Annotated in this window: 202 protein-coding genes and 3 pseudogenes; 96 read left to right on the forward strand and 109 right to left on the reverse strand. The window is 72.7% G+C overall.

The features are described from left to right. Positions 1–355: 355 nt before the first annotated feature. Together Dsi01nite_RS04135 and Dsi01nite_RS04140 are read left to right on the forward strand one after the other, a co-directional pair. On the forward strand, positions 356–3,922 hold the full coding sequence (locus Dsi01nite_RS04135; protein WP_239135670.1) for a choice-of-anchor D domain-containing protein: 3,567 nt from the start codon (positions 356–358) through the stop codon (positions 3,920–3,922). 156 nt (positions 3,923–4,078) lie between these two features. Next, entirely contained in the window at positions 4,079–4,330 is a 252-nt protein-coding gene (locus Dsi01nite_RS04140) for a hypothetical protein (RefSeq protein ID WP_203844651.1), read from the forward strand. Between the two features lie 192 nt (positions 4,331–4,522). Here Dsi01nite_RS04140 and Dsi01nite_RS04145 read toward each other — a convergent pair whose 3' ends face one another. The 7 genes and pseudogenes from Dsi01nite_RS04145 to Dsi01nite_RS04170 all read right to left on the reverse strand — a co-directional run bounded on the left by Dsi01nite_RS04145 (position 4,523) and on the right by Dsi01nite_RS04170 (position 17,629). Further along, positions 4,523–6,541, reverse strand: coding sequence for an SWIM zinc finger family protein (locus Dsi01nite_RS04145; protein WP_203844652.1), 2,019 nt, complete (start codon positions 6,539–6,541; stop codon positions 4,523–4,525). Positions 6,542–6,572: 31 nt separating this feature from the next. Continuing rightward, positions 6,573–9,656, reverse strand: coding sequence for a DUF5682 family protein (locus tag Dsi01nite_RS04150; protein WP_203844838.1), 3,084 nt, complete (start codon positions 9,654–9,656; stop codon positions 6,573–6,575). Continuing rightward, positions 9,640–10,020 carry a pentapeptide repeat-containing protein gene (locus Dsi01nite_RS58830; RefSeq protein WP_203844839.1) on the reverse strand — a complete coding sequence of 127 codons (381 nt, stop codon included), beginning with the start codon at positions 10,018–10,020 and terminating at the stop codon, positions 9,640–9,642. The genes Dsi01nite_RS04150 and Dsi01nite_RS58830 overlap by 17 nt, the downstream gene beginning before the upstream one ends. A 146-nt stretch (positions 10,021–10,166) precedes the next feature. After that, a pseudogene (locus Dsi01nite_RS58835) lies at positions 10,167–10,784 on the reverse strand (DUF5682 family protein); the annotation flags it as partial. Then, on the reverse strand, positions 10,768–11,955 hold the full coding sequence (locus tag Dsi01nite_RS04160) for an ATP-binding protein (protein WP_203844653.1): 1,188 nt from the start codon (positions 11,953–11,955) through the stop codon (positions 10,768–10,770). The gene Dsi01nite_RS04160 and the pseudogene Dsi01nite_RS58835, both read right to left, overlap by 17 nt. Further along, on the reverse strand, positions 11,952–16,748 hold the full coding sequence (locus Dsi01nite_RS04165; protein ID WP_203844654.1) for a hypothetical protein: 4,797 nt from the start codon (positions 16,746–16,748) through the stop codon (positions 11,952–11,954). The genes Dsi01nite_RS04160 and Dsi01nite_RS04165 overlap by 4 nt, the downstream gene beginning before the upstream one ends. Then, a complete protein-coding gene (locus tag Dsi01nite_RS04170; RefSeq protein WP_203844655.1) occupies positions 16,745–17,629 on the reverse strand; it encodes a DUF4132 domain-containing protein in 885 nt (294 codons plus the stop codon). The genes Dsi01nite_RS04165 and Dsi01nite_RS04170 overlap by 4 nt, the downstream gene beginning before the upstream one ends. A 147-nt stretch (positions 17,630–17,776) precedes the next feature. On the opposite strand from Dsi01nite_RS04170, the gene Dsi01nite_RS04175 reads away from it, so the two are divergent. The 4 genes from Dsi01nite_RS04175 (at position 17,777) to Dsi01nite_RS04190 (ending at position 22,215) form a co-directional block, all read left to right on the forward strand. Next, positions 17,777–18,847 carry a hypothetical protein gene (locus Dsi01nite_RS04175; protein WP_203844656.1) on the forward strand — a complete coding sequence of 357 codons (1,071 nt, stop codon included), beginning with the start codon at positions 17,777–17,779 and terminating at the stop codon, positions 18,845–18,847. A 126-nt stretch (positions 18,848–18,973) separates the two neighbouring features. Beyond that, positions 18,974–20,182, forward strand: coding sequence for an ROK family transcriptional regulator (locus Dsi01nite_RS04180; protein ID WP_203844657.1), 1,209 nt, complete (start codon positions 18,974–18,976; stop codon positions 20,180–20,182). Positions 20,183–20,314: 132 nt separating this feature from the next. Continuing rightward, positions 20,315–21,514: a sugar efflux transporter gene (locus tag Dsi01nite_RS04185; protein WP_239135672.1), complete on the forward strand. Its 1,200-nt coding sequence runs from the start codon at positions 20,315–20,317 to the stop codon at positions 21,512–21,514. 65 nt (positions 21,515–21,579) lie between these two features. Next, the gene (locus tag Dsi01nite_RS04190; RefSeq protein ID WP_203844658.1) at positions 21,580–22,215 is read left to right on the forward strand and encodes a hypothetical protein; all 636 of its coding nucleotides are present in this window, start codon (positions 21,580–21,582) and stop codon (positions 22,213–22,215) included. On the opposite strand, the gene Dsi01nite_RS04195 is transcribed toward Dsi01nite_RS04190, so the two are convergent. After that, positions 22,157–23,014, reverse strand: coding sequence for an oxygenase MpaB family protein (locus Dsi01nite_RS04195; protein WP_203844659.1), 858 nt, complete (start codon positions 23,012–23,014; stop codon positions 22,157–22,159). The two genes, Dsi01nite_RS04190 and Dsi01nite_RS04195, sit on opposite strands and share 59 nt — an antisense overlap. 41 nt (positions 23,015–23,055) lie before the next feature. Here Dsi01nite_RS04195 and Dsi01nite_RS04200 point away from each other — a divergent pair, with 41 nt between their 5' ends. Further along, on the forward strand, positions 23,056–23,457 hold the full coding sequence (locus Dsi01nite_RS04200; protein WP_203844660.1) for a hypothetical protein: 402 nt from the start codon (positions 23,056–23,058) through the stop codon (positions 23,455–23,457). On the opposite strand, the gene Dsi01nite_RS04205 is transcribed toward Dsi01nite_RS04200, so the two are convergent. Further along, positions 23,432–25,009, reverse strand: a complete 1,578-nt coding sequence (locus Dsi01nite_RS04205) for an aminotransferase class I/II-fold pyridoxal phosphate-dependent enzyme (protein WP_239135673.1) — start codon at positions 25,007–25,009, stop codon at positions 23,432–23,434. The two genes, Dsi01nite_RS04200 and Dsi01nite_RS04205, sit on opposite strands and share 26 nt — an antisense overlap. 78 nt (positions 25,010–25,087) lie before the next feature. Here Dsi01nite_RS04205 and Dsi01nite_RS04215 point away from each other — a divergent pair, with 78 nt between their 5' ends. Then, entirely contained in the window at positions 25,088–25,852 is a 765-nt protein-coding gene (locus Dsi01nite_RS04215) for a CGNR zinc finger domain-containing protein (protein ID WP_203844661.1), read from the forward strand. Between the two features lie 54 nt (positions 25,853–25,906). On the opposite strand, the gene Dsi01nite_RS04220 is transcribed toward Dsi01nite_RS04215, so the two are convergent. From Dsi01nite_RS04220 to Dsi01nite_RS04240, 5 genes are all read right to left on the reverse strand, one after another. Further along, complete coding sequence (locus tag Dsi01nite_RS04220) at positions 25,907–27,022, reverse strand: hypothetical protein (RefSeq protein ID WP_203844662.1); 1,116 nt, start codon at positions 27,020–27,022, stop codon at positions 25,907–25,909. A 129-nt stretch (positions 27,023–27,151) separates the two neighbouring features. Further along, positions 27,152–27,724, reverse strand: coding sequence for a TerD family protein (locus tag Dsi01nite_RS04225; protein WP_203844663.1), 573 nt, complete (start codon positions 27,722–27,724; stop codon positions 27,152–27,154). Further along, entirely contained in the window at positions 27,721–28,203 is a 483-nt protein-coding gene (locus Dsi01nite_RS04230; protein WP_203844664.1) for a hypothetical protein, read from the reverse strand. The genes Dsi01nite_RS04225 and Dsi01nite_RS04230 overlap by 4 nt, the downstream gene beginning before the upstream one ends. Positions 28,204–28,210: 7 nt before the next feature. Beyond that, positions 28,211–29,407 (reverse strand): toxic anion resistance protein, encoded by a 1,197-nt coding sequence (locus tag Dsi01nite_RS04235; protein WP_203844665.1) that lies wholly within the window; start codon positions 29,405–29,407, stop codon positions 28,211–28,213. Between the two features lie 27 nt (positions 29,408–29,434). Further along, on the reverse strand, positions 29,435–30,013 hold the full coding sequence (locus Dsi01nite_RS04240) for a TerD family protein (protein WP_203844666.1): 579 nt from the start codon (positions 30,011–30,013) through the stop codon (positions 29,435–29,437). Positions 30,014–30,325: 312 nt separating this feature from the next. Between Dsi01nite_RS04240 and Dsi01nite_RS04245 the strand changes: the two genes are divergently transcribed. From Dsi01nite_RS04245 to Dsi01nite_RS04260, 4 genes are read left to right on the forward strand one after another with little or no spacing between them, the layout of a single operon-like run. Beyond that, a complete protein-coding gene (locus Dsi01nite_RS04245) occupies positions 30,326–30,910 on the forward strand; it encodes a TerD family protein (RefSeq protein ID WP_203844667.1) in 585 nt (194 codons plus the stop codon). Between the two features lie 50 nt (positions 30,911–30,960). Continuing rightward, positions 30,961–32,124 carry a DUF475 domain-containing protein gene (locus Dsi01nite_RS04250; protein WP_203844668.1) on the forward strand — a complete coding sequence of 388 codons (1,164 nt, stop codon included), beginning with the start codon at positions 30,961–30,963 and terminating at the stop codon, positions 32,122–32,124. A 44-nt stretch (positions 32,125–32,168) separates the two neighbouring features. Continuing rightward, positions 32,169–32,804 carry a TerD family protein gene (locus tag Dsi01nite_RS04255; protein ID WP_203844669.1) on the forward strand — a complete coding sequence of 212 codons (636 nt, stop codon included), beginning with the start codon at positions 32,169–32,171 and terminating at the stop codon, positions 32,802–32,804. 31 nt (positions 32,805–32,835) lie between these two features. Beyond that, complete coding sequence (locus tag Dsi01nite_RS04260; RefSeq protein WP_203844670.1) at positions 32,836–33,414, forward strand: TerD family protein; 579 nt, start codon at positions 32,836–32,838, stop codon at positions 33,412–33,414. A gap of 114 nt (positions 33,415–33,528) precedes the next feature. Here the strand turns inward: Dsi01nite_RS04260 and Dsi01nite_RS04265 are convergent, their stop codons facing one another. The 6 genes from Dsi01nite_RS04265 to Dsi01nite_RS04290 form a co-directional block, all read right to left on the reverse strand. Beyond that, positions 33,529–33,864 carry a cupin domain-containing protein gene (locus Dsi01nite_RS04265; RefSeq protein WP_203844671.1) on the reverse strand — a complete coding sequence of 112 codons (336 nt, stop codon included), beginning with the start codon at positions 33,862–33,864 and terminating at the stop codon, positions 33,529–33,531. Next, positions 33,852–34,865 carry a Gfo/Idh/MocA family protein gene (locus tag Dsi01nite_RS04270; protein WP_203844672.1) on the reverse strand — a complete coding sequence of 338 codons (1,014 nt, stop codon included), beginning with the start codon at positions 34,863–34,865 and terminating at the stop codon, positions 33,852–33,854. The genes Dsi01nite_RS04265 and Dsi01nite_RS04270 overlap by 13 nt, the downstream gene beginning before the upstream one ends. A gap of 139 nt (positions 34,866–35,004) precedes the next feature. After that, positions 35,005–36,312: a mannitol dehydrogenase family protein gene (locus tag Dsi01nite_RS04275; RefSeq protein WP_203844673.1), complete on the reverse strand. Its 1,308-nt coding sequence runs from the start codon at positions 36,310–36,312 to the stop codon at positions 35,005–35,007. Further along, positions 36,300–37,592: an enolase C-terminal domain-like protein gene (locus Dsi01nite_RS04280; protein WP_203844674.1), complete on the reverse strand. Its 1,293-nt coding sequence runs from the start codon at positions 37,590–37,592 to the stop codon at positions 36,300–36,302. Before Dsi01nite_RS04280 ends, Dsi01nite_RS04275 begins: the two co-directional genes overlap by 13 nt. Further along, positions 37,589–39,001, reverse strand: a complete 1,413-nt coding sequence (gene uxaC, locus Dsi01nite_RS04285; RefSeq protein ID WP_203844675.1) for a glucuronate isomerase — start codon at positions 38,999–39,001, stop codon at positions 37,589–37,591. The genes Dsi01nite_RS04280 and uxaC overlap by 4 nt, the downstream gene beginning before the upstream one ends. After that, positions 38,994–40,202: a Gfo/Idh/MocA family protein gene (locus Dsi01nite_RS04290; protein WP_203844676.1), complete on the reverse strand. Its 1,209-nt coding sequence runs from the start codon at positions 40,200–40,202 to the stop codon at positions 38,994–38,996. The genes uxaC and Dsi01nite_RS04290 overlap by 8 nt, the downstream gene beginning before the upstream one ends. A 181-nt stretch (positions 40,203–40,383) precedes the next feature. Here Dsi01nite_RS04290 and Dsi01nite_RS04295 point away from each other — a divergent pair, with 181 nt between their 5' ends. From Dsi01nite_RS04295 to Dsi01nite_RS04315, 5 genes are all read left to right on the forward strand, one after another. Continuing rightward, positions 40,384–41,364, forward strand: a complete 981-nt coding sequence (locus tag Dsi01nite_RS04295) for a LacI family DNA-binding transcriptional regulator (protein WP_203844677.1) — start codon at positions 40,384–40,386, stop codon at positions 41,362–41,364. Between the two features lie 72 nt (positions 41,365–41,436). Beyond that, a complete protein-coding gene (locus tag Dsi01nite_RS04300) occupies positions 41,437–42,684 on the forward strand; it encodes an ABC transporter substrate-binding protein (RefSeq protein ID WP_373318723.1) in 1,248 nt (415 codons plus the stop codon). 10 nt (positions 42,685–42,694) lie between these two features. Beyond that, positions 42,695–43,654 carry a carbohydrate ABC transporter permease gene (locus Dsi01nite_RS04305; protein WP_373318724.1) on the forward strand — a complete coding sequence of 320 codons (960 nt, stop codon included), beginning with the start codon at positions 42,695–42,697 and terminating at the stop codon, positions 43,652–43,654. Continuing rightward, a complete protein-coding gene (locus tag Dsi01nite_RS04310) occupies positions 43,651–44,481 on the forward strand; it encodes a carbohydrate ABC transporter permease (protein WP_203844679.1) in 831 nt (276 codons plus the stop codon). The genes Dsi01nite_RS04305 and Dsi01nite_RS04310 overlap by 4 nt, the downstream gene beginning before the upstream one ends. Before the next feature lie 6 nt (positions 44,482–44,487). Further along, entirely contained in the window at positions 44,488–45,072 is a 585-nt protein-coding gene (locus tag Dsi01nite_RS04315; protein ID WP_203844680.1) for a hypothetical protein, read from the forward strand. A gap of 25 nt (positions 45,073–45,097) precedes the next feature. Here the strand turns inward: Dsi01nite_RS04315 and Dsi01nite_RS04320 are convergent, their stop codons facing one another. The 3 genes from Dsi01nite_RS04320 to Dsi01nite_RS04330 form a co-directional block, all read right to left on the reverse strand. Next, positions 45,098–46,390 carry an FAD-dependent oxidoreductase gene (locus tag Dsi01nite_RS04320; protein WP_203844681.1) on the reverse strand — a complete coding sequence of 431 codons (1,293 nt, stop codon included), beginning with the start codon at positions 46,388–46,390 and terminating at the stop codon, positions 45,098–45,100. A gap of 129 nt (positions 46,391–46,519) precedes the next feature. Then, complete coding sequence (locus Dsi01nite_RS04325; RefSeq protein ID WP_203844682.1) at positions 46,520–47,185, reverse strand: hypothetical protein; 666 nt, start codon at positions 47,183–47,185, stop codon at positions 46,520–46,522. Between the two features lie 59 nt (positions 47,186–47,244). Further along, positions 47,245–48,579 carry an FAD-dependent oxidoreductase gene (locus tag Dsi01nite_RS04330; RefSeq protein ID WP_203844683.1) on the reverse strand — a complete coding sequence of 445 codons (1,335 nt, stop codon included), beginning with the start codon at positions 48,577–48,579 and terminating at the stop codon, positions 47,245–47,247. A gap of 203 nt (positions 48,580–48,782) precedes the next feature. Here Dsi01nite_RS04330 and Dsi01nite_RS04335 point away from each other — a divergent pair, with 203 nt between their 5' ends. Further along, positions 48,783–49,340 carry a ComEA family DNA-binding protein gene (locus tag Dsi01nite_RS04335; protein WP_203844684.1) on the forward strand — a complete coding sequence of 186 codons (558 nt, stop codon included), beginning with the start codon at positions 48,783–48,785 and terminating at the stop codon, positions 49,338–49,340. Positions 49,341–49,379: 39 nt separating this feature from the next. On the opposite strand, the gene Dsi01nite_RS04340 is transcribed toward Dsi01nite_RS04335, so the two are convergent. The 6 genes from Dsi01nite_RS04340 to Dsi01nite_RS04365 all read right to left on the reverse strand — a co-directional run bounded on the left by Dsi01nite_RS04340 (position 49,380) and on the right by Dsi01nite_RS04365 (position 58,299). Next, entirely contained in the window at positions 49,380–50,963 is a 1,584-nt protein-coding gene (locus Dsi01nite_RS04340) for a glycoside hydrolase family 13 protein (RefSeq protein WP_239135674.1), read from the reverse strand. Between the two features lie 30 nt (positions 50,964–50,993). After that, a complete protein-coding gene (locus tag Dsi01nite_RS04345; protein ID WP_203844685.1) occupies positions 50,994–53,900 on the reverse strand; it encodes a CBM35 domain-containing protein in 2,907 nt (968 codons plus the stop codon). A 37-nt stretch (positions 53,901–53,937) separates the two neighbouring features. Beyond that, positions 53,938–54,813, reverse strand: a complete 876-nt coding sequence (locus Dsi01nite_RS04350; RefSeq protein ID WP_203844686.1) for a carbohydrate ABC transporter permease — start codon at positions 54,811–54,813, stop codon at positions 53,938–53,940. After that, the gene (locus Dsi01nite_RS04355) at positions 54,810–55,739 is read right to left on the reverse strand and encodes a carbohydrate ABC transporter permease (protein ID WP_203844687.1); all 930 of its coding nucleotides are present in this window, start codon (positions 55,737–55,739) and stop codon (positions 54,810–54,812) included. Before Dsi01nite_RS04355 ends, Dsi01nite_RS04350 begins: the two co-directional genes overlap by 4 nt. Positions 55,740–55,741: 2 nt before the next feature. Next, positions 55,742–57,091, reverse strand: coding sequence for an ABC transporter substrate-binding protein (locus Dsi01nite_RS04360; RefSeq protein WP_203844688.1), 1,350 nt, complete (start codon positions 57,089–57,091; stop codon positions 55,742–55,744). A gap of 212 nt (positions 57,092–57,303) precedes the next feature. Continuing rightward, entirely contained in the window at positions 57,304–58,299 is a 996-nt protein-coding gene (locus tag Dsi01nite_RS04365) for a LacI family DNA-binding transcriptional regulator (RefSeq protein ID WP_203844689.1), read from the reverse strand. Between the two features lie 95 nt (positions 58,300–58,394). Between Dsi01nite_RS04365 and Dsi01nite_RS04370 the strand changes: the two genes are divergently transcribed. After that, complete coding sequence (locus tag Dsi01nite_RS04370) at positions 58,395–59,423, forward strand: nitronate monooxygenase (protein WP_239135675.1); 1,029 nt, start codon at positions 58,395–58,397, stop codon at positions 59,421–59,423. Between the two features lie 69 nt (positions 59,424–59,492). On the opposite strand, the gene Dsi01nite_RS04375 is transcribed toward Dsi01nite_RS04370, so the two are convergent. Together Dsi01nite_RS04375 and Dsi01nite_RS04380 are read right to left on the reverse strand one after the other, a co-directional pair. Further along, positions 59,493–62,132, reverse strand: a complete 2,640-nt coding sequence (locus tag Dsi01nite_RS04375) for an RNA repair domain-containing protein (protein WP_203844690.1) — start codon at positions 62,130–62,132, stop codon at positions 59,493–59,495. A 41-nt stretch (positions 62,133–62,173) separates the two neighbouring features. Next, positions 62,174–62,689: a GNAT family N-acetyltransferase gene (locus tag Dsi01nite_RS04380; RefSeq protein ID WP_203844691.1), complete on the reverse strand. Its 516-nt coding sequence runs from the start codon at positions 62,687–62,689 to the stop codon at positions 62,174–62,176. Between the two features lie 105 nt (positions 62,690–62,794). On the opposite strand from Dsi01nite_RS04380, the gene Dsi01nite_RS04385 reads away from it, so the two are divergent. From Dsi01nite_RS04385 to Dsi01nite_RS04405, 5 genes are all read left to right on the forward strand, one after another. Further along, positions 62,795–67,204 carry a helix-turn-helix transcriptional regulator gene (locus Dsi01nite_RS04385; protein ID WP_203844692.1) on the forward strand — a complete coding sequence of 1,470 codons (4,410 nt, stop codon included), beginning with the start codon at positions 62,795–62,797 and terminating at the stop codon, positions 67,202–67,204. 33 nt (positions 67,205–67,237) lie between these two features. Beyond that, positions 67,238–68,422 carry a sensor histidine kinase gene (locus Dsi01nite_RS04390; RefSeq protein ID WP_239135696.1) on the forward strand — a complete coding sequence of 395 codons (1,185 nt, stop codon included), beginning with the start codon at positions 67,238–67,240 and terminating at the stop codon, positions 68,420–68,422. Then, positions 68,419–69,084 carry a response regulator gene (locus tag Dsi01nite_RS04395; RefSeq protein ID WP_203844694.1) on the forward strand — a complete coding sequence of 222 codons (666 nt, stop codon included), beginning with the start codon at positions 68,419–68,421 and terminating at the stop codon, positions 69,082–69,084. The genes Dsi01nite_RS04390 and Dsi01nite_RS04395 overlap by 4 nt, the downstream gene beginning before the upstream one ends. 73 nt (positions 69,085–69,157) lie before the next feature. Continuing rightward, positions 69,158–69,964 carry an alpha/beta hydrolase gene (locus Dsi01nite_RS04400; protein ID WP_203844695.1) on the forward strand — a complete coding sequence of 269 codons (807 nt, stop codon included), beginning with the start codon at positions 69,158–69,160 and terminating at the stop codon, positions 69,962–69,964. Beyond that, positions 69,951–70,634: a class I SAM-dependent methyltransferase gene (locus Dsi01nite_RS04405; RefSeq protein WP_203844696.1), complete on the forward strand. Its 684-nt coding sequence runs from the start codon at positions 69,951–69,953 to the stop codon at positions 70,632–70,634. The genes Dsi01nite_RS04400 and Dsi01nite_RS04405 overlap by 14 nt, the downstream gene beginning before the upstream one ends. Here Dsi01nite_RS04405 and Dsi01nite_RS04410 read toward each other — a convergent pair. From Dsi01nite_RS04410 to Dsi01nite_RS04435, 6 genes are all read right to left on the reverse strand, one after another. Then, positions 70,625–72,052, reverse strand: a complete 1,428-nt coding sequence (locus Dsi01nite_RS04410) for an extracellular solute-binding protein (protein ID WP_203844697.1) — start codon at positions 72,050–72,052, stop codon at positions 70,625–70,627. The two genes, Dsi01nite_RS04405 and Dsi01nite_RS04410, sit on opposite strands and share 10 nt — an antisense overlap. Beyond that, complete coding sequence (locus Dsi01nite_RS04415) at positions 72,049–73,950, reverse strand: vWA domain-containing protein (RefSeq protein ID WP_203844698.1); 1,902 nt, start codon at positions 73,948–73,950, stop codon at positions 72,049–72,051. The genes Dsi01nite_RS04410 and Dsi01nite_RS04415 overlap by 4 nt, the downstream gene beginning before the upstream one ends. Positions 73,951–74,017: 67 nt before the next feature. Next, a complete protein-coding gene (locus tag Dsi01nite_RS04420) occupies positions 74,018–74,689 on the reverse strand; it encodes a response regulator (protein ID WP_203844699.1) in 672 nt (223 codons plus the stop codon). Then, complete coding sequence (locus Dsi01nite_RS04425) at positions 74,686–75,783, reverse strand: sensor histidine kinase (protein ID WP_203844700.1); 1,098 nt, start codon at positions 75,781–75,783, stop codon at positions 74,686–74,688. The genes Dsi01nite_RS04420 and Dsi01nite_RS04425 overlap by 4 nt, the downstream gene beginning before the upstream one ends. Beyond that, positions 75,780–76,292, reverse strand: coding sequence for a DUF1453 family protein (locus Dsi01nite_RS04430; protein ID WP_203844701.1), 513 nt, complete (start codon positions 76,290–76,292; stop codon positions 75,780–75,782). Before Dsi01nite_RS04430 ends, Dsi01nite_RS04425 begins: the two co-directional genes overlap by 4 nt. A 143-nt stretch (positions 76,293–76,435) precedes the next feature. Next, positions 76,436–78,508, reverse strand: coding sequence for a M4 family metallopeptidase (locus Dsi01nite_RS04435; RefSeq protein ID WP_373318725.1), 2,073 nt, complete (start codon positions 78,506–78,508; stop codon positions 76,436–76,438). Positions 78,509–79,125: 617 nt separating this feature from the next. Between Dsi01nite_RS04435 and Dsi01nite_RS04440 the strand changes: the two genes are divergently transcribed. Then, positions 79,126–80,841, forward strand: a complete 1,716-nt coding sequence (locus Dsi01nite_RS04440; RefSeq protein WP_203844703.1) for a bis-aminopropyl spermidine synthase family protein — start codon at positions 79,126–79,128, stop codon at positions 80,839–80,841. 326 nt (positions 80,842–81,167) lie between these two features. Here Dsi01nite_RS04440 and Dsi01nite_RS04445 read toward each other — a convergent pair whose 3' ends face one another. Then, complete coding sequence (locus Dsi01nite_RS04445; RefSeq protein WP_203844704.1) at positions 81,168–81,728, reverse strand: TetR/AcrR family transcriptional regulator; 561 nt, start codon at positions 81,726–81,728, stop codon at positions 81,168–81,170. Between the two features lie 135 nt (positions 81,729–81,863). Here Dsi01nite_RS04445 and Dsi01nite_RS04450 point away from each other — a divergent pair, with 135 nt between their 5' ends. Further along, positions 81,864–84,038, forward strand: a complete 2,175-nt coding sequence (locus tag Dsi01nite_RS04450; protein ID WP_203844705.1) for a glycoside hydrolase family 3 C-terminal domain-containing protein — start codon at positions 81,864–81,866, stop codon at positions 84,036–84,038. Here Dsi01nite_RS04450 and Dsi01nite_RS04455 read toward each other — a convergent pair. Together Dsi01nite_RS04455 and Dsi01nite_RS57100 are read right to left on the reverse strand one after the other, a co-directional pair. Beyond that, positions 84,031–84,459 carry a phosphatase domain-containing protein gene (locus Dsi01nite_RS04455; RefSeq protein WP_203844706.1) on the reverse strand — a complete coding sequence of 143 codons (429 nt, stop codon included), beginning with the start codon at positions 84,457–84,459 and terminating at the stop codon, positions 84,031–84,033. The genes Dsi01nite_RS04450 and Dsi01nite_RS04455 overlap by 8 nt on opposite strands. A 29-nt stretch (positions 84,460–84,488) precedes the next feature. Further along, positions 84,489–86,768: a serine/threonine-protein kinase gene (locus tag Dsi01nite_RS57100; protein ID WP_239135677.1), complete on the reverse strand. Its 2,280-nt coding sequence runs from the start codon at positions 86,766–86,768 to the stop codon at positions 84,489–84,491. 184 nt (positions 86,769–86,952) lie between these two features. On the opposite strand from Dsi01nite_RS57100, the gene Dsi01nite_RS04465 reads away from it, so the two are divergent. Continuing rightward, positions 86,953–88,569 carry a hypothetical protein gene (locus tag Dsi01nite_RS04465; RefSeq protein ID WP_203844707.1) on the forward strand — a complete coding sequence of 539 codons (1,617 nt, stop codon included), beginning with the start codon at positions 86,953–86,955 and terminating at the stop codon, positions 88,567–88,569. Positions 88,570–88,594: 25 nt separating this feature from the next. On the opposite strand, the gene Dsi01nite_RS04470 is transcribed toward Dsi01nite_RS04465, so the two are convergent. Continuing rightward, positions 88,595–89,203 carry a TetR/AcrR family transcriptional regulator gene (locus Dsi01nite_RS04470; RefSeq protein ID WP_203844708.1) on the reverse strand — a complete coding sequence of 203 codons (609 nt, stop codon included), beginning with the start codon at positions 89,201–89,203 and terminating at the stop codon, positions 88,595–88,597. Between the two features lie 102 nt (positions 89,204–89,305). On the opposite strand from Dsi01nite_RS04470, the gene Dsi01nite_RS04475 reads away from it, so the two are divergent. Together Dsi01nite_RS04475 and Dsi01nite_RS04480 are read left to right on the forward strand one after the other, a co-directional pair. Beyond that, a complete protein-coding gene (locus tag Dsi01nite_RS04475) occupies positions 89,306–89,890 on the forward strand; it encodes a dihydrofolate reductase family protein (protein WP_203844709.1) in 585 nt (194 codons plus the stop codon). Then, on the forward strand, positions 89,887–91,002 hold the full coding sequence (locus Dsi01nite_RS04480; protein ID WP_203844710.1) for a GNAT family N-acetyltransferase: 1,116 nt from the start codon (positions 89,887–89,889) through the stop codon (positions 91,000–91,002). The genes Dsi01nite_RS04475 and Dsi01nite_RS04480 overlap by 4 nt, the downstream gene beginning before the upstream one ends. Before the next feature lie 510 nt (positions 91,003–91,512). Here Dsi01nite_RS04480 and Dsi01nite_RS04485 read toward each other — a convergent pair. From Dsi01nite_RS04485 to Dsi01nite_RS04550, 14 genes are all read right to left on the reverse strand, one after another. Beyond that, entirely contained in the window at positions 91,513–91,716 is a 204-nt protein-coding gene (locus Dsi01nite_RS04485; RefSeq protein WP_203844711.1) for a hypothetical protein, read from the reverse strand. Between the two features lie 200 nt (positions 91,717–91,916). Then, on the reverse strand, positions 91,917–92,390 hold the full coding sequence (locus Dsi01nite_RS04490; protein ID WP_203844712.1) for a hypothetical protein: 474 nt from the start codon (positions 92,388–92,390) through the stop codon (positions 91,917–91,919). Further along, positions 92,387–92,548 (reverse strand): hypothetical protein, encoded by a 162-nt coding sequence (locus Dsi01nite_RS04495; RefSeq protein ID WP_203844713.1) that lies wholly within the window; start codon positions 92,546–92,548, stop codon positions 92,387–92,389. The genes Dsi01nite_RS04490 and Dsi01nite_RS04495 overlap by 4 nt, the downstream gene beginning before the upstream one ends. Before the next feature lie 46 nt (positions 92,549–92,594). After that, on the reverse strand, positions 92,595–93,338 hold the full coding sequence (locus Dsi01nite_RS04500) for a hypothetical protein (protein ID WP_203844714.1): 744 nt from the start codon (positions 93,336–93,338) through the stop codon (positions 92,595–92,597). Between the two features lie 91 nt (positions 93,339–93,429). Further along, a complete protein-coding gene (gene egtD, locus Dsi01nite_RS04505; RefSeq protein WP_203844845.1) occupies positions 93,430–94,401 on the reverse strand; it encodes an L-histidine N(alpha)-methyltransferase in 972 nt (323 codons plus the stop codon). 2 nt (positions 94,402–94,403) lie between these two features. Then, positions 94,404–95,141 (reverse strand): ergothioneine biosynthesis protein EgtC, encoded by a 738-nt coding sequence (gene egtC / locus Dsi01nite_RS04510; RefSeq protein ID WP_203844715.1) that lies wholly within the window; start codon positions 95,139–95,141, stop codon positions 94,404–94,406. After that, on the reverse strand, positions 95,141–96,451 hold the full coding sequence (gene egtB, locus Dsi01nite_RS04515) for an ergothioneine biosynthesis protein EgtB (RefSeq protein WP_203844716.1): 1,311 nt from the start codon (positions 96,449–96,451) through the stop codon (positions 95,141–95,143). Before egtB ends, egtC begins: the two co-directional genes overlap by 1 nt. Beyond that, positions 96,441–97,637 (reverse strand): ergothioneine biosynthesis glutamate--cysteine ligase EgtA, encoded by a 1,197-nt coding sequence (gene egtA, locus Dsi01nite_RS04520; protein WP_203844717.1) that lies wholly within the window; start codon positions 97,635–97,637, stop codon positions 96,441–96,443. Before egtA ends, egtB begins: the two co-directional genes overlap by 11 nt. A 156-nt stretch (positions 97,638–97,793) precedes the next feature. Continuing rightward, a complete protein-coding gene (locus Dsi01nite_RS04525; RefSeq protein ID WP_239135678.1) occupies positions 97,794–98,483 on the reverse strand; it encodes a TetR/AcrR family transcriptional regulator in 690 nt (229 codons plus the stop codon). Beyond that, the gene (locus Dsi01nite_RS04530) at positions 98,461–98,895 is read right to left on the reverse strand and encodes a thiol-disulfide oxidoreductase DCC family protein (protein WP_203844719.1); all 435 of its coding nucleotides are present in this window, start codon (positions 98,893–98,895) and stop codon (positions 98,461–98,463) included. Before Dsi01nite_RS04530 ends, Dsi01nite_RS04525 begins: the two co-directional genes overlap by 23 nt. Further along, a complete protein-coding gene (locus Dsi01nite_RS04535; RefSeq protein WP_203844720.1) occupies positions 98,892–99,422 on the reverse strand; it encodes a hypothetical protein in 531 nt (176 codons plus the stop codon). The genes Dsi01nite_RS04530 and Dsi01nite_RS04535 overlap by 4 nt, the downstream gene beginning before the upstream one ends. 94 nt (positions 99,423–99,516) lie before the next feature. Continuing rightward, positions 99,517–100,698, reverse strand: a complete 1,182-nt coding sequence (locus Dsi01nite_RS04540) for a hypothetical protein (protein ID WP_203844721.1) — start codon at positions 100,696–100,698, stop codon at positions 99,517–99,519. Next, complete coding sequence (locus Dsi01nite_RS04545; protein WP_203844722.1) at positions 100,691–101,182, reverse strand: RNA polymerase sigma factor; 492 nt, start codon at positions 101,180–101,182, stop codon at positions 100,691–100,693. The genes Dsi01nite_RS04540 and Dsi01nite_RS04545 overlap by 8 nt, the downstream gene beginning before the upstream one ends. A 41-nt stretch (positions 101,183–101,223) precedes the next feature. Continuing rightward, positions 101,224–101,679: a DUF3307 domain-containing protein gene (locus Dsi01nite_RS04550; RefSeq protein ID WP_239135679.1), complete on the reverse strand. Its 456-nt coding sequence runs from the start codon at positions 101,677–101,679 to the stop codon at positions 101,224–101,226. Positions 101,680–101,893: 214 nt separating this feature from the next. Here Dsi01nite_RS04550 and Dsi01nite_RS04555 point away from each other — a divergent pair, with 214 nt between their 5' ends. Continuing rightward, the gene (locus Dsi01nite_RS04555) at positions 101,894–102,691 is read left to right on the forward strand and encodes a transglutaminase-like domain-containing protein (RefSeq protein WP_203844723.1); all 798 of its coding nucleotides are present in this window, start codon (positions 101,894–101,896) and stop codon (positions 102,689–102,691) included. 3 nt (positions 102,692–102,694) lie between these two features. On the opposite strand, the gene Dsi01nite_RS04560 is transcribed toward Dsi01nite_RS04555, so the two are convergent. The 3 genes from Dsi01nite_RS04560 to Dsi01nite_RS04570 all read right to left on the reverse strand — a co-directional run bounded on the left by Dsi01nite_RS04560 (position 102,695) and on the right by Dsi01nite_RS04570 (position 106,263). After that, entirely contained in the window at positions 102,695–104,008 is a 1,314-nt protein-coding gene (locus tag Dsi01nite_RS04560; RefSeq protein WP_203844724.1) for a pectate lyase family protein, read from the reverse strand. A 118-nt stretch (positions 104,009–104,126) separates the two neighbouring features. Continuing rightward, on the reverse strand, positions 104,127–105,263 hold the full coding sequence (locus Dsi01nite_RS04565) for an LCP family protein (RefSeq protein ID WP_203844725.1): 1,137 nt from the start codon (positions 105,261–105,263) through the stop codon (positions 104,127–104,129). Positions 105,264–105,324: 61 nt separating this feature from the next. Beyond that, positions 105,325–106,263 carry a sulfotransferase gene (locus Dsi01nite_RS04570; RefSeq protein ID WP_203844726.1) on the reverse strand — a complete coding sequence of 313 codons (939 nt, stop codon included), beginning with the start codon at positions 106,261–106,263 and terminating at the stop codon, positions 105,325–105,327. A gap of 307 nt (positions 106,264–106,570) precedes the next feature. Here Dsi01nite_RS04570 and gnd point away from each other — a divergent pair, with 307 nt between their 5' ends. Then, the gene (gene gnd / locus Dsi01nite_RS04575) at positions 106,571–108,007 is read left to right on the forward strand and encodes an NADP-dependent phosphogluconate dehydrogenase (RefSeq protein ID WP_203844727.1); all 1,437 of its coding nucleotides are present in this window, start codon (positions 106,571–106,573) and stop codon (positions 108,005–108,007) included. A gap of 3 nt (positions 108,008–108,010) precedes the next feature. Here the strand turns inward: gnd and Dsi01nite_RS04580 are convergent, their stop codons facing one another. After that, positions 108,011–109,369: an MFS transporter gene (locus Dsi01nite_RS04580; protein WP_203844728.1), complete on the reverse strand. Its 1,359-nt coding sequence runs from the start codon at positions 109,367–109,369 to the stop codon at positions 108,011–108,013. 51 nt (positions 109,370–109,420) lie between these two features. Here Dsi01nite_RS04580 and Dsi01nite_RS04585 point away from each other — a divergent pair, with 51 nt between their 5' ends. The 7 genes from Dsi01nite_RS04585 (at position 109,421) to Dsi01nite_RS04615 (ending at position 116,616) form a co-directional block, all read left to right on the forward strand. After that, entirely contained in the window at positions 109,421–109,789 is a 369-nt protein-coding gene (locus Dsi01nite_RS04585) for a MerR family transcriptional regulator (RefSeq protein ID WP_203844729.1), read from the forward strand. Between the two features lie 48 nt (positions 109,790–109,837). Further along, a complete protein-coding gene (locus Dsi01nite_RS04590; RefSeq protein ID WP_203844730.1) occupies positions 109,838–110,338 on the forward strand; it encodes a SigE family RNA polymerase sigma factor in 501 nt (166 codons plus the stop codon). Further along, a complete protein-coding gene (locus Dsi01nite_RS04595) occupies positions 110,335–111,210 on the forward strand; it encodes a hypothetical protein (RefSeq protein WP_203844731.1) in 876 nt (291 codons plus the stop codon). Before Dsi01nite_RS04590 ends, Dsi01nite_RS04595 begins: the two co-directional genes overlap by 4 nt. Further along, a complete protein-coding gene (locus tag Dsi01nite_RS04600; RefSeq protein ID WP_239135680.1) occupies positions 111,207–111,761 on the forward strand; it encodes a GNAT family N-acetyltransferase in 555 nt (184 codons plus the stop codon). Before Dsi01nite_RS04595 ends, Dsi01nite_RS04600 begins: the two co-directional genes overlap by 4 nt. A gap of 348 nt (positions 111,762–112,109) precedes the next feature. Continuing rightward, a complete protein-coding gene (locus Dsi01nite_RS04605) occupies positions 112,110–114,182 on the forward strand; it encodes a discoidin domain-containing protein (RefSeq protein ID WP_203844732.1) in 2,073 nt (690 codons plus the stop codon). 83 nt (positions 114,183–114,265) lie between these two features. Continuing rightward, entirely contained in the window at positions 114,266–115,477 is a 1,212-nt protein-coding gene (locus tag Dsi01nite_RS58685; protein ID WP_308442010.1) for a DUF1996 domain-containing protein, read from the forward strand. Positions 115,478–115,575: 98 nt separating this feature from the next. Then, complete coding sequence (locus tag Dsi01nite_RS04615) at positions 115,576–116,616, forward strand: LacI family DNA-binding transcriptional regulator (protein WP_203844733.1); 1,041 nt, start codon at positions 115,576–115,578, stop codon at positions 116,614–116,616. A gap of 253 nt (positions 116,617–116,869) precedes the next feature. On the opposite strand, the gene Dsi01nite_RS04620 is transcribed toward Dsi01nite_RS04615, so the two are convergent. Together Dsi01nite_RS04620 and Dsi01nite_RS04625 are read right to left on the reverse strand one after the other, a co-directional pair. Then, entirely contained in the window at positions 116,870–117,511 is a 642-nt protein-coding gene (locus Dsi01nite_RS04620; protein ID WP_203844734.1) for a response regulator transcription factor, read from the reverse strand. Continuing rightward, entirely contained in the window at positions 117,508–119,733 is a 2,226-nt protein-coding gene (locus tag Dsi01nite_RS04625; RefSeq protein ID WP_203844735.1) for a sensor histidine kinase, read from the reverse strand. The genes Dsi01nite_RS04620 and Dsi01nite_RS04625 overlap by 4 nt, the downstream gene beginning before the upstream one ends. Before the next feature lie 35 nt (positions 119,734–119,768). On the opposite strand from Dsi01nite_RS04625, the gene Dsi01nite_RS04630 reads away from it, so the two are divergent. Continuing rightward, positions 119,769–120,116 carry a hypothetical protein gene (locus tag Dsi01nite_RS04630; RefSeq protein ID WP_203844736.1) on the forward strand — a complete coding sequence of 116 codons (348 nt, stop codon included), beginning with the start codon at positions 119,769–119,771 and terminating at the stop codon, positions 120,114–120,116. Between the two features lie 174 nt (positions 120,117–120,290). Here the strand turns inward: Dsi01nite_RS04630 and Dsi01nite_RS04635 are convergent, their stop codons facing one another. The 4 genes from Dsi01nite_RS04635 to Dsi01nite_RS04650 all read right to left on the reverse strand — a co-directional run bounded on the left by Dsi01nite_RS04635 (position 120,291) and on the right by Dsi01nite_RS04650 (position 123,693). Next, the gene (locus tag Dsi01nite_RS04635) at positions 120,291–120,437 is read right to left on the reverse strand and encodes a hypothetical protein (RefSeq protein ID WP_203844737.1); all 147 of its coding nucleotides are present in this window, start codon (positions 120,435–120,437) and stop codon (positions 120,291–120,293) included. 128 nt (positions 120,438–120,565) lie between these two features. Continuing rightward, positions 120,566–121,621, reverse strand: a complete 1,056-nt coding sequence (locus tag Dsi01nite_RS04640) for a hypothetical protein (protein WP_203844738.1) — start codon at positions 121,619–121,621, stop codon at positions 120,566–120,568. Positions 121,622–121,647: 26 nt separating this feature from the next. Continuing rightward, positions 121,648–122,538 carry a hypothetical protein gene (locus Dsi01nite_RS04645; RefSeq protein WP_203844739.1) on the reverse strand — a complete coding sequence of 297 codons (891 nt, stop codon included), beginning with the start codon at positions 122,536–122,538 and terminating at the stop codon, positions 121,648–121,650. A gap of 63 nt (positions 122,539–122,601) precedes the next feature. Beyond that, positions 122,602–123,693, reverse strand: coding sequence for an SPFH domain-containing protein (locus Dsi01nite_RS04650; RefSeq protein ID WP_203844740.1), 1,092 nt, complete (start codon positions 123,691–123,693; stop codon positions 122,602–122,604). A 78-nt stretch (positions 123,694–123,771) separates the two neighbouring features. On the opposite strand from Dsi01nite_RS04650, the gene Dsi01nite_RS04655 reads away from it, so the two are divergent. Beyond that, positions 123,772–124,434 (forward strand): NUDIX hydrolase, encoded by a 663-nt coding sequence (locus Dsi01nite_RS04655; protein WP_203844741.1) that lies wholly within the window; start codon positions 123,772–123,774, stop codon positions 124,432–124,434. Here Dsi01nite_RS04655 and Dsi01nite_RS04660 read toward each other — a convergent pair. From Dsi01nite_RS04660 to Dsi01nite_RS04690, 7 genes are all read right to left on the reverse strand, one after another. Then, positions 124,431–125,057, reverse strand: coding sequence for an FMN reductase (locus Dsi01nite_RS04660; protein WP_203844742.1), 627 nt, complete (start codon positions 125,055–125,057; stop codon positions 124,431–124,433). The genes Dsi01nite_RS04655 and Dsi01nite_RS04660 overlap by 4 nt on opposite strands. Beyond that, entirely contained in the window at positions 125,054–126,142 is a 1,089-nt protein-coding gene (locus Dsi01nite_RS04665; protein WP_203844743.1) for an LLM class flavin-dependent oxidoreductase, read from the reverse strand. The genes Dsi01nite_RS04660 and Dsi01nite_RS04665 overlap by 4 nt, the downstream gene beginning before the upstream one ends. A 117-nt stretch (positions 126,143–126,259) precedes the next feature. Further along, positions 126,260–127,045, reverse strand: coding sequence for an ABC transporter permease (locus Dsi01nite_RS04670; RefSeq protein WP_203844744.1), 786 nt, complete (start codon positions 127,043–127,045; stop codon positions 126,260–126,262). 1 nt (position 127,046) lies between these two features. After that, the gene (locus Dsi01nite_RS04675; RefSeq protein ID WP_203844745.1) at positions 127,047–127,832 is read right to left on the reverse strand and encodes an ABC transporter permease; all 786 of its coding nucleotides are present in this window, start codon (positions 127,830–127,832) and stop codon (positions 127,047–127,049) included. Further along, positions 127,829–128,833: an ABC transporter ATP-binding protein gene (locus tag Dsi01nite_RS04680; protein ID WP_203844746.1), complete on the reverse strand. Its 1,005-nt coding sequence runs from the start codon at positions 128,831–128,833 to the stop codon at positions 127,829–127,831. Before Dsi01nite_RS04680 ends, Dsi01nite_RS04675 begins: the two co-directional genes overlap by 4 nt. Before the next feature lie 69 nt (positions 128,834–128,902). After that, on the reverse strand, positions 128,903–129,463 hold the full coding sequence (locus Dsi01nite_RS04685) for a dihydrofolate reductase family protein (RefSeq protein WP_203844747.1): 561 nt from the start codon (positions 129,461–129,463) through the stop codon (positions 128,903–128,905). Continuing rightward, entirely contained in the window at positions 129,460–130,749 is a 1,290-nt protein-coding gene (locus Dsi01nite_RS04690) for an FAD-binding oxidoreductase (protein WP_203844748.1), read from the reverse strand. The genes Dsi01nite_RS04685 and Dsi01nite_RS04690 overlap by 4 nt, the downstream gene beginning before the upstream one ends. A gap of 73 nt (positions 130,750–130,822) precedes the next feature. Between Dsi01nite_RS04690 and pdxR the strand changes: the two genes are divergently transcribed. The 3 genes and pseudogenes from pdxR (at position 130,823) to Dsi01nite_RS04705 (ending at position 133,094) form a co-directional block, all read left to right on the forward strand. After that, positions 130,823–132,190 carry a MocR-like pyridoxine biosynthesis transcription factor PdxR gene (pdxR, locus tag Dsi01nite_RS04695; RefSeq protein WP_239135681.1) on the forward strand — a complete coding sequence of 456 codons (1,368 nt, stop codon included), beginning with the start codon at positions 130,823–130,825 and terminating at the stop codon, positions 132,188–132,190. Positions 132,191–132,253: 63 nt separating this feature from the next. Further along, positions 132,254–132,346, forward strand: a pseudogene (locus Dsi01nite_RS04700) (IS5/IS1182 family transposase); the annotation flags it as partial. 70 nt (positions 132,347–132,416) lie between these two features. Then, a complete protein-coding gene (locus Dsi01nite_RS04705; protein WP_203844750.1) occupies positions 132,417–133,094 on the forward strand; it encodes a hypothetical protein in 678 nt (225 codons plus the stop codon). Positions 133,095–133,188: 94 nt separating this feature from the next. Here the strand turns inward: Dsi01nite_RS04705 and Dsi01nite_RS04710 are convergent, their stop codons facing one another. From Dsi01nite_RS04710 to Dsi01nite_RS04720, 3 genes are all read right to left on the reverse strand, one after another. Then, positions 133,189–134,319 (reverse strand): glycoside hydrolase family 12 protein, encoded by a 1,131-nt coding sequence (locus Dsi01nite_RS04710; RefSeq protein ID WP_203844751.1) that lies wholly within the window; start codon positions 134,317–134,319, stop codon positions 133,189–133,191. Between the two features lie 64 nt (positions 134,320–134,383). Further along, positions 134,384–134,953, reverse strand: a complete 570-nt coding sequence (locus Dsi01nite_RS04715; protein ID WP_239135682.1) for a shikimate kinase — start codon at positions 134,951–134,953, stop codon at positions 134,384–134,386. Positions 134,954–134,958: 5 nt separating this feature from the next. Then, on the reverse strand, positions 134,959–135,327 hold the full coding sequence (locus tag Dsi01nite_RS04720; RefSeq protein ID WP_203844752.1) for an Mth938-like domain-containing protein: 369 nt from the start codon (positions 135,325–135,327) through the stop codon (positions 134,959–134,961). 136 nt (positions 135,328–135,463) lie between these two features. Between Dsi01nite_RS04720 and Dsi01nite_RS04725 the strand changes: the two genes are divergently transcribed. The 3 genes from Dsi01nite_RS04725 to Dsi01nite_RS04735 all read left to right on the forward strand — a co-directional run bounded on the left by Dsi01nite_RS04725 (position 135,464) and on the right by Dsi01nite_RS04735 (position 141,549). Further along, a complete protein-coding gene (locus tag Dsi01nite_RS04725) occupies positions 135,464–139,189 on the forward strand; it encodes an ATP-binding protein (protein WP_203844753.1) in 3,726 nt (1,241 codons plus the stop codon). A gap of 51 nt (positions 139,190–139,240) precedes the next feature. Further along, entirely contained in the window at positions 139,241–140,581 is a 1,341-nt protein-coding gene (locus Dsi01nite_RS04730) for an FAD-binding oxidoreductase (RefSeq protein ID WP_203844754.1), read from the forward strand. Between the two features lie 74 nt (positions 140,582–140,655). After that, complete coding sequence (locus Dsi01nite_RS04735; protein ID WP_203844850.1) at positions 140,656–141,549, forward strand: acyl-CoA desaturase; 894 nt, start codon at positions 140,656–140,658, stop codon at positions 141,547–141,549. A gap of 11 nt (positions 141,550–141,560) precedes the next feature. Here the strand turns inward: Dsi01nite_RS04735 and Dsi01nite_RS04740 are convergent, their stop codons facing one another. Next, a complete protein-coding gene (locus tag Dsi01nite_RS04740) occupies positions 141,561–142,016 on the reverse strand; it encodes a hypothetical protein (RefSeq protein ID WP_203844755.1) in 456 nt (151 codons plus the stop codon). 261 nt (positions 142,017–142,277) lie between these two features. On the opposite strand from Dsi01nite_RS04740, the gene zwf reads away from it, so the two are divergent. Next, positions 142,278–143,804 (forward strand): glucose-6-phosphate dehydrogenase, encoded by a 1,527-nt coding sequence (zwf, locus tag Dsi01nite_RS04745; protein WP_203844756.1) that lies wholly within the window; start codon positions 142,278–142,280, stop codon positions 143,802–143,804. A 9-nt stretch (positions 143,805–143,813) separates the two neighbouring features. Here the strand turns inward: zwf and Dsi01nite_RS04750 are convergent, their stop codons facing one another. The 4 genes from Dsi01nite_RS04750 to Dsi01nite_RS04765 all read right to left on the reverse strand — a co-directional run bounded on the left by Dsi01nite_RS04750 (position 143,814) and on the right by Dsi01nite_RS04765 (position 145,549). Further along, positions 143,814–144,116 carry a type II toxin-antitoxin system PemK/MazF family toxin gene (locus Dsi01nite_RS04750; protein WP_203844757.1) on the reverse strand — a complete coding sequence of 101 codons (303 nt, stop codon included), beginning with the start codon at positions 144,114–144,116 and terminating at the stop codon, positions 143,814–143,816. Further along, positions 144,116–144,349 (reverse strand): hypothetical protein, encoded by a 234-nt coding sequence (locus Dsi01nite_RS04755; RefSeq protein WP_203844758.1) that lies wholly within the window; start codon positions 144,347–144,349, stop codon positions 144,116–144,118. Before Dsi01nite_RS04755 ends, Dsi01nite_RS04750 begins: the two co-directional genes overlap by 1 nt. Positions 144,350–144,434: 85 nt before the next feature. Then, entirely contained in the window at positions 144,435–144,818 is a 384-nt protein-coding gene (locus tag Dsi01nite_RS04760; RefSeq protein WP_239135683.1) for a VOC family protein, read from the reverse strand. 20 nt (positions 144,819–144,838) lie between these two features. Next, on the reverse strand, positions 144,839–145,549 hold the full coding sequence (locus Dsi01nite_RS04765; RefSeq protein ID WP_239135684.1) for a peptidylprolyl isomerase: 711 nt from the start codon (positions 145,547–145,549) through the stop codon (positions 144,839–144,841). A gap of 234 nt (positions 145,550–145,783) precedes the next feature. Here Dsi01nite_RS04765 and Dsi01nite_RS04770 point away from each other — a divergent pair, with 234 nt between their 5' ends. Both Dsi01nite_RS04770 and Dsi01nite_RS04775 read left to right on the forward strand, forming a co-directional pair. Further along, positions 145,784–146,332 (forward strand): hypothetical protein, encoded by a 549-nt coding sequence (locus Dsi01nite_RS04770; protein WP_203844760.1) that lies wholly within the window; start codon positions 145,784–145,786, stop codon positions 146,330–146,332. A gap of 89 nt (positions 146,333–146,421) precedes the next feature. Next, positions 146,422–146,682: a DUF7336 domain-containing protein gene (locus tag Dsi01nite_RS04775; protein ID WP_203844761.1), complete on the forward strand. Its 261-nt coding sequence runs from the start codon at positions 146,422–146,424 to the stop codon at positions 146,680–146,682. On the opposite strand, the gene Dsi01nite_RS04780 is transcribed toward Dsi01nite_RS04775, so the two are convergent. The 3 genes from Dsi01nite_RS04780 to Dsi01nite_RS04790 are packed head-to-tail and all read right to left on the reverse strand — an operon-like array spanning position 146,666 to position 148,821. Then, positions 146,666–147,598, reverse strand: a complete 933-nt coding sequence (locus Dsi01nite_RS04780; RefSeq protein ID WP_203844762.1) for a fatty acid desaturase — start codon at positions 147,596–147,598, stop codon at positions 146,666–146,668. The two genes, Dsi01nite_RS04775 and Dsi01nite_RS04780, sit on opposite strands and share 17 nt — an antisense overlap. A 39-nt stretch (positions 147,599–147,637) precedes the next feature. After that, positions 147,638–148,627, reverse strand: coding sequence for a LacI family DNA-binding transcriptional regulator (locus Dsi01nite_RS04785; protein WP_203844763.1), 990 nt, complete (start codon positions 148,625–148,627; stop codon positions 147,638–147,640). Then, the gene (locus Dsi01nite_RS04790) at positions 148,627–148,821 is read right to left on the reverse strand and encodes an alpha/beta fold hydrolase family protein (protein ID WP_203844764.1); all 195 of its coding nucleotides are present in this window, start codon (positions 148,819–148,821) and stop codon (positions 148,627–148,629) included. Before Dsi01nite_RS04790 ends, Dsi01nite_RS04785 begins: the two co-directional genes overlap by 1 nt. Before the next feature lie 285 nt (positions 148,822–149,106). Between Dsi01nite_RS04790 and Dsi01nite_RS04795 the strand changes: the two genes are divergently transcribed. Continuing rightward, on the forward strand, positions 149,107–149,781 hold the full coding sequence (locus Dsi01nite_RS04795; RefSeq protein ID WP_203844765.1) for a copper homeostasis protein CutC: 675 nt from the start codon (positions 149,107–149,109) through the stop codon (positions 149,779–149,781). Positions 149,782–149,955: 174 nt separating this feature from the next. Continuing rightward, complete coding sequence (locus Dsi01nite_RS04800) at positions 149,956–150,759, forward strand: class I SAM-dependent methyltransferase (RefSeq protein ID WP_203844766.1); 804 nt, start codon at positions 149,956–149,958, stop codon at positions 150,757–150,759. Here Dsi01nite_RS04800 and Dsi01nite_RS04805 read toward each other — a convergent pair. After that, positions 150,735–151,310 carry a DUF4291 domain-containing protein gene (locus Dsi01nite_RS04805; RefSeq protein WP_203844767.1) on the reverse strand — a complete coding sequence of 192 codons (576 nt, stop codon included), beginning with the start codon at positions 151,308–151,310 and terminating at the stop codon, positions 150,735–150,737. The genes Dsi01nite_RS04800 and Dsi01nite_RS04805 overlap by 25 nt on opposite strands. A gap of 30 nt (positions 151,311–151,340) precedes the next feature. Between Dsi01nite_RS04805 and Dsi01nite_RS04810 the strand changes: the two genes are divergently transcribed. Genes Dsi01nite_RS04810 through Dsi01nite_RS04820 form a run of 3 tightly spaced genes read left to right on the forward strand, consistent with a single transcriptional unit; the run spans position 151,341 to position 153,264 of the window. Continuing rightward, positions 151,341–151,667, forward strand: coding sequence for a MazG nucleotide pyrophosphohydrolase domain-containing protein (locus tag Dsi01nite_RS04810; RefSeq protein WP_203844768.1), 327 nt, complete (start codon positions 151,341–151,343; stop codon positions 151,665–151,667). Positions 151,668–151,703: 36 nt separating this feature from the next. Beyond that, the gene (locus Dsi01nite_RS04815; RefSeq protein ID WP_203844769.1) at positions 151,704–152,498 is read left to right on the forward strand and encodes an ABC transporter ATP-binding protein; all 795 of its coding nucleotides are present in this window, start codon (positions 151,704–151,706) and stop codon (positions 152,496–152,498) included. Beyond that, entirely contained in the window at positions 152,470–153,264 is a 795-nt protein-coding gene (locus tag Dsi01nite_RS04820) for an ABC transporter permease (protein ID WP_203844770.1), read from the forward strand. Before Dsi01nite_RS04815 ends, Dsi01nite_RS04820 begins: the two co-directional genes overlap by 29 nt. On the opposite strand, the gene Dsi01nite_RS04825 is transcribed toward Dsi01nite_RS04820, so the two are convergent. Next, positions 153,254–154,276 carry a LacI family DNA-binding transcriptional regulator gene (locus Dsi01nite_RS04825; RefSeq protein ID WP_203844771.1) on the reverse strand — a complete coding sequence of 341 codons (1,023 nt, stop codon included), beginning with the start codon at positions 154,274–154,276 and terminating at the stop codon, positions 153,254–153,256. The genes Dsi01nite_RS04820 and Dsi01nite_RS04825 overlap by 11 nt on opposite strands. A gap of 167 nt (positions 154,277–154,443) precedes the next feature. Here Dsi01nite_RS04825 and Dsi01nite_RS04830 point away from each other — a divergent pair, with 167 nt between their 5' ends. The 7 genes from Dsi01nite_RS04830 to Dsi01nite_RS04860 are packed head-to-tail and all read left to right on the forward strand — an operon-like array spanning position 154,444 to position 161,019. After that, positions 154,444–155,775, forward strand: a complete 1,332-nt coding sequence (locus Dsi01nite_RS04830) for an ABC transporter substrate-binding protein (RefSeq protein WP_203844772.1) — start codon at positions 154,444–154,446, stop codon at positions 155,773–155,775. Positions 155,776–155,779: 4 nt separating this feature from the next. Next, positions 155,780–156,703, forward strand: coding sequence for a carbohydrate ABC transporter permease (locus tag Dsi01nite_RS04835; protein ID WP_203844773.1), 924 nt, complete (start codon positions 155,780–155,782; stop codon positions 156,701–156,703). Continuing rightward, a complete protein-coding gene (locus Dsi01nite_RS04840; RefSeq protein ID WP_203844774.1) occupies positions 156,693–157,550 on the forward strand; it encodes a carbohydrate ABC transporter permease in 858 nt (285 codons plus the stop codon). Before Dsi01nite_RS04835 ends, Dsi01nite_RS04840 begins: the two co-directional genes overlap by 11 nt. Continuing rightward, positions 157,547–158,665: a Gfo/Idh/MocA family protein gene (locus Dsi01nite_RS04845; RefSeq protein ID WP_203844775.1), complete on the forward strand. Its 1,119-nt coding sequence runs from the start codon at positions 157,547–157,549 to the stop codon at positions 158,663–158,665. The genes Dsi01nite_RS04840 and Dsi01nite_RS04845 overlap by 4 nt, the downstream gene beginning before the upstream one ends. After that, entirely contained in the window at positions 158,662–159,498 is an 837-nt protein-coding gene (locus Dsi01nite_RS04850) for a sugar phosphate isomerase/epimerase family protein (RefSeq protein WP_203844776.1), read from the forward strand. Before Dsi01nite_RS04845 ends, Dsi01nite_RS04850 begins: the two co-directional genes overlap by 4 nt. Before the next feature lie 31 nt (positions 159,499–159,529). Further along, positions 159,530–160,036, forward strand: a complete 507-nt coding sequence (locus Dsi01nite_RS04855; RefSeq protein WP_203844777.1) for an RNA polymerase sigma factor — start codon at positions 159,530–159,532, stop codon at positions 160,034–160,036. Continuing rightward, complete coding sequence (locus Dsi01nite_RS04860; protein ID WP_203844778.1) at positions 160,033–161,019, forward strand: hypothetical protein; 987 nt, start codon at positions 160,033–160,035, stop codon at positions 161,017–161,019. Before Dsi01nite_RS04855 ends, Dsi01nite_RS04860 begins: the two co-directional genes overlap by 4 nt. Here Dsi01nite_RS04860 and Dsi01nite_RS04865 read toward each other — a convergent pair. From Dsi01nite_RS04865 to Dsi01nite_RS04885, 5 genes are all read right to left on the reverse strand, one after another. Then, positions 160,994–162,355: an MFS transporter gene (locus tag Dsi01nite_RS04865; protein ID WP_239135685.1), complete on the reverse strand. Its 1,362-nt coding sequence runs from the start codon at positions 162,353–162,355 to the stop codon at positions 160,994–160,996. The two genes, Dsi01nite_RS04860 and Dsi01nite_RS04865, sit on opposite strands and share 26 nt — an antisense overlap. Next, positions 162,352–162,966: an ArsR/SmtB family transcription factor gene (locus Dsi01nite_RS04870; protein WP_308442012.1), complete on the reverse strand. Its 615-nt coding sequence runs from the start codon at positions 162,964–162,966 to the stop codon at positions 162,352–162,354. Before Dsi01nite_RS04870 ends, Dsi01nite_RS04865 begins: the two co-directional genes overlap by 4 nt. Before the next feature lie 1,235 nt (positions 162,967–164,201). Continuing rightward, positions 164,202–165,440 carry a L,D-transpeptidase gene (locus tag Dsi01nite_RS04875; protein ID WP_203844780.1) on the reverse strand — a complete coding sequence of 413 codons (1,239 nt, stop codon included), beginning with the start codon at positions 165,438–165,440 and terminating at the stop codon, positions 164,202–164,204. A 118-nt stretch (positions 165,441–165,558) separates the two neighbouring features. Beyond that, on the reverse strand, positions 165,559–165,915 hold the full coding sequence (locus Dsi01nite_RS04880; protein ID WP_203844781.1) for a DUF427 domain-containing protein: 357 nt from the start codon (positions 165,913–165,915) through the stop codon (positions 165,559–165,561). Further along, positions 165,912–166,466, reverse strand: coding sequence for a TetR/AcrR family transcriptional regulator (locus Dsi01nite_RS04885; RefSeq protein ID WP_203844782.1), 555 nt, complete (start codon positions 166,464–166,466; stop codon positions 165,912–165,914). Before Dsi01nite_RS04885 ends, Dsi01nite_RS04880 begins: the two co-directional genes overlap by 4 nt. Before the next feature lie 93 nt (positions 166,467–166,559). On the opposite strand from Dsi01nite_RS04885, the gene Dsi01nite_RS04890 reads away from it, so the two are divergent. The 7 genes from Dsi01nite_RS04890 (at position 166,560) to Dsi01nite_RS04920 (ending at position 172,918) form a co-directional block, all read left to right on the forward strand. Beyond that, positions 166,560–167,762: an MFS transporter gene (locus Dsi01nite_RS04890; protein WP_203844783.1), complete on the forward strand. Its 1,203-nt coding sequence runs from the start codon at positions 166,560–166,562 to the stop codon at positions 167,760–167,762. 55 nt (positions 167,763–167,817) lie between these two features. After that, a complete protein-coding gene (locus Dsi01nite_RS04895) occupies positions 167,818–168,009 on the forward strand; it encodes a hypothetical protein (protein WP_203844784.1) in 192 nt (63 codons plus the stop codon). A 16-nt stretch (positions 168,010–168,025) separates the two neighbouring features. Then, a complete protein-coding gene (locus tag Dsi01nite_RS04900; protein ID WP_203844785.1) occupies positions 168,026–168,694 on the forward strand; it encodes a 4a-hydroxytetrahydrobiopterin dehydratase family protein in 669 nt (222 codons plus the stop codon). Continuing rightward, positions 168,694–169,554: an alpha/beta hydrolase gene (locus tag Dsi01nite_RS04905; RefSeq protein ID WP_203844786.1), complete on the forward strand. Its 861-nt coding sequence runs from the start codon at positions 168,694–168,696 to the stop codon at positions 169,552–169,554. The genes Dsi01nite_RS04900 and Dsi01nite_RS04905 overlap by 1 nt, the downstream gene beginning before the upstream one ends. A 78-nt stretch (positions 169,555–169,632) precedes the next feature. Next, positions 169,633–170,730, forward strand: coding sequence for an SPFH domain-containing protein (locus Dsi01nite_RS04910; protein WP_203844787.1), 1,098 nt, complete (start codon positions 169,633–169,635; stop codon positions 170,728–170,730). Positions 170,731–170,737: 7 nt separating this feature from the next. Next, the gene (locus Dsi01nite_RS04915; RefSeq protein ID WP_203844788.1) at positions 170,738–171,805 is read left to right on the forward strand and encodes a TFIIB-type zinc ribbon-containing protein; all 1,068 of its coding nucleotides are present in this window, start codon (positions 170,738–170,740) and stop codon (positions 171,803–171,805) included. Between the two features lie 144 nt (positions 171,806–171,949). Next, positions 171,950–172,918 carry a BUD32 family EKC/KEOPS complex subunit gene (locus Dsi01nite_RS04920; RefSeq protein WP_203844789.1) on the forward strand — a complete coding sequence of 323 codons (969 nt, stop codon included), beginning with the start codon at positions 171,950–171,952 and terminating at the stop codon, positions 172,916–172,918. Here the strand turns inward: Dsi01nite_RS04920 and Dsi01nite_RS04925 are convergent. After that, complete coding sequence (locus Dsi01nite_RS04925) at positions 172,891–173,736, reverse strand: NAD-dependent epimerase/dehydratase family protein (protein ID WP_203844790.1); 846 nt, start codon at positions 173,734–173,736, stop codon at positions 172,891–172,893. The genes Dsi01nite_RS04920 and Dsi01nite_RS04925 overlap by 28 nt on opposite strands. Continuing rightward, the gene (locus tag Dsi01nite_RS04930) at positions 173,733–175,022 is read right to left on the reverse strand and encodes an enolase C-terminal domain-like protein (RefSeq protein ID WP_239135687.1); all 1,290 of its coding nucleotides are present in this window, start codon (positions 175,020–175,022) and stop codon (positions 173,733–173,735) included. The genes Dsi01nite_RS04925 and Dsi01nite_RS04930 overlap by 4 nt, the downstream gene beginning before the upstream one ends. A gap of 65 nt (positions 175,023–175,087) precedes the next feature. On the opposite strand from Dsi01nite_RS04930, the gene Dsi01nite_RS04935 reads away from it, so the two are divergent. Further along, positions 175,088–175,978, forward strand: a complete 891-nt coding sequence (locus tag Dsi01nite_RS04935; RefSeq protein WP_203844791.1) for an ROK family protein — start codon at positions 175,088–175,090, stop codon at positions 175,976–175,978. 67 nt (positions 175,979–176,045) lie between these two features. Next, on the forward strand, positions 176,046–176,252 hold the full coding sequence (locus tag Dsi01nite_RS04940; RefSeq protein ID WP_203844792.1) for a hypothetical protein: 207 nt from the start codon (positions 176,046–176,048) through the stop codon (positions 176,250–176,252). 237 nt (positions 176,253–176,489) lie between these two features. On the opposite strand, the gene Dsi01nite_RS04945 is transcribed toward Dsi01nite_RS04940, so the two are convergent. Genes Dsi01nite_RS04945 through Dsi01nite_RS04955 form a run of 3 tightly spaced genes read right to left on the reverse strand, consistent with a single transcriptional unit; the run spans position 176,490 to position 178,848 of the window. Continuing rightward, a complete protein-coding gene (locus Dsi01nite_RS04945; protein WP_203844793.1) occupies positions 176,490–177,221 on the reverse strand; it encodes an SDR family oxidoreductase in 732 nt (243 codons plus the stop codon). A gap of 2 nt (positions 177,222–177,223) precedes the next feature. Next, positions 177,224–178,144, reverse strand: a complete 921-nt coding sequence (locus Dsi01nite_RS04950) for a glutathione S-transferase family protein (protein ID WP_203844794.1) — start codon at positions 178,142–178,144, stop codon at positions 177,224–177,226. 5 nt (positions 178,145–178,149) lie between these two features. Further along, positions 178,150–178,848 (reverse strand): SDR family oxidoreductase, encoded by a 699-nt coding sequence (locus Dsi01nite_RS04955; RefSeq protein WP_203844795.1) that lies wholly within the window; start codon positions 178,846–178,848, stop codon positions 178,150–178,152. Between the two features lie 74 nt (positions 178,849–178,922). Between Dsi01nite_RS04955 and Dsi01nite_RS04960 the strand changes: the two genes are divergently transcribed. Continuing rightward, positions 178,923–179,498 (forward strand): TetR/AcrR family transcriptional regulator, encoded by a 576-nt coding sequence (locus Dsi01nite_RS04960; protein ID WP_203844796.1) that lies wholly within the window; start codon positions 178,923–178,925, stop codon positions 179,496–179,498. A 77-nt stretch (positions 179,499–179,575) separates the two neighbouring features. Here Dsi01nite_RS04960 and Dsi01nite_RS04965 read toward each other — a convergent pair whose 3' ends face one another. Next, a complete protein-coding gene (locus Dsi01nite_RS04965; RefSeq protein WP_203844797.1) occupies positions 179,576–180,382 on the reverse strand; it encodes a TIGR02452 family protein in 807 nt (268 codons plus the stop codon). 118 nt (positions 180,383–180,500) lie between these two features. Here Dsi01nite_RS04965 and Dsi01nite_RS04970 point away from each other — a divergent pair, with 118 nt between their 5' ends. The 5 genes from Dsi01nite_RS04970 to Dsi01nite_RS04990 all read left to right on the forward strand — a co-directional run bounded on the left by Dsi01nite_RS04970 (position 180,501) and on the right by Dsi01nite_RS04990 (position 182,732). Then, positions 180,501–180,752 carry a DUF6343 family protein gene (locus Dsi01nite_RS04970; protein WP_203844798.1) on the forward strand — a complete coding sequence of 84 codons (252 nt, stop codon included), beginning with the start codon at positions 180,501–180,503 and terminating at the stop codon, positions 180,750–180,752. A 38-nt stretch (positions 180,753–180,790) separates the two neighbouring features. Further along, positions 180,791–180,931: a hypothetical protein gene (locus tag Dsi01nite_RS04975; protein ID WP_203844799.1), complete on the forward strand. Its 141-nt coding sequence runs from the start codon at positions 180,791–180,793 to the stop codon at positions 180,929–180,931. Between the two features lie 120 nt (positions 180,932–181,051). Continuing rightward, entirely contained in the window at positions 181,052–181,666 is a 615-nt protein-coding gene (locus tag Dsi01nite_RS04980; RefSeq protein WP_203844800.1) for a hypothetical protein, read from the forward strand. Between the two features lie 56 nt (positions 181,667–181,722). After that, positions 181,723–182,478, forward strand: coding sequence for a class F sortase (locus Dsi01nite_RS04985; protein ID WP_239135688.1), 756 nt, complete (start codon positions 181,723–181,725; stop codon positions 182,476–182,478). A 23-nt stretch (positions 182,479–182,501) separates the two neighbouring features. Then, on the forward strand, positions 182,502–182,732 hold the full coding sequence (locus tag Dsi01nite_RS04990; RefSeq protein ID WP_203844801.1) for a hypothetical protein: 231 nt from the start codon (positions 182,502–182,504) through the stop codon (positions 182,730–182,732). On the opposite strand, the gene Dsi01nite_RS04995 is transcribed toward Dsi01nite_RS04990, so the two are convergent. Together Dsi01nite_RS04995 and Dsi01nite_RS05000 are read right to left on the reverse strand one after the other, a co-directional pair. Beyond that, complete coding sequence (locus Dsi01nite_RS04995; RefSeq protein ID WP_239135689.1) at positions 182,729–183,469, reverse strand: EcsC family protein; 741 nt, start codon at positions 183,467–183,469, stop codon at positions 182,729–182,731. The two genes, Dsi01nite_RS04990 and Dsi01nite_RS04995, sit on opposite strands and share 4 nt — an antisense overlap. 167 nt (positions 183,470–183,636) lie before the next feature. Next, positions 183,637–184,098, reverse strand: a complete 462-nt coding sequence (locus Dsi01nite_RS05000; protein ID WP_203844802.1) for a MarR family winged helix-turn-helix transcriptional regulator — start codon at positions 184,096–184,098, stop codon at positions 183,637–183,639. Positions 184,099–184,173: 75 nt separating this feature from the next. On the opposite strand from Dsi01nite_RS05000, the gene Dsi01nite_RS05005 reads away from it, so the two are divergent. The 3 genes from Dsi01nite_RS05005 to Dsi01nite_RS57110 all read left to right on the forward strand — a co-directional run bounded on the left by Dsi01nite_RS05005 (position 184,174) and on the right by Dsi01nite_RS57110 (position 187,773). Further along, positions 184,174–185,442 carry an FAD-dependent oxidoreductase gene (locus Dsi01nite_RS05005; protein WP_203844803.1) on the forward strand — a complete coding sequence of 423 codons (1,269 nt, stop codon included), beginning with the start codon at positions 184,174–184,176 and terminating at the stop codon, positions 185,440–185,442. A gap of 43 nt (positions 185,443–185,485) precedes the next feature. Next, positions 185,486–186,541, forward strand: a complete 1,056-nt coding sequence (locus Dsi01nite_RS05010) for a serine hydrolase domain-containing protein (RefSeq protein ID WP_203844804.1) — start codon at positions 185,486–185,488, stop codon at positions 186,539–186,541. A gap of 191 nt (positions 186,542–186,732) precedes the next feature. Beyond that, on the forward strand, positions 186,733–187,773 hold the full coding sequence (locus tag Dsi01nite_RS57110) for a lysylphosphatidylglycerol synthase transmembrane domain-containing protein (RefSeq protein WP_239135690.1): 1,041 nt from the start codon (positions 186,733–186,735) through the stop codon (positions 187,771–187,773). Positions 187,774–187,959: 186 nt separating this feature from the next. Here the strand turns inward: Dsi01nite_RS57110 and Dsi01nite_RS57115 are convergent. Together Dsi01nite_RS57115 and Dsi01nite_RS05020 are read right to left on the reverse strand one after the other, a co-directional pair. After that, positions 187,960–188,742, reverse strand: a pseudogene (locus Dsi01nite_RS57115) (phosphatase PAP2 family protein); the annotation flags it as partial. Further along, on the reverse strand, positions 188,661–189,779 hold the full coding sequence (locus tag Dsi01nite_RS05020) for a glycosyltransferase family 4 protein (RefSeq protein WP_203844806.1): 1,119 nt from the start codon (positions 189,777–189,779) through the stop codon (positions 188,661–188,663). The pseudogene Dsi01nite_RS57115 and the gene Dsi01nite_RS05020, both read right to left, overlap by 82 nt. A 59-nt stretch (positions 189,780–189,838) precedes the next feature. On the opposite strand from Dsi01nite_RS05020, the gene Dsi01nite_RS05025 reads away from it, so the two are divergent. The 3 genes from Dsi01nite_RS05025 (at position 189,839) to Dsi01nite_RS05035 (ending at position 193,698) form a co-directional block, all read left to right on the forward strand. Next, a complete protein-coding gene (locus Dsi01nite_RS05025) occupies positions 189,839–190,648 on the forward strand; it encodes a PIG-L deacetylase family protein (protein WP_203844807.1) in 810 nt (269 codons plus the stop codon). 183 nt (positions 190,649–190,831) lie between these two features. Further along, positions 190,832–191,902 (forward strand): GGDEF domain-containing protein, encoded by a 1,071-nt coding sequence (locus tag Dsi01nite_RS05030; protein ID WP_203844808.1) that lies wholly within the window; start codon positions 190,832–190,834, stop codon positions 191,900–191,902. Between the two features lie 206 nt (positions 191,903–192,108). Continuing rightward, positions 192,109–193,698 (forward strand): beta-1,3-glucanase family protein, encoded by a 1,590-nt coding sequence (locus Dsi01nite_RS05035; protein ID WP_203844809.1) that lies wholly within the window; start codon positions 192,109–192,111, stop codon positions 193,696–193,698. An 85-nt stretch (positions 193,699–193,783) separates the two neighbouring features. Here Dsi01nite_RS05035 and Dsi01nite_RS05040 read toward each other — a convergent pair whose 3' ends face one another. Together Dsi01nite_RS05040 and Dsi01nite_RS05045 are read right to left on the reverse strand one after the other, a co-directional pair. Further along, positions 193,784–195,184: a DUF1996 domain-containing protein gene (locus Dsi01nite_RS05040; RefSeq protein ID WP_239135691.1), complete on the reverse strand. Its 1,401-nt coding sequence runs from the start codon at positions 195,182–195,184 to the stop codon at positions 193,784–193,786. Between the two features lie 312 nt (positions 195,185–195,496). Then, positions 195,497–195,745 (reverse strand): hypothetical protein, encoded by a 249-nt coding sequence (locus Dsi01nite_RS05045; RefSeq protein WP_203844810.1) that lies wholly within the window; start codon positions 195,743–195,745, stop codon positions 195,497–195,499. A 270-nt stretch (positions 195,746–196,015) separates the two neighbouring features. On the opposite strand from Dsi01nite_RS05045, the gene Dsi01nite_RS05050 reads away from it, so the two are divergent. The 4 genes from Dsi01nite_RS05050 to Dsi01nite_RS05065 are packed head-to-tail and all read left to right on the forward strand — an operon-like array spanning position 196,016 to position 200,024. Beyond that, on the forward strand, positions 196,016–196,870 hold the full coding sequence (locus tag Dsi01nite_RS05050; RefSeq protein WP_239135692.1) for a glycosyltransferase family 2 protein: 855 nt from the start codon (positions 196,016–196,018) through the stop codon (positions 196,868–196,870). Between the two features lie 10 nt (positions 196,871–196,880). Then, positions 196,881–197,471 carry a DUF4956 domain-containing protein gene (locus tag Dsi01nite_RS05055; RefSeq protein WP_203844812.1) on the forward strand — a complete coding sequence of 197 codons (591 nt, stop codon included), beginning with the start codon at positions 196,881–196,883 and terminating at the stop codon, positions 197,469–197,471. Continuing rightward, positions 197,468–198,208 (forward strand): polyphosphate polymerase domain-containing protein, encoded by a 741-nt coding sequence (locus tag Dsi01nite_RS05060; protein ID WP_239135693.1) that lies wholly within the window; start codon positions 197,468–197,470, stop codon positions 198,206–198,208. The genes Dsi01nite_RS05055 and Dsi01nite_RS05060 overlap by 4 nt, the downstream gene beginning before the upstream one ends. Before the next feature lies 1 nt (position 198,209). Beyond that, positions 198,210–200,024 (forward strand): carbohydrate-binding domain-containing protein, encoded by a 1,815-nt coding sequence (locus Dsi01nite_RS05065; RefSeq protein WP_203844813.1) that lies wholly within the window; start codon positions 198,210–198,212, stop codon positions 200,022–200,024. A 30-nt stretch (positions 200,025–200,054) separates the two neighbouring features. On the opposite strand, the gene Dsi01nite_RS05070 is transcribed toward Dsi01nite_RS05065, so the two are convergent. Then, positions 200,055–200,516, reverse strand: a complete 462-nt coding sequence (locus Dsi01nite_RS05070) for a MarR family winged helix-turn-helix transcriptional regulator (RefSeq protein ID WP_203844814.1) — start codon at positions 200,514–200,516, stop codon at positions 200,055–200,057. 59 nt (positions 200,517–200,575) lie between these two features. On the opposite strand from Dsi01nite_RS05070, the gene Dsi01nite_RS05075 reads away from it, so the two are divergent. The 3 genes from Dsi01nite_RS05075 (at position 200,576) to Dsi01nite_RS05085 (ending at position 204,143) form a co-directional block, all read left to right on the forward strand. Beyond that, positions 200,576–200,767 carry a hypothetical protein gene (locus Dsi01nite_RS05075; protein WP_203844815.1) on the forward strand — a complete coding sequence of 64 codons (192 nt, stop codon included), beginning with the start codon at positions 200,576–200,578 and terminating at the stop codon, positions 200,765–200,767. Positions 200,768–201,214: 447 nt separating this feature from the next. After that, positions 201,215–201,838, forward strand: a complete 624-nt coding sequence (locus tag Dsi01nite_RS05080) for a hypothetical protein (protein WP_203844816.1) — start codon at positions 201,215–201,217, stop codon at positions 201,836–201,838. Between the two features lie 172 nt (positions 201,839–202,010). After that, positions 202,011–204,143: a carboxypeptidase-like regulatory domain-containing protein gene (locus tag Dsi01nite_RS05085; protein ID WP_203844817.1), complete on the forward strand. Its 2,133-nt coding sequence runs from the start codon at positions 202,011–202,013 to the stop codon at positions 204,141–204,143. Between the two features lie 51 nt (positions 204,144–204,194). Here Dsi01nite_RS05085 and Dsi01nite_RS05090 read toward each other — a convergent pair whose 3' ends face one another. Continuing rightward, positions 204,195–204,632, reverse strand: coding sequence for a hypothetical protein (locus Dsi01nite_RS05090; protein ID WP_203844818.1), 438 nt, complete (start codon positions 204,630–204,632; stop codon positions 204,195–204,197). 141 nt (positions 204,633–204,773) lie between these two features. On the opposite strand from Dsi01nite_RS05090, the gene Dsi01nite_RS05095 reads away from it, so the two are divergent. Beyond that, entirely contained in the window at positions 204,774–206,174 is a 1,401-nt protein-coding gene (locus Dsi01nite_RS05095) for a S28 family serine protease (RefSeq protein WP_203844819.1), read from the forward strand. Positions 206,175–206,239: 65 nt separating this feature from the next. Here Dsi01nite_RS05095 and Dsi01nite_RS05100 read toward each other — a convergent pair whose 3' ends face one another. From Dsi01nite_RS05100 to Dsi01nite_RS05110, 3 genes are all read right to left on the reverse strand, one after another. Beyond that, the gene (locus Dsi01nite_RS05100; RefSeq protein WP_203844820.1) at positions 206,240–206,788 is read right to left on the reverse strand and encodes a hypothetical protein; all 549 of its coding nucleotides are present in this window, start codon (positions 206,786–206,788) and stop codon (positions 206,240–206,242) included. A gap of 106 nt (positions 206,789–206,894) precedes the next feature. After that, positions 206,895–207,830, reverse strand: coding sequence for a S41 family peptidase (locus tag Dsi01nite_RS05105; RefSeq protein WP_203844821.1), 936 nt, complete (start codon positions 207,828–207,830; stop codon positions 206,895–206,897). Between the two features lie 154 nt (positions 207,831–207,984). After that, on the reverse strand, positions 207,985–208,977 hold the full coding sequence (locus Dsi01nite_RS05110) for a glycosyltransferase (protein ID WP_203844822.1): 993 nt from the start codon (positions 208,975–208,977) through the stop codon (positions 207,985–207,987). 79 nt (positions 208,978–209,056) lie between these two features. Between Dsi01nite_RS05110 and Dsi01nite_RS05115 the strand changes: the two genes are divergently transcribed. The 3 genes from Dsi01nite_RS05115 to Dsi01nite_RS05125 are packed head-to-tail and all read left to right on the forward strand — an operon-like array spanning position 209,057 to position 211,775. Further along, positions 209,057–209,821: an SDR family oxidoreductase gene (locus tag Dsi01nite_RS05115; RefSeq protein WP_203844823.1), complete on the forward strand. Its 765-nt coding sequence runs from the start codon at positions 209,057–209,059 to the stop codon at positions 209,819–209,821. An 11-nt stretch (positions 209,822–209,832) separates the two neighbouring features. Next, positions 209,833–210,609, forward strand: coding sequence for an SDR family NAD(P)-dependent oxidoreductase (locus Dsi01nite_RS05120; RefSeq protein WP_373318727.1), 777 nt, complete (start codon positions 209,833–209,835; stop codon positions 210,607–210,609). Next, positions 210,609–211,775 carry an acyl-CoA dehydrogenase family protein gene (locus Dsi01nite_RS05125; RefSeq protein ID WP_203844825.1) on the forward strand — a complete coding sequence of 389 codons (1,167 nt, stop codon included), beginning with the start codon at positions 210,609–210,611 and terminating at the stop codon, positions 211,773–211,775. Before Dsi01nite_RS05120 ends, Dsi01nite_RS05125 begins: the two co-directional genes overlap by 1 nt. Here the strand turns inward: Dsi01nite_RS05125 and Dsi01nite_RS05130 are convergent. Continuing rightward, a complete protein-coding gene (locus Dsi01nite_RS05130) occupies positions 211,765–212,529 on the reverse strand; it encodes an alpha/beta fold hydrolase (protein WP_203844826.1) in 765 nt (254 codons plus the stop codon). The two genes, Dsi01nite_RS05125 and Dsi01nite_RS05130, sit on opposite strands and share 11 nt — an antisense overlap. A gap of 47 nt (positions 212,530–212,576) precedes the next feature. Here Dsi01nite_RS05130 and Dsi01nite_RS05135 point away from each other — a divergent pair, with 47 nt between their 5' ends. The 3 genes from Dsi01nite_RS05135 to Dsi01nite_RS05145 are packed head-to-tail and all read left to right on the forward strand — an operon-like array spanning position 212,577 to position 218,432. Then, on the forward strand, positions 212,577–213,761 hold the full coding sequence (locus tag Dsi01nite_RS05135; RefSeq protein WP_203844827.1) for an acyl-CoA dehydrogenase family protein: 1,185 nt from the start codon (positions 212,577–212,579) through the stop codon (positions 213,759–213,761). After that, on the forward strand, positions 213,758–215,281 hold the full coding sequence (locus Dsi01nite_RS05140) for a long-chain-fatty-acid--CoA ligase (RefSeq protein ID WP_203844828.1): 1,524 nt from the start codon (positions 213,758–213,760) through the stop codon (positions 215,279–215,281). The genes Dsi01nite_RS05135 and Dsi01nite_RS05140 overlap by 4 nt, the downstream gene beginning before the upstream one ends. 10 nt (positions 215,282–215,291) lie before the next feature. Next, positions 215,292–218,432, forward strand: a complete 3,141-nt coding sequence (locus tag Dsi01nite_RS05145; protein WP_203844829.1) for a helix-turn-helix transcriptional regulator — start codon at positions 215,292–215,294, stop codon at positions 218,430–218,432. 285 nt (positions 218,433–218,717) lie between these two features. Here the strand turns inward: Dsi01nite_RS05145 and Dsi01nite_RS05150 are convergent, their stop codons facing one another. Beyond that, positions 218,718–219,281, reverse strand: coding sequence for a hypothetical protein (locus Dsi01nite_RS05150; RefSeq protein ID WP_203844830.1), 564 nt, complete (start codon positions 219,279–219,281; stop codon positions 218,718–218,720). Positions 219,282–220,331: the final 1,050 nt, after the last annotated feature.

A 220,331-nucleotide genomic window follows, 5' to 3' on the forward strand; every position in this document is an offset into this window, starting at 1 on the left:
TCGCATCGAGTTTTGGCGATGTACCCCGAAGCCGGGAGCCCAGTGGTGCGCCGGACCGGTCGAACGCCACCCACGCTGCGCCGAGCGGTTGCCGCTCGCCGGGGGGGAGGAGGACGCCCAAACAGTGCGTCCGTGCTTTGCAAGAACACGTTCGAATCCAGCAAAGATGAGTCTGGATATTGCGTAGTGGTGTCGGCGGGGTTACCGTCCCTCTTGCACCGCCGCCAACCGGTGCGCCGAAACCCACCCCGCCGTTCGACGTCACCACCAGCGCCGACCAGCCCGACACCGCCAACTCGCGGCCGGCCGGCTGATGCCTCGCGCGGTAACGGCCCCCGTCGAAAGCGAGCAACACATGTTCCGGTCCACCCGAGGTGCCAGACGGAAGGGGCGCCTCGTCGCCCTGACCGCGGGCACCACGCTTGCCGCCGCGGGCGTCGTCGTCGGTATGACGATGTCGCCGGCCTCGGCGGCCGCGACCGGCGGCGTCGGTGCGACGCTGCCCTATGTCGAGGTGCAGGCGGAGAACGCTTCCACCAACGGCTCCGTCATCGGCCCCAGCGCCGCCTACAACACCCTCGCGGGTGAGGCGTCCTACCGCAAAGCGGTCACGCTGCAGGGCAGTGGCAAGTTCGTCGAGTTCACCGCGCCGGTGCAGACGAACTCGATGGTCTTCCGGTACAGCATCCCGGACACGGGCAACGGCTCGGTCTACACGGCGCCGATCTCGCTGTACATCAACGGCGTGCGGTCCAACAACTTCACGCTGACGAACGCGTACAGCCACTACTACAGCAGCTACCCGTTCAGCAACCAGCCGGGCAGCAACCACCACCACTACTACGACGAGGTCAACCGGCTCTTCCCGCAGAGCTACCCGGCGGGCACGAAGTTCCGCCTGCAGGTCGACTCGGACAGCACGGCTTCGTCGTACACCATCGACCTCGCGGACTTCGAGAACGTCGCGGCACCGCTGTCGCAGCCGGCCGGCTCCGTGTCGATCACCAGCAAGGGCGCGGACCCGAACGGCGTCAACGACTCCACCTCCGCGATGAACCAGGCGATCGCCTCCGCGGGGGCGGGCGGCACGGTCTGGATCCCGCCGGGCACGTTCAAGATCCAGGGCCACATCGCGGTCAACAACATCACGATCAAGGGTGCCGGCATGTGGCACTCGAAGACGACCGGTGACCGGATCGGCTTCTACGGCAACTACGCGCCGACGCCGAGCACCAACGTGCACCTCTCGGACTTCTCGATCTTCGGCAACGTGCAGGAGCGCAACGACGCCGACCAGGTCAACGGCATCGGCGGCTCGCTGACGAACTCGACCGTCGACCGGGTCTGGATCGAGCACACCAAGGTCGGCGCCTGGATGGACGGGCCGTTCGACAACCTGGTGTTCAACCAGATGCGGCTGCGCAACTACAACGCCGACGCGATCAACTTCCACAACGGCGTGACCAACTCGAAGGTCACCAACAGCCACGTCCGCAACGCGGGCGACGACGGCCTGGCCATGTGGGCCGAGCAGAACGCCGACGTGAACAACTCGTTCGACCACAACACGGTCGAGCTGCCGATCCTCGCCAACGGCATCGCGATCTACGGCGGCCACGACAACTTCGTGACCGACAACAAGGTCATCGACGCCGGCCTGAGCCAGGGTGGCGGCATCCACGTCGGGCAGCGGTTCGCCTCGACCCCGATCGGCCGCACCGACGTGCTGCGCAACACGATCATCCGGTCCGGCAACCTCGACCCGAACTGGCAGTTCGGCGTCGGCGCGCTGTGGTTCGACGCCCGCGACGGCGTCATGAACGGCCTGACCAACGTCGACAACATCCTGATCCAGCAGAGCCCGTACGAGGCGATCCAGTTCGTCTCGGGTTCGCAGATCAACAACGTGAAGATCAACAACGCGACGATCCAGAACACCGGCACGTTCGTGGTGCAGCTCCAGGTCGCCGGCGCGGCGACGATCACGAACAGCACCGCCACCGGTACCCAGGCATCCGCGCCGATCTACAGCTGCGGCGTCGGCTTCAACCTGACCGACGGCGGCGGCAACTCGGGCATCTTCGGCGCGACCGGCTGCCAGATGCCGGTGCCGACGTTCCCGCCGTACCTGCCGGACAACGGCTCGAACATCAACGTCAGCCCGAGCGCCCTGGGCTTCGGCTCGGTCGCGACCGGTGGTACCAGCGCCGCACAGGCCGTCACGGTCACCAACAGCGGCACCGCTTCGGCCCCGGTCGGCACGATCGCCGTCTCCGGTGACTTCGCGCAGACCAACACCTGCGGCAGCAGCCTCGCCGCCGGCGCGTCCTGCTCGGTCAGCGTCACGTTCAGCCCGACCGCGGCCGGCACGCGCACCGGCAACCTGAGCGTGACCGCGTCCGGCCTGACCAACACCGTCCCGCTGTCCGGCACGGGTGTCGCGCCCGGACCGGTCATCAACGCCAACCCGACGACGCTGTCCTTCGCCGGCACGGTCGTGGGCGCCTCCGCCCCCACGCAGACGGTGACGCTCACCAACTCGGGCACCACGTCGGCCACGGTCTCCGGGGTCACCACCAGCGGCGACTACAGCCAGACCAACACCTGCGGCTCGCTGGCCGTCGGCGCGTCGTGCACGGTCACCGTGAAGTTCACCCCGACCACCTCGGGCGCCCGCACCGGCACCCTCACCGTCGCCAGCAACGCCAACAACAGCCCGGCCACGGTCGCGCTGTCCGGCAGCGGCATCGGCACCAACACCAACATCGCCCTCAACAAGACCGCCACCGCCAGCAGCCAGGTCAACGGCACGCAGGCGGCGACCACGGCCACCGACGGCAACGCCGCCACCTACTGGGAGAGCAACAACAACGCCTTCCCGCAGTGGATCCAGGTGGACCTGGGCGCGACGACCAGCATCGGCAAGGTCACCCTGAAGCTCCCGCCGGACGCCGCCTGGGCGACCCGCCAGCAGACGCTGTCGGTCCAGGGCAGCACCGACGGCTCGAACTTCAGCACGATCGTCGGCTCCGGCCAGCAGACCTTCAACCCGGCCACGGGCAACACGGTCAACCTGACCTTCTCGGCCACCAACACCCGGTACGTCCGCGTCAACATCACCGCGAACACCGGCTGGCCGGCCGGCCAGATCGCCGAGCTGGAGGTCTACCCGAGCGGCGGCACCACGCCGAACGTGGCCGTCCTCAGCGCCAACCCGACCAGCCTCACCTACGCCTCGCAGGCGCTGAACACCACCAGCGGCTCGCAGGCGGTCACGATCACCAACACCGGCACCGCGGCGGCCACCGTCTCCGGGGTCTCCGTCACCGGTGACTACCAGCAGACCAACAACTGCACCTCGATCGCCGTCAACGCGTCCTGCGTCGTCAACGTGAGCTTCCGGCCCACGGCGTCCGGGACCCGCACCGGCACCCTCACCGTCACCAGCAACGCGCAGAACAGCCCGACCACGGTCGCGCTGTCCGGCACCGGCGCCGGTGGCACCACGCCCACCAACCTGGCGGCGGGCAAGCCGACCAGCGAGTCCAGCCACGTCCAGGTGTACGGCTCGGGCAACGTGACCGACAGCGACCAGAACTCCTACTGGGAGAGCAACAACAGCGCCTTCCCGCAGTGGGTCCAGGTCGACCTCGGCTCCGCGCAGAGCATCAGCAAGGTGGTCCTGCAGCTCCCCACCTCCTGGGGGGCCCGCAACCAGACCATCCAGGTCGTCGGCAGCACCAACGGCTCCACCTGGTCGACGCTGAAGGACCAGGCGTCCTACGCGTTCACCGGCGGGGCGGGCAACACCGTCACGATCACGTTCACGGCGCAGACCCAGCGCTACGTCCGGCTGAACATCACGGCCAACACGGGCTGGCCGGCGGGGCAGATCTCGACCTTCCAGGTCTGGAACATCTGACCGCTTCGTAAGGGCACGGGGTGCCGCCGGTCTTGCGGACCGGCGGCACCCCTTCGTTCCTGGGTCCTCAGCCGGTCGTGGCGAGGAGGTTGCTGAGTCCGGCGTTCTGGTCGAAGCCAACCCCTCGGGAAGGTTGCGGTCGCCTACAGTGCGGATATGAGGCTCGTCCCGGTCGTGGAGATGGCGACGTCACAGCCCACGTACCTCAACCTGGACCACGCGACGCTGATCGCGCCGGTGCACCTGGACACGAAGGCCCGCGTGCTGCGCAGGGACCAGGAGACGTGGGCGGTCACCTTCGTGGTCACGGTCGGCGACACCGCGTCGGTGTATGCGACCCGCCGCTCGTTCGTCGGCGAACAGGACGCTCTCGCCTGGATCGCCGCCAACACCGAGGTGGTTCGCTAGCTTGGGTGCCTGCGCTGTCGTGTGCCCGGCGCCTCGGTCGTGGTGGCCGCATCGCCGCACCGGCCCTGGGACGGGCCGGTGCGGCGGCCGCTGACCAGGTCGCCTCGGCGGCGCGGGTCGCTTACCGGGTCGCCTCGGCGGCGCGGGTCGCTTACCGGGCCGCCTCGGCGGCGGTGCGGGTCGCGGCGGCGGTCAGGGTGCGGCGGCCGGTAACCAGGTCGCCTCCGCGACGGCGCGGGTCGCGGCGTCCGTGTAGACGGCCGTGGCCAGCCACGCCTGGGCGAACGCGCTGCCGTCGTCCCCGGCGAGCCGCCCGAACGTGTCCCGGGGCCGGGTGCACGCCGCCTCCGTCAGCCGGTCGAGCAGGACCGCGCCGGTGTCGAGCCGGCCCCGCCGCAGCCGGGTGGCATCCGACGGACCCCGCCCCGCCGCGAACGTGTGCACGGTCCGGCCGCCCGACACCGTCCGCTCGACCTGCGCCGCCAGCAGCCGGAGCACCGGATCGCCGGTCGTGCCGATCACCGGCGGCCCGGCCTCCCCGGGGGTGGCCCCCACGGGGTGATCGCCGGGGTCGTCGTCGTCCGGCACCGCGGTGCCCTCGGGCCGCGGCAGGTGGCTGCGATGGAGCCGGTCGAACGCCAGGTCCACGTGTCCGGCCTGGGCCGCCGGCAGGTTCCAGCCCGTGCCGTCCACCGGCGCGACCGACAGCGGAAACACGGTGCCCGGCCGCGCCGGATCGGGGCGCGCGACCACCAGCAGCTCCAGGCCGGTCGCGCGGCCGAGAAACCGGAGATTGTCCCGGTACGCCAGCGCCGGCGAATCGTCAGCGACCCGCAGTGTCAGCGGGGCACCGCTGGAGGCGGTCGCGGCGACGGCGTCGCCATTGGTCGTACCGTCGATCCGGACCGACAGGAACACCAGGTCGTCGCCGGCCCGCCGGTCCGTCACCGGCAGGGCGAGTGCCCCGAACGCCCGGTGCACCTGCTCGTCGAGCGGCACCCTCCATAGCCCGGCCAGGGGCTCCTCGTGCCAGCCGCAGCCGCCCGCCGTGACCGCGCGCACCGACCTGCCCGCCCCCAGCTGCCGCGTCGCGGAGGCCGTCGCACCCGACACGACGAGGCCCGCCCGGGTCAGCGCCCGGTGGCTGAGCGCGGTCTCGCCGAGCGCGACGGTCGCGTTGCCGGCCTTCGCGGCCCGTCGGGCGTCGCCGGGCATCAGGTCCGCGATCATCCACAGCCCGCCGTCCCGGTCCGCGACGTAGGTGACCACGCCCGCGTAGCCGGAGTCGGCGAGCACCGCCGTCGTGCACAGGCCGTGCAGGCGGAGGCTGCCCTGCAACTCGTACGCCCGGCGGGCCGCACCCAGCAACCCCTCCGCCGGACCGGCGCCGGCCGACCGCAACCGTTGCAGGACCCCGATGAGCTCCTGCAACGCGGCCGTCAGGTCCCCGAGCCGGAAGTCCGGGTCGCCGGAACGGGCCGCCTGCAGCATCGCGGCGACGACCCGGGCGGCGGTGGCCGGGCGGTACACCTTGCACGCCTGCCCCTCGTGCGCCGCCCGCAGCAGCGCGGTGCGCGCGACGGTCCCCGACCCGGTGACTCCCGCGGCGAGCACGTCGACGGCGGCCCGCCACAGCTGCTCGACCGCCGCCCGCTGCTGCACCGTCAACGGCTCGGCGACGGCCTCGGCCGGGACGGCCGTGCCGCCCGTGCTGTCCGAGGCCGTGCCGGCCGTGCTGTCCGAGGCCGTGCCGCCCGTGCTGTCCGAGGCCGTGCTGGCCGTGCTGTCCGACGCGGTCGCGGCACTGGGATCCGAAGCTGTTCCGGCGGTGGTTTGCGGGGAACCGGGGAACTGCTCCGCGGCGTCGGGCAGTTCATCGGCCGGTGCGGTGTCCTGCGACGGCCCGGTCGGGTCGCCTTCCGCGTACGCCGGGGCGAGTGCCAGCACCGCGGCCCGGTGCAGGCAGTTCGGCGCGAGCAGGCAGGTGCACGTCGCCGCGTCCGGCGAGCGGACCACCCCACCGTCGGCGACGAGTGTGACGGTGGTCGTGTCGTCGACGGCGACGGTGAACCGGCCGTCCGCCGCCGTCACCGGCAGTGCCGCGAACCGGGTCACCGCCTCGTCGACCTTCTTGCGCAGCCGGGCCGGCAACGCGTCGACGGCCGCCACCAGCACCGTGTCCGCCACCGGCGGCAGCGCGGCCCCGCTCATCGGGCCACCGCCCGGTCGCGCTTCGGACGGCTCATGCGCGCACCTTCTCTCCGACCCAGCGGGCCAGCTCCAGCGGGCTCAACGCGGCGACCGGCATGCCGCACGCGACGAGCTGCGAGGCCACCGACACCGAGTACCGCGGGCGGCCCCCGTCGTCGAGGCTCGCGCAGCCCAGGACGGTCGCACCCGACTCGACCAGGGAACGAGTCTCCGCGAGCAGCCCGCCCAGGGGGTACCCCTCCTCGAAGTCGCTCACGACCACGACCAGCGTCCGCGACGGCACGGTCACCAACGACCGCGCGTGCCGCAGCCCGGCCGCGATGTGGGTGCCGCCGCCGACCTTGACCTCCAGCAGCAGGCCCAACGGGTCGCTGACCCGGTCGGTGAGGTCGACGACCTCGGTCGAGAACGCCACGAAGTGTGTCGTCAGCGCCGGCACCCCGGCGAGGATCGCCCCGGTCAGCGCCGACCAGATGACCGACGCCTCCATCGACCCGGACACGTCCACGACGAGGACGAGCCGCCAGTCGACGCCCCGGCGGGCCTTGGTCCGGAACACCGGCCGGTCCGGGATGACCTGGACCCGGCCGTCCTCGCCGCGGCGGGTCGTCGCCAGGTTGGCCCGCAGGGTCCGCGGCAGGTCGAGGGGGCCACCTGGCCGGCGGGTCGGCCTGGGCGTCGTGATCCCGGCGAGCGCCGGCCGCAGCCGCGCCGCCAGCTGCCGGGTGAGCTCCTCGACGATCCTCGCGACCAGCGGCCGCAGCCGCGCGACGGTCGACTCGGGCATCGCACCCGCGAGGGACAGCACCGTCTGCAGCAGCTCCACCGACGGGGTGACCGCGTCGGGGTCCAGCAGCAGCGCCGCCTCCCGCCGGCCGGACTCCGCGGCCCGGGCGAGGACCTCTTCGCGGATGCCCGGCCCGAACAGCGCGGACAGTTCCTCGGCCCACTCGCGCACACCGGGGAACGGCGCTTCCCGACCGGCCCGCCCGGCGGCGTCGGCTCTGGCGCCCTCGCCGGTGCCGGCGCCGTAGAGCTCGTCGAGGGCGGTGGCGTACCGCGCCGCTCCGGGCCCGAGCGCGTCGGACCGCCGGCCCAGCAGTAGCCGCCACCGGTCCACTGTGGACAGTGTTCGGTCCGCACCGGGCGCTACGGGCCTGCTGGGCTCCTCCTCCGCCGTCTTCTCCTCCGCCGGCGGTATGGCGTCCGTGCCGGGTGGGGTCAGGCCGTACGCGGTGAGTGCCGCGGCGCCCGCCCGGTCGGCGAGCAGCCTGACGAGCAGCTCCTCCGGCGACACGTCGGTGATGTCGCGGGCCGACGCCGTGTCGCCGAGACGTTGCTCGACGACGGCGAGCAGCCGGTCCCGGCCGGCGGGGCTGACCGCCTGGAACCCGCCGCGCAGCGCCGGCAACCGGGACAGGAAGTCGTCGTCGGGCAGGGACTCCACCCGGTCGAGGAGCCCGTCGAGGATGTCGTCGCCGGCCTGCAGGAGCGGCTCCGCCGCGGTGAGCAGACCCCGGAGGTGGCCGAGCAGCCGGCGCCGGCCGTCGTCGGTGCGGGCGCCGTCGACCCAGGACGCCAGCCGGGTGCCGAGCGCCGCGGGCTCGCTGAGACCGAGGATCACCTGGACGGCCCCCGCCGCCGCCGACATGACGGGCGAGCCGTCCCGGGCGAGCCGGTCCACGGCACCGGCGAGCCGGAGCCCGACCCCGGCCGCGTCGGCGCGCTGGGCGAGGGCCACGAGGGCCCGGACGTCGTCGACGGACTCGGATCCCGTCAGGCCGTCGACCTGGCGGACGGCGGCGGACTCGAGCGACTCGAGCATCGGGGCCAGATCACCGAGCAGCCCGGCGGGCATGCCGGGGACGTGCCCGCGGTCCAGCCGGTCGACGAGGGCGAGCGCGGCCATCAGCTCGTCCAGGCTCGCGGCGGCCGGCACCCCCGCGGCGACCTCCGCGACCCGCTCGCGGGTCAGCGCGACGAGCCCGCAGCCGGCGGCGACGGCGAGACCGTCGATCAGCTGCGCCGACGTCGGGCCTTCGGCGTCCTCCTCGCCGCGCCGGCGGTGCCGCAACGTGCCCTCGGCCGCCTGGGCCAGGGTGACGCCACGGATGCCGGCGAGCTCCAGCATCGCCTCGGTGCCCGGCACCCACTGCACGGTCCACCGGGTGGTGAGCGCGTCGGCCCCGCCGGTGCCTTCGACGGCGACGCGTTCGCCGTACGGCACGCGACACACCTCGAGCTGCCGCAGCGCCACCTCCCGCCGCCGGTCCAGATCCGAGCGCAGCGAGTCGAGCCGCATGTCACGGGCCTTCTCTCCGGCGACCGGCAGGCGGAGCTCGGCGACGAGCGCCTCGACCGCGGGCCGCAGCCCGGACCGGGGCGTGCCCGGCGCGAGGACGCCGCGCTCCTCACCGACGAGCACCTGCTCCATCGCGGTCGCGACGACCCGCCCCCGGCCGAGGACCTCACCGTGGGCGACGACGCTCTGCAATGCCTCCACGATCTCGCCCCGGCCCGGCGACGGCAGGGCCCGCAGCCGGGCCAGGTCCGTCGCGAGCCGGAACGCCTCCCGCGCCTCCGCGGGCCCGGTCGGGTGGCCGGCGGCGCGAACCCGGGCGCACACGTCGACGATCGCGGTGAGCGCGGCCCGCTCGACGTCTGCGGGCCGTCCACCGGCGGCGACGACCGCCTGCTGCCAGCGGGGGTCACGGATCCCGGCCGGGTAGCCGGACCTGGCGTCCAGCAACGGGAACGCGTACGGCACCAGCGACGTGACGACCTCGGCCGCCTTGCCGGCCCGCTGTGGCGCCGGCTCGGTGACGGGCTTGTCGACGTCGAGCAACGCCCACGCGTGGAACGAGCCGACGACCGCGGCGACCCGCCGCCCTTCGAGCGCGGCGAGGTGCCGGCGCATCCACGCCTCGCGGCGCAGGTCGAGCGGGGTGACGTCGTCGCCGGTGTCGTGCCGCATCGCCCAGCCGACGAGCAGCGCCGCCCGGCGGACCGCGTCCGGCACGGCGCCGGGGGCCCGGGCCTCGACGACCCGGTCCCACATGTCTTCGTCGGGACGCCCGGTCGCGGCCCGCCGCAGGGCGTCACCCAGCAGCCGCATCCCTTCCGGCGCGACCACCACAGCCCCGCCGTCGTCGCTGGACACCGGCCCGTTCGAGGTCGGCCCGTTCGAAGTCGGCCCGTTCGAGGTGGGCCCGTTCGAGGTGGGCGTGGTCGAAGCCGGCCCGTGCGAGGAGGGACCGGCAGAGGCCGGCCCGTTCGAAACGAGTCCGGCTGTGGCCGGGCTGGCAGGAGTGAGCCCGTCCGGGGAGGCGCTGGCCGGAGTCTGTGCGGATGGGGAGGGTCCGGCAGGGGCCAGTCGGTCCGAAGCGGGGCCGGTGGGAGTGAGCCCGTCCGGGGAGGCGCCGGCCGGAGTCTGTGCGGATGGGGAGGAGCCGGTAGAAGTCTGTGCGGACGGGGAAGATCCGGCAGGGGCCGGCCCGTCCGAAGCAGGGCCGGCAGGAGCCTGCACGGACGGGAAGGCGCCGGCAGGGACCGGTCCGTCCGGGGAGGGGCTTCCAGGAGCGGGCGCGGCCGAAGCTGGGCCGTCCAGAGCCGGCACCTCAGGGGCGGGCGGATCGGCCGTTTCTTCGTGCCAGGCGCGGTCGGCGAGCGGCAGGTCGCACGGGATCACCTCGACGCCGTTGCGGGCCGCCCAGCGCACCGCGACCAGCTCCGGGGAGAAGTCCGCGAACGGGTAGAACGCCGCGGTGCCGCGTGGGCCGGCGACCCCGGCGAGGGCGACCGGCGCCGTGGTGGCCGGGTCGGCCAGCCACGGCAGCCAGTCCGCGAACTCCGCGGGGAGCTCCAGCAGGAGCACCTCCGGCCGGGCCGCGTCGAGGAGGTCGTCCATGACCGCGGACAGCGCCGGCGAGTGGTGCCGGACCCCGATGAGGTACGGCGTCGTCGACTCGGCCAGCGCCCGCAACGCCCCGTCAGGCCCCCCACCCCCGCCGGCGGGACCGACACCAGCCCCACCAGCGCGACCGACACCAGTCCCGCCCGGAGCCCCGCCAGCAGCCCCGCCAGCGGGACCGCCAGCGGGACCGCCAGCGGGACCGCCAGCAGTCTCGCGAACAGCTCCGGTGGGACCGTTGGCCGCCCCGTCGGCAGCTCTGCCGGCGGGGCCGCCGCCGGCGCCACTGGTGGGATCGGTGGTGGGTGGGGTGGGGTCAGGACTTGAGGACATCGCGGAGCTCCCACAGCTGGGTCCACAGCCGGGACCCCTCCTCGGCGCGGCGGCGGACGGCGCCGTCCCAGTAGCCGAGGAGCTTCGCGCCGTCGGCTGGGTCGTCCTTGCACACGACGCCCTGCAGGTGGGCGGGTAGCAGGGACAGGACGTCGCGGTCGCCGGGGAAGTAGGCGGCGGCGAGGCCGAGGGAGGTGGCGACGGCGACCGCCTCGGCGGTGCTCATCACCGTGGAGGGGCGCTCCACCTCCCAGCCCTCGACGGACCGTCCGGCGCGCAGGTCCCGGAAGGCGGTGACGAGGGCCTCCAGGACCGCCTCGTCGACGCCGAAGGGGGTGTGCACCCGGTCGAGGGCGGCCTTCGCCTGCCGGCCGACGAGCGCGGTCTCCGCGGCCAGGTCGGGGATCGGCCCGACGGTCTCGAAGTTGAACCGGCGCTTGAGGGCGGCGGACATCTCCGACACGCCACGGTCGCGGAGGTTGGCGGTGGCGATGAGGGTGAAGCCGGGAGCGGCGTGGATGGTGGCGCCGGGGGTGCCGGACAGCTCCGGCACCGCGATGCGGCGGTCGGACAGGATCGAGACCATCGCGTCCTGGACCTCGGGCAGGCAGCGGGTGATCTCCTCGACGCGGGCGACGGCGCCTGACCGCATCGCGGTCAGGACCGGCGAGGGCACGAGGGCCTCCGGGCTGGGGCCGCCGGCGAGCAGGAGGGCGTAGTTCCACCCGTAGCGCAGCTGGTCCTCGGTGGTGCCGGCGGTGCCCTGCACGACCAGCTCGCTGGTCCCGCAGACCGCCGCCGACAGCAGCTCCGACAGCATCGACTTGGCGGTGCCGGGCTCGCCGACGAGGAGCAGGCCGCGCTCGCCGGCGAGGGTGACGACGCAGCGCTCGACGAGGGCGCGGTCGCCGACGAACTTGCGGGTGATCGCCAGCTTCGCCGGCAGCGCGCCACTGCGGGCACCCTTGGGCAACGTCAGCTCGTCGCTGCCGACGATGAACGTCACCACGGCCCGCGGGGTGAGCCGCCAGCCGGGCGGCCGGGCGCCGTCGTCATAGGCGGCCAGGAATGCCAGCTCGCCCGCGTGTGCGTGCTCGGCCGGATCGACCTGCCGGGCCGGCTCGACGGCAGCGACCGCGGCCGGTCCGGTGGCAGACAACGTGGTGCTCATCGACGCCCTCTCGTGGTGAGTTCTTCGAAGCGGGGGTGGTCGCCGCCGGTGGTCCTGGCCCAGGCCACCGTGAACAGCGCCGGCGCGGGTGCGACGGGGATGACGGCGCCGAGGCCCGTCACGTTGTCGCCCTCGCGGATGAACAGTGGCAGCTTCCACAGCTCGAACGGCAGGTTGGGGCTGGACAGCGCGACCCAGCCGCCGGGCAGGAACAGGCTCCGCCCGGCCCGGGCCCGCTTGGCCTCCACGACCAGGTCGGTGGCCGCGAGCTCGGCGCGGGCCTTCTTCAGCCGGGCCGGCTTCCAGCCCGTCCAGGCCGCGACGTTGCGGTCGGTCGGGTCGGGCAGGGCGAGCAGCTGCAGGTAGAGCGTGGCCGCGTCGGCGCCGAGCCCGTGCTTCGCGGCGACCTCGGCGACCAGGTCCGGTGCGGAGCGGGACGGGTCGTGGTCCTCGTCGGCGCCCTCCGTGGAGGCCGCCGCCTCCACCCAGGCGTCGAGCTGGCCGTTGAGGATCGCGCGCATCGCGACGAGGAAGCGCGGCGAGCTGTCCAGCGCGGTGAGCAGGGCGGCCAGCCGCGGGTCGTCGGGCCCCGCCAGCAGGGCCGGGCGGACCATGACGCTGGGCCAGTGGCGGTCGTAGACGATCTTGTACACGCCGGCGTCCTGGGTCGTGCCGTCGACGGTGACCGGCAGGCCGATCTTGGCGATGAACTCGGTCAGGTTCTCCTCGTAGAGGGTGCCGATCTGGAGCTCGAGCTGCGGGTCGGCCAGCCGCTGCCGGACCAGGTCCAGCACCCGCGGCAGGCTGACGCGGGCCGGGTGTCCGGCGGGGAGGCGCCGCACCAGCCAGGGGATGCTGCGGGTGACGGCCCTGAGCAGGTCGGGGATGCCGATGCCCGGGACGGCGCCGTGCAGCCAGCGGCACGTCTCGGGGTTGGCCAGGCCGTGCAGGAACGCCGAGGCCTGCAGGCCCGACGTGATCCCGGCCTTGCGCACCTCGACGACCAGGTCGTCGGCCAGCGGGGTCCGCACCCCGTAACGCTGCACGTGCCAGGCCGCGGCCCGCTCGACGTCCGGCCCGCCGGCCCACAGGCCCGCCGGGTCGTTGGGCAGCAGCGCCGCGCCGAGAGCGCTGCGCTCCGAGCGTTGCAGCGAGTCACGGTCGCTGAGCGCGCCCTCGAGCGCCGCCTCGGTGAGGACCTCGCCGAGGTGCCAGCCGTCCGGCCGGCGCTCCTCCCAGTCCTTGAGCGTGACCGGGTCGGCGAGCAGCACCGTCGCGTCGGCGAGGGTGATGCCGGCCGCCGCGGACAGCGCCGGGACCAGCTCCGGGCGCCACGGCAGCGGGCCCCCCTGCAGCGCCGCCACGACGAACGCGGCGAGCCGGTCGCTGTCCCAGCCGCCCGGGTCCAGCACGGTGTGCCGGGTGATGGCGTGGCCGGCGACCGCGCCGAACGCGCCGTCGGGGGCGTATTCGATCGCCTTGACCTCACCGTCGGAGTGGTCGACGCGCAGCACGACGAGCCGCCGCTCCCCGGCGCTGATCACGTCGCCGGGTGCCGGCAGCGCGGTCAGGTCGTCGGCCTGCAGCCAGAGCCGCCGCAGCCGGCCGCCGGGCGCGAGCAGCCCCGAGCTGGCGATGATCTCGAGCAGGCCGAGCAGGTGCGCGTGGTGCTGGGCCGAGATCAGCGGCGACACGGTGCGGTAGATCACGGCGGGCAGCGCCCCGACCACGTCGAACCAGTCGGGGTCGGCGCGGCCGGCGAGCGGCGCGATCGGGCGCTCGGGCTCCCGGCCGAGCAGCGCCGCGCCGACGTGGATGAAGAGGTTGGCCCCGACGTGGCTGTAGTCGTAGCAGCCCGGGATGAGCCCGGACAGCGCCGCGTTGAGGATGCGGTCGGCGGGCAGGTGGGCGTCCGGGTCGACCTGCACGGGCTCGGCCGCCATGGCCGCGGTCGCGGTGGTCAGCTCGACCAGCCGGGCCGTGGAGCGGGCCGCCTGCTTGACGATCCCGGCGATCCCGGCGACGAGCGGCGCGGCGCTCACCTCGGGGAACGCCTCGGCGACGAGCTTGCGCGCGGTGTCGCCGTCGATCTTGGCGTCCGGGCCGACGAGGTCGACGACGGCGGCGAGCAGCCGCGCCGTCTGCTCGTCGGTGACGGCCCGCAGCGCCGCCGAACCGGCCTCGTCGCGGACCCGCAGGTAGTGCCAGTAGCTCGCCGGGGGCAGCATGCGGGTGCCCTCGCGGAACGGGTCCTTCTTCAGGTTGGTGCGGAGCACGGCGATCTGCGTGCCGTCCTCGGCGCACAGGACGATCTTGTTGTCCCGCCACGCGTCCTGGAACACCATGCCGTAGACGGCGTCGGCGCCGGGGAACCGGACCGCGCCGACCAGCTGCCCGTGTCCGCGGCCGCGCAGCTCGAACTTCTCCGGCATCGTGAACGTGCGGCCGTCCACGCCGGTGCCGGTCTCCGTGCCGCCCTCCGTCGTGCGGACCCGCCAGCCGACGAGGCCGTCGCGGTGCCCGAGCGGGCTGGTCGCGGCCTGCGGCGGGGCCGGCAGCAGCTGGGAGCTGCCCACCACGAGGGTCTGCCCGTCGACGGCGTCGGCCTCGAAGAACGCCGGCAGCGACGGCCGGCCGAGCACGCCGGTGGCCACGTCGTATTCGTGCCAGCGCCACGCCTCGTCGGCCCCGGTCTGCGCCAGGGTCCAGTAGTGCTGGCCGTCGCTGCTGACCCGGGCCCGCTCGTGGGAGGAGCGGTCGCCGGCGTGCAGCGGCCGGCCGCCGGTGGTGCGCCCGCCGCCCGGCAGGGCGACCGACGTGTGGGCGTTGACGCCGAACGCCTCGTCGGGGGTGGTGAACACGTCGTCCGCGGTGCCGCTCCAGTAACCGGCGCGCTCCTCGCCGACGTCCCAGCTGACCAGCAGCTGGCCGTCGACGTAGCGCAGCACCGTGCTCCAGTCGTAGTGCCGCTGGCCGGTGGGGATGCGCAGGGTGTGCTCCAGCTCCACCTCGTCGGCGCCGACGACCGCGACCAGGTCACCGGCGCGGACGACCAGCTGCGGCCACTGCCGCTGCAGGCGGACCTTCGCGTCGTAGGTGTCGTCGTCGGACTCGATGTCGGCGTCGCCGACGAGGGACTCGACCGCGGCCTCCAGGGCCGGCCAGCCGTATTCGTCGAAGACGCCGGCGCGCAGCGTGGCGGCGAGGGACGGGCCGAGGTCGTGCCCGGTGATGCGGCGCACCGCCTCCGGGTTGACCGCGAGGCCCTCCGGGCAGGCGATGAGCGCGAGCCGGCCGAGCTGGTCGTCGATGCCGGGCAGGCCCTGCTGGATCACGCTGTCGGCGAGCTGGTCGACCCACCAGTGCAGCGCCGTGCGCAGGCCCGGCACGGCGACGACCGCGGCCACGTCCTCCGGCGACACCTTGGTGCTGCGCCAGCCGGGACGCAGGTGGTCCTCGACGCTGTCCGCGATCCGCGGCAGCAGCCGCGGGTGCGCCACGACGTGGACGAGGTCGCGGCGGCCCGGCTTGTCGTCCTTGAGCCACTGCTCGACGCCGCAGCTGGCGTCGGTGGCGACCTCGCCCAGGGGGATCTCGAGCTCGAGGCACAGGTCGACGACGTCGAGGTCCAGGTAGCCCCGGGAGGGGCACAGGTCGACCGGCGCGCCGTCGTCCTTGAGCCGCTGCGCCATCCGGGTCACCAGCGCGGACTGCGCCGCCAGCCGCGTCCGGCGCCAGCCGGAGCGGTGCCGGTCGAGCCGGGTCAGCCAGCCGGCGGGCCCGTCGGGCGACTCGGCCTCGGCCGGCACGGCACCGGCCGGCCCGGTCAGCGCCGCGGTCGCGCCGGACTCGTCGAGGATCTCCAGCCAGGTCTCGTCGGGGCAGTTGCCCGGGAACATGGTCAGCAGCTGGCCGCGGACCGCGGGGTCCTGCCGGGCGACGGAGACCAGCACGGCGCGGTAGGCGGTCCAGAACCCGCCGGGCGCCCGGACGATCGACGTGGCGGTGAGCAGGACCCGCAGCAGCGCCTCCTCCTCGTCCTGGCCGAGCTTCGCCGCCTTCGCCAGCCGGCGCAGGTCGGTGTGCATCGACGCATACGGGGGCATCCCGCCGAGGGTCCGCTCCACGCACAGCCGGCGGAACCGCTCATACGCCGTCGCCGCGTCGGCGCGGGCGGCGAGGTCGCGAGCATACGCCGACAGCGCCTTGGCGGTCAGCGCGCCGGCGAGCGCGAACTCCAGGAAGACCGTGTGCTGCCGGTCCTCGTCGATCTTCAACGCGAACGCCCGCTCGGCGTCGCGGGCCTTGCCGAACATCGACGCCGCATAGGTCGGGCTGTCCGCGGCGAGGAACGCCCGGGCGGCCTCCTCGTAGAACGTCGGCAGGAAGTGCGGCACGGAACGCGCCAGGCGCTCACCGAGCTCGACGAACCCGTCGCGGGCCGGGCCGATCCGCGACTTGGCGATCCGCACGAGCCGCTCGATGTCCTTGACGAGCGCGAGGGCGTGGTGGCCGTTGGCCGGGTCGTGCACGAGCGCCCATGCCGGGAACCCCAGCGCCTGCTGCCGCACGACGCCGACCTCGGTGACGGCCTCGGGGGCCGCGAACCCGAGGAACTCCATGGTGAGGTCCTCGGCCGGGCCGAGGGTGCCGGGCACCAGCCGCACCACGGTGCGCTCGCCGAGGACGGGGTGCCGGTAGGCCCGGGTGGTCAGCGTGTCGATGGTGTCCTGGGCCACGCCCGCACCGCTCGGCAGCACCGCGCCGGCGTCCAGCAGAGCATCCGCGGTCATTCCTGCTCCTCCTTGCTCTCCTCGACGACCCGGCCCGCGTAGAGCGCGGCGGCCATGCGCATGCCTTCGGACCAGGCGACCGGCCCGACCTCGCCGAGCGGCACCGACGTGCCGTCCTCGCGGACGAACACCAGGTCGCCGGTCTCGGTCTCGTAGTAGGGGTCGTCGGAACCGACCCAGCTGCGGGCCTCCACGGTGCGGCCGCCCTCGAAGACGCGGCAGATCGCGGAGCCGCCCTTCACCGGATAGCCCAGCGACGAGGACCGCGCGGTCAGGTGCCGCAGCTCGGCGAACTTGCCGCCGGCATAGTCGGCGACGCGGGTCGCGGTCGGCTCGATGTCGGCGCCGCGGGTCCAGGTCTGGCGGAACAGCTGGTCGACGGACTGCTTCACGCCCAGGTCGGCGGCGAACTCCCGCAGGTCGTCGAGGTCGGCCAGCTGCACCGGGTGCGGGATCGCGACGCGCGTCGCGGGCAGGCGGACCGTCTCACCGTCGAGGTTGACGATGCCGATCGTGCCGCCGCCGTCACCGGAGGCGTCCCGCAGGAACCCGACCTCCTCGGGGTCCCACCGGCCGTCGTCGTCGAGGACGGCGACGACCAGGTCGGTCAGCGCGGCCCGCCACACCTCGTCGGCCCAGACCCGGGCGAGGACCTCGGCGGGCACAGGCAGTGACCGGACCATCCACCGGTCGACCTGCTCGCGCACCTGCGCCTCGTGCCGGCCCAGCCACTCCTGCAGCTGCTTGAGCCCGAACACCACCGCGTCGTCCTTCAACGCCGGCGGCACGGACTTGAGCAGCTTGCCCTTGGCATTGCGGCACGCTATGCGCCCCTCGGAAAGAGTGACCTCATAGCCACCGCCGGCGGTCAGCCACGTCATGCGATCCCTGCCTCATCGGGGGTCGGACTTCCTTGACCCCCGGCACGTTAGTCACCGGGTGCGACATTTTTTGCATGCGCCAGGTCCGCGATGACCGGGACGTCCGGATAGATGGGGGAAACATCCATCAGCCGTTACCGTGTCGGCATGGCCACCGTCGAGCTGCTCGCCACCGAGGAGGGCGACCGTCGCAGGACCCTGCTGCTGCAGTTCTGGGACTCGACGTCGGACCTCTTCGGGTTTCGCTTCGCCGAGGTGTACGACGAACGCGGCGGCGGCCGGCACACCTTCGAGGTCGACACCGGCCGCCGCGCCATCGCCCTGCTGGCGAAGTCCACCGTGGACAGCGAGCGGAAGGTCGTCGAGGTGTTCCGGCAGCGGATCGCGGCCGGCGAGCTGGGCCCGCACCTGCCGCCCGGCGGCAACCGCGACCTCGTCGAGCGCTGGATCCTCGACGCCGGCCTGCCCCGCAAGGTCGGCGGCCGCGAGCGCGTCCACGAGGTCCTGCGCGCCGGTGACCGGCACCTCACCCTGCGGTTCTGGGTCGGCCCGCGCCCGCAGACCTTCTGTTTCGAGGAGGAGCGCCGCACCGGTGGACACCGCGACCCGGCCAACGTGGACGCCGTGTCCGCACCGATGGGCGACCTGGAGCGATTGGTGGCACATCTGGAGGGCCGCTACGGGAAGGCCGGCCGGCCAAGGATGGACGATCGCCTCGCCGCCTGCTTCGCGGCCGCCGTCGAGGCCGGCGACCTGCCCCCCGAAGGAGCCCGCGACGTCGCGGCCGCCTGGTTCGCGGCCGCCGGCACGGCGGCCAGGCAGACCGGGCTGGCCCACACCGAACGCCTGCTGCGGGTGCACCGCGCCGACACCGACTGCGTCTTCACCCTGACGCTCACCACCGACCCGCAGGAGGGCACGATCACCTTCCGCGAGCAGTACGAGTACCTGCCCCGCCCCGGCGACCCCGGGAGGGAGTACGCGTATGGCGTGCGCACCCCGTACACCTCGATCCGCCGCCTCAACGAGGTGCTCGGCGCGGCCCCGGGCGGCGGTGAGGAGGCCCGCCTGGCACAGTGTTTCCGGGACCTGATCGCCGCCGGCAGGATCGGCGACGGGCGGCCGCTGCGGCAGGCCCGGGACCGGGTCCGGGAGCTGTTCGCCGAGGCGGGGGTGCCCGCCGAGGAGACGAACTGGAACTGGATGAACAGCGACTAGGATTGTCCCGGGACAGCTGAACGCGGTTCTGTCAACTCCTGACAGATGCCCTCGCCGCATACCGGTTTGGGGCGATAGTTTCGGTAAGTCCTTGACAGAACACGCCCGTCCCGTGAGGATCGCGCCGTGGCGGCCCAGCGCATCGATCCTCACACCCTCTGGCACCCCGAGACCGGTGGTGCGGGCCGGCGGGTGGCCGAGACGCTGCGCCTGTACGGCCCGCGCACCCGCGCCGAGCTCGTGCACCTCAGCGGTCTGTCCCGCCCGACCGTGTCCTCGGCCCTCGCCGACCTCGGCGGCGCCGACCTCGTGAGCGAGCAGGTGGGCGCCGCCGCCAAGCCGGTCGGCGGCCGCCCGGCGTCCGTGGTGCGGCTGACCCGGCGGGCCGGGATCGCGGTCGGCGTCGACGTCGGCCGCCGGCACGTGCGGGTCGCGCTCGCCGACCTCGGCCACGCCGTGCTGACCGAGCGGCAGTCCCGCACCGACTTCGACATCGACGACCGGCCACGTGAGGCCCTGGACCTCGGCACCACCCTCGTCGACGCCGCGCTGCACGGCATCGGCGCCACCCGCGCCGACGTCGTCGGCGTCGGGCTCGGGGTGCCGGCGCCGATCACCCGGGACTGGCGCATAGGGTCACCGGGGATGCTGCCCGGCTGGGCGGACGTGCTGCCGGCCGACGAGCTCACCGCCCGGCTGTCGCTGCCCGTCCGGGTCGACAACGACGCCAACCTGGCCGCCCTCGGCGAATACGTGTGGGGCGCCGGCCGGGGCTGCGCCGACCTGGTCTACGTCAAGCTCGCCACCGGCATCGGCGCCGGGATCGTCCTGGACGGCCGGCTCTACCGGGGTGCCGCCGGCACCGCGGGCGAGCTCGGCCACGTGACCCTCGACGCCCGCGGCCCGGTCTGCCGGTGCGGCAACCGCGGCTGCGTCGAGCTGTCCGTGGGCGGGCGGGCCCTGCTCAGCCACGCGCGGCTGTCCCATCCCGACCTCACCGACCTGGCCGGGCTGATCACGCTCGCGCAGGCCGGCGACCCCGGCTGCCGGCGGCTCCTTGCGGACGCCGGCACCCAGCTCGGCTACGCGCTCGGCAACCTCGTCAACCTGATCAACCCGCAGCGGGTCCTGCTCGGCGACGAGCTCGGCGCGGCGACGGACATCCTGCGCGAGCCGTTGCAGCGGGGCCTCGCCGAGACGGCGTTCACCGCCGCGGCGGCGTCGGTCGAGGTCGTGCAGAGCGCCCTGTCGCTGCGGGCCGCCGCCCTCGGCGGGGTTGCCCTCGCCCTGGGCGTCGACACCGTCCCGTTCGCGGCAGCATCACCAACACTGTGAACGAAGCCGGCCGGCACTGTCACGGTGAACGAAGCCAGCCGGCGCTGTCACGGTGAACGAGGCGAGCCGGCACTGTGACGAACGACAAATAATCCCGCCGCGGCATCGTCTTTAGCGGTAATGTGACGGCTCGTGGTAACGAGCGCCCCGGTCAGCACCCCTGTCAGCATCACCGCTCCAAAAGGCCGGCTCCTCGTGCCGCTCGGCGCGATGTTCCTGTTCGTCGGCCTGTCGACCGCCGTCGTCGGCCCGTTCGTGTCGCTGTTCCTCAGCACCGCCGTCAAGGCCGACCCGGTGCACGTCGCCGCGTTCCTGATCGCCGGGCCGGTGTCGATGGTCGTGTCGTCGACCTTCATCGGCCGGCTGTCGGACCGGCGCCCGGTCCGCCGGCAGATCCTCGCCGCCGCGGCCGCCGCCGGTGGTGTCGGCGCGACCGCCACCGCGTTCGTGCGCGACTACTGGGTGCTGCTCGCCCTGACGGTGACGGTCACCGCGATCAGCGGGTCGCTGTTCCCGCAGGCCTTCGCCTACGCCCGGGAGATCCTGGAACGGCGCGGCTCGACCCGCGCCGCGATGACGATCAGCACGCTGCGGATGCTGTTCTCGATCGCGTGGGTGGCCGGACCGCCGCTCGCGGCGATCCTCCTGCAGGCCGGCGGGTTCCGGGTGCTGTACCTGACCGCCGCCGCGATGTACGCCATCGCCGTGATCGTCGCCGTGTTCGTCCTCGAGGACGTCGAAAGGGCCCCGAAGCCGGCGCAGGTCGAGCGAGGGCACGCGCCGGCAACGGTGCTGCAGGTCGTCGCCGCGCTCACCCTGCTGCAGGCGGCCGGAACGCTCGGCGTGCAGGCGATGGCGCTGTTCCTCAGCCACGACCTGCGCGGCTCGGTGCGCGACGCCGGCCTGGTGCTCGGCCTGTGCGCCGCCCTGGAGATCCCGCTGATGCTCGGCTTCGGCGCGCTGTCCACCCGCTGGCCGCTGCACCGCCTGGTCGTCATCGGCGCGGGCCTCGGCGTGCTCTACTACGTGCTCGTCGCCGCCTCCGCGCACACCTGGCAGGTGGCCGCCGCGCAGCTGGTCAACGCCAGCTTCATCGCCGCCGTGCAGGGTCTCGGCATCTCCTACGTGCAGGAGATGCTGCCCGGTGAGCCCGGTCGCGCCGCCACCCTCGCCGGCAACGCCTATCCGGTCGCCGCGATCCTCGCCGGCCCGCTGTTCGGCCTCGCCCAGCACTTCGGCTACCGCTACGCCTACGCCGCCGCCGCGCTGCTGTGCGCCGCGGGCGTGACACTCCTGCTCACCTCGAGACGACGACGAACACCGCGACGATAGACGCGACGGACAAACGCGACGATGAACACGACGGACAACGCGACGATGTACACCTCGAAACGACGATGAACACGGCACGCTTCGACGGCTGGATCGCCGGGATCGGGACCGGCGGCGGGACCAGGATCGTCCTGGGACACTGGCCGCGGTCACCGTTCGGCCCGGTCAGCGACGTCATGCTCGAACGTCCGGACGGCCACCGCGTCCTGCTCGCCGGCAGCGCGGAGCTCGCCGATTTCGTCGCCTCGACCTATCGCTTCGACGAGGTCCAGGTTGCCGTCGTCGACGTTTTCCGCGTCGGTACGACCTGGGCCGCCGAAGCCGGTCCGCTCCGCCTGCGGTTCACCACGGGAGGGCGCGGCGCGCTGGGTGGGCTGCTGCGGTGCGTGCCGCCCTTCGTGGCCCGGCACCCCCGCTGGATCGCCGCGATCGGCGGCCCGGCCCGCCTGCTGCTGCCCGGCGTGCGCACCCACGGCAGCGCCGGCAACGACCGGCACGAGTGGTACGGCGTGCAGGACCTCCACCGGATCACCGCCGCGACCGCGACCTGGGACGGCGCCGACCTCGGACCTCTGGCCGACGTCGACCCGCCGGTGCGTTTCGGCTTCGGCTCGACGCCGCGCACACCGTCCCTGGCGCGGGTCACGACGACCGTTGCCGCAGTTTCGCCAGGTCGTAGCCGTCGGGGTAGGACTTCGTGACGATCCCGTCCGCGAACAGCGGCGTGGTGCGCGGCCGGGCCAGCCGCAGCAGCAGCGCCCGCGCCCGCAGCGCCACGTGGAGCCCGGTGCGGGCCCAGGCCGGCGGGTCCGGCACCGCGTAGGCGCGGCGCAGCGGCGGGTCGTACAGGGCGGCGATGAGCGCGTCGGCCACGCCGCGCAACGGTTTCGGGACGCGGCCGCGCAGCAGCTCGCGGGTGACCCGCTCGATCCGCTCCGCCTCCGGGCTGTGCCGCAGGTGCGCCGCCTCGTACGCGTCGAACCACGCCTCGAAGGCCCCGTATCCGGAGGGGATGTCGCGGATCCCCATCCGCAGGCCGACCTCGCGGTAGTAGCGGGCGGCCGCTTCACGTTCGTGCTCGTCGGGTGTGCGCCAGCCGTACCGCTGCAACCACCGCATCGGCACGACCACCAGGGCCGCCAGGACGTAGACGCTGTCCGCCGGATCCGCGGCGACGTTGTGGTGCGCCTCGTTCAGCAGGCGCAGCGCCAGCCGCCCACGGGGGTGTTCGAAGCCGTGCAGGAGGATCTCGTACATGATGATGCCGGTGTCGTCGGCGCGCCGGCGCGGCTCGGTCAGCACCCGGCCGGTCCTGACCAGGCCTTCGGCGACGCGGGGCAGCGCGAACGACCGGTTGAACGCTAGGTTGAACGCCATCCGCATGTCCCAGGGGAACTCCTCGCGCAGCGTCAGCTGGTGGATCAGCAGGTAGTCGGTGCCGGGGTCACTGCCCTGGATGCGTCGCAGATTGTCATATCGACCCCTTCTGATCCCCCGCATGGCTGTGCAGTCTACGGATCCGGTGGCTCATGGTGAAATCAGTGCGACGTCGCGGGGCTCTGCTGGTCGCCGGGGTCGTCCTCGCCGGTGCGGTCCTGTGGTCCGGCATCGATCGGGTGCTGATCCGGGTGTACAGCGGCGGCGGGTTCGCCGGAACCTACGACCTCGTCGTGATCTGGGCGTCCGGGCGGGCGCTGATCGGCGACCGGGAGGTGATCTGGTCCCGGCTGACCCCTGGGCAGCTCCGGCGGCTGCGGGCCGCCCTCGGCGCCGCCGACTTCCCCCACTCGCCGCACCACCGGGGCGGCGTCAATTTCGGCCATCGCATCGACTACGGGCGCTGGTCGGTGATTGTCAACTCCAGCGACGTCGAAGGCGCCCCCTGGCTGGCCGACGTGCTGGAGGTGCCGCTGGAGGTCAACGCGGCGCACCGCGTCCGCTGAGCCGGTCCAGCATCTCGGCGAGGACCGCGGGACCGGTGGCGAAGTTGAGCCGGACGAACCCGCTGGTGTCCACCGTGGTCCCGGCGGAGAACTCGGCGCCGGGGCTGAGCTTCACCCTCGCGGTCCGCTCCAGGTCCCCGGCCGGATCCGTGCCGCCCCAAGGGATCCAGCTCAGGTAGGTCGCCTCCGGTGGCCGGTGCGGCAGCCGTGCGGCGACCGCGTCCCGGTTGGCCCGCAGCAGCGCCCGGGTCTGCTCCAGCCAGCCGGTCGACTCCCGCCACGCGGCGGTGGTCGCGACCCGGCCCATGATGCTCGGGGTGCCGTGCAGGTCGATGGGCTGCGCGTCCAGGGACGCCCGCACCGCGGCGGGGCCGACGTGCGCGACGGCGAGACGCAGCGCGGCCAGGTTGAACGCCTTCGTCGCGGAGGTCGCGGTGACGGTCCGCGCCGCCGTCGCCGGGTCGAGGGAGGCGAACGGGGTGTGCGGGCGCGCGCCGTGCGTGAGGTCGGCGTGCACCTCGTCGGCGAGCACGACCAGGTCCAGGCGCTCGGCGACCTCGGCGAGGGCCGCCAGCTCGGCCCGGTCGAACATCCGGCCGGTCGGGTTCTGCGGGTTGACGACGACCAGCAGCCGGCACCCGGCGAGCCGCTCCGCGAGCCGGTCGGTGTCGAACGTCCAGCGGGTGCCGTCATCCAGCATCGGCAGCGGCACGATCCGCCGGCCGGCGCGGGCGATGCTGGCCAGGAACGGCGGATACGCCGGGACGTGGATCGCGACCCCGTCGCCGGGCGCGGTGGTGTGCTCGACCATCACCTGCAGGATCTGCAGCAGGTCGGTGAAGATCCTGGTGTGCCCCGCCGACGGGGTCCAGCCGTGCCGCACCCGCATCCAGTCCTCGAACGCGGTGACGACCGGGTCCTCGCCGCGCCAGAACGGGTAGCCGAAGTCCTCGCGGTGCACCACCTCGAGGAGGCGGTCGCGGATCGCGGGGGAGACGCCGAGGTCCATGTCGGCGACCCAGGCGCCGATCGTGCCCGGCACCGTCACGCCCCACTTGACCCCGTGCCCGGCGCGCAGCCGTGCGGTGTCGTCGCCGCGTCGCGGCGCGATGCAGTCGCGCAGGATCTCCATCTGCCCGTGGTGCTGGGCGAGCTCCTCGAAGACGTGTTGCAGCGCACCACCCTGGGTGTCGACCCGGTCGGGGCCCTGGAACCCGCGCGGGGGCGTGCCGCGCGGCGGGTCCTGCGGCGCGGCGCCGCGCACGTCGGCGGCGAACCGGGCGCGGACCTCGGCGACCCGCGCCACGAGGTCCGCGACCCGGCCCTCGGCGGTGAACTCGGCGTCCCGGTCGCGCTCGGTCGGCCGCCCCGCGACCAGGCTGCCGGCCCAGAACTCGACCACGCCGAGGCAGTGCGTCAGCAGCGCGAACGGTGAGTTCGCGCCGGGCAGCGGCCGCCGGCCGGCCCGCTCGTCGCCGAGCTCGGTGACGATGCGCACCATGCCGTCCAGCGCGCGGTCGGTGTAGTAGAGGTACTCCTCGGCGCTGATCATGCCCATCCCCTCGCGTCACCTGTCTGACCGGTGACGCCAACCTTGCGCCGGGGCGGCGTCACCTGTCAAGGTGGTGACGTGACGTTCGTGTTCGTCAGCGGTGACCTCGCCCTCGACTTCGCCGGCACGCTCAAGTGGCGCCGCAGCGCCCCGGAGGAGCTCCTCGGCACCCCGGCGGACGCGGGCCGCTGGGCCGTGGAGGCGGGCGTGCTGACGGCGCCCCCCGCGGTGTCGACGCCGGACCTGACGGCGCTGCTGGTGTTGCGCGAGCAGGTGTACGGCCTGACCACCGCCGCCCTGGCCGGCCGCGCCTTGCCGGCGCGGGACCTCCGGGCGCTGAACACGGCGGCCGCGGCGGTGCCACCGCGGGTGACGTTGACGGCCGGCGGGATCCGCCGGGTGGGCGATGCGACCGCGATCGGGGCCGCGGTGGCGGTTGCTGCGGCCGAGCTGCTGGGCGGGCCCGAGATCGCCGCGGTCCGGGAATGCGCCCTGGAGGAGTGCACGCGCCTGTTCGTGGACCGCTCGCGGGCCGGCAACCGCGCGTGGTGCGGCATGGAGGAGTGCGGCAACCGCGTCAAGGCGGCCGCCTACCGGGCCCGCCGCGGCGCGGTTCGGGCCGGTGCGGCTGGGAACGATGCGGCTGGGGACGATGCGGCGGGGGACGATGCGGCGGGGGACGGCGCGGGTGGGGGCGGTGCGGCTGCGAACGGCGCGGCTGCGAACGGCGCGGCTGCGAACGGCGCGGCTGCGAACGGCGCGGCTGCGAACGGCGCGGGTGGAGGCGGCGCGGCTCGGGGCGGCGAAGGTGGGGACAGTTCGGTTCGGGGCGATGTGGGTTAGGGCAGCGCGGGTCAGGGCAGCGCGGGTAAGAGCAGCGCGGGTTAGGGCAGTGGGTCAGGCCGGCGGGATCGCGGTGTCGGCGTCGCGCCAGGCGATGCGGTCGTAGCCGAAGGCCAGGCAGGCGTCGCGGATCCGGCCGGGCACCGTCTGGGCCTCGGCGCGCAGGACGATCTCGCCGTCGACGTTGTACAGCGACAACAGCACCGTCGGACCCGGCGGCGGAGGCTGCACCGGCACCTCGATGCGGGCCTGACCGTGGGTGCCGATGAGCAGCGTCCCGGCCCAGTGCGGCCCTGGGTCGACCGCGGGCACCCCGAACACGATGAGCCGCTGCAGGTGCCGGCCGTGCAGCAGGTCCAGGCGCAGCCGCTGGTGCCCGGCGTGCCGGTCCAGCACGAGGGGCCCGAACGTCTCACCCTGACGCAGGACCGACGACCAGCCGGAGTCCATCTGGTACGCGCACCCGAGCACGAACCCCTCGTCCGGCGACCAGGCGGCCTCGAAGGTCAGCGCGCCGATGCCGGACTGGAGCCGGGTCAGCTGCACCGACGGCTGGCGCGGCGACAGCACCGTCGGCGCGGAGCCCTGCGTCCGCGGCGGGGTGAACGCGGGCGGCGGCGCTGCCGGACCGGGCGGCCCGGGCGCGGCCGGTGCGGGGGACGGGGCGGGGCCTGGCGACAGGTCGAGGGAGGTGCCGGGCACGGTCGGCGAGGCGCCGGGCACGTCCGGGGAGGCGGACAGGTCCAGGGACGTGCCGCCGCGCGACGGTGGCGGCGGCGGGCCGCCGGGGGACAGGTCCAGGGACGTGCCGCCGTGCGCCGGGGCGCCGGTGGGCAGGTCGAGCGAGGTGCCGCTGCCGCCCAGATCCAGGGACGTCGCGCCGCCGGACAGGTCCAGCGAGGTGTTCGTGGCGGGCGGGGCGGTGGGCGTACCGCTGACGCCGCCGGAAATCGCGGGTGCCGGACCGGTGGGCAGGTCGAGGGAGGTGTCGTTGCCGCCGCCGAGGTCCAGGGAGGTGGCCGGCGGTGCCGGTGCGGTCCGGGTCGCCGGGGTGGTCGTGTCGGCGGGCCGGCGGCGGTGCCGGATCCAGGACAGGTCGTCAGCGGCGGCGGGGGCCGAGCGGACGAGAGCGCGGTGCCGCAGCCAGGACAGGTCGTCCGTGCTGCTCACGCCGGCACCTTCGGCGCGGCTGGTTCGCGGCCCGAGCCGCTGCGCTGGCCGCTCACACCGCCGCCTTCGGCGTCGGCGCGAGCCGACCCTGTGTTGCTGGTTCGCGGCCCGAGCCGCTGCGCTGGCCGCTCACAACCGGATCCCGTAGTCGGCCGCGAGGGCGGTGACGCCGTTGGCGTAACCGTCGCCGATGACCTTGAACTTCCATCCGCCGCTGTGCCGGTAGAGCTCGCCGAGCGCCAGGCCGGTCTCCAGGTTCAGGGCCGGCGCCAGGTTCTCCGAGCGGATCAGCTCCGCGTTGCCGTCGAGGTTGAGGACCCTGATGACGCAGGTCTTGAGCCGGCCGAGGGTGCGGCGGACCGCGGTGCCCTCGTTGACATACATGACGACGACGATCCGCGTGACCTCGGCCGGCGCGGCGGACAGGTCGACCTCGATCTGGTCGTGGTCCTCGCCGACGACCTCGCGCAGCTGCTGCACCGACAGGTCGGGCGAGGCGAGCTGGTTGAAGTACACGAAGTGGCGGTCGGAGAGGGCTTCGCCGTCACCGCGGCAGAGGATCGCGGCGACGACGATGTTGTCGGTGAGCACCCGCTCCAGGCCGGCGTCGAACTGCACGCCGAGCACGACCCCCCGCAGGTCGGGGATCTCCCGGGTGAGGGTGACGTTGGCCCCGCGCTTCATCTCCTTGGGAACACTCATGGCAGGTCCAGGTCGGAGCGGGTGAACTTGGTGCGCAGGAAGTTGCCCTGGGTGGCGAGGGCGTCACGGTCCTGGCCGCGCACGGCGACCAGGATGTTGGACGCGGCCTCCTGCAGCAGATCGAGCTGGGACAGCAGCTCGGGGACCGGGGCAGGCCGGTCGCGCATCGACGCCTCCAGAGTCAGGTAGCTGCGAAGGGTGGTCGGCAGGAAGTCGTCGACGGTGTTGCGGACCAGGAGCACGGCGTGGATGTCGAGCGGCCGGTTCGCCGACGTGTCCAGGATCTCCCGGAGCGTGTCGGTGAGCCAGCGGGCCTTGACCACGGCGGCTGCCGGCAACCGGGACGCGTGCTGGTTGACGAAGTGCTCCGCCTCGACGATCCGCTTGCGGATCTGCTCGGGATCGGTGAGCTGGTCGGCCTGCGGATCGGCGGGGGGCGGCGTCTCGTCGTCGTCCCCCCACCATCGTAGCCAGCGCACGGGTGGCTCAGCCGGTCTGCTCGCCGCGCCGCGTGCGCTCCAGATACGGCCTGGCGCGCTCGATCTGGCCCTCCAGGGCGTGCACCGTCTGGGCCATCGAGTCGACCGCCTGCGCCCGGAAGGTGTCGACCGCGTCCATGGTGGCGAAGACGTTGTCGAACGCCGCCTGGAGCTTGTTGATGTCGATGGTCGACGAGGCGGCCTGCTGGTTGATCGCCGCGCCCTGCGTCTTGAGCTGCTGCGACGTCGCCTCGATGAGGTTCGAGGTGACGGTGTTGAGCTGGGTGATCTGGTCGAGGACCAGCTTCTGCCGGGCGAGGGCCTGCGACACGATGACCGCGATCCGCAGCGCGGCGATGGTCGTCGTCTGCGCCCGGTCGACGCCGCGGATGAGCTCCAGGTTGTTGCGGCGGACCAGGTCGAGGGCCATGTAGCCCTGCACGTTGACCGCCATCTGGGTCATGATGTCCTGCCGGCGCTGCCGGACCGGGAACAGCGCGTCGGAGCGCAGCGTCGAGGCCGCCTCGGTCTGGCCGGAGTGCTCCAGCGCGGTGACCTTCGCCTCGATCGCGGCGTCGAGGGCCGCGGCGAGCTCGTTGTACTCGGCGAGGCGGCCCATCGTGGTCCACATGTTGACCTTTTCGGTCTCAATGGCCGCGTTGTCCTTGCGCAGGTCGTTCTGTCCGGACTCCAGCGCGCCGATGATCGCGTTGAGGTGCGACTGCGCCGACTTGTACTTGGCGAAGTACCGGTCGATCTTGTCACCGCCCGGCAGCCACTTCAGGACCTTCTGCACGCCGGTCAGGTCGGCCCGGTTGGGGTCCAGCTCGGTGATCGTCGAGCGCAGGTCGACGAGGGTGTTGGCGACCCTCACCTGCGGGTCGGCGGCGGCGTTGCGCCCCCGGCCCAGGGCGGCGGCGGGACGCTCCAACATGCGGTTGGACATCCCGGCCGCCGCGCGCATGTCCTGCTCGCCCATCGACGTGATCGACGCGACCTTCTGGGTGAAGGCCGGCGAGTTGGTGTCGATGGCGGCGAGCTCCTCGACGAAGGCCGCGGCCTTGCGCTGCAGCTCGAGCTGCTTCTCCGACTGCACGGGCACGGCGCCGGCAGCCTGTGCCGGCTCCACGACCACGACCGGTGCGGGAGGGGTCAGCACGAGTGCGCCCTGCTGCGGAGCGCCGCCGAGATCGAGTTCGGACATCCCAGGGCCTTTCAGAGTTGGTGCGGGTCAGCCGACGTTGACGCCGAAGTCCCGGGCGATCCCGGCCAGCCCGGAGGCATACCCCTGGCCGACGGCGCGGAACTTCCATTCTCCGCCGTGCCGGTAGAGCTCGCCGAAGATCATCGCCGTCTCCGACGAGGCGTCCTCGGTGAGGTCGTAGCGGGTCAGCTCGGCGCCACCGTCCTGGTTGACCACCCGGATGAAGGCGTTGCGGACCTGGCCGAAGTTCTGGCCGCGCTGGGGGGCCTCGTAGATCGAGACGGGGAACACGATCTTGTGGCACTGGGCCGGCACCTGCGCGAGCTGCACCAGGATCTTCTCGTCGTCACCGTCGCCGCCACCGGTGAGGTTGTCGCCGGTGTGCTCCACCGAACCCTCGGGGCTCTTCAGGTTGTTGAAGAAGACGAAGTGCTGGTCGGACAGGATCTTGCCGTTCTCGCCGAGCATGAGCGCGCTCGCGTCGAGGTCGAACTCGGCGCCGCTCGTGGACCGCTCGTCCCAGCCGAGGCCGATCATCACCGCGCGAAGGTTCGGCGCCTGCTTGGTGAGCGAGACATTGCCGCCCTTGGTGAGGGTGACGGACATGGGAACTCTCCTCGCGCTCTCGTTGTGGTCGTCAACCATGTCCGATCGGCCTGTCGGATATATTCATCCGGCTGATCGACGACACCGGAGCCGCCTTCAAAGCTAACGCGCTTCCGGTTAGTGTCGAACATTGATCGAACAAGCCGGAGCCTACCCCAACGCTTCAAGCGGAGCCGCCCGCACGAACGAGGGAACGTCGGCTGTCCCTGGCGGCCGGACGATACTCTCGGGCGGGCACCATCATGATCAGCCGTCGGCGCCGCCTGACGCCGGGGGAACAGTAGGCAAAACATCGAAAGACTGGAGATCGGTATGGGCATCAGCCTGACCAAAGGTGGCAACGTCTCACTGACCAAGCAGGCGGGTCCCGCCGGTCTGACGGCAGTGACCGTCGGCCTCGGCTGGGATGTCCGCACGACCACCGGCACCGAGTTCGACCTGGACGCCTCGGCCATCGCGACCAACGCCGAGGGCAAGGTCTTCTCCGACAAGCACTTCATCTTCTACGGCAACCTGGCGACGCCGGACAACTCGATCCAGCACACCGGCGACAGCCTCACCGGTGAGGGCAGCGGCGACGACGAGCAGATCAAGGTCAACCTGGCCGCCCTGCCGGCCGAGATCGACAAGATCGTCTTCCCGGTGTCCATCTACGACGCCGAGACCCGCTCGCAGTCCTTCGGCCAGGTTCGTAACGCCTTCATCCGCGTCTTCAACAGCGCCGACGGCGTCGAGCTCGCGCGGTACGATCTGAGCGAGGACGCTTCCACCGAAACCGCGATGGTGTTCGGCGAATTGTACCGAAATGGCGCCGAATGGAAGTTCCGCGCGGTCGGTCAGGGATACGCATCCGGGCTTCGCGGCATCGCTGGGGACTTCGGCGTCAACGTCGGATAGTAAGGTCGGCGCACCGCAACATCCCCGATGAGCCCGAAACGGTGTGACAGATGTTCCTGAAGACATTCGGCTGGTCGCTGGGGGTAACCGCAGTGACACTCGCCGCGGCCTTCTTCCTCGGTGGGCCACAAGCTTTCCTGATCGTCGCCATCCTGTGCATCCTGGAGATCTCGGTCTCGTTCGACAACGCCGTGGTCAACGCGACCGTGCTCGGGCGGATGAACCCCTGGTGGCAGCGGCTGTTCCTCACCGTGGGCGTCCTCATCGCCGTGTTCGGCATGCGCCTGATCTTCCCGCTGCTCCTGGTCGGCATCACCGCCTCGCTCAACCCGATCGATGTCGTCCGGCTCGCCCTCGAGGGCGGGTCGGTCGACACGCCGGGCACCTACGCGGCGCTGCTGCACGAGGCGCACCCGAGCATCGCCGCCTTCGGTGGCATGTTCCTGCTCGTGCTCTTCCTCGACTTCATCTTCGAGACCCGCGAGCACACCTGGCTGACCTGGCTGGAGAAGCCGCTCGCCAAGATCGGCAAGCTGGACCAGCTGTCGGTCGTGATCTCCCTGGCCATCCTCGTCGTCGCGGCCGAGACCCTGGCCAAGGACGTCGGCACGGTCATGGTCTCCGGCGTGCTCGGCATCGCCGTCTACATCCTGGTCAACAGCCTCGGTGAGCTCTTCGAGAACGCCGGTGGTCTCGGCGACGACGAGGAAGAGGACGAGGACGAGAAGCCGAAGGGCGCCGGCATCCACGGCGACGCCGGCGACATCGACAAGGGCAAGTCCGGCCCCAACGCCGTCGTCCAGGTGGCCGGCAAGGCCGCGTTCTTCCTGTTCCTCTACCTCGAGGTGCTCGACGCGTCGTTCTCCTTCGACGGTGTCATCGGCGCGTTCGCCATCAGCCAGGACATCTTCGTCATCGCCGCTGGCCTCGGCGTCGGTGCGATGTACATCCGGTCGCTGACGGTGTACCTGGTCCGCAAGGGCACCCTGAGCGAGTACGTGTTCCTCGAGCACGGCGCGCACTGGGCCATCGGCGCCCTGGCCGCGATCCTGCTCGTCGGGATCAAGTACGAGGTGCCCGAGGTCGTCACCGGCCTGATCGGTGTCGGCTTCATCCTCGCCGCGTTCCTGTCGTCGGTGGTGCTCAACCGCCGCAACGGTGGCGGCGAGCCGGCCGCCGAGGAGCCCGCCGAGAGCCTCGCCGGCCGTTCCTAGTTCCACAACCCCCGCGTCCCCGTCCCGGGAAGGTAGGCAACGCCATGACGAACCCGAACAACCCGGTCTCGCTGTCCAAGGTCACGCTGACCAAGGCGGCGCCGGCGGTCTCGCTCGCCAAACAGGGCGGGGCCGCGGGCATCCTCCGGGTCAACCTCAACTGGGCGCAGCCCGCCGCCAAGGGCGGGCTGTTCAGCCGCAAGCCCAAGGGCATCGACCTGGACCTCGGCTGTCTCTACGAGTACACCGACGGCTCCAAGGGGGTCGTGCAGGCGCTCGGCGACTCGCTGCGCGACGTGCACACCCTGGGCCGTGACCCGATCTGCCGCCTCGACGGCGACGACCGCAGCGGCACGAACACCGGCGGCGAGAACCTCTTCGTCGACCTTCGGTACGCCGCGAACATCCGCCGGATCCTGGTGTTCGCGTTCATCTACGAGGGCACCCCGAACTGGGCCGCGGCCCAGGCCGTGGTGACCCTCTTCCCGGTCGCCGGGCCCCAGCTGGAGATCCACCTCGACGAGCCGGACCCGTCGGCCATGATGTGCGCGATCGCGATGATCGAGGGCAACGGCACCGACGTGTCCGTGCGCCGCGAGGTCCGCTACGTGCGCGGCGGCCAGCGCCTGCTCGACGAGACCTACGGCTGGGGCATGCGCTGGGCGGCCGGCCGCAAATGACAGCGTTGTCGACTTTCCGGAAGGCGTACGTATGGGTGTGAGTCTGAGCAAGGGCCAGTCCGTCTCGCTCGTCAAGGGCGGCGGTGGCACGCTCACCAAGGTCCGCATGGGCCTCGGCTGGGACGCGATGAAGAAGAAGGGCCTGTTCGGCGGCCTGAAGACCCAGTCGATCGACCTGGACGCGTCCTGCCTGCTGTTCGACAGCGCCAACGCGCTCGTCGACCAGGTGTGGTTCCGCCAGCTGCGCAGCACCGACGGCGCGGTCCAGCACACCGGCGACAACACGACCGGCGCGGGCGAGGGCGACGACGAGAGCATCATCGTCGACCTGGTCGGCCTGTCGCTCAACGTCCGCACGCTGGTGTTCGTGGTCAACTCGTTCACCGGGCAGAGCTTCGCCCAGATCGAGAACGCCTACTGCCGCCTGGTCGACGAGACCAACGGCGCCGAGCTGGCCCGGTTCGACCTCAGCGGCTCGGGCCCGCACACGGCCCAGGTCATGGCCAAGCTGACCCGTGACCAGCAGGGTTGGACGATGACCGCGATCGGCACCCAGGCCTCGGGACGCACGTTCCGCGACCTGCTGCCGGCCGTCGCGACGCACCTCTGACGGTTCGTTACAACCGCGCCCGTCCCCGGTCCGGGGGCGGGCGCGGTTTTCGTGATCCGGTAGACCTTGTGTACCCCTGAGTGCACAGGGTCTACCGGATCACGGGGAGTGTGGTCAGAGGGATCCGAGGTGCATCCAGGTGAAGACGAGCGGGACGGCGCCGTCGCTGACCAGGTGGTGGTCCTCGCCGGGCGGGATGATGAGCAGGTCGCCGGCCTGGAACCGGGAGACCTGGGTGCCGTCGCTCTCCACGTATCCGCTGCCCTGCACGATCGTGAAGATCTCGGGCACGTCGTGGGTGTGCGGGTTCGACTCGTCGTGGGTGCGGTGGCCGGGGGCGTCGTAGCGGCTGATGCCGCCGCGGATGACGGGTCCCCAGCCGGTGCCGAGCGCGGCGAGGGTGGCGGGGGTGCCGCCGTCGGGCAGGTCGGCGACGGTCAGCTTGCGCATGGCAGGTCTCCCACTTCACTGAGCAGCGCGTGCCGGGCGGCCGCGGTGCGGACGAGGTCGGCGATGCCGGGGATGGCGACGCCGTCGTCGTGCGCGACGCCGGTCAACGGCACGGGGTCGGGGGCGGCCATGATCTGGGCGGCCAGGGCCGTGAACGGCGCGGTCCGGGACAGCGGCACGAGCAGCGGGTCGCCGGACAGCAGGTTCTCCAGCAGCCCGACGCGGCCCGGCAGTTCGACGCCGTCGAGGCGGTCGGTCGGGTACACCACGTGCGCCGCACCATCGGCGCCGGTGACCGTGATGTCGCCGGCGATGAACTCCGTCGACGCCAGGGTGACCGCGACCGTGATGACGGGGCCGTCCACCGGGGTGAGGCGCAGCGCGGCGGTGTCCTCGACCTCGATGTCCCTGGTGCGGAACCGCTCCAGCTCGAGTGTCCACGGTGGACGGACGTCGCCGATCGCGAGCGCCTGCATGAGGGCGTGCGCGAACGGGTTGACGAGGGCACCGTCGACGGCGCGGCGGCCCGACCACGGCGAGCGGGTCCAGTACGTCGCGGGCCGCCACCACGCGCCGGCGACCGCGATGTGCGTCAGCCGGCCCAGGCCGAGGGCGGCGAGCGCCGGCAGCGTCGGCGAGCCGAGCGCCTGGAAGCCGACCTGGCAGCGCCGCCCGGTCGCGGTGAGCGCCGCGGACAGCCGCTCGTGCGCGTCGAGGTCGAGCACCGGCGGCTTCTCCAGGAGCAGGTCCGCGCCGGCGTGCACGGCGTCGAGCGCGATCGGCAGGTGCGTGTGCGGCGGGGTGCAGATGACGACGTAGTCCGGCTTGTGCTCGGCGAGCAGCCGCCGGTGGTCGGTGTAGACCGGCAGTTCCTCGCCGGGCAGGCCCTGCACGTCGCCGAGGGCGACGAGGCGGACCCGGTCGCCGAGGTCCTCGATGTGCTGCCGGTGCCGGCGCCCGTGCCCGGACGCCCCGATGAGCGCGATCGTGGGGACGCTCATGCCGTGCCACCCTGTGCCGATGGTGAGCGGCCCGAGCCGCTTCGCTGGCCGCTCATGCCGTCGCCTCCGCTGCGCTCCGGCGCCGGCCTGAGCCCAACCTGTGCCGATGGTGAGCGGCCCGAGCCGCTTCGCTGGCCGCTCACAGCGCCGCCAGCACGCCCGCGGCGCCGTGCCGCTCCAGGTCCCGTAGCCACCGGTCGATCTCGGCGCGCAGCGGTGCGTCGTCGGCGAGCCCGGGCGACAGCAGCTCGAGGGCCCGCGACGGCGACGCGCCGCGCAACGAGCCCGCGAGGGGATCGTCGAGGGGGAGTGCCGTGCCGTCGTCGGCGCGGCCGCCCACGAACCGGATCCAGGCGGCGAGGACGAGCGCGGCGTAGCTGGGCACCGCGCCCGCGGCGCGCCGGTCGGCGACGGTGCCGAGCAGCCGCTGCGGGAGCTTCTGGCTGCCGTCCCCGGCGACCTGCAGCGTGCGGTAGCGCAGGGCACTGTTGGCGAACCGTCGCAGCACCTGCTCGCCGTACGGGATGACGGGCAGCTCGGTCAGGGTCGGCGCGATGTCGGACGCGATGAACCGCTCCATGGCGGCGTGGCAGCCGGGCAGGGCCAGGGCGGCGTCGACGGTGGGCGCGCCGGCGAGCGCGCCGAGGTAGGCCAGGGCCGAGTGCACGCCGTTGAGCACCCGCAGCTTGCGCAGCTCGTAGGGGGCGGTGTCGGCGGTGAGCACGGCACCGGCGAGGTCCCAGGCGGGCCGGCCGCCGGCGAAGTCGTCCTGCATGACCCACTGGCTGAACGGCTCGGCGGCGACGGCGGCCTCGTCACGGGCGCCGACCAGCGACTCGACCCGGTCGAGGGTGGCCGGGGTCGTGGCGGGCACGATCCGGTCGACCATGGTGCCGGGGAAGCTCAGCAGCGCCATGATGTCCGGGTCGTCCAGCGCGTCGCCGACGAGGCCCCGCAGCCGCGAACCGTTGCCGTGCAGGTTGTCGCAGCTGACCAGGGCGAGGGGGGTCTCGCGCAGGCGCAGGCCCCGCACGATCAGGTCGAGCACCGCCGAGCCCGGCGCGTAGGCCTTCTCGGTGACCGTGAGCGTGACGACCCGGATCGCGGGGTCGGCGAGCCGCCGCAGCACCGCGCCCGGCTCGGACCCGGCGTGCAGGACACTGTCGAACACGCCGACGACCCGGGCGTCGGCGTCCGGTCCGTCGACGGTGAGCACGCTGAACAGCATCTCCTGCGCCCGCAGCGCGTCCAGCACGGCGTGGGAGCTGGGTGCGACGCCGACGATCGCCCAGTCGCCGCCGCCCCTGACGATCGCGTCCTCGGTGAACACCGCCTGGTGCGCCCGGTGGAACGCGCTCAGCCCGAAGTGCAGGACCCCGGCGCCCGCGTCGCCCGGCCGGATCAGCGGCTCGACCTTCACGGGCGCCGAGCGGTTCAGCCGCGCCATGCCGGGCCGTCCGGGAAGGAGAACTCCGCGATCGAGGCGGGGTGCAGTTCGACGCTGTACCCAGGCAGCGCCGGCAGCTGGTAGCGGCCGTCCACGACGGTGACCGGGTCGGTGAAGTGCTCGTGCAGGTGGTCGACGTACTCCACCATCCGCCCCTCCATGCTGCCGGTGATCCGCAGGTAGTCGAAGAACGCGAGGTGCTGCACGTATTCGCAGAGGCCGACACCGCCGGCGTGCGGGCAGACCGGCACCCCGAACTTCGCGGCGAGCAGCAGCTCGGCGAGGACCTCGCCGACGCCCGCGACCCGGCACGCGTCGATCTGCATGACACGGATCGCGTCGGCCTGCAGCAGCTGCTTGAAGATGACCCGGTTGGCGGCGACCTCACCGGTCGCGACCCGGCACCGGCCCCCGGTGATCGTGTCGAGGGCGCGCTGGATGCGGGCGTGGCCGAGGACGTCGTCGGCGTGGGTCGGCTCCTCCATCCAGTACGGGTCGACCTCGGCGAGGCGGCCCAGGTTGGCGATCGCCTCGTCGACGTCCCACACCTGGTTGGCGTCGAGCATGAGCAGCGCGTCGGGGCCGATCTCCTCGCGGATGATCCGGGCCCGCCGCACGTCGTCGTCGATGGCGCCGCCGACCTTCATCTTCACCGCGGTCCAGCCGTCGGCGACGGCCTGCCGGGTCAACGCCCGGACCTTGTCGTCCGGGTAGCCGAGCCAGCCGACCGACGTCGTGTACGAGGGCAGGCCGGCGGTGCGTGCGTGGGCCAGGCGCTCCTCGTACACCGGCAGCCCTTTGTCCAGGATCGCGGCGGCCTCGTCGCGGGTGAGCGCGTCGGTGATGTGCTGGAAGTCGACGGCGGCGAGCAGGTCGGCGGTCGGCAGCTCGGCGAGCAGCTGCCACATCGGCTTCCCGGCCCGGCGGGCCCGCAGGTCCCATACGGCGTTGAGGATCGCGCCGGCGGCCAGGGCGATGACACCCTTCTCCGGGCCGAGCCAGCGCAGCTGCACGTCGGCCGTCAGGGTCCGGGACCCCTCCACCGTGCACAGCTCCTCGACGGTGTGCCCGACGACGTGATGGGCCAGGGCCTCGACGGCGGCGCAGGTGATCTCGTTGCCGCGGCCGTTGGTGAACGTGAGGCCGGTGCCGGTGACGCCGTCGTCGCCGGTCAGCTCGACGTAGGTGGCGGAGTAGTCGCCGCGGTTGATCGCGTCGGACCCGTCACCCGCCGCGGCGGTGGGGAACCTGACGTCGTGGACGGTCAACCCGGTGATCATCGTGCTCCTTGAGCGAGGACGGTGCGTGCGTAGACGCGTTTGGGCAGGTGGTACGCGAGGTCCGCGATCGTCTCGGCGGCCTCGTCGAGCGGTAGGCGGTGCTCGGCGACGAGCCGGGCCAGGAACCCGGCGTCGACGCGGCGGGCGACGTCGTGCCGGACCGGGATGGAGCAGAACGCGCGGGTGTCGTCGACGAAGCCGGCGGTGTTGGCGAAGCCGGCGGTCTCGGTGACCGTCTCCCGGAACCGGCGCAGCCCCTCGGGGCTGTCCAGGAACCACCAGGGCGCGCCGAGGAACACCGCCGGGTAGCCGCCGGCGAGCGGCGCCAGCTCCCGGGTGAACGCGGTCTCGTCCAGGGTGTACAGCACGATCCGGAACCTCGGGTCGGTGCCGAACGCGTCCAGCAGCGGCTTGAGCGAGCGCACGTATTCCGTCGGCGAGGGGATGTCGCCGCCGACGTCGCGGCCGTGCCGGGCGAACAGGGCGGTGTTGTGGTTGCGGACCGCGCCCGGGTGCAGCTGCATGACCAGGCCGTCGTCGACGGACATCCGGGCGAACTCGACGAGCATGTGCGCCCGGAACCGCTCCGCGTCGCGGCTGTCGGCCTTGCCGGTGAGGGCTCGGTTGAACAACGCGGTGGCGTGCGCGGGGGACAGGGCCAGGGCCGCGGCGGTCGGGTGGCCGTGGTCGCTGGACGTGGCGCCGGCGGCGATGAACGCCTGCCGCCGCTCCCGCAGGCGCTCCAGGAACTGCGGGAACGAGGTCACGCCGAGCTGCTCGATCCGGCCGGCCCAGCCGGGCCACTCGAAGTCGACGACGTCGTCGGGCCGGAACGTGGTGATGACCCGCCCGCCCGGCCCGCCCCAGCCGTCGGCCTCGAGCTTGGCGTGCGCGGTCAGGTCCGACAGCGGCGACTCGGTGGTGGCGAGGACCTCGAGGTTGAACCGCTCGAACAGCGCCCGCGGGCGGAACGCGGGGTCGGCGAGGCGCTCGGACAGCAGGTCGTAGACGAGGTCGGCGGTGTCGACGCGCAACGGCACGGTGACGTCGAAGACGTCGGCGAGGACCCGTTCGGTCCACAGCCGCGACGGGGTGCCCCGGAACAGGTGCCAGTTGGCGGCCAGGAGCCGCCAGATGGTGCGCCCGTCGGTCTGGGTCGGGCTGCCGTCGACGGTGGGCACCCCGAGCTCGTGCGGGGCGATGCCCTGGCTGGCGAGCATCCGGGTGACGTAGTGGTCGGGCACGACGATGAGCCTGGCCGGGTCGGGAAACGGCCGGTCGTCGGCGATGATCGCCGGGTCGACGTGGCCGTGCGGGCTGATCAGCGGGAGGTCCCTGGCGTGCCGGTACAGCTCCCGTGCGATGCTCCTGATCCCGGGTTCGGCGGGGAGCAACTGGTCTTCATGCATCGTGTCGGATCCTGACGGGCAGCCCTGAGGCGATGGATTCGTTGGCGGCCAGGCCGATGCGCAGCGCGCGGGCGCCGTCCGCGGCCTCCGCGGCGGCGACGCCGCTGGGCGGGCCGGCACCGAGCAGGTCGGCCAGCATGCGGGCGTCGCCGCCGCCGTGGCCCTCCCGCTCGTAGGGGATGGGGATCTCGCGCGGCTCGCTCCAATGTGGATGGACGCGCAGCGTGGCCCGGCCCGGCTCGTCGCCCTTGATGAGCCCGGTGGCGCCGGGTGCGACGTGGTCGGTCTCGACCACCTCCAGCTCGAGGCGGCCCTTGCTGCCGTTGACCATCACCCGGTAGCCCTCCCAGGGGGCGTAGGCGGTCAGGTGATAGGTCATCGTGGCGCCGCGGGCGTAGCGGACCAGGACGGCGAGGTCGTCCTCGATGGTGATCCCGGGCGCGAAGACGTCCTGGTCGCGCCGGTATCCGTCGCCGGTGCCGGTGTACAGCACGTCGCGGTGCGGGTCTTCGCCCAGCGCGAACCGTTCCTTCGGCGCGGTCGCGCCGGTGCCTTCCGAACCGTAGAAGAACAGCCGGCCCTGCGCGTACACCGAGACCGGGTCGTCGTCGAGCCACCAGTTGACCAGGTCGAAGTGGTGCCCGGACTTGTGCACCAGCAGGCCGCCGGAGTTGGCCTTGGCGCGGTGCCAGCGGCGGAAGTAGTCGGCCCCGTGGCGCACGTCGAGGAGCCACTCGAAGTGCACGGAGCCGACCTCGCCGATCTCACCCTCGGCGATCAGTCGCTTGAAAGTTTCATGGAAGGGGTTGTACCGGTAGTTGAAGGTGACCCGCACCCGGCGGCCGGTACGCCGCACCGCGTCGAGGATTCGGGCGCAGCGCTGCGCGTCGACGGTCATGGGCTTCTCGGTGAGCACGTCGCACCCTGCCTCGAGGGCTGCCACGATGTACTCGTCGTGGACCCGGTCCACGGTGGTGACGATCGCGACGTCGACCTTCTCCTCGTGCAGCATGCGGCGGAACTCGGTGGCTGGATAGGTGGGGACCGGCGCCGGCAGCCGCGCGTTGTGCACGGCGAGGCGGTGCGGCTCCGGATCGGCGAGCGCGACGAGCGCGCAGGTGTCGCGATGCGGCCCGGTGAGTGCGCGCGTGAACATCTCAGCGCGCGACCCGGTGCCGACGATCGCGTAGCGGGTGTGCATCGGTGGTCGCTCCCTGGAACTGCTGCCGTGACTGCCGCTGTGACTGGTGCTGTGACTGGTGCGGCGACTGCAAAGGGTTGCAGCGACACCATGCTCCATGACCGTCCGCCGGGTCAATACCCCTGGATTTTCTGCATCCATGGGCGTTGACATGACAGCAACCGTTTGCATTAATGACTCCGTGCCCGCCACTATTCGAGATGTAGCCCGCGCTTCCGGCGTCCATGTCTCCACCGTGTCGCGCACGTTCTCAGCACCGCATCTGGTCAACCCGGACACCCGGAGCCGGGTGCTGTCCACCGCGGAGAGCCTCGGCTACCGGCCCAACCGTGCGGCCCGCGCGCTCATCACCGGGCGGACCCACAACATCGGCCTGATCGTCGCCGACATCGCCAACCCGTTCTTCCCACCACTGATCAAGGCGGCCGAGTCGCAGGCCCGGCAGCGGGACTACCACCTCTTCGTCGCCGACACCAACGAAGACCCGATCATGGAGGAGCAGCTCGTCCAGGCACTCGCGAAGCAGGTCGACGGCGTGCTGCTGTGCAGCCCGCGCATGAGCAACGACCTGATCGAGAAGCTGCGCCGCGAGGTGCCGCTGGTCGTGGTCAACCGGGCCGTCGACGGGCTCCCCGCGGTGGTCATGGACGTCGCGAACGGCGCCAAGGCCGCGATCGAGCACCTCGTCGGTCTCGGCCACCACGACCTCGCCCTGCTCGGCGGGCCGCGCGGCTCGTGGACCAACCGGGAGATCCGGCGGTCGGCGATGGCCGCGGCGAAGCTCGCCGGTGCCAACCTGACCGTGCTCGGACCGCACCAACCGACCGAGGCCGCCGGAGCCGCCGCGTGCGACGCCGTGCGGGCCACCGGAGCGACCGCCGTGCTGGCCTACAACGACCTCATGGCGATCGGACTGCTCGAAGCACTGCACGACCGGGGCGTGGACGTCCCGGGCGAGCTCAGCGTCGTCGGGATCGACGACATCATGCTCAGCCGCTTGATCCGCCCCAAGCTGACCACGGTCTCCACCCCGACCGCGGCCGCCGGGCGGGCGGCCGTCGACATGCTCCTGCAGCACGACGACGAACGCCGCACGAACGCACTGGTGACGCTCCAGACGGAGCTCATCGTGCGTGACTCCACCGGACCCAACCCTCATTGATCCCCTGCCAGGGAGTGACACGCCATGTCCGGAACACCCCGCCGTAGACTTCTGGCAACCGCCCTCGCCGCAGTGCTGCTAGCTCCGCTTGCCGCCTGCGGCGACGACGGCGGCGAGGCACCAGCGGTCGACTCAACGAAGCCCGTCGAGCTGAGCATCTTCTGGTGGGGCGGCGACGCCCGTGCCAAGCTCACCGAAGAGGCGCTCGCCCTCTACACGAAGAAGCACCCCAACGTCACGTTCAAGAAGACGTGGCAGGCCAACCAGGGGTATTTCGACAAGCTCGCCACGCTGACGGCCGGCAACGACGCGCCGGACATCTTCCAGATCGACGACAACTTCCTGACGGAGTACGCGTCGCGCAACGTCACGCTCGACCTGACGTCGTACCAGAAGTCGAACAAGCTCGACACCTCGAAGTTCCCCGAGAGCCTGTGGAAGTACGGCGTCGTGGACGGCAAGCTGGCCGGCGTCGCCTTCGGGGAGAACACGCAGGGCCTGGTGTTCAACAAGACCAAGCTCGCCGCGGCCAACCAGCCGCTGCCGACCACCGGCATGACGTGGGAGGCGTTCATCGACTGGGCCGCGACCGCGACCACGGCCACGAAGGTCCCCGGCACGCAGGACCCGAGCGCGGACTACAAGGCGTTCTGGATCTGGCTGCGCCAGCAGAGCAAGGACCTGTACAAGGACAAGGAGCTCGGCTTCACGGCGCAGGACGTGACCGCCTGGTTCGACCTGTGGAAGGGCGCCCGGGACCGCAAGGCCACCCCGACCGCCGACGTGATCCGCGAAGGCAACGCCACCGACATCACCAAGCAGCTTGTCGTGACCGGGAAAGCGCTTACCTCGTGGGTCTGGGTGAACCAGCTGCCCGAGCTGCAGAAGAACACCAAGGACGAGCTCGGCGTCGTGGCGTACCCGGGCGACCCGAAGGCACAGTGGGCCCGCGCGGCGCTGTACTTCTCCGTCTACCGGGGCAGCGACAAGAAGGACGTGGCGGTCGACGTCATCAACTTCCTCGCCAACGACCCCGAGGTCGGCAAGGTCCTCGGCACCGACCGCGGCCTGCCGCCCAACATGGACATCCGCGCCTCCGTGCAGAGCAGCGTCACCGACGCCGCCATGAAGACCTCCATCGAGGTCGAGAACACGCTGGGCAAGACGTTCGGGCCGTCCCCGCAGGTCCCGCTGAAGGGGCACAGCACGCTGCGCTCCGAACTCATCAAGGCTGCCGAATCGGTGCAGGCCGGCAAGGCCACCCCCGCACAGGCCGCCGAGGCCTTCGTCACGGCCGCGAAGTCCGCAATCTCGAAGTGAGGCTCTTCCAGTGGCGCTGACCACCGCGCCGGCACCTTTGCACCGAGCGGCGAAGGGGCCCCGCGTCGAACCGCGGGGCCCCCGTCGCGAAGGGCTCGCCGGCTACCTCTTCCTGACACCGTGGCTCATCGGGCTGGCCACCATCACGGCCATCCCGATGCTCATGTCGCTGGTGCTGAGCTTCACCGACTACGACATCCTGTCGGACTGGTCCGAGCTGAACTGGGTCGGGTTCGACAACTACCAGCGGATGTTCACCGAGGACCCGACATTCTGGCACGCCGTGCAGGTCACGGTGCTGTTCGCGGTCATCGCGACGCCGCTGAAGCTCGCCGCCGCGCTCGGCGTGGCGCTGCTGCTCAACAAGGCGGTCCGTGGCGTCGGCCTGTACCGCAGCCTGTTCTACCTGCCGTCGCTGCTCGGCGGCAGCGTGGCCCTGGCCATCGTCTGGGTGTCGATGTTCAGCCGGGACGGCTCGTTCAACGCATTCCTGGCGCTGTTCGGCATCTCCGGCCCCGGCTGGGTCAACGACCCCGACTACGCCCTGAGCACCCTGATCCTGCTCGCGATCTGGCAGTTCGGCGCGCCGATGGTCATCTTCCTGGCCGGGCTCAAGCAGGTCCCGGTCGAACTGTACGAGGCCGCCTCCGTCGACGGCGCGGGCGCCTTCCGCAAGTTCCGGTCGATCACGCTGCCGATCCTGTCGCCGGTCATCTTCTTCAACCTGGTGCTGGAGACGATCCACGGCTTCCAGGGCTTCACGTCGGCGTTCGTCATCAGCGGCGGCACCGGCGGTCCCGTCGACTCGACCCTGATGTACACGCTCTACCTGTACATCAAGGGTTTCACCGACTACGAGATGGGCTATGCCTCCGCGCTCGCGTGGGTGTTCCTGCTCGCCGTCGGCCTGCTCACCGTCGTGCTGTTCAGCACGGGCCGGTTCTGGGTGCACTACGGGGATGAGCGATGAGGTCTCTTCTGCGCACGGTCGTGATCCTCGCGCTGCTCGGGGTCATCCTCTACCCGCTGTTCTGGGTGCTCGGCAGCTCGCTCAAGAGCCAGCCGGAGATGCTCAGCAACCACGGCGTCGTGCCGGAGGTCTTCACCCCCGGCAACTATCCCAAAGGCTGGTCGCACCTCGACACGACCTTCGGCCGGTTCTTCGTCAACAGCACGATCGTCTCGCTGCTCGTCGTCGTCGGCAACGCGCTGTCCTGCCTGCTCGCCGCCTACGCCTTCGCCCGGCTGCGGTTCCGCGGGCGGGCCGCCTGGTTCGCCATCATGGTCGGCACCCTGCTGCTGCCCGGGCACGTGCTCATCATCCCGCAGTTCATCGTGTTCCGGCAGCTCGACCTGGTCGGCGGCGAGTTCCCGTACCTGCCGCTGATCCTGCCGCACTTCCTGGCCACCGAGGCGTTCTTCGTGTTCCTCATGGTCCAGTTCATGCGCGGCATCCCCCGCGAGCTCGACGAGGCCGCGAAGATCGACGGCTGCACCACGTTCGGCGTCTTCCGCACCATCATCCTGCCGCTGAGCCGGCCGGCCCTCGTGACCACCGCGATCTTCTCGTTCATCTGGACCTGGAACGACTTCTTCCGCCAGCTCGTGTACGTGTCGGACCTGCCCAAGTACACGGTGCCGGTCGCGCTGCGGCTGTTCATCGACTCGCAGGGCCAGTCCGAGATCGGCCCGATGTTCGCGATGTCGGTCCTGTCGCTGCTGCCCGTGTTCCTGTTCTTCCTCGCCTTCCAGAAGATGCTGGTCGAGGGCATCAACACCTCCGGCCTGAAGGGGTAGGTTCCGATGCGTCGCGACTTCCGGGAAACGGTCACGGTGGCGGCCGACCTCGCCCTCGTCGGCATCGCCGTCACCGTGTGCAGCCTGCCGGTCCTCACCGCCGGCGCGGCCGTGCACGCCGGCTCGGTCGCCGTGCGCGACATCATCGACGGCTCCGCGGTGCGACCGTCGGCGCTGTGGCGGGTGTTCCGGCGCTCGCTGCTGCCCGGCGCGCTCGCCACGGCCGCCGTGCTCGCCCTCGGGTGGCTCCTGATGTTCAATCTCGGCGCCGTCGCCTCGGGCCGGGTCCCGGGCGGGTTGCCCGTGCTCCTCGGCACCGGTGCCGTCGCCGCCGCACTGCTCGCCGCCTGCGCGTTCGGCGTCGTGCACCTGGCCCGGCACCACTCGTGGCCAGGTGCACTGCGCTGGGCGGCGGGCACCGTGTGGCGGCAACCGCTCACGGCGGCGATGGTGGCCGGGGTGTCATCCATCGCCGCCGTGATCGGCGCGCTGATCCCGGTGACGCTGCCGCTGCTGGTCGGGTACCTACTGTTCGCCGTCCACGTCGTGGTGGCCCGCCGCCTTGCTCATGACCCCGTGTGGTCGTGGTAGCCGGAGCTGCCGAAACCACACGGGATCACCTGCGTTGGCGGCCGAACCACAGGGTGCGGGCGACGACGCCCGGGGTGAACAGCGCCGGCGGTGCCTGCGTCATGTTCGCCACCCGCAGAAACGCTCCGGCGACCGCGGCGTCGAAGCCCGACGCGGTCTGGATCTTCGCGACGTACGCGTTGAGGAGGCGCGTCTTGCCGGTCCGCACGCCCTCGACCTCGGGATGCGCGAGGTCGGCGCCGACGGCGATGTCCCACGGCACGTCGACGACCTTCGCCGCGCGGGTGTAGAAGCGTCGCGGCAGCCCGGCGCGGCCGCCGGACCGCAGTGCGTCGCGGAGCTGGAGCGCCTCCACCGCGGCGACCGTCATGCCCTGACCGTATGAGGGGTTGAAGGCGCAGATGGCGTCGCCGATCGCGACAAGCCCGTCCGGGAGCCGCCGGATCCGTTCGTACCGCCGGCGCACACTCGGAGGGAGCCGCACCCTCGCCGGCGGCCCGAGCGGTTCCGCGGTGCTGATCAGCTGGTGGAACCTCGGGTCGGGCAGCTTCGCGGCGAACTCGAGCATCGCGCCGGCCGTCGGCTCCTGCCCCGTGCCGATCCCGATCAGCGTCGTCATCCACCGGTCGCCGTCGACCCCGATCGCGACCGCGCCGAACGGCCGGCCGGCGTTGGCGGCGTTGAGGATGGCGGTGAAGTCCTGCGCGCCCGGGACCCGGCGGTAGTCGCGGGACACGTACACGGTGCGCGGGTCGACGCGTTCCTCGGCGGGCCGCTCGAACCCGAGCTCGGCGAGCCAGGTCGGCCCGCGGTTGCCGCGTCCGGTCGCGTCGACGACGAGGTCCGCGGCGACGTCGCGACCGGTGGCACCGCCGACCGGCAGCACCTTCGCGCCGGTGACCCGGGTCCCGTCGAACAGCAGCCCGGTCGCCTCGTGCCCGTCGAGCACGGTGACGCCCGGCAGCGCCATGACCCGGCGGCGGACCCCGGCCTCGATCAGCGGCCGGCTCACGCACAGCCCGGCGAGCCCCGACGCGACCCGGGGCATCGCCCGGTCGCCGGTGACCCAGACGCAGTCGCGCATGATGTCGATGGGGATCGCGCCCTCGGCGGTGAGCTCGGCGACGATGCCTGGGAAGAGCCCCTCCAGGACCTGCCGCCCGCGGGCGAGGAACCCGTGGGCGTATTCGTCCTGCGGCACCCCTTTGCGGTTGGCCGCACCGGCGGGCAGGGTGTCCCGGTCGAACACGGTGACGGTCGCGAACGATTCGCTCAGGACACGCGCGGCGAGCAGCCCGGCCACACTGGCGCCGAGCACGACGGCATGACCGGATCGGTCCTTGGGCGGCAAACGGATCCTCCGGGGCGTGGTTGGGCGTGTGCGAACCGTAACCGAGCCCGCCGCCGGCCGCCATCGGCAACGGGACGGACCTGCGCGGCCGCCTGGTCAGTCCCGCGTGACCTGACGCAGGTAGGACGCGAGGACCCCGTCGGCCGGCAGGCCACCGACGGGCGTCACCGGGCTGTGGAACCGATGCTGTTCCCACACCACGCAGCCGTGCCTGTGCACGTCGCCGACGCCGAGCACGTCCCCGCCCGCGGCGCGCAGCTGCAGCTTCAGGTCGGGGCCGCAGCGGCACACGTCACCGCCGAAGACGCCGGTGCTGGACTCGCGGCGCAGGGCGGCGAGTGCCGCCGGGTCGGTGACGACGCCGAGGAGGGTCACGACCGGCGGGGGCACAGGCCTCGGAGCATTGCCCGGCCGGAACCGGACGCCGCGCTCCTCCACGACGTGGACGGCGGCGGTTGCCGCCCACGCGGCATCCAGCCAGGCGGTGATCGCCGCGAGCCGCTCCGGGGTGAGGACGGTCCCGCACAGATATGCGCCGTCGGGCATCCCCGGCTCGGCTGCCCGGAACACGCGGGTCCGGGCACCGGCGGCGGTCGCCGCGACCCGCAGCACCTCACGTCCCGGCACAGGGCGGCTGCGCCGGGTCCGGTCCTGGTCCAGCCATGCCCTGGCGTCGGCGACGCCCACCGCGCCCAGATGCACCTCGGCACCGAGCGCGGCGAGCGCCTCGGCTGGGTCGCCGTCGAACCAGGTCTCCTCCACGCGGTGATCCTCGCAGATCGCCACGGGAGCCGTGAGGTGCGCGGATCCGGATCGCGGAGTTAGACCGGCACGCGGTCCGGAGTGCGCACCGCGGGTGCCGGGGAGGACGGGGTCCGGGAGTGCCACAGCACCCTGGCGACCACGGACGGGGCGAACAGGCTCGGCGGCGCCTTCATCAGGTTCGCCACCTCCAGGAAGCGACGCCCGACCGCCGCGCTGCGTGACGACGCGACCTGGATCTTCGCCACGTACGCGTTGAGGAAGCGGGTCTTGCCGGTCCGCTCGCCCTGGATCTCCGGGTTGGCCAGGTCCGCGCCGACCGCGATGTCCCACGGCACGTCGACGACCTTCGCCGCCTTCGCGTAGAACCGGCGGGGGAGCCCGGCGCGGCCGGCCCGCAGCGCGTCACGCAGCTCCATCGCCTCCGCCGCCGCGACCGTCATGCCCTGGCCGTAGGCGGGGTTGAAGCTGCAGATCGCGTCGCCGATCGAGACCAGACCGTCCGGCAGCCGGGTCATCCGCTCGTACCGGCGCCGCACGCTCGCCGGCAGCCGCATCCGCATCGGCGGGCCCAGCGGCTCGGCGGTGCTCAGCAGCTCGTGCAGCCGCGGGTCGGGCAGGTTCGCGGTGAAGCCGGCGTAGGCGTCCGGGTCGCTCGGCGGGGCCTGGCCCGACCCGACGCCGAGGAGGGTCACCATCCAGCGGTCGCCCTCGGCGGCGATGGCGACCGCACCGAACGGGCGGGCAGGGTTCGGCGAGGTGATGATCGCGGCGAAGTCCTCCCGGCCCGGCACCCGCCGGTAGTCGCGGGACACGTAGACGGTCAGCGGGTCGACGCGTTCCTCGGCGGGCCGTTCGAACCCGATCGCGGCGAGCCACGTCGGGCCCCGGTTGCCGCGCCCGGTCGCGTCGACGACGAGGTCCGCCGCGACGTCGTGCACCGTGCCGCCGGCCGGCAGCACCTGCGCGCCGGTGACCCGGACGCCGTCGAACAACAGGCCGGTCGCCTCGTGCCCGTCGAGCACGACGACGTTGGGCAGGGCGAGGACCCGCCGGCGGACCCCGGCCTCGATGGCCGGCCGGCTCACGCACAGGCCGGCCAGCCCGGACGCGACCCGCGGCATCGGTGCGTCGCCCTGGATCCAGACGCAGTCGCGCATGATGTCGACGGGGATCCCGCCCTGCGCGGTCAGCTCCGCGACCAGGCCGGGGAAGAGCTCCTCGAGCACCTGCCGCCCCCGGGCGAGCAGCCCGTGGGAGTGCTCGCCCTGCGGCACGCCCTTGCGGTTGGCGGCGCCGGCGGGCAGGGTGTCGCGGTCGAAGATGGTGACGTTCGCAAATGACTCGCTCAGGACACGCGCGGCGAGCAGCCCGGCCATACTGGCACCGAGCACGACGGCATGGCCGGATTTTTCCTCGGGTGACAAGGGAATCCTCCGTTTAGGGTGGCTTGCTGTGCGCAAACCGTAGCCACCGGGCGATTTCCGTGCCGTCTCCAACGAGACTGTCAGCTCGCCGACCGAGCTGTATCTGGATCGCCGGAAACCGTCCGAACAGGGGAGATCCGGACCCCGGGCGGGGTCATTACCGTGTTCCGATGTCCTCGACAGTCGCCGACCCGACCACAACCCGGTCCTGGCGCGTGCGGAACAGCGCCTGGCTGCTCATCCCGCTGCTGACGCTCGGCACCTTCAGCGGTGCCGGACTCATCGTCATCGGGATCCGCGCCCGCCGCTGGACCTGGTGGCTGCCCGGCACCGGCTACGTCGTCGCCCTCTGCGTGATCGGCGCCATCGGCAGCCAGTCCGGCGATGGCGCCGGCGCGGTGTTCCGCCTCTACTTCGCGGTGTGGGCGGTCGGGATCGCACACTGCGTGGCGATCAACTCCGACTGGCTGCGGTGGCGCGCCGAGCAGGAGCGGTATCAGAACAGTGCGCCGGCCGAGGCGGTCATCGGCCGGTCGATGGCGCTCTACGTCAACACCGCCGGCCCGCGGGACCTGGCGACACTGCCCGGGTTCGACGCGGCGCGGGTGCGGCGGGTGCTCGCCGAACGTGATGCCCGGCAGCGCTTCGGCAGCGTCAAGGAGTTCGCCGAGGCCGCCGGGCTGAGCCAGGACGAGCTCCGGCGGTTGCAGTACTGGCTGACCGTCTGACGGGTGCCGCGGCGAGACACGGCACCCGTCGGGCCGGGGTCAGACCCGCAGCCACACGGACGTGTCAGGGGGCAACCGGCCGTCGTCCAGGGGGCCGCTCGCGAGGAGCACCTCACCCACCGGCAGCGGCGCCGGGACCGGGGACAGGTTGACGACGCACGCGAAGCCGCCGTCGCGGGTGAAGGCGAGGACGTCCGCGGGCGCGTCGAGCCACGCCATCGGGCCGTCGCCGAGGCCGGGTTCGGCGTGGCGCAGGGCGAGGGCCCGGCGATACAGGTTGAGCATCGAGGACGGGTCGGCGGACTCCGCCTCGACCGTCCACTGTGCCCAGTCGGCCGGCTGGGGGAGCCAGCCGTCGCCGCCGAAGCCGTAGGGCGGTGCCGTCCCGGACCAGGGCAGCGGCACCCGGCAGCCGTCGCGGCCCGGGTCGGCGCCGCCGGTGCGGGCGAAGAACGGGTCCTGCCGCGCCGCCGGTGGCAGGTCCTCGACCTCGGGCAGGCCGAGCTCCTCGCCCTGATACACGTAGACCGAGCCGGGCAGCGCCATGGTGAGCAGCGCGGCGGCGCGGGCCCGGCGGGTGCCGAGGGCCAGGTCGGTCGGGGTGAGGTGCCGGGTCTGGCGCAGGTCGTGTTCGAAGCCGGTCTCGGCCCGGCCGTAGCGGGTGACGTGCCGGGTCACGTCGTGGTTGGACAGCACCCAGGTGGCGGGCGCGCCGACCGCGGCGTGCGCGTCGAGGGTCTCGTCGACGCAACGGCGCAGCGCCTTGGCGTCCCAGGGGCAGCCGAGGAAGTCGAAGTTGAACGCGGCGTGCAGCTCGTCGGGGCGCAGGTACAGGGCGAAGCGTTGCTGGTCGGCGAGCCAGACCTCGCCGATGAGGGCGCGTTCGCCGGGGTAGCTGTCGGCGACCCGGCGCCAGCCCCGGTAGACGTCGTGGATCTCGTCGCGGTCGTTCCACGGGTGCGGGTCCGGCGGCGACGCCGGGTCGAAGTCGGGCAGCGCCGGGTCCTTGACGACCATCGCGGCGGAGTCGATGCGGATGCCGTCGACGCCCCGGTCGAACCAGAACCGCAGGACGTCCTCGAACTCCTCCCGGACGACCGGGTTGTCCCAGTTGAAGTCGGGCTGGCCGGCGTCGAACATGTGCAGGTACCACTGCCCGTCGGCGACCCGCGTCCAGGCCGGGCCGCCGAAGATGGACCCCCAGTCGTTCGGGGGAAGGTCCCCCCTGCCGTCCCGGAACCAGAACCGGTCCCGGTACGAATGATCGACGAGGGCCCGCTGGAACCAGGCGTGCGCGACCGACGTGTGGTTCGGCACGATGTCGATGATGATCCGGATGTCGAGGGCGTGCGCCTCGGCGATCAGCGCCGTGGCCTCGTCGAGGGTGCCGAACGACGGGTCGATGTCGCGGTAGTCGGCGACGTCGTAGCCGGCGTCCGCCATCGGCGACGGGAACCACGGGCTGAACCAGATCGCGTCGACCCCCAGGTCCCGCAGATACCCGAGGCGGGCCCGGACCCCGGCCAGGTCACCCACGCCGTCGCCGTTGTGGTCGGCGAAGGACCGGGGGTAGATCTGGTAGATGGCCGCGTCGCGCCACCATCGGGTATCTGCTGTGGACACTGGAGGTCCCCGCTTTCTGCTAGGAGATTCTTAGAAGCCGCTGTTGCCCGGGCCACGCACGAGCGTGTATCCGGTGTTGTTGAGCAGGCCGCCGGACGCGGCGCCGGAGACGGTGACGGAGTTGAAGGTGGACGAGCCCGCCGCCGAGATCTCGATGCCGTAGGTGCCGGCACCCGCGATCCGCACGTGGTCGAACGTGACGCCGGAGATCGTGCGCTGCCACGTCATCAGCAAGCCCTGGTACGAGCTGTCGAGGACGTCGACGTCCCGCACGATGAAGGTGCCGGTGATGTCGCGGGCCTCGGCGTAGAACCACAGGCCGCCGATGGACGAGCCCCAGTTGCGTTCGTAGCCGCCGGTGCGGGTCAGCGTGTTGCGCTGCACGCTCGTGGTGCCGGCGAACGGCTGCGCGCCGTGCCAGGTGCTGATCGCGATGCCGGCGGACGCGTACACCGTGTCGGAGAACAGGTTGTCCTCGATCCGGTTACCGTTGCCGCCGTAGATGGCCGCCGTGTTGGCGAGCATCGGCAGCTGCGCGGTGTTGAACGTGAACGCGGTGTTCGTCACCGGCGCCGAGTTCGACCACATGGCGAGGGCGTCGTCGCCGGTGTTGCGCAGGACGCTCTGGTCGACGCGGGTGTTGCGCAGGTCGCCGTTGAGGTTGACGCCGTCGGCGAACGTGTCCCGGATGCGGACCCCGGCGACGTACAGGCCGTCGGTGCCGCTGGACGCCCACAGCCCGACCTTGGTGTGCTCGACCCACAGGTTGTGCAGCAGCGACCCGGTGCCGAAGTTGCCTTCGAGGGCCGCGTCGAAGTTGGCGTCGTCGCGGTACCGCACGTCGCCGGCGATCGTGAAGTCGGCCAGCTGCACGCGCGGGCCGGTGGCGAAGAAGCCGCCCTTGCCGTTCGCGCCGCGGACCGTCGTGTGCCACATGCCGGCGCCGCGGACGGTGACGTTGTCGACGTTGATCCGGGACGTGATGTCCCAGGTGCCGGCCGGCAGCCACAGCGTGCGCCCCTGCGACTTCGCCGCGGCGACCGCCGAGTTGAACGCGCCGGTGTCGTCGCCGGAGCCGGAGACCGCACCGTAGTCCACGATGGACAGCGAGTTCGCGGGTGCGGTCAGCGCCGCCGCGACGACCTCGGTGTCGACGAGGTCGACGGTGATCGGGGTGCCTCCGTCGTTCTGCAGCTTCAGCACCGTGCCGGCCGGGTAGCTGGGCAGCGTGGTGCGGAACTCGTCGAAGAACCGGTGCGGCTCCCCACCGGCGGGGTTGTTGTTGTACGGGTAGGCGCCGTACACCCAGCTGTAGGTGGAGCTGACCGGCAGGTCCTTCACCTTCGCGCCGCCGGCGTAGACGGCGAGGTTGGCGCTGGTGCCGGTGCCGGCCGCGTTGTCGGGCACGGACGCCCGCACGACCAGGGAGTTGGTGGGCTTCGACAGGGTGAACTGGACGTACTTGCCGGCGTTGTCGAGACGCACCGCGCGGCGGCCGGACGCCTCGGCGGCGACGCTCAGGTAGGCCCGGTCGGGGCCGATGGTGACGCCGTTGGTGCTGCCGCTCTCCGCCTCGTACTCGGTGTAGGGCACCGTCGCGCCGCGCGCGGCGAGCGCCGTGGCGCCGGCGACCGCGACGTTGTCGAGGGCGACGTTGCCACTGTCGCCGCTGTCGTACTGGTAGCCGATCAGGTTGAGCCCGGCCCGCAGCGGCAGCGTCTGCGCCACGGTGAGCCAGCCGCCGCCGGCGGGCAGTGCCAGCTGTCCGACCTTGACCCCGTTGGCGTAGGTCGACAGGGTCTTCGAGCTGCCGGTGCTGTTGGTGTACCGCAGTGTGGTGGCCGCGTTGCCGGCGGCGCCGACGTTGACGGTGCGGATCGCGCGGGCCCCGACGGCCGTGAAGCCGGTCGCGTAGCCGGTGCCGGTGTAGCCGCCGATCGAGGTGGCCGTGACGGTGCCGCCGGACAGGAACGCGGTCTCCAGCTCCGCCCCGCCTGAAGGCGGCGGGGTGGACGTCGACGGGGTCGGCGACGTCGCCACCGACGCCGCGACGAGGTTGTCGAGGTTGACGTTGCCGGAGTCGGCGGTGTCGAAGCGGTACGCGACGCTGTTCGTCCCGTTGTTCAGCGACACGGTGTCGACCCGGGTGCCCCACGAGTCCCAGTTCGCGGTCGCCGGCAGCGACACCTGGGTGACCCGGGAACCGTTGACGTACAAGGACAACGTCATCGCCGACCCCGTGCCGTTGGCGTAGCGCAGGGTCAGCGACGACGAGCCCGCACCGGAGCGGCTGACGCTGAACGTCGTCGCCGCGTTACCCCGATTGCCGTCGGTGTAGCCACCCACGAAACCGGACCCGGTGAATCCACTGTGGTCGGTCGCGACGACCGTGCCGCCGCTGAGTGCCGCGGACTCGGCCTCGTAGGTGCCGGCTGGCGGCGCCGGGACGTCCGCGACGACGAGACTGTCGAGGTTGACGTTGCCGGAGTCGGCGGTGTCGAAGCGGTACGCGACGCTGTTCGTCCCGTTGTTCAGCGACACCGTGTCGACCCGGGTGCCCCACGAGTCCCAGTTGGCGGTCGCGTTCAGGGTGACCTGGGTGACGCGGGAACCGTTGACGTACAACGACAGGGTCTTGGCGGAACCCGTGCCGTTGGCGTAGCGCAGCGTCAGCGTGCGGGACGCCGTGCCGGAGACACCGACGCTGAACGTGGTGGCGGCGTTGCCCTTGTTGCCGTCGACGTAGCCGCCGACGAAGCCGGAGCCGGTGTATCCACTGTGGTCGGTGGCCGTGGCGGCGCCACCGCTCAGTGCGGCCGACTCGGCCTGGTAGGTGGTGGTGGCGGCCTCGGCGCGCAGCGTCGCTGCCAAGGTGATGGAGGTTGCCGCGACCAGGGTGGCGGCCCCGATCGCGAGCAGGCGGGATCGTCGGAGCATCGAACCGATCTCCTTCTGGGGTGAAGATGGGTGTTGTTCAGCCTTTGAGCGCGCCCGCGGACAGGCCGCTCAAGATGCTGCGTTGGAAGACGGCGAACACGACCACCATCGGGATGCTGGCGATGGCGAGCCCGGCGAACATCTCGTTGGGGGTCACGTAGCCGTTGAACGCCAGCCGGCTCAGCGCGACGCTGACCGTCTGGGTGGAGGGGTCCTGCAGCACGAGCAGCGGCCACAGGAAGTCCTTCCAGGCGCCGATGATCGCGAAGATCGACACCACGGCGAGGACGGGACGGGACAGCGGCAGCACCACGTGCCACAGCATCCGCAGCCGGCCGGCGCCGTCGATGCCGGCCGAGTCGAGCAGCTCGTCCGGGATCTGGTCGAAGAACCGTTTCAGGACGTAGATGTTGAAGGCGTTCGCGGCGCCCGGCAGCCACAGCGCCCACGGGGTGTTGAGCAGGTTCAGGTGCAGCAGCGGCACGTCGGCCACGGTCAGGTAGCTCGGCACCAGCAGCGCCGCGGCGGGCAGCATGAGGCTGGCGAGCATCCCGCCGAGGACCAGGTTGCCGAACCGCGGCCGCAGCTTCGACAGGGCATACGCGGCGGCCACGTCGACGGTGAGCTGGAACAGCCAGCCGCCGATCGCGTAGAAGGTGGTGTTGAACAGGTACCGGCCGATCTCGAGCTTGCGCCACGCGTCGGCGTACGTCTCGGGGTGCCAGCTGTGCGGGACCAGCGTCGGCACCGGCTGCGCCAGCTCCAGCGGGGTCTTCACCGCGCCGGTGACCATCCAGTACAGCGGGAACACGAACAATGCGACGAACAGCAGGGCGAGGGACCACAGCACGACCCGGTACAGCACCGGGCGGCGCTGCAGCTCGCTGTCGGAGATGAGCGAGCGTTGGCTCATGAGGCCCTCCGGGTCAGTCGCAGGTACACGGCGGAGAACGCGCCCAGCACGACGAACAGCAGCACGCTCATCGCGGCGGCCATCCCGAAGTCGTTGTTGACGGTGAACGCGTAGCGGTAGATGAGCACCATCACCGTGATCGAGTCAGGGTTCGTGGTGCCGGTCAGCTGGTAGGGCTCGATGAACACCTGCATCGTCGCCACGATCTGCAGCAGGAGCAGCACGAGCAGGATGAACCGCATCTGCGGCAGCGTCACGTGCCGGATCCGGCGCCACACGCTCGCCCCGTCCAGCTCGGCGGCCTCGTACAGCTCACCGGGGATGCTGGCCAGCCCGGCCAGGTACATGATGGTCGCGCCGCCCATGTTGGCCCACGTGCTCACCAGCACCAGCGAGATCATCACCATCTTCGGCGACTGCGTCCACCCGGACTCCGGCAGGTGCAGCGCCGACAGGAGCGCGTTGAACAGCCCGTTGCCGGGGTCGTAGAAGTACTGCCAGAGGATGACGGTGACGATCGGCGGCAGCATCACCGGCAGGTACACGGCGAACCGGAAGAACCCCTTCAGGTGCCGCAGCTCGTGGATGACGATCGCGACGCCGAACGGCACCAGGTAGCCGAAGACCAGGGCCAGGCCGGTGAACTCGAGGGTGTTCTTCCAGGCGGTCCAGAACAGCGGGTCGTCGAGGACCGCCTGGAAGTTGGTGAACCCGACCCACTCCGGCTCCGTGACGAAGTTGTCCTGCTGGAACGCCAGCATGATGCCTTTGACGAGGGGCCACCAGCTGAACAGGCCGAAGCAGAGCAGCCCCGCGGCCAGGAACAGGTAGGCGTGCACGTTGTCGGCGATCCGGCGTTTGGTCCTGCCCCGCGCGGCGGCCGTGGTGACGGGCCGCGCGGGACGGATCGGAGTGAGGGTCGCCATCGTTACTTGACTGTCGCCAGGATCTGGTTGGCCTGGGTCTCGGCATCCTTGAGCAGCTGGTCGATGTTGGCGTTCGGGTCGGTGAGGACCTTCAGCATCGCGGTGTCGAGCACGGCGTACAGCTGCTGCGCGTTCGGCGGTTCGACCTTCAGCGGGACACCGGAGCTGGCCGCGTTGAACGGCTTGTAGTTCGCGGCGGGCACGTTGGCGTACTTGGTGTTGGCGGCGATGAGCTTCTGCTCCGACGCGCCGGTCCAGATGTTGGGCTCCGGGATGCCGACCGGCTGGTTCTTCTCCTTGTCGAGCGCCTTGTCGGCGTCGACCCGGTCGGGGTTGAGCTTGCGGAACGCGAGCCACTGCAGCCCGGCCTTGATCTTCGCGGGGGACAGCCCGGCCTTGAACATGTAGCCGTCGCCGCCGCCGAGGGTGGCCTTGCCGTCGGGGATGACCCCGAGGCCGTAGTCCTCGTACTTGCCCTTGTACTGGTTGACGATGTTGGGCAGCTCGCCGGTGCCGCCGACCATCATGCCGAGCTTGCCGGAGGCCATCTGGGTCAGCAGGTCGGCGTATTCGAGGGCCTGCTTCTCAGCCATTGACTTGTCGGTGAAGCGCATGTCCTTGAGCTGCTGGAGGACCTGCTTGCCCTGCGCGGTGTTGAAGCCGGCCTTCCAGGTCTCGCCGTCCTTGACCGCGACCTCGCCGCCGATCGAGTACAGCTCGGCGGTGAAGTGCCAGCCGCCGGTGTTGTTCTTGCTGAAGTCGCCGTAGCCGGTGACGCCGTTGCCGAGCGCGGTGATCTTCTTCGCGGCCTCGCGGACGTCGGCCCACGTCGTCGGCGGCTTGTCGGGGTCGAGGCCGGCCTGCTGGAACAGGGTGCGGTTGTAGATCAGGCCGAGGGAGTAGTTGGCCGACGGCAGGCCGTACACCTTGCCCTTGCTGTCGCTGAACACCTGCATCAGCACCGGGCGGACGTCCTTGATCGCCGGGACCTCGCCGAGGTACGGCGTGATGTCGGAGACCTGCTTCTTCGCGATGAGGTTCGACGGGTCGGTGAAGTACACGTAGAAGACGTCCTCGAGCTGGCCGCCGGCCAGTTTCGCGCTGAACGTCTTCGGGTCCATCTGACCCTCTTTGGCGTCGATCTTGATGTTGGGGTGCTTCGCCTCGAAGTCCTTGATGTCCTTCTCGAAGTTGGCCCGGTTGTACTCGTCGGTGGCGGCCGGCATGCCGTTGACGGTGATCGTGACCGGCCCGTCGGCCGCATCCGATTTTTCGGAATTATCTCCACATGCGGCCAGCAGCAGGCTGGCCGCCAGCGTGACGCCCAGGGCGCCGCGCAGGGTGCGCTTCATGGTGCCTCTCTCTCCACGAGCCAAAAGTTCGGGTGGCGTGCCCGAGGGGTGTGGCTTCTTGCTCACGACGTGTGAGGGCCGCACCGCTGTCAGCGGCGCGTGGAGACGAGAGTAGGACCATCGACATCAGAAAGTCCATAGCTTCTTGCAATCCAATGCAAGAAGTCGCTACTTCGCTTGCGTAGCCTTGCAAATGTAGTTGTTTCAGCAGCTCAGGGGCGGTGTTTCACCGGTCCCGTGGAGTCCCGGACGATGAGCTCCGGGTCGTAGAGCTGCTCATCGAGGGCGACCTTGCGCCCGTCGATCTGGGCGACGAGCGACGCGACCGCGGCCGCGCCGATGGTCTCGATCGGCTGCCGCAGCGTGGTCAGCGGCGGGTCGGTGTAGGCCATGTAGGTCGAGTCGTCGAAGCCGATCACCGACAGGTCGCCGGGCACGTCCAGGCCCTGCTTGCGGGCCGCCCGGATGGCGCCGAGGGCCAGGGCGTCGCTGGCGCACACGACCGCCGTCGCACCCTGCGCGAGCAGCCGGTTCGTCGCCGCCTGGCCGCCCTCCATCGAGAACAGCGTGCGCGCGACGAGCTTGCGCGCCGGGCCCTTCACGCGGGCCAGGAACTCGGCCACCTTGCGGTCGGACGGCACGTGCCCGGCGGGCCCGACGACCACGCCGATGTGCTGGTGGCCGAGGCTCTGCAGGTGGCTGAGCGCCAGGTCGACGGCCATCGCGTCGTCGACGCCGACCCGTGGCACGTCCCGGTTCTCGTCCGCCGGGTTGATCAGGATGACCGGCAGCTTGCGCCGCTGCAGCGCGGCGGCCTGCTCGGGGCCGGCGTCGGCGTAGCTGGCCGCGACGAACACGATCCCGGCGACCTGCCTGGCCAGGAGCATCTCGATGTAGTGCGCCTCGGAGACGCCGTCGGAGGTTCGGGTGCACAGCACCGGCACCAGACCCTGCCGAAACAGCGCGCCCGCCATCGCCTCCGCGTAGGCGGGGAAGATCGGGTTGTGCAAGTCGGGCAGCACCATCCCGACCAGCCGGGCCATCTCGCTGCGGTGCCGGAACGGCCGCTGGTAGCCCATCACGTCCAGCGCGGTGAGCACGGAATCCCTGGTCGCGGCGGCGATGCCGGGCCGGTCGTGCAGCACCCGGCTGACCGTCGCCTCGCTCACACCGGCGTACTTGGCGACCTTCGACAGTCTCGTGACCACGCCGGCAGTCTAACCAAGGTTCGTGCAAAAACGCCATCCGGTTGTGCAACGACTTGCACAACTCAGGGTAGTCGCGAAAGTTGTTACATTGGGTTGTGACCTTTCCCGGCCCGGTCCTCGCCGCACCCATGGCCGGCGGCGCCGGCACCCCCGCGCTCCTCGCCGCGTGCGGCGGCGGCTTCCTCGCCGGCGGCTACCTGGCGCCGGACGCCCTCGCCGCACGGATCGCCGAGGCCCGCGCGGGGGGCACGTGGTTCGGGGTCAACGTCTTCGCCCCGTCGCCCACCCCGGTCGCGGCCGGTGCGCTGCGGCGCTACCTGGAGGAGCTTCGCGCGGAGTTCGCCGTGTACGACCTGACCCCGGCGCTCCCGTCGGCGCCCGACGACGACCACTGGGCGGCGAAGCTCGACCTGCTGCTCGCCGACCCGGTCCCGGCGGTCAGCTTCACCTTCGGCCTCCCACCCGCCGCGACGGTCGCCGCGCTGCGCCGGGCCGGCACCCTCGTCCTGCAGACGGTCACCACCGCGGAGGAGGCCGTCGCCGCGGCCGCGGCCGGGGTCGACGCGCTCGTCGTGCAGGCGTCCGTCGCCGGCGGCCACTCCGCGACCCTGACCCCTGAGGACCTTCCGGCGCCGGTGCCGCTGCCGCTGCCCGGCCTGGTCGCGGCGGTCCGGGCCGCGGTGCCGCTGCCGGTCGTCGCCGCCGGCGGCCTCGCCACGTCCGCGGACGTGGCCGCCGCCCTGCACGCGGGGGCCGCCGCCACGATGGTGGGCACGGCATTGTTGCGCACCGACGAGGCCGGCACCTCCGCCACCCACCGCGCCGCCCTCACCGCCGCCGCGGTCTCTGCCGCCGCTGTCTCTGCCGCCGGGCATGACACGGTGGTGACGCGGGTGTTCACGGGGCGGCCGGCGCGGGCGTTGCGCAACGGGTTCATCGACCGGCACGACGCGACCGCGCCGCTCGGTTACCCGCAGGTCCATCACCTGACCGCGCCGTTGCGCCGGGCCGCCGCCACGGCGGGGGACGCCGACCGCGTCCACCTGTGGGCGGGCACCGGTCACCGCCACGCCGCGACCGGCCGGGCCGCCGCCGTCATGACGACCCTCACCGCGGCGCTCTGACGACTTCCCCGTGATCCGGTGGACCTTGTGCACCCAGGGGTACGCAAGGTCCACCGGATCACGGGGAAGCTATGCGGGGTGGACGAGGCGTGCGGGCAGCTCAGCGGCGGTGATCGCGGCGCGCAGGGCGGACGGGTCGCCGCCGTCGAGGCCGAGCGCCGAGGCCCGCGGGTACGGCCGGACCCGCGCACCCGCGTCCTCCAGCGCGAGGATCAGGCCCAGGACGCGGCCCTCCACGTCGCCGGTGAGCAGGACCCGGTGCTCGTGCGACTGGGAGCCGCCGGCACCGGCGAGGGCCTCCTGCAGCACCGCCACGGTTGACCGGGTCATCGAGCGGGTCGTGTTGACGCCCGGCGGGGTGGGGGAGTAGACGGGCCAGTAGGCGTGCCGTTCGCCGCGGCGGGGGCGGCGGGGATGCCCGGCGCAGTGCCGCAGGAACCCGGCCAGGTCGGTGACGTGGTGCGCGCGGGCCTCGGCGGCGAGCACCGCCCAGCTGAACCCGCCGACGAGGCCCCACGCGGCGCCGTCGAGCTGCCGGGCCCGGGACCACGCGCGGACCTCGCCGAGCAGTGCCCGGAACGCGGGGTCGGCGGCGGGCAGCGCGTCGGCGTCGCGGACGGCGAGCACCGCCCGCAGGTCGGCGTCGTCGAGGGCGCCGAGGTCCAGGGCCGGGTCCGCGGGGTCGGCGCGGACCCGCTGCACGTCGACGCCGACCCCGCCGACGGTGGCGCGCACGACCGGCACGACGGTCCCGGCGAGCCGGGCCCCGTCGAGGAACCCGGCGAGCCCTTCGAGGGCCTCGGGCGAGGTCGTCGCCCACACCAGGTCCAGGTCGGTGGCCGGCCCCGCGACGCCGAGCCGCACGGATCCGGCCACGTGCAGCCGGGAGGCCGGGTCGACGGCGGCGCAGGCGTCCGCGACGGCGTGCAGCGCGGCGTCGTGCGCCAGCGAGGGCAGCCGGCTCCAGGCGGGCAGCGGCGCCACCACCGGGTGCGGCGGGACGTCGCCGAGGTGCACGCTGTCCCGCACGGCGAAGGGCTCGCCGTCCCGGCGGCTGATGAGGTCCACGGTGGACACGGTGAACTCGATGGGCACCCAGTCGGCCTGCCATTGCCGGACCGCCGCGGCGGCGGCGTGACCGGGGAGCTTGGCGACCGTCAGGTGCGGGGTGAACCCGCCGCGGCTGTCCTGCTCCGCGCAGCCGGGGAACCGTGGGGCCAGGGCCGCCTGCAGTGCGCGCAGCGGCTCGCCGGGGGTGGGCTCCAGCCAGACGGTGGTGCTGCCGCGGTGCTCGAACGTGCGGAACGTCTCGAGCCGGATCCGCAGCGGCCCGAGCCCGGAGACGGCCTCACGGACCGCCGCCGCGGCGGCCGGGAAGTCGGCTTCGGGGACGAAGCCGTACACCAGGTTCACGTGCGGCATCCAGCGCCGGAACGACGGGTCGTGCGCCGCGCGGATCGCCTGCAGCGGCGCCCACACCGCCGGCGGCGGCCGCAGCACCAGGGCCGACGTGTGCACGGAAGCCGCGGCGACCACAGTGGACGGTGCGGAGTCCTGCAGCAGCGCGGTGACGCCGCAGTGGTCGGACACGAACCGGTCGCCGTCGAACGGTTCCACGGCGAAGCGTTCCACGGCGAGCGGAACGAGCCCGCCGGGGGTGCGGGACCGGATCAGGATCCGGTCCAGCCGGCGGGGGCGCCCGGTCACCGACGCGAGGGCGGCGAGGGGGTTGACCGCCGGGTCGAACGTGAACCCGGCGTCGTGCGGGTGCAGCAGCCGCCACGGGTCGGTGTAGCCGTCGACGTCGGGGCGGGTGTCGTCACCGAAGTTGAGGTCGGCCAGGACGACAGCGGCGTCGAGGTCGCCGCGGCCGAGCCGCTCGTCGATGACCCGCAGCTGGTGCTCGCGGCGTTGTTCGGCGCCGGCGGTGTGGTCGCTGGTGAGGTGCGCGGCGGCGAACCCGACCCGGCGCCCGTTGAGCTCGACGATCCCCAGGACGGTCCGCTTGTAGGTGCTGAGCCGGTGCACCTCCAGGGTCATCGGCCAGCGGGTGAGCAGGACGGTGCCGTAGCCCGCCGCCGGGTCCGGGCCCGCGGACACGTGATACCCGTCGCGGACCCAGGCGGCGTCCAGCAGCGCGTCCCACAGTGCGGGCGTCGCCTCGTGCAGCGCGACGACGTCGGCGCCGAGTCCGGCGAGGACCTCGACGCAGGCGGGGACCCGCAGGTCCGGATAGGTCTGGTCGCGGTCGTACGCGTCGGACAGCACGTTGAACGTCGCCACCTGCACCGCGTCGGCCCGCACGGCGGTGGGCGGGCCGGCGGGCACCCACGCGCCGGCCGCCCGGTCGAACCGCAGGCAGGCCGACGGGTCGAACGCGGCCGGCCGCTGCGCGGCGGGCCGCGGAGCAGGTGATGGCACCGGGACAAGGGGCGGTGGCACCGTGGACAGGTCGACGGCGGCGGTGTCGCCGGTGCCGAAGACCAGATCCACCCTCGCCTGCCGGTCCCAGACGGTGAGATCGCCGGCCTTCACGTAGCGGACCCGGTGCCACGGCACGTCCCCGCCGGCGACGAACAGCGGCAGCGGCGACTCGCGGATCCCGGCGCCCCGCTCCTCGTAGCCGACGACGAACCGGGCGGCGTCGAGCGTCGCGTCGAACCGGATCCGGGACACGACGTCCTGCACGGGCCGCAGTCCCTTGACCATGCCCCGGATGGTAGGCCGTCGAGGTCCGGGCGTTCCAGCCGTTATCCGATCCGGACCTCGACGGCGACCGTCTCGCCCTCCACGGTGGTCCGCGCGTCCGGGAACAGCCGGTGCAGCAGCCCCAGCATCGTCGTGTTGGAGGTGAGCACGGCCGCCTCGACGACGTCGTAGCCGAGGGCCTCCGCGACCGTCGTCAGGTGCCGCAGCAGGGTCTTGCCGACGCCGCGGCCCTGCGCCGCGTCGATCACCTCGACCGCGAGCTCGGCCCGCCCGGTCCCGGTCGCGACGAGGTGGCCGAGCCCCTCGGCGACCCAGCCGGTCGGGCCGATCCGTTCGGCGACGAGCGCGACCCGGCGCCGGCCGTCCACAGCGGACAGTGCGGCCCGGTTCGCCGGGGTCAGCCGGGGCATGGCGGTGTGATAGCGCTGGTAGCGAGACCACACCGACATGCCGTCGAACACGTCCTGCAGGATGTCGTCCTCGCCGCGGGCGAGGGGCCGCACCCGTAACCGTTTCCCCGTGACCTGCCCATACGTCGGTGCGCACACGTCGTTCATGCCGTCGAGCATCGCCGCCGCGGCCCGGCACCTGGATCCGTAGAACTACCGGCGGGCGCCGGTAACCAGGTGTCGGAAAGCCGCCTGGCCGAGTTACCATCCGCCGTGGACTCGGTGCTGGCGCGGGCCGTCGCAACCCTGCACGACGACGGTGACCTGCGCACCGCCCGGGCCCTGTTCGAGCGGGCCTGGCAGGAGTCGCCCGGCGACCCGCTGGCCGCGCTCGGCCTGGCCGGGCTGTGGGTGCACGAGCACCGCGACGCGGCCGCGGGCGCCCTGCTGGAGCGCCGGCTGACCCAGGCCCTCGCCGCGGCCCCGCCCGGGCCGCTGCGCACCCGGCTGCGGGCCCGGCTCGCGGCGGAGGCCGGATACCGGGACGGCAGCCCCGACGCCGTCCTCGCCGTCGTGGAGGAGGCCCGGGCCGGCGGTGACCCGGTCGCGCTCGCCGAGGCGCTCAGCCTCGCCCACCACTGCCTCCTCGGCCCCGCCCAGGCCGGCCTGCGGCACCGGCTGGGCCGGGAGCTGCTCGGCGTCGCCGCCGGCACCGGCCGCCGCGGTGACCTGCTGATGGGCATGCTGTGGCACACCGCGGACCTGTTCCTCGCCGGTGACCTGCTCGCCGAACGGCGCCTCGCCGCGCTCACCGACGCCCTCGCCGACCGTGACCACCTCGCCGTCGGTTACGTCGCCGCCGCGATGCGGGTCATGCTCAGCATCCGCGCCGGCCGGCTCGACCACGCGGAGTGGCTCGCCGCCGGGTGCGCCGACCGTGGCCGGCAGGCCGGCGACGAGGACACCGACGGCTGGCACGGCGGGCAGCTCATGGCGATCCGCTGGTTCCAGGGCCGGATCACCGAGCTGCTGCCGATGTTCGACGACCTCGCGCACGCCGCGACGCTCAGCGTCGTGGACCGTTCGCCCCTGGCCGGGCTCGCCGTCGCCGCGGCCGCCGCCGGTGACCGGGCCCGCGCCGCCGCCGTCCTGGCCCGCATCCGCGGCGCCGGCCTCGCCCACCTGCCCACCGGCAGCAGCTGGCTGGTCACCCTCTACGGCGTGGTGGAGGCCGCGCACCTGCTCGGCGACGCCGGCCTCGCCGCGGAGGCGGCCGCGCTGCTCGCCCCGCACGCGCGGCTGCCGATGACGGCGAGCCTCGGCATCGCCTGCTTCGGCGCCGTCGAACACGCCCTCGGCGTCGCCGCGCTCACCACCGGCGACCTCGACGCCGCCGTCGCGCATTTCCGCGCCGCGGTCCGCGACAACCAGACGCTCGGGCACCGGCCCGCCGCCCTGCACTCACGGCGCCGGCTCGCCGAGGCGCTGCGGCGCCGGGACCGGCCCGGCGACGCCGACGCGGCCCGCCGGGAGCTGGACACCGCGGCGGTGGAGGCCGCCGACCTCGACGTCGCCGCCGGGGTGGAGGAGCTCGTCGGCCGCGACGCCGAACGCGCCCGGCTGCTGCACCTCGCCGCGGACGCCCGCGAGGGGCACAGCCGCGGCGTCGTCGTCAGCGGCCCGCCCGGCATCGGCAAGACCACCCTCCTGGACGACCTTGCCACCGCCGCGCACGGGTTCCGGGTGGTCCGCGCCGCCGGCGTCGAGTTCGAGGCCGACCTGCCGTTCGCCGCCCTCGCCGCGCTCACCCGGCCGCTGCTGCCGCTGCTGGAGCAGCTGCCCGCCGCGCAGGCGGCCGCGCTGCGCGGCGCGTTCGGCCTCAGCGACGACCTCGCGGCGGCGCCCGTGGAACGGTTCGCGGTCGGCGCGGCCACGCTGTCGCTGCTCGCCGCGGCCGCCGACGACCGCCCGCTGCTGTGCCTCGTCGACGACGCGCACTGGCTGGACCGGGCGTCGGCGGAGGCGCTGCTGTTCGCCACCCGCCGGCTGCTCGCGGAGCCCGTCCTCGTCGTGTTCGCGACCCGCTCCGGCGCCGGGTTCGCCGCCCCCGGCACGGCCACCGTCGACGTCGGCGGCCTGGACGGCGCCGCCGGCGCCAAGCTGCTGCGCCGGTGCGGGATCGACTCCACCACCGTCGCCGAACGGCTCCTCGCCGCGACCGAGGGCAACCCCCTCGCGCTGCGGGAGCTCGCCGGCGCGCTCATCGACGAGCAGCGGGCCGGGCGCAGCCAGACAGGGGCTGTATCGCAGTGGTTGGCCGGGCTGCGGCGGACTCAGACGCCGCCTGGACCCACGCCGGTCACGCCTGGATACAACCCCGGTGTCCAGGCGCGCCCGGCGCGGCCCGACCACTCGCCCAGGCCGGCCCGGCGCGCTGCGCCGGACCGGCCCAGCCCAGGCGCTGAGCCTCGCCTCGCTCCGACCCCCACTTCGATACAGCCCCTGGCCGAGCCGCTGCCGACGACGGACCGCATCGAGCGCGCGTTCACCGACCGGGTCGCCGCCCTCGCCGGCGACGAGCAGGCGGCGCTGCTGGTGTGCGCGGCGGCCGGGACGGGCACCCCGGCGCTGCTCGCCCGGGCCCTCACCGCGCTGTGGCTGTCGCCGTCGGCGCTGGACCCGGCGATCCGCGCCGGCCTGCTGCTGGAGGACGGCGGGACGGTCCGGTTCCGGCATCCGCTGGTCCGCTCCGCCGTCTACCACCGGGCGCTGCCCGCCCAGCGCCGCGCCGCCCACGCCGCGCTCGCCGGCGCGTGCGTGACCGCCGACGACGCCGACCGGCGCGCCTGGCACCTGTCGCTGTCGCTGGTCGGCCCCGACGACGCGGTCGCCGACGCCCTCGACCAGACCGCCGGCCGGGCCCGCCGCCGCGGCGGGCTCGTCGCCGAGGCCACCGCCCTCGAACGGGCCGCCGCGTTCACCGTCGCGCCCGAGCCGCGCGGCGAGCGGCTGGCCCGGGCCGCGCACACCTGGACCAGCGCCGGCGCGGTCGAGCACGCCGACGCGCTGCTCGACGACGCGCTGCGCCTGGTCACCGGCGCCCGCGGCCGGCTGCGGGCCCTCGCGCAGCGCGGCTACATCGCCATGCTGCGCGACGACCCCGACGAGGCGCTCGCCGCGATCGTCGCCGAGGTCGACCGCTGCGGCGAGGAGGAGCCGCTCCAGGCGGCCCGCAGCCTCAGCCTCGCCGTGAACGGCCCGATGCGCCGGCTCGACGTCGAAGGGATGCTGCGCATCTGCACCCGCGCGGTCGAACTCGCCGGCGACGTCGTACCCCATCCGGACCTGCCGAAGATCGCGATCCGCCTCGCGCACGCCGCGGTCCTCGCGGCCCGGCCCGAGGGTGCGCTGCTGGCCCGGCGCAGCGTCGCCGTCTGCCTCGGCGACGTGGCCACCGGGCGCGACGCCGACGGGGCCGCCGCCGAACTCGGCGACGTCATGCACTGGATCGAGGAGCACGACACCGCGGGGCGGCTCTTCGACCACGACGTCGACGGGGCCCGCCGGCTCGACGACGTGTCGCTGCTCGCGTACACGCTGCCGCTGCGGGCCCGGCTGCGGCTGCGGACCGGGCGGGTCGCCGCCGCCTACGCCGACGCCCTCGAAGGCCTCGAACTGGCCGAGACGATGGGACTGGCGGTGAACACCGCCGAGGCGTACACCGCCCTCGCCCAGGTCGAGGCGGTCCTCGGCCGGCACGACAGCTGCGCCGAGCACGCCGCCGCCGCGCTCGGCCTCGCGCCCGGGCACCTCGGTGTGGAGGTCTACGCCCGGTCCGCGCTCGGCGTCGCCGCCCTCACCGCCGGCCGTCACGACGACGCGGTCGCCGAGCTCGGCCGCGCCGACGACCTGCTGCGCGCCGGCGGGGTCGTCGAACCCGCGTTCGTGCCGGTCGCCGCGGACCTCGCGGAGGCCCTGGTGAAGAGCGGGCAGACCCGGGCCGCGCACGCGGTCGCGGACCGGCTCGCCGCCGCCGTCGCCGCGACCGGCCTGGCCGGGCTCGCCGCCACCTCGGCCCGGGTGCGGGCGCTGCTCGCGGACACCGCCGCCGCGTACGAGTCGGCCGTGGCCGCGTTCACACCCGAGTCGGCCGTGGCCGCGTTCACACCCGAGTCGGCCGTGGCGGCGAGTACACGCGAGTCGGCCGTGGCGGCGAGTACACGCGAGTCGGCCGTGGCGGCGAGTACACGCGAGTCGGCCGTGGCCGCGAGTACCGCCGCCGTGCCCCTGCCGGTCGAGCTCGGCCGCACCCACCTCGCCTACGGCCAGTGGCTGCGCCGGAACCGCCGCCGCGGCCCGGCCCGCGAACACCTGACCGAGGCCCTCGACCTGTTCACCGCCGCCGGCGCCGACGCGTTCGCCGAACTGGCCCGGGCCGAGCTCACCCCGTCGAGCACCCGCACCGGGCCGGCCGGCTCGGCCGTTGAACACCTCACCCCGCACGAGTGGCGCATCGCGTACGCCGCCGCGGAGGGCCGCACCAGCCGGGAGATCGCCGACCGGATCGTGCTGTCGGTGCGCACCGTCGACTACCACCTCGGCAACGTGTACCGCAAGCTCGGCATCCGGTCCCGCCGCGAGCTGATCGCGCTGCTGCACGGCGTCACCCCGCCACCGGCGTAAGGCCCCCGCTGTTACGGTTTCGGGGTGGTGAGGATGTGGCTGCGGGACCTGCGGGCGTTCCTCGTCGGCCCCGACCCGCAGGTGCGTCCCCGGACCCGGATCGGCCGGGCGCTGCCGACGATCGGCGTCATCGCCGCGATCGCGGCCGGGCTCATCACCCTCGCGTACCTCATCGACAACGGGCCGAAGGTCTCCACCGGGTTCCTCGTCATCGACGCGGTCCTCATCGCCGCGCCCCTCGGGCTCGTCGCGACCCGGCCGCTGCTCGCCTGGCGGATCGCGTTCATCGTCGCCGGGTTCGCCGGCTCGACCGTCCCCATCCAACAGAACACGCCGTGGCCGTGGACCCCGACGCAGATGCTGATGTTTCCGGTGCTGCTCGCCGTCGTCGCGGTCCGGCACCGCCGCGGCGTCCTGGTCTGGACCGGGCTGTCCGCGGCACTGCTGATCGTCATGTTCGTCCTCCCCGGCAACGTCGCCGGCCTCCTGCTCGCCGTCGCCGCCATCCTCGTCATCGGCGACCAGGTCCGCCGCCGCCGCGAGGTCCAGGCCGCGCTCGCCGAGGAGGAGGAGCGCACCGAGCTCGCCCAGGCCCGCCGCGCCGTCGCCGAGGAACGCAACCGGATCGCCCGCGAGATGCACGACGTCGTCGCCCACCACATGTCGCTCATCGCCGTGCGCGCCGAGACCGCCGTCTACCGCATCGACGGTGTGCCGCCCGCCGTCGCCGAGGAGCTCGCCGCGATCGCCGGCACGTCCCGGGAGGCGCTCGTCGAGATGCGCCGCCTCCTCGGGGTGCTGCGCAGCACCGAGACCGCCCTCGTCGAGCCGCAACCGGTCCTCGACGACCTCGCCGGGCTCGTCCGCGACGCCCGCGCGGCCGGTGTCGACGTCACGTTCGACCCGCTGCCCGGCACGAGGGTGCCGCCGGCCGTCGGGCTGGCCGCGTTCCGCATCGTGCAGGAGGCGCTGAGCAACGCCCGGCGCCACGCCGCCGGGGCCCCCGTGCGCATCACCCTCAGCCTCGGACCATCCACATTGGAGCTGCACGTGCACAACACGCTGACCGCCGGCGTCACCGCCATCACGGGTGACCGGCACGGCCTGCTCGGCATGCGGGAACGGGCCACCGCGATCGGCGGCACCTTCACCGCCGGCCCCGACGACACCGGCGGCTACACGGTGCACGCCACCCTGCCCCTGGAGGTCGCCGCGTGATCCGGGTCCTCATCGTCGACGACCAGGCGATGGTCCGGCAGGGCTTCGCCGCCCTCCTCGCCGCCCAGCCCGACATCCTCGTCGTCGGCGACGCCCCCGACGGCGCCCAGGGCGTCACCATGGCCCGCGAGCACGCCCCCGACGTCGTCCTCATGGACGTGCGCATGCCGGTCCTCGACGGCATCCAGGCGACCCGGCGGATCCTCGACGTCGCCCCGGGCCTGCACCGGCCGAAGGTCGTCATCCTCACCACGTTCGACCTCGACGACTACGTGTTCGAGGCGCTGCGCGCCGGCGCCTCCGGGTTCCTGCTCAAGGACGCCCCGGCCGCCGAGCTCATCACCGCCGTCCGGGTCGTCGCCGCCGGCGACGGCCTGCTCGCCCCGTCGGTGACCCGGCGGCTCATCGAACAGTTCGCGGCCCGGCCGAAGGCCGCCGACCACCAGCCGGCCCGCCTCGCCGCGCTCACCCCCCGCGAGACCGAGGTGCTGCGGCTCATCGCCCGCGGCCGGTCCAACGCGGAGATCGCCGAGGACCTCGTCGTGGCGGAGCAGACGGTGAAGACCCACGTCAGCCGGGTCCTGACGAAGCTCGACCTGCGGGACCGGGCGCAGGCCGTCGTCTTCGCGTATGAGACCGGGGTCGTCAGCGCCGGGGCGTAGTACCGCAGGGGTACGGCACAGATAGCCCCGCGGAGTGACGATCCCGGCCCGGTCGCGCACCTACCTTCGGCCCATGCTTCGCAGGCTGTTCGTCCTCCCGCTGATCGCGGTGCTCTGGTCGGTGCTCGGCCCGGCCCAGGTCGCCGCCGTGCCCGCCGTCGCCGTCCACAGCGCCCGGTTCGCCGACGGCCGGGCGGTCGAGGTGGTCGGCGACCCGGCGACGGCCGCGACGGTCGTCGTCCTGGTCCCGGGCGTCGACACCACCGCCGCCAACTTCGACCGCGGCCTCGGCGGCGTGCAGCGCCGCGCCCCCGCCTGGCAGGCCCGCCAGCTCGCGGCCCGGGTCGCCGCGCTGTCGACGCCGTCCTCCGGGCCGGTGGCCGTCGTCGCGTGGCTCGGCTACCACCCGCCGCGCGGGATCAAGCTCGCCGCCGTCCGGGAGGACGCCGCCGCGTCCGGCGCCGCCGCGCTGCTGCAGTTCCTGCGTGCCGTCACCGCCCCCCGGGTCGTGCTCGTCGGGCACAGCTACGGCTCGACCGTCATCGGCCGCGCCGCCGCCCGCCTCGACACCGCGCTTGCCGGCAGGGTCACCGACGTGGTCGCGCTCGGCAGCCCCGGCATGGGCGTCGACCGGGCCGCCGACCTGCACACCGGCGCCCGGATCTGGGCCGGGTCCGCCGCCGGCGACTGGACCCGCCGCCTGCCCGGGGTCCGCATCCTCGGCGCCGGCCACGGCACCCACCCCACCGACCCCGCGTTCGGGGCGCTGCCCCTGCCCGTCGACGGGGTCACCGGCCACGACGGCTACTTCGTGCCCGGCACCGCCTCCCTCGACGCCCTCGCCGCCATCGCGATCGGAGACCTCGATGCTGCCGCTTGACACGATCATCGGCTGGTACCGCACGTACGCCGACGACCTGCGCGCCGCCCGCGACGAGCAACGCGAACTGCTCGCCCAGCGCCCGATGCGGCCCCGGCTCGACGACGTCGAGGCCGAGATCAGCTACCTGACGATCCGGGCGCTGCGCCCCGACACGGTCCTGGAGATCGGCTCCGCCCGCGGCTGGTCGACGACGTGGCTGCTGCGCGCCCTGCGCGACAACGACACCGCCGGGACGCTGCACACCTTCGACCTCGTAGGCGACGCCGAGCGGACCGTCCCGGCGGCCCTGTCCGCCGACCGGTGGCGGTTCACCCGCGGCGACGTGCGGCGCGGCACGCTCCCCGACGAACCCGGGTTCGTGCTCGTCGACGCGGCACACACGGCGCGGTTCGCCCGCTGGTACACCACCCAGCTCTTCGAACGGCTCCGCCCGGGTGCCGCCGTCGCCGTCCACGACGTCTTCCACGGCCGCCGCCCATGGCCGGTCAGCGAGGGCGCGGTCGTGCTCGGCTGGCTGCGCCGCCGCGGCATCGGCCACCTGACCGCGTCACCGGCCGCGGACCCCGACACCCACGACCGGCTCGTCGGCCTCAAACAGAAGCTGCGCCTCGCCGCCCCCGTCCACGCCACCGCGAACGGCAACCCGATGCTGTTCTTCTACTTGTAACCCTGCAGGGCGCGCTGCAGGCGGGGTTTCGCGTCGGCGCGCAACTGGCCGCCGTCGGCGAGCGCCTCGAGGACGACCTGCCGGAACGTCTCGGAGAACTGCGCGTAGTGCGCCGTCACCGGCCGGCTGTGCGCGGAGCGGATCGCGTCGAGCAGGGTCGGGGCGTACCGGTAGAGCTTCACGACGGTCGCGTCCCGGTAGACGATCTCGCGGGTCGCGGCGAACCCGCCGCGTTCGAACAGCAGCTGCTGGCTGCGCTCCCCGGTGAGGAACTCGATGAGCGCCCGCGCCGCCCGCGGATGCCGGCTCTGCCTGGCCACGGCCAGGTTCTGCCCGCCGAGGACGCTCGGGCCGGGCAGCTTCGCCACACCGAACCCGACCGCGGCGGCCCCGTCGGCGCCGCCGGCCGGGTCAGCGGGATCCAGGGCACGGTGCGCGACCGGCCAGTTGCGCATGAACAGGAGCTTCCCGCCGGCGAACGCCTGCGTCGTCGCGGTCTCGTCGAAGCGCACCGAGTCGGGCAGGATCACCTGCGGGGCGCCCGGCCGCAGGCCCGCGGCGAGCCGGGTGAGGCCGGTCTGCGCCTCGGGGGAGTCGATGACGACCTCGCCGTGGCCGTCGACGACCTCGCCGCCGGCACCCCAGATCGCCTCGAGGGCGTTGACGGTCAGCCCCTCGTAGTCACGCAGCTGCCCCGCCCACCCGGCGACCGGCTGCGGCCCGGGACCCGACCGGCTCAGGACGTCCTGGACCGTGTTGACCAGCTGCGCCCAGTTCGCGGGCGCGGCCGTCACGAGCGGCGTGCGGTAGTAGAGCAGGCCCGCGTCGGTGTTGAAGGGCAACCCCCAGAGCTTCCCCCGGTACCGGCAGGTCGCCAGCGGCGCGGGCAGGAACCCGGCGACGTCCTGGGTGTCCGGCAGCGGCCGGATGTAGTCGCTGGAGGCGAACTCGGCGGTCCAGGTGACGTCGAGGTTGAAGATGTCGACGCCGGCGCCGCCGCCCTGGGCCCGGGCGACCATCTCGCTGTGCTGCGCGTCGGCGTCGGCGGCGATCTCCTCGATCCGGGCCGGGTTGTCCGGGTGCAGGGCGTTCCACTGGTCGACGAGTGCCTGGCGCTGGTTGCCGTCGCCGTCGTCGCGGCCGCTGAGGATGACGAGGTCGCCGCGTTCGGGACCGTCGTCGCGGTCCAGCAGCGGCACCAGGTGCACGGCGGCGAGCGCGGCGACGGCGACCCCGGCGACGAACCCGGCGAGGAGCCCGGCCCGGCCGCGGGCCCGCCGGATCCGGTCCCGCAACCCGGGACCCGGCGGTGGGGCCGGTGGGTCGTCGTCCGGCGGCGGTGGGGTCGGCGGGTCGTCGCCCGGCGGCGGCGGGGTCGGCGGGTCGTCGCCCGGCGGTGGGGTCGGTGGGGTCGTCATCCGGTGTCTCCTCCCCAGAGCAGGCCGAACAACGCGACCAGCACGTCGTCGAGGGTGTCGAGGCCCGCGTCGTAGCAACCACCGCCGGTGTGCGCGGTGACGTCGCGCAGGGCCAGGGTGCCGCAGCTGGCCTCGCCGATCGCGACCACGAACACCCGCACCCCCCTGCCCCGCACCTGGGCGTCCACTTCGGACGGTGAGCGGCCGCTGGTGTCGTTGCCGTCGGTGAGCACGACCAGGCTCGCGATCCGGTCACCGGGGGAGGCGCCGACGTCGCGGGCACCGTCGAGGATCGCCTGCAGCAGCGGGGTGCCGCCGGCCGGTCGCACCGCCGCCATCGCGTCCGCGGCGGCCTGTTTCCGGCCCGCGGCCGGCCCGATCGGCAGCAGCTCCCGGGTGCCGGCGCCGCGGCCGTCGGCCGGGAAGATCCGCAGCCCGAACTCGTCGCGGTCGCTCATCAGGTCCAGGGCGCCGGTCACGCCGCGGGACGCCAGCTGGAACCTCGTGGTGCCGGCCCGGTCGACCCCCGCCTGCATCGAGCCGGACGCGTCGAGCGCGAGCAGCACCCGGCCCGGGCGGTGCGCCCGTTCGTACAGCCGCAACGCGTCCTCGACGGCCTTCGGCTGCGGTGCCCGCCGGTCGAAGACCGCGCCCGCGTGCGCGCCGAACTGCTCGGTCAGCGGGTCACCGACGGCGAACAGGCCCGTCGGACGCAACCCGGCCCGCACCAGCTCCCGGCGGCCGTCGTCGCTGCCGAGCCACGCACCGAAACCGGCGGCGGCGGCCGTCGTGGTGGCGGCGACCCCGTCCCAGGCGAGCCGGACGAACGGATGGTCCTCGCTGATGGTGTCGTTCGGGTACTGCACGAGCAGCGGCCGCTCCGGCGGCCCGCAGCCCAGGCCCTGGTTGTATCGGACCACGGCCTGCTCGGTGGTGATGACCGCGGCCGTGCCCCCGTGGCACAGCAGGTCCTGGCTGGTGCCGAGCGGATACCGGCCGCGGTCCAGGGCCGCCTCGAGACGCTGCTCGACGTCGCGGGCGGCCGCGACCGGCGCGCCGAGACTCGCATACAGCGCGGCCGTTGCCAGGACCCCGGCGGAGGAGACCGCGGGGTCGGGCCGCACCACGTCCCAGCCGAGCCGGCCGATCTCCGCCCACAGCTGCCGCCACTGCTGGTCGCCGGGCAGCGCGGTCGGCGCGGCCAGCACGATCGGGGAGTACGCGATGCTGCGCTGCTCGGCGATGGGGACGGCGACGCCGAACCGGGCCGACGCGGCGACGGCGGCGGACACGTCGAGGGTCGAGTCCGGCAACCACACGTCGGCCCGCGGCCCGATGCGCTGCAACGCGTCGTTGAGCCAGCCGCTGGCGACCGCGGCCCGCGACTCGGTGGGTCCGGCGCCGTAGACGTACAGGTCGGCGGTGGGGCAGCCGTGGTGCTGTTCGGCGGTGGCGACCTCGTAGGCACCGGCGACCCGCCGGGCCGCGGCGAGCTGCTCGACGGACGTCATCACCCGCACCGCCGCCGGTTGCGGGCACCCGTACAGGTAGCGGTGCAGCGTCTCGTAGGCCACGGGGATGACCAGGCCGGCGGCGACGGCGAGCGCGCACGCGGTGGCGGCGACGACGACGGTGCGCATCCTGGTGCGCCGCCGCAGGAACGCCCAGCCGAACCCGGCCCACGCCAGCAGCCGCTCGAACAGGCCGGTGGCGAGGATGCCGGCCGCGCCACCGATGCACGACCCGACGATCAGCAGCACCCAGCTGGCGGTCGTGGCGGGCGTGCCGGCCGACAACTGCTGCAACGAGATCCCGAGCGCGCCGGAGACGACGACCAGCAACGACACCAACGGACGAGCCGAACCCCGGCCGTCGTTGTCCCCATCGTCGTCGGTCATGCGGGCGGCGCACCCCCTGGCGGTTGACGCCAGTCTATCTCTTGCGGGCCGCCGGCGCGGGACTCGTTCAGGTGGTCAGGCCGTGGTCATACGCATAGCGCACCGCCTGCGCCCGGTCGCGGACGCCGGTCTTCGCGAAGAGCCGGTTGATGTGCGACTTCACGGTCACCTCGGTGACGAACAGGCGCTTGGCGATGTCCCGGTTGGACAGTCCCGCGGCGATGAGGCGCAGCACCTCGGTCTCCCGCGCCGTCAACCCGTCCGGCGCCGCCGCTGCCATGCTGCTTTCGGGCGCGACCGCTGCCTTTCTGCTTTCGGGCGCGGCGGTCGCCGCGGCGACGAGGCGGGCCTGGACGACCGGGTCGAGGACGGACTGGCCGGCCGCGGCGGCCCGCACCGCCTGCGCGATCTGCACCCGCCCCGCGTCCTTCGTCAGGTAGCCCAGCGCGCCGGCCCGCATCGCGCCGAGGATGTCGGCGTCGTCGGCGTACGTGGTCAGCACCACCACCCGCGTCGCCGGGTGCGCGGCCCGGATCCGCGCGGTCGCGGTGACCCCGTCGCAGCGCGGCATCCGCAGGTCCATCAGGACCACGTCGGGGCAGTGCGCGGCGACCAGCGCGACGGCCTCCTCGCCGTCGCCGGCCGCGCCGACCACTTCGACGTCGTCGAGCAGCCCGAGCAGCACCACGAGACCCTCCCGGACCACCGTCTGGTCGTCGGCCACCACCACCGTGATCATCCGGGGATCCTCGCATCGACCCGCCACCCGTCGCCGTCCGGTGCGGCGGTGACGGTGCCGCCGGCCAGCCCGACCCGTTCGCGGAGCCCGGCGAGGCCGTGCCCGCCCGGCGGCGCCGACCCGGGTGCCTGCGCGGCGGCGTTGCGGACGGTGAGCCGCACCGCATCCGCCTGAAAGTCCAGGTGCACGGCCACGGGGCTGCCGGGCGCGTGCTTGCGCACGTTGGTCAGCGCCTCCTGCGCGGTGCGGAACAGCGCCAGGCCCGGCTCGGCGGCGAGGGGTCGCGGGGCCCCGGACACGGTCACGTCGGCGGTCGCGGCCAGGTCGGTGCGGTACCCGTCGGCGAGCGCCGCGACCAGCTCGCCGAGCGGCACCGGGTCGCCGCGCAACGCCCCCACCGCCCGGCGGGTCTCGGTGAGCCCGTCGCGGGCGAGCTGCCCGGCCCGTTCGACGAGCACCGCAGCGTCCGCCGCCCGGTCCTTCTCCAGCAGCGCGGCCGCCGTCTCCAGCTGCACCGTCAGCGCCGACAGCGAGTGCGCGAGGACGTCGTGGATCTCCCGGGCGACCCTGGCCCGCTCGTCGAGGGCCGCGACTGTCTTCGCCTGTCGGGCCTGCTCCTCGCGTTGCCGCCGCACGACGCCGAGCAGCAGCACCAGGGCCAGCGAGCCGGCCCAGATCAGCGGCCCGGTCCAGCCGCTGCCCTGGACCAGCAGCGTGGCGATGAGCGCGCCGGCGGCGAGGGCGGTGCCGGCGGCGGCGACGGCGAGCGGCAGGACGGCCACGGCCATGGTGGCGGCGGCGATGAGGTAGCAGGGCGCGAGGCCGCGGGTGTCCAGGACGCACAGCGCCAGCCCGGCGGCCGCGCACGCCCCGATCGCCGCCCGCTGCCGGGGCCCGAACGTCATCGCCAGCCAGGCGGCGCCGGCGGCCGCGACGAGGGCGATGACGGCGAACCCCCGCCCGGTGGGTTCCGGGCGGGGGCTGTTGTGCAGCATCGCGGCGGTCAGCAGCACCAGGAAGACCAGGCTCCGCGTCTTGCGCCAGCCGGCGACGGCGGTGTCGGTGATCGTGAACACCTGGCCAGTCTCCGTCATCGGCGGATCAGACGGCGGCCCGCTGCTTTCGGGGCGAAGGGGACGCCGGTGGCGATGCCGCGCCGGCCGACGACGGCGGCCTCACCGAGGAGGCTGAGCCCGAGCATGAACGGCAGCGCGGCGGTGATCACGGCGGCGTCCGCCCCGAGCGCCCGGCCCGCGGCGGCCTCGGCGAACCGCGCCCCGATGAGCGCGACCCACACGACGACGGTCATCGCCGTGTACCGGTACCACAGATGCCCGTCGCGGACGAACACCCGCACGGTCAACCCCCGCAGGAGCCCACCGGCGACCCCGAGCACCGCACCGGCGCCGAGGACGGCACCGTCGAGCAGCGCGTGCGGCAGCGTCGCCCCGGTGAACGTCTGCGACACCGCGTAGCCGCCCCAGGCGACCAGCAGCACCGGCGGCAGCACCAGCCGGCGGGCCTCGAGCGGCTCGCCGGTGAGGCGGCGGATCAGCAGGTACAGGACGGCGGCGGCGACCAGCAGCGCGGTGGTGAGGTTCATGTCGATGACGCTATTGGCGGGGGCGGGTGGAGCGCCGCCACCCACGGGTGGAGCCCGGGTGGAAACCAGCGGGGCCCGGGTCGGCGCGCGACCCGGGCCCCTGTGTGGGCTGTGCTGCTGTGCTGTGCCTCGGTGCTGGGTGCTTAGTTGCTGAGCGTCACGGCGAGATCGTCGAGGACGAACGACGTCTGCAGGGACGAGTCTTCCGTACCGCTGAACTTGATCACGACGGTCTGGCCGGCGAACGCGTTCAGGCTGTACGTGCGCAGGGCGTACCCGGACGCCTTGTTCAGGTTCGACAGGGTGCCCAGGGTGGTCGAGCCGGCCGTGATGGTCAGCTTGTCGTACTGCACCGTGGTGGTCGTCTCAGCCGAGTCGATGTGGATGTAGCCAGTCAGCGTGGCCTTGCACCCGGCTGGGATGGTCACCGACTGCTGGATCGCCTCGGTGTGGGTCGTGCCGTAGCCGTCGAGCCACGAGCTGTACGTGCCGCCGTGAGCGGCCTGGCCCTGGCTGGCCCACTGGCCGATGGAGCCGGTGGTGCCGGTCCACGAGGTCGCGCCCGACTCGAAGCCCGGGTTGAGCAGCTTCTGGCCGGAGCAGGAACCGGTCGGCGGGTTCGAGGTCGGCGGGTTCGACGTGGTGGGCGGCGGGGTGGTGCCACCGGTGCACGTCGGGTCGCCGGACTGGGCCGGCACGCTGACGGCGGTCCAGGCGTTCTTGACCGCGTTGAACTCGGTGCAGGAGCCCGGGTACAGGTTCTTGGCCGCGGTCAGCGTCCAGGTGCGGTACTTCAGGTACGACGACGACGAGGTCTTCATCAGCATCGCGTTGTAGAAGATCTTGGTGGCCTTCTGGATGCCGATGCCGACGAGGCCGGTGCTGCCGTTGCAGGTCGTGCTGGAGGGCTGGCCGTTGGTCGGGTTGGTGCCCTCGGCGAGCAGGTAGAACCAGTGGTTACCGGGACCGGCGGCCGCGTGCACCTCCTGGCCCGGGGTGCTGCTGGAGTAGCAGTTGTCGTCCCCGGCGAGCGACGGGTTGTACATGTACCGGATCGGGCCGCTGCCGACCAGGTTGACCTCTTCACCGACCTGGTAGTCGGCCGGGTCGTTCGGGTTGGCGGCGAACGCCTCGGTGGCCGCGCCGAACACGTCACCCACGAACTCCTGGGTGCCGTTGCCCGAGATGCCGCCCGGGGTGGTGTCGTCGATGCCGTGGCCGACCTCGTGGCCGAGGACGTCCAGCGAGCTGATCCACTTGCCGGCGGTGTTCTTGCCGATCTGGATCTGCGAGCCGTCGTAGTACGCGTTCTGGTCGTTCAGGCCGACGCGGATCGGCCAGCCGCCGCCGCTGCCGTTGAAGCCGTTGCGGCCCAGCCACGACGAGAGCATCGCGGCCTCCTTCTGCGCCGCGTACAGGGCGTCGACGCAGCCGGTCTCCCGGTTGGTGCCGTCGCCGTTGCCCCAGACGTCGTCGGGGCCGGTGAACGTCGCGTTGCCGGTGGCGTTCTGGCAGACGATGGTCGGGTACGTCGGGTCCTTCATGCTGTACGTGCTGCCGGACAGCGACGTGTTGATCGTGACGTTGCCGACGATCCAGCCGGTGCCGGTGCCCTTCATGACCCGCTCACGCTTGTTGAGCACCGCGCCGGTGGCGGCGTCGACGCTGACGGTGAGGCGGCTCGCGCCCTCCGCGCCGGTGCCGTTGACCGTCGTCTCGTACGCGAGCTTCGCCGCGCCGTCCAGGGTGTAGACGACGAGCCGCGTACCTTCGACGGCGTTGAGGCTCGTCAGCAGCTTGCTCGCGGTCGCCTCGGCGTCCGCGGAGCTGATCTTCGCCGTGGTGGACAGGTTCCCGATCGCCTGGGTCTGCGCCACAGACGTGTACTTCGTCGCACCCGCCGCGTCCGTGACGACCACGAAGTCACCACCGACGACGGGCAGACCCTTCCAGGTCCGCTCGTATGCGATGTACTTCGCGCTGCCCGAGGCGACCAGCGACTTCTGCACGTACGCGTCGTCGGTGCTGGGCTGCAGCACGCTCGGACGGCTGGACACGAACGTCTCCGCGGACTTGGCCGCGACGGCGTTGGCTGCCTCGACGCCTGTGGGCGCCGGCAACGGGGGCGAGGCTTGAACGGCTGCGGCGGTGCCGGCTGTTACCAGCCCGACCGCGAGCACTCCGGCCGCTGTAGCGAACCGTGGGGACAGCTTCAAGGGTGCCTTCTTTCCAGGGCGGCGCACGTTGCCGGGGGTCCAACGTTCGGGTGTGCGCCGGAACCAATCGAGACACGCGAGAGTCAGATGCAACGGCCGGCGTGCGCGCGCCGATCGGCCAACCGCGTGCTTCATCGACTCATGGCGATTTCAGGACGATCACACAGCCGGAATCGCCGGGACAAGACTTCGCGCCCTCTGCCCACCCTTGCCGCCACCCTGTACTTCGACCGTGAAACACCCCCGAAACGGTTTAACTGAATTCACCCGCCCGTCGCTGAATAACTGCAGGTCATTAACTTTTAACTCATCGATGACCTTTACCGGTCTCGGGCGGATTCGGCCGGGCCGTAGGGTTGGTGGTGATGACGCCGCCAGCCAGTACCGAACCCTCGGACAGCCCACCGACACCAGCCGCTGACCTTGCTCCGGCCGCCGCGGACATCGCCTCGCGCGGCGGTGATGCGGTCCCGGGCGGCGGTGGGGTCTCGGGTGGCGGTGGGGTCTTGCGTGGTGGTGAGGGCTTGCTTGGTGGTGAGGGCTTGCTTGGTGGTGAGGGCTTGCCTGGAGGCGAGGTTGCCGCGGGCGGTGGTGACGGGGCTTTACGCGGTGGTGATGTGGTGCCGCTGGAGGCGGTGGCCGAGGTTGTGGCGGCGGCCGGGATCGGTGGCCGTCGACTCCGGCAGGCCCTGACCCAGCTGGCGACGACACCGACCACGCTCGACGACCTCATCCGCGAGCACGCCGTGCCCCGCCGGACGATCGAGCAGCTGCTCCGCGCCGCGGGCCCCGACGTGCACACCGCGCGCGACGGCACCCTGCGCCTGCCGGGCGCGTACCGGACCCGGTTCGCCGCCCCCCAGCCGAATCCGTCGGCCGGCGATGCCTGGTTCGCCGCCCGTCAACCGAAGCCGCTCGCCACCGACATCCGTGACGACGCCCCGCAGCCGAGCCCGCTCGCCGCCGCCGACGCCCGATCCGGCGCCTCCCGGTCGAAGCCGCCCGCTGACGCCTCGTCGACCGCTTCTCAGCCGAAGCCGCTCGCCGTCGATGCCCGGTCAACCGCTTCTCAGCCAACGCCGCTCGCCGCCGATGCCCGGTCGGTCGCCCCTCAGCCGAAGCCGCTCGCCGACGCCGACCTGGTCGCCGACCTGGCGCGGCTCATCGCGGACGTCCCGACCGACCGCGCCCTCGATCACGTGTCCGCGACCGCCCACACCGCGGCCCGGCGGGCCCGCTGGCTGGACGAGACGTTCGACCTGTCCGGCGCCCACCTCGTCTGCGTCGGCGATCATGACCTGACCTCGCTCGCCGCCCTCGCGGTCCGCCCCGACCTGCGGGTCACGGTCGTGGACGTCGACGAACGGCTGCTGGAGTTCATCGCGGGCGCGGCTGCGCGCCGGGGGTACGCCGTCGACTGCTGGCACGCGGACCTGCGCTTCGGGTTGCCGCCGGTGGTCGCCGAGTCCGCGGACCTGGTGTTCACCGATCCGCCGTACACGCCCGAGGGGGTCCAGCTGTTCCTCGGCCGTGGCGCGCAGGCGTTGCGGGACCGGGGCAACGGGCGCCTCGTCATGGCCTACGGCTTCAGCCCGCTCACGCCGGCGCTCGGGGTGAAGGTCCAGCGGGCCGTGCTCGACCTGGACCTCGCCGTCGAGGCGATCCTGCCGGCGTTCAACCGGTACCACGGTGCGCAGGCCGTCGGGTCCGCCAGCGACCTCTACGTGTGCCGGCCGACGGCGCGGACCTGGCAGGTGCTGGAGAAGCGGCTGAGTGGGGCGGCCGTCAACATGTACACCCACGGTGAGCATTCGCTGGAGGGGGCGGCGGTTTCGCGCGGGCCCGCGGAGCTGCTGGCGGCGCCGGTGCGGTCGGTGCCGGACCAGATCGACCTCACCGGCGATCCCGGGCCATGGCTGTTGCGGGTGCTGCTGGCGCTCAATGCTTCTTCCCTGAGCTTACAGCTCCCCAACAAATCCCCAGACCTCATCGATGCGAAGAGTCAGGCATCGCTACGCGCTGTCATCGCGGCAAAGTACACATTACGGTACCGCCGCAGCACCCCCTCGCCGAAACTGGCGATCGTGGAGGCCACGGCCGTCGAGGGCGGGACGAAGACGGCGGTGGGGTGGCTGCTCGCACACGCGCACGGGAAGCTCGGCAACGTCCTGCGCGAAGGGCTCGTCCGGGAGCACGGCATGACAAAGAACGAGGCCAGAGCCAGGGTCGCGGAGCTCGTCGCGCCGTCGTGGCTCGACGCCCGGCTGCTCGACCTACCCAGGTACGCGATCACGGACCTGGTCCGAGCACTCACAAATACGCCGACCGCGTAAACGATCGATACAACCCGCGTCGGTGCCCCAGACGGTGATGTTCGCGCCGACGTGGCGCGCGGCTGGAAGTCCCACAAGCGGAAGGATCCCGGGGGTCAGGACACCGGGGATCCCTTCCGCTTGTCACGGAATCTGGATCGGACGCCGCCGGAACGGCGGCGCGAAGCGCGCGGCCGGCAATCCGGCAAACCGCAGCCGGCAAACCGCAGCCGGCAAACCGGCAAGCCGGCAAACCGCAGCCGGCAAACCGGCAAGCCGGCGAACCGGCAAGCCGGCGAACCGGCAAGCCGGCAAGCCGGCGAACCGGCGAACGGGCAAACCGGCGATCAGGGCAACAGCTCGCCGGCCGTTGCCGCCCACAGCTCCGGCAGGTCCAGCCCCGGAGACCGTAGCCACTGCAGCTGCAGCCCGTCCATCAGGGCGATGATCCGCCGCGCCAAGGTCTCCGGTGCGTCGGTCACGTCCTTGGCGAGGGCGGTGAGGTCCTCCAGGATCCGTTGCTGCCGGGCCACGAAGTAGTCGTGCGCCGGGTGGTCCGGGGCGAGAGACTCCGCCTCCAGCACCGCGAACAGCCGCACGATCTCCGGCTGGCCGGCGTTGCGCCGTACCAGCGCCGTGCACAGCGCCGAGAGGGTGCGGTCGCCGGAGAGCAGCGTGCCCAGCGCCCGGGCGTCCTCCGCGTCGCGGTGTTCGAGGATCGCGATGAGCAGGCCGTCCTTCGACCCGACGTGGTGCAGCAGGCCCGGCACGGTGAGGCCGCAGTCGGCGGCGACGTCCTGCATCGACAGGCCCCAGAAGCCGCGTTCGGCGACGAGCCGGGTGGCGGCGGCGATGATCTGCCGGCGCCGTTCGGCCGCCGGCAGGCGGGTCCGGTCATGACGTGCCATCCGCGAGCGCCCCTCCTGTTGGTCCGAACCAGGTCCGGCGAGCAAAGGTCCGGCGAACCTTGTCCGTCCGGCGAACTGAGGCTACCGTGCCTATTACTTTACAAGTACTAGGTAACTCGAGGCAGGGACACCGCCATGGACCTTGGGGAAAAGGCTGCCGTCACCAGCGGCAGCAGCTTCTGGCGCAGCACCGCCGTCACCGGCGTGCCCGACATCATGCTCACCGACGGCCCGCACGGGGTGCGCAAGGCACTGCCCGACTCCGCGGAGCTGCTCGCCAGCGAACCGTCGACGTGCTTCCCGCCGGCGGTCGCGCTCGGCTCCACCTGGGACCCGGCCCTCGCCCGCCGGGTCGGCGAAGCCCTCGGCGACGAGGCGCGAGCCATGGATGTCCAGGTGCTGCTCGGCCCCGGCATCAACCTCAAGCGCAGCCCGCTCGGCGGCCGCAACTTCGAGTACTTCGCCGAGGACCCGCTGCTCACCGGCGTCCTCGCGGTCGAGTGGGTCAACGGCCTGCAGAGCCGGGGCGTCGGCGCGTCGCTGAAGCACTACGCCGTCAACAGCCAGGAGACCGACCGGATGCGGGTCTCCGCCGACGTCGACGAGCGCACGCTGCGCGAGATCTACCTGCGCGCGTTCCAGCGGGTCGTCACGCATGCGAAACCGTGGACGGTCATGTGCGCGTACAACCGCGTCAACGGGGTCCTCGCCTCCCAGCACCACTGGCTGCTCACCGAGGTGCTGCGCGGCGAGTGGGGCTACGAGGGCCTCGTCGTGTCCGACTGGGGCGCGGTCGCCGACCGGGTCGAGGCGGTCCGCGCCGGCCTCGACCTCACCATGCCCGGTCCCGACCCCGACGGCGACCGGCGGCTCGTGGAAGCGGTCCGCAGTGGTGCGCTGGATGAGTCCACATTGGACACCGCCGTTTCGCGGGTTGCTGAGTTGGTACGGGCAGCGCTCGCCGCCCGTACCCCAGGCGCGACGTTCGACGCGGACGCCCATCACGCGCTGGCCCGTGAGGTGGCCGGCCGGGGCATCGTCCTGCTGAAGAACGAAGGCGGAACCCTGCCGCTGGAAGCCGGTTGCGGGCCGGTCGCGGTGCTGGGTGAGTACGCGCGGACCCCCAGGTACCAGGGCGGCGGCAGCTCGCAGATCAACCCGACCAGGCTCGACAACGCGCTCGACGAGATCACCGCCCTCGCGGACGGGCCGGTCACGTTCGCGCCCGGCTACGACGACGTCGACGCCGCGGTCGCCCTCGCCCGGGACGCCGCCGTCGCGATCGTGTTCGCCGGCACCGACCGCGAGACCGAGGGCGCCGACCGCGACTCGATCGACCTGCCGCCGGCGCACGTCGAGCTCATCGAGCGGGTCGCGGCCGCCAATCCGCGCACCGTCGTCGTGCTGTCCAACGGCGCGGTCCTGCGCACCGGCCCGTGGGACGCGGCGGTGCCCGCGGTCGTCGAGGGCTGGCTGCTCGGCCAGGCCGGCGGCGGCGCGATCGCCGACGTCCTCTTCGGCCGGGTCAACCCGTCGGGCCGGCTCACCGAGACCATCCCGCTGCGGCTGCCCGACCACCCGTCCTACCTGGACTTCCCGGGCGAGGCCGGGCACGTCCGCTACGGCGAGGGTGTCTTCGTCGGGTACCGCGGCTTCGACGCCCGCCGGCAGCAGGTCGCGTACCCGTTCGGCCACGGCCTGTCCTACACCACGTTCGCCTACGGCGAGGCGACCGCCACGGCCACCGCCGACGGGCTCGTGGTGCGGCTCAGCGTCACCAACACCGGCGGGCGCGACGGCCGCGAGGTGGTCCAGGCGTACGTGTCGCTGCCCGGCTCCTCGGTCCGCCGCGCACCGCGCGAGCTCAAGGCGTTCGCGAACGTGGCGGTCCCGGCCGGCGGGACCGTCGAGGTGGAGCTGGTGATCGCCCGCGACGACCTCGCCTACTGGGACACCCGCGTGTCCCGCTGGATCGTGGAAGGCGGCACGTACCAGGTGGAGGTCGGCGCCTCCTCACGCGACCTGCGGGTCACCGCCACGGCCGCCGTCGACGGCGACGACGCCCGGGTGCCGCTGACGGGCGAGTCGACGATCGCGGAGTGGTTGAGCGACCCGCGCGGCGCCCAGGCGCTCGGCGAGGTGTTCGCGTCCCTGGCCGCCGGCGGTGAGGCCGGCGCGATGGCCGGCACCGTCGGCAACCCCGAGATGCTGACGCTGATGGGCAGCCTGCCGCTGTCGCGGCTCGCGGTGTTCGCCGGTGAGGCGTTCAGCCCCGCCGCGATCGAGAAGCTGGCCGCGACCGTCAACTGAACCGTTTGACGAAACCACGCTGCCACGGGGTTTCGACGGCGTGCCGGGAGTAGTGCTGCCGGACATACGCGACGGCCTCGGCCGCCGGCACGCCGTCGAGGACCGCCAGGCACGCCAGGGCGGTCCCGGTGCGGCCGCGCCCGCCGCCGCATCCGAACTCGACCCGGCCGGTGTCGCTCTCCACCAGCGCGGCCTGGAGGGCGTCCCGCAGCGCGTCCCGGTCCCGCGGCAGGCCGAAGTCGGGCCACTGCACCCAGCGCGCGGGCCACGCCGTCGCCGCCGGTTCCTTGCCGAGCAGGTACACGCCGAGCGTCGGCACCGCCCCGTCCGGCACCGGCTTGGACAGCGGCCGCCCGCGCACGACCCGGCCCGACGGCAACCGCAGCAGCCCCGGCGTGTCCGCCGGCCACAGCTCAGACATGTCCCCCCTTAGTCACACGTTCGGGCTCGTCACACCTTCGGTCGGAAGCTCGTGAACACGAGATCCAGGCTGGGCCGGGCCGCGGCCCAGTCGGCGTCGCTGGTCTGCCACCAGAAGCCGTACGCCTGCGTCGGCGACGTGATCACGCCACGGTTGTTGACGTGCTGCCGGCCGTTGCGGCTGAACGTGAACTCCCAGTCGGCCGCCTTCACGAAGTACGGAACCTCCTGGATGTGGACCTCCGCATAGCCGGGGAAGTCCCCGTCGGCGACCCGCTCGTCCCGCTTCGACTGCCAGTCCTTCACCGGGTCCGGCCTCGGCGTGTTGGTCTGGTCGATGCCGAGCACCCGCCCGTCGCCCCGGAAGTACACGATCGTGCCTTCCTTCGAACGCCGCCAGCCCGCCGGCACGTACACCGAGAACCCGCTCGGGTCCTGGTAGTCGACCCACCCCGCGGGCAGCTGCGGCAGCTGACCGGTCGAGCTCGGCGCCACCGACGGCGACGGCCCCGGACCGGCCGGCTCGCTGGACGGCGCCGCGGTCGGTGAGCCGGCCGGCGCGCTCGTCGCCGCGGCCGTCGTCGACTGCGCGGAGGCGGCGGGCCCGGCGGTCTTGTTCTCGTCCCCGTCCGGCCAGAACGCGAGCAGCGCGACGACGACGACCACGACGAGCACGCCCGCAGCGACGGCGAGGACCTTCGCCTGGGATCCCTGTGTACGCCCACCGCCACCGACGCCGTCCACCACCCCGACGGGTGCCACCACCGGCACCCGGGGCTGCGCGGGCGCCGCGACCGGCTCCGGCGCTGCCGTCAGCTCGGGCTCGGGGTTGGCCTTCAGCTCGGGCTCGACGGCCGGGGCGTGCTCGAACGCCGACGCCTTCGCGAATGCCGGGGCAGGCACCAGTTCGGGCTCGGGCTCCGGCTCCGGTTCCGGCTCGGGCTCGGGCTCCGGTTCCGGCTCGGGCTCGGGCTCCGGTTCCGGCTCGGGTTCCGGTTCCGGCTCCGGCTCTGGCTCGGGCTCCGGTTCCGGCTCTGGCTCGGGCTCGGGCTCCGGCTCTGGCTCGGGCTCCGGTTCCGGTTCCGGCTCGGGCTCCGGCTCCGGCTCCGGCTCAGGCTCGGGTTCGGGCGTCGTGATCGCGGTCTCGGCGTCGACGGCGTCGACGGGGTCGGCGGCTGGTGGCGGGGACGGCTCGGTCGCGGGCGGCTCGTCCGGCGCCACCCTCTGGGTGGGGGCCGGTTCGGCGGGCGCTGGTCGTACCGTGGCCGCGGCCTCGACGGCGGCAACCGGCGGGACCAGGAGCGGCTGCACCACCGTCGCCGGGTCCTGTCGGGGTCGGGGTTGCACGACCGTCGGGGGCTCTGCCGGGGCGGGGCGCTGCGCCGGGACGGCCGGAGGTGCCGCGGGCTTCGCCGGGGCCGGGGCTGCCGGGGCGGGCGCGGGCGCCGACCGGCCCCAGCCGCTCAGCCACGACCGGCGGCGGCGTTCGGTGGGCGCGATGAGGGCGTTGCGGAGGCGCTCCTCGGTCTCGGCGAACCCGGCCCGCGCCCGAGGGTCCTTGCGCAGCAGGCCGCGCAGCGCCGGCGTGAGTGGTCCGGCCCGCTGCGGGGTGTCCAGCTCGTCGGACGCGAGGGCCATGAGGGTCTCCATGGCGGAGCCGCGGCCGTACGGCGAGCGGCCCTCCACGGCGGCGTACAGCGTGGCGCCCAGCGACCACAGGTCCCCGGCGGCGCCGGCGGTGCCGTCCCGGGCGCGTTCGGGGGCGATGTACTCGGGGGAGCCGAGCACCAGGCCGGTGCGCGTGACGTGACCGTCACCCTCGATGCGGGCGATGCCGAAGTCGGTGAGCACGACCCGCCCGTCGTCGGCGAGCAGGACGTTGCCGGGCTTGATGTCACGGTGGTGGACGCCGACCCGGTGCGCCGCCTGCAGCGCGGCGAGCACGGCGAGCCCGATCTCGGCGACCCGCCGCGGCGGCAGCGGCCCGTCGGCGCGCAGGGTCTGGTCGAGGGACCGGGACGGCACGTACTCCATGACGAGCCACGGCTGCCCGTCGAACGCGAGCACGTCGTACACCCGGACCACATTCGGATGCGTCAGCCTCGCGGCCGCCCGCGCCTCCCGCAGGGTGCGCTCCATCGCGACGTCGCGGGCGCTGTCGAGCAACTCCGGCGGCAGGATGATCTGCTTCACGGCGACGTCCCGCCCGAGCGTCTCGTCCCGGGCGCGCCACACCCTGCCCATTCCGCCCGCCCCGAGTGGCTCAAAAAGGCGATATCGGTCGGCGACGAGGGCGGGCGCGGCGGTCATGCACAAAGGTGTACCCGATCGATCACCCAAGCACGCAATCGGCACACCGGGCCGCCGCCCTACCGTCGCAAGGATCACCACTTTCCCACCCGTGCAACCTTGTCGCCTCCGTGGGGATTTGCCCCGCCTGAACTGCTGACAACCAGCCTGCACCTGCTCACCTACCGTGAGAGGACGGCGGGTTTTGTACGGCTCGGAGGAATTTGTGCACCAGAACGTTGTCCACCTCGACGGCACGGCGGGAATCCTGTTCCTGGCCATGTACGTGATCGTCGGCCTCATCACCGCCGGCGCGGGGCTCCTGCCCGGTCACGTGGCGAAGTTCCGCTTCGTGACCATCACCGTCGGCCTGGGCCTGTCCGGCTGGGCAACGAAGGTCTTCTTCTTCGGCGGCTTCATCCTCATCGGCCTGGGCATGCTGGTGCTGCCGTTGATCTTGACGGTGGCCGCGATCGTCGGCACGTACCGCTACTACCGCGCCCGGCACAACTCGCTGCACTTCCCGCCGCTCCGCCCGCACCCGGCGACCAGGACGTACACCGAGCGCCCGTCGTTCCCCCCGGCGCCACCGCTCACCAACACGACCCCGGCGCCGTCGCACGCAGTGCCGCCGTTCACCAACGCGGTCCCGGCGTCGTCGCATGCAGTGCCGCCGTTCACCGAGTCGGCTTCGGTGCCTTCTCACGCGGTTCCAGCGTTCGCCAATGCGGTTCCCGCGCCCTCTCACGCGGCGCTGCCGTTCGCCGGTTCGGTCTCGGTGCCTTCTCACGCGGTCCCGGCGTTCGCCAATGCGGTTCCCGCGGCCTCTCTTGCGGCGCCGCCGTTCACGGACTCGGTCCCGGCGTCGACGCGCGCGGTCCCGACGAGCGCCACGCAGGCGCGGTTCCACGGCAATGCGATCGCTCCGCCCGCCGCGTTTCCTACGCCGCCACGGTTCGCGCCGCAGCCGCTGCACAACGTCCCGTCGCCGCGCCCCGCGCCGGACGGCTATGTCACCGTGCACGCGCAGTACCCCGCGAACCACCTCCAGTCCTCACCGCCACGCCCCGCCCCGCACTCGATGCCCGCGTCGCAGTCCTCAACGCACGCGGAGTTCCCGACGCGCGCGGAGTCTGCGGCGCATGCCGAGTTCCCGACACGCATGGAGTCTGCGGCCCATCCGGAGTTCCCGACGCGCGCGGAGTCTGCGGCCCATGCCGAATTCCCGACACGCGTGGAGCCCGCGGCGCATGCGGAATTCGCGGCGCACTCCGCGGAATTCGCGGCGTACTCCCAGGCATCGGCCCCCTCCCGCGCTCCGGCCCCCTCCCGCGCTCCGGCCCCCTCCCGCGCTCCGGCCTCCTCCCATGCTCTGGCGCACTCCCACACTCCGGCGCTCGCTCAGGCTTCGGCGAGCACTCAGGCTCCAGCGCTCGCTCAGGCTTCGGCGAGCACTCACGCTCCGGCGAACACTCAGGCCTCGGTGCATGCCAAGGTCTCGATGAACGCGCACGCCCCTGCCCACGGTGCCTTCTCGTCGCACGCCCAGGTCTCGCCGCACGGTCACGTCCCGACCCGGACGCAAGGTTCGGCGCCCGCTGAAGGCTCGGCGTGGCAGCGGAGCCTCACGTGGCCGCCCGACTCGTCGTGGTCGCTGGGTTCGGGCGAGGGGGAGCGGGGTGGCGTACCGCAGCCGAACGCCGCACCTATGACGCCCGCGTCTGCCGTCGCGCCCCCGATGCGGATGCCTCTCGCTCCGGTGACCGACCCTTCTCCGCTGCAGCCGTCGGCGGTCCGCGCCCGTCACCGATCGGCGGGCTGACCTCGGCACCGTCTCCCGGATCGCGTCAGCCCTGGCCGACCACCTCCTCGCCGTGGTGGTCGGCCGGCGGGAACACCCGGTCGACCAGGCTGTCGACGAGTGCGTCCACCCCGTGCGGCCGCAGCACCTCCGGGACGGTGAGGTCGTCGACGATCAGCCCGAGCATGCCCAGGTAGAGCAGGAGCACCGAGCCGCGGTCGCCGGGCAGGCCGGCTTCGAGGTGGAATGCCACATTGGCGTCCAGGTCCGAGGTGAAGAACCTGGTCAGCGTGGGGTCGAGCTCGGGCCGTCGGGTTGCCTCGAGCCGTAACTCCAGCAGGGCCAGATGGCTGCTGCGCTCCCGGCGGGTCCGGTCCACGAGCTGGTGCATGAGTGTCTTCACGAGGTCGCGGGACGGTGTCGCCCGCAGTGTTTCCGCCAGTGCCGCCGGGTCGGGCGTGAGCCGTTCGCGCACCCGACGCATGAGTTGCTCGAGCAGGTCGGCCCGGTTGCTGAAGTAGTTGGACGTCGTGCCGGTTGGGACGCCCGCACGCTGGTCCACCGCGCGCAGCGTCAGGCCCCGCGATCCTTCGTCGGCAAGGACCTCGATCGCGGCGTCGAGCAGGGCGTTCCGCCTGGCGGGGTTCTGACGCATGACGCTCCTTCGTGGGCCGGTCCGGTTGACACCACTGCAATCACAGTACTACGTTCAAACCACTCCATTCACAGTACCCCAAATGAAATGAGTGGCATAGCCATGCGAAAGCTGATCTACCTTGTGGCCGTCACGCTGGACGGCTTCATCGCTGGACCCGACGGGCAGGTCGACTTCTTCGGGTTCGACGACGACTCGGCGGCGGCGGTCCTCGCCGACTGGCCGGAGACCATGCCCACGCACGTGCGGGGTCCGCTGGGCCTGGAAGGTGCCGCCAACCGGCGGGTCGACACGGTCGTGATGGGCCGCGGCACCTATGAGCCGGCGCTGGCCGTGGGCATCACCAGCCCATACCGACATCTGGAGCAGTTCGTGTTCTCCAGAACGCTCGCCGACCTCGACCCGGGCGTCACGTTCGTGGGCGGGGACCAGGACTCCGCGGAGTTCGTCCGTGACCTCAAGCGGCGCGACGGCCTCGACATCTGGCTGTGCGGCGGCGGACAGCTCGCCGCGCAACTCGTCGACGAGATCGACGAGCTCGTCCTCAAGGTCAACCCGACCGTGATCGGCGCCGGTGTGCCGCTGTTCGCCGGCCCGTTCCGGCCGACACCGTTCCGCCGGACGGACACGCGCACGTTCGAGACCGGTGTTTCGATCGTGACGTACGAGCGAGTGGAGGCAGCGTGATCCGCGCCGCAACATCCGACGACGTCGACCGGGTCGCTGCGGTCGTCGTCGAGGAGCCCATCGGCTGGATCGATGCCGAGCGCTTCCGGGCCGACTACGCCGAGCGGATGTACCGCCCGGAGTGGACCTGGATCGCCGAACGCGACGGCCGGATCGTCGCCCGTGCCCTGTGGTGGGGCCTGTCCGACAGCACGCATCCGCTCGCGCTGGACTGCCTCAGCGTCGACCCTTCCGTGCCGGACCGGGCGGCACTCGCGACCGAGCTGCTCACGGCGGGCATGTCGGCGTTCGACGCGCCGGTGGCCCCGCAGTTCAACGTGTCGTTGACCGCGGGCTGGCGGGACGACCCCGCGACGGTTGCCGCGATCGAATGGCGGCGGGCGGCGGCGCACGCCGTCGGGCTGACCGACGAGGTGGAGCGCCTGCGGTTCGAGTGGACACCCGACCCTGCTGGGACACCCGACCCTGCTGGGACACCCGACCCTGCTGGGGCACCCGACTCGGTTGGGACACCCGACCCGGTTGGGGTGCCCGACTCGGTTGGCGTGCCTGATATGGCTGGGGCGGCCGATGCTGGGACGTCGGGGGAGTCGGCGGGTTCGACGGCGCCGGCCGGTGTTGCGGTGTCCGGCTCGGGTGGGCGTCTGGTGTTCAAGGAGGCGGGCGACGAGGAGTTTTTCGAGGTGTTCCGCCGGGTCGCGCAGGGCAGCCTCGACGCGCAGACGCGGCGGAACGTGGCGTTGGACGGAGTCGACGCGACCGCCCGGTCCGAGATGGACTTCTATCTCGGATGTCCGGGGGAGCGGTCGTGGTGGCGGATCGCGACGACCCCCGCCGGGGAGCTCGTGGGCCTTGCGGTGCCGTCGGCGACGCCGTATCACCGCAACGTGGGATACCTCGGCGTGGTGCCCGAGATGCGGGGGCGCGGCCATGTCGACGAGATCCTCGCCGAGATCACCCGGTTCCACGCCGCCGATGGGGCGCAGGTGATCACCGCAACCACGGACGCGGCCAACGCACCGATGGCGGCGGCGTTCAGCCGGGCGGGGTATCGCACCACCGAGATCCGGATGGTCTACACCGCCCCACCCGTGGCGGTGGCAGACAGCTGATCGCCAACCGCGAGGGGGTGCGGGGCGCCACGGCAGGTCCGTGGTTGCGGCGGCACCGGATGCACTGAGGCGTCAGCAAGCCACAGGGGTACCGGCCTCCGGTCGCGCTGTTGCAGGTGCCCGGCAACGCGTAGACATTTCGTGGTCCAGCGTCCGAAAGGTCTACCCGTTCGCCGAGATCGTATTGGTAGTGCGCCGCGACCGGACGTCGCGGAGACGCAAGGTCAGGTATGCCGTAGCGCGGATTGCGGTGGCGCGGACGTGGGGCAAGGCCTTCCGGCGCCCTTGCCGTCCGACTTCGAATGGACCCAACCGGTTGCCGATGGTCTTGTGTGCGCCGCCTGTCTTCCTTGTCTCGTCAGGACAAGGAAGACATCTGGGACGTGACGGGTGCTCGGGGTCAGGTCCTGCGGAGCCAGGTCCGGGCGTGCCAGGTGCGGCGCAGGCTGGCGCGGAGGCACCGTGTCCGGCGGTGAGCGCCGTGCCGCCGTGGGTGGTGCGACGTGGTCATCAGTCGCCCAGCGCGTCGGGCCACTTGATCGGGCACGCGACGACGCCCGTGGTGCCGGTGCCCGCGGTGCCGGTCAGGCCGGTCGGCGAGAGCGGGGTGCCGGCGCCGGTCCGTCGGGTGGCCGGAAACAGGCCGGCAGGGACAGCGCGGGCGGTGGGCGCGGCGACCGGGGTGGCTGGGCGCAGCGAACGGGGCAGGTACATCGAGGACTCCTTCGATGGCACGGGACAGGACCGGCGGTGAGAGTGACAGCGCCGGCGGTGAGAGGACAGGACCGGCGGTGAGAGGGACGGCACCGGCGGTGAGAGGGACGGCACCGGCGGTGAGAGGGACAGGACGGAGGGACAGGGGCAGGCTGTGAGAGGGGATAGAGGGACAGGTGGTGAGAGGGGACTGGGACAGGTCAGCCGGGGGCCAGCACGTGCGCGAAGCGGGGTGACAGTCCGGACGCGTCGGAGTGGCTCTTCAGCAGGGGGACGAGGGTGCCGTACGTGGGCAGGCCCAGCGTCCGGGACAGCATCCGCAGGGTGCGGCGGGCCGGGTCCGTGACCGCCGTCTGGCAGCCGAGGAGCCGGACCGCGACCACGTCGTGGCGGTCCAGGACTCCGTCGGTGGCGAGGCCGGCGAAGAAGCGGGCCACGGTGCGGTCGAGCATGTCGATCGGGGTGCGGCCGAGCCGCAGCAGCCGGTGCCCGCGGGTCGAGTGGCCGATCAGGTCCAGGTACACGGGGCCGGGCGGCCAGGTGACGGTGGTCAGGACGGCGCGCAAGTCGCTGAGCGAGGCCGCGTGGTGCAGCGTCACGCATCGTGGGATCCGGCCGGCGAAGAACGAGCCGGCGCAGTCGGAGGATGCGACGTTCAGCGAGGGGATGGTCAATCGCCCAGCGCTACCGGGAACTTGATGACGCCCAGCGAACCTGAGCGGGCCGAGGTGGTGAGAGAGCCGGCGGTGCGGCCCGGGCCGGCCCACGCCGGGGGCTTCGGGGCGATCGCGCCGACGGGGACGGTCGTGTGCGGGGAACGGTGCTGTGGCATGTGGTGCTCCTCTGAGAAGACAAGAGATCTCCGAGAAGGCGGAGGTCTACAGGGAGGAAGAGATCAGGAACAGGGCGCCCCGGGTGACGGTTCCGCCGATCGTGGTGAGGCTGTCGGGGCCCGCGTCGCAGTGCTCGGGTGAGGCGAGGTCCAACCACATCGTGACCGGCGACGTGTCGGTGGAGCGGCCCGGCGGGTACACGGCCACCCGGGCAAGGGTGCCCCGCTGCTCGAGGACCTCGGCGCAGTGGCCGGCGTACCGGTTTCCGGCCCGAGGGTCATTGGTGCCCGGCCAGTAGACGACAGACTGCCGTTCGTAGAGCTCGCCAGCGAAGCCGTCGGAGCCCGCGAAACCGCCGGAGCCGTCGAAACCGCCGGAGCCGTCGGAACCGTCGGAGCCGTCGGAACCGTCGGAACCGCGGGAGCCGTCGGAGCCAGGGACGCCGTCGGAGCCGGTGAAGCCGGTCGGGCGGAGTGCGGGCGGCAGGCGGTCGACGAACGCGGTCGCCAGGTACACGGCGCCCATGAGGTGCAGTTCAGGCCAGGCCGGGCCGAGGGTCGAGCCGCCGGTGTCGCCGCCGGGGCCGCTGAAGCAGTCGTCGACGTCGACGTCCGCCCAGCTGATCTCGTTCGCCGCGGCGGCGGACGGGGTGCGGGCCAAGTCGACGCTGATCAGCCTGGCCGGGTCGAAGTCGTGTTCGACGGGTTCGCCGGTCCAGAACGCGCAGCGGGTCACGCCGTCGATCCTGGCGAGGTACGCCGGCGTGCCGACGAAGACGGTCCGGGTCATGTGGAACAGGGTGCGGCGCCAGGCTGAAACGACGCTGACGCGCCCCTGACGCCGCACCCGAAAAGCAAGAAACACAACGAGGAGCGAAACCCTACGCCGCGACCGCCAGGGCCAGCGCGAACCGGCCCGCCTGGTCGGTCCACCAGTGGCGCAGCCCGAAGCCGGCCGCCGCCAGCTCCGCCGTCAGCCCGTCCTGGCGGAACTTGGCCGACACCTCGGTGCGCAGTTCCTCGCCGGCGGCGAAGTCGACGGTCAGGTCCAGGCCGCCGACGTGGACCCGCTGCGCGGAACGGGCCCGCAGCCGCATCTCGATCCACTCGTTGGTCGGGTCCCAGACGGCGACGTGCTCGAACGCGGCGACGTCGAAGTCGGCGTCGAGGGTGCGGTTGAGCACGTGCAGGACGTTGCGGTTGAACTCGGCCGTGACGCCGGCGGCGTCGTCGTACGCGGGGACCAGGACCGACGGCGACTTCACCAGGTCGGCGCCGAGCAGGAGCCATTCGCCGGGGGAGAGGCGGTCGCGGAGCGCGGCGAGGAAGGGTGCCCGTTCCGACGGGGTGAAGTTGCCGATCGTGCCGCCGAGGAACGCGACGAGCCGGTCGCCGTTGTCGGGCAGGGTCTCCAGGTGGTTGACGAAGTCGGCGACGATGCCGCGCACGTGCAGGTCCGGGTACTCGACCCGCAGCGTGGCGACGGCGTCGCGCAGCGCGGAGGCGGACACGTCGAGGGGGGCGAAGGAGCCGAGGGTGCCGGCGTCGCGGAGGGCGTCGAGCAGCAGCCGGGTCTTCTCCGAGGAGCCGGAGCCGAGCTCGACGAGGGTCTTCGCCCCGGTGACCCGGGCGATGACCGCGGCCTGTGCGACCAGGATCTCGCGTTCGGCGCGGGTCGGGTAGTACTCGGGCAGGCGGGTGATCTCCTCGAACAGTTCGCTGCCGCGGGCGTCGTAGAAGTACTTCGGCGGCAGGGTCTTCGGGGTGGCGGTGAGTCCGGCGCGGGCATCCAGCTCCAGCGCGGCGGTGAGATCGGTGTCGAGCAGGTACACGTCGAGGTCGGGATCCGACAGTGTCACGAGAAAACACCTTCCGAGATGTGTACCGCGGACGCGTCCGCGACGAGCAGCGAGCATTCAGGGACGGGCCGCCAGCCGGGGTCGTCGTCGAGCGGTTCGGACGCGACCAGCACGCTGTCGGCGGTGGACAGCACGGACAGCGCGTGGCCGTGCACGGTGGCGGCGATCGACCGGCCGTCGGTGAGCAGCAGGTTGAGCCGGGACCCGGGGGCGGCGGCGGCCACCAGGGACACGACCGGGGACAGCGCGTCGGCGAGGGAGGCTCCGGTGCGCAGCCGCGCCCGCACGAGCGCCCACAGCAGCGCACTGTCCGTCGGCGCGTCCAGGGTGATCAGGTCGCGGACCGGCAGCTCCGCGGCGACCCCGGCCACGCTGTCGGGCCACCCGTCGACGCGGCCGTTGTGGGAGAACAGCCACGGGCCGTCGTGGAACGGCGCCGCGGCGGACTCGGTGACGGGCATGCCGACGGTGGCGGAGCGCACCGCCGCCAGGACCGCACCCGAGGACGTCGTCGCCGCCAGCGACGGCAGCGCCGGGTCGCTCCACAGTGGACGGGCGGACCGGTACACCACCGGAACGGGGAACCAGCCCAGCCCGAAGCCGTCGGCGTTGATGGTGCCGCCGCCCCGCATGTCGCGGGGTGCCCACGACTGGTGGGCCAAGCCGTGCGGCGGGTCGAACAGCAGCCGCGACAGCGGGACCGGCGGCCCCAGGTAGGCCAGGTGACGGCACACTAGGCGAGCTCCGACGGCGAGACGGAACGGGCGGTGCGGAAGCCGCTGAAGATCTGCCGGCGGATCGGGTGGTCCCAGTTGCGGAACGTGCCCCGGCACGCGGCCCGGTCAGTGCCGAACGACCCGCCGCGCAGCATCTTGTAGTCGCCGCCGAAGAACACCTCGGAGTACTCCCGGTAGGGGAACGCGCTGAACCCCGGGTAGGCCAGGAAGTCGCTGTCGACCCATTCCCAGACGTCGCCGATGAGCTGGTGGACGCCGAGCGGCGACGCGCCCAACGGGTAGGCGCCGACGGGCGCCGGGGTCAGGTGCCGCTGGCCGAGGTTGGCGTGCAGCGACGTCGGGTCGTCGTCGCCCCAGGGGTACCGGCGGGAACGGCCCGTCGCGGGGTCATGACGTGCCGCCTTCTCCCACTCCGCCTCGGTCGGCAGGCGCCGGCCGGCCCAGGTGGCGTAGGCCTTCGCCTCGTGGAAGCAGACGTGCACGACCGGCGAGTCGGGCACGATCGGCGCGGTGCGACCGAAGGTGGTGGCGTGCCACTCGCCGCTGTCACGCGTCCAGTGCAGCGGCGCCGTCAGGCCGGCCGAGACGCGGTGCTGCCATCCGACCGTGGTCCAGCAGCGCGAATCGTCGTAGCCGCCGGCGTCGACGAACGCCGCGTACTGCGCGTTGGTGACGGGGGCGGCGTCGATGTAGTACGCGGGCACGTCGACCCGGTGCGCCGGGCGCTCGTTGTCCAGGGCCCACGCCTCGGTCGACGTGCCCATGTCGAACGCGCCGGCGGGGACGAGGACCTCACCGCCGACCGGGGCCGCCGAGGCCGGTGGCGGGTCCGCGGCCAGGACCGGCGGCCCGGCCCGCAGCTGGTGGGTGGCCAGCATCGTCTCGTCGTGCTGCTGCTCGTGCTGCACGATCATCCCGAACGCGAACCCGTCCTGGACGAGCCGGCGCGCCGGGTCCGCTGTCGCGGGCAGGCGGTCGACGACGTCGAGGACCTTGTCGCGGACGGTTGCCACGTACGCGCGGGCCTCCGCCGGGTTGAGCAGCGGCAGCTGCGGCCGGTCCCGGCGGGCGTGCTGGAACGCGTCGTAGAGGTGGTCGATGTCCTCGCGGACCGGTTCCCGGCCGCCGACGTCCCGGACGAGCCAGAGCTCCTCCTGGTTGCCGATGTGCGCCAGGTCCCACACCAGCGGCGACATCAGCGGCGAATGCTGCCGGATCAGGTCGGCGTCGTCGACGGCGTCGGTGAGGACCGCGGAGCGGCGCCGGGTCCGCTCCAGCTCGGTCGCGACGTGCTCCCTAAGACCCATTGCGGGTGCTCCCTTCGATGACGTCCTTCAGCAGGTCGACGGGCAGGTCGAGCCGGTCGAGGGCCAGGTCGCGGACCGCTGTCGCGGCCTTGGCGAGGGCCGGGTCGGCCATGCCGAGGCGGGCGGCGAGTGCCCACTGCCCGGCGACCGGTGCGCACAGCTCACGCACCCGGTCGATGGTCGGCTCGTCGGCGAGCAGCGCGGTGATGATCGCGGCCGGCGCGAACCAGTCGGTGCCGCGCAGCGTGTCGAGGTAGCGCACCTCGAGGTAGCCGCGCGGGCGCACCGGCGGGAACAGGGTGCTGACGTGGTAGTCGAGGTCCGCGTAGGTCGGCGGGTCGCCCAGGGCGCCCCCGATCCAGTCGGCGAACGTGACCCCCGCCGGCACCGTCCACGGCCCGTCGGCCCGCCGCACGCACAGCACCTGCGCGTCCAGCACGTATCGGGCCCACTCGCCGGCGGGGTCGTCGCCGGTGACGGGGACCGGGCTGGTCCGGGACGGGTCGATCGCCAGCCAGGTCCGCATCCGGGCCGAGGCCCAGCCGGTGTCGTGCCCGGCGTGCTGCCGCGAGTTGGCGAACAGGGCGATCAGCGGCGGTCCGAGGTCGTGCACGGCCGCCCAGCGTGACGGCGGGCCCGCGTCGAGGCAGACCTGCAGGCCGGCGGTGCTGCACATCATGGTCCGGCCGGCGCCGTTGCGCCGCGCGAACGCGGACGCCATCGCGTTGTACCGGGGAGTGGAGAGCATCCGCCGCGGTGGTCGATGCGGGTCGATGCCGGTGCCGCCGAGCTCCAGGCCGACCCGGCCGAGCCGCTCGGTGAGCTCCGCGAGGTCCGCGCCGACGGCCTCGTGCAGGTCCGTCAGGGACCGCTGCGGGACGGTGGACAGTTCCACCTGGCCACCCGGCTCGAGGGTGACGGCCGACCCGCGCCGCAGCGGCAGGTTCGCCGAGCCGGTGCGCAGGGTTGGCGGTGCGTGGTCGCCGAGCGCCTGACACATCCGATCAGGGTCGACATATGCGGTTGGATCCACGCTCGAATGGACGGTGTACTCGAGCTCCACGCCGACCGTTTCCGGTGGTCCGGTTTTGAAGCAGATCGATGCAATGTAGCCCTCGGCCTGCTCGATTCCAGAGATCACCGCATCCGGGTCGGCGGCCGTGCGGTCGATGCGCAAGGTCGCCATGCGAGCCGACGCTACCCGAGGATCCGGCGGTCGGCGAATGGTCACAGTGAACAAACGATTACCGATCTATGACGAACACCCGTTCGAACAGGGCGAACTCTTCCCGGTCATGAGCTGTGGAAATACCCGGCCGGGTGAAGGTCCACACCTGCCATCTCAGCGCAGGAGCCGGTACAGGCTGAGAATCTCCCGCATGACGGGCTTGAATACCCTGAAGCGGGACATTCCGGCCAGGCGGTCGATGAGCGGCACGGCCCGCTCGACCAGCAGGCGGGTTTTCGCCTGACCGGGTGAGGTGTCGTGCACCCAGTACAGCGTCACGCCCATCTGCGCGAGCCACAGCAGCTCCGGCAGCTCGGCCCGCAGCTCGGGGTCGATCTTCGTGGTGGCGCCGTCCACCACGGAGCGGAACATCCGCACCGAGCGCTCCCGGGCCGGTGCCGAGTCGGCGCTGAACGGGCTCAGCGGCGAGCCGGGCTCGGCCGCCGTCTTGAAGAACGACCCGGCGAAGTCGTGGTAGGGGACCATCACGTCGACCCCGGTGAGCATCGCGGCGCGCAGCCGGTCCACGAACGTCCCCGGGGCCTGCAGGGCCTGCCGGCAGGCGTCGGCGTGGGCGTCCTGCACCGTGGTGTAGAACGCCTGGACCAGGTGACCCTTGGACGGGAAGTAGTAGTACGCGTTGCCGACGGACACCCCGGCGGCCGCGGCGATCGCCCGCATCGTGGTCTTGTCGTAGCCCTGCTCGCCGAACAGCCGGACCGCGGTGTCCACGATCAGCTGCCGGGTCTGCTCGCCCTTGGTCGACTCGCCGGCCACAGTCTCAGGCGTCGCAGGTTCCACCACAGTCCGAACCATATCCCTGCTCGAATTCCGGCTCGGCCGCGACCGGTCCGCCCGGACCTGCGCCCGACGACCCGGCGCGGCGCACGGCCGCGGCCGCCGCGACGATCCGCCGCGCCGTCGGGCGCAGGTCCGGGCGGGAAAGGCGCGCCGCCAGCCCCCGATAGCCGTCCAGCGCCCACAGGCAGATGATCCAGGCGCCGTCACCGGTGTAGACGCCGCCGTCGTCGGCGACCACCGTGATGTCCGCGAGGGTCTCGGCCGGGTCGAGTGCCGGATACCGGCGGCGCGCCTCGTCCGAGCCGGCCGGCACGAACTCCAGGGGCACCAGCTGGGCCCGCGACGCGAGCCACGTCCGTGCCGTGCGGCACAGCCCGCAGCCCGCGTCGTAGAGCACGGTGAGCCGGGTGATCACAGCGGCGGCTGCGGTTCGCCGCCCGGCACCGGCTGCTGCGGCATGGCCGGTGCGGCCGGTGCCGCCGGTGCGGTCGGCTTCGGGTACCCGTGCGGGGCGGGCCGCGGCGGCATCGGCGGCGTCGGATACGGCGGGTAGCCGGCGGGGATCATCCGCGTGGGCGGCACCGGCGGCGGCAGCTGGTCGAGCAGCCGCCGCCGGCGGAACCGGCTCAGCACGAACAGGTTGAAGAAGTGCAACCCGCCGAGGACGAGCAGCACCAGGCCGAGCTTCCAGGCCAGGGCCTCCATCGCCGAGCTGCCGTCCGGCAGCGCCTGGCCGATCTTCAGCGCCACCGCGACATAGCCGAGGTTGAGCAGGTAGAAGCCGACGACGAGCAGGTGGTTGACGGACTTGGCGAGGCGCTCGTCGGCGAACGCCTCGTCGAGGAACACCTGCCCGTTCTTGAGCAGCGTCCGCGCCACCCAGACGGTGAGGACGATGCTCACCGCCAGGTAGATCAGATACGTGCCGAGCTTGAGGTCCATGACCGGCGCCCTTCTTGAACGTGTTCAACTACGACCCACGGTAGACCCGTTCTTGAACACGTTCAATTGTGTGTCCGGTCTCAGCCCGGCCGGCTCAGGTGTACCTGACCCAGCCGCCGCCGACCGTCCCCACCGACACCGGGCCGTCCATGCTCCGGGGGTCGTAGAGCATCACCGCCCCGTCGGCGAGCCGCCCGATCGCGGGCTGGCCCGCCAGCAGCACCGCGAGCGGTTCGGCGGCCCCGGCCGTCCAGACGAGCAGCTGCTCGCGCGGCGTGGCGACCAGCAACCGGCCGCCACCGAGCGGGACGATCCGCTGCGGCACCTCCAGGGGCGGCGGCGACGCCTGATCGATCACCTTGCCGTCCGACAGCAGCGCGAGGTGGCCGTCCTTGAATCCCGTGTACCAGACGTCGCTGCGGTCCGCCGACGGCCACAGGTACGTATGCGACGCCTCCTCCCGCACGTCCTGCCAGTTCGTGCCGTCCGCGGAGTACACCAGCAGCGCCCGGCCGCTGACCTGGTCCCGCTCCAGCAGCGCCCACAGCGACCCGGTGGGCGTGCGGACGACCTCCCTGACCCGCGTGCCCGCCCGGACCGGCGCGATCCCGGCGTCACCGACCCCGTCCACCTTCAGCCGGTCGCCGCTCAGGACGAACCGGTCCGTCGTCACCGGGGACAACGACGGTTCGTGCCTGGCCGCGTACGCCGCGACGTCCTCGCGGGTCCAGGTGTTGCCGGCGTCGACGGTGGACCAGTAGAGCTTCGAGAAGCTGTACAGGGTGATCCGCTCCGAGTCGTACGCGACGATCCCCCACGCGGGGGTGGAGCCGTCGGGGTCGCGCATGTCCGGCAACGGCCGTGGCTGCCAGGTGCGGCCGCCGTCGGTGGTGCGGCCCAGCCGGGGGTCGCAGCCCCGGGAGTCGCAGTTGCGGTAGAACACCCAGCCGTGCCGCTGGTCGGCGAAGCGCACGTGGTGCGGGCCGCTCGCGCCGGCGAGCACCACCGGCCGCTCGACCAGCGATTGATCCTTCTGCTGCGGCACGGTTGGCGTCGGCGTCGGCACCGGCGTCGGCCTCGCGTCGTGCCGCGCGGCGACCTGCAGCGCCGTGCCACCGGAGATGGCGAGGACCGCCACCACCGCCCCGACCAGCCACAACCGCAGCCGGCCGCGCCGCGACCGCCGGGGCAGCGCCTCCACCGGCAGCGGCCGGAACGTGCCGGCCGCGTCCTCGGCGAACCGGGCGAACTCCTCCTCGACCCGCGATTCACGCATGCCACACCTCCCGGTCCAGTTCGGCGGCGAGCGCCGCCCGGCCACGGCTCAGCCACGAGCGCACGGTGCCCTCGGCGACGCCCTCCTGCTCGGCGATCTCGACCGCGGTCAGCTGCCCGAGGTGGCGCAGGACCAGGGCGCGCCGCTGCGCCGCCGGCAGCTTCGCCAGGGCGTCGAGCAACACGACGCGGTCCGGTGTCGGGCCCTGCACCGGGTCCGGGGTCCGCTGGCGCTGCAGGAACCGCGTCGCGCTGCGCAACCGGCGCAGCCGGCTGGTGGCGAGGTTCCACGCCACGTGCCGCACCCACGCGGCCGGGTCGGCGTACCGCGACACCGCCGGCCATCGTTCCAGGGCGCGGCAGAACGCCTCCTGCGTCAGGTCCTGTGCTTCGGCGTGGTCGCCGAGGTACGCGTAGAGCTGCACCGCGACCCTGGCGAACCGGGTCCGGTACAGCTCCGCGAAGTCGTCCGGTGGGGCTGGCATGCCGGTATCACGCGCAGCCCGGCCGGACTGTTGCACCGCCGCTACAGGCCGGCGATGAGCAACGCCGAGACCAGCAGCGACGCCTGATGCAGGGCCTGGTCGGCGACGTACATGCCGCAGACCGGGCTGGTCGTGTCGGCGAACTGCGGGGAGCCGGTCGCCCGCAGCACCGCCCGCACCGGCCAGCGGCGGTCCAGCAGCCCGTGCGTCACCGCGGAGAACGCCACGCCGGCGGTGACCCCGGCCGCGGTCAGCGGCAGCCGCAGCACCGCGCAGGTCAGCAGCAGCGCCGCGGTGATCGTCAGGTGGTAGGTCAGGAGGTGTCCGGCGAGGGCGCGCCAGCCGGCCCGGCCGGGGGTGGCCTTGTGGGTGGCCTGGTGGTCCGTCTGCGCGACATGATCACCGAGGGAGTGCCCGATGAGCAGGACGGCCAAGGTCACCACGAATACGACAGACCGGGACAGCGAGTCATAGGACATGATGGAGTAGCTCCTCACGGGCTTCCAGCCTGGCTCAGGCTTAGACCGTCGGAGCAGCGGGACGGTTCGGTCTGTGGAGGATGGGACCGTCCCGCCGCATCGACATTGATGGAGCCGCCATCATGCGCACGGTTCGGCGCCGAGTTCTACGTCGAACGTTGCAGAACACATGTGTCGTGAGTCGCGTGCCCCACGTGATGCGCGCGGGTCCGCTGATGGGTATGAACGTGGCATGGTGGACGCGCACGTCGGCAGCACCCTGGAGTTCCAGGTGGAAGAGACCGCTGAGGTACAGCTGATGGTCGCCGTCTGCCCGCGCCCCGGCGTGACGGTCGACGAGACGCTCACCGTCCAGCTCGATGGCGTCCCCGTCGAGGTCAGGCCGGTTGCGGGCGGGCATTACCTGACCGCCGGGCCCGGCCTGCTGCACATCGACTACGGCGCCGCGGTCACGGTGGTCCGTGGTGCGCCGGAGCGGCTCGACCTGGGCCAGCGCATCGCCGCGACCCGGCCCAGCCGCTACTGCCCGTCCGACCGGCTGGCCGGGTTCGCCGCGCGGGAGTTCCAGCGGTTCGCGCCGTCGCACGCCGACACCGTCGCCGGGATCGTCGACTACGTGCACCGGCACACCCGCTACGAGGCCGGCACGTCGACCGGCACGACGGACGCGACGGAGACGCTGCTGTCCGGCGCCGGGGTCTGCCGCGACTTCGCCCACCTGGTCGCGACCCTCGCCAGGGCCGTCAACATCCCGGCGCGCACCGCCGCGGTCTACGCGCCGGGCCTGTCACCGATGGACTTCCACGCCGTCGTCGAGGTCGCCGTCGATGGTGAGTGGCGGGTCGTCGACGCGACCGGTCTCGCGCCGCGGCAGAGCCTGATCCGCATCGCGACCGGCGCCGACGCGGCGGAGACCGCGTTCGCCAGCGTCCTGACCGGCGCGGCGGACCTCACGTTCCTGGAGGTGCGCGCCGTGACCGCCGGCGACCTTCCGGCCGACGACGGTCACGGTGTCGTACACCTTCCATAGGCGCTAGAAACCGAGCTTGCCGGCGCCGGCCTTCGCGGTGACCAGGGCCGGGACCGCGGTGGCCGGGTCGGGCGCGGCGACGCGCAGGGTGGGGACCCAGGTCGTGGCCGGCAGGTCCGGCTCGTGGGTGGCGTTGAACTCCGCGACCAGGTTCACCGATGACACCGGGCCGGTGCCGATCCGGGTGGCCGTGCCGAGCTCGGTGATGGCGCCCGGCGCGGTGCCGCGCCAGTCGTACACCACGGCGTCGAGCGGAATGTCGGCGCTGCGCAGCAGGAAGTTGTTCTCGGCGTGGACGGAGGCGTAGACGCCGACGCCCCACGAGTAGCTGTATGAGGATTCGTCGGTGGCGTAGAAGGAGTTGTTGTACACGTCGACCTGGCCGAAGCGGACCCGCGGCACGCGCTGGCCGACGTTGGCGAACCGGTTGTGGTGGATCGTGACCCGCAGCTTGCCGACGTCGGCGCCGACGGTGTTGGACGAGCCGATGAGCATCGTCTTGTCGTGGTCGAAGAACGTGTTCCAGGAGATCGTGACGAGGTCCGCGGCGCGGATGACGTCCAGGGCGCCGTCGTGCACCTGGTAGGGGCGGCCGAAGTACTGCGGCTGGGTGTCGTCGGTGTTGTTGCCGTCGCTGAAGTTGTTGTGGTCGGCCCAGACGTGGGTGGCGCCGGTGACGGTCACGGTGTCGTAGAGGGAGTTCCAGTTGCCCAGCGCGCCGTCGGTCGGGTCCCAGGCGGGGAAGCAGTCGTGGGCGTCCTCGAGGCGCAGGTTGCGCAGGATGACGTTGTCGACCTTGTCGATGAGCAGGTTGGCGCCGGTGATCTTCGAGCCGCCGAGGCCGACGATCGTGGTGTTGCCGCCGACCTTGATGTTGACCCGCAGGCCCTGGTTCTTCGCCGACCGCACCCGGGCGTCCTCGAGGGGGCCGGTGGGCTTCGTGGCGCGGCCCCAGACGGCGGGGTCGTAGGCGGCGAGGAACGCGTCCAGGCTGTACGCGGGGTCGGCGTAGTCGGCGCAGCCGTGCCCGGCGTTGGCGTCGATCCCGCCGGACACGAAGACGATCTTCGGGGTGTCGCCGGCGACCGCGGCGGCCAGTTCGTCGCGGGTGCGGACGGTGAAGACGTGCTCGGCGTCGGCGGCGGACCCGCCGGTGGTGCCGGTGGTGTCCGAGGCCCAGCCGTCACCGGCGGGCAGCGTCTGGCGGGCTAACGCGAGGGCGGCCGGGGGTGTGCCGGCCGCGGAGGCGCTGACGGCCGCGCCGGCGAGCAGGGCCGCGCCGGCGAGAGCGGCGGCCACGACGGTGGTCTTGCGCATGCAGACTCCAAAAGAGGCGAGGAAAGCGCATTCCTAGCGCCAAAGTCCCACTCGGGACCGAACCGAGTCAATGCTCTGCGTTTGCAGGAAAGTTGCAGGTTTGCCGGAGAAATCGCGGTCAGGAAGGGGCGATGACCCAGTCCGGATGCTCCTCGGCGAACGCGTCCAGGCGGTCCGCCCGCGCGAACTCGAACAACGAGAGGGTCGTCGGGTCGAGCTGTTCGAAGGCCGTACCGTTGCGGACCGCCGCGTTGAACCTGCCGCCGTTGGTCCGCAGCATCGTCACCGCGTCCGGCCGCAACCCGCGCAGCAGCAGCACCCAGTCGGTCACGGACCGCCCGTTGCCGTCGAACGTGAGCGACTCGCCGACCGCGGTCAGCGTCCGGTTCAGCGCCAGGGGGTTGCCGAGCACGCCCGCCGAGGTGATCCGCGACGCGAGCGCGGTGAGCAGCTGCTGCTGGTGGCGTTGCCGGCCGTAGTCGCCGTCGGGCAGCAGCTCCCGCTGCCGCACGTAGTCCAGGGCCTCCCAGCCGGCGAAGTGCCGGCAGCCGACCGGGTACACCTGCGGCCGGACCCCGGCGATGCGCTCCGGCCGGAACGTCGGCGGGATGAGCCGGAACGGCGGGGTCTGCCGGCCCTTCGCGTCCCACCCGATGTGCACGGACACGGTCTCCACGTCGACGCACAGGTCGACCCCGCCGACCGCGTCGACGATGCGCCGCAGCCCGGTGAAGTCGACGATCGCGCCGGCGTCGAAGGCAAGGCCGGTGAGCCGCCGCACGGTCGTGGCGAGCAGCGCGAACCCGCCGGCCCGCCCGCCGCTCCTCGAGCCGGCCGAGAACGCGGCGTTGAGCTTGTCGGTGCCGTACCCCGGGATCTCCACCTTCGTGTCCCGCGGCAGCGACACCAGCCACGCCCGGTCCCCGCCGGCGGACACGTGCACCACGATGATCGAGTCGGCCCGCGCGCCGGCCTCGTCCTCACCGGGCCGCGCGTCGATCCCGACGAGCAGGATGTTGCGGCCCGGCTGCTCGTCGGCGGCGTCGGTGGCGGCGGCCTCCCGGGAGGCGATCGGGCCGCCCGGCAGCCGCGGCGCCGTCTCGATGGTGATCTCCCGCGGCGGGCTGTCCCGGGCCGCCTCGCCGAGCAGGTCCATCTGGTCGACGGTGCCCGTGTAGTGCCGCCACGCCACGGTCCCGCCGCCGGCCAGGACGGCCAGGGCGGTGACGGTGACCACCAGCCAGCGCCACACCATGCCACCTCCACGCCGAGCAAGCCGGTCCTCACCGTCCTGATCGGCCGCGGGAGGGGGCAGCTTAGGAGTAGCCGTACCGGCGCCGCAGCGGGATCGTCAACGCGCCGGTCAGCCGCCGGTGGTGGGGCGCCATGCCCGTGGTCCACTCGTCGTCCAGGCGCAACGGCACCGCCCCGGAGCGGAACCGGACCGGGTTGCCCGACACCTGATGCGTCCGGCGCACGAACAGCTCACCCCGGTCGCCGACCCGCACGGCGGTGGCCGGCACGCCGCTGAGCCGCGTCACCGCGCGCAGGGTCGCGTCCGGCTCGGCGATGAGGTCCTCGTAGCGGAACCGCAGGTACGGCAGCCCGGCCCGGCGCGTGATCCGCTCCGTCGCGAGGTTCCACGCCGACCAGTACAGCGCCGTGCACCCGGGATGCATGCGGGGCATCAGCTCGCCGTTCGGGGCGTCCGGGTCCTCCTTGTGCCGCTGCCACGAGTACGCGACGGCCCGCGGGTCCCGCACGATGTGCGCCACCCGCACGTCCAGCCCCGGCGCCTGCAGCAGCGCGGTCAGGTAGGACGGGAACTTCGAGGAGTCGACGACGACGTCGGCGCCGCTGACCTTCGCCACCGCCCGGTACAGCTGCGACAGCACCTCGTGATACCAGCGCAGGTCGGCCCCGCTGGTGTGGCCGGCCGGGCGCAGCAGCAGGCCCGGCAGGTGCCTGGTGCGGAACCGGCGGGACGCCTCGTCCAGCTCCCGCAGCTCGTCGTCGTCCGGGATGCGCCCGAACGCCTCGTGCAGCACCTCGACCCAGAACTCGCACGAGCGCAGCGGCGTGCCGCAGCTGCACCGCCGGTTCTGCAGCAGCCCGCGCTCCCACAGGAACTTGATCTCACCGACGCCGACGAGGCCCGGCACCTGGTCGAGCATCCCCTCGGCGAGGGTGCTACCGCTGCGCCCCCACCCGGCGAGGTACAGCACGCGGGTGGTCGGTGGCGAGTCGGTGTGCACCTTGGCTCAACGTTTCGCCAGCTCTGCGGGTTACGACCGGGTTAGCCCGATTTAGCCGAAGTGTCTTCGCCGGCGGATCCACGTCCCCGCCGGGTGCCGCCCGTGACGTCACCGACCTCGAGGGCGAAGGCCGAGGTCGGCGCGCCTGCCGGAGGAAGCGCGGCCGCGGATCCTCCGAAACCCCCGCCCGTGCCGTACTGGGGCGCGACAGTAGGCGGGTAGCCTGGTCCGACGCGCGCTTCGAACCGTGATCCCGGGGTAGTGATCGCCGGTCGGGGCATGATCGTCTTTGACTGGAGAGGTTCAGATGTCCGACCTTGCTCAGATCGGCGTTACCGGTCTCGCGGTGATGGGACGTAACCTGGCCCGAAACCTGGCCCGCAACGGTTACGCCGTCGCCGTGCACAACCGCTCCTACGAGCGCACCCGCCGCCTCGTGGACGAGTTCGGGCACGAGGGCACCTTCGTGCCGAGCGAGTCGATGGCCGACTTCGTCGCGTCCCTGGCCCGTCCCCGCGCCGTCATCATCATGGTGAAGGCCGGCGGCCCCACCGACGCCGTCATCGACGAACTGGTCCCACTGCTGGAGCCCGGCGACATGATCGTCGACGCCGGCAACGCCCACTTCGCCGACACCCGCCGCCGCGAACAGGCCCTGCGGGCACAGAACCTGCACTTCGTCGGCACCGGCGTCTCCGGTGGTGAGGAGGGCGCCCTGCTCGGCCCGTCGATCATGCCCGGCGGCTCGCCGGAGTCGTACCAGACCCTCGGCCCGATGTTCGAGAAGATCGCCGCCGTCGTCGACGGCACGCCCTGCTGCGTGCACATCGGCCCGGACGGCGCCGGCCACTTCGTGAAGATGGTCCACAACGGCATCGAATACGCCGACATGCAGCTCATCGCCGAGGCGTACGACCTGCTCCGCGCCGGCATCGGCGCCACCCCGGCGGAGATCGCCGACATCTTCCGCACCTGGAACACCGGCGACCTCGAGTCCTTCCTCATCGAGATCACCGCCGACGTCCTCGGCCACGTCGACGCCGACACCGGCAAGGCGTTCGTCGACATCGTCCTGGACCAGGCCGAGCAGAAGGGCACCGGCCGCTGGACCGTGCAGAGCGCCCTCGACCTGGGCGTGCCCATCACCGGCATCGCCGAGGCGACCTTCGCCCGCTCCCTGTCCGGCCACGCCGACCAGCGTGAGGCCGCCCGGGCCGCCTTCCCGTCGGATTCGGGCGGGCTGTCGGTGGACGACCGTGACCAGTTCATCGAGGACGTGCGCCTGGCGCTCTACGCCTCGAAGATCGTCGCGTACGCCCAGGGCTTCGACCACATCGAGGCCGGCAGCGAGGAATACGGCTGGGACATCGACCGTGGCGCCGTCTCCACGATCTGGCGCGGCGGCTGCATCATCCGGGCCCGCTTCCTCAACCGCATCCGTGAGGCGTACGACGAGAACCCGGGGCTGAAGAGCCTCATGGTCGCGCCGTACTTCGCCGACGCCGTCAACTCCGGCGTCCCGTCCTGGCGCCGCGTGGTCGTGGCGGCCGCGCAGGCGGGCATCCCGACGCCCGCGTTCTCCTCGTCCCTGGCCTACTTCGACGGGCTGCGCGCCGAGCGCCTGCCGGCCGCGCTGATCCAGGGCCTCCGGGACAACTTCGGTGCGCACACGTATCGCCGGACGGACCGCGACGGCACGTTCCACACGCAGTGGGCCGGCGACAAGAAGGAGCACTCGGCCTGACGCTCACTTTCCCGTGATCCCGTAGACCTTGTGTTCCCCTGGGTGCGCAAGGTCTACGGGATCATGAGAAACGGCGACCAGCACGGCGCCGACCAGGGCGGCGAGCGCGGTCACCGCGAACGCCGCCCCGAACGACCCGCCACCCCCGAGGACCAGCGTCAGCACCGCGACCGTGACCGCCCCCGCCAGGTACTGCGACGTCGTCAGCACCGCCCCCGCCGAGGACTGCTGCGCCGCCGGGACGTCCCGGCCGCCGAGCAGGAACATCGCCGTGTAGATCATCCCGTGCGCGAAGCCGCTCAGCAGGAGCCCCGGCAGCAGGCCGGCGGCGTAGGACGCGCCGCCGAACGCCGCGAGCCAGCCCAGTCCGAGCGCCGCCAGGGCGAAGCCGCCCGAGAGGACCGCCGCGGTGCCGAAGCGGCGCACCGCCCGGCCGGTGACCGCGCTGCCCAGGGTGACGAGCGCGGCGAGCGGCAGGAAGGCCAGCCCGGCCCGCAGCGGGGCGTAGCCGCGTGACGTCTGCAGCAGCAGCGTCACCAGGTAGAACTCGGAGCCGACGCTGGCCATGTACAGCGCCGTCGCCGCCGCGCCCACCCGCAGGCTCCGGATGCGCCGCAGCGACCGGTCCACCAGTGGCGCGCGACCGGTGCGTTCGTGCGCGACGAACCCGGCGGTCAGCAGGACGAAGGCGGTGAGGGTGGCGAGGGTGGCCGGGGCGGTCCAGCCGGCGGTGCCGGCGAGGGTGAGGCCGAGGACCGCGCCGAGGGCGGCGCCGGTGCCGAGCAGCGCACCGGGCAGCGGCACGCGAGCGCCACCCGCGGCCGCGGACCGCAGCCAGACGAGCCCGCCGGCCAGGCACAGCAGCGTCACGGGCACGTTGACGAAGAACGTCCAGCGCCACGACACGCGGGTCAGCACGCCACCGAGGACGACGCCGGCGGCGAGACCCGACGCGCCGACGGCACCCCACACCGACAAGGCCCGGGACCGGGCTGAGGATCGGGTTGAGAACATCGTGCCGAGCAGCCCCAGGATCGCCGGTTGCAGCAGCGCGGCGGCGAGGCCCTGGGTGAACCGGGCAGCGAGCAGCACCCCGCCGGAGGACGCGAGCCCGCCGCCGGCGCTGGCCAGGCCGAACACGGCCATCGCGGCGACGAACAGCCGGCCGGCGCCGACCCGGTCGGCGAGGCGGCCGCCGACGAGCAGGAAACCGGCGAAGGGCACCGCGTAGGCGCTCACCACCCACTGCGCGGCCGGCAGCTCCAGTCCCAGGTCCCGGGACATGCCGGGCAGCGCCACGTAGACGATCGAGTAGTCCAGGGCCAGGAGGAACTGGGCGAGGGACAGCAGGAGCAACGGCATGCAAGGATCATCGAAGGTTCACATCGATGTCAACGTCAAGCGGGAGTGAGCATGCGCATAGGCGAGTTGTCCCGCCGGACCGGGATCCCCACCCGCCTGCTGCGGTACTACGAGGAGCAGGGGCTGCTCACGCCGGTGCGGCTGGCCAACGGGTACCGCGACTACGCCGACCGGCTCGTCGACCGGGTGGAGCAGATCCGTGGGCTGCTCGACGCGGGGCTGCCGACCCGGGTGATCCGGGAGGTGCTGCCCTGCACCGACAACCCGTGCACCATCACGGTCACCGACGCCAGCGACGAGCTCGTCGGGCTGCTGGAGGCGGAGCGCGACAAGATGGACGCCCGGATCGAGTGCCTGGCCCGCAACCGCGACGCCATCGCCGCGTATCTGCGCCAGGTGGAGGCGGCAAGAAAACGGTGACAACCATTTCCGGGGCCGGCGTTGTTGACCGGCCAGGGAGGGTGACCGATGGAGGACTTCGAGGCGTATGTCAGCGCGGCGTGGCCGCGGCTGCTTCGCTCGGCGTGGCTGCTGACACACGACTGGCACCGGGCGGAGGACCTGGTCCAGACGGTGCTGGCGCGCGCGTACGGCCGCTGGCCGCGGATCAAGGACGGTGCGCCGGACGCGTACCTGCGGGCGATGCTCGCCAGCACCTACCTGAGCTGGTGGCGGCGGCGCTGGCGGGGGGAGCTGCCGACGGAGCAGCTGCCGGAGCAACCGGCGGGTGGCGGCGAGCTCGAGGGGGTTGAGCTGCGCCACCTGCTCGCTGATGCCCTCGCCCGGCTGCCGCGGCAGCAGCGGGCGGTGCTGATGCTGCGCTTCCACGGCGACTTCACCGAGGCGGACACCGCGCGAGCCCTCGGCCTGCGGATCGGCACCGTCAAGTCCCACACGTCGCGCGCCCTGGCGGCGTTGCGCCACGACCCGCAGCTGCGGGCATTACTGAGCGAAGGAGCGGGTCGATGAGCGACGAGGAACAGGTCATCGACCTGCTCGACCGGGCGACGGCGTCAGTGCCGGCGGCGCTGCTGGAGGCGCCGCACGCCGCGATCCGGCGCCGGGTGCGCCGCCGCCGCGCGGCCGGTTGGACCGCTGCCGCGGCCGCCGCACTGCTGATCATCGCTGGGTTCGCCGTCGCCCGGCCGGGTCCGGCCGCCCAGATGCCGGCCGCGCCCGGGGCCGCGCCCGCGGCCACGTCCGCGCAAGAAGCGCCGGGCGTGCCGTGGCTCGGCGCTCGGATCGACCGGACCGGCACCAGGCTCACCGTCTACGCGGTGCCGCTGCTCGGCAAGTGTGTCGCCGAGCGGGACCCCAACCGCGACGACCTGGTGCTGGACGACGACCGCGTCACGGTGCAGCTCGACGGCATCTACACCGGCTGCGCCGACGACACGCAGGTGACCTCGCGGACGTTCACGCTGCCCCAGGCGCTCGGCGACCGGTTCGTGGTGGATGGCCGGAGCCCCAGGGGTCAGCCGTTCCTCTTCTCCGACAAGGACGTGCCGGACTTCGCGGCCGGCGGCTGGAGCGAGCAGAAGGCGGTCTGGCTCAACTCCGGCGCCGCGGTCCTCCAGCTGTATCTCACCCGGCCCGGCGGCCCCGACCTGATCTTCACGCCGGCCCGCTGGCAGCCGGAGCCCGACGGCCGGGTCGCCACGCCCGATCACACCCTTACCCTGGGCGATCTCCAGATCGACGTGTACAACCGGCCCGGTCAGCAGGCCGCCGGCTGGTTCTCGTCGCACAACTCGGATGTGCGCTTCATGCTGACGGTGGCCGGCAACCCGCTCGAAAAGGACGCGTTCGACGCGCTGCTGCGTGGTATGACCTGGGCGTGACCACACCCCTTACCGAGCCAGTCATCGAGGTGGCGACCCCCGCGCATCGTGCCGCGGCGGTCGCCACCGTCGTCTCCGCGTTCGCCGCCGACCCGGCGTTCCGGTACTTCTGCCCCGACGACGAGACGTACCTCAGCGACGCGGAGGCGATCGCCGGCGGGCTGTTCGACTCGCGGGTCGGGCACGGCACCGTCTGGGTCGCCGACGGCGGGGCGGCCGTCGCCATGTGGGACGGGCCGGACGCGCCGCCGTCGAGCCACACGCCGATCGGGCGGTTCGCGGTGTACGAGCATGCCGTCGCCGCCGTGATGCCGAGGTATCCACGCTGGTATCTCGGGGTCCTCGCCTGCCACCCGGAGCGCCGTGGACAGCGGCTCGGCCGCGCCGTGATGGCGCCGGGCCTGCGCCGGGCCGCCGGCGCCGGGCTGCCGGCGCTGCTGGAGACGTCCAATCCCGGCAACGTCGCGGTGTACCGCAGCGTCGGCTTCGACGTCCTGGAACACCTGACCGTCGATGCCGAGCTGCCGGTCTGGATCATGCGCCGGCCGTAACACGGCGGCGCGGCCGCGCTGACCTGGGGAGAGCGCTCCCGCAAGCATCACATCAGGCTTTGTCACTGCGCGACGCAGCGTCAAGCGGCCGTGAGCTGCTGGTAGTCGATGTTTGGAGAGCGCTCTCCCATTCGGGCGGAAGCATTGACACGATTCGAGCAAGGGTTCACAGTGACCGGATGAGAGAGCGCTCTCTCATCCCTCCGCAACACACTGGTCACCCGAGCGACATGAATGGAGCTCCCTATGAGTTGGTCGGCACCCGCCCCCGGCCATCGACGTCTCTCACGATTTACGACCGGCCGGCGCACCCTTCGCGCCGGTGCCATCGCCACCGCGGTGGCCGCGATGCTGTGCACCTACATCGTCGTGGTCGTGACCCGCGCCGACGCCGCGGAGACCCTGCTGTCGCAGGGTAAGCCCACCACCGCGTCGTCGACGGAGAACGCCGGCACCCCCGCCACCAGCGCCACCGACGGTAACGGTGGCACCCGCTGGTCCAGCGCATACAGCGACCCGCAGTGGATCCAGGTCGACCTGGGCTCCACCCAGACGCTCACCCGCGTCGCCCTGAACTGGGAAGCGGCGTACGCGACGGCGTACCAGATCCAGACCTCCGCCAACGGGTCGACCTGGACGAACGTCTACAGCACCACGACCGCCACCGGCGGCAACCAGAGCCTGCCCGTGAGCGGCACCGGCCGCTACGTCCGGGTCTACACCACCGCCCGCGCCACGCAGTACGGCGTCTCGCTGTGGGAGTTCCAGGTCTACGGCGGCGACGTCACGCCCGGCACCTGCGGCACCGCCAATGCCGCGCTCGGCAAGACCTACAGCGCCTCGTCGACGGAGAACGCCGGCACGCCCGCCTCGTCCGCGTTCGACGGCAACACCGGCACCCGCTGGTCCAGCGCCGCGAGCGACCCGCAGTGGGTCCAGGTCGACCTCGGCTCCACCCAGGCCGTCTGCGGCGTCACGCTGAACTGGGAAGCGGCGTACGCGACCGCGTACACGATCCAGGTCTCCACCAACGGCACGACCTGGACGAACATCCACACCGCGACCGGCTCGACCGGCGGTGTGCAGACGCTCACGGTCACCGGCACCGGCCGCTACGTGCGGATGAACGGCACCGCCCGGGCCACCCAGTGGGGCTACTCGCTGTGGGAGTTCCAGGTCCGTACCCAGGGCGTGCCGCCGACCACCAGCGACACGCCGAGCCAGCCGAGCAACTCGCCGAGCCAGCCGCCGGGGAACACGGTCCTGCTGTCGTACAAGAAGCCGGCCGTCGCGTCGACCTCGCAGAACGACAGCAACTGCAACCCGTGCACGCCGGACAAGGCGTTCGACAACGACCCCGCGAGCCGCTGGGCGACGAGCCCGACGAACGGCTGGGTCGACCCGGGCTGGATCTACGTCGACCTCGGCGCGACCGCGCAGATCAAGCAGGTCGTGCTGCAGTGGGACCCGGCCTACGCCGTGGCCTACCAGATCCAGACCTCCAACGACGCGGCCAACTGGACGCAGATCTACGCCACCACGACGGGTAAGGGCTTCAAGGAGACCCTGAATGTCACCGGCACCGGCCGTTACGTCCGGATGTACGGCACCGCCCGCTCCAACGGCTACGGCTACTCGCTGTGGGAGTTCAAGGTGTACGGCACCGGCGGCGCGCCGGTCCAGCCGCCGGCGAACCCGGCCGACCCGATCTTCCCGGCCACCAACCTGGTCTGGGCGGACGAGTTCAACACCGGCACCAACGTCGACACGTCCAAGTGGACGATCGACCCGGGCACCGGCCAGAACGGTGAGATCCAGTACTACACCAACCTGGACAACACCTCCATCCAGGCCGGCTCGCTGGTCATCGAGGCCCGCAAGCAGACCGTCGGCGGCCGCGACTACACCTCCGGCCGGATCAACACCAGCAACAAGTTCTCCACCCAGTACGGCCGCGTCGAGGCCCGGATCAAGGTCCCGAAGGGCAACGGCCTCTGGCCCGCCTTCTGGATGATGGGCACCGACTTCCTGACCGGGCGTCCCTGGCCGTACAACGGCGAGATCGACATCATGGAGATCCTCGGCAAGAACACCAACGAGATCTACTCGACGCTGCACGCGCCGGCCTACAACGGCGGTGGCGGCTACGGCCAGAAGATCTCCACGGTCGACCTGTCGCTGGACTACCACGTCTACTCGACCGAGTGGGACAGCAAGCACATGACGTTCCGCGTCGACAACCAGGTCATCCTGGTCGCCGACAAGGACACCGTCGAGACGACCCGTGGCCCGTGGGTCTACGACCACCAGTTCTACCTGATCCTCAACCTCGCGGTCGGCGGTGACTTCCCGGGCCCGATCGACGCCACCACGCCGTTCCCGTCCCGGATGTACGTCGACTACGTGCGGGTCTACAAGTGAGCGCCCGGGTCCTGGGGAGGAGCTCGGTTCGTCGGCTGACGATCGGGCTTGCGCTCACCGCACTGGTTGGCACGTACGCCTTCATGCAGGGCTCGGCGGATGCCGCCGAGACGCCGATCTCGCAGGGGAAGCCGGTCACGGCCTCCTCGGCGGAGAACGGGGGATCGGCGGCGGCCAACGCCGTCGACGGCAACGGGGGGACCCGGTGGTCGAGCGCGTTCAGTGACCCGCAGTGGCTGCAGGTCGACCTGGGCGCGCCGGCCACCATCACCCAGGTGGTGCTGAACTGGGAGGCCGCGTACGCCCGCGACTTCACCATCCAGACGTCGGCCAACGGCACCTCGTGGACGACGATCAACACCACCGTCAACGGCACCGGCGGCGTGCAGACGCTGAACGTGTCCGGCTCCGGCCGGTATGTGAAGCTCAACACGACCCGCCGGGCCACCCAGTACGGCGTCTCGCTGTGGGAGTTCCAGGTGTTCGGGACGGGCGGCTCGACGCCGACCAACAACCCGACCACCATCCCGCCGGGCGCGGTCCGGGTCGCGGAGTTCCTCGCCGACTGCCCGTTCAGCCACCGGCTGCCGGACGACCCGATCGTGTTCCCGGGCCTGCCCGGGGCGTCGCACATGCACAGCTTCTTCGGCAGCACCGTGACCAACGGCAACAGCACGGTCACCGACCTCGCCAACGGCCCGAGCAACTGCAACCCGGCCGTCGACAAGTCCTCGTACTGGGTGCCCACCCTGTATCAGGACGGGGTCGCGAAGGAGCCCGTGATCACCACGTTCTACTACCTCGGTGAAGGGGTCAACGACGCCGTTCGCGAGAACACCCAGTCGCTGCCCTTCGGACTGCGGATCGTCGCCGGCAACGCCAAGGCGACCGCACCCGACGCGACCACCATCTCCCGGTGGTCGTGCCTGCACCACAACGAGTCCGGCGCGGGCAAGGACTTCATCAACTGCCCGGCCGACTCGATGCTGGAGTCGTACCTCGACTTCCCGCAGTGCTGGAACGGGCGTGACCTGGACTCGGCCGACCACAAGAGCCACATGGCCTACCCGGTCAACGGCGCCTGCCCCGCCACGCACCCCGTCGCGGTGCCGAAGCTGCGGCAGGTCCTGCGGTACCCGGTGAACGGTGACCCCGCACGCATCCGGCTCAGCTCGGGCGCCGGGTTCACCATGCACGGCGACTTCTTCAACGCCTGGCCACAGGCCGAGATGGACCGCCGGGTCGCGTACTGCATCCGCTTGAAGGTCAAGTGCGGCGCAAACGGGCAAGCCTAGGTATTTAAGAACCGGCCGTGGATGGACGTGCCCCAGTTGCCGTCCATCCACGGCTCCCTTTTTCTCACCGCGCGGGGGCACGATCTACCGTGAGACTCATGACGGGCAGCGACACGCGACCACCCACCCTGGAACAGGTCGCCAACTACGCCGGGGTGTCCCGCGCGACGGTCTCCAGGGTGATCAACGGGGTGCAGACCGTCGACCCCGAGCTGCGGCGCACCGTCGAGCGGGCGATCGCCGCGACGGGCTACGTGCCCAACCTCGCCGCCCGGTCGCTCGTCACCCGCCGCACCGACTCGATCGCCCTCGTGGTGTCCGAGCCGGAGAACCGCGGCTACGAGACGCCGTTCCTCACCCGCACGTTCACCGACCCCTACCTGGGCCGGGTCACCGCCGGAGCGCAGGAGGTGCTCCGCCCGCTCGGCATCCACCTGGTCATCTTCCTGGCCGACCCGCCCGCCCGCGAGCACGTCATGCGGTACCTCCGGCAGGGCCACGTCGACGGCGCCCTGCTCATCTCCAGCCACGTCGACGACCCGCTGCCCGGCCAGCTCGTCGACCTCGGCGTGCCGTGCGTGCTGTCCTGCCGCCCCGGCCAGCCGGTGCACACCAGCTACGTCGACGTCGACCAGCGCGCCGGGGTCCGCATGGCCGTCGACCGCCTCGCCGGCCTCGGCCGACGCTGCATCGCCACCATCACCGGCCCCCTCGACATGCCGGCCGCGCAGGACCGCCTCGCCGGCTTCCGCGCCGCCGTCGCCGCCCACGGCCAGACCGACGTCCCCTACGTCGAGGGCGACTTCACCCGCGGCGGCGGCGAACGGGCCGCCCGCACCCTGCTCGCCTCGCATCCCGACGTCGACGGCGTCTTCGTCGCCAACGACCTCATGGCCGACGGTGCTCTGCGCGTCCTCCAGGAAGCCGGCCGGCGCGTCCCCGACGACGTCGCCGTCATCGGCTTCGACGACAGCACCGCCGCCCTGGAGTGCCACCCGCCGCTGAGCACCGTCCGCCAGCCGGTCGAGGAGATGGCGGGGGAGATGGCGCAACTGCTGCTGACCCGCATCCGCGAACCCGGCCGCTCCCCGCGGTCCGTCATCTTCAACCCGGAGCTGATCCTGCGCGCCTCCGCGTGAACCCCGCGACGTAGAGGACTTCTGCGGCGCGACGCCGGGCCTGCCGCGCCGCCGCTACAACCGGCTCGCCGGCGCCGCGGTGGCGTTCCTGGACACCGTCGAGCGCGGCCCGGCGATCCAGTTCGCCGCGGCCCTGGACCCGGCGTTCGCCGCCGCCGTGGCCCTGATCGACCCGCGCCGTGCGACTCCTGCGTGCCATGTCACCGCCCGTGGCCGCCGCGGTCCGGCACCTGATGGGCGGCGCGCCGTCCGATCAGGTAGGGCGGCCGAGGCCGGCCTCGCGGGCCTGGACGATGGCCTGGGTGCGGGTCGGGACGTGCAGCTTGGTGAGGATGGTGGAGACGTTGTTGGCGACCGTCTTGCCGGACAGGTGCAGCATCCGGCCGATCTCGGTGTTGGACAGGCCCGCGGCCAGCCGGTCGAGGATCTCCAGCTCCCGGGCGGTCAGCTGGGGGAACGGGTGGTCCCTCGGCGGCGGCGCGGCGAACCAATCGCGGAGCCGGCCGGCCAGGGCGGCGCCGAAGACGGGCTGGCCGGAGGCGGCGGCGCGGACGGCGGCGATGATGTCGCGGCCCTCGGCGCCCTTGACCAGGTAGCCGAGCGCGCCGGCGCGGACCGCGGCGAAGACCGTGTCGTCGTCCTCGAACATGGTCAGCACGAGCACCGCGGTCGCGGGGCGGCGGGCGAGGATCTCCCGGGTCGCCTCGATGCCGTGCAGGCCGGGCATCTGCAGGTCCATGAGGACGACGTCGGGGGCGAGCTCGACGGCGCGCCGGACGGTCTCCCGGCCGTCGCTGACCTCGCCGACGACCTCGATGTCCTCGACCGTGCCGAACACCGCCCGCAGCCCCTGGCGGACGAGGGGATGGTCGTCGGCGAGCAGGACCCGGGTCACGACGCCACCGCCTTCTCCGTGCCGGTCGTGTCTGCCGCTACCGCGCCCGACCGCGGGAGCGGTGCCACGCCGGACCGCGGGTCCGATGCGGCGCCGCCGTGCGGGATGGGGGGTGCGTTGCCCGGCGGGATCAGGAGGTCGTCGCTGGGTGGCGGGAGCGGGAAGCGGGCCGTCACGGACGCGCCGCCCGCCGGGGCCGGGCCGGCGTGCAGCGTGCCGCCCAGCTCCTCGGCGCGCTCGCGCATCGCGGTCAGGCCGACGCCCGGCTGCCACGGCCGGCCGGTGGTGCCGTCGTCGCCGACCTCCAAGACCAGGTCGCGCTCCCGCACGGCGACCCGGACCCGGCAGTGGGCGGCGTCGCTGTGCCGGACGGTGTTGGTGACCGCTTCCACCGCGATGCGGAACACCGCCACCTCGACGGCCGCGGGCAGCTCCGGCAGGTCACCGGCGGTGACGGTGACCGTGGGGCCGGTGCCGGCCCGGAGCCGGTCCGCCTGGGAGCGGAGCGCGCCGACGAGGCCGAGCTCGTCCAGCGCGGGCGGGCGCAGCCCGTGCACGAGGCGGCGCAGCTCGGCCAGGGCCTGGGTGGTCGCCTCGCGGGCCTCGCCGACGTACCGGGCGGCGCCGGCCGGGTCGGCGTCGAGCCGCGCGGCGGCGGCGTCGAGGGTGAGCCCGACCGCGGTGAGCACCGGGCCGATGCCGTCGTGCAGGTCGCGGCGCAGGCGGCGGCGTTCCTCCTCGCGGGCGGTGACGAGCCGTTCGCGGGAGCGCAGCAGCTCGGCGGTGAGGCCGGCGGCGTGCACGGCGACGCCGAGCTGGCTGGCGACGTCGTCGAGGAGCGCCGCGTCGCGGTCGTCGAAGCCGTCCTCACCACGGCGCGGTCCGGCCGCGAGGAAGCCTTCGACGCGCTGCTCGTACCGCAGCGGCCAACGTCTGACGAGCGGGCCGGGGGATCCGGTGCCGGCGAGGACGGCGCCGTCGGCGCGTTCGATCGCGACGTAGGGCAGGCGCAGCGACGTCGCCGCCGACTCCACGAGGGAGGCCAGGACGTCGCGCTGCGGGACCGCGTTCAGCCGGCGGCCGAGCTCCCGCAGCGTGCGGTACGGGTCGCTGCGGTCGCCGTAGAACAGCCGCTCCACCAGCCGCTGCACCCGGGCCCGCACCGGCGCGAACAGCAGCGCGACGGCCGCGGCCGCGACCGGGGCGGCGAGCCGGTCGGCGGTGAGCCGCACGAGGAGGGCGGAGACGCCGAGGTACGCGCAGACGAGCAGCGCCGTGACCGACGCGTAGACGGCGGAGCGCGCCACGATCGTGTCGATCGCCCAGAGCCGGTACCGCAGCACCGGCACGGCGAGCGTGAGCACGAACAGCACCGGGTCGAGGGCGTTGAACCCGCCCAAGTGGTCGGTGACGGCGAGCGGGAAGAGGGCCAGGGCGGCCAGGATGCCGGCGGCGCGCCACTTGAGCTGCTGGCGTTCGACGCCGCGGGCCCGCAGGTATCGCACGACGACGCCGAGCCCGGCGACCAGGCCGAGCAGCACGACGCCCGGCGCGAGCACCATGAGAGCCTCGCCCGCGGCACCCCTCGGCTCGAGGCCGCCCAGCTCCTCGGCCGTCACCGCGACCACGATGCCGCCCACGACGACGAGGACCGTGCCGGTGACCAGCGCGATCTCCAGGACCCGTCCGCGCCACGTCGCCGGGCGGCCGGCCGGGAACCGGACGTTGATCAGGCCCTGCACGGCGATCGGCAGGAAGCCGAAGCTGGTGGCGGCCAGGCCGCACCGGATGAGGAAGCCGTCGGCGCCGCGACCCGCCGCCTCGTACGCCGGCAGCACCGCCACGACCTGCACGACGATCAGGACGGCGGCGCCGGCGAGCAGCCAGCCGAACGGCAGGTCCGGCCGCCGGTGGATGAGGACGGCCCCGGCGACGCCGTAGGACACCATCGTGGCGAGGGACTCCAGCCACCCCTGCTCGTCGGGCGCCCGGTGCCCCTCGGCCAACCACGCGAGCAGGAAGACGACGCCGGTGATGACGACGGCCAGGGTCGCCGCCGCGCATCGGGCGGCGGCGGGGCTGGGTTCGCGGGCGGTGTCGATGCGATGAGCATCGCGCCCGGCCGGCCGGTGCGGCAATGGCCGGCGTTCCCGTGAGGGCGGGAGTTCCTCCCGGCGGGTCGGGAACGGCAGCCCTGGGCCGGGGTACGGCCGCGCCCGCACGCTCGATGGACTTCGACAACCATTGAGGAGATGTCATGAGGACCATCCGGTACACGGCCGCGCTCGCCACCGTCGTCATGTCGCTGATGAACCTGCCGTTCGCGTTGGACGACGGCGGCGCCGGCCTGGCCATGCCCGTCCGGATCCTGGTCAGCCTGCTGGGGCTGCTCGGGCTCGGCGCCGCGGTCGCGCTGCTCGCCAAGGCCTCGTGGGGGGCGGCGGCGGTCGTCGCGATCGGCGCCGTCAACCTGGTCGGCGCGGTGGTGAGCGTCGCGGCCGGCATGGAGGGCGGTCTGATCGGGCTCACGGTGAGCCTGGTCATGACCGGCCTCGCGGTGGCGGCGCTGGTGCTGCAGGGCCGCGCCGCGCCGCGGGCCGCCTGACCCCGGCGGGTCACTCCGGGAGCGCCGGCACGACCCGCGCCTGGCCCGGGAGCGGCGTGCCGCTTCCCTGCCCCTCGACCGCCCCGATGCCCGCGCGGACGGCCTGCGCACCCGGGTTCCAGCTTGGGGTTCGCTGCGCACCCGCACGGCAGCGCGGTGGGCCCCCGGCCGGACCTACGGCTGGGGGTCCTCGCGGCGGGCACGGCGCTTCCAGGCGTCCTCGATGCCGGCGCGCACGGCGGCCCGGACGACCAGGTAGATCGACGCGCAGCCGAGGGCCCACAACAGGACGGTGACGCCGGCGGCGCCCGGATCGGACATGGCGCCGATCATAGCGATCCGTCAATCGGCGTTCCATCCCGGCGGCCCCGGCCCGGCCCCGGCCCCGGCAAGAGTGCCGGTCCGGGTCGGCGGGTCCGGGTGAGAGGGTCCGGGTCAGCGGCGCCGGGTCAGCGGGCGGTCCGGCGGTTGGTGCGGCGGCGGGGGGCGGGCTTGGCCTTGCCGCGGCTCTTGGCCTTGCGGCGGGGGACGACGGCCTGCCAGCGCCGCTGGCGCAGGATCTTCTCGTAGCGTTCGACCAGCCGCTCGCGCTGCTTCTTCGTGCAGCCGAGCTGCTCCGGCTCGAGGCGGGCGATCCGGTCGGCGATCACGGCGGCGGCGGCGAACCGGGCCCAGGTCGGCTTCTGCCGGGCCAGGCGGCGGGCGTGGGCGGCGAGCACGTGCCGGGCCGGCGGGTAGTCCGCGAGGCTCATGCCCTGGCCGGAGCCGTCGGCCATGGCCCGCAGCAGCGCCGCGGCGTGGTCGACGACCTCGTCGTCGGCGTCGGGGTCGATGATCGCGGCGTGCAGGTGCGCGGCGGTCGCGACGGCGACGGCGGTCACCGCGTCGAGGTCGTCGCCGGCACAGGCGTGCCGCAGCAGCCAGTCGCGCACCTCGGGCAGGACCGCGACGGTGCACAGCGCCTCGATGGCGTGCACCCGGCCCCAGCCGCGGGTCCGCGCGGCGAGCCACAGCAGCGCCTCGATGCCGGCGTCGCCGCGGTGGCGCAGCGACTCGACGGCGAGGGCGCCGAACTCGGCGGAGAGCAGGCCGATCGTGCGGATGAGCTCGATGTCCTTGTCGGAGGCGGTCTCGTCGGTGCCGAGCAGCGCCAGCCCGACGGCGACCTCGCGCCGGTCGACGCCGTAGCGGACCAGCCACCGGCCGGTCCGCCGGACCCGTTTGCGACCGGCCCGCAGCGCCGCGGCGGCGACGTGCTCGTTGTCGTTGACGGGCACGTACACCCCGTCGAACGCCCCGACGAGCGCCCTGGGTGCGGCAGCCGGCGAGGCGAAGTGCTTGTCGAGGATCTTCGCGACGTCCGCGCCGACCCGCCGGGCGTCGCCGCCGATGCCCGTGCGGGGGCGCTGATCGTCTGGGTACGGCGCACCACCGGCGGGCAGTGGGTCGTCCTTGCCCTGGCGGTGCAGCAGCACCGCGTGGTCGTGGAGCCGTTCACGGATCATGGCCAGAGATGGTGTCACACCGCAGGTCACATGACGAGACGCAGTTTTCTGGCGGCGACGCCGACGGTGAGCCGCTGCCCCCACGACAGCTCCAGGCGGTCGGCCTCCAGGCCGTCGGCGAACACGACGAGGCCCTCGCCCTCGCTCGTCAGCTCCAGGGTCGCGGTGCCCTCGAGGCGGCCGCTGGTCAGCGTGACACCGGTCGCCGGCGACGGCCACGCCTCGCGGACGAACCAGGTCAGCGCCGGCTCGGCGGGGGCGGGACGGTCCGGGGCGTCGGCGCGCTGCCGGGCGATCGAGGAGCACCAGCCGGTCGCGCCGGTCCCGGTGCCGACGACGACCCCGGAGGACGAATGCCGTTCCCGCGCACCGTCCGATGTGGACAGTGTGTACCGGGCCGACTGGTGCGTGACGTGCCCGAAGTAGATCTCGTTGAGGCCGAGCAGCTCCTGACCGTCGTCGAGCGCGGCGGACACCATCGTGCGGTCCTGGACCGGCAGGCCGGGCAGGTCGCGCAGCAGCCGCCGCAGCGCCTTCGGAGGGTGGCGGACGAGCACGCCCGGGTTCCGCTCGGGCGCGGGGTTGACCCCGATGACCGGCTGCCCGTCGAGGTACTTGGCGACGTTGGCGACCAGGCCGTCCTGCCCGACCGCCACGACGACGTCCTCCGGCGCGAACAGGAACCGCGACAGGTCGGCCCGGTCGAGGTGGCCGCGGCGCCAGTCGGCGGGCACGGCCGCGCCGGCCGTGGTGAGCGCGGCCTGCTGGGCCGTGTGCCGGGCCGCGACCTCGTCGAGGTCGCGGCCGCGCTGGCGCAGGAAGTACGCGGCGGCGGCGCGGGTGCCGTGCCGGGCGAGCAGCTCGTCGAGCTCGCTGCGCCGCGACACCAGCACCACCCGTGGCGCGAGCGTGCTCATGACGGCCCTGCCCATGCACTCATGACGTGCTCCCTTCTCTTCCGGATCACGGAATGGGGGGGGTCAGCGGCCGAGGCGGTCGACGAGGCCGGTCAGCACGTCCGGGGTGACCGTCAGCTGGCCGATCTCGGGCAGGTTGCCGGCGAGCTCGCGCAGCGCCAGGGCCTGCAGGATGCCGGGAGCCAGGTCCCGGTACGCGGCCAGGCGCGCGGTCTCCGCCTCGGCCTCGGCGAGCCCGACGGCACGGACACCCTCGGCGCGTGCCTCGGTGCGGGCCCGGTCGGCGTCGGCCTCGGCGGCGGCGGTGAGCCGGGCCCGCTCGGCGTCGGCGAGCGCGGTCACCTTCGACCGTTCCGCGGCCGCGGTCGCCGCGACCTGCTCGCGCTCGGCCACGGCCTGGGCCGCGACGAGGGCCGCGGCGGCGTCGACCTCGGCCTTGCGGCGGGCGTTGGCGCCGTGCTGCTCGACCAGCTGCTGCTCGCGGCGGGCCAGCTCGATCTTGCTCTGCAGCTCGTTCTCGGCGATCGTGCGCTCCTGCTCGACGGCGCGGGCCCGGCGGGCGTACGTGGCCTTGTCCGCCTCCTGCTGCACCGCCTCGCGGGTCGGGGTCTGCAGGGCCCGCTCCAGGTCCGGCTCGGGGCGGATCGCGACGACCCGGGCGCTGACCACGCTGACGCCGGTGTCGGTGAGGCGGGGGTCGCCGCCGAGTGCCTCGGCGACCGCCTCGCGGACCGGGGCGATGCCGGTGGTCAGCGCGTCGGTCAGGGTCAGCCGCGCGAGCAGGTCCAGGGCGGGCTGCTGGGCGAGCTCGGCGAGGAGCGTGGCGACCTGGTCCAGGGGCTGCCCCCGCCACGAGCCGGCCTGCGGGTCGACGGAGAAGTCGAGGCGGGAGGCGGCCACGTCGGGGGCGCTGATCCGGTAGGTGACCGTCGCCTGCACCGTGACGTCGGCGAAGTCCGCGGTCCGGGCGTGGAACAGCAGCGGCAGCTCCCGGTCGTCGACGGGCACCTCGGACAGCACGGCGGTCAGCGGCCGGTAGTAGAACGACTGGCCGATGCCCTCGTGCCGGACCTTGCCCTTGACGTGGTGGCGGACCCAGGAGGTCGGCGCGCCGCGCAGGTGGCGCAGGAAGAAGCGGGTGGTCACATCGGCCATGGTGGCCCTCCCCAATGAGTTATCGTCGACTTGACGATATAAGTCGTCGACCTTTCTCGTCAATGTGGTGATAAATACATGTCGTTCGCCGTGACCGTCGACCTGGTGCTGCTGACGATCCGCGAGGGTGCCCTCAGCGTCCTGCTGATCCGCCGGGCGATCCCGCCGTACCAGGGCGGAAGCGCGCTACCGGGCGGCTTCGTGCTGCCGGAGGAGGACCTCGACGACGCCGCCGAGCGCGAACTGGTGGAGGAGACCGGGCTGCGCGGGGCGGGGCACCTCGAGCAGCTCGGCAGCTACGGCGCGCCCGGCCGGGACCCGCGCGGCAGGGTCGTCACGATCGCCTACCTGGCCCTGGTCCCGGACGCGCCGTCACCGCGGGCCGGCAGCGACGCCGCCGAAGCGGACTGGGTGCCGGTCGCCGCGCTGCCACCCCTCGCGTTCGACCACGGGCGCATCCTCGCCGACGGGATCGAGCGGGCCAGGGCGAAACTGGAGTACACGCCCCTCGCGGCCGCCTTCTGCCCGCCGGAGTTCACGATCGCCGAGCTGCGCCAGGTGTACGAGTCGGTCTGGGGCACCCGGCTCGACCCGCGCAACTTCCACCGCAAGGTGACGTCCACCGACGGCTTCGTCGTGGCGACCGGCCGCTCCACCGCAGGCGAAAGGGGCCGCCCCGCGCAGCTGTTCGTGCGCGGGGCGGCCCCGGTGCTGTATCCGCCGTTGTTGCGGAAGGGTTAGAGACGCAGGTCGTTCGTCACCGCCCGGCCCTGCCCGGAGAGCAGGGCGTCGAACGTGGTCGTGAGCGCGAACGGGTCCGCGACCACCGGCGACTCCCGCCGGCCGACCAGGTCCGCGAGCTCGCGGCCGGCCCGGTCGATGCGCCGGTGCAGGGTCGCGTCGCCGCCGCCGGCCCAGTCCTCCGTCGCGGCGAACACCGACGTCGGCGCCACCACCGCGTGCAGGTAGGTGAACATCGGCCGGAGCGCGTGCTCCAGGGCCAGGGAGTGCCGGGCGGTGCCGCCGGTCGCGCCGAGCAGCACCGGCTTGTCGGTGAGCACGTCGTCGCCGAGGACGTCGAAGAACGACTTGAACAGGCCGCTGTAGGAGGCGTTGAAGATCGGCGACACCGCGATCACCCCGTCGGCCGCCGCGACCGCGTCCAGGACGTCCTTGAGCTCGGGTGCCGGGAAGCCGGTCAGCAGGTGGTCGGTGATGTCGTGGGCGTGGTCGCGCAGCTCCACCACCCGCACCTCGGTGCCGGTGCCGATCTCCCGGGCGGCCGCGGCGGCGAGCCGGTCCGCGAGGAGCCGGGTCGACGACGGCTGGCTCAGCCCGGCGGCGATCACCACGAGGCGTTTCATGCGTCCACCTTCTCGGTCTGGGCCGCCTTCAGGGAGGCGTGCGTGGGGGCGTCCGGCACGTGCGCGGGGCGGCCGACCGCGAACTCCTTGCGCAGCACCGGCACGACCTCCTCGCCGAGGATGTCGAGCTGCTCCAGGACCGTCTTCAGCGGCAGCCCGGCGTGGTCGAGCAGGAACAGCTGGCGCTGGTAGTCACCGACGTACTCCCGGAACGACAGCGTCCGGTCGATGACCTCCTGCGGGCTGCCCACGGTCAGCGGGGTCTGCGCGGTGAAGTCCTCCATCGACGGGCCGTGCCCGTAGACCGGGGCGTTGTCGAAGTACGGCCGGAACTCCCGCTTGGCGTCCTGCGAGTTCTTGCGCATGAACACCTGCCCGCCGAGCCCGACGATCGCCTGGTCGGCGCCGCCGTGCCCGTAGTGCTCGAAGCGCTGGCGGTACAGCCCGATCATCCGCTGGGTGTGCTCCTTGGGCCAGAAGATGTGGTTGGCGAAGAACCCGTCGCCGTAGTAGGCCGCCTGCTCGGCGATCTCGGGACTGCGGATCGAGCCGTGCCACACGAACGGCGGGACACCGTCGAGCGGGCGCGGGGTCGCCGTGAAGCCCTGCAGGGGGGTGCGGAACTTGCCCTCCCAGTCCACCACGTCCTCGCGCCACAGCCGGCGCAGCAACGCGTAGTTCTCCACGGCCAGGGCGATGCCGTTGCGGATGTCCTGGCCGAACCACGGATACACGGGCCCGGTGTTGCCGCGGCCCATCATGAGGTCCACCCGGCCGTCGGCCAGGTGCTGCAGCATCGCGTAGTCCTCGGCGATCTTGACCGGGTCGTTGGTCGTGATCAGCGTGGTCGCGGTCGACAGCTGCAGCCGGCTGGTCTTCGCCGCGATCCAGCCCAGCATGGTGGTCGGCGACGACGGCACGAACGGCGGGTTGTGGTGCTCGCCGAGCGCGAAGACGTCCAGGCCGACCTCCTCGGCCTTGAGCGCGATCGTCACCATCGCCTTGACCCGCTCCGCGTCGGTCGGCACCCGCCCGGTGGTCGGGTCCTGCGTGACGTCACCGACGGTGAACACTCCGAACTGCATCTCGCACGCTCCAAGCTCTCAGGTCTGACGGGCAGTAGAACATAGCTGCCGAGTCAAACATTCCGCCGGTGAACTATCGCACGGCGCTCCTTTCCCGCGATGTGGCGCAGGTCTCCGTCAGTTGCCGGCGCTCTCGTAGCGGCGCAGGCCACGGGAGAAGATGAACCAGGCCACGGCCAGGCAGTAGGCGGCGACCACCGGGGTCAGCAGGCCCACCCACGCGTCGCCCGTGTCGAGCACGAACGTGACGGGGAAGAAGCTGACGAAGGCGAACGGCAGGGCGAAGCCCAGCGCCGCCTTCAGGGCCAGGGGGTAGATCGACAGCGGGAAGCGGGCCAGGTCGCCGACCTGGTGCACGGCGAACGCGAACAGCGGGCTCGGGCTCTGCATCCAGAACGACACCGAGTTGGTGGCGAGGTTGATCGCGACCTTCACGGCGATCGCCGACAGCAGCACGATGACGCCGCCGGCGATCCTGCCGACGGTCCAGTCGATGCCCAGGTGGGCGATCGCGAAGCCGAGCATGAGCCCGCCGGTGACGATGTTGGAGATGCCGTTGACGCCGATCTGCATGCTGCTGACCTGCAGCACGATCGGATACGGGCGGACCATCATGTAGTCGAGGTCGCCCTGGTTGATCTGCCAGGCCAGGTTCCACATGCCCTCGAAGAACAGCGAGCCGACGCCCTCGGCGATCGCCACCAGCGCGAACATGGCCACGACCGCCCAGAACGACCAGCCGTTGATGTGCGGCACCTTCGCGAAGATCGCCGCCAGGAACACCACGTTGACGACCTGCATGATGACGGTCCCGACCATCATGATCCAGAAGTCGCTCTCGTACTCCAGCAGGGAGCGCAGGTGCGCACCGAGCAGCCGGACGTACAGCCGGATGGTGCGCATCTCATCCCCCGTTCACGGTCAGCCGGCGAAGCCCCCGCCGGAAGAGCAGGCGGGCGCCGTACCACATGACGAGCACCCAACCGAGCTGCGTGGCGACCAGGAGCACCGCGTGCGTGCCCGACGCCTGCCCGATGAAGATCAGTGCCGGCGTCGAGGTCAGCCCCGCGAACGGCGACCACTGCGCCGTGGTCGCCAGCCAGCCCGGGAAGAACGCCAGCGGCACCAGCGCCCCGGACAGCAGCCCGGTCAGCGCCTGCCTGGCCCACAGCACCCCGACGAAGTTCTCCGTCCAGAAGCAGGCGAGGGTGCTCAGGTACGACACGGCGAACTTCAACGGCACGATCAGCACGATGCTGGCGGCGAACAGGCCCAGCATCGGCCCCGGCGGCGTGTCGAGGGCCCCGCCGATCGCGACGGTGATCGCCACGACGACGATCACGGCGACGGCCTCGATCCACACCCCACCGGCCGTCTCGGCGAACCGGGCCCGCTGGTAGTCCACCGGCTTCACCAGGTCCAATGCGACGAGCCCGGAGCGGATCCGGTGCGACATCCGGAAGTCCACGAACGTGCCGACGAGCGTGGCCGACGCGAACGCGACGACCAGGTAGGCCCGCATGTGCGGCCAGTCGAACCCGCCGACCTGACCGTCGGCGAGCAGGACCTTCCACACCGCCAGCAGCGCGATCAACTGGACTGCGGCCCCCCCGAGGGACAGCAGGAAGTTGCCCCGGTACGCCAGCGCGCTGAGCGCCGCCGCCCGGGCGTGTGCGGTGTATGGCTTCACGGCTGGAGCACCAGCTCGCCGCTGTAGACCCGCCGGATGACGTCCTCGATGGACGGTTCGTCGACGTTGAAGTCGACGAGGTTGGCCAGCGGCGCGAGCGCCGACACGACGTGCCCGGCGGTCATCGTGAACCGGTCGAAGCGCACCCCGAGGTGCAGCGGCGTCTCCCCGGCCTCGATCGCGGCACCCGGCAGCGCGGCCCGCGCGGCCTCCAGCGGCACCACCGTCTCGGTCTGCACGTTGAGGATCCGCTCGCGGGCGAACGCGTCCTTCACCGCCTCCAGGTCGCCGTCGAAGATGATCCGGCCCTCGTCGATGATGACCAGCCGCCGGCAGAAGCCTTCGATGTCGCCGAGGTCGTGGCTGGTCAGCATGACCGTGGTGCCCTCGTCGCGGACGGTGCGGAAGAACTGCCGGACCCGGTCCTTGACCGCGAGGTCGAGCCCGATCGTCGGCTCGTCCAGATACACCACCGGCGGGGCGTGCAGCAGCGCCGCGGCGAGGTCGGCCCGCATCCGCTGGCCGAGCGACAGTTTCCGGCCGAGGACCGGCAGCACCTCGCCGAGCTCCAGGACCTCCTCGAACCTGGCCATGCGGCGCCGGTACGTGCCGTGGTCGATGCCGTAGACGTCGCGCAGGACGGCCAGGGACTCCGACACCGGCAGGTCCCACCACAGCTGGGTCCGCTGCCCGAACAGCACCCCGATCCGGTGCGACACCGCGATGCGGTCCTTCTGCGGCGACAGCCCGTCGATGCGGACCTCGCCGGAGGTCGGCTGCAGGATCCCGCTGAGCAGTTTCACGGTCGTCGACTTGCCGGCGCCGTTGGGTCCCACGTAGGCGACCGCCTCACCGGCGTCGATCGACAGGTCGACGTGGTCGACGGCGGTCTTGTCCACGAACCGCCGCACGAAGAGATGTTTGACGGCGCCCCGCATGCCCGGATCCTTGTCCGGCCGGCGGAACACCTTGGTCAGTTGTCGAGCCTCCACGAGTGCCATCGCCGGGAGCCTAGTATTTCTTCGCGATCCGTATTAACCCATTTTCATCCCGCGTCGCATGGATCACGATCATCGGGCCACGGCGTACCGGACGACCTGGACGCCGCTCGGGAACGTCGTCGTGGAGCGGTGCTCCAGCGACAGCGGCACGGTGAACAGGGCCGGGCCCTCGGCGATGACGACCGGGTGGACGGCGAGGAGCACCTCGTCGACGACCGGCCACAGCGCCGCGAGCGTGGCGGGGCCGGCGGAGAGGATGACGTCGCCGTCGGTGGTGTGCCGCAGCGCGGCGAGCTGCGGGGCGAGATCCCCGCGCAGGACCGGCGCGTCCCGGAACTCCGGGTCGTTGGTGAAGACGACCTTGCGCATCCCGGCCAGGAGCTCGGCGAACTCGAGGTCCGCGGCACCGATCGCGTCGACGTTGGCGGGGACCTTCCCGGCGGCGACCTGCTCCCACCAGGGGACGATCGCGTCGTAGAGGACGCTGCTCATCGCCCAGGTCCCGGCCTTGCGGTAGCAGTCGTTGATGTGCGCCTGCTCCTGCTCGCCCCACCGGAACGGCTCCCAGAAGGTGCCGCCCGCGGTCGCGATCCGGTGGTCGAGGGTGGTCTGCATGTGCACGACGATCATGAGTGGTCTCCGGTGGGCGTGATGTTCTGGTTCAGGTGGAAGACGTTCGACGGGTCGTAGCGGTCCTTGAGCGCGGTCAGCCGGGCCAGCTTCGCGGGCGGGTACGCGCGGCGCACCCCGGCGGCACCCTCCTCACCCAGGGAGTTGACGTAGACGCCGCCGGCGAACGGCTCGAGCAGCGCCGCCGCGGCCCGGGCACCGTCCCGGCGGGCGTCGTCGTCGGCCGGGTCGGTCCACGAGGAGCCGGCGCCGAACTCGAACATCGTGTCGCGGTGCCCGAACGCCGTGGCGTCCTCGGCCACGTCGGCGATCGCGCCGCCGTACCCCTGCAGGCCGGCGCCGCAGTGCTCACCGGCGGCGATGAACGCGTCGACGGCCGCGTCGGGCATCGACTTCAGGTAGTGGGAGCGGCCGTACCGGCGCAGCGCGTGCCGCCCGTCGGTGTCGTCGCGGCGCTGCAGTTGCAGGTACGACATCGGCATCCGCCGCTCGACGCCACCGTTGGTGAAGGTGGGCCGGTAGCCGGTGTCGGGGCCGGTCCACACGTAGCCGAGGGTGAGCGTGCCCGGGGCCGTCGCCGCGGTGAACGTCGCCTGGCGCGGCGCGGTCAGGTGCTCGTCGCGCCACCGGCGCATCGCCTCGCGCCGCCGGTCGCCGGTGAACGTGCACTCGACGACCAGCGCCTCGGTGCCGGTGTCGTGCAGCGCGAACTCGAACTCCGTCACGATGCCGAAGTTGCCGCCGCCGCCCCGCAGCCCCCAGAACAGCTCCGGGTGCTCATCGGCGCTGACCGTTCTGACGTCCCCGTCGGCCGTGACGAGCTGGTAGGAGACGACGTTGTCGCAGGCCAGGCCGTATCGGCGGGCCAGCCAGCCCATGCCGCCGCCCAGCGTGAGCCCGCCGACACCGGTGTGCGACACGTTGCCCGCGGTGGTCGCGAGGCCGTGCCGCTGGGCGGCCTCGTCGAGGGCGCCGAGCAGCGCGCCGCCCTGCACGCGCGCCCGCCGCCGCGCCGGGTCGACGCTCGCCGCCCCCATCGGGGTCAGGTCGATCATCAGCCCGCCGTCGGTGACGCCGAACCCGGCCGCGCTGTGCCCGCCGCACCGCACCGACACCTCCAGGCCCTGCTCCCGGGCGTCGCGGACGGCGCCGACCACGTCCTGGACCGTCCGGCACCGCACGATCATCGCCGGGCGGCGATCGAACATCGCGTTCCACACCTGCCGGGACCGGTCGTAGTCCTGGTCGCCGGGGCGGAGCACCTCCGCTGTCCCTGTCATCGTCATGCATCGAGCTTCCCGCCGATTGGTCCCTGCGATAAGGTCCGTTTCCATGGCGGGGGAGAAGACCAATTCAGCCGTGGACCTCCTGGTGGAACTCGACCGGGCCGGCGGCGGGCCGCTGCACCGCCAGCTCGAGGCGTCGATCCGGGCCGGCATCCGCAGTGGGCGGCTCGTCCCGGGCAGCGCCCTGCCGCCCAGCCGCGCCCTGGCCGGGTCCCTCGGCGTCTCCCGCGGCGTGGTGGTCACCGCATACGAGCAGCTGACCGCCGAGGGGTACCTGACCAGCCGTTCCGGCGGCTACACCACGATCGCCGCCGGCGCGGCCGGCCGGACCCCGGCCCCGGCGCCGCCCGTCGCACCCGCGGTGACCGTCAACTTCGGCTACGGGCGGACCGACGTCTCGCAGTTCCCGCGCGCCGCCTGGCTCCGCTCGGTCCGCCGGGTCCTGACGACCGCGCCGACGGACCGGTTCGGCTACACCAGCGGGCAGGGCGCCCCGGAGCTGCGGGCCGCCCTCGCCGGATACCTCAACCGGGTCCGCGGCACCGACGCCCACCCCGACACGATCGTGATCTGCGCCGGCTACGCCCAGGCGGCGAACCTGCTGATCCAGGTGCTGGGAGGAACCCGCCTCGCCGTCGAGGACCCGTCCGCGGACGACGACGCCCGCACCCTGGCCGCCGCGGCCGGCATGTCGATCATCGGCGTGCCGGTCGGCCCCGACGGCGTCGACGTCACCGCACTGTCCACCGTGGACGCCGACGCGCTCGTGCTGACCCCGTCGCACCAGTGGCCGACGGGCGGGGTGCTGCCGGCCCCGGCCCGCGCCGCCGTGATCCGCTGGGCGGCGGCCCGCGACGCGCTCGTCGTCGAGGACGACTACGACGCCGAGTACCGCTACGACCGTGCCGCCGTCGGCGCCATGCAGGGGCTGGCCCCGGACCGGGTCGCGTATGTCGGCTCGGCCAGCAAGACCCTGGCGCCGGGGCTCCGGCTCGGCTGGATGGTCCTGCCGCCCCGGCTGGTCGCCCCGGTGGTCGCGGCGAAACTCCTCGCCGACCGCGGCTCACCGGCGATCGACCAGCTCACGTTCGCCGACTTCCTGACCCGCGGCGAGTTCGACCGGCACCTGCGCCGGATGCGACCGCTGTACCGCCGCCGCCGCGACGTGCTGCTCGCCGCGCTGGCCCGGCACCTGCCGCAGCTGCGGCCTTCCGGGATCGCGGCGGGCCAGCACCTGGTCGCGTGGCTGCCGTCGCACCTGTCCGAGGCGGCGGTGGAGTCGGCGGCGCTGGCGCGGGGGGTGGCGGTGTTCGGGGTCGGGCGGTATCGCATCGATCCGGCGGGGGAGCCGGGGCTGCTGTTCGGGTACGGGTCGCTGTCGGAGCGGGCCATCGAGGAGGGTGTGGCGCTGCTCGCCGCTGCCCTCGCCTCGCTGCGCTGAGGTTGCGTGGTCCCGGTCCGTGCCGTCCTGCGGTGATGCCAAGCCCGGTCCGCACTCGCTCCGCACTCGCTCCGCTGCTGCCCACGCCGCGCCACCGCCATCGTGCAGGCCATTCTCGCCCTGCACCGCGTCGAGAGCAGTCGCTACACAGGATGAGGATGGCGCACTGTTGCCGCACGTGGTCTTCGGGGTCGAAAACATGGCCGCGAGCTGACACAGTACGCAGGTGGCCGACGGGTTCGCCGCATCACGCGGCATCCTCGACGAAACCGACTGGCGCGGCTTCGAGAACTGGGACGACATCGCCAAAGGGTGGCCTCCGCTGGACTCGGCCGTCCGGCTTCGAGGGTTGGCATCCGACAACCTGCCACTCGTGGAAGCGGGACTCTGGCACCTCATGCACGACCTGGTGGCAGAGCACCCGAACGTGCACCCGGCAACGGCGCCGGCGGTTCGATATGTGGCCGCGCTCCTGACGGAACCGCTGCCTGACGTTGTGCTCAAGTCCAGCTCGGACAGCAGGCTGCTGCCGTTGCGGGCGCACCTGCTGGCGTGGCTGGAAGCAGCGCTCCGGTCGGTAAATGACGCGAGTGTCCGCCACTTCGTCGAGCTCGCCGGTTTCTCGCCGATCGAGCACCCGGACTCACCATGGCATGCGGTCCGGCAGGTCCGGCCACAGGTGTTCGACGCCGTCGGGCCCGTCCTCGACGCTCTGGACCCCGTAGTGCGTAGATCCGCCCTCGCCGTGGCGGTGATGCTGGTGCAAGATGCAGGGCTCGAAGACCACCGTGAGCGCGTTGCCGCGGGTAGTTCAAGATTGCCGTTCGGGAGCGCTGGCACCGACCGGTCCAGTGATCGATGGTGTTCGTGCTTTGACCGAAGGCGGTGTTGGAGCACCGAATGATGACCGCGCCGCCCTTGCCCCACTCTTATGATCCGGTAGACCTTGTGCAGGTACCAGGTACACAAGGTCTACCGGATCATGAGAAAGCGGCGGCTCAGCTGCAGGCGAGTGCGGGTGCTGGGTTGGAGCCCGAGTACGTGGCCTGGAAGCCGAACGTGGTTGAGCCGCCCGGCGGGATCGTGCCGTTGTAGGACAGGTTGCGGGCGGTCACCGAGGTGCCCGACTGGGTCACCGTGGCGTTCCAGGAGCTGGTGACGCGCTGGTTGCCGCTGAACGTCCAGGCCACCGTCCAGCCGTTCAGCGGGGCGGTGCCGGTGTTGGTCACCTTCACGTCGGCGGTGAAGCCGGTGCCCCAGTCGTTCTTCGTGTACGTGACGGCGCACCTGCCGTTGCCGGGGTTGGGCGGCGGGGAAGACGAGGTCGGCGGCTGGGAGGTCGGCGGCGTGCCGCCCGTGGTGACGGAGAAGCTGTTGACGGCCAGGCCCTGGCCGCCGGTCCACGGCTCGAAGCCGGCCTGGATGCTGGTGAGGTACCAGCTCGTCTGGGCGTAGCCACGGCTCACGGCGTCGTTGAGGAACGTCGCGGGGGCGAAGCTGACCGAGCCGGTGCCCTGGGTCCGCACGTAGGAGATGACGTTCCAGCCGATGTTGCCGAACCAGACGTCCCAGGTGCCGCCCGCGAGGCTCACCGTGGCGACCCGGCTGCCGACGGGCTGCGGGGCGCCGGCGTGGTTCACCCACACCATGATCTCGGCGCCGGTGTTCTGGCCGTCGGTGCGTGGGGTCGGGTCGAACCAGATGTCGTAGGCGGCGTCCCACTGGCCGGAGCCGGGGTAGCTCATGCTGACGCTGGTCTGGATGGTGGCGAACCGGGAGTCGCTGACCCGCAGCGGCAGGATCGTGCCGCTGCTGCAGTTGGTGTAGTGGCAGCCGTAGAACACCGACGGGTACGAGGCCGGCGCCCCGTTGGTCGGCACGTTGTGGTTCGCCTGCGAGATGCTGAAGCCGGTGCTCGTGACGTTGATGCACTGGGTCTGGTCGGTGCCCCAGACGTTGTTCTGCACCACGTACCGTCCGCCCTGGATGGTCGTGGAGCCGTACTTCTCGCAGATCGTGGTGTCGGCGTGCGCGCTGGTCGCGGCGGCCAGGATGGCGGTCCCGGCGGCGGCGACGAGCCCGACGGCGGCGAGCCCCGTGACGAGCACGGAGCGCAGGTGTCTGCTCATGGTCTCTCCCTTCCATCGAGCACCATGAGTGCTGTCCGGTGCGGGAGAGCGGCTCGTGCCGCGTTCAGGCGGGTTTGTTCCGAAAAGTGGGCGAAACTTTCAGGAGGCGGGCCGCGTCCTTGTGCGAGCGGATCCGGATGAACTCGACTTCGGTGCGTTCGGCCGCGGCCCGCGAGTAGCGCTCCCGGTAGACGCGGTGCCGGGTCCACGCCCAGCGCACCACGGACTCCTGCGGGTCGAGCCGGAACACGCTGCTGAGCCGCTCCCGGTTGCCGTTCCACAGCTCCTCGCGGGTGACGCCCCGCCGGATCGTGCGCCACAGGACCTGCCGGATGACGGTGCGCCGGGGCAGGTCGAACCAGATGACGGTGTCGGCGCGCGCCCACACCAGGTCGCGGACGGCGCTGTAGTTGCCGTCGATCACCCAGCCGTCGCCGTCGACGATCGCGCCGACCGTCTTTCGGAACTCGTCGACGCCGATCGGCTCCCAGCCCGGGAGGTGGTGGATCGAGTCCAGCTCCACGAACGGCACCCCGAGCCGGGCCGCCAGCGCCCGGCCGAGGGTTGACTTGCCCGAGCCGGAGTTGCCCACCACCGACACCCGTCGCACCCTGCCGCCCCGTTCTGTGCTCACCGGCGTCAGCAGGTGCTGTGGAACAACCCGCCGACCGCCGTGGACCCGATCAGACTGTTATACAGGTCGATGGCTTCGCGGGTCTCCGCGACGTGCACCTCGACCCCGCGCGCCTCCAGCGCGTCGACCGTGGCGTCCGGCACGCCGAGCTGCTCGTCCATGCCCAGCGACAGCACCACGACCGTGGCGCCGTGCTCGAGGAGCTCCTCGGCGTCGGCGACCTGGATGCCGGGGGAGTGCCGCGTCCCGGTCTCGCCCCAGTCCCACGCCCGGCCGCCGCCCGGCCACACCTTGAGGTCCTTGACCACGCCCAGCCCTTCGACCTCGAGCCGTCCCCAGCTCGCGTCGACGATGCGCGGCGATCGTGCCTCCATGGCGGAAACCTCTCATCCGGTGACGGTCCGATCCCCGAAGGTACGCCGATCGCGCAGATCCGGTTGAACGGCTGAGGAGACGTCCGGGCGCGGCGCGGTACCTTGATCGCTCGGATCGGTGCGTCAGGGAGGATCGGTGCAGGTCACGCCGCTGTCCGGCAGGCTCTGGGTCAGTGTGCTCGGGGACACGACCGCGACCGTTGACGGCGCGTTCGTCGACCTGGGCGGGCGGCGCCAGCGGGCCGTGCTCGCGGTGCTCGTGCTCCACCGGGGTGACGTCGTGCCCACCGACCGGCTGATCGACTGCGTCTGGGGCGACCGGCCACCGGCGAACGCCGCCGGGGCGCTGCAGGCGTACGTGTCGCACCTGCGCCGCAGGCTGGAGCCCGGCGCGACGGCACGGGCGCGTGGCAACGTGATCGCGTCGCGACCGCCCGGATACGCGCTGACGCTGGACACGGAGGCCGTCGACGCGTGGCGCTTCGACCGGTCCATCACCGCGGCGCTCGGCACCGGCGACCACGGCGCACAGCGGGACCTGCTCGAGGCGGCGCTGCGGCTGTGGCAGGGACCGGCCTACGCGGAGTACGCCGACGAGCCGTGGGCGCAGGCCGAGGTGGCGCGCCTCGCCGAGCTGCGCGAGGTCGCCCGGGAGCAGCTGCTCGCGGCCCGGCTCGCGCTGGGCGACAGCGCGCTGCTGGTGCCCGAGCTGGAGCAGCTGGTCGCCGAGGAACCACTGCGGGAGCAGCGCTGGCGGTTGCTGGTCCTGGCCCTGTACCGGGCGCACCGGCAGGGTGACGCCCTGGGTGCGCTGCGGCGGGCCCGGCAGACGCTGTCCGAGCAGCTCGGCGTCGATCCGGGGCCGGCGCTGCGGGCGCTGGAGGCCGAGGTTCTGGCCCAGGCCGAGACCCTGGACGCGCCACCGCGGCCGGGGGCCGCCGGCACAGCTGGGCCGGACGCCCGGGAAGGCGCGCCGCAGCGTCCGGGTGCGCGGGAGGACGGTGCTCCGGGAGAGCACCACGAGGCAGCGGATCGCACCTCCAGGGGAAACTCCTCGCCGGAGGCGGCGACCGGTCCGGGCCGGAACGTGCCGTCGGAGGGATTGCCGGTACCCCCGCGAAAAACGACGGACGAGCACCTGGTGGATCGCGACCAGGAGGTGGCGGACCTGCGGCTCGCGGCCGGCGACGCGTTCGGTGGGGTGCCGAGACTGGCGATGATCGAGGGGCCGGCCGGGATCGGCAAGAGCCGGCTGCTGACCGAGGCGCGGCGGATCGCGGACGGTCACGGGGCGGTGACGCTCACCGCGCGGGGCAGCCAGCTGGAGAAGGAGTTCGGCTTCGGCGTGGTGCGGCAGCTGTTCGAGGCGCTGCTCACCGACCCGGTGGCGCGGGAACGGCTCCTGGCCGGCGCCGCCGCGTCGGCCGCGTCCGTGTTCGACATCGGGCTCGCCGCGGGTGAGCACTCCGAGCGGGGCGATCACACGTTCGCGGCGCTGCACGGGCTCTACTGGCTGACCGCGAACGTCGCCGCGACGCGCCCCCTGACCATCGTGGTGGACGACCTGCAGTGGTGCGACACGGGTTCGCTGCGGTTCCTGGCGTACCTGGTGCGCCGGCTCGACGGGCTGCCGGTGCTGCTCGTGGCGACGCTGCGCACCGGTGAGCAGTACGACGACGACGCGCTGATCTCGGAGCTGCAGCTCGACCCGGCGACCACCCCGGTGCGGCCCGGTCCGTTGAGCGCCGCCGGCGTCGCCGACCTCGTGCGGGAGCGGCTCGGCGACGAGGCCGAACCCCGGTTCGTCGCCGCGTGCCACCGGACCACGTCCGGCAACCCGCTGCTGCTGCGGCAGCTGCTGCGGGCCCTGGAGACCAACGACGTCCGGCCCACCGACGCGCACGCCGGCACGGTGACCGCGATCGGCTCGCGGGCCGTGTCCAGCATGGTCCTCATCCGGCTGCGGCGGATGCCGGCGGCGAGCACCGCCGTCGCCCGGGCGATCGCGGTCCTCGGCGACGGTGCGGGCCTGCCCACGATCGCGGCCCTCGCCGGTGTCGACGAGCCGGCCGCGGCGGCGGCGGTCGCCGCCCTCGCGCGGGCCGAGGTGGTGCGGCACGAGTACCCGGTCGGGTTCGTCCACCCGCTCGTGCGCGACGCGGTCTACCAGGACCTGCCGCCCGGCGAGCGGCAGCTGCACCACGAGCGGGCGGCCCGGGTCCTCAGCGGGCTGTCGGCGGCGCCGGAGCAGGTCGCCGCGCACCTGCTGCAGATGCCCGAACGCGCCGACCAGTGGGTCGTCGACGTGCTGCGGGCCGCGGCCGACACGGCGCTGCACCGCGGCGCGCCCGACGGTGCCGCCGCCTACCTGCGCCGCGCCCTGGCCGAGCCGCCCGTGCCGCAGCAGCGACCGGCGGTGCTGCTGCAGCTGGGGCAGGTCGAGACGCTCAACGACGGCCCGGCGGCGATCGCGCACCTGCGGGCCGCGTACGACGATCCGGTCACCGACCCGGCGACGTTCGCGGCGGTGTCCCGGATGCTCATCCACACGCTGATCTTCACCGGGCCCGAGGGCAACGCGCCGGAGTTCGCGCGCCGGGCGTCGGCGCGCCTGGACGCGTCGTTCACCGACGAGCGGCAGGGCATGCAGGCCCTGGAGCGCATCGCCGGGTACATGTACAGCGGCGCCCCCGACGCGTTCCCGGCGGACACCCCGGAGGTCTCCGGCGACGGGCTCGGCGCCCGGATGCTCGCCGTGTGCCACGCCTGGCAGGCCTTCGTCAACGGCGAGCGGCGCGGCGAGGCGGTGCGGCTGGCCCGCTTCGCCCTGGCCGACGGGATCCTGCTGCGCGGCGATCCCGGGCTCTTCTGGGTCATCGCGGGCGTGGTGCTCGAGGAGGCCGACGAGGACGCCGGCACGCTGTGGGACGACGGGCTGAAGCTCGGGCACACCCGCGGGTCGCTGTTCACCGTCCTCGCCGCGCACCTGTGGCGCGGGTGGCGGGAATGGCAGCGGGGTGACCTGCCGGAGGCGTGCACGTCCCTCGTCGCCGCCAACGAGCAGAGCCTGCGCTGGGGTGGCGTGCCCGCGATCGGCATCTCCTACGGCGAGGCGTACCTGGTGCGGGCCCTCGTCGACCGCGGCGAGGTGGGCGAGGCCAGGGCGTTCGTCGAGGAGCACGGCAGCCGCCCGCGCGTCGGCGACGGCATCCGGCTGTTCAACCAGGCCTCGGCGACGCTGCTGATGGCGGAGGGGCAGCATGAGCGGGCCCTGTCCCTGCTGGGCACCGGCCACTCCGGCAATCCGATGTGGTTCGAGGAGCGTGGCCTGCGCGCCTCGGCGCTGGCGGCGCTGGGGCGCACCGACGAGGCGGTGGCACTGGCGTTGTCCGATATTTCGGATGTACGGCGTTGGGGTACGCCGCGCGGGGTCGGGCGTGCCCTGCGGGTCCTGGGCGAGCTGCGCCGGGACCGGGCCGACCTCGCCGCCGCCGTCGAGACCCTGGCCGGCACGCAGGCCCGGCTCGAGCACGCGCGGGCGCTGTTCGCCCTCGGCGACCTCGACCGCGACGCACCGATGCTCCGCGACGCGTTGCGGCTCGCCGAGGAGTGCGGGGCGGCGCCGCTGCGGTCCCAGGTCGCCGCCGCCCTCGCCGGGCTCGGCGAACAGGTCCCGGCCCAGCCGTCGGCGTCGCTGACCACCGGCGAGCGCCGCATCGCCTCCCTCGCCGTGGGCGGCGCCGACGACCGCGACATCGCCCAGGCGCTGTTCCTGACCCCGCACACGGTGAGCGACACCCTCGCCGCGATCCGCCGCAAACTCGGCGTCACCACCCTCGCCGAGCTGCGGGCGCACGTCTGACTCAGGTCTCTCGCAAGTTGGATCCAAGGGCGTTGCCGCAGCTTGTAGCGCATGACCACTGTTGCGAACACACTGCGCGGCCTCTGCGGCGGCGCGCTCCACCTTCCCGGTGACCCGGGCTACGACACCGCACGGACCCCGTGGAACGTCGCGGTCGACCAGCGGCCGGCGGCGGTCGCGTACCCCGCCGACGCCGCCGAGGTCGCCGCCGTCGTCCGCGCCGCGGCCGGCGCCGGGCTGCGGGTCGCGGCGCAGGGCACCGGCCACAACGCGGGCCCGCTGGGCCCCCTCGACGACGTGGTCCTGCTGCGCACGTCCGCGATGACCGGCGTCACCGTCACCGGCCGCACCGCCCGGGTCGAGGCCGGCGCCCTGTGGATCGACGTGGTCGAGCAGGCCACCCCGCACGGGCTCGCCGCGCTGCACGGCTCGTCGCCGGACGTCGGCGTCGTCGGGTACTCCCTCGGCGGCGGCATGGGCTGGTACTCCCGCGCCCTGGGCCTGCAGGCGAACGCCCTCACCGCGGCCGAGCTGGTCACCGCCGACGGCACGCTGGTGCGCGTCGACGCCGACCACGAGCCGGAGCTGTTCTGGGCCCTGCGCGGCGGCGGCGGCAACTTCGGCGTCGTCACCGCCGTCGAGTTCGACCTGTTCCCGATCAGGACCGCGTACGCCGGCCTGCTCGCCTGGGACTGGCAGGAGGCCGCCCGGGTCCTGCCGGCGTGGCTGGACTGGGCCGCGACCGCACCCGACGAGGTGACCACCGCCCTGCGGCTGCTGCAGCTGCCGCCGCTGCCGCAGCTCCCGCCGGCGCTGCAGGGCCGCCAGCTGCTCGTCGTCGACGGCGCCGTCCTGGGCGGTTCGGACGTCCTCGCGCCGCTGCGGGCGCTCAGACCGTTCCTCGACACGTTCGCCGACGTGCCGGCCGCCTCGCTGATCCGGCTGCACCTGGACCCGGAAGGCCCGACCCCGACGGTGTCGAGGACGGCGCTGCTGGGTGACCTGTCCGGGGCGGCGGTCGACGCGCTGCTCGCGGCGGCCGGCCCGGACTCCGGCACGTCGCTGCTGGTCCCCGCCGAACTGCGGCAGCTCGGTGGAGCGCTGGGCCGGCCCGCCCCTGGCGGCGGCGCGCTGTCGTCCGTCGACGGGGCGTTCGCGCTGTTCTCCTGCGGGATCGCGGCCACGCCTGAGATGGGTCGGGCGGCTGCCGCCGACGCCGGCCGGGTCGTGTCGGCGCTCGCGCCGTGGGCGACGGGTTCGCAGTACCTCAACTTCGCCGAGGTGCCGGTCGCGGCGGAGACCGCGTTCGAGCCGGCCACCCTGCGGCGGCTGCGGGCGGTCCGGGCCGGGGTGGACCCGTCGGGGCTGTTCGTCGCCAACCACGCCATCTGAACTTCGCGGACCGGCATCCTGCGCGCGGGGTGCCGGTCATCGCGGCGGGTTAGCGTGCCGGCGTGGCACTCCCGATGCTGGCCGCGAAGCGGCCACTGCCCGCCCAGGTGGCGGTGTACGCGTTCGTGACGGTGCCGTTCCTGGCCCTCGTCGCCGCGGTCCCGTTGGCCTGGGGCTGGGGCCTCAGCTGGCTCGACGTCGCCCTCGCGGCGGCCTTCTACACCGCGACGTGCCTCGGCACAACGGTCGGCTTCCACCGGTACTTCACCCACGGCGCGTTCAAGGCCCGCCGGTCGCTGCGGATCGGCCTCGCCGTCGCCGGCAGCATGGCGGTGCAGGGGCCGATCCTGCACTGGGTCGCCGACCACCGCCGGCACCACGCGTTCGCCGACAAGGAGGGCGACCCGCACTCGCCGTGGCTGTTCGGCACGGGTCCCGCCGCGCTCGCCCGCGGGTTCTGGCACGCCCACCTCGGCTGGGTCCTCGACCGGGACCTGACCAACCAGCGGCGCTTCGCCCCGGACCTCCTCGCCGACCGCGACATCCGGCTGGTGCACCGGCTCTTCGGGCCGCTGACGGTGCTGACCCTGCTGCTCCCGGCCGTCATCGGCGGCCTCGCGACCTGGACCTGGTGGGGCGCGGCGACCGCGTTCTTCTGGGCCGGTCTGGTCCGGGTCACCGCCCTGCACCACGTCACCTGGTCGGTGAACAGCGTCTGCCACATGATCGGCGAGCGGCCGTTCGCGGCCCGGGACCGGTCCGCGAACTTCTGGCCCCTCGCCGTGCTCAGCATGGGCGAGTCGTGGCACAACCTGCACCACGCCGACCCGACCAGCGCCCGGCACGGCGTCCTGCCCGGGCAGATCGACATCTCGGCGTGGCTGATCCGGCGCTTCGAACGGGCCGGCTGGGCGTGGGACGTGCGCTGGCCCACCCCGGAGCGGCTGGCCCGGCTGGCGGCCGGCTAGAGATTGAGCTGTTACAGGTAGACGTCCAGGCGGCCGCTGAACATGCCGTTGCCCTGCACCAGCCGCGCCTGGGCGGCGGCGTCGGTGGCCCGGTCGAGCTGCAGCCGGTTTTCCTCCGCCCGCTGCCGCAGCTGGTCCTCCAGGCGCGCCTGGTCCTGGATGCGCTGCTGGTCGTCGAGGCGCTGCTGGTCCTGCACCCGCTGCTGCTGGATGCGGTACTGGTCGTCCTGGGACTGCTGCACGTCGTCGGCGCGGCGCTGGTCCTGGCGGACGAGGTCCTGGCGGACCGACTGCTGGTCCTCGACCCGGCGCTGGTCCTGCAGGCGCTGCTCCTGCTGCCGGTCCTGGGTCCGCTGGTCGTCCAGGCGCTGCTGGGCCACCAGGTCGGTCTGGCGCTGCTGTTGCACCTGGGTGGCCGTGGTGGCCGTGATGCCCGTGGTGGTGGCTGCTACCGGTGTGATCGACATCGCGCATCCCCGTCCTGCGACCCGATTACTCTCCGCATGCTCCTGACGACTCCACGTTACCCGTCATGATCGCCGCCCACCAGCCCGGTGCCCAGTGTTCCCCGTGTGTTCCATGAGGTGCGGCGGGATCGAGGGCCGTGCAACCGCTTGCCTGACCGTAGGCTGGGATTCGCGAGACGCCGGTCACGTTCTGGAATCGTTGCTGTGCGTGGCGGTTGACTCGTAGTGTCACGGCGGCAGTCCGAGGAGAGGCGCGCATCCATGCCCAGCGAGAACGGCACGATCGGCGAGCACGTCACCATCCCGCAGGAGTCCGACGACCGGCAGGCCCCACCGGCGACGGTCGTCATCTTCGGTGCCTCCGGAGACCTGACGCGGCGCAAGCTGATCCCCGCGATCGAGAGCCTGGCCCGGCACAACCGGCTCACCGAGCGGTTCGCCGTCGTCGGCGTCGCCCGGACCCCGATGGACGACGACCAGTTCATCCACGCGGTGCTCGGCGACCGGGGCCTGTCGGGCATGCCGCAACTGGCCGGCGCGGTGCGGTACATCTCCGGCGGCTACGACGACCCGGAGACGTACAAGCGCCTGGCCACCGTGCTCGACGAGCTGGACCACCAGCGCGGCACCGCGGGCAACCGGATCTTCTACCTGTCGACCCCCGCCGAGGCGTTCCCGCTCGTCATCAACGGCCTCGCCGGCGCCGGCCTGCACCAGTCCCGCGAGGACTCCTTCGCCCGCCTCGTGATCGAGAAGCCCTACGGGCACAACGAGGCCAGCGCCAAGCAGCTCGACGCCACCGTGCACGCCGCCTTCGACGAGTCGCAGGTCTTCCGCATCGACCACTACCTGGGCAAGGACACCGTCCAGAACGTGCTGGCGCTGCGCTTCGCCAACGCCATCTTCCAGCCGATCTGGGACCGCACCTGGGTCGACCACGTGCAGATCACCGTCGCGGAGACCCTCGGCGTCGGCACCCGCGGCAGCTTCTACGAGCACGCCGGCGCGATGCGCGACATCGTGCAGAACCACGTGCTGCAGGTCCTCGCCCTCGCGCTGATGGAGCCGCCCGCGTCGTTCAGCGCCGAGGCGGTCCGCAACGAGAAGGTCAAGCTCCTCCAGGCGATCCGCCTGCCCAGCGGCCGCGCGATCGACGACATCGCGGTGCGCGGGCAGTACACCCGCGGCGGCTCCCGCTCCGAGCTCATGGCCGGCTACCGCGAGGAGCCCGGCGTCGACCCCCTGTCGCGCACCGAGACCTACGCGGCGCTGCGCCTGGACGTCGACAACTGGCGCTGGGCCGGCGTGCCGTTCTACGTCCGCACCGGCAAGCGCCTGCCGAGCCGGGTCACCGAGGTCGCTCTGCAGTTCCAGCGCCCGCCGCACCTGCCGATCCCCAACCGGCAGCTGACCGAGCTGCAGCCCGACGCCCTCATCCTGCGCATCCAGCCCGACGAGGGCATCGCCCTGCGCTTCGGCGCGAAGGTCCCGGGCCACTCGTTCCGGGTCCGCTCCGCGAGCATGGACTTCTCCTACGACAAGACCTTCCGCGAGGAGTCCCCCGAGGCCTACGAGCGGCTCCTGCTCGACGCCCTGATCGGCGACACCACGCTGTTCATCCGCTCCGACGAGGTCGAGCAGTGCTGGCGGATCGTCGACCCGATCCTGGAGCGCTGGGCCGAGGACACCGGCCCGATCCCGACCTACGAGGCCGCCTCCTGGGGCCCGACGGAGGCGAACCGCCTCATCGAGCGCAGCGGCCGCGCCTGGCGCAACACGGTCGCCTGACCGGCCGCGTCAGGTCTCCAGGTCGAACGCGACCGTGATCGCTCTGGCGAGTGCCTGCTCCTGATCGGGGAGCAGGTATCCCACCAGGGGACCGAGCGCATCACGGTCCACGGTTTCGATGTTGTCGCAGGACACCACCGATGGCCTGTCGAGGCCGTTCTGGGGGCCGACCGGCACCTCCGTGAGAAGGCCGCGGATCCTTGTCGTGATCGGTGCGATGGTCACCGATCGCATATGCGGTCGGATCCGTTCCCGGGTGAGAACGAGGACCGGACGCGGCTTGTCTGTCTGCGCCAGGCGGATCTGCCGCATCAGTCGATGTCCAGCGGCCGCCGGGCAGCGGCCCACGCATGGAAGTCGGCGAACTCGTCCGACTGGTCCGCCGCGTAGATCCGTGCGTCATGCTCCGCGTCCTGATGTCTCTTGTCGCGTTTGAGTGCGCGCAGCACGACCGCCGCGCGACTGGTCGCGGTGCCGTCGGCGATCTCCTGGTCGATGTACTTCACGATGTCGTCCGGCAACCGCACGGCAATCTGTGTCGTCATACCACGATGGTACCGATCTGGGATGCAGTCCGGTGTCGTCATGCGGCGATATTAGCCCTATGGCCACTAGGCTGCAAGTCGTGATTCAGGGCCAGCGGGTGGCGTTGGCCTCGGTGAGGATGCCGGGGCGGTCCAGGACGACGCAGAAGGTGACGCCGGCCGGGTCGCGCATGACCCACCAGCGGTCCTGACGCTCGACCCGGGTCGCGCCGAGCGCCTCCAGGCGGGCCACCTCGGCGTCGAGGTCGTCGGTGTGGATGTCGACGTGCACGCGCGGCCCGCCGTCGCCGAGCTGCTGGGCGAGCAGCACCAGGTCGTGGTGCGGGATCAGTGCCCCGTGGAACTCCGGATACCGGCCGACCTGTTCCAGCGGGGCGCCGAGGGCACCCCGCCAGAAGGTCACCGTCGCGTCGTGGTCGGCGGCGGGCACGTCCAGGACGATCGTGTAGAGCCTGCTGAGATGAGCCACGCCGCAGAATGTACCGGCCGCTACACGGCCAGGATGATCGATGTGGGCAGGGCCGGGGCGCCGTCGACCGGGGCCGGGTCCTCGGGTGTCGGGGCGACCCCGCCGGCGGCGATCCGGTCCAGGGTGTGCAGGCCCAGCGGCCGGACCTGGCCGAAGATCGTGTAGTTGGGCCGCAGCGCCGAGTCGGCGAAGACGAGGAAGAACTGGCTGCCGTTGGTGTCCGGGCCGGCGTTGGCCATGGCGAGGACGCCGCGGGCGTACACCTTGCGCGCGCCCGTCGGGTCGGTCGGCGCCGGCGGCAGGTTCGTGGGCAGCTCGTCCTTGTAGCGGTACCCCGGGCCGCCCTCGCCGGTGCCGGACGGGTCGCCGCACTGCAGGACCTTCAGCGTCGGATACGTCGTCAGCCGGTGGCACACGGTGCGGTGGTAGAAGCCGTGCCGGGTCAGGTGCAGGAAGCTCTGCACCGTGCAGGGCGCCTGCGCCCGGTCCAGGGTCAGCGGGATGAGGCCCAGGTTGGTGACCAGCGTGACGGTGACCGTGCCCCGCGACGGGGTGTGCCGCGGATCCCTGGGCAGTGGCACCGGCCGGACCGCGGGATCGTCCGGTGTCGGCGTGTACGCGCACGGCCCGCCGGTGGGAACGGGCTCGCCGGACGCCTGCGCGGGCGTGGCGGCGAACGCCGAGGTGGCGATCAGGGCGAGCACGACCACGGCGACACGAGTTCGGACCACGATGTCCTCCATCGAAGATTAGGAATCTCAAAGGTCTAACGGATATCGATGTCTGGCGTCAAGACCCGTTTTCGACGTTTGCGGTGGAACGGTGGTATAGCAACGGTCCTGCCCCTTCCTGTTGTTCACCTCTTGCATGTCCGGCGTGCGCGCGTGGCCGCGCCTGTTGGTCATGCGCCGTCCCGAACGTGTGTCCCAGTGGGTGGGCGTTCCTGGCGGGCGAGGGAGCAGCGGGTGCACCAATCGAGGTTCGTCTTCTTAGCACTGGCCGGGGCGGCCGCCGATGACGGCACGGTCGCCGCGGCCACCACCTGGATGCTGGTGTCGCCGAACAACCGGCCGCTGGGCAGAGCGGCACGGACGTTCGACACCTACGGCGCGTGCCGGGACGCGGTGCTGCGCCTGCAGGCCGGGTTCGCCGCGGTGCGCAGCACCGTCGCCGCCGTGGAGTCCAACGGGCAGTGGGTCTGGCGGGCGGAGGTCGACGGCGCGACCGTCGGCATGTCCAGCCGTTCCTACCTGCGCGCCCGGGAATGCCACTACAACCTGGAACGCTTCCTGGAAGCCGTGCCGGCGGCGCTCGTGGTGGCCGGCACCCGCAGCGTCCGAGGCGGTCACCGCATGGCGTTCAACGCCACCGGCGATCTGGCGGCCCTTCCGCCGAGCCCGGCGCCGTGGGGCGCCCGGGCCCCGTACGCCGACCGCCCCCGCCACGGGGATCGCGGCGCGCGGGCCCGGGGCGCCCACCCGCTGTCCCCGGCACCCGGCAGCCCGACGGCGTGACCGGCGCGCGGTCACCGTCGGTACACCGGTTCGGCACTCGGTGAATCTCACCCGACAAGGGTGGCTGGCATCGATGTAGGTTTCCGGGCATGGACGTGTTCCTGCTGTGGCACGTGCACCATGCGGGCCCTGACCACCGTGACACCGACGGCGAGCTGAGCTGGGACGAGGCGGACGGCGACGACGTGAAGATCCTCGGGGTCTATTCGACCGAGGAGCGGGCCCGGGAGCGCATCGCGCGGGCGCGTGAGCTTCCGGGGTTCTCCGACGAGCCGGACTGCTTCCTCATCGCGGCCTCCGTCGTCGACGACGACCAGTGGACGGAGGGGTTCGTCACCGTGACGGACTGAGCGGCTCGAGCCGTAGCAGGGCCGGTTCCGGGACCGGCCCGCGCAGCTGGCGGCCGACGGCGGTGGCCCAGCCGAGGTGCCATTCGTCGGCGTCGGCGTGGAAGGCGGCGCGCAGCTCGAACCAGTGCAGCCCCGGGTGCCGGTGGTGCACGCTGTGCAGGTTGAACGCGAGGACGAACAGCTCTAGCGGCCGCGGCAGCCGCAGGTTCATCGCGTCCAGGGGACGTTCGAGCCGGGTCCGGTAGTGGTAGGCGTTGTCGGCGAGGGACACCAGCAGCGCCCGGCCACCGACGGCGGCGGCGAGCATCCACGCGTGCCGCCCGTAGCCGGCCACGGCGGCGGCGTAGGTCGCCACGACGGCGAGCGCCTCGACCCGAAACCGGCGCAGCGTGTCGCGCCGGGAGACCCGGTCGAGGAGCAGGCCGGTGACGGAGTCCAGGGAGTCGGTGTGGCGCACCAGCCACCGCCACCCGGCGGCGGGCACGGCGGCGAGGACCACCGACGCGGCCTCCACGAGGTAGAGGCCGCCGAGCAGGCGCGGGTAGTAGCCGCGCGCCGCGGCGAGCCACGTGGTGACGGCCGGGTCGTAGACCTCGGTCCGCTCGCGGCGGGTCCGGCTGTAGCGGTGGTGCAGCAGGTGCCCGACCTTCAGCAGCGCGAACGGCGCGCCGTAGCCGGTGGCCAGGACCCGGGCGAGGCGGTCGTTCCAGCGGCGGTCGCGCAGCAGGGTCCCGTGGATCCCCTCGTGGATGAGCGACCACAGCGGGACGGTGGTGAGCACGACCGGCACCAGCAGCCAGCCCCAGCGCGGGTCGGCGGGCAGCAGCCACACCGGCAGGATCAGCAGTTGCAGCACGAGCGTGCCGGCGGCGGCGGTGGTCAGTACCCCCGAGATCAATGTCTGACGGGCAGCCATGCCCGCAAGGTAACTCCCGTGCGGGTCGCCCGGGAGAACTCAGCCTGAACTGCGGCGGACGGTCAGCGAGGTCGGGAAGGTGCCGTGCCAGCCGGCGCCGACCTCGCCGGCGAGCAGGGCCCGGGTCGCGGCGGCCGCCATCTCCTCGACGGGCTGGCGCACCGACGTCAGCGGCGGGGTGGTGCACGCGGCGATGAGGCTGTCGTCGAAGGCGATGACCGCGACGTCCTCCGGCACCCGCCGGCCGGCCGCGGCGAGGACCTGCAGCGCCCCGGAGGCCATCAGGTCGCAGGCGACGAACAGCGCGTCGAGATCCGGGTGCTCCGCCAGCAGCTGCCGGGTGGTGGCGGCGCCGGTCTCCCGGTTGAACTCGCCACCCTCGCCGGTGATCGGCTCGAGGCCGGCGTCGTGGATCGCGGCGAGATACCCGGCCCGCCGGTCGACGGCGTCGCTGATGTGCGCCGGCCCCGGGACGGCCGCGATCCGCTTGCGCCCGTTGCGGTGCAGGAGCCGGACCGCCTCATACGCCCCCGTGGTGTTGTCCGGCACGATCGACGGCACCGGCTCGGCGGTGCGGCCCATCGACACGACCCGCGGGCAGACGGCGTGGAAGTCCGCGGCGAGCGCGGGCGGCACGTTGACGAGGATCGCGCCCACGCTGGCCGAGTGCGCGACCCGGTCGAGCAGCCGGGACGCCTCGGCCAGCCCGACGACGTGCACCCGCATCTGCGCCTCGGAGTGCCGCAGCCCCTCGACGATCCCGGCGACGACCCGCCCGTAGTAGGGGTTGGTGCCGAAGCACGTCGGCTCGTCGTCGACGACGATCAGCTCGACGACGTCGCCGTGCCCGCGGGCCAGGGCCCGGGCGACCGGGTCGGGCCGGTAGCCGAGCTGCTCGACGGCCCGCCGCACCTGCTCACGGACCTCCTCCGCGACGCGCGAGTTGCCGTTGATGACCCGCGAGACGGTGGCCCTGGAGAACCCGGCGACCTGCGCGACGTCGTCAAGGGTTGGCCGTTTGTGTTGCATCACGTGAGTTTATGGTCTTCCCGGAAGGCATTGCGAATCCCGCTCACGAACAGTGCGGGCCGCTCAGCCGCCAGGAAGTGCCCGCCGGTGCCCGCGTGCGCGACCCGGGTCAGCCGCGGATACGCGCGGCGCAGCCACTCCTCCGGCGGCACCGGCAGCCACGGCTCGTCGGTCACCAGCACCGGCGCGGGCACCTGGATCACCTCCCGCGGCCCCGGCGGCGACAGTGCATAGAGCCGGGTCGAACTGCGATGGTGTCGGTCAGCCAGTACAGCATCACGTTGGTCAGCATCAGGTCGGCGCCCGGAGGGGACGCGGGGTCGCTCCAGCGACGCGCTCCTCCTGGAGCACCGGGTGACCCCGGCCCTCGCCGCCTTTCCCGTGATCCGGAAGACCCGGTGCGCCCCTGGGTGCTCGAGGTCTTCCGGATCACAGCAGTGAAACGGGCCGAGGGCGGACGGCGCTGGCAGGATTGGGTCATGATCATGCCGCTGTTGGAGGTCATCGCCCTTGATGCCGCAGATGCCCGGAATGCGTGTGACGGTGGTGCGGACCGGGTCGAACTGGTCAGCGACATGGCCGCGGCGGGGCTGAGCCCGGCGCCGGCGACCGTTGCCGCCGTGCGCGCGGCGGTCGACCTGCCGGTGCGGGTGATGCTGCGGTCCCGGGCGGACTTCGCGGCGGGTGACCTCGACGCCCTGCGGCGCACCGCGCAGGAGCTGCGGTCCGCCGGGGGTGACCAGTTCGTCCTCGGGTTCCTGGACCGCAACGGCGACGTCGACCTGCCGGCGGTCCGCACGGTGGTCGACGCCCTGGACGGCGCGCCGTGGACGTTTCACCGCGCGATCGACCACGCCGGCGACCGGGCCGCCGTGTGGGCGGCGCTCGCCGGGTTGCCCGGGCTCGACACGGTGCTCACCGCCGGTGCCCCGGCAGGGCTTTCCGAAGGGCTCGCCACGGTCCTGGGCGAGGCGTCGGCGAGCGGCCCGCGGCTGCTGGTCGGGGGTGGGCTGCGCGACGAGCACATCGCGCCGTTGCGTGCGGCCGGGGTGACCGCGTTCCACTCCGGCGCCGCCGTCCGGCGGGACCGGGACTGGGACAACCCCGTCGACCCGGCCCTCGTGCACCGGCTCCGGTCGAGCCTCACGGACTAAGGCGCGTTTGGTAAGTGGATGCCGGGCTGCGGCGGACCCAGACGCCGCCTGGAACCACGCCGGTCACACCCGGATACAACCCCGGCATCCGGCCGCGCCCGGCGCGGCCCCAGCCGACGTCTGGGCCTCGCCTCGCTCCGACCCCACTTACCAAACACGCCTTAGGCTCGGGGGATGCTGGAGTATCGGACGCTCGACCCGCTGCGGGTGCGCATCGAGACACACCTGCGGCACAGCGATCACGACGACGACGTGGACGCCGCCGTCCTCGCGGCCGTCGGGCACACCGCCACCGATGCGGTGCTCGACGTCGGCTGCGGCACCGGAGCGTTCCTGCGCCGGCTGGCAACCTCCGGCGGGCCCCTGAGCGCGATCCCGAGCGCGAACCCGCGAGCGACGGTGAAGGCCGCCGGGGTCGACACCTCGCCGGCCGCCGTCGCCGCGCTCGACGGCTTGCCCGGGGTCGAGGTGCGCCTCGGTGACGCGGCCGCGCTGCCGTGGCCCGACGGCACGTTCGACGTCGTCACCGCCCGGCACATGCTGTATCACGTCGGCGAACCCGTCGAAGCGATCCGGGAGGCGCGGCGCGTGCTGCGGCCCGGCGGGCGGTTCGCGGCCGTGGTCAACATCCGGGACGCGTATCCGAGGATCCACGGGCTCATCAGGGACGCGGTCGCGGCGCACGGGTTCGACCCCGGCGTCTACACCGTTCCGGTGCACGGCGACAACCTGCCGGGCCTGGTGGCGGCGGTGTTCGGGGAGACGCGCGTGGAGCGGCACGACAACGCCCTGGTGTTCCACGAGCCGGCGCCGCTCGTGGCGTACGCGGTGTCGATGCTCACCGGGTTCGGCGTCAGCGACGACGACCCGGCGCGGCCGGCGGTCGTGGCGCGGATCGCGGCGGAGGCCGCCCGGTGGTTCGACGGCGGTGGGACGGTCCGGGACCCGAAGGGCTACGTGATCGTCACCGGCTGGTAGGGGCGTTCCGCCGGGAGCAGCGCCTGTGCCTCGTCCAGCGACCGGGCCCGCACCAGGGCGTGGATCTCGTGGGCGAGGGGCGTGACGTCGCTGATGGAGACGGTCCAGTCGTCCACGTATCGGTGCACGGCGTCGCCGCTGAGCCCCAGCTGCAGCGACCGGTGGCCCAGCGGCTGCAGCTGCAGCGAGCGCTCCGGGTCCCACTGGACGCGGACCGGGCTGATGCGCAGCCGCCGGGACCAGTCGGCCCGGCTGGCGTGCACGGCGGGGGAGTAGTGGCTGAGGCACGCGCCGGCGACCGCGGCATCGAACCCGGCCCGGCGCAGCCGGACCGCGAGCACGTGTTCCTGGCCTTCCTTCATGGCCCAGCCGCTGCGGTACATCATCCACAGGAACGACGGCTTGACCCACGTCATCCGGTCCCGTTTGAACGGCGGCACGAACCGCTGCGCGGCGACGGCCGGCACCGCGATCGCGGGGGAGTAGGCCTGGTAGACGGTGATCGTCTCGTCGTCGTGGACGGCGCGGATCTCCTGGTACGGGACGGGCACGAGGAAACCGTAGAGGGCTAGGGTGCCGGGATGCCATTCGATTTGAACGACCTGCCCGACACGGCGGCCGACATCGCCAAGCACCTGGAGGCGGCCGGGTTCACCGAGTCGGCGCAGCTGCGGCAGACCCTGGCCCTCGCCGAGGAGGTCGGGGAGTTCGTCGGGGCGGTCCGCCGGCACGCCGGGATGGCGCGGCGGCCGGGGCCGTTCAGCGACGTCGAGGCGGAGCTGGCCGACGTGGTGATCACCGCGTTCGTCACCGCGCACACCATGGGCATCGACCTGCGACAGGCGGTCGAGGACAAGCTGGCCGTCGTCTACACCCGGGGCTGGCGCCAGGCCGGCGACACGCCGTAGGGATCATTAGCCCGGCTAACGAGCTATATTGGCGGTGTGGAACCCGACGAACCGGCCGTGCGCATCGACGGGCTCCGGCACCGGTTCAAGGAGACCGTCGCGGTCGACGCCCTTGACCTGGTCGTCCGCCGGGCGGAGATCTTCGGCCTGCTCGGGCCCAACGGCGCCGGCAAGACCACGACCATCCGGGTGCTGACGACCCTGCTGCCGCCGCAGGCCGGCACGGTCGAGGTGTTCGGCCTCGACGTGCGCCGCCGCCGGATGGCGGTGCGCCGGCTGATCGGCTACGTGCCGCAGGCGCTGTCCGCGGACCCCGCGCTCAGCGGCCGGGAGAACGTCGCGCTGTTCGCCCGGCTGTTCGACGTGCCGCGGGCGCAGCGCCGGGACCGCACCGCCGAGGTCATCGACGCGATGGGCCTTGCCGACGCCGCCGACCGGCCCGCCGGCACCTACTCCGGTGGCATGGTCCGCCGCCTCGAGCTGGCGCAGGCCCTGGTGAGCGCGCCGCGGCTGCTCGTGCTCGACGAGCCGACGATCGGCCTCGACCCGGTCGCCCGGGCCGGGGTCTGGGAGCGCATCCACGAGACCCGTGCCCGCACCGGCATGACGGTCCTGGTCACCACCCACTACATGGAGGAGGCCGCGGCCAACTGCGACCGGGTCGCCCTCATGCACCGGGGCCGGATCCGCGCCCTGGACACCCCGGCCGCGCTGGTCGCGTCGCTGCAAGGGGAGGCGGCGAACCTGGACGACGTGTTCCGGGAATACACCGGCGACGACCTCGACGGGGGAGGGTTCAAAGATGTCCGTGTCGCTCGCCGCGCCCGTTGAGCCGGTCCGGCTGCTGGCCTCGCGCACGTTCGCGCTGTGCCTGGTGGAGCTGCAGAAGCTGCGCCGGGACCGCACCGAGGTCGTCACCAGGGCGATCCAGCCGGCCCTGTGGCTGATCATCTTCGGGCAGACGTTCACCCGGCTGCGCGTCGTGCCCACTGGGGACGTGCCGTACCTCGACTTCCTGGCCCCGGGCATCCTGGCCCAGTCGGCGCTGTTCGTCTCGATCTTCTACGGCATCCACATCATCTGGGAGCGCGACGCCGGCGTGCTCGCGAAGCTCATGGTGACACCCACCCCACGGGCCGCGCTGGTGACCGGGAAGGCATTCGCCGCGAGCGTGCGGGCCCTCACCCAGGCGCTGGTCGTCGTCGTGCTCGCCGCGTTGCTCGGCGTCTCCTTCGACCTGAACCCGCTGCACCTGCTCGGCGTCGCCGCCGTCCTCGTCCTCGGCTCGGCGTTCTTCTGCTGCCTGTCGATCACCCTCGCCGGCCTCGTGCTGAAACGCGACCGGATGATGGGCATCGGCCAGGCGATCATCATGCCGCTGTTCTTCGCCTCCAACGCGCTCTACCCGGTCACCGTCATGCCCGGCTGGCTGCAGGTCCTCAACCACGTCAACCCGCTCAGCTACGAGGTCGAGGCGCTGCGCGGCCTGCTCATCGGCACGCACGCCCGGCTGCTGCTCGACTACGGCGTCCTGGTCGGCTCCGCCGCCGTCGCGATCGTCGTGGCCTCGGCGATCCTCGGGCGGCTCACTCGCTGAGGCGCGGTCCGGTGGATCCCCGCACGGTCAGATGCACGGGCAGCATCACCGACTGCCGCATCGCCGGGGCGCTCGGGTCGAGACGGGACAGCAGCATCGACACCGCGACCCGCCCGGCCTGCTCGATCGGGGCGGTGAGGGTGGTCAGCGGCGGGTGGCAGAAGTCGGCGCCGAAGATGTCGTCGCAGCCCACGACGCTGAGATCCTCCGGCACCCGGATCTCCCGCTCGCGCAGCCGCTGCAGGACGCCGATGGCGAGGAGGTCGTTGAACACGATGCAGGCGGTCGCCCCGGTGTTGAGCACCGCGTCGGCGGCCGCGGAGCCGGAGCGGCGCCCCGACGGGAACGGCCCGACCCGGGTGAACGTCAACCGGTGCCGGGCCGCGACGGCCTTGACCGCGTGCCAGCGGGCCTCGTTCGGCCAGGACCGTTCGGGCCCGGACACGTAGGCGATGGACCGGTGGCCGAGGGAGATGAGGTGCTCCGCCGCCTGGCCCATCCCGGCCGGTGTGTCGATGATCGCGCTCGGCACCCCGCGGACGTTGCGGTTGATGGTCACGAGCGGGATGTCCTCGGCGAGCGCGGCGAGCGCCCGGTCCGGCAGGCGGGACGCGGCGAGGATGGCGCCGTCGAGGGAGCGGCGCATCTTGTGCAGCAGCTCCACCTCCAGGTCCCCGGAGTCCTCGGTGTCGATCAGCAGCTGCGCGTAGCCGGCCGCCTTCAGCTGCATCTGGGTGCCGCGCAGCACGCCGAAGTAGAACGGGTTGGTCACGTCGGAGACCAGCACCGCGATCGCGCCGGTCCGCCCGGAGCTCAGCGCGCGCGCCTGCGAGTTCGGCACGTAGCGCAGCTCGCGGGCGGCGGCCTCGATCCGCTCCCGGGTCGCCGGGTTGACCCGGCCGGGGTTGTTCAACGCGCGCGACACCGTCGACGCGGCGACCCCCGTGGCCGCGGCGATGTCGTTGATGGTGACCGGCCGGTCACCGGATCCGAACTGGTGTGCACGGGGCATGACCAACAGCAGAGCAGACGATGGCAAACGATGGCAAGCGGTTGCCGCCATGAATGCGCCGCTGATAGCGTCCGGCTCAATCCGCCGTCAAGCAGCATCGATGCGCCCCAGCCACACCCCCAGGAACGCCGGCGAAGGCGCACCGCTCACGAGGAGTGGACACCCCCATGAGACGAATCATCGCCATTGTTACGACCAGCCTGCTGTTAGCCGCCTGCGGCAATTCCGGCGACAGCCCGAAAACGGAAGAGACCGGCCTCAACGGCGCCGGCAAGACGCTCAACGTCCTCGTCCAGGCCAACACCATCTACCCGGACCAGCAGCGCGCCTGGTTCACCGAGATCAACGACAAGTTCAAGGCGCAGACCGGCGCCGAGGTGAAGTTCGAGACGTTCGCCTCGCCCAACGACGAGCTGACGAAGATCCAGACGTCGGTGCTGTCCGGTCAGGGCCCCGACATCTACTCCCTCGGCACCACGTTCACCCCGACCGCGTATGCGACCGGCGCGTTCCTGGAGCTCAAGGACGACGACTGGAAGAAGCTCGGCGGCAAGGACGCGTTCCTGCCGGCGACCCTCGGCATCTCCGGCCCGGACGCGGAGCACCAGGTGGGCATCCCGTTCACCAGCCGCCCGTTCGTCATGGCGTACAACACCGACCTGCTCAAGGCGGCCGGCATCGACAAGCCGGCGGACAGCTGGGACGGCCTGCTCGAGCAGGCGAAGAAGCTGACCAGCGGCGGCACCTACGGCCTCGCGGTCGCCTACGCCGACGGGTTCGACCCGTGGAAGTTCATCTGGGCGATGAGCGTCCAGGCCGGCAACCCCCTGGTCAAGGACAAGAAGGCGTCGCTGAGCGACCCGAGCACGCTGAAGGCCTACCAGACCTACCTCGGCTGGCTCGCCACCGACAAGGTCGTCAACCCGGCCGCCGTCGGCTGGAAGAACGCGCAGGCGATCGCCGACTTCGGCGCCGGCAAGGCCGCGTTCCTGCCGATGGTCTCCGCCACGTCCAAGGTCACCCTGGACAAGTCCGCCGTCGCCGGCAAGTACGCCTACGCCATCATGCCGACGATCCCGCCGGGGCAGACCAGCAAGCCGGGCAACGGGGTCGGCGCGACCAGCATCCTGTCCGGCGACAACCTCGTCGTGGCGAAGTACACCAAGAACAAGGACCTCGCCCTCGCGCTGGTGAAGCTGCTGACCAGCCCCGAGCAGCAGGAGTCGTACTACAAGACGTTCGGCGAGCTGCCGACCAACGCGACCGCCGCCAAGAAGCTGCAGTCCGACCCGGCGCTCGCGCCGATCATCGACTCGGCGTCGAAGGCCAGCGGCACCCCGTTCAACGGCGCCTGGAGCCAGGTCCAGCTGGCCCTGGTCAACGTGGTCGTCCAGTCGATCCCGGCGCTGAAGGACGGCAAGCTCGACGAGGCGAAGCTCAAGGCGCTCATCGCCGACGGCCAGAAGGCCGCGCAGGACGCGCTGGACAAGAGTAAATAGATTCATGGCGATCGAAACTGTCGCACCGCCGGCGGCCCGGGACTCCAACCCCGGGCCGCCGCCCCGCCGCCGGAACCGAAACCGTCCACTGTGGATGCTGGCACCGGGCGGGATCCTGCTCGTCCTGGTCATCCTGGTGCCGCTCGGGGTCGCGCTCACGGTGTCGCTGCTGGACCTGGACCAGTACACGCTGCGCGAGTGGACGGGTGCGCCGTTCATCGCGTTCGACAACTACGTCGAGGCGGTCACCGACACCGCGCTGCCGCACGCCATCTGGGTGTCCGTCGGCTACTCGGCCCTCGTCACCGTCGCGACCCTGCCCGTCGGGCTCGCCGCCGCCCTGGCGACCCAGCAACGGTTCAAGGGCCGCGCGCTGGTCCGGTCGGCATTCCTCATCCCGTACGTGCTGCCGGCCTTCGTCGTCGGCACCGTGTGGCGCACGATCCTCATGCCGGCCGGCCCCGCCAACAGCGTCCTCGGCGAGCAGCACCTGTGGCTCAACGGCCCCAACAGCTACTGGACGCTCGTCGTCGTGCAGCTGTGGACGTCCTGGCCGCTGCTGTACCTGCTGGCCGCGTCCGGCCTGCAGAGCATCAGCGAGGAGGTGCACGAGGCGGCCGCGCTGGACGGCGCCGCCTGGTGGGCGAAGCTGCGCTACGTGATCTTCCCGCACCTGCGCGGCGTCCTGGCCCTCGCGCTCATCATCGCGTTCCTGCACAACCTCAACAGCTTCACGCTGCCGTACGTGCTGTTCGGGGTGCCCGCCCCGCACGACGTCGAGGTGCTGCCGGTGCTCACGTATGTGGAGAGCTTCCAGAACTTCCGGTTCGGGCTCAGCGCCGCCATGGCCGTGCTGTCGCTGGTCCTGGTCGCGATCCCGCTGTCGGTGTACCTGCGCGCGGTGAGGCTGAACCAGCATGAGAACTGATGTCCAGAGGCTGCTGCCGAGATGGGTCCAGGCTGCGGTCATCGCGGTGCTGCTGGTGTTCGTCATGACGCCGGTGCTGTACATGCTGTTCGCGTCCGTCAACGACGACCTCGAGGTCGCCCGCGGCGCGTTCTGGCCGACCAGCCTGCACCTGGACAACTACGCCAAGATCTGGTCGACGGTCGAGCTCGGCGCCGGCCTCGCCAACAGCGTCGTCGTCGCCGGCAGCGTCGCGCTCGTGTCCGCGCTGGTCGCCGTCGCCACCGCCTACGTCCTGGTCCGCTTCCAGTTCCTCGGCCGCGGCCTCATCCTGCGCGGCCTCCTGGCGCTGCAGTCCATCCCCGGCACGCTCATGCTGCTGCCGGTGTTCGTGTTGTTCGCGAACCTGTCCGCGGTCCTCGGCATGCAGGTCATCGGCACCCGCTGGGCGCTGTTCGTCACGTACCTCACGTTCGCGCTGCCGTTCTCCACCTGGGTGATGGTCACGTACCTGCGCGGCCTGCCGGCCGAGCTGGACGAGGCCGCCCGCCTCGACGGGGCCTCGTCCTGGCGGATCCTGCGCTCGATCATCATCCCGCTCAGCTGGCCCGGCCTCGTCGTGGCGAGCATCTTCGCGTTCCTCCTCGGCTGGAACGACGTGCTGTTCGCCTCCGTCATGACCAACCCCGACAGCCGCACCGTCGCGGTCGCCCTGCAGGTGTTCGGCGCCACCCAGGAAGGTGGCGCCATCCCGATCTACGGGCAGCTGATGGCCTCCGCGCTCATCTGCGCGCTGCCGGTGGTGGTGTTGTACCTCGTGTTCCAGCGGTTCCTGGTCGGCGGCCTGACCGCCGGGGGAGTGAAATGACAGACCTGATCAACGTGGCGATCGTCGGCAGCGGCATCATCGGCGGCAACCACGCCGACGCCATCCTGCGCCATCCCCGTCTGCGGATCGTGGCCCTCGTCGACGCCGTCGACGCCGCCAACGCCGCCCTCGCCGCCCGCATCGACCCGCCCCCCTCCTGCCACCGCACGCTCGGCGACGCCCTGGCCGCGGAGCAGGTCGACCTCGTCGCCATCTGCACCCCCAGCGGGCTGCACGTCGAGGCCGCCGAGGAGACGCTGCGGGCCGGCGCGCACCTCCTCGTCGAGAAGCCCCTCGACGTGTCGCTGCCGAAGGCCCGCGCGTTCGCCAAGGTCGCCGCCGAGGCGGAGCACCGGGGGCTCGTCTGCGCCGTGGTCAGCCAGCACCGGTTCGACCCGGCGATGGTCGCCGTGCAGCGGGCGGTGCGCGAGGGCCGCCTCGGCCGGCTCACGTCCGCGGTCGTGTCCATGCCGTGGTGGCGCGACCAGGCGTACTACGACTCCGCCGACTGGCGCGGCACCTGGGAGTTCGACGGCGGCGGCGCCGTGGCCAACCAGGGCATCCACCTCGTCGACCAGATGCTCGCCCTGCTCGGCCCGCCGGTCGAGGTCACCGCCCGCACCGCCCGCATCGCCCACGACCGGATCGAGGTCGAGGACCTCGCCGTGGCCACGCTCCGCTTCGCCGGCGGCGCCCTCGCCGTCCTGCACGCCAGCACCAGCGCCCACCCCGGGCTGCCGGTGCGGCTCCAGGTGCACGGCACCCGCGGATCCGCCGTCCTGCACGACGACCAGCTGGAGTACTTCTCGTCGGCCGGCTCCGAGGAGACAGCCACGGACCTCGTCGGCCCCGAGCACATCTCCGGCGCGCCGAAACCCGCCGACGGCTTCGTGCTCGGGCACCTGCGCCAGTACCAGGACCTCGTCGAGGCCATCGACGAGCGGCGCCCACCGGGCGTGCGGGTCGCCGACGGCCTCCTCGCCCTCGCCACGGTGCGGGCCGTCTACGTGGCGGCCACCCTCGGCCGTCCGGTGCTGTTCGACCAGGTCCTCGACGGGGTGCACGACGACGTGCGCCCCGCGGTGACCGACGTGATCAAGGAGGAGCAGGCGTGAGGTTCTCGGTCTTCACCGCGTCGACCCCGGACTGGACCCCGGAGGAGGCCGTGCGGCACCTCGCCGGGCAGGGCTGGGACGGCATCGAATGGCGGGTCGTCGACCAGGACGACGCCCCAGAGCCCGGGTTCTGGAAGGGCAACCGCGCCACCTGGGCCCTCACCGGCCTGGAGGCGGCCCTGCCGGAGCTCGCGGCGCTCACCAGGGGCGCCGGCCTGGAGTACTCCGGCATCGGCGGCTACGCCCGCAGCTTCGAGCACGACGACGTCGCCCGGCTCCTCGCCGCGACCGCGACCCTCGGCGCCGGCCGGGTCCGGGTCACCATGCCGATGCTGTCGACCGGCCGCTACCCGGACCTGTTCGACGCCACCCGCAAGGACCTCGAATGGGCCACCGGGCTGGCCGCGCGGCACGGCGTCACGATCCTGGTCGAACTGCACCACGAGACGATCGTGTCCTCGGCGTCGGCGGCGATGCGGCTCGTCGACGGCCTCGACCCGCGGCACATCGGCGTCATCCACGACCTGGGCAACCTCGTCATCGAGGGGCACGAGGACCACCGCGCCGCGTTCGAGCTGCTCGGCCCGTACCTGCAGCACGTCCACGTGAAGAACGTCGCCTGGCTGCCGGCGGACACCGCCCCGGACGGCACCGTCACCTGGGTCCACGACTGGGCGCCGCTGCGCACCGGGCAGGCGCACGTCGGCCGGTACCTCGCCGCGCTCGTCGCGCACGGCTACGACGGCTGGGTCACCGTCGAGGACTTCTCCACCGCCCTGCCCCTGGAGCAGCGGACCGCCGACAATCTCGAGTATCTGCGGAGCCTGCTGTAACCATCACCGCACCGGCGACATAGAACGGGGTATGGACGACGATCGTGACACCGGCTGGTTCCGGAGCGTGTACGCCCGGCACTACGCCGACGTCGTGCGCTACGGACTGCGCCGGCTCGACGGCAGCCCGGCGGCGGAGGAGCTGGCCCAGGAGGTGTTCCTGGTCGCCTGGCGCCGCCGCTGGGACGTGCCCCCGCTCGCCCTGCCGTGGCTGTACGGGGTGGCCCGGCGCCTCCTCGCCAACCACTGGCGGGCCCAGCGTGCGCTGCCGTTCCACGACGAGCTGGGTGAGCATCCCGCGGCCGACCGGCACGACGGCGTCACCGACCTCCTCGACGTGCGGGCGGCACTGACCCGCCTCTCCGACGACGACCAGGAGATCCTCCGGCTCGTCGCGTGGGAGCAGCTCACGGTCGCCGAGGCCGCCCTGGTCCTCGGCTGCGGCGCGACCGCGGCCAAGGTGCGGCTGCACCGCGCCCGCCGCCGGCTCACCGCCCTGGTCGCCGAGACCCCGTCGCCGGTGGGAGGCACCCGATGAACGAGCAGATCATGCACCTGCTGACCGCCGCCGACCCGGCGCGGGACGTGCCCGTCGCCCCCGGCGACGTCGAGGCCCTGCTGTATCGCGCCACCCAGGACGTCACCGGCTACGACCTGCGCCCGCCGGTGCGCCGCCGCCGGGTCCTCGCCGCCGCCGCCGCGATCCTTGCCGTCTCCGCGGTCACCGGCACGACCGCCGCGATCCTGCTGCGCGGCGGCGACCAGCCGCCCGCGGGGCCCCCGGTGGTGCCGGCGCCGAGCGGCACGCCCGGCTGCCTGGACCGGCTCGCCGACAGCGCGATGACCGACATGCGCGATGGGGTCGGCGGCCCGTACGAGTACCTGCGGACGGCCGGGACCAGCGGCAGCACCGTGCAGATGCCGAACGGGAACTTCGCCAGGTTCACGTATCAGGTGGAGACCCGGACGTGGACGGCCGAGGACGGATCGGTGCATCGCCGCATCGTCAACCAGCAGCCCGAATACGCCGACGCGGCGTCCCGGACCTTCTTCCGGAACAACCCGTCGTGGCTGCCGCACACCGGCACCCGCGAGGAGGACCTGCCGGCCGGCACCCCGCGCAAGCAGGTCCCGGCCGCGGACCCGGCGGCGATGGCCGAGGCGCTCTACCAGCCGAGGGACAACGGCCCGTCCCAGGCGATCACCGGCGTCGAGGAACTGGTCGGCCAGCGGATCCTCGACCGCGAGCACCGGATCGCGCTGCTGCGCTTCCTGGCCCGCACCGACGGGATCATCTGCGGCGCCGAGGCGACCGACCCGTCCGGCCGCGTCGGTGTCGTGGTGACCGGCCCGGAGGGCGCCGGCCCGCAGCCCAGCCCCGGCGAGCACGGCGGCCGCAGCATCCTGGTCTCGCCGAACACCGGCGTCGTCCTCGCCGCCGGCTACACCGACGCCACCGGCACCACCTGGCACACGGTGTTCCTGGACCAGTACTTCACGAGCGTCGCCGGAGCACCGTGACGGCGCCGTCATGGTCCACGTTCGTAGCGCTGCTGTTCGTGTCCTGCGCTTCCGGCTTCTCTTCCGGCTTCTCTGCCGGCTTCGATGGCAGGTCGCGGTGTGCGCGGATCGGGCTGGCCAGCAGCAGGACGCAGGTCAGCGCCAGCCACGCGGCCGCGCACCAGATCGCGGCGCGCACGCTCAGCCAGCTCGCCAGCGCCCCGCCGATCAACGCCCCGAGCGGCATCGTCCCGAAGTTGAGCAGATGCATGCTCGCCACCACCCGGCCGAGCAGCTGGCGCGGCGTGTACGTCTGCCGCCAGCTGGCCTTGATGACGTTGCCGGCGACCACGCCCGTGCCGATCAGGACGCCGCCGGCCACGGCCGCCGCCAGCCGCGGGCCGGGACCGGTCAACGGGATGAGCAACGCCGCGGGCATCGCCACGAGCTGGCACAGCAGGGTCGCCCGCGCGGTGCCGAGCCGCCGGCCGAGCGCGGGCGCCACGAACGCGCCGAGGGCACCGCCGGCGCTCATCGCCGCGACGACCGCGCCGACGGCCACGGACCCCAGGCCGATGTCGTGGACCAGGAACACGACGAGGATCGACTGATACGCGACGAGCCCGAGGTTGCTGGCCGCCCCGTACACCGCGAACACCCGCAGATACGGGTCCCGGCCCACGAACCGGATCCCGTCGGCGACCTGCTGCCGCAGCGGCGCACTTCTTGGTTTCCGTGCTACGGCGGGTGGGCGGATCGCGAGCAGGCACAGCCCGGAGACGAGGAACGTTCCCGCGTCGAACAGCAACGCCCACACGGCGCCGAACGCCCCGGCGATCAGCCCGGCCAGCCCAGGCCCGCCGACCTGGGTGATCGCCTCCGTGCCCTGCAGCCTGGCGTTGCCGGCCGGCAGGTCGGCCGGGCGGAGCAGGGAGGGCAGCAACACCTGGTACGCGGTCTTGAAGAAGACACTCGCCGTGCCGGTCCCGAACGCCACGGCGAACAGGTGCACAGTGGACAGTGCGCCGGCCAGGGCCGCCAGCGGCACACTCAGGTACAGCACCAGCGACACGGCGTCGCAGCACATCATCAACGCCCGGGGCGGCAACCGGTCCACCCACGCCCCGGCCGGCAACCCGATCAGGAGCCACGGCACCCAGGTGGCCGCCGACAGCGCGGCGACCTGAAACGCGGAGGCGTCCAGCATGGTGATCGCCACCAGCGGCAGGGCGACCGAGGTCACGCTGGTGCCGAGGTTGCTGGTCGCCTGACCGGCCCACAACAGCCGGAACGCACGCTGCCCGATCCGGCCTCCGTCGTGCACGGCCTGCGCGCCGTGGCGCACGGCCGCGGTCACGGCTTCGCCGGGACGCCGTGCGCGAAGAAGAACACCGGCGCCCGCCGGGCACCGTCGTCGGGAACCGCCCGGCTGGCCCACCTGTCGATGAGGCCCTGCAACTCCCCTTCGAAGGCCGCGAGCTCCTCGGCGGACATCGAGAGCCACTTGTCCGTGGAGAACGGCGCGTCGCCCCAGTCGGCCCGCTGCTCATCGGATGCCCCGTGCCAGGCCCGCACGAGACCGACCTGCCGCTCCAGGTTGATCGACATGGCGGCACTGGCGACCGCCTGCCCGACGGGGTCGTCGGCGAAGTCCGAATCGGACCAGCGCAGGGCGGTCGAGGCGAGGTTCCACCATCGTTCACGCTTGTCCCGCGCCCGCTCCGGCACCTCGACGATCAGGCCGGCGGCGGCGAGCACCTTCAGGTGGTGGCTGACATTGCCGACGGCCTGATCGGTGCGGGCCGCCAGGATGCTCGCCGTGGCCGGCCCCTCAACCTTGAGCACATCCATCAACCGCCGCCGCAACGGATGCGACGCAGCAGCAAGCACCCGCGAATCCCGAACCTGAGTAACACCCTGTCCCGTCACACCCCCACCATGCCACACACAAGAACAATTGCACAACACCTCTTGTGCATCTCGGTTGAAGTCCTGATCGATACCTGTCCGGATTGACCGCTTGCATGCACGTCCCAGCCGGCTTCGACTACCGGGGAGATCCACTCTCGGAGCAGAACAGGCGGGCAAAGCGGCTGATCTGGACATGGGTGGTGCTGGATCGGGCGGCGGCATACGACGTCGTTGCCGGATTTCCACAACCGGAAGGATCCCCGGGTGCCTGACCCCGGAGATCGTTCGGCTTGTCGCGATATCTCGCCTGGCAAGACCGTTGGCGGATCGACGGCGTCCTTGGTCGTGACGGCCATGGAACGACTTGGATCAACCTTCGCAGCTCGACGCGGGGCCGCGCACCAGCCGGCGATCGTCGTCCCCGGCACGCCGGCTGTCTGTGTTGCGTCGCGATCGGATGTCGGATCTGGTCGTGGTGGCGACTGTCCCGCGACTTCGATCACGGCCGCGCGATCACGGCCGCGCGATCACGGCGGCGCGATGACGGCGGCGCGATCACGGCCGGGTCGCGTCCGCTCGGGTGGTGTACGACCGGCCGGACCGCGGCGTGCCCCCATTTTCGGTGGGCGACCCGGCCTGTCCGGGCGCCCCGGGCGTTGCCCGCGCCGCCCAGACTGCGGGAAACCGCATCTACCTGGTTGATCGGTGGTGTTCCAGAGCCAGTAATCAACCAGGTAGTTGCAAGATCGCGGTGCTGCCAGGTTTTTGGTCATCGATGGGATTCGTTCTTCCCGGCGACGGTGTTGCAGCACGGCGCCGGATCAGGTGAGTTCGGACCTGGCTTGGGATCACCGCGGCCACGGCACGGACCGCGACCACGCCACCCGTCCCGCACTGCCGCGAAGCGGCTGTGCGAAACCACCGAGCCCCGAGGACCGACACCCGGATCCACTCCACGCGGATCACCCACACCAACCACCGCAACCGACAGCTGCCACAGACGCTCGGGAGACGACCACCACCAACGGCACCGATCCCAGGCGGATGATCGGCAACCGTGACCGAAGTCGCGGCCAGGACGAAGGCCGTACACCACACCAGTGGACGCGACCTCACGGCCGCGCGATCACGGCCGCGCGATGTGGCAGGGGCCTACGCGGCGAAGATCCCAGCCCCCACAAGGCCGAACTGCCCTGGCAAGGCCGAACTGCCCCGGCAAGGCCGAACTGCGGGGCGAAACCCCGAACAGCGGAGCGAATCGAACGGCCCGGGGCGGTGGAGGTTGGAGCGGGTCACCACTGGGCGTAGGGGATGTTCCAGTCGCCGAGGCCGTCGGTGAGGGGGAGGTTCTTCGGGGTGTTGCGGACCTCGACGACGTCGCCCACGTCGAAGTTGTCGTAGAACCACTTGGCGTGGTCCGGGGCGACGTTGATGCAGCCGTGCGAGGTGTTCTCCTTGCCGTGCTTGGGGATGTTCCAGTCGGCGAGGTGGACGTACTCACCCGAGAGGGAGATGCGGCAGGCGAGCCGGATCTTCTCCTCGTAGAAGTTCGGGTCGTTCTTGTTGGTCACGCCGTAGCTGGCGGAGCTCATCGTGACGAGGGGTTCCTTCGTCATGAGGACGTGCACGCCGCTGGCGGTCAGGTAGTCGATCTTCTCGCCCTTGGAGCCGATGGTGCCCTTGCCGCCGCGGCCCATGCTGCAGGGGATCTTGCGGACCATCTGGCCGTCGACGTAGCACTCCATCTGCTTGGTGTTGGAGTCGGCGATGGCGATGCGGGACTTGCCGATGGAGAAGTTCGCCGAGGCGTTGGTGCCGCCGTAGACGCCGTTGCCGACGTCGACGCCGAGCAGGTTGGCGTCGACCTTGACCTTGGTGCCGGGGGCCCAGTACTTCTCGGGGCGCCAGTGCGCGCTCTGGCCGCTCACCCAGTGCCACTTGCCCTCGACCTCGGGGGACGTGCTGACCTTCATCGCCTGCTCGACGGCGTCCTTGTTGGTGACGGCCTTGTTGAAGAAGACGATGACGGGCTGGCCGACGCCGTAGGTGCTGCCGTTCTTCAGGGCGAGCATCGGGTTGGCCTGGAACGTGATCGACACGGTGCTGGCCGGCTTCAGCGTGGTGAACGTCGCCGTCTGGTTCACGGCGGTGCCGGTCGCGTCGACACCGGTGACCGTCACGGTGTACGTCTGGCCGTAGGCAAGGGCGCCGGTGGACTGCCAGTTGTGCTTGTCGTCGGCGAGGGTGCCGGCCACGGACTTGCCGCTGGCGGCGACCGTGACGGTGTCGAGCGTGCCGTTCTCGATCGCGACGGTGACCGGGCTGCCCGGCGGGACGTCCTTGGCGTCGGCGGCGGGCGTGATGGTGAGCTTCACCTGCTGCGCGGCGCCCCCGCCCGGCCCCCCGGTCGCGCCGGTGGCGGCACCGCCGGTCTTCTTGGCTCCGTCGGAGCAGCCGGCCAGGACGGACCCGGCAACCACAGCACCGGCGACTCCCGCACCGGTGACCAGCATCTTGCGACGACTCAGCATGATTCGCACCCTCCCCGTTCGCGAACGGTACCCACACGAAGACGTCTCGCAAAACCCTTCACGTTGCATGCGACGACGATCATTCGCGCGGGCCCATCCGACAAAGCGTGCAAAACGCTCACTCGACGGTCAGGTCGACCTGGTTGGTGTAGAAGGCGACCCGCTTCGTGATCGGCTCGACCGCCGGATAGGGCGTCTCGTAGGTCCAGATCACGTTGGTGAGCTCGCGGTCGGCGGTCACGACGCTGTAGTAGGAGGCGTCGCCCTTGTACGGGCAGTGCGTCGAGTGCTCGGTCCGCCGCAGCAGTGTCTGGTCGACGTCGTCCAGCGGCAGGTAGTACACCGGTGGATACGTCGACTCCTGCAGCGTCAGCGCGTCCGTGGTGTCGGCGACGGTCACGCCATCGACGCGGACCGTGACGCGCCGTCCGGTCGGGGTCACGGTGATCGGGTGGTCGGGCCCTGGGATCTTCATGCCTCCGACGCTACCTCGGGGGTATGACACAACAGCCGGTCGACGCAGCGCACGGCGAGCTCCGGCGTCAGCGTCCACGGCAGGAAGATCACGCGGTAGATGATCGGCGCGATGACCAGTTCGATGAGGTCGTCGGCGGCGAAGGCGGACGACGACCGGTCGGCCAGCACCTGCGCCTCCGCCCGCCGGTTGCGCAGGCAGTCGGACTCGGTGTCGCCCGCCGAGGCCGCCCCGCCGCGCAGCAGTGCCGCGTTCACCGGCTTGGCGTAGTGCGCGACGATCTCGCCGGCCCAGGCGATGAGATCGGCACGCAGCGAACCGGTGTCGGGCAGCGGCCGGTCGGAGTCGAGCCGATACGTGGCGATGTCGTTGAGCATCGTCGGCAGGTCACCCCAGCGCCGGTAGATCGACGTCGGGTTGACCCCGGCGCGCTCCGCGATCAGGGGGATGGTGACCCGCTCCGCGCCGCGCTCCCGCACGAGCTCCTCGACCGCGCTCCTGACCTGCGCCACCACGACGGCGCTGCGACCGCCGGTCCGTTTCTCAGGCATGTGACGCTCCTAACGCAACGAAAATTGCTTTAAGCCCAAAGCAAGCGAGTAGCTTCAGCCTAACGCAACGAAAATTGCTTTAGGGGGTACGGCATGACCACCGCACTGGTCCGACCCGTCACACTGCCCGCCGGGGCCGCGTTCGCCGGCGCCGGCCTGGCGTTCGCGTCGCTGTACCTGGCCGCGGGCGCACCGACGCCACTGCTCGTGCTGTTCGAACGGGAGTGGGGCTTCGCGCCGTGGGTGCTGACCGTCGCGTTCGCCGCGTACGCGTTCGGGCTGCTCGCCGCGCTGCTCGTGGTCGGGTCGCTGTCCGACCACGTCGGCCGCCGGCCCGTCCTGGTCGGCGCGCTCAGCGTGGAGGTCGCCGCGATGCTCATGTTCGTGTTCGCGCCGAACATCGGCTGGGTCATCGCCGCCCGCGTCGTGCAGGGCATCGCCACCGGCGCCGCCAGCAGCGCGTTCACCGCGGCACTGGTCGAGCTGGCCCCGCCGCACCGCAAGCGGCTCGGCACGATCGTCGCCGGCGCCGCCCCCGCCGGTGGGCTCGGCCTCGGCGCGCTGCTGACCGGCGCCGCCGTGCAGTTCACCCACTCGGCGAACCTCATCGTCTTCGGTGCGCTCACCGTCATCATGGTCTTCGGTACGCTCACCGCCGCGTTCTCCGGCGAGACCGCCACCCGCCGGGCCGGCGCCCTCGACTCGCTCAAGCCCCGGGTCACGGTGCCCCGCGCCGCCCGCCGCGAGTTCGGCGCCGCGATCCCCGTGCACCTGGCCAGCTGGATGTTCGCCGGGCTGTTCATGGGCCTCGCCCCGACGATCGTGCGGGACATCTTCCACCTCGACAGCGGCCTGCTCAACGGCGCGACCGCGTTCCTGCCGCCCGCGTCCGCCGCGATCGCCGGCTACGTCCTGGGCCGCCTGCACCCGCGCCGCACCATCCTGCTCGGCGGCGCCGCGGTCCTGCTCGGCGCCGCGGTCGTGCTCACCGGCATCCTCGCCGTGCTGCTGCCCCTGGTCTGGGTCGGCGGGATCATCGGCGGCGCCGGCTTCGGCGCCACGTTCTCCGGGGCGCTGCGCGCCGTCGGGCCCCTGGCCGAGACCCACCAGCGGGCCGGACTGTTCGCCGCGGTGTTCCTCGTCGCCTACCTGTCCTTCGGCATCCCCGCGATCGTCGCCGGCCAGCTCGTCGCCCCGCTCGGCCTGCTGACCACCGTCGTGCTGTACGGCACCGTGATCCTCGCCGCGGCCGGGGCCGGCCTGCTCAGCCAGTGGCGGCTGACCCGGACCGCATAACCCTTCAGGTCGGCGGCGCGCCGCCGATGGGGGACACGACCGAGAGGAGCGCAGCATGAACGTCGCCCAGATCGCCTCGTCCATCACGTGGAGCGTCCCGCCCGCCGGTCGCGGCGTCGACCCCGACACCGCGCAGGCCCAGGTCAACGCCCAGGCAGACACGCTCAGCGCCCTCATGGGCACCAGGCACAACACCGCCGTCGCCAACAACATCACCGACGGCCAGGGCGTCGACGTCTACCTGTAGGCACTAGATTCGACGGATGAACCGGCAGGAGATCAGCGACGCGGTCATCGACGTCGGATGGCGGTACATCCTGAGCACCATCATGACCACGGTGCCGGTGGGTTCGATCGGGCAGGCCGCCGAGGTCGCGGCCCGGTGCACCGCCGTCGCCGGTGACGACGCCGACCGGCACCTGTGGCTCGACCTGCGCGCCGATCACGTCCTGCTGACGCTGCAGACTCTCGGTGCGGCCAAGGTCACCGTCCGGGACATCGAGCTGGCCCGGGCCCTCAGCGGATCCCTGCGGGAGATCGGCCTCGCGACCGTACCCGCGACCGAGCGGTCGGTGCAGCTCCTCGAGATCGCTGTCGACGCCCTCGACATCCCCGCGGTCCGCCCCTTCTGGAAGGCCGTCCTCGGCTACGAAGACGAGGAGGGCAACGCCGGCGACCCCGGCGCGGCCGTCGTCGACCCGCACCGGCTCGGGCCCGCCGTGTGGTTCCAGCAGATGGCCGAGCCCAGGGTCGAGCGCAACCGGATCCACTTCGACATCAGCGTCCCGCACGACGCGGCCGAAGGCCGGATCGCCGCGGCCCTCGCCGCCGGCGGCATCCTGGTGTCGGAGGCGGCGGCCCCGGCGTTCTGGATCCTCGCCGACGTCGAGGGCAACGAGGTCTGCGTCACGACCTGGCAGGGCCGGGACTGATGGCCGACGTCTTCGCCGACCAGGCCGTCGCGGCCATGGTCGCGGCATCCCGCGAACCCCAACTGGCCGTGAGCGTCGCCGAGCTGCGCCGGGGCGGGAAGGCGCGCGCCGCGCTGCGCCCGCCGGGCCCGGCGATGCCCGTCGAGGACCGCACCGTGGGCGGCGTCGGGGTCCGCGTGTACCACCAGAGCGGCGACGCGGTCATCGTCTTCGCCCATGGCGGCGGCTTCGTGCTGGGCGATCTCGAGACGCACGACGCGTTCGTCCGCAGGCTCGCCCACGCGACCGGCCGGACCGTCGTCGCCGTTGACTACCGGCGGGCGCCGGAGGACCCGTTCCCGGCCGCGGTCGACGACGTCCTCACCGTCCTGGACGCGCAGACCGCCGCGAGGGTGGCCGTGGCCGGGGACTCCGCCGGTGGGTTCCTCGTCGTCCAGGCCGCCCTGGTCCGGCGGGAGCGGATCGACGCGCAGCTGCTCGTCTGCCCGCTGATCGACGTCACCCTGCCGGCCGCGACCCAGCCGAGCGTCGCGGAGAAGGGCACCGGCTACACCCTGGACGTCGCGCAGCTGCGCGAGTGGATCGGCTGGTGGGCGCCGGAGAAGGCACCGGATCCGCTGGCCGAGGACCTCACGGGCATGCCGCCGGCCCTGGTCGCCGTCGCCGAACACGACCCGCTGCGCGACGGCGGCAGCCAGTACGCGCAACGGCTCACCGCGGCCGGTGTGCCGGTCGTACACCGGACCGCGGTGGGACACGTGCACAACTTCGCCCAGTCCGTCCACGTGTCAACCGCCTGCGCCGAAGTTGACGCTCAGTGGCTGCGTGACGCTGCCCAGTTACTTTCCGGGTCGGGCTGAGACACCAGTGGCGGAGGCGGTGCAGACTGGGTGCCGGCGTCCCCGACCGGACGTCTGACGATCGGCAGGGGGCGCGAAGTGGGACTGTGGGACAGGATCCAGGGCGAGTTCGTCGACATCATCGAGTGGCTCGACGACAGCCGGGACACCATCGTCTGGCGGTTCCCCCGCTTCCAGAACGAGATCAAGATGGGCGCGCAGCTCATCGTGCGCGAGTCGCAGACCGCCGTGTTCGTCAACGAGGGGCAGGTCGCCGACGTCTTCAAGCCCGGCACCCACACGCTGACGACGCAGAACCTGCCGATCCTGTCGACGTTGAAGGGCTGGAAGTACGGGTTCGAGTCGCCGTGGAAGGCGGAGGTCTACTTCGTCAACACCCGCCAGTTCACCGACCTCAAGTGGGGCACCCAGAACCCGGTCATGCTCCGCGACGCCGAGTTCGGCATGGTGCGGCTGCGTGCGTTCGGCGCATACGCGCTGCAGGTCACCGAACCGGACAAGCTGCTGCGCGAGCTGGTCGGCACCGACCCGCAGTTCCGCACCGAGGAGGTCTCGGAGTTCGTCCGGCAGCTCATCGTCGGGCACCTCGGCAGCGCCCTGGCGACCGCGCAGGTGCCGGTCCTGGACCTCGCCGCACGGCAGCTGGAGATCGGCCAGCGGCTCGCGGGCGTCCTCACGAGCGAGCTCACCGGGTATGGCATCCAGATCCCGAAGTTCGTCATCGAGAACATCTCGGTGCCGCCGGAGGTCGAGGAGGCCATCGACAAGCGCACCTCGATGGGGGTCGTCGGCAACCTGGACAACTACACGAGGTTCCAGACGGCGAACGCGATCGAGGACGCCGCGAACAACTCCGGCGGCGCGGGCGAGGCGTTCGGGTTCGGTCTCGGCATGGCGGCCGGACAGCGGATGACGAACGCCGCGACCCAGGGCGCCCCGCCGTCCGGTGGCCCGCCGCCGTTGCCCCAGCAGGATCAGTGGTTCGCCGGCATCGGCGGCGCCCAGCAGGGGCCGTATGACCTGGCCGGGCTCGGCGCGCAGATCCGGGGCGGCACCGTCACCCGTGAGACGCTCGTGTGGCACAACGGCATGGCGCAGTGGACCCCGGCGGGTCAGGTGCCGGAGCTCGGCGCCCTGTTCGCCGCCGTCCCCCCGCCGCTGCCCCCGCAGGCGTAGCCCGCCGATGCGGCAGTATCCGTGCGCCGGCTGCGGCGCCACCGTCGAGTTCGCCCCGGGCACCAACGCGCTGCGCTGCCCGTACTGCGGACACACCACCGTCATCGAACGGCAGCCGGACCGCGTCGTGCGCGAACACGACTGGGCCGAGTTCGCGGCGCTGCCCCGCAAGCCGATCGCGTTGCTGGCCGCCAACGTCTACGTGTGCGGTGGCTGCGGCGCGCAGACGGAGAGCGACACCGTCTCCGACCGCTGCCGGTTCTGCGGCGCCGCCGTCGTCGCCCAGGTCGACCCCGTCGACCAGGTGGTCCCGGAGGCGGTGCTGCCGTTCACCGTCGACCGTCCGGCGCTGCGCGCCGCCCTCGGCGCCTGGGCCGCGTCGCGCTGGTTCGCGCCGTCGGGCCTGAAGAAGGTCAGCGAGGCCGAGTCGGCGAAGAGCACGTATCTGCCGCACTGGACCTACGACAGCCGCACCGTGTCGCAGTACCAGGGGCAGCGCGGCGACCACTACTGGGACACCGAGACGTACCAGGCCAACGGCGAGACCCGCACCCGGCAGGTCCGGCGGACCCGGTGGCGCGGCGCGTCCGGCACCGTCGCCAGCGACTTCGACGACGTGCTCGTCACCGGCACCACGAAGGTCACCCGGGAGCACCTCGACGCCCTCGAGCCGTGGCCGCTGACCGACGCCGCGCCGTTCCGCCCCGACTACCTCGCCGGGCACGAGACGCTGCGCTACGACGTCGAGCCGGAGCAGGCCCTCGACGCCGCGAAGGCGCTCATGGCGGTGGTCATCGAGGAGGAATGCCGCGCCGACATCGGCGGCGACGAGCAGCGCGTCGAACACGTCGACACGACCTACGCCGACCTGACGTTCAAGCTGATGCTGCTGCCGGTGTGGCTGGCCTGCTACGTGTACGCCGGGAGGACCTACAACATCCAGGTCAACGGCCGCACCGGCGAGGTGGCCGGCGAACGGCCCTACAGCGTGCCGAAGATCGCCGCGGCGGTCACGGGCGGCGTCCTGCTGGTCGCCCTCGTCGTGTTCCTCATCTGGCGCGGGCGGCAGCCGTGACCGGCGCGCTCCGGCACGAGCGGGCGTCGGCGGTCCTCACCGTGTTCCTCGTCTGGTGCGGGCGGCAGCGGTGACCGGCGCGGTCCGGCACGAGCGGGCGTCGGCGGTCCTCACCGTGTTCCTCGTCTGGTGCGGGCGGCAGCGGTGACCCGCGCGCTCCGGCATGAGCGGGTGTCGGCGGCCCTCACCCTGCTCAGCGACGCCGGTGTGGCCGCGCTGCTCGACGAGCACGCCCGGCCCGACGCGGTCGGCATCGGCGGGCACACCGCGACCCTGTCGGTGGCCGGTTCGCCGGTGTTCATCAAGCAGGTCCCGGTCACCGCCCTGGACCTGCAGCACCCGCACTCGACCGCGAACCTGTTCGGCCTGCCCATGTACTGCCAGTACGGGGTCGGCTCGACCGGCTTCGGCGCGTGGCGTGAGCTCGCCGCGCACCGGATCACGACCGGCTGGGTCCTCGCCGGGCGGCACGCCGCGTTCCCGATCCTGCACCACTGGCGGGTCCTGCCCGCGGGGTTCGCGTGGCAGCCCGTCGACATCGAGGAGCGGGTGGCGTACTGGGGCGGCGCGCCGTCCGTGCGGCACCGGCTGACGCAGCTCCAGGACGCGCCGGCGCGGCTCGTGCTGTTCCTCGAGCACCTCCCGCGGACCGTGCACGACCTGCTGCGGGCCGACCCGTCCGCCGCCGGCCGGGTCGACGCGCGGCTGCGGGACGCGATCGCGTTCATGAACGCCGCCGGGCTGTGGCACTTCGACGGGCACTTCAACAACGTCCTCACCGACGGCGATCAGGTGTACTTCGCCGACTACGGGCTCGCCCTGCACGAGGGGTTCGACCTGACCGCTCCGGAGCGCGCGTGGCTGCGCGAACACGTCGACTACGACCTGCGGTACACGACCGGGCACCTGGCGACCTGGCTCGCCGAGGAGTTCCGTGGACCGTCGTCACGGGCGGCGGTGTTACGCGGCGAGGCGCCGTTCCTCGGGCCCGCCGTGGCGGCGGAGCTCGTCCGCCGCTACGGGGAGCGGGCCCTGGTGACGGACGCCTTCTTCGACGCGCTCGTCACCGGGGCGAAGACGACGCCCTACCCGTCCTGTCCGGGGAGCTTGTAGGCCGGCCGGAACCCCAGGAGCCGTTCGACGGCACCGGTGTCGATCGGCACCCGGCGGCCGGGGACCGGCGTGCGGATCGGCACACCCGGGTGGTGGGCGGCGATCAGCTCCTCGGTCGGCCGGTCGCTCAGGGTCTCCGGGGCGGCGAGGAAGACCCGGTGGAACCCGTGCAGCGGCGCCGAGGCGGCCAGCCACGCGGCCTCGGCGGCGTCCTCGACGTGCAGGTACGCCCACGAGTTCCGGGCGCCCGTCGCCGGGTCGGTGCGCACGTCCGCGGCGGCCTTCTCGAGCCTCGGCGTGTCGCCGGTGAACGGGAACCGCAGCGCGACCACGTCCATGCCGTGCCGGCGGTGGACCATCTCGCCGGTCAGCTCGTCGACCAGCTTCGACAGCGCGTAGGGATCCTCGATCTGCGGCGGTGCCTGCTCGTCCAGGGGGTAGTACGGCGGATGGAGGTCGTGCGGCGAGAACGGCATGCCGAGCAGCGCGTAGCTGCTGGCGAGCACGGCCCGCGGCACGCCCCGGCGGGCGGCCTCGTCGAGCACCACGAACGTGGCCCGGGTGTTGCCGGCGAACACGTCGAGGGCGGTGCCGAGCGTCGGCGCCGGGATCGCGGCCAGGTGGATGACCGCGTCGGTGTCCTCCTGGAACGCCTCGGCGACGACGTCCGGGTCGCCGGCCGAGCCGACCACGACCCTGGCGTGCTCGAACGTGGCCGGCTCCAGCGTGAGGGCGACGACCTCGACGCCCTGCCGGCGCAGGCGGGCCACGACGGCCCGCCCGATGTTGCCGCCGGCGCCGGTGACGACGACCCTCACGGTGCTTCCAGGGCGCCGTCGGGGCGGCGCACGACGGCGGCCCACCGGTCGAACAGGAACTTCGTCGGCGGATACTTCGCCGCCTCCACCTCGTCCACGTCGACGCCCCAGCCGGGCCGCTCCGACGGGTACATGTACCCCTTGACCACGTCGGGGCAGCCGGGGAACACCTCGTGGGTGGCCTCGTTGTACTCGTGCGACTCCTGGAACCCGAACGCGTGGCTGGAGATGTCGACGGCCAGGTTCGCCGCGACCCCGACCGGCGACACGTCGGCGGGGGAGTGGAACGCGGTCCGCACGCCGCACAGCTCGGCGAGCGCGGCCAGCTTCCGCGTCGGGGTGAGCCCGCCGACCGCCGAGGTGTGCAACCGGATCAGGTCGACCCCTCCGTCGCGGATGAGCCGCGCCGCGTCCGCGACCGAGCTGATCTGCTCACCGACCGCGAGGGGCACCGGCGAGGCGGCCCTGATCTCGGGCAGCCGGTCGTACAGCTCCGACGGGATCGGGTCCTCCAGGAACGACAACCCGAACGGCTCCAGGGCCCGGGCCAGGACCACCGCCTGCTTCGGGGTGAGCCGGCTGTGCACGTCGTGCATGAGGTTCACGCCCGTCCCGAGCCGCTCCCGGGCGGCCGCGAACAGCGACGGCGTGCCCCGCAGGTAGCGCTCGGGGTCCCAGCCGTCCGGGTTCGGCGAGTCCGGGTAGTGCCCGCCGGTGCCGGCCGCGCCGTAGCTGCCCAGACCCGGCTCCGCCCGTTGCAGGCGGATGCAGCGGTACCCCTGCGCGATGAGCCGCTCGGCCTCGTCGAGCACCTCGCCGGTGTCGTTGCCGGAGGCGTGCGTGTACACCTCGACCCCGCCGCGGACCCGCCCGCCGAGCAGCTCGTGCACCGGCAGGCCGGCCCGCTTCCCGGCGATGTCCCACAACGCCTGGTCCAGCCCCGACAGCGCGTTGTTGAGGACCGGCCCGTTGCGCCAGTACGACGAGTAGTGCACGGTGCGGGTGATGTCCTCGATGTCCGCCGGGTGCCGCCCGACGGCGAGTGGGCCGACGTGCTCCTTCACCGCCGCCGCCACGGCCGCGTAGCGCTGCGTGAACGTCGCGCAGCCCAGCCCGTACAGCCCCGGCTCCGTCGTCTCGACCTTCACCACGACGAGCGGCAGGCCTTCCGGCGCGGTGACGATCGGCCGGACCGCGGTGATCCTGAGCGCGTCACGGGCCGGCCACGGCGGGACAGACTCGGGCAGACCACCGTCAGGGCCCAGCAACTGGTTCGGGTCGTGCACGTGGAAACCTCCCGGCAGCGGTCGCTCATGAATCCGACGATCATGCGTGCGATAACGTTACGCCCGTGCACGCGCCCGAAGCAGACTCCCGGCCGGTGTGGGTCCTCGAGATCGGGGGCAGCCACGTCACGGCCGCCGGCGTGTTGCTGGACGACCGCAAGGTGATCCAGCGGCAACGCCACCCCCTCGATCCCGGCCTCGCGGCCGACGGCATCGTGAACGCGCTCGCCGCCGCCGCGAAGCTCCTCGAACCGCACCCAGGGGACCGCTGGGCCGTCGCGATGCCGGGCCCCTTCGACTACCGCACCGGCGTCTCCTTGCACGCCGGCGTCGGCAAGTTCGACAGCCTCCGCGGCGTCGACCTGCGCGCCGCGCTCGCACACGCGATCCCGGCCGCCCCGGACGCGTTCACCTTCGTCAACGACGCCGACTCCTTCCTCCTCGGCGAATGGGTCGACGGCGCCGCCAAGGGCGCGGCCCGCTGCGTCGCCATCACCCTCGGCACCGGCATCGGCTCCGCCTGGCTCGCCGACGGCAGTGTGGTCACCACCGGCCCCGACGTGCCGCCCGACGGCGAGGTGCACTTCTGCACCATCGACGGCGTCGAGCTCGAGGAGGTCGTCTCCGACCGCGCGCTGATCCGGGCGTACCGGTCGCTGACCGGCGTCGACGTCGACGGCATGCGCGGCCTCGCCACCCGGGCCCGCGAACTCGACGCCGCCGCGCAGTCGGTCATCGACACCGCGTTCGGCGCGCTGGGCGTGCTGCTCACCGACTGGCTCACCCGTTTCAAGGCCGAGGTCGTGGTCTTCGGCGGCTCGATGACCGGCGCCTGGGACCTGATCGAGCCCGCCCTCGCGCTGACCCTGCCCGCCCGCCCGGTGTCGGACACGGAGCACGCCGCCCTGCTGGGCGCCGCCTGGGCCGCCGCCCATCCCACGGCCGCCGTGTACTGAGCGGCGAGGCCGCCGCTTTTTTCGGATATTTCCGACATGTTGGTGCCTTCGCGCCGAGAATCATGCGGTGCGGGGGATGCGGGTGCTCGTCACCGGGGACGGCCGGTGGCGGCTCGAGGTGCGGGCGCGGGGCGTCGACGTCTACGATCGCGGCACCCAGGACACCCGCCGGACCCGGGTCGGCGCACTGGTGCTGCGCCAGGCGGACCTGGACCGCGCCGTGCGCTTCCTGCTCGACCACGGCGCCGACGTCGAGACGCTGCGCGAGCGCTGACCACCCCCGCAACCGTCACGAGTGACCGGTCCGCGACTCCGATCAACGCCCGCAGGCCGCCCGCCCAACGGTTTGCCGCATCCCGCGCACCGCTCACAGATCGAAGTCGCGGCCGGGTCGTCCGGACGGCCGTGGGGCGACTTCGATCACGGAAGCAGGACGAGGGCGCGACCCGCGACGCGCGACGCGCTTCGGGCAAGGGCAGCGCAAGGGCAAGGGCAAGGCAACGGGTGGCGGTCAGCGGCCGCCGGCCACCCGCAGCGTCGTGCCGGTGACGTAGGAGGCGGCGGGGCTCAGCAGCCAGGCGATCGCCTCGGCGACCTCGGACGGCTCGCCGGGGCGGCCGAGCGGGGCGCCCGGGCCGGCCCGTTCGGCGCGGTCGGGATCGCCGGAGACGGCGTGGATCTCGGTGCGGATGATGCCCGGGGCCACGCCGTTGACGCGGATGCCGGCGGGGCCGAGCTCCTTCGACAGGCCGATCGTGAGGGTGTCGAGGGCGGCCTTGCTCGCCGCGTAGTGGATGTACTCGCCGGGGCTGCCCAGGGTCGCGGCGCCCGAGGAGACGTTGACGATGGCGCCGCCGCGGGGCAGGACGCGGGTGGCCTCGCGGGCACACAGGAAGGCGCCGACGATGTTGACGTCGACGACGCGGCGCAGGTCGGCGGTGTCGAGGTCGGCGAACGGGCCGATCGCGGAGGTGGTGCCGGCGTTGTTGACCAGGCCGGTGACCGGGCCGAGCGCGGCGGCGGCGGTCGCGAAGAGCCGCACCACGTCGTCCTCGGCGGACGTGTCGACCTGCACGGCGACGGCGGTCCCGCCGGTGGACTCGACCGCGGCGACGACCGCGGCCGCCGCGTCCGCGGAGCGCTGGTAGCCGACGGCGACGCGGTGGCCGTCGCCGGCGAGGCGGACGGCGGTCGCCGCGCCGATGCCCCGGCTGCCGCCGGTGACGATGGTGACCCGGTCCATGGTCAGATCCTAGGCGCCACGGGGAGGTCCCAGCCGGACAGGTCGGGGCCGAGCGGGACGATGCCCGACGGGTTGATGTCGCGGTGGACCTCGTAGTAGTGCCGTTTGATGTGGTCGAAGTTCACCGTGTCGCCGAAGCCCGGGGTCTGGAAGAGGTCCCGGGCGTAGTTCCACAGGACCGGCAGCTCGGTGAGCTTGTCGCGGTTGCACTTGAAGTGGCCGTGGTAGACCGCGTCGAACCTGACGAGGGTGGTGAAGAGGCGGATGTCGGCCTCGGTGATCTGGTCGCCGACGAGGTAGCGCCGGGTCGAGAGCCGCTCCGAGAGCCAGTCCAAGCGGTCGAACAACCGCGTGTACGCGGCGGCGTAGGCCTCCTGCGAACCGGCGAAACCGGCCCGGTACACGCCGTTGTTGACGTCGCGGAAGACCAGGTCGTTGACCTCGTCGATCTCCTCGCGCAGCGCCTCGGGATACAGCTGCGGCGCACCGGGAGCATGAAACTGCGCCCACTGCGTGGACAGGTCGAGGGTGATCTGGGCGTAGTCGTTGGTGACGACCTGCCCGGTGGTGACGTCGACGATGCAGGGCACGGTGATGCCGCGCTCGTAGCCGGGGAAACGGGCGAAGTACGCGTCCTGGATGCGCTCGATGCCCAGCACCGGGTCGCGGCCGCCCGGGTCGAGGTCGAAGGTCCAGCTGCGCTGGTCGTGGGTGGGTCCGCAGACGCCCATCGACAGCACGTCCTGCAGCCCGAGCAGCTCCCGCACGATGATCGCGCGGCTGGCCCAGGGGCAGGCCCGGCTCACCACCAGTCGGTAGCGGCCGGGCTCGACCGGGTAGCCGTCGCGGCCGTCGGCGGTGATGCGGGACGTGATGTAGTTCCGGTCCCGCTGGAACTCGCCGGTCGACCGGTAGGCACCCATACGTCCTATCCTGCCATCGCCGCGTACCGCGCCGCCGGGTCCGCGGTCAGCGAGGCCTTGGCGCCGCGGGACGTGTCGTCGGCGAGGACCTCGTCGCGGTCCTGCTCGACCGCGTCGAACACCTGCGCCGCGACGGACGAGGGGCTGATCTTCGGGGCGTCGACGGACGCGGCCATGTCGGTGTCGACGTAGCCGACGTGCAGGCCGGTGACGCCGACGCCCTGCGGGGCGAGCTCGAGGCGCAGCGCGTCGCTGGCGGACCAGAGGGCGGCCTTGGTGGCGCTGTACGACTGCCCGAACGCGACCCACGACAGCGCCGAGTGCACGTTGACGATCCGCCCGCCGCCGTTCGCGAGGAGCTGCGGCAGGAAGGCGCGGGTCACGTGGATCGGGCCGTAGAAGTTGGTCTCGAACTCGCGCCGCACCTCGTCGAGGTCGCCGGTGACGAGGCTGGCTCCGACGTAGATGCCGGCGTTGTTGATCAGCACGGTGACGTCGCCGGTCTGCGAGGCGGCCCGGAGGACCGACGCGGGGTCGGTGACGTCGAGGGCGACGGCCTCGACGCCCGGGGTGGTGACGGTGCGCGGGTCGCGGGCGGCGGCGTAGACCTTCCGGGCGCCACGGGCGACGGCCTCGGCCGCCAGCGCCTTGCCGATGCCCCGGTTCCCGCCGGTGACCAGGACAACTGCCGTCTTGAGATCCATGCCGAGCTCCTCAATAAACCGATCGGTTTCCGGTGAACGTGCCAACCATAAACCGATCGGTTTACACTTGGCATGTGACGTCACCGACACGCGAACGCCTCTTGCGCGCCGCCGCCGACCTGTTCTATGCCGAAGGTGTCGGCGCGGTGGGCGTCGAGCGCCTGTGCCAGACCGCGGGCGTGTCGAAACGGTCGATGTATCAGCTGTTCGCGACCAAGGACGACCTGGTCGCCGAGGCGCTGCGGGTGCACGGGCCGGCCATCGTCGCGCACTACTTCCCGCCCGAGGACGCCGACCTCACCCCGCGCGAGCGGATCCTGCACGTGTTCAGGGTCCTCGAGGAGCAGTCCGGCGCGCCGGGCTTCCACGGTTGCCCGTTCGCCAACACCACCATCGAGCTGCACGACGCGTCGCACCAGGCCAGCCGCGTCGCCTGGGAGTTCAAACTGCAGTTGGAGGTGTACTTCCAGCGCCAGGCCGCCCGGCTCGGCGCCCCGGATCCGCGGCAGCTCGGCACGCAACTGCTGATGCTGTTCGACGGCGCCTCGGTCCGCGCCGTGATGCGCGGCGGCGGCCTCGACGGCGTCGCCACCCGCACCGCCGAGATGCTGCTGGATGTCAGGCCCGAGGTGATCGACCCATCCCGTTGACGCGCTGGCACGTCAACCAACGGCGGAGTGCGGGACCGGAATGGCCGTCGCGATTTGGACGGCCGCCCCCTGACGCGTCAGGTGAAGACGGCGGCGAAGGCCGCGTGGACCGGGGTGCCCTTGAGCCGGTCGTACACCGCGAACACCACGCGATCGAAGTGCTGGACGTCGGCCAGGGCGGCGGCGAACGCGGTCGCCACGTCGGCGGGCACGTTGCGGAACACGCCGCAGCCCCACCCGCCGAGGACCAGGGTGCGGTGCCCGTGCGCGGCGGCGACGGCCAGCACGCGGCGGGCCCGGCGGTGCAGCACGGCCGGGACGTCGGCGGCGTCCTGCGGCTGGTTGCGCAGGATCGCACCGAGGTTCGGCGCGGCGGCGGTCAGGAACGTGGCGTGGTGCGGCGCGTCGAGCAGCCGGGCCTTGTCGTCGCGGAACACGGGGACGCCGGGGGAGTGGATGACCCGGTCGCTGTAGCGCAGGTCGTGGTGCTCGCGGTGGAACGCGTAGAACTCCGGTGCCGCGCGCAGGCACGGATACAGCGCGGACGCGCGGGCCAGGCTCTCCTCCTGCGCCTCGGCGCCGCCGAGGAAGCCGCCGCCCGGGTTCTTCGCGGAGGCGAACACGAGACACGCGACGCCGCCCGGCGTCCCGGCCAGGCGGCGGGCCGCGGCCAGGGTCGACTCGCCGGTGACCTCGACGGCGGGCACGGCGGCCGGGCCGGCGGGTGGCGGCAGCGGGTCGTCGGGCCGGAACAGCCTGGTCCCGGCGACGGCCGCGGTCACCGCAGGGCCGATGCGGACCAGGTCGCCGGCCTGGTTGCGGTATTCGCCGGCGGCCGCGATCGCGACGCTCTGCCGGGCGATCTCCCGCAGCCGCCCGCTCACGGTTCCCCCCGAAGATCAAGTGCGGACATGCCGCCACGGTACCGACCACCGCCGCCGCCGACCATCGAGTTTCCTCTGTGCCAGGGTTCGCGCCGGGCCCGGCGGGTACGGGACCGGTATGCCCATCGACGCGCAACCGCCGGGGCGGCGAGGGACCGTCGGGCACCCGTACAGCCCCCTGAACCTGCGGCTGGTCCTGGCCACGTTCGGGCTCGTCACGTCCGTCGTCTTCGCGGTGCTGCTGTTCCGGGCCGACCTGCCCCTGCCGGCCTGGCTGTTCGTGTTCCTCGCGGCCGTCGCCGCGGTCGACCTCGTCGTGATCCAGCGCCGCCGCCACGCCCGCGGCGGCCACCACTCGCTGTTCGAGTAGGCGGGTTGGAGCATCGATCCGCGGGGCATGTACCGGTCATGCCGTGGGTCGTGTGGGTGCTGGTCGGGGCCGTGTCACTGCGGGCCGGGCTCGGGCTGCTGGTGTTGTGGGACCGGCGCCCCCGAGCGGCGGGCCGCGCAGCGACGGCGGCGCGCCGAGCATCGACGGCGGCCCGCTGACCTTCGCGCGCCCCGCCCACGTTCGGGCGACAGGTGCTATCGACCGTGCGTTATGCGAGGCTGACGGTTGGGTATCACCTCCAGACACCCGTGACCCCGACTTCACGGAGGGATGGCTCGATGTCCGAACCCGTGAGGCGAGCACACGCGAGGCGCACCCCGGCCGAGCGTCGCATGGTGGCCGCGGTCCTCGCGGTCGCATTGTTGGTGTTGCTGGTGCTGCTGCTGTCGTACTGCACCGCGCTCCGCCGCAACGGCACCCCCGGCGCGACCGGCACGGCATCCCCGACCGCCACCCGCACCAACCCCGGCCCGTCCGGCAGCGCCGCCCGCACCTCGGGCCCCGCCACCGGCGGCTCGACCGGCGCCGGCAGCGGCGCGACGGGCGGCGGCGCGGCCGGCCGCTCCTCGGGTCCGGCCGGCACCGCGACCGGCGGCTCCTCGACCGGCGCAGGCGGCAGCTCTGCGGGCGCGACCGGCGGCGGCGCGACAGCCGCGGGCGGCGGTGCGACGGCCGGCGGCGGTGCGACGGCGGGCGGCAGTTCCGCGGGTGTGGCGGGCGGTGGGGCGACGACCACGGCCGGCCCGGTGACACCGAGCGGCGCCCCCGGCACGGGCGGCGGCGGTGGTCTCGGCATGCGTTCCCCGCTGCTCGCCGGCACCGGCATCGCCCTGCTCCTGGCGGCCGCGGCGCTCGTCGTGTTCCGCCTGCGACCGGCCACCGGCTGGCGCTGATGCACCCCGGCCCACCACCGTCCGGTCCGCGGCGGCGTGGTGGTGTGGTGCGCGGGATGCGGGAGCGGATCGGGGCGATGGAGCCCCGGCGGCGGCGCCGGATCGTCGACGTGGTGACGGCCGTCTGCGCGGTCGCGGGCCTCACGCTCGTGGTGATCGGCGCGGCGCCGGCCGAGGAGCCGCAGCGCCGGGCCGAGCAGCAGCGCCGGGCCGGGCAACAGATCGCCGCGGAGCAGGAGCCGCTCGGACCGCCCGGCCCCAGCCCGGCGACCGCGAGCACCGCGACCAGCGCGGCGACCACCACCGCGACCACACCGGGTGGCACGAGCGGCCCGGCGGTGGTGGGGATGGAGGCTTCGCTGCCCGTACACCTCGACATCCCGGCGATCGGGGTCAGCACCGGACTCATGGAGCTCGGCCTCAACCCCGACGGCACGATCGCGGTGCCGCCGCTGACGGCCGGCGCGCCCGCGGGCTGGTACCGCAACCTCGCCACCCCGGGCGAGGTCGGGCCGGCGGTGATCCTCGGGCACGTCGACACCGCCCGGGACGGGCCGGCGGTGTTCTACCAGCTGCGCGACCTGCGCCCGGGCGACGAGGTCAGCGTGCGCAGGGCCGACGGGCGGACCGCGGTGTTCGGCGTCGACCGGGTCGTCGAGTACCCGAAGGAGCGGTTCCCCTCCGGCGAGGTCTACGGCCCGGTCGACCGGCCCGCGCTGCGGCTGATCACGTGCGGTGGGACGTTCGACCGGCTGCGCCGCTCGTACCGTGGCAACGTCGTCGTCTTCGCGACGCTGCGCCGGACCGCGTGAGGGCGCCCAGTAGGGTCTTCAGGATGTTCGCGACGATGTCCGTTGCCGCGCTGCTCGTGGTCGTCTACTGCGTCCTGATCGCGCGGCACCTGGCCCGGGCCCACCTGGAACGCAGGGCCCGGGAGGCGCCGGACGACGTGGAGATCGCGGCGGTGCGTGGGCTGCTGGAGGGCACGACGACCAGGGCCGCCTACCGCGCGACCATGGAGTCCGTCGCGCGGCAGGCGGGCCACCTGCTGCGGATCCCCGACTAGTACTTGCGCGGCTCGCCGGAGGGCAGCTGCAGCGGCGGGCGCTGGCCGGGCAGCTGGGGCCGGCTGTAGAGCGCCATCGCCTTCTGGGCGAGGGCCTTCGTGGCGCCCGCGTTGGCGAAGCTGCCGAGGATGATCGCCGCGCCGGGGACGAGCTTCGCGAAGATGCGCTTCGCGGCCTTGATCCCGGCCATCTGGGCGAGCTTCAGGCCGAGGCGCATCAGCATCTGGTTCAAGGGCCGGCGCTTGTCCGGCAGCAGCGTCTCGATGCCCTGGCGGCCGCGGGCGACCTGCAGCGCGGCGCGGGCCGTGTCGGTGTACTTGTGGACGCCCTGCAGCACGAGCAGCTCGATGGCGCGTTCGGGGTCGGCCGGGTCGCGTCCGTAGATGACGGCGATGAGCAGGACCATCTTGGCCTGGGTCCAGGCCAGGACGCCGACGTCGAGGACCGCGCCGGCCAGGCCGACGGCACCGGAGACCGCGCCGGAGAGGCGGGCGTGGTTGGTGTACCGGTAGACGACCATGCTGGCAAGGGCGTCCGGCGGTGCGCCCGGGTTCATGGCGCGCAGCTTCTGCAGCTCGACGACCATCTTCGGGCCGATCCGGGTGACCGCCTCGATCGCGAGGTACTCCGGCGCGTACTCGGGGTCGGCGCGCATCTTCTTCCACAGCCCGGGCGGCGGCCCGTCGTCGACGCCGTCGGGCGACGGCGGCGGCGTGTGCCCGGGTTCGAAAGGCACAGACCCCGAGTCGGCGGGCACGGACTCGAAAGCGGCGGGATCGAACGGCGCCGCGTACGGAGCCCGCGGAGGCCCCTGGTCGAGATGGTCTGGTGAGGGCGGCGGCGCGTCGGTCACACGAGGACTGTAGGAGATCCCCGCAACCCGGCGACAGAGCGACGCGCGGGTTACCTGGTCAGACGTTCGGCGTGGCGGTGCTGCTGGTCGGTGGCGAAGGTCAGGAACTCGATCATGTGGCGGAGGGTGGCGTCGTCGTATCGCGCGAGATGCGCGTCGCCCTCGGCCACGATCGGCCCGTAGATCTCCGCGACCACCCGCCGGGCCTGGTCGGTCGGGTGCACCGTGACCCGGCGCCGGTCGGCGGAGTCGCGCTCGCGGGTCACGTACCCGGCGCGTTCCAGGCGGTCGATGGCGGTCGTCACGCCCCCGGTGGTGAGTCCGGCGGCGGTGGCGAGCTCGCCGGGGCTGAGCGGCGAGGGCGCGAACAGCAGCTCCAGGCACCGCATGTCGGTGCGGTTGAGCCCGAGCCGGTCGGCGACGCGCTGGTCGAGCACGTCGATGGCGCGCTGATAGGTCTGCATGACCTGGCCGAGCTCGGCGAGCAGGTCGGCGCGTGCGGTCGTTCCCACACTTGCCGATCCTACGGGACCCCTCGTAGGCTAAGTAACTAGAAAGTCGAGTAATAAGAACTTCGAGGAGAAGTCATGCGCGTGATCGTCATCGGCGGCGGCACCGGCGGTATGTGCCTCGCGCACGGCCTGCGCCGGGCCGGCATCGACGTCCAGGTCTTCGAGCGGCACCGGACCCGCACGGACGGCCTGCACGGCTACCGGGTCGGCATCGACCCCGACGGCAGCCGCGCGCTGAAGGCCTGCCTGCCGCCGGAGGTGTACGACCTGTTCCGGCGCACCTGTGCCGCCCCGCCGGAGACGTTCGCGTTCCTCGACGAGCGGCTGCGCCACACCCTGACCGTGCCGCTGCGCCCACCGGCCGACGATGTCAACGACGAGAAGTCGGTGAGCCGGATGACGCTGCGGCAGGTCCTGTACACCGGGATCGAGGTCCGGTTCGGCCGCGAGTTCACGCACTACGAGCAGCACGACGGCGCCGTCACCGCGCACTTCGCCGACGGCTCCACCGCGACCGGTGACCTGCTCGTCGGTGCCGACGGCACGAACTCCCGGGTGCGGGCCCAGCTGCTGCCGCACGCCCGGGTCGAGGACTCCGGCGTGGTCGCGATCGGCGGGAAGGTGGCCCTCACCGAGCGGACCCGGGCGCTGCTGCCCGAGGGCGTGTTCCCGGGCATCGGGCTGATCCTCGCCCCGCACGGGCTGGCCTGCATCCTGCACGTGATGGAGTTCCCGTGGGGACCGGACGGCGCTTCGCCGGTGCCGGACGACCCGACCCGCGACCACGTCAACTGGGGCATCTCCGCCCACCGCGACCGTTTCCCCGCCGGCGTCACCGGCTTCGACGGCCCCCGGCTCATCGAGCAGACCCTGGCCATGACCCCGCGGTGGGACCCGGGGCTGCGGCGGCTGTTCGCGGACACCGACCCGGCCAGCTGCTTCCCGATCGCCATCCGCACCTCGGTGCCGGTCCCGGCCTGGCCGTCCGGCAACGTCACGCTGCTGGGCGACGCGATCCACACCATGACCCCCGGCCAGGGCGTCGGCGCCAACACCGCGCTGCGCGACGCGCGCAACCTCCTGCGGGCACTCACGTCCGGCGACGGCCCGCTGCCCGGCCGGATCGAGGGCTACGAGCGTCGGATGCGCGACTACGGCTTCGCCGCGGTGGCCGCCTCCAAGGCCCGCACGGGCGGCGACCAGCTGGTCCACCGGCCGGTGATCGGGCGGCTCGCCCTCGCTGGTCAGCGGGCGTTCCTGCGGGCCACCGACCGCGTGCCGGCGCTCAAGCGGAAGTTCGAGGCATCGCTGTACACCACCCGCGGCGGCGATCGCGAGGACTGAAATCCAGGCAGCGGCCCGCAAGGGCGCCGGTAGGGTGCGGTGCGTGACAGGCATCGTGGGGGGCACCGTGGCTCCCGGGTTCGAGACGGTCCGTGCGACGTTCGAGCGGCTGTTCGCCGACGGGGTGGAGACGGGCGCGTCCGTCGCCGCGTATGCCGGCGGGGCCCTGGTGGTGGATCTCTGGGGCGGCTGGGCCGACGCCGCCCGGACCCGGCCGTGGCGGGCGGACACGCTGTCGACGGTGTTCTCAGCCGGCAAGCCGGTAGCCGCCATGGCGGTGCTGCGCCGGGTCGCGGACGGGCGGATCGAGCTCGACGCGCCGATCGCGTCGTACTGGAAGGCGTTCCCGCACCCGGCCGCAACGGTCCGCCACGCGCTGTCCCACGCGGCCGGCCTGCCCGCCGCAAACGCTTCGGATATTTCCGAAATTCTGGACAGGGAGCGGTTCGCGGCGGCGATCGCGGCGACGCCCCTCGAATGGGAGCCCGGCACCGCGGTCGGCGAGCACGCGCTCACCTACGGCACGATCCTCGGCGAGATCCTGCGCGGCGCCACCGGCGAGAGCGTCGGTGACGTCGTTCGCACCCTCGGCCTCGACGTCCACTTCGGGCTCGCCCCGGCCGACGCCGCCCGGTGTGCCGAGGTCGAGCACGCCACCCCCGACTGGCCCGAGCGGCAGCTGCGCGGCCACGGCGACCTGTGGGCCCGCGCGCTGGGCCCGGCCGCCCTGCTCGCCACCGACGTCGTCAACGGGCCGCTCTGGCGCGGTGGCGAGCTCCCCGCGGTCAACTGCCACGCGACCGCCCGCGGCCTGGCCGCCTTCTACGCCACGCTGCCGGACCTGCTGCCGCCGGCCGTGCTCGCCGAGGCCATCGGCCCGCAGGTGGTCGGCTTCGACCTGCTGCTGCAGGAGGACGCCACCTGGACGCTCGGCTGGCGGCGCGAGGACGCGTGGTTCGGCATGGGCGGCATCGGCGGCTCCTCGGCCGGCAGCGACGAGTCGTCCGGCTACAGCCTCGCGTACGTCACCCGCCGCCTCGGCGACCACGACCGCAGCAACGCCATGTATGACGCCCTCGAAGCGGTCCTTGCGGCGTAGCCGTCGCACCACCCGCTGTTCACCGCTCGGTCCCTGGTCGGCGCACCGCCCGCCACCTGTAGAATTGGCGCCCGGATTGAGCGAGTTGCAGGACTTCGACTGATTGATATCGATATCCCCCCTGCGGCCCGCTCGCTTCCGCGTGCATCCGGCGCGTCGGTCAGCCATGGCCCAGGAGCGGTAGGAGCGCAATGACAGTGAACGAGGCCGCGGTCGACGCGCCGCATGACAGCGGCACGACCGAGTCGGTGTGGGGATCGTCGTTGCCCCGGGCACTGCTCGCGATCGCCGTGGCGGTCACCGTCGTCGTCCTCGCCGTGACGCACTGGTCGACCGTCAGCGCCGGCGCCGCCGGGCTGGCCCGCGCCAACAGCGCCTGGCTGGTCGTCGCCGGGCTCGGCACCGCGTCCATCTGGGTCGCCGGGACGATCACGCAGATCGGGTCCATGTCGCTGCGGCCCCCGGTCGGCAAGCTTCTCGCGGTGCAGGTCGCCGCGTCGTTCGCCAATCACGTCCTGCCGGCCGGTTCGGGCGGGATGGGGATCAACATCCGGTTCCTGCGCCGGCACGGCCTCGGCACGGGTGCCGCGGTCGGGTCGGTCGGGCTCAACACCCTCGTCGGCATGCTGACCCACACGCTGCTGCTGGTGGTGGCCGTGGCGGTCAGCCCGTCCCTGGCCCGCGGCATCCACGTGCCCGGCTCCTGGCGGGACGCGGCGTCGCACGCGGCGGAGCCGGTCGGCTGGGTGCTGCTGGGCCTGTGCGCCGCGCTGCTGGCCGGGGTGCTGGTCGCCTCGGCGCGGCCGGCGTGGCGGCACCGGCTCACCGGCAGGGTCGCCGCCGTGGGCCGGCGGGTGACGGAGGACCTGCGGGGGCTGTGGGGCGTGCTGCGCGACCCGTACCGGGCGGCGGCGCTGTGGCTCGGGTCGCTGTCGACGCCGCTGCTGCACTCGGTCATCCTCTACGCGGTGCTGCGCAGCCTCGGCGTCACGGTGACGGTCGGCACGGCCGTCGTGGTCTACCTGGTCGTGTCGACGCTGTCGGCGTTCGTGCCGTCACCCGGTGGCATCGGCGCGCTGGACGTCGCCATGCTGGCCGGGCTCGCGGCGATCGGCGTCACCTCCGCGGTCGCGCTCGGTGCGGTGGTGGGGTATCGGCTGATCACCGTATGGCTGCCGCTGCTGCCCAGCGCGTTCGTCCTCGCGGTGCTCCTGCGCCGGCGCATCATCTAGCGCCGCGCTCCGGAGCGCGGCATTCCGGAGCGGCGCGTTGTTGAGCGCAGCGTTGTTGAGCGCCGTGTTGTTGCGCGGCGCGTTGTTGAGCGCCGTGTTGTTGCGCGGCGCGTTGTTGAGCGCCGCCCACTTCCATGGCCAGGTCGTGAGGCGGGCCGGCAGCGGCGGCAGCGTCGGGGCCACGGCGACCGCGGCGAGCCCGACGCCGACCCCGGCGACGACGTCGAGGACCCAGTGGTTCGCGGTGACGACCACGACGATCCCAGTGATGGTGGGGTACAGGAAGCACAGCGCCCGCCCGCGCCGGCCGGCCAGCAGCGCCGACGCGACGCACGCCGTCCACACGGCCCAGGCCAGGTGCAGCGACGGCATCGCCGCGTACTGGTCGGCGGGCACCTGACCGCCGTGGTCCAGGCTGAACCCCGCGGCCGCGATCGTGTCGACGTAGCCGCCGCCCGGCATCAGCCTCGGCGGCATCACCGGCAGCAGGTAGAAGACGGTCATCCCGGTCACGTTGGTGATGACCAGGGCGTTGCGCATCGGCCGGTACAGGTGCGGCCCGGCGATGTAGCACCAGACCAGCACGGCCAGGGACACCCCGATGTGGGCGAACTGGTACCAGTACACCGCGGCCAGGGCGAGCGGCGGATGGTCGGTCAGCCACCGGTTGGCGGCCAGCTCCCAGTCCAGGTGCAGCAGCCGCTCGATGGACAGCACCTCGGCGCCGTGCCGGTGCGCGGGCGCCTCCCGCACCGCGGCGAGGGAGCGGATCAGGTCGTACACCTTGACCAGCAGCACCACGATCAGCAGCTCGCCGAGGACGTTCGGGCGACGGCGGCGGACGGGTGGGACGGTCGTGACCGGGCGGTCCGTGACGGGGCGCAGGGTCACGCTCCGGCGCCGATCGGTGCGCGGTGCGCCGCGGCGAGCTCGTAGAGCCCGGTGGTCCTGGCGAGGACGTCCGGCCACGCCACCGGCGGCGACGTCGCCAGGTTGTGCGCGGCGATGCGCCCGCGCCGCGCCGGATCCATGACGAGGGCGGCGATCGCGTCCGCCATCGCGGCGTCGCTGTCGACCAAGACACCCTCCCTGCCGTCGGCGATGAGCTGGCCGATCCCGCCCTCGGCCCGCGCGACCACCGGGAGCCCGGCGCACCGTGCCTCCAGTGCGGCGATCCCGAAGGACTCCAGGATCGCCGGCGCGACGAACAGGTCACTCTGCGCGAACAGGGACCTGATCTGCGGTCGGGACAGCCTACCCGGCAGACTCACCCAGCCGGTCATCCCGTGCCGGCGCAGGAAGCGCTCCATCGCCGGGCGCCGGGGCCCCTCACCGGCGATGACCACCCGCAGGCCGGCCGCCGCCGGCAGGGTCGCCCGGGCCTGGCGCAGCAGCCGAAGCAGCTGCATCGGGCGTTTCCGGGCCGCGAGGCGCATCACCGCGACGACCAGCACGCCGGCCGGGTCCGCCGGGTGCGGGTCGACCCGCCACCGGTCGGTGTCGATCCCGTTCGGCAGGACGTGCACCTCCATGGGCCAGACGAGGCGCTGCAGCGGTGCCGCCGCCACGTCGCTGACCGCGGTCCACACCGCCGGCCAGCGGGTCCAGCCGGAGGCGGTGTCCAGCGCGCGGAACGCGTGCTCCAGGTGTGACAGCAGTGAGTGGATCGTCACCACCGTCGGGACCCGGTCGGCGAGGGCCGCGGCGGCGAAGGCGAGCGGTGAGGCCGGCCCGGCGTGCACGTGCAGCACGTCGTACCGGCCGTTCAGCAGCAGCTCACGGCCGGCCCGCAGCACGCCGGGGCGCACCTCGGCGGGCAGCAGCCACAGGCGCTCGGAGAGCCGGTGCACCCGCAGCTCACCGTCGTCGGCGGGACCGCCGGGCGTGGTGGTGATGATCTCGACCTCGTGGCCGGCCGCCTGCTGCCGGACGGCCAGGTCGTGCACCTGCATCTCGATGCCGCCGAGGCGGGGGAGGAAGAAGTCGGTGACGTGCGCGATTCTCATGAACAGGGGCTCCGAAGCGGTCGCGGCCGGCGCCCGGGGAAAGGTGGGAGCATTGGCCGGTGCCGTACACGATGGTGTCGTTTCATGCTCATCCGGACGACGAGGCGTTGCTGACCGCCGGGACTCTCGCCCGCGCGGCCGCCGAGGGGCACCGCGTCGTCCTGGTCGTGGCCACCGCCGGTGGGGCGGGGCTGGCGTCCTCCGAGGTCCTGGCGGAGGGCCCCCTCGCGGGGCGCCGGCTGGCCGAGCTGCACCGCTCCGCCGAGGCGCTGGGGTGCGCCCGGGTCGAGTGCCTCGGCTACGGGGACTCCGGGATGGCGGATGCCCCGTCCGGCGCCGCGGACGCGTTTGCCGGCACCGACCCGGAGGAGGCGGCCCGGCGGCTGGCCGAGCTGCTGCGGCAGGAGCGCGCCGACGTGCTCACGATCTACGACCCGGCCGGCGGCTACGGGCACCCCGACCACGTGCAGGTGCACGCCGTGGGCGCCAGGGCCGCGGAGCTGGCCGGGACCCCGGTGGTGCTGGAGGCGACCGTCGACCGGCGGCTGCTGCAGCGGGTCCTGCGGGCCGTGCACTGGCTGCCCGGCGTGCCGGCGGACTTCCACCCGGCGCGGTTCGCCGGTGCGTTCGCCGCGCCGGAGCGGCTCACCCACCGGGTCGACGTGCGGCGCTTCGCGGGTGCCAAGCGGGCCTCGATGGCCGCGCACGCCAGCCAGGCCGGGGCCGACACCGGCCGGCGCACCCTGGCGGTCCTGCTGAAACTGCCGCAGCCGCTGTTCCGGATCCTGATGGGGCGCGAGTGGTTCGTCCAGCACGGCCGCACTCCCGCCCACCCACTGATCGACGACGTCTTCGCCGGACTGCGGTAAGCCGTCTCCCCGAGCAGGCAATGCGCCCCCGATCGTCGATCATGCAGTAGCCGTGCATCCTTGCGGCGGCAACCAGTCTTCCGCGAACCGTCGGGGAATTGTAGGTGGTCCTTTTCCTGCGTAGGGGGGAGGCGCACCCGCCGTTTGGCTCAGATACGCCCGCTGTGTGCCGATTGCAGCAGGGTGGCGGCGCTGCGGCGGTCGATGATCCTCGCCCGGGACCGGGTGGCCGCGACGCGTGCCGTCGCGTATTTCCTCATGGCCGGCGGCGCGGTCGTCGGCACCTGCGCCCTGCTCGTGCCCGGGTTCGCCGGCGGCACCACCGCGGGCGTGTTCGCCACGGTGGTGACCGGTGGCGCGATGGTCCTGGCCGGCGCGTGCTGCCGGGTGCTGCCGGAGCGGGTGCCCGAGCCGTTCTGGGTGGGCGTGCCGATGCTCGGCGTGCTGATCATCGGTGGGCTGAACCTCGCCACCGAGGACGTGAGCGTCAGCGCGCATCTCTACTATCTGTGGCCGCTGCTCTACGGAGCGACGTTTCTGCGGCAGGACCTCGCCTATCTGCTGCTCGCCGCCGCGAGCGTGTCCGACGCCGCGGTGACGTTCACGCTGCAGCCGGTCAAGGTCGGGGTCACCGACGTCGCGGCCCTGGTCACCGCGTACTGCGTGCTGACCGTCGTGGTCACGAAGCTGCGCGGGCGGGCCGACGCCCTGGTCGCGGCGCTGGAGCAGCAGGCGATGAGCGACCCGCTCACGGGCCTGCCCAACCGGCGCGCGTTCGACCGTGACCTCGCCGCCGCCCTGGCGGACGGGCGGCGGACGGGCGCCGAGCGCTGCCTGCTCATCATCGACGTCGACCACTTCAAGACGATCAACGACACCTGGGGCCACGCGACCGGTGACAAGGTCCTGGTGCAGGTCGCGGCGGCGTTGCGGTCCGCCGCTCCGGAGGGTGGCGCCAGCGTTGCCCGCCTCGGTGGCGACGAGTTCGCGGTGGTTGTGGCGGGGGACACCCTGGCCGCGCAGCGCATCGCCGCACTGGCGCGGGCGTCGGTCGCCGACATGACCGACCTGCCCGACGGCCTGCCGACCCTCAGCATCGGCCTGGCGTCCACCCGCGCGACGGCCGTGGAGCCCGAGGCGCTGCTGGCCGCCGCCGACCGGGCGCTCTACGACGCGAAGGTCCGCGGCCGGGACCGCGTCTCGGTCGTGGAGACCGCGCCGCGCCGCCGGCCCCGGACCGTGCCGCAGCCGTAACAGCCCATCTGGATCAGGCAACCTTCCGGCCTGTTCGCACGCTATTGACATGCTCCGATCTCGCCTCGATGCTGTGAGAGCGCTCTCACTAAAGAGTCTTCACAGTTAGTGGGGTGCACCGGCGGATCACACCAACGTCGGCGACAGCCCGGTCCGGCCGCCACCGGAGGCAATCCCGGGCTGTCCAGTGGAACCGAGGAGCCATCTTGCGCACCTTGACCAGGCTGCTACGCGCGGCCGCGACCCTCGTCCTGGCAGTCCCGATCGCCCTCGCGGCGGGCACCGCCGCCCAGGCCATCGGGCCGAGCCTCCTGCCCCTGACCGTCACCAACTCGACCGGCCGCGGCGACGCCGTGTACCTCTACGTGCTCGGCGTCAACCTGAGCACCGGCCGGCTCGGCTACGTCAACGCCGCCGGCACCTTCAACAACTGGCCGGCCGGCGGGCAGCCGCCAACCCCCGCCCCGGACGTGTCGATCGCCGGCCCCGGCAGCGGCGGCAACAAGGTCATCCAGATCCCCCGCGGGCTGTCCGGCCGGGTCTACTTCTCCCTCGGCCAGCGGCTCAACTTCTTCCTGACCCCGGACGGCCTGGTCCAGCCCGCGCCGTGGGCCGGCGGCGACTCCAACCGCGACATCCTGTTCGACTGGAGCGAGTTCACCTACAACGACGCCGGTCTGTGGCTCAACAGCTCGCAGGTCGACATGTTCGCCGTCCCGCACGCGGTCACCGTCACCGGCGCCACCGGTGTCACGAAGCGCACCGGCGACCTCGTCTCCGGCGGCCGCGACGCGGTCATCAACGGCATCCGCAACCAGGCCGGCTGGGGTGGCTCGATCTACACCCGCGGCGACGGCACCGTGCTGCGCGTCCTCGCGCCCGGCAAGGCGGCCGAGGCGGGCGGTCTCAGCAGCACGTACCTCGACTCGTACATCAACTCGGCGTGGGGTGCCTACGCGTCCAAGACGCTGACCGTGGTGCCCTTCGGCGACCAGCCGAACACGAAGTACTTCGGGCGCACCTCCGGCACCACGATGAACTTCACCAACAGCGCCGGCCAGCAGGTCGCGTCGTTCCAGCGGCCGACCAGCGCCGACGTGTGGGGCTGCGCCGGCCGCCTGGCCGCGCCGAACGACCAGGTCGTCGGGCCCATCTCGCGCACCCTGTGCGCCGCCCTCAACCGCGGCACGCTGGGCACCATCGACACCCAGCCGAGCACCAACGCGGCGGACTTCTACAAGAACAACCCGACCAACCAGTACGCCAAGATCATTCATGCGAACATGGCCGACGGCAAGGCGTACGCCTTCCCCTTCGACGACGTCGGCGCGTTCGAGTCCCTGGTGAACGACGGCGACCCCCGTGCCGCCGGCATCGTGCTGACCTCGTTCACCGGTGGCGGCAACCCGCAGCCGACCGGCAACCGCATCATCAGCAACATGAACTCCAAGTGCGTCGACGTGCCGTCGTCGAACTTCACCGACGGCAACCAGCTGCAGATGTGGAACTGCAACGGCACCGGCGCGCAGAACTGGACGTTCAGCGGCGACACGATCCAGGCCGGCGGCAAGTGCATGGACGTCGCGGCCGGTTCCCTGGCCAACGACGCGAAGATCCAGATCTGGACGTGCAACGGCTCCGGCGCCCAGCGCTTCACGCTCAACGGCGCCGGCGACATCGTGAACCTGCAGTCCGGCAAGTGCCTGGACATCCAGTCCTTCAACGCCAACGACGGGGCCAAGCTCATCCAGTGGACCTGCACCGGTAGCTCCAACCAGAAGTGGCACCGCGGCTGACGCTCTTGTAGGGAACGTGGTCCTGGCCCGCCAGCCAGGACCACGTCATCCATCGTGGAACGTCGGTGTCACATTTCGTGCTTCGTCAGAACGTGCCGGCGGTGTTGCACTTCGCCTTCTGGACGATGCAGTCCTTCACCCGCTGGCCGAGGGCCACGTTGTCCCAGGCGAAGAAGTTGTCGCCGTGCATCGACGACGCCAGGCCCGACGCGAGGGTGTAGCCGGCCGCGCTGCCGTGCGTGTTGTAGTCGATGACGAAGGACACGTTCGGGATCGCGACCGGGAACGCCCCACCGCACTGCCCGTTGACCAGGTTGGTCGACACGTGCGACTTGTGGTCGGGGCTGTCCAGGTTCACCCCGTCCCAGCAGTCCTGGAAGACGAGCTGGAACGTGAGGTTGGCGGTCTGCGCGCAGATCGGCCAGTTGCCGTCCGCGCTGCGGCCGATCTCGCCGCCGGGGCCCGCGCACCAGAACTGGCCGGGTGCGCCGGACGGGGTCGCGACCTGCCGCTTGGCGTCACCGGCGATCATCCGGAAGCCCTGCGGGAACGGCACCGTCTTGGTCGGGTCCTGCAGGCGCGAGCCGTAGTAGACGGTCACGCCGCGGGGCTCGATCGCCACGCCGTTCTGGTAGAGCGTCGGGATCCAGTAGGCGGAGTGATCCAGCGCCGGGCCGCAGCTCGACGCCGTGTTGGCCAGGAGCGACTCGGTCGTGGTGTTGGCGTTGGTGCTGGTGTTGCCCAGGAAGCTGTGCATGTGCGAGGCGCCGGGCAGGCCGGGGAAGACGATCGGGTCGTCCTTGAACGAGTGGCTGTAGGTGCACGCCGCGTTGAACTCCGAGACGCGAACGGCGTTGGCGGGCGCCGGGTGCATGGGCAGCGCGTTGAACTGCGCGAGCTGCGCGGCCCACTTCGCCTGGTCCATCTTCACCCAGCCCGTGCCGGCCGGCGCGCTGGTCGTCGGGGTCGGCTGGACCCCGCCCGTGCCGAACACCTGGAACTCCCACAACGACGCCCCGTACTGCGTGGCGCGCGCGGTGGTGTTGAGCCGCACGTACCGGCCCGAGCCGGTCACGTTCAGCGTCTGCACGCCACCCGTGCCGTTGGTGGTGGTGTTGATGGTCGTCCACGAGGTGCCGTTGGCCGACGTCTGGATGGTGAAGTTCGTCGCGTAGGCGGCCTCCCAGGTGAGCACGACCTTGGTGATCGTGGCGGTCGCACCCAGGTCGACTTGGAGCCACTGCGGGTCGCTGAACGCGCTCGACCAGCGGGTGCCGGTGTTGCCGTCGACGGCGTTGGAGGCGGGGGTGCCCCCGTTCTCGGTCGACGACGCCGTGGCCGGCTTGCCCTGCGAGAGCGGGGTCTCGGCCGCGTCGGCGGACCGCAGGGCCTGGGCGGTGAGGAACGTGCCGAGCAACGCGGTGAGCGCGGCGCCGAGCACCAAGGTGCGCAGCCGCATTCGGCCCGCGAGGGCGTAGCGGGACATGAAGGGTCCTCCGGTTCTGCGGGAACGGTCGGGGGCGGGGCCCGACCGGCACCGAACCCGTGGCAGCGGGTTGGTGATCTTGCCAGAGAGCGCTCTCTGTCGTCTCACACTGAACCCCCCACTCGACCGATGTCAATGGATCCGGACAAATGGGAGAGCGCTCTCCAAGAATCCGTTTTCCCGCAGGCCGCACACCTGCCAGCCATCAGGTGCCCATCACCAGACCGTCGCTGCCATCGGTTGGGGAGCGCTCTCTCGGAGTAGCGCTTTCCCGCCCGCCACGCGGAGGCGTGCGTGCGGGCGGGCGGCGGGTCAGCCGGCCAGGGCCGGGGTGGGGGCCAGGGCGTCGGCCAGCTCGCGGGCGAAGCGCATGCGGGGCGCCGCGGTCTCGGGGCGCTCGCCGTACTCCAGCGCGAGCAGCTCGACGCAGCCCTGGGCGCCGTACCGGGCGACCGCGGCGGTGATCGCGGCCCACGCCTCGGCGGCGGTGACCGGCTGCGACGGCTGCAGCGAGGAGGCGAACACGGCTTCGGCGACGAAGTCGGTGACGGTTCCGATCATGGTGTGCCCCCCGGCTGGTTTCCCCGTTGTGCTGCTGAACACAACTGAACGCCTCCGCGGGTGCAGCGCAACAACCGGAACGGGTCCCAACCGGTTGCGGACCGGCCGGACGGACGACAGCACAGCCGGGCCACAGGTGGTTCGCAAAGGGCGGCACGGGTTCGGTGCGTACCCAGGTGACATGAACGCATGGAAGAGAAGCAGCCGGGTCATCGTCGGTGGAGTCACGGCACTGGTGCTGGCGATGGGTGGGCCCTCGACCGGTACGTCGTGGATCACGTGCAGATCGCCGACGTCGACGCGTACGAGGCCGCCCACGGCGGCGGCGCCGAGGACCGCGGCGACGTGGAGACGACCGTCACCGGCACCACGTACGAGCCGGACCAGCGCCTCGTCGACCTGGTGGACGGCCTGCGCGGCGCGGGGCAGGCCGTCGTGGTGGTCGACGACGGCAGCGGACCCGCCGACGCACCCGTGTTCCAGGCGGTGCGCGACCGGGGCGGGACGGTGCTGACGCATCCGGTGAACCGGGGCAAGGGCGTCGCACTGAAGACCGGGTTCCGGTCCGCGAAGGAGGACGTGGTCTGCGCTGACGCCGACGGCCAGCACCGCGTCGAGGACATCCTGCGGGTCGCGGACCACGTGCGACGCACCGGCCGGACCACCCTCGGCGTGCGGCGGTTCACCGGTCCGGTCCCGTTGCGCAGCAGCGCCGGCAACGCGCTGACCCGGGTCGTCTTCGCGGCGGTCACCGGCAGCCGGATCCAGGACACCCAGACCGGGCTGCGCGGGTACCCGGCGAGCCGGCTCGGCTGGCTCCTCGAGGTGCCGGGTGAGCGGTTCGAGGACGAGATGCGCACCCTGCTGCTCGCGACCCGGCACGGCGGGATCGACCAGGTGCCGATCGCGACCGTGTACCTGGAGCACAACGCGTCCTCGCACTTCCGCCCGCTGGTCGACTCGGCCCGCGTGTACGCGCCGCTGCTGCGCTTCTCCGCCTCCTCGTGCTGGCCGGGGGCCGTGGACGCGGTGGTCCGGTTCGTGTTCGGCAGCGCGGCCACAGCGCCCTCGCAGCCGGCGCACAGATCGGCCCGGCCTGATGAACGGGTAACGACCTCTGGATGAAGGATCTCCCGTGGACGAGTTGATGATCATCGGTGTCGACCTGGTCGCCATCGCCGTTTTGACCTTCGGGGTGTACTTCCCCCGCCATCACCGACGGGACCTGGTCGTCGCGTTCCTCGGGGTGAACCTGGGGGTGCTCGCCACCTCGATGGTGCTCGGCTCCTCGTCCGTCGGGGCGGGTCTCGGCCTCGGCCTGTTCGGCGTGCTGTCGATCATCCGGCTGCGGTCCAACGAGATCGCCCAGCACGAGATCGCGTACTACTTCGCGGCGCTCGCGCTCGGCCTGCTCAGCGGGCTCAGCCCCACGGTCGGCTGGCTGACCGTCGGGCTGATGGCGCTCGTCACCGGCGGGCTCTTCGTCGCCGACCACCCGCGGCTGTTCGGCCGGTACCGGCAGCAGACGATGCAGCTGGACGCCGCGCACACGGACGAGGCGGCACTGCGGGCGCACCTGGCGGCGCGGCTCGGCGGCACGGTGGTCAACCTGAGCATCCGCCACGTCGACCTGGTCAACGACACGACGCTGGTCGAGGTCCGATACGTGGCCGGCAGCGGTGTCCGGGCGCCCCTGGGACCGGGCATCGAACGGGTCTCCGCATGATGGCCGGGCTCGAACCCATCGGTCTCGACGAACTCGTGGCGCAGGCCGCACTGCTGACCCGGGTCGACCGCAAGTACCTGTTGCCCGCCGACCGGCTCCCGCGCGTGCTGCGAGGGCTCGCCGGCACCGCCCGGGTCCTCGACATCGACGGCCGTCGCCGGTTCGGCTACCGGTCCGACTACTTCGACACGCCCGGCCTGGACAGCTACCTCGCCGCCGCGCACCGCCGGCGCCGCCGGTGCAAGGTGCGGGTCCGCACCTACCTGGACACCGGTGGTCGCTACGTCGAGGTGAAGACCCGCGGTCCGCGCGGCACCACGGTGAAGGAGCGCATCCGGTACCGCGGCGGCATCGACCACCTCAGTGCCGGCGCGCTGGACGGCATCCACGTCCCGTGGGAGCCGGAACTGCTCCGGCCGGTGCTGATCACCCGCTACGAGCGCACGACCCTCTACCTGCCCGCCAGCGGTGGCCGCGTCACGGTCGACGCCGCGCTGTCCTGGCACCTCGACGACGGCACCACGCTGCGCGCGCCGGACCGGGTGATCGTCGAGACCAAGGCCGCGGGCGGTGCCTGCGAGGCCGACCGGCTGCTGTGGTCCTTCGGCCACCGGCCCTGCTCCGTGTCGAAGTACGGCACCGGTCTCGCCGCGCTGCGGCCGGACCTCCCCGCGAACCGCTGGCGGTCGACGCTGCGCCGGCACTTCCCGTCCGCCCCCTCCAACCGGGAGTCCTGAGATGCGCATCCGTTCCCGCGCCGTCGCCGCCATCACGTCCGTCGTCCTCGCCGCCGCCGCCCTCGCCGGCTGCTCGTCCGCGGGATCGTCATCGAGCGCCGCGCCGACCGCCGGCGCCGCGACCGCCGACGCCACCCAGAGCGCCGCCGCCGTCCTCGCCGCCAACACCGCCGTCCACGAGTCCGACACCACCTGGAGCGCGTCCGACGCGGTCGCGATCACCCTCACCGGCTCGACCGCGACCGCCGGCAAGGGCGTCACCGTCGACGGCTCGAAGATCACGATCACGGCCGGTGGCACGTACCGGATCACCGGCACCCTCACCGACGGCCAGATCCTGGTCGTCGCCGGCGACGCGACCGTGCAGCTCGTCCTCGACGGCGCGACGATCAGCAGCTTCACCGGCGCGGCGATCGCGGCGACGGAGGCGGAGCAGGTCGTCGTCATCCTCGCCGACGGCAGCAGCAACACGCTGTCGGACACCAGGGCCTACGCCACCGACGCGGACGTCAACGCGGCCCTCTCCAGCTCCGCGGACCTGACCATCGCCGGGAACGGCAAGCTCACCGTGCACGGCAACGGCAACGACGCGATCGCCAGCAAGGACGGGCTCGTCATCGCCGGCGGCACGATCACCGTCGACGCGGCCGACGACGGCATCCGCGGCAAGGACTACCTCGTCGTCACCGGCGGCACGATCAGCGTCACGGCCGGCGGCGACGGGCTGAAGGCCGACAACGCCGACCAGGCAGACGCCGGATTCATCGCGGTCAGCGGCGGCACGGTCACCGTCACGGCCGGCGGGGACGGCGCTGACGCGGTCACCGACCTGGTGGTCACCGGCGGCACGATGACCGTCGGCGCCGGCGGCGGCAGCGGCACCAAGGCCGGCGACACGTCGGTCAAGGGCCTCAAGTCCGGCGTGATCAGCGTCCTGGAGGGCGGCACCGCGACGGTCGACGCCTCCGACGACGCGGTCCACAGCGACGGGGCCGTGCACCTCAACGGCACCGCGCTCACCCTCGCCGCGGGCGGCGACGGCGTGCACGGCGAGACCGCCCTGGTCATCGACCAAGGCCGGATTGAGGTGGAGAAGTCCTACGAGGGCCTCGAGTCGGCGCACATCACCGTCAACGGCGGCGATGTCCACGTCACGTCCAGCGACGACGGCCTCAACGCCGCGGGTGGCAGCTCGAGTGATGCCGCCGCGCAGGGCGGCGGCCAGCCGGGTCAGGGCGGCGGCGGTCGGGGCTTCGGCGGCGGCGGAGGGGGTGGCGGCGAGACCGTCGGGGACTTCACCGCCACGATCACCGGCGGGACCCTGGTCATCGACGCCGGCGGCGACGGCTTCGACTCCAACGGCACCGCCTCGATGGCCGGCGGCACCGTCGTGGTCAACGGCCCCACCCAGCGCGGCAACGGCGCGCTCGACGTCAACGGCGGCTTCACCGTCAGCGGCGGCACGCTCGTCGCCGCCGGCAGCTCCGGCATGGTGGTCGCCCCGGACACCGACTCGGCGCAGGGCTGGCTGTCGGCGACCTTCACCGGCACCGTCGCCGCCGGCACCACCGTGCAGATCGTCGACGGCGGCGGCACGGTGGTCGCCACGTTCGTGACGTCGAAGGCGATCCAGAACATCGTGTACTCGTCGCCGGCGATCAAGGCCGGCGGCCAGTACAAGGTCTACACGGGCGGTTCGGCGAGCGGCACCAGCACGGGCGGCCTCGCCCAGGGCGGCACGCTCGGCTCGGCCACGCTCGCGGTGACGGTCACCGCGGGCCAGGCGCCGGCCGGCGGCGGCATGGGCGGCCGGTAGCCGCGTTCCGCACCACGGGCCGGGCGTGCCTCAGGGCGCGTCCGGCCCGACCTTCTGGGTGACCTCGATGACCCTGGTCAGCGCGGCGTGCAACTGGAGCAGCTCGTCCATTGGCAGGCCCAGCTCGGCGAACACGGCCGCCGGGATCAGCTCCGCCTGCCGCCGCAGGTCCTGGCCGGTCGGGGTCAGCGTGACCGCGAGGACCCGCTCGTCGTCGCGGGCCCGCCGCCGGCTGATCAGGCCCGCCGACTCGAGGCGTTTGAGCAGCGGCGACAGCGTGCCGGGGTCGAGCTGGAGCAGGCCGCTGAGCTCCTTCACCGACAGCGGGGCCCGCTGCCACAGCGCCAGCATCACCAGATACTGCGGGTGGGTCAGGCCCATCGGCTCCAGCAGCGGCCGGTAGAGCGCGATGACGTTGCGCGAGGCGACGGCCAGGGCGAAGCACACCTGGCGCTCCAGGGCGAGGGGATCGTCGGGGGGTGCGGTGTCCACGACACCAGTGTACGCTGATAGTTGGTACACCAACTATTGGACCACCAAGGATGTGCGCGATGTTCCGACGGGCCAGTGGCCAGCAGAAGGACCGGTTCGGCGAGTTCTTCTTCAAGATCTTCGGTCCGGCCACCGTGGAGGGCGCCATCCAGGGCTGGCAGCCGGAGGCGCGCGAGCAGTACAAGCGCCTCCGCGCCCGGCAGAAGGAGCAGGCCGCCGCCGCCCGCCGGGACAAGGACCGCGGCTGGTGATGCCACGATCGGGTGCGTCCTGACGGCTGCCCGGACCGGCCCGTCGGCAGGGGAGTCGGGCCCGACGGCGGTTCCGGCGGAGCCGCGGGCGTCAATACGCTCGACGGCATGACGTGCCCGATCTGTGCCTTTCCGGGCAACGATCCCGCCGCCGTCCGGTGCACGAACTGCGGCTTCGCGATGCGGCCGGCCCCGCCGAACCCGGAGCCGGAGGTCCTCGCCGCCTACAACGTGCACCCGATCCCCGCCGCGCCGCCGCCGGACCCGACTGGCGACCGGCCGCCCCCGGTCCCCGGACCGCCGGTGCAGGCACCGCCCGCCGGTCCTGCCCAACCCGCTCCTGCCCAACCCGCTCCTGCCCAGGCCGCTCCTGCCCAGCCTGGTTCCGTTCGGCCCGGTCCTGCGCGGCCCGGATCTTCGCGAGGGCGGGCGCCGCGGTCGCGGGTCGTGGTGCCACTCACCGTGCTCGCCGTCGTGCTCGTCATCGCCGGCACCGTCATCGCGATGGTCCGCATGACCGGCGGGCCGCGGTACACCCCGGCGGCCCTCGGCACCACAGTGAGCCCCGGCCGGCCCGGCCCGACGACCGCGGCGTCACCGGCGGACGCGGCGGCCGGGTCGCGGGCCGACCCGAGGGCGCAGGCCGCCGCCCTGGACGCGCTCCTGGACGCCAGCGGCGCCAGCCGGACGAAGCTCAACGACGCGATCGCCCGGGTCGAGGAGTGCACGCGGATCGAGCAGGCCATCGTCGACCTGCGTACCGTCGGCACCGAACGCCAGGCGCAACTGGACGGGGTCGCCGCGGCCGACCTGTCGGCGCTGCCGGAGGGCGAGCGGCTGCGGGCCCTGCTCACCGAGGCGCTGGGCTACTCGCTCGCGGCCGACCGCAGCTTCGTGCTGTGGGGCCAGGCCGTGCGGGGTGGCGGCTGCGACGGCGGCGGCCGCGCCGACCACCGCGAGGCGCAGCGGCAGTCGAAGCTCGCCGGCGACGCCAAGGAACGGTTCCTCGCCGGGTGGAACCCGGTCGCCACCAGGCACGGCCTGCGCGAGCGCGCCGCCACCGGGATCTGACCGCCACGGCATCGGCCGGCGTCCCTGCCGGACACCGCCGATATGGGGCAGCGCAACGGAAGCAGCCGTGGCACGATGCGCACGCAACGCCGAACGGGGACTCCGACGGAGGCGGCGGTGAGCTGCCTCGCGCCCGGGATTCCCTCCACCCCAACCCTCTCCGGGAGCGCGCATGCGCAGCAATGTCCTCGGCCGCACCGTCACGTTCGCAGCGGTGACGGCCACCACCCTCGCGGCCTCAGCGGTGGCCGTCACCCTCGCCACCACACCGGCGTACGCGGCCGGCGTGGGCGCCATCACCGGCCACCTCACGGACGCGAGCGGCAACCCCGCCGCCAACGCCTACGTCTGGACGCAGCAGCCGGACATGAGCGCCAACGCCTCGGCCTACACCGCCGCGGACGGCTCGTACACGCTGCCGAACCTGCCCGAGGGCGACTACGTCGTCAGCTTCCGGGCCGCCAGCGGCTCCTTCGTGCAGTGGTCGCACCAGAAGGCGACCTTCATGGCCGCGGACCGGATCGCCGTGGGCGCGGGAGCCACGGTGGTCGTCGACGAGCAGCTGCTGCCGACCGGCACCGTCCAGGGCCGGCTGCTCAACCGGGACGGCTCCCCGGCCCAGGCGTCCGTCACGGTCTACCTGGCCGACATCCAGTCGTCGGTGAGCTACGCGACGGTGCAGGCCGACGGCACGTTCAGCACGGAGCTGCCGGCCGGCTCCTACAAGCTGGACTTCCGGGTCCGCAACGCGTTCGACCAGTGGTCCGGCGGGCAGCAGTCCTACGACACCGCGACGCCCATCGTGGTGACCGCCGGGCAGGCGGTGCAGGTCAACGAGACGGTCCTGCCGACCGGGTCGCTCGGCGGCCGGCTGACCAACACCGACGGCAGCCCCGCCGGCAACGTCCAGGTCACCGCCAACCAGCCGAACGTCAACGGGTCCTGGAACTCGGCCTACACCGACGCGGACGGCCGGTACCAGTTCAACGACCTGCTCCTCGGCAACTACGAGGTGGCGTTCGCCGGGCCGAACTGGGTGCACCAGTTCGCGCACGGCAAGATCGACCCCGCCCAGGCGGAGCGGTTCGCCGTCACCGACGGGCAGCTGACCACCGTCGACGAGGTGTTCCTGCCGACGGGCACGATCCGGGTGATCGCCCACGACGCCACCACCGGCGCACCGCTGTCCGACTTCTGCGCGTACACGAGGTCGGCCACCACCGTCGGCGGCTGCGCCACCGGCACCGAGCTGCTGATCAATGACGTCTTCGTCGGCTCGTACCCGCTCGACGTCTACATCTACGACAACCTCCACCTCACCGCCATCGCGGGTCCGGCGGTCGTCACCGCCGGGCAGACCGTGACCGTCGACGTGGCGCTGCGCCGCGGCGCGACGATCACCGCGACGATCACCGAGCGGGCCGGCGGTGCCGCCGCCGACGGCTGCGTCAGCGTCGCGCGGCTCAACGACTCGTTCGGCTACAACCCGTACGGCTTCTGCTCGGACTGGTCGCCCGGCCCGGTGCCGGGCTCGGTCGTGGTCGGCCCGCTGGAGCCGGGCACCTACCAGCTGTTCGTCGACCCGCGCAGCGACGCGCTGGGCATGCAGTGGCTGGGCGCGGCGGGCGGCACCGGAAACCGGGAGGCGGCGCTGCAGTTCACGCTCGCGGCCGGCGACCAGGTCAGCGCGCCGAAGATCCGCCTCGACAAGGCCGGCACGATCCAGGGCAAGGTGACCGACGCCGGCACGGGTGCCCCGCTCTCGTACACCTGCGTGTGGGTCGCCGCCCTGTCGCCGGGCTTCGGTGGCGGCGGTGACTGCCCGGCGACCGCGGGCACGGACGGCACGTACACCATCTCCGGTGTCGGGCCGTACTCGTGGCCGGTGGAGTTCGCCCGCGGCAACTACCAGTGGCGGTGGTCCGGCAACGCGATCAACCGCCGCACGGCGACGCCGGTGACGGTCAAGGTCGGCAAGACCGCGACCGCGAACATCAAGCTGCGCACCGGTGGCGGCACCCTCAAGGGCATCATCCGCGACGCGTCCGGCCAGCCGGTCAGCGCGTCCGTGGTCGCCTACGACGTGCTGTCCGGCGAGGCGGTCCAGTTCCCGGGCGGCATCACGCCCGAGGGCCAGCCGCCGGCGACCTACACCATCGCCAACATCGCGCCGCAGCAGGTGAAGATCTTCTACCGCACCGAGGACGGCCGCTCCGGCTGGGTGGGCGGCGCCGACCTGGCCCACGCCACGGCGTACGACGTCCGCAACAACCGCACGCTGACCGTGAACATCGTCATTCCGTGACGAAACACCCGGGCCGGGGTCACCACAGCGGTGGTCCCGGCCCGGGACCGGTCAGCGCCGGCCGGGGATCGTGCCCTGCTCCACGACGTCCCATCGCACGTACCGGTAGCCGGCGCCGAACGCGACGTGGTCCAGGAAGTCCTGCTCGCCGCGGAACCGCTGCACCGCGGCCGGGCGGATCCGGTCCGGGTACTCGTATCCCGGATACATCACCCAGTGCTCCACGTAGGTCGCGGCGCCCGGTTTGCGTGCCACGTAGATCTCACCGACCTTCGTGCCGTCGGCGTGGAAGATCTCGTGCAGCGGGAAGCGCTCCTGCACCCGCCCGGCCCGGACGTCCTCCGGCGAGGCGCAGACCCGCACCGCCGCCGGGGTCAGCGAGCAGGTCACCTCCATCTGCGCGGCCGCGGGCGACCCGGCGAGGAGTCCGGCGGCGGCGACGAGCGTGGTCAGCAGCGCGACGCGTCGCGTGGTGTGTGTGGTGGTCATGACGCTCATCATCAGCGCCGCCCCGCGGGCCTTGGATCCGTAGAACTACCGGACATGCGAGGGCGCCGACGAGGGCGGGAAGGGGTCGAACCCCCGGTAGCGTGCATCGACGTACTCGAAATCGTCGATGGGAGTCACGGTATGACACGGGTGAGACGTGCGCTGTTGTCGATGGCGTTGCTGCTCGGGCTGGCCGGTGCGGTCGGGTTCGGCAGCCCGGCGGCCGCCGCGACGACCGACATCCGCGACCAGCTCGAGGCGGCGCCGGGCGTGACCGTCCTGGAAGAGCAGCCGGTCGCCGCGCCCTACCGGTTCTTCGTCCTGAGCATCACCCAGCCGGTCGACCACCTGCGCCCCTCGGCCGGCACCTTCCAGCAGCGGTTCACCGTCCTGCACCGGGGCACCGACCGGCCGACGGTGCTGCACACCACCGGCTACAACGTGCCGGCCTACGCGTTCCGCTCCGAGCCGACCCGCCTCATCGACGGCAACCAGCTCTCCGTCGAGCAGCGGTTCTTCACCCCGTCGCGGCCCGAACCCGCGGACTGGTCGAAGCTCACGATCTGGCAGGCCGCCACCGACCACCACCGCATCGTCGCCGCGCTCAAGCCGATCTACTCCCAGAAGTGGATCTCGACCGGGGCGAGCAAGGGCGGCATGACCTCGATCTACCACCGGCGGTTCTACCCGAACGACGTCGACGGCACCGTCGCCTACGTCGCACCGCAGGACGTCGTCAACGGCGAGGACTCCGCCTACGACCGGTTCTTCACGGCGGTCGGCACCGCGCAGTGCCGGGCCGCCCTCGACGCCGTCCAGGTCGAGGCGCTGCGCCGGCGGACCGAACTGGTCGCCCGGTATCAGGACTGGGCGACGGCCAACGCGCGCACGTTCAGCGTCATCGGCAGCGCCGACAAGGCGTTCGAGTTCATGGTGAACGGCACGACGTGGGCGTTCTGGCAGTACAGCCTGGAGAGCGACTGCGTGGACGTGCCGCCGGCGACCGCGTCCAGCGACGACATCTGGGCGTGGCTGGACCTCATCTACGGCCTCGACTCCAACACCGACCAGGGCGTCAGCCCCTACATCCCGTACTACTTCCAGGCCTCCTACCAGCTTGGCTACCCGGACGTGAGCCTGCCGCACCTGGCCGGCCTGCAGCACTACCGGGGCCAGGACCGGGCCCAGTCCTACATCCCGCGCGAGATCGTGCCGCGCTTCCAGCCCCTGGCGATGCTCGACGTCGACGCCTGGGTGAAGCTCCTCGGGCGGCGGCTGCTGTTCGTGTACGGCCAGAACGACCCGTGGGGCGCCGAACCGTTCCGCCTCGGTCCCGGCACGAAGGACTCGCTGACCTACACGGCCGCGGGCTGGAACCACGGCGCCAACATCAGCCGGCTGACCGCGACGGAGGCGGCGACGGCGACCGCGGCCCTGCAACGCTGGGCGGGCGTGCCGGCACCGGCGGCACTGACCGCCGCGGCAAGCATCCCGTCCCTCGATGACCGCGATCCGGCCCTCGACCGTCGCTACAGCCGGTAACGCCAGTTGACCTTGGAGACTTTGACACGTCAGGGCGTGTCAAAGTCTCCAAGGTCAACGAAGGGTCAGGACGCCGACGGCGTCGCCTGAGTCGGGGTCGGCGCGGCGGGGGTGGACTGGCGCTGGCCGGGCTTGCCCGGCTGGCCGGGCTGGCCGGGCTGGCCGGGCTGGCCGGGGCGCAGCCGGTTGCGGCCGTCGCCGTCCCGGCCGACCGGACCCCGTGGGCCGCGCTCGTCGCGGGTGATGCGGCCGCGGTCGTCGCCCCGGCCGTCGCCGCGGTGGCCGTCGCCGAACACCGCGACGCCGGCCGCGACCAGGCCGGCGCCCAGGCAGCAGCCGAGCACCAGCGTGGCCAGGCCGACCAGCAGCGGGACCCGGACCCGCGATTCCCGCAGCCGCCCACCCGCCGGGCGCTGCGGTCCCGGCCCGGTGGGATGGGCAAAGGCAGCCGGCTGCGGAGCTGGCTGTGCAGCCGGTTCCGCAGCCGGTTCTGCGGCCGGTTCCGCGGCCCAGACGGGCTCGCCGGGAATCGGGTCGGCGGGCGCCGGGTCCGGTGTCGCCGGGGCGGCGACGGTCCGGTCCGGCTCGTCCGGGAGTGGCTTCGTGTCGCTCATCAGTGGTCCTCCGGTGCCGGGGGGATGGTGGCCGGCACCGTCAGCATCGGTCCCGCACCTAAGAGGGCCGCTCCGTGTGGATAAGAGTTCGATGAGAAAACCGCGGTTACCCCGCCGCGGTCAGGGCCTCCTGTGCCTCGGCCAGGACGGCGTGCGAGGTGGCGGTGGACAGGACGTGCCGCAGCGCCGTGCGGTACGCCACCGGCAGTGCCTCCTCGGCGGGCGTGGCGACGTCCGGGACGACGCCGGTGCCCTCCCAGTTGGTGCCGGTGACTGGGTTGATCGAGCGGGCGTTGGGCACGGCGACCTCCAGGGTCGCCGAGACCGGGAAGCGCCGGGTGGGGTGGGCGCCGCCGCGGGTCACCTCGCCGATCAGGGTGGCCCGGCCCAGCGCCTTGAGGTTGTAGGCGAACTCCTCGCCGCCGGAGAACGTGAACGAGCTGGTCAACACGTACACCGGCCGGTCCAGGTAGCGGCGGCCCGGCAGGTACGCCAGGGTCCAGAACTGCCGGGTGGAGCTGGTCGCGCCGTCGTAGATGTCGTTGAGGTGGGTGTCGGAGTCCGGGAACAGATAGCTGTTCCACAGCTGGACGCCTTCCGGATCGCCGCCCCGGTTGCGGCGCAGGTCGAAGATCAGCGCACCGGTGTGGGTGACGAGCTCCATCGCGGCGGCGATCGCGGTGCCGCCGTCGCCGGGGGAGGCGATGCCGCGCAGGTCGATGTAGCCGATGTTGCCGTCGAGGCGCTGGACGGCGGCGATGTGGTGGTTGCCGAGCCGCTGTGCCTCGGCCCAGGCGGCCTCGGTCTCGGCCTCCGTGGTGGCGGTGCGGTGGTCGGGTGAGCGGACGAGCAGGCGCAGGTGCTTGTCGCCGCTGGTGGCGTGGAACACCTCGGTGACGCGCGCCGCGAGGGTCTCGTCGTCGAGGCCGTCGAAGTCGCCGGCGGCCGCGCCGGCCTCGGCGGCGGCGATGACCTCGGCCGCGACGTCCGGGAAGATGTACTGCTGACGGACGAGGGCGAGCGCGTCGTGCAGAAGCTGCATGGGTCGATCCCTTTCACAAGCTCAGGTCGCTGGTCACGAAGCCCAGGCGTGAGCAACCGCCTCAGCGGCGGGAGGTGACGTCCGGGCGGTCACAGGTGCGGGCCATGGCGGTCACCTCGCTTTCAGGATCGGGTCCGCAGCAGTATGCCACGGTTCAGGCGTAGTCGGACAGGCGGTGGGCGACCTCGTCCGGCGCGGGCATGCGGGCGATCTCGGCGGCGACCGCGCGGGCCGCGTCGCGGGGTCCGTCCCACGCCAGCAACGCCCGGACCTGCGAGGCGACGGCGTCGGCGGTCACCTCGGCGGAATCCAGCCGGAGCCCGGCGCCGGCGGCGGTGACCGCGTCGGCGTTGGCGAACTGGTCGGCGCCCTGCGGCAGGAACAGCTGCGGCACGCCGGCGGCGAGCGCGCCGAGGGTGGTGCCGCTGCCGCCGTGGTGCACCACGACGTCGGCGTGGGGGAGCAGCTGCGCCTGCGGCACCCACGACGAGACCGTCACGCCGGCCGGGACCGCGCCGATCTCCTCCGGTGGCACCCGCCCGGCGGCGACGACCACTGTCACGTTCAGCCGGGCCAGCCCCTTGATCGCGGTGGTGAGCAGCGCGGCGGTGCCGAACGCGGTGCCCAGCGTCAGGTACACCAGCGGACGCGAACCTCGGACGGCGCCGGCGGTGCCGGTGGGGAAGGAGAACGGCACGGGACGGAGCTCGATCCGGTCGCCGGTCGCCAGGAAGTCCTTGTCCTGCAGGGACGGCGGGCAGATGTCCAGGTGCGGACGGCCGGCCGCGCCGTCGACCAGTGAGGGCAGCTGCAGGCCGATCCCGGGCGGGATCATGCGGCCGAAGCCGTGCCACAGGCCCGGGATGCCGGCCTGTGCGGCGGCGACGGCGGCGCCCGGCAACCCCCACTCGTGCACGACGAGGTCGGGTCGCAGCAGGTCCAGCGACGGCGCCAGGTCCTCGGCGTAGATCTCGTAGAAGGCGTCCGCGGGCCGGAACGGCCGCAGCCCGAGCGTGGCCAGGGGCGGGTGGACCTCCGCGCCGGCGGCCCAGTGCACCTCGTGCCCGGCGTCGCGGGCGGCGATCGCCAGGGGGATCAGCGGATAGGTGTGGCCGACGGAGCCAAGGCTGGCGAAGAGTACGCGCACCTGCCCAGCTTATTGACGCCTGCCCCGAAAAACATACACTCCAAGTGCATATACACAGTCGTCGTGCGAGGAGTGGGGCATGAGCGTGCAGGAAGGGCGGCTCGCCGGTCGGGTCGCCGTGGTCACCGGCGCGAGCCGCGGCATCGGCTTCGCCATTGCCCGGCGGTTCGTCGAGGAGGGCGCCAAGGTCTGCATCACCGCCCGCAAGCCCGACGCCCTGGCCGAGGCGGTCAGCGCCCTCGGCGGGCCGGTCAACGCCGTCGCCGTGGCCGGCCGCGCCGACGACCCGGATCACCGCGCCGCGGCCGTGCGGCAGGCGGCGGACCTGTTCGGGCCGCCCGACATCCTCGTCAACAACACCGGCATCAACCCCGTGTACGGCTCGCTGCTGGAGCTCGACCTCGCCGCCGCCCGCAAGATCTTCGAGGTCAACGTGCTGAGCTCGCTCGGCTGGGTGCAGGAGGTGTTCCGGAGTCCACCGGCTCGCAACGGGGTGGTCATCAACGTCTCGTCGGTGTCCGCCGTGCACCCGCCGGCCGGCATCGCCTTCTACGGCGTGACGAAGGCCGCGCTCAACCACCTCACGTCCTGCCTCGCGGTCGAGCTGGCGCCGGCGGTGCGGGTCAACGCGGTCGCGCCGGCGGTGGTGAAGACCCGCTTCGCGGCCGCCCTGTACGAGGGCCGCGAGGAGGAGGCCGCCGCGCAGTACCCGATGCGGCGCCTCGGCGTGCCGGACGACGTGGCCGGCGCCGCGGCGTTCCTCGTCTCCGACGAGGCGAGCTGGATCACCGGGCAGACCCTCGTCGTCGACGGCGGCGTCACCCTCGCCAGGCGGGCCGGATGAGCGACACCGCCCTGCAGCTCAACGGCGCCGCGGTCGTCATCACCGGCGGCGGCTCGGGGATCGGCGCGGCCCTGGCCCGCCGCTTCGCCGGGCTCGGCGCCCAGGTCGTCGTCAACGACCTCGACGCCGCCGCGGCCCGCCGGGTCGCCTACGAGATCGACGGGCTCGCCTTCTCCGGCGACGTCGCCGACCCCGACGAGGTCGACCGGCTCGTCGACTTCACCTGGGACAAGCTCGGCGCGCTGGACCTCTTCTGTGCCAACGCCGGAGTCGCGCCCGGCGGCGACGCGACCGCGCCCGACGCGATGTGGCAGCAGGCGTGGCAGGTGAACGTCATGGCGCACGTGTACGCGTCCCGGGCGCTGCTGCCGCGGTGGCTGGCCAAGGGCCACGGCCGGTTCCTGGCCACGGTCTCCGCGGCCGGCCTGCTGACCCTGCTGGGCAAGGCGCCGTATGCGGTCACCAAGCATGCCGCCTACGCCTACGCCGAGTGGCTGCGGGTCACCTACGCGCACCGCGGCATCGTCGTGCAGGCGCTGTGCCCGCAGGGGGTGCGCACGCCGATGCTCGAGCGGGGCAACGGGCCGAGCCGCGGCCTGCTCGACCGCACCGCGCTCACCCCGGAGCAGGTCGCGGACCACGTCGTGGACGGCCTCGCCGGCGACCGTTTCCTGATCCTGCCGCACCCGGAGGTCGCGACGTACTACACCCGCCGGGCCGAGGACCCGGACCGGTGGCTCAACGGCATGAACCGGCTCCAGCGGAAGATCGACCAGGGACGGCTGTGATGGACTTCGCCTACGACGCGGTGACCGAGGGGTACCGCCAAAGACTGCTCGCGTTCATGGACGAGCACGTGTACCCGGCCGAGCCGGCACCGGACCTGGCCGCGTTGCAGCGGGTGGCGCGCGAGCGAGGGCTGTGGAACCTGTTCCTGACCGGCGAGCACGGCGCGGGCCTCACGAACCTGCAGTACGCGCCCCTGGCGGAGATCATGGGGCGCAGCCCGTCCCTCGCGCCGGCCGCGCTCAACTGCGCCGCCCCCGACACCGGCAACATGGAGCTCCTCGCCGGGTTCGGCACCCCGTGGCAGCGGGACCGCTGGCTGCGACCGTTGCTGGACGGGCGGATCCGCTCGGCGTTCTGCATGACGGAGCCCGAGGTCGCCTCGTCCGACGCCACCAACATCGCCACCCGCATCGAGCGCGACGGTGACCAGTACCGCATCAACGGCCGGAAATGGTTCGCCACCGGCGGGATGAGCCCGCGCTGCGAGATCTTCGTCGTGATGGGCAGGTCCGATCCGGACGCCCCGCGGCACCGGCAGCAGAGCATGGTGCTGGTGCCGCGCGACACCCCCGGCGTGACGGTCGTGCGTGGCCTGCACAGCTTCGGCTACGACGACGGCGACCACGGCGGGCACGCCGAGATCGAGTTCGCCGACGTGCGGGTCCCGGCGGAGCACCTCATCGGCGGCGAGGGCGACGGGTTCGCGATCGCGCAGGCGCGGCTCGGGCCCGGCCGCATCCACCACTGCATGCGGCTGATCGGGATGGCGGAGCGGGCCCTGGAGCTGCTGTGCCGGCGGGTGACGGCCCGGGTCGCGTTCGGCCGGCCCCTCGCCGAGCAGGGCGTCGTGCAGGACTGGATCGCCGAGTCCCGGGTGCGCATCGAGCAGGCCCGCCTGCTGGTGCTCAAGACCGCCTGGCTGATGGACACCGTGGGCAACCAGGGCGCCCACACCGAGATCCAGGCGATCAAGATAGCCGTGCCGTCCGCGGTGGAGTGGATCCTCGACAAGGCGATCCAGGCCCACGGCGCGGCCGGGGTCAGCCAGGACACGCCCCTCGCCGGGCTGTGGTCCCGGGCCCGCACGATCCGCATCGCCGACGGGCCGGACGAGGTGCACCGCCGCTCCCTCGCCCGCCGCGAGCTCCGCCGGTTCAGCCCGTGACGAACTCGACCAGCGCCGGCGTGTACGCGGGGGAGCGCAGCGCGGTCAGGTGGTCGCCGCTCACCACGCGCCACCGCGCGCCGGGGATCGCGCCGGCGAGGACCTCGGGGCGGGCGGCGAGGGGATCGTCCTGCCCGGTGAGGACGAGCGTGGGCGCGGTGATCCGGTCCAGGGCGATCGGGGTCCGGTGCGCCGCGTGCACCTGCGCGGCCAGGGCGGCCCGGTCGGCCCCGACGGCATCGGCGAGCCGGCGGAACGGCGCGGCCGGCGACGCCCCGATCGCCGACTCCGACGAGGTGAGCAGCACCGCGGCGACCTCGGCCGGGGGCATCGCGCGGGTGTCCAGGCCGCCGAGCTCGACGACCCCCGCGCCGACCCCGGACAGCACCAGCCGCCGCACCCCCTTGCCGCCGCTCGCGAAGATCGCGGCCACGACGGCCCCCATCGAGTACCCGACCAGGTCGACCGTGTCCAGGCCCAGGGTGTCGAGGAGGCCGGCCAGGTCGCGGGCCATGACGTCCTCGCCGTACCGGTCGGGGTCGTGCGGCTTGTCGGAGGCGCCGTGCCCGCGCGCGTCCGGCGCGACCACCCGCCGGCCGGCCGCGACCAGGGCGGCCACCACGCCGGGCGCGACGAAGTTGGTGGTGGCGTCGACCACGAACCCGTGATGCAGCACCACCGGCGGTAGCGGGGAGGGCCCGCCCCACACCTGGTACGCGATGCCGGTGCCGTCGAACGAGATGAACCGATCCATGTCGGCGAAGATTAGTGCACTCGGAGTGCAAATAGGAGAGGGTTGCGATGGATTTCTCGCTCAGCGACGAGGAGAAGGCGATCCGGGACACCGCCCGGGCCTTCATCCACAAGGAGGTCGAGCCCCTCGAACAGGAGGTGCTGCGCCGCGAGCGCGCGCATGGTCCGGGACTGGAGCGCGGCGAGCTGCGCGAGCTGCAGCGAAAGGCGAAACAGTTCGGGTTCTGGGGCCTGTCCACCCCCGAGGAGTACGGCGGGATGGACCTCCCCGCGGTGCTGCAGTCCCTGGTGTGGACCGAGGTCGGCCGGTCGTTCGTGCCGTTCCGCTTCGGCGGCGAGGCCGACAACATCCTGTACTTCGCCAACGAGGCGCAGCGCCGCGAGTACCTCGTGCCCACGATCGAGGGCGAACGCGTCTCCTGCTTCGCGATCACCGAGCCGGGCGCGGGCTCCGACGCGGCGAACATCACCTTCAGCGCCCGCCGCGACGGCGACGACTGGCTGCTGACCGGCGAGAAGACCTTCATCACCAACGGCAACGACGCCGACTTCACCATCGTCATCGCGGTCACCGACAAGGACCGGGACGTCCGCAAGGGCGGCGCCACCGCGTTCCTCGTCGACCGGGCGATGGGCTGGCAGTCTTCGTTCATCCAGACGATGGGCGAGGGCGGTCCCGCGTCGCTGATCTTCGACGACGTCCGCGTGCCCGCCCGCAACGTCCTCGGCGAGCTCGGCCAGGGCTTCGACCTCGCGATGCGCTGGATCGGCAAGGGTCGCTACATCATCCCCTCGCACGCCCTCGGCATCGCCGAACGCGCGCTGCGCATGGCGATCGAGCACGCCAACACCCGGCACACGTTCGGCCGGCCGATCGGGCAGAACCAGGCCATCCAGTGGATGATCGCGGACTCCGAGGTGGAGCTGGAGGCGGCCCGCTGGCTCGTGCTCCGCGCCGCCTGGACCGTCGATCAGGGCAGTGGTCAGGGTATGGACCCCCGGCACACGTCGTCGATGGCGAAACTCTACGGCGCGAACATGGTCAACAACGTCGTCGACCGGGTCATGCAGATCCACGGCGGCATGGGGTACACCCGCGAACTGCCGATCGAGCGCTGGTACCGCACCGTCCGGCTGCTGCGCATCTTCGAGGGCACCGACGAGATGCAACGCATGATCATCGCGCGGGACCTGTTGCGCGGTTTCACCCAGATCGGCGGGCACCTCGCATGAGCGCCACCCTTTCCCTGGCGGCCGTGCTTGCCGAGTCCGCGCGGCGGTACCCCCAGCGCATCGCGGTCGTGGACGGCGCTTCGCGGGTCAGCTATGACTCGCTGTGGCAGGAGGCCCTGGAGGTCGCGGGCGCCCTGCGCGACCTCGGGGTGCGCCCCGGCGACCGGGTCGCGCTGCAGTGCCCGAACACGGTCGACTTCCCGCGCGCGTACTACGGGATTCTCGCCCTCGGCGCCGTCGTCGTGCCCGTGCACCTGCTGCTGACCGCCCCGGAGGTCGCCTACACCCTGCGCGACAGCGGCGCCCGGGTGCTGATCTGCCACGTCGCTGTGGCCGCGACCGGGACCGGGGCCGCCGCGCTCGCCGGCATCCCGGTCGTCGCGCCGTCGGACCTCACGGGGGCCGCGCCGTTGCGGTCCTACGCCTCGCGGGACCCGTCCGATCCGGCGGTCGTGCTGTACACCAGCGGCACCACCGGACAACCCAAGGGCGCCGTGCTGACGCACCTGAACCTGGTGCTGAACGCGACCGTCAACGTGTTCGACGCCAACGACGCCCGGTCCACCGACGTGGTGCTCGGCTGCCTGCCGCTGTTCCACACGTTCGGGCAGACGGTCGGGATGAACGGCACCTTCCGGCTCGGCGCGACCCTGGTCATGCTGGCCCGCTTCACCGGTGCGGCGGCCCTGGAGGTGATGGTGCGGGAGGGCGTCGACGTGTTCCACGGCGTGCCCACCATGTATCTGGCGCTGCTGGACGCGGCCGCGTCCCACGGTGAGCTGCCCCGCCTGCGATTGTGCATCTCCGGCGGAGCCTCCCTGCCTGTGCCGGTCCTGGAGCGGTTCAACGCCGCCTTCTCGACGTCGATCTACGAGGGGTACGGGCTGTCGGAGACCTCCCCGACCGCCACCACCAACCAGCCCGACTTCGGCACCCTCGCCGGGACGGTCGGGCACGCCGTCTGGGGGGTCGAGGTCGAGGTGGCCCGCGCCGAGGTCGACGACCGGATCGAGCTGCTCCCGCCGGGGTCGCTGGGTGAGATCGTCGTCCGGGGGCACAACGTCTTCGCCGGATACCTGAACCGTCCCTCCGACACGGCCCTCGCCGTGGTCGACGGGTGGTTCCGCACCGGCGACCTCGGCACCCGTGATCCTTCCGGGCGCGTCACGATCGTGGATCGCAAGAAGGACATCGTCATCCGGGGCGGCTTCAACGTGTACCCGCGCGAGGTCGAGGAGGTGCTGGCCCGGCATCCCGCGGTCGCGCAGGTGGCGGTGATCGGCGTGCCGGACCCGGTGCACGGCGAGGAGATCTGCGCGGTGGTCGTCGCGTCGTCGCCGCTGCTTGCTGATGAGCTGGTCGCGTGGTCTCAGTCGCGGCTGGGGCGGCACAAGTACCCGCGCCAGGTCCATTTCGTGGACTCGTTGCCGCTCGGGCCGAGCCACAAGGTGCTGAAGCGTGAGCTGCGGCGTTCCGTCGTGTCACAACGAGCCTCTTCCATTGGTGTTACTGACACGTAACACTGGCGACATGGTTAGTGCATCGACCGTGCAGAAAGTTTCGTTGCGAGGCCGCGACGCCGATCGTGCCGCCATCGCGAGCCTGCTCACCGCCGCCGCCGACGGGCGTGGGGGAGCGCTGGTGGTCGCCGGTCCCGTCGGGATCGGCCGGACCGCGCTGCTCGCCGGTGCGGTCCATGCGGCGGCGGTCCCGCTGGCCGTGGCGGGGTGTCCGGCGGAGTCCGGGCTGCCGTACGCGGGGCTGCAGCGGCTGCTTGCGGGTCGGGTTGCGCTGCCGGGCTTCGACGGTGCCGTTGGCGGTTCCTTCTGTGGTCCCGTTGACGGTTCGTCCGGTGGTCCCGTTGACGGGCCGTCCTTCGGTTCCGCTGGCGGGCCGTCCTTTGGCTCCGTTGGCGGGTCGTCCGTCGGTTCCGCTGGCGGGTCGTCCGTCGGTTCCGTTGACGGTTCGTCCTTGGGTTCCGCTGGCGGTTCGTCCTTGGGTTCCGCTGGCGGTTCGTCCGGTGGTGACGGGCCTTCTGGCGCGGCCGGGGGGCGTGACGGTGCGGTGCCGGACCGGCTCGCCGTGGGTCTCGCCACCCTTGCCGCCCTGCGTGCCCTGGGCAGCAAGGCCCGGGGCCCGGTGGTGTGCCGCATCGACGACGCCCAGTGGCTGGACCGCCCGTCGCTGGACGCCCTCGGCCTGGCCGCCCGGCGCGCCGGTGGCGACCGGATCGCGCTCCTGTTCGCGCTGCGCGACACCCCGGCGGGCGCGGGCAGCGAGGCGGTGCTGGCCGGCCTGCCGTACCGCAGGCTCGCACCCCTCGACCTGCGCGACAGCCGCGACCTGCTCGCCGACGCGGTGCCGGACCTCGCCGGCGACGTCGCCGGGGTCCTGGCGGGCATGGCCGGCGGCAACCCGCGCGCCCTGATGGAGCTCGCCGCCGCGCTGGACGCCGAGCAGCGCCACGGCCAGACCGCACCACCGGACACGCTGCCGCGCGACAGTCCGCTGCGCCGGGAGTACCGGGCCGTGCTGCGCGCGCTGCCCGACGCGACCCGCCGCGTGCTCCTGGTGGCCGCGGCGGCCGCCGTGACCGCGCCCCGGTCACCGAGCGGCCGGCCGGGCTGCGAGGTGTCGGTGCTCCTCGCGGCCGGGCACCGCCCCGCCGACCTGGCCGCCGCCGAACGGGCCGACCTCGTGCACGTCGACGCCGGCCGGGTCCGGTTCGTGCCACCCCTGTTCGCCCCGATCCTGTACGCCGAGGCCGCCCTCACCGAACGGCACGCCGCCCACCGCCTCCTCGCCGGCCTGCCGTCCGGTTTGCCTTCCGTTCTGCCATCCACGGTGCCTTCTGTGGTGCCTTGCGTGGCGCCGTCTGCGGTGCCTTCCAGGGCGCTTTCCGCGGTGCCGTCCGTTCTGCCTTCCGGGGCGTCTTCCGAGGTGCCTTCCGGGGCGTCGGGCGTGGCGGCTCTTGGTGATCCTGGCGCGGTGCTGACCGCGGCGCTGCACCTGGCCGCGGTCGCCGACGGCCCCGACGACGCCCTCGCCGGCGTCCTGGCCGGGGCCGCCGCCGCGGTGCCCCCGGCCCTGGCCGCGACCGCGCTGCGGCACGCCGCCACCCTCACCAGCGAGCCCGTCCTGGCCGCGTCCCGCACACTCGCCGCAGCCCGGCTGGCATGGCGAGGCGGCGAACCACACCAGGCGCGAATGCTGTTGCGGTCGGTGTTCGCGCCGGGCGTACCGGAGCATCTGCACGCAGAACGCGAGCTGCTGCTCGGCGAGATCGACCTGCGGACCGGCGCGAGCGGCGGCGAGCAGCACACCCTCATCGCCGCGGCGGGCCGCCTGATCGCCCGGGACCGGCAGCGCAGCCTCGGCGCGCTCATGCTGGCCGGCGAGGCACTCCTCGCCACCGGCCGGCACGACCAGTTCACCGCGCTGGCCGGACGGGCGCTGCGGCTGCGGCGCCCAGACGACCCGGTCGCCGCCGTGCTGCTCTTCGAACACCTCACCGGGGTGTCCGCGCTCTTCTCCGGCGACCCGTCCCGCGGGGTCGAACCACTCCGGCGGGTCCTGCACCTCGCGGCCGCCGTCGACGACCCTCCGGCGTTGGTACGCGCCGCCGCCGCCGGCATTCTCATCGGCGAGGACCAGCAGGCGTACCGGCTGGCCGTGCGCGCTGCCAGACTGGCCGGCGGCGCCGGCGACCGGGCCAGCGTGCCGCACGCCCTCGACCTCGCCGCCACGGCCGCGTTCGCGCTCGGCGACCTCGACCTCGCCGTCGCGACCGCCACCGAGGGCCAGCGTCTCGCCGCCGCCACCGGGCAGGACGCCGTCGCCGACAACTGCCGCGGCATCCTCGCCGTGGTGCTCGGCATGCTCGGCGACGGCCCCGCCAGCCAGGCCTGGGCGCGCCGCTGCCGGGCCAGGGCCGGCGTCGACGTGGACAGCCAGGCCCGCGCGATGTGCGTCTGGGCCGCGGCCCTGCTCGACGTCGCCGAGGGCCGGCACGCCGACGCCGCCGGCCGTCTGTGGGGCGTCATGCGCACCGCCGGCGGTCGCGGTCACCTCGGCGTGCAGATCCCCGCGACCCCGACACTGGTCGAGGCCGTCGCCCGCTGCGGCGACCGAGCCCCGGCCCGCGAGATCCTGCGGGCCTACGACCTGTGGGCCTCCAGCACCGCGAGCCCGACCTGGCTGGCGCTGTCAGCCCGCTGCCACGCACTGCTCGCCGACACCGAGGACGAGGCCGACGAACGGTACCGTTCAGCCATCCGCCTGCACCTCGCCGGCGACTCACCCTTCGCCCGCGCCCGCACCGAACTCCTCTACGGCGAGGAACTCCGCCGCCGCCGCCACCCGGCCGCTGCCCGCGAGCACCTCCGCCGCGCCCTGGCCACCTTCGAACAGTTCGGCGCCGCACCCTGGGCCCAGCGCACCACCGCCGAACTGCGCGCCGCCGGCGACCACGTGACCCCGGTCGAGGAGGCCCGGGCGGCGCTGACCGCGCAGCAGGCCCGCATCGCGGAACTGGTGGCCGGCGGCGCGACCAACCGCGAGGTCGCCGAGGTGCTGTTTCTCAGCCCCCGCACCGTCGACCACCACCTGCGCAACATCTTCACCCGCCTCGGCGTCCGCTCCCGCACCGAACTGGCGAAGGTCGTGTCGTGAGCCCCAACCGCCTACCACCGCACGGCCCACGAGCCGCATGACCCGGCCGTAACGTGTCTGTGACTGGTGGTGCTGACCCGGCGGTTGGACTGGACACGGGGGTGTGCGGGTTCAAGGATGGAGGGGTAGCGCCTACCGGGGGGAGGCGGCACGTGCCACGGCCCTGCTTTTCTTTGGACGCACCGGATTCCGGTTCGTTCGTGTCGTTCGATTCGATCGATTGGGACGCGCGTTCCGCCGCGGCGCGGGCCGAGCAGCAGCGCCGCCGCGAGGAGAAGCTGCGCGTCAGAGCAGAGTTCGCGGAGGCCCGCCGCCACGGGCTGGCAGCCCGCCACGCGACGAAACTGGCGCGGCTGCAGTCCGCCCGGCTGCTGGCAGAGCTGGACTCACCTGAACTGATGCCCGCCCCGAAGCCCACACGCAAGCCAGCCTCGCCACCGCCAACGCCAACGTCGCCGCCAACGTCGCCACGTTCGGCGTCGTCGTTGCCGTCGGCGTCGTTGTCGCAGCCGTCGTTGCCGTCGCCACGGTCACGGTCACCGTCGTCGTTGCCACCGCCACCGCCACCGCCGTCGTCACGTTCGGCGTCGTCGTTGTCGCGACCGTCGTTGCCGTCGGCGTCGTTGTCGCAGCCGTCGTTGCCGTCGCCACGGTCACCGTCGTCGTTGCCGTCGGCGACTTCGTCATTGTCGCCACCGCTACCGCCGCCGTCACAGCCTCCACTGTCACCGCTACCGCCGTCGCCGTCGCCGTCGCCGCCCCCAGTGACGCCGCCAGCGCCGCCGCCGCCAACGTCACTGCCGTCGCCACCACCGCCGGAGCCGACTGCCGCGACACGACCCGCGCCATGGCGGCCAAGGAGCACCGAGGCGGTGCTGGCCGTATCGGTGCTCGCCTCGCCACCCAGTCGGGCACCGATATCCACATCGGTCTGGCCTCGACCTACCCGGTCGTTGCCAGGTGCCTGCCAGCAAGTGCCGGACGGCGTGCTCCATCCCGCTCCGCGCATCGCGGCAGCCGTCGCTCCGCGCATCGTCGCAGTCGCCGCTCCGCGCATCGTCGCAGTCGCCGCACCGCGCATCGTCGCAGTCGCCGCACCGCACGTCGCCGCAGCCGTCGCTCCCCGCGTCGCCGCGGTCGCCGCAGCGGTGGCTGCGCCTGCACCCGCCGTCGCGGCGCTGCCATATCCGATGCCTCCGCCTGGGGTGGTGGCGTCCGCGCCTGGGGCAGTCACGTCCGTGCGGGTGTCAGCAGCATCCGTTCGCAGGTCAGCAGCATCCGTGCGCTGGGCATCAATCATGCCTGTGGCGGTGGCGACTGCGCTTTGGGCGTTGACGGAACCGGCACCCATGTCTGCGGTCACGTCTGCGCATGTGGAGTCCGGCCGCTGGGGCAACCTTTGGACGCGGGTAGAGCGGCATCGAGATCCGATCCAGCGACCTTTCGTCGGCCGCTGGGGCAACCTTCGGACGCGGACGCAGCGGCGACGAGATCCGATCCAGCGGCATCTCGTCCGTCACGACCATGCGTGCCGGCGTCCAGTGGCATGGGGCACCTCCCGACGTGAACGGTGGTTGACCGCCTGCGCGGCAGTTGCGTATCCCCGTTCGGTCCGGCTTGCCGTCAGGTGGCCGAGAGGGCCTCCGTGTCGCTGGGGTCAGTCATGGCCACGGCGGCGCGCCTGTCAGATGGTGTCGCGCTGCGGTGCACCGTGTCCGGCTATGTGCCTGCGCGGTGGTGCCTGCGCCGCTGTGCCTGTGCGGTTATGTCTGCGCGGTGGTGCCCGTCCGGCTGTGTCTGTGCGGTGGTGCCTGGGCCGCTGTGCCTGTCCGGTTGTGCCTGCGCGGTGGTGTCCGTCCGGCTGTGTCTGTGCGGTGGTGCCTGCGCCGCTGTGCCTGT

Source organism: Dactylosporangium siamense (assembly GCF_016862795.1).
GTDB classification, from domain to species: domain Bacteria; phylum Actinomycetota; class Actinomycetes; order Mycobacteriales; family Micromonosporaceae; genus Dactylosporangium; species Dactylosporangium siamense.

Bases quoted from the DNA above. Each gene is read 5' to 3' on its own strand.
- Dsi01nite_RS04135 (WP_239135670.1), top strand. From the start codon at position 356: ATGTTCCGGTCCACCCGAGGTGCCAGACGGAAGGGGCGCCTCGTCGCC.
- Dsi01nite_RS04140 (WP_203844651.1), top strand. From the start codon at position 4,079: ATGAGGCTCGTCCCGGTCGTGGAGATGGCGACGTCACAGCCCACGTAC.
- Dsi01nite_RS04145 (WP_203844652.1), bottom strand. From the start codon at position 6,541: ATGAGCGGGGCCGCGCTGCCGCCGGTGGCGGACACGGTGCTGGTGGCG.
- Dsi01nite_RS04150 (WP_203844838.1), bottom strand. From the start codon at position 9,656: ATGCGGCTGCTGGGTGACGCCCTGCGGCGGGCCGCGACCGGGCGTCCC.
- Dsi01nite_RS04160 (WP_203844653.1), bottom strand. From the start codon at position 11,955: ATGAGCACCACGTTGTCTGCCACCGGACCGGCCGCGGTCGCTGCCGTC.
- Dsi01nite_RS04165 (WP_203844654.1), bottom strand. From the start codon at position 16,748: ATGACCGCGGATGCTCTGCTGGACGCCGGCGCGGTGCTGCCGAGCGGT.
- Dsi01nite_RS04170 (WP_203844655.1), bottom strand. From the start codon at position 17,629: ATGACGTGGCTGACCGCCGGCGGTGGCTATGAGGTCACTCTTTCCGAG.
- Dsi01nite_RS04175 (WP_203844656.1), top strand. From the start codon at position 17,777: ATGGCCACCGTCGAGCTGCTCGCCACCGAGGAGGGCGACCGTCGCAGG.
- Dsi01nite_RS04190 (WP_203844658.1), top strand. From the start codon at position 21,580: ATGAACACGGCACGCTTCGACGGCTGGATCGCCGGGATCGGGACCGGC.
- Dsi01nite_RS04195 (WP_203844659.1), bottom strand. From the start codon at position 23,014: ATGCGGGGGATCAGAAGGGGTCGATATGACAATCTGCGACGCATCCAG.
- Dsi01nite_RS04205 (WP_239135673.1), bottom strand. From the start codon at position 25,009: ATGATCAGCGCCGAGGAGTACCTCTACTACACCGACCGCGCGCTGGAC.
- Dsi01nite_RS04225 (WP_203844663.1), bottom strand. From the start codon at position 27,724: ATGAGTGTTCCCAAGGAGATGAAGCGCGGGGCCAACGTCACCCTCACC.
- Dsi01nite_RS04235 (WP_203844665.1), bottom strand. From the start codon at position 29,407: ATGTCCGAACTCGATCTCGGCGGCGCTCCGCAGCAGGGCGCACTCGTG.
- Dsi01nite_RS04240 (WP_203844666.1), bottom strand. From the start codon at position 30,013: ATGTCCGTCACCCTCACCAAGGGCGGCAATGTCTCGCTCACCAAGCAG.
- Dsi01nite_RS04245 (WP_203844667.1), top strand. From the start codon at position 30,326: ATGGGCATCAGCCTGACCAAAGGTGGCAACGTCTCACTGACCAAGCAG.
- Dsi01nite_RS04250 (WP_203844668.1), top strand. From the start codon at position 30,961: ATGTTCCTGAAGACATTCGGCTGGTCGCTGGGGGTAACCGCAGTGACA.
- Dsi01nite_RS04255 (WP_203844669.1), top strand. From the start codon at position 32,169: ATGACGAACCCGAACAACCCGGTCTCGCTGTCCAAGGTCACGCTGACC.
- Dsi01nite_RS04260 (WP_203844670.1), top strand. From the start codon at position 32,836: ATGGGTGTGAGTCTGAGCAAGGGCCAGTCCGTCTCGCTCGTCAAGGGC.
- Dsi01nite_RS04265 (WP_203844671.1), bottom strand. From the start codon at position 33,864: ATGCGCAAGCTGACCGTCGCCGACCTGCCCGACGGCGGCACCCCCGCC.
- Dsi01nite_RS04270 (WP_203844672.1), bottom strand. From the start codon at position 34,865: ATGAGCGTCCCCACGATCGCGCTCATCGGGGCGTCCGGGCACGGGCGC.
- Dsi01nite_RS04275 (WP_203844673.1), bottom strand. From the start codon at position 36,312: ATGGCGCGGCTGAACCGCTCGGCGCCCGTGAAGGTCGAGCCGCTGATC.
- Dsi01nite_RS04280 (WP_203844674.1), bottom strand. From the start codon at position 37,592: ATGATCACCGGGTTGACCGTCCACGACGTCAGGTTCCCCACCGCCGCG.
- uxaC (WP_203844675.1), bottom strand. From the start codon at position 39,001: ATGCATGAAGACCAGTTGCTCCCCGCCGAACCCGGGATCAGGAGCATC.
- Dsi01nite_RS04290 (WP_203844676.1), bottom strand. From the start codon at position 40,202: ATGCACACCCGCTACGCGATCGTCGGCACCGGGTCGCGCGCTGAGATG.
- Dsi01nite_RS04310 (WP_203844679.1), top strand. From the start codon at position 43,651: ATGAGGTCTCTTCTGCGCACGGTCGTGATCCTCGCGCTGCTCGGGGTC.
- Dsi01nite_RS04315 (WP_203844680.1), top strand. From the start codon at position 44,488: ATGCGTCGCGACTTCCGGGAAACGGTCACGGTGGCGGCCGACCTCGCC.
- Dsi01nite_RS04335 (WP_203844684.1), top strand. From the start codon at position 48,783: ATGTCCTCGACAGTCGCCGACCCGACCACAACCCGGTCCTGGCGCGTG.
- Dsi01nite_RS04345 (WP_203844685.1), bottom strand. From the start codon at position 53,900: ATGCTCCGACGATCCCGCCTGCTCGCGATCGGGGCCGCCACCCTGGTC.
- Dsi01nite_RS04350 (WP_203844686.1), bottom strand. From the start codon at position 54,813: ATGAGCCAACGCTCGCTCATCTCCGACAGCGAGCTGCAGCGCCGCCCG.
- Dsi01nite_RS04355 (WP_203844687.1), bottom strand. From the start codon at position 55,739: ATGGCGACCCTCACTCCGATCCGTCCCGCGCGGCCCGTCACCACGGCC.
- Dsi01nite_RS04360 (WP_203844688.1), bottom strand. From the start codon at position 57,091: ATGAAGCGCACCCTGCGCGGCGCCCTGGGCGTCACGCTGGCGGCCAGC.
- Dsi01nite_RS04375 (WP_203844690.1), bottom strand. From the start codon at position 62,132: ATGGTCAAGGGACTGCGGCCCGTGCAGGACGTCGTGTCCCGGATCCGG.
- Dsi01nite_RS04380 (WP_203844691.1), bottom strand. From the start codon at position 62,689: ATGAACGACGTGTGCGCACCGACGTATGGGCAGGTCACGGGGAAACGG.
- Dsi01nite_RS04390 (WP_239135696.1), top strand. From the start codon at position 67,238: ATGTGGCTGCGGGACCTGCGGGCGTTCCTCGTCGGCCCCGACCCGCAG.
- Dsi01nite_RS04400 (WP_203844695.1), top strand. From the start codon at position 69,158: ATGCTTCGCAGGCTGTTCGTCCTCCCGCTGATCGCGGTGCTCTGGTCG.
- Dsi01nite_RS04405 (WP_203844696.1), top strand. From the start codon at position 69,951: ATGCTGCCGCTTGACACGATCATCGGCTGGTACCGCACGTACGCCGAC.
- Dsi01nite_RS04410 (WP_203844697.1), bottom strand. From the start codon at position 72,052: ATGACGACCCCACCGACCCCACCGCCGGGCGACGACCCGCCGACCCCG.
- Dsi01nite_RS04415 (WP_203844698.1), bottom strand. From the start codon at position 73,950: ATGACCGACGACGATGGGGACAACGACGGCCGGGGTTCGGCTCGTCCG.
- Dsi01nite_RS04420 (WP_203844699.1), bottom strand. From the start codon at position 74,689: ATGATCACGGTGGTGGTGGCCGACGACCAGACGGTGGTCCGGGAGGGT.
- Dsi01nite_RS04425 (WP_203844700.1), bottom strand. From the start codon at position 75,783: ATGACGGAGACTGGCCAGGTGTTCACGATCACCGACACCGCCGTCGCC.
- Dsi01nite_RS04430 (WP_203844701.1), bottom strand. From the start codon at position 76,292: ATGAACCTCACCACCGCGCTGCTGGTCGCCGCCGCCGTCCTGTACCTG.
- Dsi01nite_RS04445 (WP_203844704.1), bottom strand. From the start codon at position 81,728: ATGGCACGTCATGACCGGACCCGCCTGCCGGCGGCCGAACGGCGCCGG.
- Dsi01nite_RS04450 (WP_203844705.1), top strand. From the start codon at position 81,864: ATGGACCTTGGGGAAAAGGCTGCCGTCACCAGCGGCAGCAGCTTCTGG.
- Dsi01nite_RS04455 (WP_203844706.1), bottom strand. From the start codon at position 84,459: ATGTCTGAGCTGTGGCCGGCGGACACGCCGGGGCTGCTGCGGTTGCCG.
- Dsi01nite_RS57100 (WP_239135677.1), bottom strand. From the start codon at position 86,768: ATGACCGCCGCGCCCGCCCTCGTCGCCGACCGATATCGCCTTTTTGAG.
- Dsi01nite_RS04470 (WP_203844708.1), bottom strand. From the start codon at position 89,203: ATGCGTCAGAACCCCGCCAGGCGGAACGCCCTGCTCGACGCCGCGATC.
- Dsi01nite_RS04475 (WP_203844709.1), top strand. From the start codon at position 89,306: ATGCGAAAGCTGATCTACCTTGTGGCCGTCACGCTGGACGGCTTCATC.
- Dsi01nite_RS04485 (WP_203844711.1), bottom strand. From the start codon at position 91,716: ATGTACCTGCCCCGTTCGCTGCGCCCAGCCACCCCGGTCGCCGCGCCC.
- Dsi01nite_RS04495 (WP_203844713.1), bottom strand. From the start codon at position 92,548: ATGCCACAGCACCGTTCCCCGCACACGACCGTCCCCGTCGGCGCGATC.
- Dsi01nite_RS04500 (WP_203844714.1), bottom strand. From the start codon at position 93,338: ATGACCCGGACCGTCTTCGTCGGCACGCCGGCGTACCTCGCCAGGATC.
- egtB (WP_203844716.1), bottom strand. From the start codon at position 96,451: ATGGGTCTTAGGGAGCACGTCGCGACCGAGCTGGAGCGGACCCGGCGC.
- egtA (WP_203844717.1), bottom strand. From the start codon at position 97,637: ATGGCGACCTTGCGCATCGACCGCACGGCCGCCGACCCGGATGCGGTG.
- Dsi01nite_RS04535 (WP_203844720.1), bottom strand. From the start codon at position 99,422: ATGGACCTCAAGCTCGGCACGTATCTGATCTACCTGGCGGTGAGCATC.
- Dsi01nite_RS04540 (WP_203844721.1), bottom strand. From the start codon at position 100,698: ATGCGTGAATCGCGGGTCGAGGAGGAGTTCGCCCGGTTCGCCGAGGAC.
- Dsi01nite_RS04545 (WP_203844722.1), bottom strand. From the start codon at position 101,182: ATGCCAGCCCCACCGGACGACTTCGCGGAGCTGTACCGGACCCGGTTC.
- Dsi01nite_RS04555 (WP_203844723.1), top strand. From the start codon at position 101,894: ATGGTGGACGCGCACGTCGGCAGCACCCTGGAGTTCCAGGTGGAAGAG.
- Dsi01nite_RS04560 (WP_203844724.1), bottom strand. From the start codon at position 104,008: ATGCGCAAGACCACCGTCGTGGCCGCCGCTCTCGCCGGCGCGGCCCTG.
- Dsi01nite_RS04565 (WP_203844725.1), bottom strand. From the start codon at position 105,263: ATGGTGTGGCGCTGGCTGGTGGTCACCGTCACCGCCCTGGCCGTCCTG.
- gnd (WP_203844727.1), top strand. From the start codon at position 106,571: ATGTCCGACCTTGCTCAGATCGGCGTTACCGGTCTCGCGGTGATGGGA.
- Dsi01nite_RS04580 (WP_203844728.1), bottom strand. From the start codon at position 109,369: ATGCCGTTGCTCCTGCTGTCCCTCGCCCAGTTCCTCCTGGCCCTGGAC.
- Dsi01nite_RS04585 (WP_203844729.1), top strand. From the start codon at position 109,421: ATGCGCATAGGCGAGTTGTCCCGCCGGACCGGGATCCCCACCCGCCTG.
- Dsi01nite_RS04590 (WP_203844730.1), top strand. From the start codon at position 109,838: ATGGAGGACTTCGAGGCGTATGTCAGCGCGGCGTGGCCGCGGCTGCTT.
- Dsi01nite_RS04595 (WP_203844731.1), top strand. From the start codon at position 110,335: ATGAGCGACGAGGAACAGGTCATCGACCTGCTCGACCGGGCGACGGCG.
- Dsi01nite_RS04605 (WP_203844732.1), top strand. From the start codon at position 112,110: ATGCTGTGCACCTACATCGTCGTGGTCGTGACCCGCGCCGACGCCGCG.
- Dsi01nite_RS58685 (WP_308442010.1), top strand. From the start codon at position 114,266: ATGCAGGGCTCGGCGGATGCCGCCGAGACGCCGATCTCGCAGGGGAAG.
- Dsi01nite_RS04615 (WP_203844733.1), top strand. From the start codon at position 115,576: ATGACGGGCAGCGACACGCGACCACCCACCCTGGAACAGGTCGCCAAC.
- Dsi01nite_RS04630 (WP_203844736.1), top strand. From the start codon at position 119,769: ATGAGGACCATCCGGTACACGGCCGCGCTCGCCACCGTCGTCATGTCG.
- Dsi01nite_RS04635 (WP_203844737.1), bottom strand. From the start codon at position 120,437: ATGTCCGATCCGGGCGCCGCCGGCGTCACCGTCCTGTTGTGGGCCCTC.
- Dsi01nite_RS04640 (WP_203844738.1), bottom strand. From the start codon at position 121,621: ATGATCCGTGAACGGCTCCACGACCACGCGGTGCTGCTGCACCGCCAG.
- Dsi01nite_RS04645 (WP_203844739.1), bottom strand. From the start codon at position 122,538: ATGAGCACGCTCGCGCCACGGGTGGTGCTGGTGTCGCGGCGCAGCGAG.
- Dsi01nite_RS04650 (WP_203844740.1), bottom strand. From the start codon at position 123,693: ATGGCCGATGTGACCACCCGCTTCTTCCTGCGCCACCTGCGCGGCGCG.
- Dsi01nite_RS04655 (WP_203844741.1), top strand. From the start codon at position 123,772: ATGTCGTTCGCCGTGACCGTCGACCTGGTGCTGCTGACGATCCGCGAG.
- Dsi01nite_RS04660 (WP_203844742.1), bottom strand. From the start codon at position 125,057: ATGAAACGCCTCGTGGTGATCGCCGCCGGGCTGAGCCAGCCGTCGTCG.
- Dsi01nite_RS04665 (WP_203844743.1), bottom strand. From the start codon at position 126,142: ATGCAGTTCGGAGTGTTCACCGTCGGTGACGTCACGCAGGACCCGACC.
- Dsi01nite_RS04670 (WP_203844744.1), bottom strand. From the start codon at position 127,045: ATGCGCACCATCCGGCTGTACGTCCGGCTGCTCGGTGCGCACCTGCGC.
- Dsi01nite_RS04680 (WP_203844746.1), bottom strand. From the start codon at position 128,833: ATGGCACTCGTGGAGGCTCGACAACTGACCAAGGTGTTCCGCCGGCCG.
- Dsi01nite_RS04685 (WP_203844747.1), bottom strand. From the start codon at position 129,463: ATGATCGTCGTGCACATGCAGACCACCCTCGACCACCGGATCGCGACC.
- Dsi01nite_RS04690 (WP_203844748.1), bottom strand. From the start codon at position 130,749: ATGACGATGACAGGGACAGCGGAGGTGCTCCGCCCCGGCGACCAGGAC.
- Dsi01nite_RS04710 (WP_203844751.1), bottom strand. From the start codon at position 134,319: ATGAGCAGACACCTGCGCTCCGTGCTCGTCACGGGGCTCGCCGCCGTC.
- Dsi01nite_RS04720 (WP_203844752.1), bottom strand. From the start codon at position 135,327: ATGGAGGCACGATCGCCGCGCATCGTCGACGCGAGCTGGGGACGGCTC.
- Dsi01nite_RS04730 (WP_203844754.1), top strand. From the start codon at position 139,241: ATGACCACTGTTGCGAACACACTGCGCGGCCTCTGCGGCGGCGCGCTC.
- Dsi01nite_RS04735 (WP_203844850.1), top strand. From the start codon at position 140,656: ATGCTGGCCGCGAAGCGGCCACTGCCCGCCCAGGTGGCGGTGTACGCG.
- Dsi01nite_RS04740 (WP_203844755.1), bottom strand. From the start codon at position 142,016: ATGTCGATCACACCGGTAGCAGCCACCACCACGGGCATCACGGCCACC.
- zwf (WP_203844756.1), top strand. From the start codon at position 142,278: ATGCCCAGCGAGAACGGCACGATCGGCGAGCACGTCACCATCCCGCAG.
- Dsi01nite_RS04750 (WP_203844757.1), bottom strand. From the start codon at position 144,116: ATGCGGCAGATCCGCCTGGCGCAGACAGACAAGCCGCGTCCGGTCCTC.
- Dsi01nite_RS04755 (WP_203844758.1), bottom strand. From the start codon at position 144,349: ATGACGACACAGATTGCCGTGCGGTTGCCGGACGACATCGTGAAGTAC.
- Dsi01nite_RS04775 (WP_203844761.1), top strand. From the start codon at position 146,422: ATGGACGTGTTCCTGCTGTGGCACGTGCACCATGCGGGCCCTGACCAC.
- Dsi01nite_RS04780 (WP_203844762.1), bottom strand. From the start codon at position 147,598: ATGGCTGCCCGTCAGACATTGATCTCGGGGGTACTGACCACCGCCGCC.
- Dsi01nite_RS04785 (WP_203844763.1), bottom strand. From the start codon at position 148,627: ATGCAACACAAACGGCCAACCCTTGACGACGTCGCGCAGGTCGCCGGG.
- Dsi01nite_RS04795 (WP_203844765.1), top strand. From the start codon at position 149,107: ATGATCATGCCGCTGTTGGAGGTCATCGCCCTTGATGCCGCAGATGCC.
- Dsi01nite_RS04800 (WP_203844766.1), top strand. From the start codon at position 149,956: ATGCTGGAGTATCGGACGCTCGACCCGCTGCGGGTGCGCATCGAGACA.
- Dsi01nite_RS04810 (WP_203844768.1), top strand. From the start codon at position 151,341: ATGCCATTCGATTTGAACGACCTGCCCGACACGGCGGCCGACATCGCC.
- Dsi01nite_RS04820 (WP_203844770.1), top strand. From the start codon at position 152,470: ATGTCCGTGTCGCTCGCCGCGCCCGTTGAGCCGGTCCGGCTGCTGGCC.
- Dsi01nite_RS04825 (WP_203844771.1), bottom strand. From the start codon at position 154,276: ATGCCCCGTGCACACCAGTTCGGATCCGGTGACCGGCCGGTCACCATC.
- Dsi01nite_RS04830 (WP_203844772.1), top strand. From the start codon at position 154,444: ATGAGACGAATCATCGCCATTGTTACGACCAGCCTGCTGTTAGCCGCC.
- Dsi01nite_RS04835 (WP_203844773.1), top strand. From the start codon at position 155,780: ATGGCGATCGAAACTGTCGCACCGCCGGCGGCCCGGGACTCCAACCCC.
- Dsi01nite_RS04840 (WP_203844774.1), top strand. From the start codon at position 156,693: ATGAGAACTGATGTCCAGAGGCTGCTGCCGAGATGGGTCCAGGCTGCG.
- Dsi01nite_RS04845 (WP_203844775.1), top strand. From the start codon at position 157,547: ATGACAGACCTGATCAACGTGGCGATCGTCGGCAGCGGCATCATCGGC.
- Dsi01nite_RS04855 (WP_203844777.1), top strand. From the start codon at position 159,530: ATGGACGACGATCGTGACACCGGCTGGTTCCGGAGCGTGTACGCCCGG.
- Dsi01nite_RS04860 (WP_203844778.1), top strand. From the start codon at position 160,033: ATGAACGAGCAGATCATGCACCTGCTGACCGCCGCCGACCCGGCGCGG.
- Dsi01nite_RS04875 (WP_203844780.1), bottom strand. From the start codon at position 165,440: ATGCTGAGTCGTCGCAAGATGCTGGTCACCGGTGCGGGAGTCGCCGGT.
- Dsi01nite_RS04880 (WP_203844781.1), bottom strand. From the start codon at position 165,915: ATGAAGATCCCAGGGCCCGACCACCCGATCACCGTGACCCCGACCGGA.
- Dsi01nite_RS04885 (WP_203844782.1), bottom strand. From the start codon at position 166,466: ATGCCTGAGAAACGGACCGGCGGTCGCAGCGCCGTCGTGGTGGCGCAG.
- Dsi01nite_RS04890 (WP_203844783.1), top strand. From the start codon at position 166,560: ATGACCACCGCACTGGTCCGACCCGTCACACTGCCCGCCGGGGCCGCG.
- Dsi01nite_RS04895 (WP_203844784.1), top strand. From the start codon at position 167,818: ATGAACGTCGCCCAGATCGCCTCGTCCATCACGTGGAGCGTCCCGCCC.
- Dsi01nite_RS04900 (WP_203844785.1), top strand. From the start codon at position 168,026: ATGAACCGGCAGGAGATCAGCGACGCGGTCATCGACGTCGGATGGCGG.
- Dsi01nite_RS04905 (WP_203844786.1), top strand. From the start codon at position 168,694: ATGGCCGACGTCTTCGCCGACCAGGCCGTCGCGGCCATGGTCGCGGCA.
- Dsi01nite_RS04915 (WP_203844788.1), top strand. From the start codon at position 170,738: ATGCGGCAGTATCCGTGCGCCGGCTGCGGCGCCACCGTCGAGTTCGCC.
- Dsi01nite_RS04945 (WP_203844793.1), bottom strand. From the start codon at position 177,221: ATGGACCGGGTCACCATCGTCACCGGCGGCAGCCGGGGCATCGGCGCG.
- Dsi01nite_RS04950 (WP_203844794.1), bottom strand. From the start codon at position 178,144: ATGGGTGCCTACCGGTCGACCGGCGAGTTCCAGCGGGACCGGAACTAC.
- Dsi01nite_RS04955 (WP_203844795.1), bottom strand. From the start codon at position 178,848: ATGGATCTCAAGACGGCAGTTGTCCTGGTCACCGGCGGGAACCGGGGC.
- Dsi01nite_RS04970 (WP_203844798.1), top strand. From the start codon at position 180,501: ATGCCCATCGACGCGCAACCGCCGGGGCGGCGAGGGACCGTCGGGCAC.
- Dsi01nite_RS04975 (WP_203844799.1), top strand. From the start codon at position 180,791: ATGCCGTGGGTCGTGTGGGTGCTGGTCGGGGCCGTGTCACTGCGGGCC.
- Dsi01nite_RS04980 (WP_203844800.1), top strand. From the start codon at position 181,052: ATGTCCGAACCCGTGAGGCGAGCACACGCGAGGCGCACCCCGGCCGAG.
- Dsi01nite_RS04985 (WP_239135688.1), top strand. From the start codon at position 181,723: ATGCGGGAGCGGATCGGGGCGATGGAGCCCCGGCGGCGGCGCCGGATC.
- Dsi01nite_RS04990 (WP_203844801.1), top strand. From the start codon at position 182,502: ATGTTCGCGACGATGTCCGTTGCCGCGCTGCTCGTGGTCGTCTACTGC.
- Dsi01nite_RS05005 (WP_203844803.1), top strand. From the start codon at position 184,174: ATGCGCGTGATCGTCATCGGCGGCGGCACCGGCGGTATGTGCCTCGCG.
- Dsi01nite_RS57110 (WP_239135690.1), top strand. From the start codon at position 186,733: ATGACAGTGAACGAGGCCGCGGTCGACGCGCCGCATGACAGCGGCACG.
- Dsi01nite_RS05020 (WP_203844806.1), bottom strand. From the start codon at position 189,779: ATGAGAATCGCGCACGTCACCGACTTCTTCCTCCCCCGCCTCGGCGGC.
- Dsi01nite_RS05040 (WP_239135691.1), bottom strand. From the start codon at position 195,184: ATGTCCCGCTACGCCCTCGCGGGCCGAATGCGGCTGCGCACCTTGGTG.
- Dsi01nite_RS05045 (WP_203844810.1), bottom strand. From the start codon at position 195,745: ATGATCGGAACCGTCACCGACTTCGTCGCCGAAGCCGTGTTCGCCTCC.
- Dsi01nite_RS05060 (WP_239135693.1), top strand. From the start codon at position 197,468: ATGATGGCCGGGCTCGAACCCATCGGTCTCGACGAACTCGTGGCGCAG.
- Dsi01nite_RS05065 (WP_203844813.1), top strand. From the start codon at position 198,210: ATGCGCATCCGTTCCCGCGCCGTCGCCGCCATCACGTCCGTCGTCCTC.
- Dsi01nite_RS05075 (WP_203844815.1), top strand. From the start codon at position 200,576: ATGTTCCGACGGGCCAGTGGCCAGCAGAAGGACCGGTTCGGCGAGTTC.
- Dsi01nite_RS05085 (WP_203844817.1), top strand. From the start codon at position 202,011: ATGCGCAGCAATGTCCTCGGCCGCACCGTCACGTTCGCAGCGGTGACG.
- Dsi01nite_RS05090 (WP_203844818.1), bottom strand. From the start codon at position 204,632: ATGACCACCACACACACCACGCGACGCGTCGCGCTGCTGACCACGCTC.
- Dsi01nite_RS05095 (WP_203844819.1), top strand. From the start codon at position 204,774: ATGACACGGGTGAGACGTGCGCTGTTGTCGATGGCGTTGCTGCTCGGG.
- Dsi01nite_RS05100 (WP_203844820.1), bottom strand. From the start codon at position 206,788: ATGAGCGACACGAAGCCACTCCCGGACGAGCCGGACCGGACCGTCGCC.
- Dsi01nite_RS05105 (WP_203844821.1), bottom strand. From the start codon at position 207,830: ATGCAGCTTCTGCACGACGCGCTCGCCCTCGTCCGTCAGCAGTACATC.
- Dsi01nite_RS05115 (WP_203844823.1), top strand. From the start codon at position 209,057: ATGAGCGTGCAGGAAGGGCGGCTCGCCGGTCGGGTCGCCGTGGTCACC.
- Dsi01nite_RS05125 (WP_203844825.1), top strand. From the start codon at position 210,609: ATGGACTTCGCCTACGACGCGGTGACCGAGGGGTACCGCCAAAGACTG.
- Dsi01nite_RS05130 (WP_203844826.1), bottom strand. From the start codon at position 212,529: ATGGATCGGTTCATCTCGTTCGACGGCACCGGCATCGCGTACCAGGTG.
- Dsi01nite_RS05135 (WP_203844827.1), top strand. From the start codon at position 212,577: ATGGATTTCTCGCTCAGCGACGAGGAGAAGGCGATCCGGGACACCGCC.
- Dsi01nite_RS05140 (WP_203844828.1), top strand. From the start codon at position 213,758: ATGAGCGCCACCCTTTCCCTGGCGGCCGTGCTTGCCGAGTCCGCGCGG.
- Dsi01nite_RS05145 (WP_203844829.1), top strand. From the start codon at position 215,292: ATGGTTAGTGCATCGACCGTGCAGAAAGTTTCGTTGCGAGGCCGCGAC.
- Dsi01nite_RS05150 (WP_203844830.1), bottom strand. From the start codon at position 219,281: ATGGCGCGGGTCGTGTCGCGGCAGTCGGCTCCGGCGGTGGTGGCGACG.